General features: G+C 70.2%; 229 protein-coding genes, 2 tRNA genes and 3 pseudogenes (1 of these 234 only partly in view). 96 read left to right on the top strand and 138 right to left on the bottom strand.

The window, feature by feature from the left end; genetic code table 11:
• Window positions 1–96: 96 nt before the first annotated feature.
• Window positions 97–381, bottom strand: coding sequence for an early set domain-containing protein (locus BLV96_RS42175; protein ID WP_086676691.1), 285 nt, complete (start codon window positions 379–381; stop codon window positions 97–99).
• Between the two features lie 268 nt (window positions 382–649).
• Here BLV96_RS42175 and BLV96_RS42170 point away from each other — a divergent pair, with 268 nt between their 5' ends.
• Window positions 650–1,018: an ATP-binding protein gene (locus tag BLV96_RS42170; RefSeq protein ID WP_086676690.1), complete on the top strand. Its 369-nt coding sequence runs from the start codon at window positions 650–652 to the stop codon at window positions 1,016–1,018.
• A 20-nt stretch (window positions 1,019–1,038) separates the two neighbouring features.
• Here the strand turns inward: BLV96_RS42170 and BLV96_RS42165 are convergent, their stop codons facing one another.
• On the bottom strand, window positions 1,039–1,458 hold the full coding sequence (locus BLV96_RS42165; protein ID WP_086676689.1) for an STAS domain-containing protein: 420 nt from the start codon (window positions 1,456–1,458) through the stop codon (window positions 1,039–1,041).
• A 377-nt stretch (window positions 1,459–1,835) separates the two neighbouring features.
• Here BLV96_RS42165 and BLV96_RS42160 point away from each other — a divergent pair, with 377 nt between their 5' ends.
• Window positions 1,836–2,657: a SigB/SigF/SigG family RNA polymerase sigma factor gene (locus BLV96_RS42160; protein WP_086676688.1), complete on the top strand. Its 822-nt coding sequence runs from the start codon at window positions 1,836–1,838 to the stop codon at window positions 2,655–2,657.
• A 9-nt stretch (window positions 2,658–2,666) separates the two neighbouring features.
• Here the strand turns inward: BLV96_RS42160 and BLV96_RS42155 are convergent, their stop codons facing one another.
• From BLV96_RS42155 to BLV96_RS42135, 5 genes are all read right to left on the bottom strand, one after another.
• Entirely contained in the window at window positions 2,667–3,128 is a 462-nt protein-coding gene (locus tag BLV96_RS42155; RefSeq protein ID WP_086676687.1) for an ATP-binding protein, read from the bottom strand.
• A complete protein-coding gene (locus tag BLV96_RS42150; RefSeq protein ID WP_279627572.1) occupies window positions 3,125–3,460 on the bottom strand; it encodes an STAS domain-containing protein in 336 nt (111 codons plus the stop codon). Before BLV96_RS42150 ends, BLV96_RS42155 begins: the two co-directional genes overlap by 4 nt.
• Before the next feature lie 245 nt (window positions 3,461–3,705).
• Window positions 3,706–4,068: an STAS domain-containing protein gene (locus tag BLV96_RS42145; protein ID WP_244180895.1), complete on the bottom strand. Its 363-nt coding sequence runs from the start codon at window positions 4,066–4,068 to the stop codon at window positions 3,706–3,708.
• A 279-nt stretch (window positions 4,069–4,347) separates the two neighbouring features.
• Window positions 4,348–4,686, bottom strand: coding sequence for an ANTAR domain-containing protein (locus BLV96_RS42140; protein WP_086676684.1), 339 nt, complete (start codon window positions 4,684–4,686; stop codon window positions 4,348–4,350).
• A gap of 318 nt (window positions 4,687–5,004) precedes the next feature.
• Entirely contained in the window at window positions 5,005–5,358 is a 354-nt protein-coding gene (locus BLV96_RS42135; RefSeq protein WP_143051107.1) for an STAS domain-containing protein, read from the bottom strand.
• 352 nt (window positions 5,359–5,710) lie between these two features.
• On the opposite strand from BLV96_RS42135, the gene BLV96_RS42130 reads away from it, so the two are divergent.
• Complete coding sequence (locus BLV96_RS42130) at window positions 5,711–6,778, top strand: sodium:calcium antiporter (RefSeq protein WP_086676682.1); 1,068 nt, start codon at window positions 5,711–5,713, stop codon at window positions 6,776–6,778.
• 211 nt (window positions 6,779–6,989) lie between these two features.
• Here the strand turns inward: BLV96_RS42130 and BLV96_RS42125 are convergent, their stop codons facing one another.
• Together BLV96_RS42125 and BLV96_RS42120 are read right to left on the bottom strand one after the other, a co-directional pair.
• Window positions 6,990–7,787: a GAF and ANTAR domain-containing protein gene (locus BLV96_RS42125; protein ID WP_086676681.1), complete on the bottom strand. Its 798-nt coding sequence runs from the start codon at window positions 7,785–7,787 to the stop codon at window positions 6,990–6,992.
• Between the two features lie 957 nt (window positions 7,788–8,744).
• Window positions 8,745–9,119, bottom strand: coding sequence for an STAS domain-containing protein (locus BLV96_RS42120; protein ID WP_086676680.1), 375 nt, complete (start codon window positions 9,117–9,119; stop codon window positions 8,745–8,747).
• Between the two features lie 289 nt (window positions 9,120–9,408).
• Here BLV96_RS42120 and BLV96_RS42115 point away from each other — a divergent pair, with 289 nt between their 5' ends.
• From BLV96_RS42115 to BLV96_RS51365, 3 genes and pseudogenes are all read left to right on the top strand, one after another.
• A complete protein-coding gene (locus BLV96_RS42115; protein ID WP_086676679.1) occupies window positions 9,409–11,814 on the top strand; it encodes a molybdopterin oxidoreductase family protein in 2,406 nt (801 codons plus the stop codon).
• A complete protein-coding gene (locus tag BLV96_RS42110; protein WP_086676678.1) occupies window positions 11,811–12,293 on the top strand; it encodes a hypothetical protein in 483 nt (160 codons plus the stop codon). Before BLV96_RS42115 ends, BLV96_RS42110 begins: the two co-directional genes overlap by 4 nt.
• Before the next feature lie 186 nt (window positions 12,294–12,479).
• Window positions 12,480–12,713 (top strand): annotated as a pseudogene (locus BLV96_RS51365) (aspartate aminotransferase); the annotation flags it as partial.
• Window positions 12,714–12,869: 156 nt separating this feature from the next.
• On the opposite strand, the gene BLV96_RS42100 reads toward BLV96_RS51365, so the two are convergent.
• On the bottom strand, window positions 12,870–13,151 hold the full coding sequence (locus BLV96_RS42100) for a hypothetical protein (protein ID WP_086676677.1): 282 nt from the start codon (window positions 13,149–13,151) through the stop codon (window positions 12,870–12,872).
• Between the two features lie 40 nt (window positions 13,152–13,191).
• Window positions 13,192–13,992 (bottom strand): N-6 DNA methylase, encoded by an 801-nt coding sequence (locus BLV96_RS42095; protein WP_244180894.1) that lies wholly within the window; start codon window positions 13,990–13,992, stop codon window positions 13,192–13,194.
• Window positions 13,993–14,148: 156 nt separating this feature from the next.
• Between BLV96_RS42095 and BLV96_RS42090 the strand changes: the two genes are divergently transcribed.
• Window positions 14,149–15,195 carry a hypothetical protein gene (locus tag BLV96_RS42090; protein ID WP_244180893.1) on the top strand — a complete coding sequence of 349 codons (1,047 nt, stop codon included), beginning with the start codon at window positions 14,149–14,151 and terminating at the stop codon, window positions 15,193–15,195.
• 28 nt (window positions 15,196–15,223) lie between these two features.
• On the opposite strand, the gene BLV96_RS42085 is transcribed toward BLV96_RS42090, so the two are convergent.
• The 10 genes from BLV96_RS42085 to BLV96_RS42035 form a co-directional block, all read right to left on the bottom strand.
• Window positions 15,224–15,655, bottom strand: a complete 432-nt coding sequence (locus BLV96_RS42085; RefSeq protein ID WP_244180892.1) for a hypothetical protein — start codon at window positions 15,653–15,655, stop codon at window positions 15,224–15,226.
• A gap of 8 nt (window positions 15,656–15,663) precedes the next feature.
• Window positions 15,664–15,897: a hypothetical protein gene (locus tag BLV96_RS42080; protein ID WP_086676674.1), complete on the bottom strand. Its 234-nt coding sequence runs from the start codon at window positions 15,895–15,897 to the stop codon at window positions 15,664–15,666.
• Window positions 15,898–16,325: 428 nt separating this feature from the next.
• Window positions 16,326–16,772, bottom strand: a complete 447-nt coding sequence (locus BLV96_RS42070) for a hypothetical protein (protein WP_086676672.1) — start codon at window positions 16,770–16,772, stop codon at window positions 16,326–16,328.
• A complete protein-coding gene (locus BLV96_RS42065) occupies window positions 16,769–18,733 on the bottom strand; it encodes a hypothetical protein (RefSeq protein ID WP_086676671.1) in 1,965 nt (654 codons plus the stop codon). Before BLV96_RS42065 ends, BLV96_RS42070 begins: the two co-directional genes overlap by 4 nt.
• Window positions 18,733–21,063, bottom strand: coding sequence for a hypothetical protein (locus tag BLV96_RS42060; RefSeq protein WP_086676702.1), 2,331 nt, complete (start codon window positions 21,061–21,063; stop codon window positions 18,733–18,735). Before BLV96_RS42060 ends, BLV96_RS42065 begins: the two co-directional genes overlap by 1 nt.
• A 90-nt stretch (window positions 21,064–21,153) precedes the next feature.
• Window positions 21,154–21,459 (bottom strand): hypothetical protein, encoded by a 306-nt coding sequence (locus tag BLV96_RS42055; protein ID WP_244180891.1) that lies wholly within the window; start codon window positions 21,457–21,459, stop codon window positions 21,154–21,156.
• Window positions 21,459–22,550, bottom strand: coding sequence for a DUF4417 domain-containing protein (locus BLV96_RS42050; protein WP_086676669.1), 1,092 nt, complete (start codon window positions 22,548–22,550; stop codon window positions 21,459–21,461). Before BLV96_RS42050 ends, BLV96_RS42055 begins: the two co-directional genes overlap by 1 nt.
• Complete coding sequence (locus BLV96_RS42045) at window positions 22,547–23,659, bottom strand: ParB/RepB/Spo0J family partition protein (RefSeq protein WP_086676668.1); 1,113 nt, start codon at window positions 23,657–23,659, stop codon at window positions 22,547–22,549. The genes BLV96_RS42050 and BLV96_RS42045 overlap by 4 nt, the downstream gene beginning before the upstream one ends.
• On the bottom strand, window positions 23,656–24,510 hold the full coding sequence (locus BLV96_RS42040) for a replication-relaxation family protein (RefSeq protein ID WP_244180890.1): 855 nt from the start codon (window positions 24,508–24,510) through the stop codon (window positions 23,656–23,658). The genes BLV96_RS42045 and BLV96_RS42040 overlap by 4 nt, the downstream gene beginning before the upstream one ends.
• A gap of 5 nt (window positions 24,511–24,515) precedes the next feature.
• Window positions 24,516–26,318 carry a type IV secretory system conjugative DNA transfer family protein gene (locus BLV96_RS42035; protein ID WP_086676666.1) on the bottom strand — a complete coding sequence of 601 codons (1,803 nt, stop codon included), beginning with the start codon at window positions 26,316–26,318 and terminating at the stop codon, window positions 24,516–24,518.
• Between the two features lie 575 nt (window positions 26,319–26,893).
• Between BLV96_RS42035 and BLV96_RS42030 the strand changes: the two genes are divergently transcribed.
• From BLV96_RS42030 to BLV96_RS42015, 4 genes are all read left to right on the top strand, one after another.
• On the top strand, window positions 26,894–27,292 hold the full coding sequence (locus BLV96_RS42030; protein WP_086676665.1) for a histone-like nucleoid-structuring protein Lsr2: 399 nt from the start codon (window positions 26,894–26,896) through the stop codon (window positions 27,290–27,292).
• A gap of 190 nt (window positions 27,293–27,482) precedes the next feature.
• Window positions 27,483–27,770: a hypothetical protein gene (locus BLV96_RS42025; protein ID WP_086676664.1), complete on the top strand. Its 288-nt coding sequence runs from the start codon at window positions 27,483–27,485 to the stop codon at window positions 27,768–27,770.
• A 2-nt stretch (window positions 27,771–27,772) separates the two neighbouring features.
• Entirely contained in the window at window positions 27,773–28,759 is a 987-nt protein-coding gene (locus BLV96_RS42020; protein WP_086676663.1) for a hypothetical protein, read from the top strand.
• Window positions 28,752–29,333: a DUF3558 family protein gene (locus tag BLV96_RS42015; RefSeq protein ID WP_086676662.1), complete on the top strand. Its 582-nt coding sequence runs from the start codon at window positions 28,752–28,754 to the stop codon at window positions 29,331–29,333. Before BLV96_RS42020 ends, BLV96_RS42015 begins: the two co-directional genes overlap by 8 nt.
• 5 nt (window positions 29,334–29,338) lie before the next feature.
• Here BLV96_RS42015 and BLV96_RS42010 read toward each other — a convergent pair whose 3' ends face one another.
• The 10 genes from BLV96_RS42010 to BLV96_RS41965 all read right to left on the bottom strand — a co-directional run bounded on the left by BLV96_RS42010 (window position 29,339) and on the right by BLV96_RS41965 (window position 38,607).
• Window positions 29,339–30,073 (bottom strand): ESX secretion-associated protein EspG, encoded by a 735-nt coding sequence (locus tag BLV96_RS42010; RefSeq protein ID WP_086676661.1) that lies wholly within the window; start codon window positions 30,071–30,073, stop codon window positions 29,339–29,341.
• Between the two features lie 62 nt (window positions 30,074–30,135).
• Window positions 30,136–31,434, bottom strand: coding sequence for a hypothetical protein (locus tag BLV96_RS42005; protein ID WP_086676660.1), 1,299 nt, complete (start codon window positions 31,432–31,434; stop codon window positions 30,136–30,138).
• Window positions 31,434–32,072 carry a DUF3558 family protein gene (locus BLV96_RS42000; protein WP_086676659.1) on the bottom strand — a complete coding sequence of 213 codons (639 nt, stop codon included), beginning with the start codon at window positions 32,070–32,072 and terminating at the stop codon, window positions 31,434–31,436. The genes BLV96_RS42005 and BLV96_RS42000 overlap by 1 nt, the downstream gene beginning before the upstream one ends.
• Complete coding sequence (locus BLV96_RS41995; protein ID WP_086676658.1) at window positions 32,069–32,482, bottom strand: hypothetical protein; 414 nt, start codon at window positions 32,480–32,482, stop codon at window positions 32,069–32,071. Before BLV96_RS41995 ends, BLV96_RS42000 begins: the two co-directional genes overlap by 4 nt.
• A 434-nt stretch (window positions 32,483–32,916) precedes the next feature.
• On the bottom strand, window positions 32,917–33,531 hold the full coding sequence (locus BLV96_RS41990; protein ID WP_244180889.1) for a hypothetical protein: 615 nt from the start codon (window positions 33,529–33,531) through the stop codon (window positions 32,917–32,919).
• Window positions 33,532–34,141: 610 nt separating this feature from the next.
• Entirely contained in the window at window positions 34,142–34,531 is a 390-nt protein-coding gene (locus BLV96_RS41985; RefSeq protein WP_086676657.1) for a hypothetical protein, read from the bottom strand.
• Window positions 34,528–36,015, bottom strand: a complete 1,488-nt coding sequence (asnB, locus tag BLV96_RS41980; RefSeq protein ID WP_086676656.1) for an asparagine synthase (glutamine-hydrolyzing) — start codon at window positions 36,013–36,015, stop codon at window positions 34,528–34,530. Before asnB ends, BLV96_RS41985 begins: the two co-directional genes overlap by 4 nt.
• Before the next feature lie 3 nt (window positions 36,016–36,018).
• Window positions 36,019–36,636 carry a CGNR zinc finger domain-containing protein gene (locus BLV96_RS41975; RefSeq protein ID WP_086676655.1) on the bottom strand — a complete coding sequence of 206 codons (618 nt, stop codon included), beginning with the start codon at window positions 36,634–36,636 and terminating at the stop codon, window positions 36,019–36,021.
• A complete protein-coding gene (locus BLV96_RS41970; protein WP_086676654.1) occupies window positions 36,629–37,399 on the bottom strand; it encodes a hypothetical protein in 771 nt (256 codons plus the stop codon). The genes BLV96_RS41975 and BLV96_RS41970 overlap by 8 nt, the downstream gene beginning before the upstream one ends.
• On the bottom strand, window positions 37,396–38,607 hold the full coding sequence (locus BLV96_RS41965; protein ID WP_086676653.1) for an MFS transporter: 1,212 nt from the start codon (window positions 38,605–38,607) through the stop codon (window positions 37,396–37,398). The genes BLV96_RS41970 and BLV96_RS41965 overlap by 4 nt, the downstream gene beginning before the upstream one ends.
• A gap of 470 nt (window positions 38,608–39,077) precedes the next feature.
• On the opposite strand from BLV96_RS41965, the gene speD reads away from it, so the two are divergent.
• Genes speD through mtnC form a run of 7 tightly spaced genes read left to right on the top strand, consistent with a single transcriptional unit; the run spans window position 39,078 to window position 44,808 of the window.
• On the top strand, window positions 39,078–39,473 hold the full coding sequence (speD, locus tag BLV96_RS41960) for an adenosylmethionine decarboxylase (RefSeq protein WP_158104135.1): 396 nt from the start codon (window positions 39,078–39,080) through the stop codon (window positions 39,471–39,473).
• 28 nt (window positions 39,474–39,501) lie between these two features.
• Window positions 39,502–40,617 carry a Rossmann-fold NAD(P)-binding domain-containing protein gene (locus BLV96_RS41955; protein WP_208608471.1) on the top strand — a complete coding sequence of 372 codons (1,116 nt, stop codon included), beginning with the start codon at window positions 39,502–39,504 and terminating at the stop codon, window positions 40,615–40,617.
• Window positions 40,617–41,348, top strand: coding sequence for a class I SAM-dependent methyltransferase (locus tag BLV96_RS41950; RefSeq protein WP_086676651.1), 732 nt, complete (start codon window positions 40,617–40,619; stop codon window positions 41,346–41,348). The genes BLV96_RS41955 and BLV96_RS41950 overlap by 1 nt, the downstream gene beginning before the upstream one ends.
• Entirely contained in the window at window positions 41,345–42,001 is a 657-nt protein-coding gene (locus BLV96_RS41945) for a hypothetical protein (protein WP_086676650.1), read from the top strand. The genes BLV96_RS41950 and BLV96_RS41945 overlap by 4 nt, the downstream gene beginning before the upstream one ends.
• Complete coding sequence (gene mtnA / locus BLV96_RS51505) at window positions 41,998–43,572, top strand: S-methyl-5-thioribose-1-phosphate isomerase (protein ID WP_086676649.1); 1,575 nt, start codon at window positions 41,998–42,000, stop codon at window positions 43,570–43,572. Before BLV96_RS41945 ends, mtnA begins: the two co-directional genes overlap by 4 nt.
• Window positions 43,573–43,579: 7 nt before the next feature.
• Window positions 43,580–44,152, top strand: a complete 573-nt coding sequence (locus tag BLV96_RS41935; protein WP_086676648.1) for a 1,2-dihydroxy-3-keto-5-methylthiopentene dioxygenase — start codon at window positions 43,580–43,582, stop codon at window positions 44,150–44,152.
• 2 nt (window positions 44,153–44,154) lie between these two features.
• Window positions 44,155–44,808, top strand: a complete 654-nt coding sequence (gene mtnC / locus BLV96_RS41930) for an acireductone synthase (protein WP_208608470.1) — start codon at window positions 44,155–44,157, stop codon at window positions 44,806–44,808.
• 170 nt (window positions 44,809–44,978) lie between these two features.
• Here mtnC and BLV96_RS41925 read toward each other — a convergent pair whose 3' ends face one another.
• Window positions 44,979–45,971 carry a C40 family peptidase gene (locus tag BLV96_RS41925; protein ID WP_086676646.1) on the bottom strand — a complete coding sequence of 331 codons (993 nt, stop codon included), beginning with the start codon at window positions 45,969–45,971 and terminating at the stop codon, window positions 44,979–44,981.
• Window positions 45,968–47,977, bottom strand: a complete 2,010-nt coding sequence (locus BLV96_RS41920) for a hypothetical protein (protein ID WP_086676645.1) — start codon at window positions 47,975–47,977, stop codon at window positions 45,968–45,970. Before BLV96_RS41920 ends, BLV96_RS41925 begins: the two co-directional genes overlap by 4 nt.
• 159 nt (window positions 47,978–48,136) lie before the next feature.
• Between BLV96_RS41920 and BLV96_RS41915 the strand changes: the two genes are divergently transcribed.
• The gene (locus BLV96_RS41915) at window positions 48,137–48,646 is read left to right on the top strand and encodes a SigE family RNA polymerase sigma factor (RefSeq protein ID WP_425266213.1); all 510 of its coding nucleotides are present in this window, start codon (window positions 48,137–48,139) and stop codon (window positions 48,644–48,646) included.
• Entirely contained in the window at window positions 48,643–49,200 is a 558-nt protein-coding gene (locus BLV96_RS41910; protein WP_086676644.1) for a hypothetical protein, read from the top strand. The genes BLV96_RS41915 and BLV96_RS41910 overlap by 4 nt, the downstream gene beginning before the upstream one ends.
• Before the next feature lie 38 nt (window positions 49,201–49,238).
• Here BLV96_RS41910 and BLV96_RS41905 read toward each other — a convergent pair whose 3' ends face one another.
• The 3 genes from BLV96_RS41905 to BLV96_RS41895 are packed head-to-tail and all read right to left on the bottom strand — an operon-like array spanning window position 49,239 to window position 52,518.
• Entirely contained in the window at window positions 49,239–51,815 is a 2,577-nt protein-coding gene (locus BLV96_RS41905) for an ATP-binding protein (RefSeq protein ID WP_086676643.1), read from the bottom strand.
• The gene (locus tag BLV96_RS41900) at window positions 51,815–52,282 is read right to left on the bottom strand and encodes a hypothetical protein (RefSeq protein WP_244180888.1); all 468 of its coding nucleotides are present in this window, start codon (window positions 52,280–52,282) and stop codon (window positions 51,815–51,817) included. Before BLV96_RS41900 ends, BLV96_RS41905 begins: the two co-directional genes overlap by 1 nt.
• Window positions 52,279–52,518 carry a hypothetical protein gene (locus tag BLV96_RS41895; RefSeq protein ID WP_086676642.1) on the bottom strand — a complete coding sequence of 80 codons (240 nt, stop codon included), beginning with the start codon at window positions 52,516–52,518 and terminating at the stop codon, window positions 52,279–52,281. The genes BLV96_RS41900 and BLV96_RS41895 overlap by 4 nt, the downstream gene beginning before the upstream one ends.
• A 112-nt stretch (window positions 52,519–52,630) precedes the next feature.
• On the opposite strand from BLV96_RS41895, the gene BLV96_RS41890 reads away from it, so the two are divergent.
• Window positions 52,631–53,083 carry a hypothetical protein gene (locus BLV96_RS41890; RefSeq protein ID WP_086676641.1) on the top strand — a complete coding sequence of 151 codons (453 nt, stop codon included), beginning with the start codon at window positions 52,631–52,633 and terminating at the stop codon, window positions 53,081–53,083.
• Here BLV96_RS41890 and BLV96_RS41885 read toward each other — a convergent pair whose 3' ends face one another.
• Entirely contained in the window at window positions 53,084–54,001 is a 918-nt protein-coding gene (locus BLV96_RS41885; RefSeq protein WP_086676640.1) for a conjugal transfer protein, read from the bottom strand. It abuts the gene before it with no gap.
• Between the two features lie 63 nt (window positions 54,002–54,064).
• Window positions 54,065–54,937, bottom strand: coding sequence for a hypothetical protein (locus BLV96_RS41880; RefSeq protein WP_086676639.1), 873 nt, complete (start codon window positions 54,935–54,937; stop codon window positions 54,065–54,067).
• Between the two features lie 293 nt (window positions 54,938–55,230).
• On the opposite strand from BLV96_RS41880, the gene BLV96_RS41875 reads away from it, so the two are divergent.
• Window positions 55,231–55,512: a hypothetical protein gene (locus BLV96_RS41875; RefSeq protein ID WP_143051105.1), complete on the top strand. Its 282-nt coding sequence runs from the start codon at window positions 55,231–55,233 to the stop codon at window positions 55,510–55,512.
• Here the strand turns inward: BLV96_RS41875 and BLV96_RS51020 are convergent.
• Window positions 55,500–56,258: a hypothetical protein gene (locus tag BLV96_RS51020; RefSeq protein ID WP_244180887.1), complete on the bottom strand. Its 759-nt coding sequence runs from the start codon at window positions 56,256–56,258 to the stop codon at window positions 55,500–55,502. The genes BLV96_RS41875 and BLV96_RS51020 overlap by 13 nt on opposite strands.
• On the opposite strand from BLV96_RS51020, the pseudogene BLV96_RS51015 reads away from it, so the two are divergent.
• Window positions 56,241–56,486, top strand: a pseudogene (locus BLV96_RS51015) (recombinase family protein); the annotation flags it as partial. The gene BLV96_RS51020 and the pseudogene BLV96_RS51015 sit on opposite strands and share 18 nt — an antisense overlap.
• Before the next feature lie 78 nt (window positions 56,487–56,564).
• Here the strand turns inward: BLV96_RS51015 and BLV96_RS51010 are convergent.
• From BLV96_RS51010 to gltX, 5 genes are all read right to left on the bottom strand, one after another.
• Complete coding sequence (locus BLV96_RS51010; RefSeq protein ID WP_244180886.1) at window positions 56,565–57,212, bottom strand: hypothetical protein; 648 nt, start codon at window positions 57,210–57,212, stop codon at window positions 56,565–56,567.
• 155 nt (window positions 57,213–57,367) lie between these two features.
• Window positions 57,368–57,440 (bottom strand) — tRNA-Glu (locus BLV96_RS41865).
• Between the two features lie 102 nt (window positions 57,441–57,542).
• A tRNA-Gln gene (locus tag BLV96_RS41860) sits at window positions 57,543–57,614 on the bottom strand.
• Between the two features lie 50 nt (window positions 57,615–57,664).
• Window positions 57,665–58,399, bottom strand: coding sequence for an HAD family hydrolase (locus BLV96_RS41855; protein WP_208608477.1), 735 nt, complete (start codon window positions 58,397–58,399; stop codon window positions 57,665–57,667).
• Between the two features lie 202 nt (window positions 58,400–58,601).
• Window positions 58,602–60,080, bottom strand: coding sequence for a glutamate--tRNA ligase (gltX, locus tag BLV96_RS41850; protein WP_086676636.1), 1,479 nt, complete (start codon window positions 60,078–60,080; stop codon window positions 58,602–58,604).
• 104 nt (window positions 60,081–60,184) lie between these two features.
• Between gltX and BLV96_RS41845 the strand changes: the two genes are divergently transcribed.
• Window positions 60,185–61,426: an FAD-dependent oxidoreductase gene (locus tag BLV96_RS41845; protein WP_208608469.1), complete on the top strand. Its 1,242-nt coding sequence runs from the start codon at window positions 60,185–60,187 to the stop codon at window positions 61,424–61,426.
• Here BLV96_RS41845 and BLV96_RS41840 read toward each other — a convergent pair.
• From BLV96_RS41840 to BLV96_RS41815, 6 genes are all read right to left on the bottom strand, one after another.
• Window positions 61,423–62,193, bottom strand: coding sequence for a fumarylacetoacetate hydrolase family protein (locus BLV96_RS41840; protein ID WP_086676634.1), 771 nt, complete (start codon window positions 62,191–62,193; stop codon window positions 61,423–61,425). The two genes, BLV96_RS41845 and BLV96_RS41840, sit on opposite strands and share 4 nt — an antisense overlap.
• Window positions 62,194–62,197: 4 nt before the next feature.
• Complete coding sequence (cimA, locus tag BLV96_RS41835) at window positions 62,198–63,829, bottom strand: citramalate synthase (protein ID WP_086676633.1); 1,632 nt, start codon at window positions 63,827–63,829, stop codon at window positions 62,198–62,200.
• Window positions 63,830–64,084: 255 nt separating this feature from the next.
• Window positions 64,085–65,125 carry a 3-isopropylmalate dehydrogenase gene (locus BLV96_RS41830; RefSeq protein ID WP_086676632.1) on the bottom strand — a complete coding sequence of 347 codons (1,041 nt, stop codon included), beginning with the start codon at window positions 65,123–65,125 and terminating at the stop codon, window positions 64,085–64,087.
• 229 nt (window positions 65,126–65,354) lie between these two features.
• Window positions 65,355–68,717, bottom strand: a complete 3,363-nt coding sequence (locus BLV96_RS41825) for a S8 family peptidase (RefSeq protein ID WP_167379912.1) — start codon at window positions 68,715–68,717, stop codon at window positions 65,355–65,357.
• Window positions 68,718–68,947: 230 nt separating this feature from the next.
• Entirely contained in the window at window positions 68,948–70,546 is a 1,599-nt protein-coding gene (gene serA / locus BLV96_RS41820; RefSeq protein WP_086676631.1) for a phosphoglycerate dehydrogenase, read from the bottom strand.
• A 126-nt stretch (window positions 70,547–70,672) separates the two neighbouring features.
• On the bottom strand, window positions 70,673–71,236 hold the full coding sequence (locus tag BLV96_RS41815; RefSeq protein WP_086676630.1) for a TetR/AcrR family transcriptional regulator: 564 nt from the start codon (window positions 71,234–71,236) through the stop codon (window positions 70,673–70,675).
• A gap of 88 nt (window positions 71,237–71,324) precedes the next feature.
• Here BLV96_RS41815 and BLV96_RS51005 point away from each other — a divergent pair, with 88 nt between their 5' ends.
• The 4 genes from BLV96_RS51005 (at window position 71,325) to BLV96_RS41795 (ending at window position 75,256) form a co-directional block, all read left to right on the top strand.
• Window positions 71,325–71,780: a hypothetical protein gene (locus tag BLV96_RS51005; RefSeq protein ID WP_244180885.1), complete on the top strand. Its 456-nt coding sequence runs from the start codon at window positions 71,325–71,327 to the stop codon at window positions 71,778–71,780.
• 254 nt (window positions 71,781–72,034) lie between these two features.
• On the top strand, window positions 72,035–72,847 hold the full coding sequence (locus BLV96_RS41805; RefSeq protein ID WP_086676629.1) for a TIGR03620 family F420-dependent LLM class oxidoreductase: 813 nt from the start codon (window positions 72,035–72,037) through the stop codon (window positions 72,845–72,847).
• 128 nt (window positions 72,848–72,975) lie between these two features.
• Window positions 72,976–74,304: an ankyrin repeat domain-containing protein gene (locus BLV96_RS41800; RefSeq protein ID WP_091390294.1), complete on the top strand. Its 1,329-nt coding sequence runs from the start codon at window positions 72,976–72,978 to the stop codon at window positions 74,302–74,304.
• A 70-nt stretch (window positions 74,305–74,374) separates the two neighbouring features.
• Window positions 74,375–75,256, top strand: coding sequence for a nuclear transport factor 2 family protein (locus BLV96_RS41795; protein WP_086670331.1), 882 nt, complete (start codon window positions 74,375–74,377; stop codon window positions 75,254–75,256).
• Here BLV96_RS41795 and BLV96_RS41790 read toward each other — a convergent pair.
• The 4 genes from BLV96_RS41790 to BLV96_RS41775 form a co-directional block, all read right to left on the bottom strand.
• On the bottom strand, window positions 75,253–75,531 hold the full coding sequence (locus tag BLV96_RS41790) for a DUF397 domain-containing protein (RefSeq protein ID WP_086670329.1): 279 nt from the start codon (window positions 75,529–75,531) through the stop codon (window positions 75,253–75,255). The genes BLV96_RS41795 and BLV96_RS41790 overlap by 4 nt on opposite strands.
• A gap of 86 nt (window positions 75,532–75,617) precedes the next feature.
• On the bottom strand, window positions 75,618–76,631 hold the full coding sequence (gene ilvC, locus BLV96_RS41785; protein WP_013223583.1) for a ketol-acid reductoisomerase: 1,014 nt from the start codon (window positions 76,629–76,631) through the stop codon (window positions 75,618–75,620).
• 34 nt (window positions 76,632–76,665) lie between these two features.
• Window positions 76,666–77,172, bottom strand: a complete 507-nt coding sequence (ilvN, locus tag BLV96_RS41780; RefSeq protein WP_003080760.1) for an acetolactate synthase small subunit — start codon at window positions 77,170–77,172, stop codon at window positions 76,666–76,668.
• A 1-nt stretch (window position 77,173) separates the two neighbouring features.
• The gene (locus tag BLV96_RS41775; protein WP_167379911.1) at window positions 77,174–79,066 is read right to left on the bottom strand and encodes an acetolactate synthase large subunit; all 1,893 of its coding nucleotides are present in this window, start codon (window positions 79,064–79,066) and stop codon (window positions 77,174–77,176) included.
• A 336-nt stretch (window positions 79,067–79,402) separates the two neighbouring features.
• Here BLV96_RS41775 and BLV96_RS41770 point away from each other — a divergent pair, with 336 nt between their 5' ends.
• Both BLV96_RS41770 and ilvD read left to right on the top strand, forming a co-directional pair.
• A complete protein-coding gene (locus BLV96_RS41770) occupies window positions 79,403–79,852 on the top strand; it encodes a PH domain-containing protein (RefSeq protein ID WP_208608468.1) in 450 nt (149 codons plus the stop codon).
• 47 nt (window positions 79,853–79,899) lie between these two features.
• Window positions 79,900–81,744, top strand: coding sequence for a dihydroxy-acid dehydratase (ilvD, locus tag BLV96_RS41765; RefSeq protein WP_086670323.1), 1,845 nt, complete (start codon window positions 79,900–79,902; stop codon window positions 81,742–81,744).
• A 470-nt stretch (window positions 81,745–82,214) separates the two neighbouring features.
• Here the strand turns inward: ilvD and BLV96_RS41760 are convergent, their stop codons facing one another.
• Window positions 82,215–82,790, bottom strand: a complete 576-nt coding sequence (locus tag BLV96_RS41760) for a DoxX family membrane protein (RefSeq protein ID WP_086670321.1) — start codon at window positions 82,788–82,790, stop codon at window positions 82,215–82,217.
• Between the two features lie 37 nt (window positions 82,791–82,827).
• Window positions 82,828–83,736, bottom strand: coding sequence for a 2-hydroxyacid dehydrogenase (locus BLV96_RS41755; RefSeq protein WP_167379910.1), 909 nt, complete (start codon window positions 83,734–83,736; stop codon window positions 82,828–82,830).
• Between the two features lie 65 nt (window positions 83,737–83,801).
• On the opposite strand from BLV96_RS41755, the gene BLV96_RS41750 reads away from it, so the two are divergent.
• Window positions 83,802–85,010 (top strand): PQQ-dependent sugar dehydrogenase, encoded by a 1,209-nt coding sequence (locus BLV96_RS41750; protein ID WP_086670316.1) that lies wholly within the window; start codon window positions 83,802–83,804, stop codon window positions 85,008–85,010.
• A 40-nt stretch (window positions 85,011–85,050) separates the two neighbouring features.
• Here the strand turns inward: BLV96_RS41750 and BLV96_RS41745 are convergent, their stop codons facing one another.
• The 8 genes from BLV96_RS41745 to gatC form a co-directional block, all read right to left on the bottom strand.
• Window positions 85,051–86,193 carry a Gfo/Idh/MocA family protein gene (locus BLV96_RS41745; RefSeq protein ID WP_086670313.1) on the bottom strand — a complete coding sequence of 381 codons (1,143 nt, stop codon included), beginning with the start codon at window positions 86,191–86,193 and terminating at the stop codon, window positions 85,051–85,053.
• Entirely contained in the window at window positions 86,190–86,906 is a 717-nt protein-coding gene (locus BLV96_RS41740) for a cupin domain-containing protein (protein WP_086670311.1), read from the bottom strand. The genes BLV96_RS41745 and BLV96_RS41740 overlap by 4 nt, the downstream gene beginning before the upstream one ends.
• Window positions 86,903–87,823 (bottom strand): DUF6807 domain-containing protein, encoded by a 921-nt coding sequence (locus BLV96_RS41735; protein WP_086670309.1) that lies wholly within the window; start codon window positions 87,821–87,823, stop codon window positions 86,903–86,905. The genes BLV96_RS41740 and BLV96_RS41735 overlap by 4 nt, the downstream gene beginning before the upstream one ends.
• Window positions 87,820–88,893 carry a Gfo/Idh/MocA family protein gene (locus BLV96_RS41730; protein ID WP_167379909.1) on the bottom strand — a complete coding sequence of 358 codons (1,074 nt, stop codon included), beginning with the start codon at window positions 88,891–88,893 and terminating at the stop codon, window positions 87,820–87,822. Before BLV96_RS41730 ends, BLV96_RS41735 begins: the two co-directional genes overlap by 4 nt.
• A gap of 242 nt (window positions 88,894–89,135) precedes the next feature.
• Window positions 89,136–89,669, bottom strand: a complete 534-nt coding sequence (locus BLV96_RS41725) for a hypothetical protein (RefSeq protein WP_086670305.1) — start codon at window positions 89,667–89,669, stop codon at window positions 89,136–89,138.
• Between the two features lie 2 nt (window positions 89,670–89,671).
• Window positions 89,672–91,177: an Asp-tRNA(Asn)/Glu-tRNA(Gln) amidotransferase subunit GatB gene (gene gatB / locus BLV96_RS41720; RefSeq protein WP_086670303.1), complete on the bottom strand. Its 1,506-nt coding sequence runs from the start codon at window positions 91,175–91,177 to the stop codon at window positions 89,672–89,674.
• Entirely contained in the window at window positions 91,174–92,691 is a 1,518-nt protein-coding gene (gene gatA / locus BLV96_RS41715; RefSeq protein WP_086670301.1) for an Asp-tRNA(Asn)/Glu-tRNA(Gln) amidotransferase subunit GatA, read from the bottom strand. Before gatA ends, gatB begins: the two co-directional genes overlap by 4 nt.
• A complete protein-coding gene (gene gatC / locus BLV96_RS41710) occupies window positions 92,688–92,987 on the bottom strand; it encodes an Asp-tRNA(Asn)/Glu-tRNA(Gln) amidotransferase subunit GatC (RefSeq protein ID WP_086670298.1) in 300 nt (99 codons plus the stop codon). The genes gatA and gatC overlap by 4 nt, the downstream gene beginning before the upstream one ends.
• Before the next feature lie 235 nt (window positions 92,988–93,222).
• On the opposite strand from gatC, the gene BLV96_RS41705 reads away from it, so the two are divergent.
• Window positions 93,223–93,876, top strand: coding sequence for an ACT domain-containing protein (locus BLV96_RS41705; RefSeq protein ID WP_167379908.1), 654 nt, complete (start codon window positions 93,223–93,225; stop codon window positions 93,874–93,876).
• 31 nt (window positions 93,877–93,907) lie between these two features.
• Here BLV96_RS41705 and BLV96_RS41700 read toward each other — a convergent pair whose 3' ends face one another.
• The 4 genes from BLV96_RS41700 to BLV96_RS41685 all read right to left on the bottom strand — a co-directional run bounded on the left by BLV96_RS41700 (window position 93,908) and on the right by BLV96_RS41685 (window position 98,408).
• Window positions 93,908–94,402: a GNAT family N-acetyltransferase gene (locus BLV96_RS41700; RefSeq protein ID WP_086670294.1), complete on the bottom strand. Its 495-nt coding sequence runs from the start codon at window positions 94,400–94,402 to the stop codon at window positions 93,908–93,910.
• Window positions 94,395–96,566 (bottom strand): NAD-dependent DNA ligase LigA, encoded by a 2,172-nt coding sequence (gene ligA / locus BLV96_RS41695; protein ID WP_086670292.1) that lies wholly within the window; start codon window positions 96,564–96,566, stop codon window positions 94,395–94,397. Before ligA ends, BLV96_RS41700 begins: the two co-directional genes overlap by 8 nt.
• An 11-nt stretch (window positions 96,567–96,577) precedes the next feature.
• Window positions 96,578–97,285 carry a hypothetical protein gene (locus BLV96_RS41690; protein ID WP_086670290.1) on the bottom strand — a complete coding sequence of 236 codons (708 nt, stop codon included), beginning with the start codon at window positions 97,283–97,285 and terminating at the stop codon, window positions 96,578–96,580.
• 85 nt (window positions 97,286–97,370) lie between these two features.
• Window positions 97,371–98,408, bottom strand: coding sequence for a uroporphyrinogen decarboxylase/cobalamine-independent methonine synthase family protein (locus BLV96_RS41685; RefSeq protein WP_086670288.1), 1,038 nt, complete (start codon window positions 98,406–98,408; stop codon window positions 97,371–97,373).
• Between the two features lie 121 nt (window positions 98,409–98,529).
• On the opposite strand from BLV96_RS41685, the gene BLV96_RS41680 reads away from it, so the two are divergent.
• The 5 genes from BLV96_RS41680 to BLV96_RS41660 all read left to right on the top strand — a co-directional run bounded on the left by BLV96_RS41680 (window position 98,530) and on the right by BLV96_RS41660 (window position 102,945).
• The gene (locus BLV96_RS41680) at window positions 98,530–99,354 is read left to right on the top strand and encodes an LURP-one-related family protein (RefSeq protein ID WP_086670286.1); all 825 of its coding nucleotides are present in this window, start codon (window positions 98,530–98,532) and stop codon (window positions 99,352–99,354) included.
• 104 nt (window positions 99,355–99,458) lie between these two features.
• The gene (locus BLV96_RS41675) at window positions 99,459–100,502 is read left to right on the top strand and encodes an MBL fold metallo-hydrolase (protein ID WP_086670284.1); all 1,044 of its coding nucleotides are present in this window, start codon (window positions 99,459–99,461) and stop codon (window positions 100,500–100,502) included.
• 68 nt (window positions 100,503–100,570) lie between these two features.
• Entirely contained in the window at window positions 100,571–100,972 is a 402-nt protein-coding gene (locus BLV96_RS41670; RefSeq protein WP_086670282.1) for a GNAT family N-acetyltransferase, read from the top strand.
• 10 nt (window positions 100,973–100,982) lie between these two features.
• Entirely contained in the window at window positions 100,983–101,435 is a 453-nt protein-coding gene (locus BLV96_RS41665) for a GNAT family N-acetyltransferase (protein WP_086670280.1), read from the top strand.
• A 229-nt stretch (window positions 101,436–101,664) separates the two neighbouring features.
• The gene (locus BLV96_RS41660) at window positions 101,665–102,945 is read left to right on the top strand and encodes a DUF222 domain-containing protein (RefSeq protein ID WP_086670278.1); all 1,281 of its coding nucleotides are present in this window, start codon (window positions 101,665–101,667) and stop codon (window positions 102,943–102,945) included.
• Window positions 102,946–102,955: 10 nt separating this feature from the next.
• Here the strand turns inward: BLV96_RS41660 and mnmA are convergent, their stop codons facing one another.
• The 4 genes from mnmA to BLV96_RS41640 all read right to left on the bottom strand — a co-directional run bounded on the left by mnmA (window position 102,956) and on the right by BLV96_RS41640 (window position 107,998).
• Entirely contained in the window at window positions 102,956–104,047 is a 1,092-nt protein-coding gene (gene mnmA, locus BLV96_RS41655; RefSeq protein WP_086670275.1) for a tRNA 2-thiouridine(34) synthase MnmA, read from the bottom strand.
• A 4-nt stretch (window positions 104,048–104,051) separates the two neighbouring features.
• Window positions 104,052–105,248: a cysteine desulfurase family protein gene (locus BLV96_RS41650; RefSeq protein ID WP_086670274.1), complete on the bottom strand. Its 1,197-nt coding sequence runs from the start codon at window positions 105,246–105,248 to the stop codon at window positions 104,052–104,054.
• 64 nt (window positions 105,249–105,312) lie between these two features.
• Complete coding sequence (locus tag BLV96_RS41645; RefSeq protein ID WP_086670272.1) at window positions 105,313–106,680, bottom strand: MFS transporter; 1,368 nt, start codon at window positions 106,678–106,680, stop codon at window positions 105,313–105,315.
• A gap of 34 nt (window positions 106,681–106,714) precedes the next feature.
• Complete coding sequence (locus tag BLV96_RS41640) at window positions 106,715–107,998, bottom strand: helix-turn-helix transcriptional regulator (protein ID WP_091390307.1); 1,284 nt, start codon at window positions 107,996–107,998, stop codon at window positions 106,715–106,717.
• A gap of 150 nt (window positions 107,999–108,148) precedes the next feature.
• Here BLV96_RS41640 and BLV96_RS41635 point away from each other — a divergent pair, with 150 nt between their 5' ends.
• Window positions 108,149–109,051 (top strand): NADP-dependent oxidoreductase, encoded by a 903-nt coding sequence (locus BLV96_RS41635; protein ID WP_086680666.1) that lies wholly within the window; start codon window positions 108,149–108,151, stop codon window positions 109,049–109,051.
• An 87-nt stretch (window positions 109,052–109,138) separates the two neighbouring features.
• Here BLV96_RS41635 and BLV96_RS41630 read toward each other — a convergent pair whose 3' ends face one another.
• The 4 genes from BLV96_RS41630 to BLV96_RS41615 form a co-directional block, all read right to left on the bottom strand.
• Window positions 109,139–110,020, bottom strand: a complete 882-nt coding sequence (locus BLV96_RS41630) for a lysophospholipid acyltransferase family protein (protein ID WP_086680668.1) — start codon at window positions 110,018–110,020, stop codon at window positions 109,139–109,141.
• Window positions 110,017–110,799 carry a GNAT family N-acetyltransferase gene (locus BLV96_RS41625; protein WP_086680670.1) on the bottom strand — a complete coding sequence of 261 codons (783 nt, stop codon included), beginning with the start codon at window positions 110,797–110,799 and terminating at the stop codon, window positions 110,017–110,019. Before BLV96_RS41625 ends, BLV96_RS41630 begins: the two co-directional genes overlap by 4 nt.
• Window positions 110,800–110,957: 158 nt before the next feature.
• The gene (locus BLV96_RS41620; RefSeq protein ID WP_086680672.1) at window positions 110,958–111,917 is read right to left on the bottom strand and encodes an electron transfer flavoprotein subunit alpha/FixB family protein; all 960 of its coding nucleotides are present in this window, start codon (window positions 111,915–111,917) and stop codon (window positions 110,958–110,960) included.
• A 28-nt stretch (window positions 111,918–111,945) separates the two neighbouring features.
• Window positions 111,946–112,731 carry an electron transfer flavoprotein subunit beta/FixA family protein gene (locus BLV96_RS41615; RefSeq protein ID WP_086680674.1) on the bottom strand — a complete coding sequence of 262 codons (786 nt, stop codon included), beginning with the start codon at window positions 112,729–112,731 and terminating at the stop codon, window positions 111,946–111,948.
• Window positions 112,732–112,974: 243 nt separating this feature from the next.
• Here BLV96_RS41615 and BLV96_RS41610 point away from each other — a divergent pair, with 243 nt between their 5' ends.
• On the top strand, window positions 112,975–113,820 hold the full coding sequence (locus BLV96_RS41610) for a DegV family protein (protein ID WP_086680676.1): 846 nt from the start codon (window positions 112,975–112,977) through the stop codon (window positions 113,818–113,820).
• Here the strand turns inward: BLV96_RS41610 and BLV96_RS41605 are convergent.
• A complete protein-coding gene (locus BLV96_RS41605) occupies window positions 113,798–114,223 on the bottom strand; it encodes a hypothetical protein (protein ID WP_167379907.1) in 426 nt (141 codons plus the stop codon). The genes BLV96_RS41610 and BLV96_RS41605 overlap by 23 nt on opposite strands.
• A 53-nt stretch (window positions 114,224–114,276) precedes the next feature.
• Here BLV96_RS41605 and BLV96_RS41600 point away from each other — a divergent pair, with 53 nt between their 5' ends.
• The 3 genes from BLV96_RS41600 to BLV96_RS41590 are packed head-to-tail and all read left to right on the top strand — an operon-like array spanning window position 114,277 to window position 117,051.
• Window positions 114,277–115,050 (top strand): class I SAM-dependent methyltransferase, encoded by a 774-nt coding sequence (locus BLV96_RS41600; RefSeq protein ID WP_086680680.1) that lies wholly within the window; start codon window positions 114,277–114,279, stop codon window positions 115,048–115,050.
• The gene (locus BLV96_RS41595) at window positions 115,047–116,552 is read left to right on the top strand and encodes a 1,4-alpha-glucan branching protein domain-containing protein (RefSeq protein WP_086680682.1); all 1,506 of its coding nucleotides are present in this window, start codon (window positions 115,047–115,049) and stop codon (window positions 116,550–116,552) included. Before BLV96_RS41600 ends, BLV96_RS41595 begins: the two co-directional genes overlap by 4 nt.
• 10 nt (window positions 116,553–116,562) lie before the next feature.
• Window positions 116,563–117,051 (top strand): glutathione peroxidase, encoded by a 489-nt coding sequence (locus BLV96_RS41590; RefSeq protein ID WP_086680684.1) that lies wholly within the window; start codon window positions 116,563–116,565, stop codon window positions 117,049–117,051.
• 39 nt (window positions 117,052–117,090) lie between these two features.
• Here BLV96_RS41590 and BLV96_RS41585 read toward each other — a convergent pair whose 3' ends face one another.
• Window positions 117,091–118,320: a YbiU family protein gene (locus tag BLV96_RS41585; protein ID WP_086680686.1), complete on the bottom strand. Its 1,230-nt coding sequence runs from the start codon at window positions 118,318–118,320 to the stop codon at window positions 117,091–117,093.
• A 90-nt stretch (window positions 118,321–118,410) separates the two neighbouring features.
• Here BLV96_RS41585 and BLV96_RS41580 point away from each other — a divergent pair, with 90 nt between their 5' ends.
• Window positions 118,411–119,526: an ROK family transcriptional regulator gene (locus BLV96_RS41580; RefSeq protein WP_086680688.1), complete on the top strand. Its 1,116-nt coding sequence runs from the start codon at window positions 118,411–118,413 to the stop codon at window positions 119,524–119,526.
• 196 nt (window positions 119,527–119,722) lie between these two features.
• Here BLV96_RS41580 and BLV96_RS41575 read toward each other — a convergent pair.
• Window positions 119,723–121,485, bottom strand: a pseudogene (locus tag BLV96_RS41575) (glycoside hydrolase family 2 protein).
• A 115-nt stretch (window positions 121,486–121,600) separates the two neighbouring features.
• Here BLV96_RS41575 and BLV96_RS41570 point away from each other — a divergent pair.
• Entirely contained in the window at window positions 121,601–122,878 is a 1,278-nt protein-coding gene (locus BLV96_RS41570; RefSeq protein ID WP_086680690.1) for a glycosyltransferase family 4 protein, read from the top strand.
• A 12-nt stretch (window positions 122,879–122,890) separates the two neighbouring features.
• Here BLV96_RS41570 and BLV96_RS51360 read toward each other — a convergent pair whose 3' ends face one another.
• On the bottom strand, window positions 122,891–123,019 hold the full coding sequence (locus tag BLV96_RS51360; protein WP_279627571.1) for a hypothetical protein: 129 nt from the start codon (window positions 123,017–123,019) through the stop codon (window positions 122,891–122,893).
• Window positions 123,020–123,138: 119 nt separating this feature from the next.
• Entirely contained in the window at window positions 123,139–123,918 is a 780-nt protein-coding gene (locus BLV96_RS41565; protein ID WP_086680721.1) for a class I SAM-dependent methyltransferase, read from the bottom strand.
• A 143-nt stretch (window positions 123,919–124,061) separates the two neighbouring features.
• On the opposite strand from BLV96_RS41565, the gene BLV96_RS41560 reads away from it, so the two are divergent.
• On the top strand, window positions 124,062–124,475 hold the full coding sequence (locus tag BLV96_RS41560; RefSeq protein ID WP_086680693.1) for a hypothetical protein: 414 nt from the start codon (window positions 124,062–124,064) through the stop codon (window positions 124,473–124,475).
• Here the strand turns inward: BLV96_RS41560 and BLV96_RS41555 are convergent.
• Window positions 124,472–124,930 carry a nuclear transport factor 2 family protein gene (locus BLV96_RS41555; RefSeq protein ID WP_086680695.1) on the bottom strand — a complete coding sequence of 153 codons (459 nt, stop codon included), beginning with the start codon at window positions 124,928–124,930 and terminating at the stop codon, window positions 124,472–124,474. The two genes, BLV96_RS41560 and BLV96_RS41555, sit on opposite strands and share 4 nt — an antisense overlap.
• 82 nt (window positions 124,931–125,012) lie before the next feature.
• Here BLV96_RS41555 and BLV96_RS41550 point away from each other — a divergent pair, with 82 nt between their 5' ends.
• Window positions 125,013–125,543, top strand: coding sequence for a TetR/AcrR family transcriptional regulator (locus BLV96_RS41550; RefSeq protein ID WP_086680697.1), 531 nt, complete (start codon window positions 125,013–125,015; stop codon window positions 125,541–125,543).
• Here BLV96_RS41550 and BLV96_RS41545 read toward each other — a convergent pair.
• The 4 genes from BLV96_RS41545 to aceA all read right to left on the bottom strand — a co-directional run bounded on the left by BLV96_RS41545 (window position 125,534) and on the right by aceA (window position 130,062).
• Window positions 125,534–126,394: a hypothetical protein gene (locus BLV96_RS41545; protein WP_086680698.1), complete on the bottom strand. Its 861-nt coding sequence runs from the start codon at window positions 126,392–126,394 to the stop codon at window positions 125,534–125,536. The two genes, BLV96_RS41550 and BLV96_RS41545, sit on opposite strands and share 10 nt — an antisense overlap.
• A 10-nt stretch (window positions 126,395–126,404) precedes the next feature.
• The gene (locus tag BLV96_RS41540) at window positions 126,405–126,896 is read right to left on the bottom strand and encodes a SigE family RNA polymerase sigma factor (protein ID WP_086680700.1); all 492 of its coding nucleotides are present in this window, start codon (window positions 126,894–126,896) and stop codon (window positions 126,405–126,407) included.
• 185 nt (window positions 126,897–127,081) lie between these two features.
• The gene (aceB, locus tag BLV96_RS41535) at window positions 127,082–128,689 is read right to left on the bottom strand and encodes a malate synthase A (protein WP_086680702.1); all 1,608 of its coding nucleotides are present in this window, start codon (window positions 128,687–128,689) and stop codon (window positions 127,082–127,084) included.
• 92 nt (window positions 128,690–128,781) lie between these two features.
• Window positions 128,782–130,062, bottom strand: a complete 1,281-nt coding sequence (aceA, locus tag BLV96_RS41530) for an isocitrate lyase (RefSeq protein ID WP_086680704.1) — start codon at window positions 130,060–130,062, stop codon at window positions 128,782–128,784.
• A gap of 227 nt (window positions 130,063–130,289) precedes the next feature.
• Between aceA and BLV96_RS41525 the strand changes: the two genes are divergently transcribed.
• Window positions 130,290–131,714 carry a short-chain fatty acyl-CoA regulator family protein gene (locus BLV96_RS41525; protein ID WP_086680705.1) on the top strand — a complete coding sequence of 475 codons (1,425 nt, stop codon included), beginning with the start codon at window positions 130,290–130,292 and terminating at the stop codon, window positions 131,712–131,714.
• Here the strand turns inward: BLV96_RS41525 and BLV96_RS41520 are convergent.
• Both BLV96_RS41520 and BLV96_RS41515 read right to left on the bottom strand, forming a co-directional pair.
• On the bottom strand, window positions 131,704–132,687 hold the full coding sequence (locus tag BLV96_RS41520; protein ID WP_086680707.1) for a hypothetical protein: 984 nt from the start codon (window positions 132,685–132,687) through the stop codon (window positions 131,704–131,706). The genes BLV96_RS41525 and BLV96_RS41520 overlap by 11 nt on opposite strands.
• Window positions 132,684–133,172 (bottom strand): SigE family RNA polymerase sigma factor, encoded by a 489-nt coding sequence (locus BLV96_RS41515; RefSeq protein ID WP_086680723.1) that lies wholly within the window; start codon window positions 133,170–133,172, stop codon window positions 132,684–132,686. The genes BLV96_RS41520 and BLV96_RS41515 overlap by 4 nt, the downstream gene beginning before the upstream one ends.
• 90 nt (window positions 133,173–133,262) lie before the next feature.
• On the opposite strand from BLV96_RS41515, the gene ilvA reads away from it, so the two are divergent.
• A complete protein-coding gene (gene ilvA / locus BLV96_RS41510) occupies window positions 133,263–134,519 on the top strand; it encodes a threonine ammonia-lyase IlvA (protein ID WP_086680709.1) in 1,257 nt (418 codons plus the stop codon).
• A gap of 20 nt (window positions 134,520–134,539) precedes the next feature.
• Complete coding sequence (locus BLV96_RS41505; protein ID WP_086680711.1) at window positions 134,540–135,106, top strand: NADAR family protein; 567 nt, start codon at window positions 134,540–134,542, stop codon at window positions 135,104–135,106.
• A gap of 1 nt (window position 135,107) precedes the next feature.
• On the opposite strand, the gene BLV96_RS41500 is transcribed toward BLV96_RS41505, so the two are convergent.
• The gene (locus BLV96_RS41500; RefSeq protein WP_086680713.1) at window positions 135,108–136,484 is read right to left on the bottom strand and encodes an alpha/beta fold hydrolase; all 1,377 of its coding nucleotides are present in this window, start codon (window positions 136,482–136,484) and stop codon (window positions 135,108–135,110) included.
• Between the two features lie 362 nt (window positions 136,485–136,846).
• Window positions 136,847–137,551: a FadR/GntR family transcriptional regulator gene (locus tag BLV96_RS41495; RefSeq protein WP_086680715.1), complete on the bottom strand. Its 705-nt coding sequence runs from the start codon at window positions 137,549–137,551 to the stop codon at window positions 136,847–136,849.
• A gap of 75 nt (window positions 137,552–137,626) precedes the next feature.
• Between BLV96_RS41495 and BLV96_RS41490 the strand changes: the two genes are divergently transcribed.
• Both BLV96_RS41490 and BLV96_RS41485 read left to right on the top strand, forming a co-directional pair.
• Window positions 137,627–138,502 carry a carbon-nitrogen hydrolase family protein gene (locus BLV96_RS41490; RefSeq protein WP_086680725.1) on the top strand — a complete coding sequence of 292 codons (876 nt, stop codon included), beginning with the start codon at window positions 137,627–137,629 and terminating at the stop codon, window positions 138,500–138,502.
• On the top strand, window positions 138,499–139,824 hold the full coding sequence (locus tag BLV96_RS41485) for an APC family permease (RefSeq protein WP_086680717.1): 1,326 nt from the start codon (window positions 138,499–138,501) through the stop codon (window positions 139,822–139,824). The genes BLV96_RS41490 and BLV96_RS41485 overlap by 4 nt, the downstream gene beginning before the upstream one ends.
• A gap of 1 nt (window position 139,825) precedes the next feature.
• On the opposite strand, the gene BLV96_RS41480 is transcribed toward BLV96_RS41485, so the two are convergent.
• Genes BLV96_RS41480 through BLV96_RS41470 form a run of 3 tightly spaced genes read right to left on the bottom strand, consistent with a single transcriptional unit; the run spans window position 139,826 to window position 141,379 of the window.
• Complete coding sequence (locus BLV96_RS41480; protein WP_091390303.1) at window positions 139,826–140,203, bottom strand: DUF6234 family protein; 378 nt, start codon at window positions 140,201–140,203, stop codon at window positions 139,826–139,828.
• Between the two features lie 2 nt (window positions 140,204–140,205).
• A complete protein-coding gene (locus BLV96_RS41475; protein ID WP_086678306.1) occupies window positions 140,206–140,583 on the bottom strand; it encodes a hypothetical protein in 378 nt (125 codons plus the stop codon).
• A gap of 43 nt (window positions 140,584–140,626) precedes the next feature.
• Complete coding sequence (locus tag BLV96_RS41470; RefSeq protein WP_086678307.1) at window positions 140,627–141,379, bottom strand: acyltransferase; 753 nt, start codon at window positions 141,377–141,379, stop codon at window positions 140,627–140,629.
• Between the two features lie 53 nt (window positions 141,380–141,432).
• On the opposite strand from BLV96_RS41470, the gene BLV96_RS41465 reads away from it, so the two are divergent.
• The 5 genes from BLV96_RS41465 (at window position 141,433) to BLV96_RS41445 (ending at window position 145,705) form a co-directional block, all read left to right on the top strand.
• Window positions 141,433–142,395 carry a nucleoside hydrolase gene (locus tag BLV96_RS41465; protein WP_086678308.1) on the top strand — a complete coding sequence of 321 codons (963 nt, stop codon included), beginning with the start codon at window positions 141,433–141,435 and terminating at the stop codon, window positions 142,393–142,395.
• A 35-nt stretch (window positions 142,396–142,430) separates the two neighbouring features.
• On the top strand, window positions 142,431–143,549 hold the full coding sequence (locus BLV96_RS41460; protein WP_167379916.1) for a C40 family peptidase: 1,119 nt from the start codon (window positions 142,431–142,433) through the stop codon (window positions 143,547–143,549).
• A 98-nt stretch (window positions 143,550–143,647) separates the two neighbouring features.
• Window positions 143,648–144,055 (top strand): YciI family protein, encoded by a 408-nt coding sequence (locus BLV96_RS41455; protein WP_086678309.1) that lies wholly within the window; start codon window positions 143,648–143,650, stop codon window positions 144,053–144,055.
• 4 nt (window positions 144,056–144,059) lie between these two features.
• Window positions 144,060–144,557 (top strand): pyridoxamine 5'-phosphate oxidase family protein, encoded by a 498-nt coding sequence (locus BLV96_RS41450; RefSeq protein ID WP_086678310.1) that lies wholly within the window; start codon window positions 144,060–144,062, stop codon window positions 144,555–144,557.
• A 2-nt stretch (window positions 144,558–144,559) separates the two neighbouring features.
• Window positions 144,560–145,705, top strand: coding sequence for an RNA polymerase sigma factor (locus BLV96_RS41445; RefSeq protein WP_091390290.1), 1,146 nt, complete (start codon window positions 144,560–144,562; stop codon window positions 145,703–145,705).
• A 239-nt stretch (window positions 145,706–145,944) separates the two neighbouring features.
• Here the strand turns inward: BLV96_RS41445 and BLV96_RS41440 are convergent, their stop codons facing one another.
• Window positions 145,945–146,778, bottom strand: coding sequence for an alpha/beta fold hydrolase (locus BLV96_RS41440; protein ID WP_091390287.1), 834 nt, complete (start codon window positions 146,776–146,778; stop codon window positions 145,945–145,947).
• A gap of 98 nt (window positions 146,779–146,876) precedes the next feature.
• Here BLV96_RS41440 and BLV96_RS41435 point away from each other — a divergent pair, with 98 nt between their 5' ends.
• Entirely contained in the window at window positions 146,877–147,242 is a 366-nt protein-coding gene (locus BLV96_RS41435) for a winged helix-turn-helix transcriptional regulator (RefSeq protein WP_086673019.1), read from the top strand.
• Between the two features lie 4 nt (window positions 147,243–147,246).
• Here the strand turns inward: BLV96_RS41435 and BLV96_RS41430 are convergent, their stop codons facing one another.
• On the bottom strand, window positions 147,247–147,615 hold the full coding sequence (locus tag BLV96_RS41430) for a VOC family protein (protein WP_086673021.1): 369 nt from the start codon (window positions 147,613–147,615) through the stop codon (window positions 147,247–147,249).
• Window positions 147,616–147,675: 60 nt separating this feature from the next.
• Here BLV96_RS41430 and BLV96_RS41425 point away from each other — a divergent pair, with 60 nt between their 5' ends.
• Window positions 147,676–148,308 (top strand): winged helix-turn-helix transcriptional regulator, encoded by a 633-nt coding sequence (locus BLV96_RS41425; protein WP_086673023.1) that lies wholly within the window; start codon window positions 147,676–147,678, stop codon window positions 148,306–148,308.
• Here BLV96_RS41425 and BLV96_RS41420 read toward each other — a convergent pair.
• Complete coding sequence (locus BLV96_RS41420; protein ID WP_086673025.1) at window positions 148,298–149,149, bottom strand: SDR family oxidoreductase; 852 nt, start codon at window positions 149,147–149,149, stop codon at window positions 148,298–148,300. The genes BLV96_RS41425 and BLV96_RS41420 overlap by 11 nt on opposite strands.
• Window positions 149,150–149,227: 78 nt before the next feature.
• Here BLV96_RS41420 and BLV96_RS41415 point away from each other — a divergent pair, with 78 nt between their 5' ends.
• Entirely contained in the window at window positions 149,228–150,022 is a 795-nt protein-coding gene (locus BLV96_RS41415; protein ID WP_086673027.1) for a helix-turn-helix transcriptional regulator, read from the top strand.
• On the opposite strand, the gene BLV96_RS41410 is transcribed toward BLV96_RS41415, so the two are convergent.
• Window positions 150,012–151,163, bottom strand: coding sequence for an MFS transporter (locus BLV96_RS41410; protein ID WP_086673029.1), 1,152 nt, complete (start codon window positions 151,161–151,163; stop codon window positions 150,012–150,014). The genes BLV96_RS41415 and BLV96_RS41410 overlap by 11 nt on opposite strands.
• A gap of 110 nt (window positions 151,164–151,273) precedes the next feature.
• On the opposite strand from BLV96_RS41410, the gene BLV96_RS41405 reads away from it, so the two are divergent.
• Genes BLV96_RS41405 through BLV96_RS41380 form a run of 6 tightly spaced genes read left to right on the top strand, consistent with a single transcriptional unit; the run spans window position 151,274 to window position 156,263 of the window.
• Entirely contained in the window at window positions 151,274–151,669 is a 396-nt protein-coding gene (locus BLV96_RS41405) for a YciI family protein (protein ID WP_086673030.1), read from the top strand.
• Entirely contained in the window at window positions 151,669–152,877 is a 1,209-nt protein-coding gene (locus BLV96_RS41400; RefSeq protein ID WP_086673032.1) for an RNA polymerase sigma factor, read from the top strand. The genes BLV96_RS41405 and BLV96_RS41400 overlap by 1 nt, the downstream gene beginning before the upstream one ends.
• Window positions 152,878–152,936: 59 nt before the next feature.
• Window positions 152,937–153,731 (top strand): hypothetical protein, encoded by a 795-nt coding sequence (locus BLV96_RS41395; RefSeq protein ID WP_086673034.1) that lies wholly within the window; start codon window positions 152,937–152,939, stop codon window positions 153,729–153,731.
• Between the two features lie 36 nt (window positions 153,732–153,767).
• Complete coding sequence (locus BLV96_RS41390) at window positions 153,768–154,196, top strand: MarR family winged helix-turn-helix transcriptional regulator (protein ID WP_086673036.1); 429 nt, start codon at window positions 153,768–153,770, stop codon at window positions 154,194–154,196.
• Window positions 154,197–154,237: 41 nt separating this feature from the next.
• Window positions 154,238–154,813, top strand: a complete 576-nt coding sequence (locus BLV96_RS41385) for a PadR family transcriptional regulator (RefSeq protein WP_086673038.1) — start codon at window positions 154,238–154,240, stop codon at window positions 154,811–154,813.
• Window positions 154,814–154,823: 10 nt separating this feature from the next.
• On the top strand, window positions 154,824–156,263 hold the full coding sequence (locus BLV96_RS41380; protein WP_086673040.1) for an FAD-dependent monooxygenase: 1,440 nt from the start codon (window positions 154,824–154,826) through the stop codon (window positions 156,261–156,263).
• Between the two features lie 74 nt (window positions 156,264–156,337).
• On the opposite strand, the gene BLV96_RS41375 is transcribed toward BLV96_RS41380, so the two are convergent.
• Window positions 156,338–156,877, bottom strand: coding sequence for a GNAT family N-acetyltransferase (locus BLV96_RS41375; RefSeq protein ID WP_086673042.1), 540 nt, complete (start codon window positions 156,875–156,877; stop codon window positions 156,338–156,340).
• Window positions 156,878–157,025: 148 nt separating this feature from the next.
• Between BLV96_RS41375 and BLV96_RS41370 the strand changes: the two genes are divergently transcribed.
• Complete coding sequence (locus BLV96_RS41370; protein WP_086673044.1) at window positions 157,026–157,991, top strand: chitinase; 966 nt, start codon at window positions 157,026–157,028, stop codon at window positions 157,989–157,991.
• A 69-nt stretch (window positions 157,992–158,060) separates the two neighbouring features.
• Here BLV96_RS41370 and BLV96_RS41365 read toward each other — a convergent pair whose 3' ends face one another.
• Window positions 158,061–158,336, bottom strand: a complete 276-nt coding sequence (locus BLV96_RS41365; protein WP_167379906.1) for an AMED_5909 family protein — start codon at window positions 158,334–158,336, stop codon at window positions 158,061–158,063.
• Entirely contained in the window at window positions 158,323–158,604 is a 282-nt protein-coding gene (locus BLV96_RS41360) for a hypothetical protein (protein WP_086673046.1), read from the bottom strand. The genes BLV96_RS41365 and BLV96_RS41360 overlap by 14 nt, the downstream gene beginning before the upstream one ends.
• 136 nt (window positions 158,605–158,740) lie before the next feature.
• On the opposite strand from BLV96_RS41360, the gene BLV96_RS41355 reads away from it, so the two are divergent.
• The gene (locus BLV96_RS41355; protein ID WP_244180884.1) at window positions 158,741–159,523 is read left to right on the top strand and encodes a GntR family transcriptional regulator; all 783 of its coding nucleotides are present in this window, start codon (window positions 158,741–158,743) and stop codon (window positions 159,521–159,523) included.
• A 10-nt stretch (window positions 159,524–159,533) separates the two neighbouring features.
• Window positions 159,534–160,196 (top strand): YdcF family protein, encoded by a 663-nt coding sequence (locus BLV96_RS41350; protein ID WP_086673050.1) that lies wholly within the window; start codon window positions 159,534–159,536, stop codon window positions 160,194–160,196.
• Between the two features lies 1 nt (window position 160,197).
• On the opposite strand, the gene BLV96_RS41345 is transcribed toward BLV96_RS41350, so the two are convergent.
• The 7 genes from BLV96_RS41345 to BLV96_RS41315 form a co-directional block, all read right to left on the bottom strand.
• On the bottom strand, window positions 160,198–161,028 hold the full coding sequence (locus BLV96_RS41345; protein ID WP_086673052.1) for a LysR family transcriptional regulator: 831 nt from the start codon (window positions 161,026–161,028) through the stop codon (window positions 160,198–160,200).
• A gap of 16 nt (window positions 161,029–161,044) precedes the next feature.
• Window positions 161,045–161,425 carry a DUF427 domain-containing protein gene (locus BLV96_RS41340; protein WP_086673054.1) on the bottom strand — a complete coding sequence of 127 codons (381 nt, stop codon included), beginning with the start codon at window positions 161,423–161,425 and terminating at the stop codon, window positions 161,045–161,047.
• Window positions 161,426–161,487: 62 nt separating this feature from the next.
• Complete coding sequence (locus BLV96_RS41335) at window positions 161,488–162,252, bottom strand: HAD family acid phosphatase (protein WP_086673056.1); 765 nt, start codon at window positions 162,250–162,252, stop codon at window positions 161,488–161,490.
• An 82-nt stretch (window positions 162,253–162,334) separates the two neighbouring features.
• Complete coding sequence (locus BLV96_RS41330) at window positions 162,335–163,495, bottom strand: class I SAM-dependent methyltransferase (RefSeq protein ID WP_086673058.1); 1,161 nt, start codon at window positions 163,493–163,495, stop codon at window positions 162,335–162,337.
• A gap of 1 nt (window position 163,496) precedes the next feature.
• A complete protein-coding gene (locus BLV96_RS41325) occupies window positions 163,497–164,462 on the bottom strand; it encodes a class I SAM-dependent methyltransferase (RefSeq protein ID WP_086673060.1) in 966 nt (321 codons plus the stop codon).
• A gap of 4 nt (window positions 164,463–164,466) precedes the next feature.
• Window positions 164,467–165,246, bottom strand: coding sequence for an enoyl-CoA hydratase/isomerase family protein (locus BLV96_RS41320; protein ID WP_086673062.1), 780 nt, complete (start codon window positions 165,244–165,246; stop codon window positions 164,467–164,469).
• A 55-nt stretch (window positions 165,247–165,301) separates the two neighbouring features.
• On the bottom strand, window positions 165,302–166,123 hold the full coding sequence (locus BLV96_RS41315) for an ABC transporter ATP-binding protein (protein WP_167379905.1): 822 nt from the start codon (window positions 166,121–166,123) through the stop codon (window positions 165,302–165,304).
• A 312-nt stretch (window positions 166,124–166,435) separates the two neighbouring features.
• Here BLV96_RS41315 and BLV96_RS41310 point away from each other — a divergent pair, with 312 nt between their 5' ends.
• Both BLV96_RS41310 and BLV96_RS41305 read left to right on the top strand, forming a co-directional pair.
• Window positions 166,436–166,981, top strand: coding sequence for a cysteine dioxygenase (locus BLV96_RS41310; RefSeq protein WP_086673064.1), 546 nt, complete (start codon window positions 166,436–166,438; stop codon window positions 166,979–166,981).
• Window positions 166,978–167,373 carry a rhodanese-like domain-containing protein gene (locus BLV96_RS41305; RefSeq protein ID WP_086673066.1) on the top strand — a complete coding sequence of 132 codons (396 nt, stop codon included), beginning with the start codon at window positions 166,978–166,980 and terminating at the stop codon, window positions 167,371–167,373. Before BLV96_RS41310 ends, BLV96_RS41305 begins: the two co-directional genes overlap by 4 nt.
• Here BLV96_RS41305 and BLV96_RS41300 read toward each other — a convergent pair.
• Both BLV96_RS41300 and glgP read right to left on the bottom strand, forming a co-directional pair.
• On the bottom strand, window positions 167,370–168,356 hold the full coding sequence (locus tag BLV96_RS41300; RefSeq protein ID WP_086673068.1) for an LLM class F420-dependent oxidoreductase: 987 nt from the start codon (window positions 168,354–168,356) through the stop codon (window positions 167,370–167,372). The genes BLV96_RS41305 and BLV96_RS41300 overlap by 4 nt on opposite strands.
• Before the next feature lie 63 nt (window positions 168,357–168,419).
• A complete protein-coding gene (gene glgP, locus BLV96_RS41295; RefSeq protein WP_086673070.1) occupies window positions 168,420–170,948 on the bottom strand; it encodes an alpha-glucan family phosphorylase in 2,529 nt (842 codons plus the stop codon).
• Window positions 170,949–171,081: 133 nt separating this feature from the next.
• Between glgP and BLV96_RS41290 the strand changes: the two genes are divergently transcribed.
• Window positions 171,082–172,515 (top strand): neutral zinc metallopeptidase, encoded by a 1,434-nt coding sequence (locus BLV96_RS41290; RefSeq protein ID WP_086673134.1) that lies wholly within the window; start codon window positions 171,082–171,084, stop codon window positions 172,513–172,515.
• 17 nt (window positions 172,516–172,532) lie between these two features.
• Window positions 172,533–173,174 carry a class I SAM-dependent methyltransferase gene (locus BLV96_RS41285; RefSeq protein WP_425266212.1) on the top strand — a complete coding sequence of 214 codons (642 nt, stop codon included), beginning with the start codon at window positions 172,533–172,535 and terminating at the stop codon, window positions 173,172–173,174.
• Window positions 173,175–173,219: 45 nt separating this feature from the next.
• Here BLV96_RS41285 and BLV96_RS41280 read toward each other — a convergent pair whose 3' ends face one another.
• Window positions 173,220–174,197, bottom strand: a complete 978-nt coding sequence (locus BLV96_RS41280) for a tetratricopeptide repeat protein (protein ID WP_086673074.1) — start codon at window positions 174,195–174,197, stop codon at window positions 173,220–173,222.
• A 94-nt stretch (window positions 174,198–174,291) separates the two neighbouring features.
• Between BLV96_RS41280 and BLV96_RS41275 the strand changes: the two genes are divergently transcribed.
• Complete coding sequence (locus tag BLV96_RS41275; protein WP_086673076.1) at window positions 174,292–174,699, top strand: hypothetical protein; 408 nt, start codon at window positions 174,292–174,294, stop codon at window positions 174,697–174,699.
• Between the two features lies 1 nt (window position 174,700).
• Here the strand turns inward: BLV96_RS41275 and BLV96_RS41270 are convergent, their stop codons facing one another.
• Window positions 174,701–175,003 (bottom strand): thiamine-binding protein, encoded by a 303-nt coding sequence (locus BLV96_RS41270; protein WP_086673078.1) that lies wholly within the window; start codon window positions 175,001–175,003, stop codon window positions 174,701–174,703.
• Window positions 175,004–175,081: 78 nt separating this feature from the next.
• Here BLV96_RS41270 and BLV96_RS41265 point away from each other — a divergent pair, with 78 nt between their 5' ends.
• Window positions 175,082–175,582: a MarR family winged helix-turn-helix transcriptional regulator gene (locus BLV96_RS41265; protein WP_086673080.1), complete on the top strand. Its 501-nt coding sequence runs from the start codon at window positions 175,082–175,084 to the stop codon at window positions 175,580–175,582.
• 45 nt (window positions 175,583–175,627) lie between these two features.
• Here BLV96_RS41265 and BLV96_RS41260 read toward each other — a convergent pair whose 3' ends face one another.
• From BLV96_RS41260 to BLV96_RS41205, 12 genes are all read right to left on the bottom strand, one after another.
• On the bottom strand, window positions 175,628–175,993 hold the full coding sequence (locus BLV96_RS41260; protein WP_086673082.1) for a DUF3817 domain-containing protein: 366 nt from the start codon (window positions 175,991–175,993) through the stop codon (window positions 175,628–175,630).
• Window positions 175,994–176,210: 217 nt separating this feature from the next.
• Entirely contained in the window at window positions 176,211–178,625 is a 2,415-nt protein-coding gene (locus tag BLV96_RS41255; protein ID WP_086673084.1) for a GH92 family glycosyl hydrolase, read from the bottom strand.
• A gap of 78 nt (window positions 178,626–178,703) precedes the next feature.
• Window positions 178,704–179,108 (bottom strand): hypothetical protein, encoded by a 405-nt coding sequence (locus BLV96_RS41250; protein WP_086673085.1) that lies wholly within the window; start codon window positions 179,106–179,108, stop codon window positions 178,704–178,706.
• Complete coding sequence (locus BLV96_RS41245; RefSeq protein WP_086673087.1) at window positions 179,105–180,202, bottom strand: hypothetical protein; 1,098 nt, start codon at window positions 180,200–180,202, stop codon at window positions 179,105–179,107. Before BLV96_RS41245 ends, BLV96_RS41250 begins: the two co-directional genes overlap by 4 nt.
• A gap of 9 nt (window positions 180,203–180,211) precedes the next feature.
• Window positions 180,212–181,159 carry a hypothetical protein gene (locus BLV96_RS41240; RefSeq protein ID WP_086673089.1) on the bottom strand — a complete coding sequence of 316 codons (948 nt, stop codon included), beginning with the start codon at window positions 181,157–181,159 and terminating at the stop codon, window positions 180,212–180,214.
• A 22-nt stretch (window positions 181,160–181,181) separates the two neighbouring features.
• Entirely contained in the window at window positions 181,182–182,042 is an 861-nt protein-coding gene (locus BLV96_RS41235; RefSeq protein WP_086673091.1) for a phage distal tail protein, read from the bottom strand.
• Window positions 182,024–183,544: a phage tail protein gene (locus tag BLV96_RS41230; RefSeq protein ID WP_086673093.1), complete on the bottom strand. Its 1,521-nt coding sequence runs from the start codon at window positions 183,542–183,544 to the stop codon at window positions 182,024–182,026. Before BLV96_RS41230 ends, BLV96_RS41235 begins: the two co-directional genes overlap by 19 nt.
• A complete protein-coding gene (locus tag BLV96_RS41225; protein WP_086673095.1) occupies window positions 183,544–183,873 on the bottom strand; it encodes a hypothetical protein in 330 nt (109 codons plus the stop codon). Before BLV96_RS41225 ends, BLV96_RS41230 begins: the two co-directional genes overlap by 1 nt.
• A 47-nt stretch (window positions 183,874–183,920) precedes the next feature.
• On the bottom strand, window positions 183,921–184,229 hold the full coding sequence (locus tag BLV96_RS41220; protein WP_086673097.1) for a hypothetical protein: 309 nt from the start codon (window positions 184,227–184,229) through the stop codon (window positions 183,921–183,923).
• 16 nt (window positions 184,230–184,245) lie between these two features.
• Window positions 184,246–184,812: a phage tail tube protein gene (locus BLV96_RS41215; RefSeq protein ID WP_086673099.1), complete on the bottom strand. Its 567-nt coding sequence runs from the start codon at window positions 184,810–184,812 to the stop codon at window positions 184,246–184,248.
• 31 nt (window positions 184,813–184,843) lie between these two features.
• Entirely contained in the window at window positions 184,844–185,263 is a 420-nt protein-coding gene (locus BLV96_RS41210; protein ID WP_086673101.1) for a hypothetical protein, read from the bottom strand.
• 154 nt (window positions 185,264–185,417) lie between these two features.
• On the bottom strand, window positions 185,418–188,648 hold the full coding sequence (locus BLV96_RS41205; RefSeq protein WP_425266211.1) for a GH92 family glycosyl hydrolase: 3,231 nt from the start codon (window positions 188,646–188,648) through the stop codon (window positions 185,418–185,420).
• A gap of 308 nt (window positions 188,649–188,956) precedes the next feature.
• Here BLV96_RS41205 and BLV96_RS41200 point away from each other — a divergent pair, with 308 nt between their 5' ends.
• The 12 genes from BLV96_RS41200 to BLV96_RS41145 all read left to right on the top strand — a co-directional run bounded on the left by BLV96_RS41200 (window position 188,957) and on the right by BLV96_RS41145 (window position 200,642).
• Complete coding sequence (locus BLV96_RS41200; protein ID WP_086673103.1) at window positions 188,957–189,940, top strand: LacI family DNA-binding transcriptional regulator; 984 nt, start codon at window positions 188,957–188,959, stop codon at window positions 189,938–189,940.
• Complete coding sequence (locus BLV96_RS41195) at window positions 189,937–190,974, top strand: class I mannose-6-phosphate isomerase (protein WP_086673105.1); 1,038 nt, start codon at window positions 189,937–189,939, stop codon at window positions 190,972–190,974. Before BLV96_RS41200 ends, BLV96_RS41195 begins: the two co-directional genes overlap by 4 nt.
• A complete protein-coding gene (locus tag BLV96_RS41190) occupies window positions 190,971–191,735 on the top strand; it encodes an ATP-binding cassette domain-containing protein (protein ID WP_086673107.1) in 765 nt (254 codons plus the stop codon). Before BLV96_RS41195 ends, BLV96_RS41190 begins: the two co-directional genes overlap by 4 nt.
• The gene (locus tag BLV96_RS41185) at window positions 191,732–192,775 is read left to right on the top strand and encodes an ABC transporter permease (protein ID WP_086673109.1); all 1,044 of its coding nucleotides are present in this window, start codon (window positions 191,732–191,734) and stop codon (window positions 192,773–192,775) included. The genes BLV96_RS41190 and BLV96_RS41185 overlap by 4 nt, the downstream gene beginning before the upstream one ends.
• Before the next feature lie 27 nt (window positions 192,776–192,802).
• The gene (locus BLV96_RS41180; RefSeq protein ID WP_086673111.1) at window positions 192,803–193,801 is read left to right on the top strand and encodes an ABC transporter substrate-binding protein; all 999 of its coding nucleotides are present in this window, start codon (window positions 192,803–192,805) and stop codon (window positions 193,799–193,801) included.
• Window positions 193,802–194,000: 199 nt separating this feature from the next.
• Entirely contained in the window at window positions 194,001–194,696 is a 696-nt protein-coding gene (locus BLV96_RS41175; protein WP_086673113.1) for a hypothetical protein, read from the top strand.
• Window positions 194,697–194,747: 51 nt separating this feature from the next.
• A complete protein-coding gene (locus BLV96_RS41170; RefSeq protein WP_086673138.1) occupies window positions 194,748–195,794 on the top strand; it encodes a sensor histidine kinase in 1,047 nt (348 codons plus the stop codon).
• A complete protein-coding gene (locus BLV96_RS41165; RefSeq protein WP_086673115.1) occupies window positions 195,791–196,543 on the top strand; it encodes a LytR/AlgR family response regulator transcription factor in 753 nt (250 codons plus the stop codon). The genes BLV96_RS41170 and BLV96_RS41165 overlap by 4 nt, the downstream gene beginning before the upstream one ends.
• Complete coding sequence (locus BLV96_RS41160; RefSeq protein WP_086673117.1) at window positions 196,540–196,890, top strand: hypothetical protein; 351 nt, start codon at window positions 196,540–196,542, stop codon at window positions 196,888–196,890. Before BLV96_RS41165 ends, BLV96_RS41160 begins: the two co-directional genes overlap by 4 nt.
• A complete protein-coding gene (locus BLV96_RS41155; RefSeq protein ID WP_086673119.1) occupies window positions 196,890–198,614 on the top strand; it encodes a sodium/solute symporter in 1,725 nt (574 codons plus the stop codon). Before BLV96_RS41160 ends, BLV96_RS41155 begins: the two co-directional genes overlap by 1 nt.
• 70 nt (window positions 198,615–198,684) lie before the next feature.
• On the top strand, window positions 198,685–199,035 hold the full coding sequence (locus tag BLV96_RS41150) for a DUF485 domain-containing protein (RefSeq protein ID WP_086673121.1): 351 nt from the start codon (window positions 198,685–198,687) through the stop codon (window positions 199,033–199,035).
• Window positions 199,032–200,642, top strand: a complete 1,611-nt coding sequence (locus BLV96_RS41145) for a solute symporter family protein (RefSeq protein ID WP_086673123.1) — start codon at window positions 199,032–199,034, stop codon at window positions 200,640–200,642. The genes BLV96_RS41150 and BLV96_RS41145 overlap by 4 nt, the downstream gene beginning before the upstream one ends.
• 57 nt (window positions 200,643–200,699) lie before the next feature.
• Here BLV96_RS41145 and BLV96_RS41140 read toward each other — a convergent pair whose 3' ends face one another.
• Both BLV96_RS41140 and BLV96_RS41135 read right to left on the bottom strand, forming a co-directional pair.
• Window positions 200,700–201,437: an isocitrate lyase/PEP mutase family protein gene (locus BLV96_RS41140; protein WP_086673125.1), complete on the bottom strand. Its 738-nt coding sequence runs from the start codon at window positions 201,435–201,437 to the stop codon at window positions 200,700–200,702.
• Window positions 201,434–201,895: a carboxymuconolactone decarboxylase family protein gene (locus tag BLV96_RS41135; protein WP_167379904.1), complete on the bottom strand. Its 462-nt coding sequence runs from the start codon at window positions 201,893–201,895 to the stop codon at window positions 201,434–201,436. The genes BLV96_RS41140 and BLV96_RS41135 overlap by 4 nt, the downstream gene beginning before the upstream one ends.
• A 46-nt stretch (window positions 201,896–201,941) precedes the next feature.
• On the opposite strand from BLV96_RS41135, the gene pdxR reads away from it, so the two are divergent.
• A complete protein-coding gene (pdxR, locus tag BLV96_RS41130; protein ID WP_091390285.1) occupies window positions 201,942–203,312 on the top strand; it encodes a MocR-like pyridoxine biosynthesis transcription factor PdxR in 1,371 nt (456 codons plus the stop codon).
• Between the two features lie 406 nt (window positions 203,313–203,718).
• Here the strand turns inward: pdxR and BLV96_RS41125 are convergent, their stop codons facing one another.
• From BLV96_RS41125 to BLV96_RS41115, 3 genes are all read right to left on the bottom strand, one after another.
• Complete coding sequence (locus BLV96_RS41125) at window positions 203,719–204,444, bottom strand: peptidylprolyl isomerase (RefSeq protein ID WP_091390282.1); 726 nt, start codon at window positions 204,442–204,444, stop codon at window positions 203,719–203,721.
• Between the two features lie 347 nt (window positions 204,445–204,791).
• Window positions 204,792–205,757, bottom strand: a complete 966-nt coding sequence (gene meaB / locus BLV96_RS41120; protein WP_091390278.1) for a methylmalonyl Co-A mutase-associated GTPase MeaB — start codon at window positions 205,755–205,757, stop codon at window positions 204,792–204,794.
• Entirely contained in the window at window positions 205,758–206,945 is a 1,188-nt protein-coding gene (locus tag BLV96_RS41115) for an acetyl-CoA C-acetyltransferase (protein ID WP_091390300.1), read from the bottom strand.
• A 137-nt stretch (window positions 206,946–207,082) separates the two neighbouring features.
• On the opposite strand from BLV96_RS41115, the gene mce reads away from it, so the two are divergent.
• Complete coding sequence (gene mce, locus BLV96_RS41110) at window positions 207,083–207,538, top strand: methylmalonyl-CoA epimerase (protein WP_086685278.1); 456 nt, start codon at window positions 207,083–207,085, stop codon at window positions 207,536–207,538.
• A gap of 573 nt (window positions 207,539–208,111) precedes the next feature.
• Here the strand turns inward: mce and BLV96_RS41105 are convergent.
• Both BLV96_RS41105 and BLV96_RS41100 read right to left on the bottom strand, forming a co-directional pair.
• Entirely contained in the window at window positions 208,112–208,684 is a 573-nt protein-coding gene (locus BLV96_RS41105; RefSeq protein WP_086675224.1) for a TetR/AcrR family transcriptional regulator, read from the bottom strand.
• A 17-nt stretch (window positions 208,685–208,701) separates the two neighbouring features.
• Window positions 208,702–209,070, bottom strand: a complete 369-nt coding sequence (locus BLV96_RS41100) for an SPW repeat domain-containing protein (protein ID WP_143051104.1) — start codon at window positions 209,068–209,070, stop codon at window positions 208,702–208,704.
• Window positions 209,071–209,275: 205 nt separating this feature from the next.
• On the opposite strand from BLV96_RS41100, the gene ccrA reads away from it, so the two are divergent.
• The 4 genes from ccrA to BLV96_RS41080 all read left to right on the top strand — a co-directional run bounded on the left by ccrA (window position 209,276) and on the right by BLV96_RS41080 (window position 213,587).
• Window positions 209,276–210,616, top strand: coding sequence for a crotonyl-CoA carboxylase/reductase (gene ccrA / locus BLV96_RS41095; protein WP_086675225.1), 1,341 nt, complete (start codon window positions 209,276–209,278; stop codon window positions 210,614–210,616).
• A 168-nt stretch (window positions 210,617–210,784) separates the two neighbouring features.
• Window positions 210,785–211,963 (top strand): coiled-coil domain-containing protein, encoded by a 1,179-nt coding sequence (locus BLV96_RS41090; protein ID WP_086675238.1) that lies wholly within the window; start codon window positions 210,785–210,787, stop codon window positions 211,961–211,963.
• Between the two features lie 93 nt (window positions 211,964–212,056).
• Window positions 212,057–212,509 carry a universal stress protein gene (locus tag BLV96_RS41085; RefSeq protein ID WP_086675226.1) on the top strand — a complete coding sequence of 151 codons (453 nt, stop codon included), beginning with the start codon at window positions 212,057–212,059 and terminating at the stop codon, window positions 212,507–212,509.
• 1 nt (window position 212,510) lies between these two features.
• Window positions 212,511–213,587, top strand: coding sequence for an adenylate/guanylate cyclase domain-containing protein (locus BLV96_RS41080; RefSeq protein WP_086675227.1), 1,077 nt, complete (start codon window positions 212,511–212,513; stop codon window positions 213,585–213,587).
• Between the two features lie 147 nt (window positions 213,588–213,734).
• Here the strand turns inward: BLV96_RS41080 and paaE are convergent, their stop codons facing one another.
• The 6 genes from paaE to paaZ all read right to left on the bottom strand — a co-directional run bounded on the left by paaE (window position 213,735) and on the right by paaZ (window position 219,440).
• A complete protein-coding gene (gene paaE / locus BLV96_RS41075) occupies window positions 213,735–214,784 on the bottom strand; it encodes a 1,2-phenylacetyl-CoA epoxidase subunit PaaE (RefSeq protein WP_086675228.1) in 1,050 nt (349 codons plus the stop codon).
• A gap of 1 nt (window position 214,785) precedes the next feature.
• Window positions 214,786–215,274, bottom strand: a complete 489-nt coding sequence (gene paaD, locus BLV96_RS41070; protein ID WP_086675229.1) for a 1,2-phenylacetyl-CoA epoxidase subunit PaaD — start codon at window positions 215,272–215,274, stop codon at window positions 214,786–214,788.
• Entirely contained in the window at window positions 215,268–216,125 is an 858-nt protein-coding gene (gene paaC / locus BLV96_RS41065; protein WP_086675230.1) for a 1,2-phenylacetyl-CoA epoxidase subunit PaaC, read from the bottom strand. Before paaC ends, paaD begins: the two co-directional genes overlap by 7 nt.
• Window positions 216,122–216,388, bottom strand: a complete 267-nt coding sequence (paaB, locus tag BLV96_RS41060) for a 1,2-phenylacetyl-CoA epoxidase subunit PaaB (protein WP_208608475.1) — start codon at window positions 216,386–216,388, stop codon at window positions 216,122–216,124. The genes paaC and paaB overlap by 4 nt, the downstream gene beginning before the upstream one ends.
• A gap of 86 nt (window positions 216,389–216,474) precedes the next feature.
• Window positions 216,475–217,413 (bottom strand): 1,2-phenylacetyl-CoA epoxidase subunit PaaA, encoded by a 939-nt coding sequence (paaA, locus tag BLV96_RS41055; RefSeq protein ID WP_208608467.1) that lies wholly within the window; start codon window positions 217,411–217,413, stop codon window positions 216,475–216,477.
• Window positions 217,410–219,440 (bottom strand): phenylacetic acid degradation bifunctional protein PaaZ, encoded by a 2,031-nt coding sequence (gene paaZ, locus BLV96_RS41050; protein WP_086675232.1) that lies wholly within the window; start codon window positions 219,438–219,440, stop codon window positions 217,410–217,412. Before paaZ ends, paaA begins: the two co-directional genes overlap by 4 nt.
• A gap of 164 nt (window positions 219,441–219,604) precedes the next feature.
• On the opposite strand from paaZ, the gene paaI reads away from it, so the two are divergent.
• The 3 genes from paaI to BLV96_RS41035 are packed head-to-tail and all read left to right on the top strand — an operon-like array spanning window position 219,605 to window position 221,885.
• The gene (gene paaI, locus BLV96_RS41045) at window positions 219,605–220,015 is read left to right on the top strand and encodes a hydroxyphenylacetyl-CoA thioesterase PaaI (protein WP_086675240.1); all 411 of its coding nucleotides are present in this window, start codon (window positions 219,605–219,607) and stop codon (window positions 220,013–220,015) included.
• Window positions 220,016–220,017: 2 nt separating this feature from the next.
• Window positions 220,018–221,295, top strand: a complete 1,278-nt coding sequence (gene paaK / locus BLV96_RS41040; protein ID WP_086675233.1) for a phenylacetate--CoA ligase PaaK — start codon at window positions 220,018–220,020, stop codon at window positions 221,293–221,295.
• Window positions 221,292–221,885 carry a TetR/AcrR family transcriptional regulator gene (locus BLV96_RS41035; RefSeq protein WP_086675234.1) on the top strand — a complete coding sequence of 198 codons (594 nt, stop codon included), beginning with the start codon at window positions 221,292–221,294 and terminating at the stop codon, window positions 221,883–221,885. The genes paaK and BLV96_RS41035 overlap by 4 nt, the downstream gene beginning before the upstream one ends.
• Window positions 221,886–221,893: 8 nt before the next feature.
• Here the strand turns inward: BLV96_RS41035 and BLV96_RS41030 are convergent, their stop codons facing one another.
• Window positions 221,894–222,205 (bottom strand): hypothetical protein, encoded by a 312-nt coding sequence (locus BLV96_RS41030; protein ID WP_086675235.1) that lies wholly within the window; start codon window positions 222,203–222,205, stop codon window positions 221,894–221,896.
• Between the two features lie 170 nt (window positions 222,206–222,375).
• On the opposite strand from BLV96_RS41030, the gene BLV96_RS41025 reads away from it, so the two are divergent.
• On the top strand, window positions 222,376–223,047 hold the full coding sequence (locus BLV96_RS41025) for a TetR/AcrR family transcriptional regulator (protein ID WP_086675236.1): 672 nt from the start codon (window positions 222,376–222,378) through the stop codon (window positions 223,045–223,047).
• Here the strand turns inward: BLV96_RS41025 and BLV96_RS41020 are convergent.
• On the bottom strand, window positions 222,968–223,241 hold the final stretch of the coding sequence (locus tag BLV96_RS41020) for an AraC family transcriptional regulator (RefSeq protein ID WP_091390275.1). 782 nt of this gene lie beyond the right edge of the window; the window shows 274 of its 1,056 coding nt (coding positions 783–1,056); its start codon lies beyond the right edge, outside the window; its stop codon occupies window positions 222,968–222,970. The genes BLV96_RS41025 and BLV96_RS41020 overlap by 80 nt on opposite strands.

The raw sequence follows: 223,241 nt of genomic DNA, 5'->3' as shown, positions 1-223,241 counted from the left end.
CGACGTCGGGCAGTAGAGGCTCTGAAAACGTAATTACCTCTGTGCACGGATTCGTTTCGCGGGTGTTCAAACGCCAAACCGGCACGGCGAAGGCCGCTACGCCGAGGTGTCGTCGGGCCGAGCGAGCACGTCCGGATCGTCGGGGTCGTCGAACCAGTAGCCGTTTTCCGCCAGGTAGCGGAATTGCACCGTGATGCCGGCGGCGACCTCCACGGTGGCAGACCGGCGCCCGGTGGTGTGGGGTTGCAGGCGATGCTGGCCCGGTGTCCAGTTGTTGAACGATCCGACCACGCTGACGCGGCCGGGGGGCTCGTGGGCGGGCAGGCTGAAGACGATGCGTTTCGCGCCGTTTCCGTCGCGGCCTTGGCAAATCTTGATCACTCGGCGATAGCCTCTCGCTGGTTTCCTTGGGAGACCGGGCGCTCGACGCTGAGCGCGTCCATGATGCCATTCCCGCACCGCGATTCGTTCCCGTGCCGCCGCGGTGGTCACCTGGTCGAGGGGTCGCCGGCCCGACCGCAGGCGGTGCGGATGCAGGCTTGAGCACGGTGGGCAACGGTCTACAGGGGTAAGCCGGTGCTCTTGGGGTAGCCCGGATCGAGTGGCGGTGCCGAGGTGGGCTCGATCGACACGTCGGAAGGAGTCACGCGTGCGCGTGAGCTGGGTCGAAAGCGCCCCGCAGAACTGGCACGTCCTCGACATGTCCGGTGCCGACGTCTCCTGCCTGGCGGTCGCCCGACAATGGGCCGCAGCGCAACTGGACACGCTCGGTGAAACCGTCAAGGTCGACGCGGTGCTGGTCGTCGGCGAGTTGCTCCGTCGCCACGGGGATCCTGACGAGGTGATGGTGGCCGTCGCCGATCGCGGGACTGGCGAACCTCTGCTGCGGGTCCCCGACTGTGCAGGTGGCCGTGGCCTGCCGCTGGTCGACGCAGTGTGCGCCGAGTGGGGTGTCAGCCACCATGATGACGGCAAGGTCGTATGGGGACGTTTCGCCGGCGAGGACGCAGCGCCATGACCGCCGGTCCAGGCAGGGAGTTACCGCGGAGAATCCAGGCTCGAAGGATCAGCTGACAGCGTCATCCGGTTCAGAGCTTCGGCGACACTGTTGTGCACAGGGAGAACGCGCTCCAAGTCGAGCGCGGTGATCGGCCGCAGTAGTGCACGTGAGCGGCCGGCTACGGCGAACGGCACCCACGCCACGGCCGAGTCAGTGATGGTGTCGATCAGGATGGTCAAGATTCGAGCGGCGCAGAACTCGACCGCCGAGGTGTCGCAAATCAGCGCCGGTGGTCGCCGGTGCAGCTCCGTGGCGAGCAGGGCGGCGAACTGAGCGGTGACGGTCAAATCCAGCTCGCCGGACGCGGCGACCACGCTCGCCTGCGATGTCCGGGCCACCGCGAACGACGCCGGTGGCCGGCGCCGCGGATCGCGCGGCCGGGGCACGGGCGACGACATGTGCATGGCCTCCTCGAACCAACTGTGAGACCCCACTGCCGCCGCTCCAGTTCAGGGCCCCACGCCACCCGGGTCACCGGGCTGACGAGGTGCGATGCGGCTACTGGACTGAACCGCTGCCCCTGACCCTACAACCGTCGAGCAAGCGATGCAGCACCCTCGCGTTCCGAAGCGAAGCCGGATCGGACAAACCGCCACATGCTGCGGCATGGTCTGCGGCAGTCGCCCGCTTTCGCGTCCCGGCGTGTCCTATCGGTTGGCCGATGGCGAAGCCGGTTTCGGCGGCAAACGTACTCAACTTTCCTTTTAGAGCAGAAATCCTGCGCGAAGGTCTAGCCGTTCGTGTGATTCTGACAGCTGTTGGGTATCCGGCGCGCATGGTTGTCCAAGCGCCCGAACGAAATCCGCCCGCCGCGACACCCGCCCTGCCGTCCCAGCGTCGTTTCGACGAGTACGCCCACTGCGCTCCCCTGTTCGCCGAACGGAGCCGGCTCGACGACGCGGACACCAGGACCGGCGAACTGCGGGCGCGGTTGATCATCGAGCACCTCCCGGTGGCCGAACACATCGCCCGGCGCTTCAGCGGCCGCGGCGAACCGTTCGACGACCTGCTGCAAGTCGCGAGAACCGGCCTGATCCGCGCCGTCGACCGTTACGACCCCGAGCAGGGCACCGACTTCCTGTCCTTCGCCGTGCCGACCATCATGGGCGAAGTTCGCCGCCACTTCCGAGACACCGGCTGGTCGATGCGCGTCCCTCGCTCCTTGAAGGACCTGCAGCAGAAACTCAGCAAAGCGACCGACACGCTCGCGCGCGACCTGGATCGAGCACCCACGCCGAGCGAGCTGGCGGCGCACCTGGAGATGGACATCGACACCGTGCGCGAAGGGCTGCTCGCCGCCGAGGCTTACCGCGCGCATTCGATCGACGCGCCCGTGCGCGGTGCCGAGGATACGGTCACGGTCGCCGACCAGCTCGCGGTCGAGGAATCCGGGTTCGCTCGGTTCGACAACCACGTCGCGCTGCAGGCTGCGTTGGCGACGTTGCCGGCCCGGGAACGCGCGATCGTCACGATGCGGTTCGTCGACGAACTCACCCAAGGTCAGATCGCCCGGCGGATCGGGGTGTCTCAGATGCATGTCTCCCGGCTGCTGGCCAAGACCCTCGAACAGCTCCGCGCCCACATCGTCGCCGACTAGCTTGGCGGCCTACCCAGATGCAGACTCGGTAGCGGGCGTTGCAGGCAGGCTGCCGCACGTCCAGGTCATGGTGACGGTGGTGCCGGCGATGCTCGTCTCGACCAGGGCTTGGTCGGCCAGGGTGTGGATCAGCGGCAACCCGCGGCCGCCCAGGAGGGTGGAGCGGGGAACCGGTTGCCACTGGCCGGTATCGCGGATGGTGACGGTCACGGCGTCGCCGACGTGGCGGGCGTGCAGGGTGAAGGTGCCGAGGCGACTTGGATAGGCGTGGACGACGACGTTGGCCATCGCTTCGTAGACCGCGAGCAGCAGATCTTGCACTCGTTCCGGAAGCAGGCCGGTGCCGGCGGCCCAGCCGGCGAGCAGGTCGCGCAGCGGGCTGATCTGAGCCGGTTCGGCAGGCACTTCCTCGTGTAGCAGGTCCGGTGCGGTGGCGGTGTCGCCGGCTGGGCTGTCGGCGGAGCAGGTCATCGCATGGGATCTGCGGCGAGCGCGTCCGCGCGTTTGGTGAAGATCGGGACGAGGTTGTCCATCCCGGTCAGGGTGATGGCGCGGTGGGCGAGGCTGTCGGGGATCGTGACGACCCGCACCGTGGTGTTCTGCCCGCCGGCGGCGTGGGCTTGGGCCAGCACCGACAGGCCGGAGGAGTCGAGAAAGGTCACTGCGGTTAGGTCGATCACGAGCACGGCGGGCCGCTGCGCGAGTGCGGCGGTGACTCCGTCGGTCAGCTGATCGGCGGTGAGCAGATCGACTTCGCCCGCCACGGCCAGCGCCAGCGCTCCCGAGGATGTTTCCTGGCTCAGGGTCAGCTGCGGGGCGTCGTCGTTTGGATGGCGTCGGCGACGTCGTCGTTCACCGGCTCGTTCCCGCTCTCCTGGACATCAGCCGTTCCCTTCTCCGGGCACACCCACCAGGGCGGCACCACGTCGGTGCGGATGCCGCGTGTACCCGAAGTACGGACGAGCTAAACCATGATCTCTGCTGCTTACGGAGCAACTTCGTAAGCGGGTAAGCCGTCGCGCCGCTGCTGCGGCGCACGGTGCTTCGCTCAGCGCAGCCGCGCGACCAGCGACAACCACTCCTCGGCGTCGGCCCGGTCGGGGTGGACCGGCAGGACGCGATCGAGGAGCAGGAGCTTGATGGGGCGGACCACGGCGCGCTGACTGGCGATGACCGCGCAGGCGATCCCGCCGGCATGAGCGTTCGTGACGGCGGTGACCAGGACCGAGAGGCCGCCGGAGGAGCAGAACCCGACCGCGGTGAGGTCGATGATCAGGGCGGCGGGCCGCAGCGAAATTTCCTCGTCGAGGCGTTCCTGCAGGCGAGCCGTGCTCGACAGGTCGAGGTCGCCGGTGACCGCGACCGTGGCCGCGTCGGCCGTCGTGGTCACGGTGAAACGGGTACGCGCCACGGGGAGAGTGTCGATGTCGCGGCGGCTGCCGGGGGTGGCGGTGGCGGGCATGTGGTGGCCTCTCGTCGACGCGGGAAGCCGGCGGCACCGTGCCTCCCCGCGGTGCCGGGCTGCCGGTGGGCAGGCCGAACGCCGGTTCGGTGGCGGCTGGTGGTCTCAACCGCGACGTCGCACCGCGTACGCCCGGCCGAAGCCGGATGCGGCGGTGAAGCGCCGCGGCCCGAACGGCGCGCAGGACACCGACCGGGCCAGACACCTACTGCCCAGCCGGCCGCCTGCTCAACCGGCGTCGGGCTCACTGTCCTGTACGGGGGTGTCGAAGGCCGACCCGAGCACGTGCTGCCGCAGCTGGTCGAGGACCACGACGGAGGTCTCCGTGCCCCCGGTGGCGGCTTCGGTGTGGCTGCCGGCGGCGACCACGACCGCGGCGACGTCGTGCAGTTTGACGTTGGTGCGCTGGGAGATGGTGCGCAGCGCGGCGAACGCGGTCTCGGCGGTCCAGCCGCGCACCAGCATCAGCATCCCTTTGGCTTGCTCGATGACCGGCTGCGTATCCAGGGCGTCCCGCAGCTGGGCCATCTCGTCGGCCGGGTTGTCCGGGGATCTCCACGACGTCATGTGCTCATTCCAGCGCACTTGATCGCGCCCGGCACCGCGACTCGACACTTCGTCAGGCGAGTGTATCTCCTCCGCGCCGAGCGTATCTGCATCGTTCTGAAGGCACCCAGGCCAACGTTGACCACAGGTAACGATGCGTGACCGATACGGTGGTTGAACGATTCGTCGACGGGTAGAGCACTCTCTGTGGCCGGTTAGTTGAGCATCCAGCTGTCCGGCCACCCTCAAGTTCTCAGTGACCACCGTCCCGACATCGCGGGATGCACGGGCGAGGCAGGTGTGACGACACCTCAAACGGAACGCTGCTCAGCTCGAGGGTCAGGACTCGGCGCGTGGTTGTTTCAGCGCGAAGGCGGAGTGCAGGCCGAGACTCGTCAGCTTGCGCCGGACCGGCTCGGAAGCCAGGACACGCAGCGACGTTCCCCGGGCAGCGCACCGGCGGGCCAGGGTGACGAACGGGATGACCGCTTCCATGGTCAGGTAAGTCACCGTGGTCAGGTCCAGGACGAGGGCGGTGGCGGGATCTGCCGCGTACGCCGGGGCGACGATCTCCTTTGCGGCGTGGGTGTCGGTGAGGTCTCCCGCGCCGCGCAGGTTCAGCACATCGGTGGCCGGTACCGGTCGGGGATCGATGGTGGTGGGATCCTCATGGGGATCGGCAACCTTGCTCATGTGCCCGTCCTGTTCCGCCGAGCATCCCTCTGCGTCTCTGAGCGAGACGCAGAGGGTCGCGAGCTGCGCAGCTGTCTTCTCGGGTATCTCGGGGGATTCGTCGCGCGTTACCGCCCGGATGGGTGGAGTCCCGAGCGCGCACAAGATCGCTTCAAGGGTGCCCGGCGACCAACGGCAATCCGCCTTCTTCTCCAGTAGGAGCGTTGAACGGCGGGCCGACATCGAGCTGGAACAGCTCCGAGATCACTTTCGGTTGGTAGATGGATCGGCGGGTAACCCGTTGCCGCGTGCTCGATGGGCTGGGCGGGCGAGCCTGCAGGGGTCGCCTCGGTGACGTGGTGGAGGTCAGTGAGTGTCATCTTTGCCGCTGGCGGTGCTGATCCTGATCTTCGTGGTGGCGGCCGCGGCGATCTGGGTCGCCGGCATTTCGCTGTCCAACCAGACCGACGTGCTGGCCACCCGGCTGCATCTGGGCTCGGCGCTCGGCGGCTTGGTCCTGCTGGCCGTGGCGACGAACCTGCCGGAGATCGCGATCGTCGTCTCCGCGTCGGCAGCGGGCAACGTCGGCGTCGCCGTGGGCAACATCCTCGGCGGCATCGCCATCCAGACCGTCGTCCTGGTCGTGCTCGACGGTTTCGGCGTCCGCGGCGGTAAGCCGCTGACCTACCGGGCCGCCTCGCTCGTGCTGGTGCTCGAAGGGGCGCTGGTCGTGGCCGTGCTCGCCGTCGTCATCGCCGGCACCCAACTGCCCGCGTCCCTCATCGTGTGGCGGCTGACACCCGCGCCCGTGCTGATCGCCGTGCTGTGGGTGGTCGGGTTGCTGTTGCTGCAGCGAGCCGGGCGGTCACTGCCGTGGCACGAAGACGGCGACGCCCCCGACGGGCAGGAGCGGCCCCGCGGCCATCGCCGTCACCACGTCGAACAGCAGGCAACCCGTAAGGGCACCAGCACGGCCAAGTCCGCGGTGTTCTTCGGCGTCGCCGCGTTGGTCACGCTGGTCGCCGGGGTGTTCCTTGAGCGCAGCGGCGACGTGATCGCCGACCACATCGGCCTGTCCGGGGTGCTGTTCGGCGCCACCGTCCTCGCCGCCGCCACGTCTCTGCCGGAGGTCTCGACCGGGATCAACTCGGTCCGCAACGGGGACTACCAGCTCGCGGTGAGCGACATCTTCGGTGGCAACGCCTTCCTTCCGGTGCTGTTCCTGGTGGGGACCCTGGTGTCGGGTCAGGCGATCCTGCCGCACGCGGAGAACACCGATATCTACCTCACCGCGCTGGCCGCGCTGCTCACCCTCGTCTACGCCGCAGGGCTGTTGTTCCGCCCCCACCGTCGCATCGCAGGCGTCGGCGTCGACTCGCTGATCGTCCTCGTGCTCTACGCGGCAGGCATCGGCGGCCTGATCGCCATCGCCACATCCTGAACAGCCGACGCGACCGGGGCAAAAGCCGGTGGCCAAGTTCGCGGGACGGACTAGGCGGGGTACGACTACGCCGGTCGGCCACGGCCCGGCGGTCACGTCCGTGGCTGCGGATGTGCTTCCTCGGCGGGCGACAGGGTAGGTCGCCGAGTGATCACCTCGGAGCGAGGAGTAAAACCGCGGGGTCCGCGCGTAGTTCGGTGCGGCGGCTGCGTCAGTGGGCCGGCAAGTCGACTTCGGTGTGCCGGGTGGCGAGCGCCGAAGCGACCTCGGCGAGCTTGACGTTCAGGTCCTGAGATGTGCGCCGCAGCACGTCGAACGCTTCCTCGGCCGAAACGCCGCGGCGGGCCATGATGATGCCCTTGGCCTGGCCGATCACATCCCGACTCTCGATCGCCTTGAGCAGATGCGCAGCTTGAAGTTCGGCACGCGTCACGGCGTCGGTCGTGGCCAAGGCCAGCGACGCGTGAGTCGCCAGCAGCAGCAAGACGTCACGATCGGCCTGGTCCAGCCCGTTGGCGGAGCGGGAGAAGACGTTGAGGGCGCCGATGGAGCGTCCGGCCGGCGACCCGGGGATCAGGGCGGTGGCGAGAACGGACCGGACACCGAGGTCCACCGCGGCCGGCGCCCAATGCGGCCAGCGTGGCTCGTCGGCCAAGTCGGGGCACAGGGCTACGGCGGGGCCGCTGGGGACGGCGGCTTCGACGCACGGGCCTTCGCGGAACCGATACTGCAGCAGGTCCAGATCGGTGGCGATGTCGCCGGTTGCCGCCGGCGTATGGAAGCCGCCGTCGTCGTCGAGCAAGGTGAAGCTTGCCAGATCGGCAGCCGGAACCATCACGGTCGCGGCATCGAGCACGCGCTGAAGTACGTCCTCGACCGACGGAGCGGCCAGCAACGTGGCCGTCAGCTGGCCGAACTGCTCGGCCAGCAGTCCCGGCCCAGGCTGGGCCCGGTTGGCATCCGAGGTGAACGCTCGTCTGTCAAGCTGCCAATCGTGCTCATCGGTCATGCCGTTCTCCCTGATGTTGCGCGGAGGACGGCTGCCTGCTCAACCATCGCCGAAAACAACTTAGCCGCCCGCACCGCTGCTCGACGAGAGCGGAAGGTTTCGACGCGCCCCGACCGGGTAACGGTGGGCTAGGTCTGATCGACTCGTACGAGATCCGCGCGGACCTAGACCCCGCCGGCTCTAAAACCTGGGCCGGCGGGGTCGCACCGGCTGGCCTTGCGCCGCCGCCAGACTCCCTGGCCGCGCCGTTCACAGTCCTCCGGTGAGTTCGGTCGCCATGCCGATCAGGATCCGATCGGCCTGTTGTGTCCGATGTGGCCGCTGTACTCCCAGCTGATCACCGCCGCAGGTTTGCCACGAAATCGACCGGTGAACGAGCGATTGCGCGTGCGAGCCGCGCCACACCCCACGTCCGACGCCCTCCGGATCGGGCATCTCGGGTCATCCAGCAACCGCCCCACTCGACCACTCAGCAGAATCAGCACAGGCCGTCAGTCGTCGCCCCACACTGGGAACTGACAACGCCCGCCGCAGGCTCTCGACCTCGAGACCCTGCCGGTGACCATCGAATTCCGGTTCACCACCAGGACCGGGGGCGCATTCGGTGAATGGCGAAGTCGTTTGACGGCAAAACGCGATGCGCCAGCAGACGCGGCGCCCACCGCGCCGCACGAGTCGTGGCCGCGGACCACCACCAGTCCAGCACCGCCACCCCGTACGCGATGCTGCCCAGCACCTCGGCGCCGGCCACGTGCTGCTGGCATGCACGTAAGCGTTCTCGAGCAGGTCATGCCCCCGGACACGAGGGCGGCCTTGTTCGCCGAGAACTACCCGGGACGCAGGCGCCTAACCGAAGATGGTTGCGTTCAGAGACCGCCGGTCTTCGACCGTGTGTTACGGGAGAACGGTCTGGGCGAGAGATCCTCTGCGAGGCGGCCCCTGACCATGTCCGGAGCGCTACCGGCTGAATGCGTCGGCGCGGAGGGGGACGACGGCCAGCACCTCCCGCAGCCCGGTCAGCTCAAGAGCGCGGGCCACCACACTGCGGTCGGGGGTCACCACCCGGACACTCGTACCGAAACTCGCGGTGCGCCTCGCGTTGATCAAAGCCGTGATCCCGATGGAAGCCAAGAAGGTCACCGCGGTCAAATCGATGATCAGCAGCGCCGGATCATCGGCGAGCGCTCCGGAGATCGCGTCATCCAGCACTGAAGCGCTGTGCAGGTCGACCTCTCCGGAGACTTCCAGCACCGTCGAGCCGGCCAGGTCGGCGGGTCGAAGAACGGTGACGCGTAACAAGTCCTGCGGCCGCACTGGATTGCCGTCCGCCACCGCTACCTCCGGGTCCTCGGCTGGGCAGAATCCCCGGCCTCAGAAGGCGACCCAGTGCTCACCAAACCAAACGTCCAAAGCTGTGATTCGCATCACCGCGACGGTCGGCGGTTACTCACAACTCGACGTCGACCGCCGGTAACCGGGCGTTGGAACATCCTCACGCGACGTTCGCCCACCGCGCCGAAAGCCGACGTGCCCAGGGAAACATTTGCGTTCAGCAAATGTCAGTGTTTGCACCGGGTTCTGCCGGGTAAGCCGAACCGAGTGATCGATCGGGAGGCTGGCTATGGCGTACCGGGACGGCATCGACCAACCTTGGGGCACCCGGACGCCCTACGGACCGGGCGAGCCGTGGCCGGTGCGCGTGGACAGCCACCTCGCCAACGGGTTGACGGCCGCCGATGTCGACCGCTGGGTGCGCACCGCCGCCGTGCTGCACTCCAACGGCGACGGTCTCGACCTCGCGGTCAAGGACGGATCGATCGTCGGCGTGCGCGGCCGCGCCGACGACCGCGTCAACCGCGGCCGCCTGGACCCCAAGGACCTCTTCGGCTGGCAGGCCAACGCTTCACCCGACCGGTTGACCACGCCGCTGATCCGGCGGGACGGGGAACTCGTCGAGGCGAGCTGGGATGAGGCGATGGCCCTGGTCGTGAAGCACAGCAAGGACCTCCTCGACGCGCAGGGCCCCAGCGCGCTCGGCTTCTACACGAGCGGGCAGCTGTTCGCCGAGGAGTACTACACCCTCGCGACGATCGCCCACGCCGGGATCGGCACGAACCACCTCGACGGCAACACCCGGCTCTGTACGGCGACCGCGGCCGCCGCGCTGAAGGAGTCCTTCGGCTGCGACGGCCAGCCGGGGTCCTATTCGGACATCGATCACGCCGACGTCATCGCTCTCTTCGGGCACAACGTCGCGGAAACGCAGTCGGTGCTCTGGGCCCGCATGCTCGACCGGCTCGCCGGCCCCAACCCGCCGGCGATCCTGTGCGTCGACCCGCGTGACACCCCGGTCGCCCGCGCGGCCACCGTCCACCTCGCGCCGCTGCCCGGCACGAACCTCGCGCTGATGAACGGCCTCCTGCACGAGGTCATCGCCCACGACCGGGTCGACCACGACTACGTCGACCGCCACACCGTCGGCTTCGCGGAGCTGGAAAAACTGGTCGCCGGCTTCCCACCGGACCGGGTCGCCGGGATCTGCGGGCTCGAACCACGCGAAATCACCGAGGCCGCCGAGCTTCTCGGATCCGCCGAACGGCTGCTGTGCACCGTCTTGCAGGGCTTCTACCAGTCCCACCAGGCCGGTGCGGCGTCCGTGCAGGTCAACAACCTCGTTCTGCTGCGCGGCATGCTGGGCAAGCCGGGCGCCGGCGTCCTGCAGATGAACGGCCAGCCGACCGCGGAGAACACCCGGGAGTGCGGAGCCGACGGTGACCTCACGGGATTCCGCAACTGGGCGAACGACGCGCACGTCGCCGAGCTGGCCGAGCTGTGGAACGTCGAGCAGAGCGAGATCCCGCACTACGGGCCGCCGACGCACTTGATGCAGATGCTGCGCTACGCCGAAAACGGCACGCTGCGATTCCTGTGGGTGTCGGCCACCAACCCCGCGGTCTCACTGCCGGAGCTCCGGCGGATCCGCTCGATCCTGACGCAGGAGCGGCTGTTCCTCGTTGTGCAGGACGCTTTCCGCACCGAAACCGCCGAACTCGCCGACGTCGTGCTGCCGGCGGCGATCTGGGGCGAGAAGATCGGCACCTTCACCAACGCCGACCGCACGGTGCACCTGTCGGAGAAGGCCGTCGAACCGCCCGGGCAAGCACGGTCTGACCTGGACATCCTGCTCGACTACGCCCGCCGCATGAACTTCCGCGACAAGGACGGCGCGCCGCTTCCGCAGTGGCACGACGCCGAGTCGGCGTTCGAGGCGTGGAAGCGTGCGTCGGCGGGACGGCCGTGCGACTACACCGGGCTCAGCTACGCGAAGCTTCGAGCTGTCAGCGGGATCCAGTGGCCGTGCAACGAGGAGAACCCCGATGGCACCGAACGGCTCTACGCCGACGGGAAGTTCTTCGCGCAGCCGGAGTATTGCGAAAGCTACGGCCGCGACTTGGTCACCGGCGCACCGATGGAGCCGACCGAGTACCAGGCGCTGAATCCGGATGGCAAGGCGATGATCAAGGCGGCCGAATATCTGCCGCCGCACGAGCCGCCCGGCGCCGAATACCCGTTCGCGTTGATCACCGGCCGGACCGTCTACCACTTCCACACCCGGACCAAGACCGCCCGCGCACCCCAGCTGCAAGCCGCAGCCCCGGAATCCTGGGTCGAGGTGTCCGACGTCGACGCGAAGCGGCTCGATCTGCACGAGGGTGACTGGGCGGCGATCACCACCCCGCGAGGTGAGGTCCGCGCCCGGGTCCGGGTCGGCGGAATCCGGCAAGGTGTCCTGTTCATCCCGTTCCATTACGGCTACTTCGACACGGACGACCCCAGCGGCCGCCGCGGGGACCGAGCCGCGAACGAGCTCACCCCGACCGACTGGGACCCGGTGTCCAAGCAGCCGCTGTTCAAGACCGCCGCGGCCGCGATCCGCCGCGCCGATCCCGGCCCCGGCAGCGCGGAGCCGGCGCCCGGCGGTGACACCCGCGTCGCCGAAAACCTCGAGACGGGAGCGGCCCGATGAAGCTCGGCCTGGCGATCCGCGAACTGCACCGGTCGGAGACGTCGCTGGCGAAAGACCTGGTCAAAGTCGCCGACCGGCACGCTGTCGAGCACGAGGTGCACCACGTCGCCCACGATCTGGCCCGATGGTCGCAGGACCACGTCCGCGCGCTGGCCGACGCCGCCCGCTCGTACGACGTACACCTTTCCGGGGACGTCCCGGCGCCGTCGAAGCCGGTGGAGGCGATCCGCGCGACGGTCGCGGAGCTGAGCGGACGCCGTCCGGAGCCCGGCGTGCTGCTGCTCGCCGACCTCCGGCGGTTGCACCGCCAGGCCGCCGGAGTCTCGCTCGATTGGGAGCTGCTGGCCCAGGGCGCGCAGGCCGTCAAGGACCCGGATCTGCTGGACCTCGCCGGCCGCTGCCACCCGCAGACGCTGAGGCAGCTGAAGTGGGCGAACGCCATGCTGAAGATCCTGTCCCCGCAGGTGCTGGCCAGCTGACGATGAAGTGAACGCGAACCTCGTCCTGCAAGCGGTGCGTCGCCGTCAACGGCGTCGCCAAGGCCTACGCGATGACCGGCTGGCGGGTGGGCTGGACTCTCGCTCCCGCCGACGTGACCGCGGCGATGACGAAACTGCAATCCCCACCTCACGTCCAACGTCGGCAACGTCGCTCAGATCGCCGCGTTGGCGGCGCTGTCCGGCGGAACGAAGGAGATCCGGCGCATGCGTGCGGCTTTCGACCGGCGCCGCCGCACGATGATCCGGATGCTCGGCGAAATCGACGGCCTCCGGTGCGCCGAGCCGGACGGCGCCTTCTACGTCGACGTGTCGGCGAAGGACGTCTTGGGCCGACAAATCGACGGCAGGCGCCCGGGTACCACCGCCGAGCTGGCGGCCGTGTTGCTGGAGGCCGCGGAGGTGGCCGTGGTCCCCGGTGAGGCTTTCGGGGGTCCTGGCTACCTCCGCCTGTCCTATGCCCCTGGGCGACGACGACCTGGCGGAAGGCATCAACGCGGATCGGCAAGCTGCTCGCCGGCAGCTGATCCGCTCGTCACGGGCCAGGTCAGCGTGAGCTCACAACTTCCGAGGCCGCCCGCCACCAGCTCCTGGGCCGGGGCGGCCGGCCGCCCACGTCTCGATCTCGGACTTGCGTTCCTGCGACCAGCCTGGGGTGCGGCCGACGATGACGTCGGGCTCGGGAAAAGGGTGGGTGTCGGCGTACCGAGAGCGCCAGTTGGCGACCGCGCGGTGGGTGATGCCGAACCAGCCGGCGATTTCGACCATGTCGACGTAGCGGTAGGTCGTGTCCGGGTCCGCCGGAGGACCGTCCGTGATCTTGCGCTGGCCGTCGCCCACCCGGCGAACCTAGCAGGGACTGCCGCCGTGACCTGGGCACTTACCTCGGCGTGTTCTCCAAGTCCAGCGCCGCCAGCACGCCCCGCAAAGCGTGGACCTCCCGCTGGAACTGCACCTTCTGCTGCGCGGCGGCTTCCGACCAGTCCGGTTCGGCAAGCGGGTCGCCGACGTAGAGAACGACGTTCGTGCCAAGCTGCCAGAGCACGCTGTTGACCGCGGCGGCCGCGACCGCCAGCTCGTCGACGTCGGCGCCGTACCAAGTCAAGGCCGTCGGGTCCAAGCCACGATCGCGGACCACCTGCGCTGCCGCACGGAAAAGGCCGCCGGTGCCGACCGTGTCGTCGACGAAGACCTGGCCCTGCTTGACGTCACCGAGCATGACCGAGGTCAGGGCGAGGGCGACGTCTCCTGGGGTGTACATCTGGGCGTCGACTTTCGTGGCCGCCGGGGACCGCAGTGCGCCGAGCACCGGCCCGAGCAGATCGGCGTCGAACCGGCGGTCGCCACCGGTCAGGTCGAGTTGTCCTGCCGCGAGGGCGGCGTCGGCGGTGCTTTTGATGCGGCCGGCCAGCTGCTCGCCCTCCCCGTGGAGCCAGCCCACGATGGGCGCGGCCATGCGCAGAACGTCCGGTCGCTGCGCCAGCACCGCTCGCCACACCCAGCGGGCCAAGCGGAGGAAATCGGCTGGCGACCGGCCTCGAACCCAGTCTGCGACGTCCGCTTTCCGGTGTGCGGTCAGGCCTGCGAGCGCCAGTGTGGCGACAACCCCCAGCGGCACCTCCGGCCGGTCGGGGCCGCCGCCCTTGTGCCATGCCCGCGCTACCTCGACGGCGATCTTCAAGGCGTGACACTCGGCGTTGATCGGGTTTCCCGCTCCGGTCGCGCCGGCTCGGTGGTTCATCGCGTCCTCCAACAAATCCCTGTTGACTTAGTGCTCACGGTTTATCTACCGTAAACCTCGAACACTGAGTGCACAAGGTTTTTGACGGAGGCTGCGATGACACCGAATCCCGAGCCGCGCCGGTGGCGCCCACCCGCGCCGCGGGAGCTGCCCGCTCTGCGCGAGCACCTCGCCGACTATCTGCAAACCGAATACGCCCACCTGTTCACCGCGAAAGCGCTACGACAGGGGCGAGGCACCCTCCGACCGGACGCCGATCCGGAAACCGGAGCCGTGCTCCTGCTGGCCGATGAGCATCGGCGGCTCCGCGACGCGCAACTGTTCTACGTGACCGCCGACATCACGAAGCTCGTCCGCCAAGCGGCGCCGAGCCTGCAGGACAAGTGGGAGATCCAGCCGCACGACCTTCCCGCGCAGACCGGCTTCATGCTGTTCGCTGAGCCGATGGCCGAGTACATCCGGGAAACGGACGGCAAGCGGATCGACATCGTCGGGGTGTCCTGGGGCGGAACCGAACTGCTGACCAGCGAGACCGGCGGGCTGTGGTTGAGCTTCTGGAGTGTCACGGACTTCGCGGCGAACAAGAGGCTGGCCCGCGAAGCCGGCGCCACCGAGCGCGAGGCCGAGATCTCGGCCCGGCGTCAACACGCCGAACTGACGTGGGACAACGAAATCTACCTGCCGTGGGGCGCGACCGCGCCGACGATCGACACGTCGCTGCCACGCGTCCGATCGATCGACCCGAGCAAGATCGCGGCCGCCGAAACTACGCTCACCTGGCTGCAAACCGTCCATGCGGGTTGGATCTTCTGCAGTCCCAACACGTTGACCGACACGACGGAAGAACACCTGCCCCGCACCCAGCGCGTTCGCGCCGAACGTGCGGGGCACACGACGTCGCCGGTGCGCGTCGTGTCGGTGCGGCACCGGACGTCGTCGAAGTCCGAGCGAAGGAATGAACCGTCGGGCCGCACTGTGAGCGTGCGGTTCCCGGTCGCTCCGTTTTTCCGGCGGCAGGCTTACGGACCGGGTCGGCAGCTGCGGAAGCTCACGCCCGTGGCCGGGCACTGGCGGGGGCCTGCCGACGCGCCGGTCCAGATCTCCAAGAAGGTCAACCTCGTCGACACGCCACTCAAGCGCTGACGCGATTGAACAGGCAAGTCCACAATCGTCACATCGCTAACGGATCACTGAGCGCTGATCGCCAACGGCCCTCGATGCGCAGATCGGCACGTGCGATGGTCACGAAGCCTTCGATCGTGTTCTGGAGCTTCCGCCGGGCCGCGTCGTCGTCACCACGGTGAGGTTCCTGCACGGTATCCCCGAAACCCGGGCGGCTGGAGACCTGAATCACCCGGACCGCATCCACAAAGGACTTGGCTGTCGTGAGCAGGTTTTCGAGCATGACGTTGAGCTTCTCGTCGCCGAAGAAGGTGGCCTGGACGACGACGTCCTCCAGTGCGTTCAGTGCCATGGTCGGATCGACCGCGGCCCGGTCACGCCAGACAGCGTGGCGATGCAGCCGATAGGCGGCTAGTGTGACCGCGGGAAACAGCTGTCCCTTCCGTTGCAGCACCAGGTAGTTCTCGGCGCCGTCGTCCAAGCTCGCAGTCACGGGAAGTCGTAGCCGAGGTTCGTCGCGACGTCCTCGACGAAGTCCTGGCCGTCGATGCGCGCGTCGCGGTCCTGCACGTCCCACGCGGCGTCGTCGATCGCGTCGCCGCCGTCCGCGAGCGCTCCGGCGACCAGGTCGACCAGGCTGCGTGCCTCGTCCTGGTCGAGGTCGTAGCTTTGGGCCGCGCAGGTAGCGGCGTTGCCGAGGTCGTCCTCGGTGTACTCGTTCACGCTTGCCTCCCACTGGTGGACCGTCGATGCGACGAAGACAGGGCTGGGGTCGAGGCCCGCTGATTCAGGCTCGTCCGGGGCAAGAGAGAACCAGCCGGACTTCGGCACCGCGCCACGCACCGTCAGCCGCGGCCGTTGCCGGCTGGTAGTGCCAGGCTGGGTGGTTCGAGCTGGCCAGGGTCTGCCGACACCGGCAGCGTTCGATGCGCCACCAACCCGGATGAATCTTCAGGCGCGCCTGCCCGGTACCCGGTGTGGCCTGGGCGCGGCGGATGATCTCGTTGAGGGTCCCGGCCCGGATGAGCAAGTGGCCGTGGGCCTCGTCGTGATGGGTTACCCACTCGACAGCCCTGAGTGTCTCCGTGACTTCTCGCATCGGCCTCACCGCCTCGTTCGGTGAAGACACGTCGCCGCCGCAGCGCCAGAATTCAGTCGTGCTCGAGCTCCTCCAGGTCGGTGCGCTGCTCGACGGCGAGGGTGGTCATCCAGGTGTCGAAGTCCTGCAGCCGAGCGAGGCAGTCGTCACGTGCGGGTTCGATCCGCGCGTGCTGGCCGCTGGCCAGATCGAGCGCGAGACTGCCTCCCTCGATCCGAGCATCGGCGACGTGAAGCGCGCGGCGGCGCAGGACCGCCGGGTCAAAGGCCGGCAGCCCGTCGCGCGAGGCCGCAGGTGCGATAAGCGGGCGGATCCAGATGACCGCTGGATCACCGTGGTCACGCCGAGCATGCCGCGCGAGCGCGGCGCGGAAAACCTCGCGCTCATCGTCTAGGACGACGAGTTCGGCGCCGGGCAGATCATCGTCGGCGTTTTGCCCGCGGCCGGCGAGAAGGCCGGTGAGCGTGGTCCAGAACTCGTCGTCAGTCAGGTACTTCATGTCGTAACGACCTCCTCGATCGGTTTCCCGGCGATATTTGTGACGCCTTTGGCGTGCAGGAGCGCCGTGATCTCGTTGCGCTGATCGGAGTTCTTGCACAGGATGCGGCTGGGGCCTTCGGCACCGAGCAAGTCGATGCCGTCGGCGAACATGACCTCGTTGCTGGCGTTGCTGAACTTCGCGATTTTGAACGGATTCCGGGTCATCGGCGCTTTGGCGTATTCGCTGGCCTTGGCCGGGTTGATCACGCCGAAGGTGTCGGCGTTGGCGCCGTAGTAGTCGGCGCGGCTCAGGAGCCGCCCTGGCTCGTCCCAGACCAGCGTAGGCGAGTTCTCGAGCGAGGAGCTCTGCCGCATACGCAGAAACACCGAGCTGGCGCCGCCGGTGAGCTTGTCCGCACTCTCGCTCTTCCCGATGCCCGTGCCGGTTCCCATCGTCGCCCGGCGCTCGGTGGAGGCCAGGACTCCGGTGGCGAGCATCGCCTTCAAGCCGGTAAAGGATGTCGAATGGGTCAGCGACCGGCCGGCAGTCGCGGCTTTGAGCTTGTCCGTGGCGTTGCCGACGTCGAAACGCGTCCAGGAGAGCCAGCCGGCCGAGCGCCGTGGCGCCGGGTCGTAGCCCGGACTCGACGCGAGCGCGGCGCCGTCGGCGAACCCGGTGGCCGTGGCGACCGCGTCGCGCAGAACCTGCACCTTCGCCGGCAACGCGCGAGTGTGCGCCTCGAGCTGAATGTCCTTGGCGAACTTGGCCAGCTGAACGTCGCTTATGCCAACCGCCTGGTGAGCGCGTTCGTGGAAGATCTCCTGCCGGACCATCTCCTCCAGGTGGTCTCCGGTGACCTGCGCGGCCGCAACCTCGGCACGCGCGCCAAGGTCTTGCGCGGTGACATTGGCAGCGAGGTAGCTGTACTCGCCTTCATCGCGCGTCATCGGCCGGTTGGCGAGGTTCAGCTGACCGAGCCGGCGGACGACGTCAGGCCCATGGCCCTCCCCCGCCGGCGCGATGATCTCGAGACGGCCGCGCAGGCTGTACTCGGTCTTCGCCGGATCGTTGACACCGTAGGGGCGGTACACGGCCTGGTAGCCGTCGCCGAGGTCGATCGCGTACTCCTTGCCCAGCACGCCGGTCGTGCGCCCGCCGCCCCAGCTGGCCTGTCCCGTGTCGGCGTCCAGCGTCGGCTTGATCCGCGTCGCATCGCGCAGCACCGCGACCGCGGCGCCGCCGAACGCCTCCGACGGCAGAGCCGGGACCATGACAGTCACCACCGCAGTGCCGTCGTGCAGGAACGGCGTGACGTGGTCGAGCGGTGCGCCAGAGGCCACGGCGTGCTGGATCGCCTGGAACTGAGCCACGTAGTGGTCGAGCATCGCCTGCTCGACGGGCGAGGCGTCGCCGAGGTCCTCGGCGAGTCCTTCGATGGCGGTCTCGGCAGCGTCGATCTTCGCCGCCGTCGTCCCCGGTGTTGCGCCGGCGGCAGTGAGGGAGCCGTTGGCGATGTGGTGGTTGACGCTCTTGGCCGCGGTGATGATCTTCTCCGCGACGTTGTGCTGCTCATCGATCGGCAGCCGGCCGGTGACCTCCTGCTCGACCTGCGTCGGAACCATCTCCGGGCTGATGTTCAGCGCGTCCAGCAGCTTGGCCTCGGCCTCCTCGTCGACGCGGGCGTGCAGCACCGTGCGGGGGCCGTGATCGCTGACGTAGCTGACCAGCGTGGCGGTCGAGGCGAGCAAGTCGGTGCCGCCCACGAGGACGGGTTCGCCGTAGGCGTGCCCGACGTCCGGTGTCAGCGGAATCGGCGTCACCGGGAGCTGGCCCGGCTCGAGCGGCAGTTCCTCGACGACCGGCGGTGAGGGTTCGCCGATGTCGACGTCGGTCTGGATGGGCGCGTTGACGTCGCCCTGTTCGCTGCCGGCGGGCGCGAGGGCGTAGGGGGTGTGCGTGGTCTTGGCGTTGGTGCCCATCAGCCTTTGCCGAGGTGCTGCAGGGCCGCGGCGGAGGCGATCTTCAGGTCGCCGGTGAAGAACTCGACGAAGTCGCGCCGCAGGTTGTTCTTCCGCTCGACGGCATGGTCGAGGAAGGCTTCGGCGATCTGGCTCGTCGTCACGGCGGTTTCGGCGATGCCGTGGGTCTTCGCCGCGCGGGCCCGCATCGGTGCGACCCAGGTCAGGTTCTGCGCGGCGCCGGCGTGGGCGACGGTGTGCAGGGTGGCGCGCCATTCGGCGTCGGGGACGGCTTCGAGCCGGCGGATCACCGAGTGCGCCGCGGCCGGGTTCACCTGCACGCCCTTGCCGAGCTGGCCGGCGAGGTGGGCGTCGTAGACCTGGTGGTAGACGGCTGTGGTGCTGGGGCGGTAGCCGAGCGTCAGCTTGTCGTGGCCGAAGTTCTTGAAGGCCTGGCCCTGGTCGATGGGGACGAGGCCGCCGGTGCTGGTGCGCAGGACGTTGTCGTGATGGGCGTCGTGGTTGCCCAGCGCCCAGCTGGTGACGTGCAGCCGGACGATCTCGTCGACGTCGGCCTGCGACCAGCTCGACGCGCTGCCCGCCATCGGCTTCGCGCCAACCAGCAAGGGCTGGACGCTGACGGGGTGGCCGTCGACCTTCGTGGCATAGACCGGAACGACGGGAAGCCCGGCCCGCGCGGCGAGCCGAGACGCGGCGGCCTCGGTGTGCGTGATGGCTCCGGCGTGCGGCTTGCCTTCGCGTTTCGCGATCCAGGTGCTGCCGTCGGGTCCGGTGTGGAGGGTCTTGGGGTGCGTGCCGCCGAGGTTCGCCGGCGTGCCCGATCCGAAGTCCCACGCCGCGACCGCGGCGGCGTCCATCGGCTTCGGGACGGCGGCGTGGGCGGCCTGGGCCTGCTGCAGCGCGGCGACCAGCTGGGCGTGCTGCATCCCGAATCGGCTGCTCGGCTTAGCGCTCGGCGCCGCCTCCGGAGCCGGCGCTTTGACCGGCTTGACCGCCGGTTTTGGCGGCGGCAGCTCGTTCTTGACCGCGGTGACGACCGCGCTCGAGTTGCTCAGGTGGCCATGCAGCAGCTTGCCGAGCTGGGACTTGGTCGCCGTGCCGGCTTGCGCTGCGGTCGTGACGCCCGTGTCGCTGAGGAACTTCCGCAGAGGCCCGACCTTCAGCTCGTCGGCCCACGCGAGCACCTTCGCCTGGCCGGCCTGCATCACCGCCTGGTTCAGCGGAGCCGCGGTGAAGGTGTCCCACGAGGCCGCTGCCGTGTGGATTTCGGCGATCGCCCGCAGCTCCTGCACCAGAGCTCCGGCGTTCGACGCGTCGACCGGGCCGGCGTCGAGCGCGGCGCTGACGTTGGCGGCGCAGGTGGCGGAGTTGGTCAGCAGCGCCGTTCGTTCGGCGACGGTGTCGGCGATGTCCTGGCGTTCGACGGCCGGCGTCGACGCGCGCATCAGCTGCAGGACCTGATGCGCGTCGAGCGTCTGCAGCTGAACGTCGGTGATCTGGCCGTGGTCCTTGGCAATTGCCACGGCACCGCTGAGCTGGGAGACGGTGACGGCGCCGAGCAGTTCGTCGACGTGGTGGCGGGCCGCAGCGGTGGCGGTGCCGTAGTCGACGCCCGATTCGACGTTCTGTGCGGTGGCGATCCGGTTTTCCAGGCGCAGCAGCTGGGCGATCTGCTCGGGTTTCGCGTCCGCGCCGAAGTGGGCGACCACGGTCGCGGCGGTGTCGAAGTCGTACTGGACCTCGGCGAGGTCGGCTTCGGTCGCCGGCCAGCTGTCGAACCCCGCCGGCAGCGCAGATGACGCCGCCGCAAGGTCCCACTGGCCGAGTGCCTTGCCGTTGATTTCCTGGCCGGCGCACAAGGCGTCGTGACGAGCCTGCGCGAGGGCCTGAATCTTCTTCTTGGCCTCGGCGTCGGCAGGCATGGACGGGTCCAGCCACACCGCGAGCGGGTGGGGCGCGTGCCCGGTGAACCCGACGAGCTCCGGGTTCTCGAACCCGGCCGTCGCAGCGGCCGCCTCGAGCTCCTCGGGGGTGAGGCCGGCCAGGTACTCGGCTGTGAGTACCTGCAACTGCTGGTGGTACGGACCGGCCGCGGTGTCAGAGAGCTGGCTCTCGGCGGCGAGCGCGCTGGCGACGGCGGCGGAGAACACACCGTAGCCCTCGACCGGGTCGTCCGGCAGGTCGATCGCAGGTGGGCCGAGCGGGTCGTCCGGGTCGATGCCGCCGGCGACGATGCCCGCGACGAACTTGAGGTTCTCCTCCGCGGCGTTCGCCGGCTCCACGGCGTGGGCGCACACCGCGGCGAGGTGCTGCAGAACAGCGTCGTCCACCGGCGCCGGCCCCTCGCCGGACGCACCGGTGGGTGCGATGGCGTAGGCGGCGTGGCCAGCTTTCGCGTTCGTTCCCATACCCGCCGCCGGTCAGCGTGCCGATCCGAGAACGTCGTCCAGCTGCGCACGCACCACGTCCGCGAGTGCACCGTCCAGAAGCGGTTCCACTCGCACCGCCGGTGCGATCGGCGTATCGGCCCACCCGGCGATCCGCTCCGCAATCTCGGCGGGACCTGCGCCGGCCAGCCGTTCACGCCAAATCCGGCCAGCGACGTGCTCGCGCGGGGTCCATTCGACAAACACCTCGGGCGCGTCGAGGCCAAGGACGCCGACCGGCGTGCTCGCCATTCCGTGCTCGGATGACCAGCCCAGGAGGACCCAGATCTGCCGCGCCATCACGCACCTGCCCTGGTGGCGACGGTGCCGTGCGGCAGCAGCGAGGCCATGAACCGGACGGAGCGGGCGAAGGCATCGGGGATGCGGGCACGGACGTCTTGGCGGCCGGTCTCGGTCATCACGGCGCCGTGCAGCGCGTACTGCGCCGGGTTCTGGCTGATCACGACGAGCCGGTCGCCGAACAGCTCGAGGGCGGTTTCGATCCGGTCGCGCCGGGACAGCCCGGTCAGGACCACGACGACCTCCGCGGGAAGGTTCTCGGCCAGCCAGGAGAGTCCGGGCAGCGCCCAGGTCTGCCAGTTCGCGTTCTCCCGCACGGTCTGGACGTTGACCGCGATCGCCGCCGGCCCGGTCTCGGCGATCCAGTCCGCCTGCCGGCGCAGGTCCTCCAGCCGGTACCAGTACAGGTTCGGCACGGCCGGAATTCCCGCCGCGGCGAACTCGGCGGCGATCATCAGCGAACGGCGCATGTTGATCAGGTGCTCGGCGCGTGGCCAGTTGCCGTAGATCGAGTAGTTCGGCGCCAGCACCAGCCCAAACCGCAGAGCGGCGATCCGGGTGATGAGGTCGTCGCGGTGGCGGGCGGTCCAGAACGCTTCGACGAGCGGGTCTTCGCCGTATCCACTCAGGACAGTCAGCGTGGAGTCGGGTACCTCGAGGATCTCTGCGGCGGTCCGGCCGTCGGTCCAGCGCGGGTAGAGCGTGTGGGTGCGGGGAGAAAACACCCGCCGCAGACCGACCGCGTACGCCGGCCACCGCACGACCGCGTCCAGCTCGGCGACGCTGGAGCCGTCGACCTGCGGGACGAAGGCCGGGATCGACGCCGGCAGCGGCGCAGCGACGGTGAGATCGTCGAACTCGAGCGTACCGCCGACGTCGCGCATCCACGCGTCGATGTCGGTGCGGGAGCCGCAGCGGATCGGGCAGGCCCGGCAGTCCGAGCGGGCGCAGCCGCAGTAGGCGCAGTCGGAGTTGCAGCCGGAGCACAACGGGGCGATCGCGACCGCCGGATCCGCCTCCGAGTACCACGGGCAGCGCCGGCAGTCACACCGCGCGGCCGGCGCGGTGGGCATGCCGAGGAAAGTGCTCATGCGGCTGCTCCCTTATGGATGACATCGAGAAGCTGATCCAGCAGCAGCGCGAGCGAGCCCCTGTCGTGCTCGCCCAGCTCGGCGCCCTGGACGAGTGCGAGAAGCAGCTGGCGCAGGGCGGCGAGAGCGCGCTCGACGAGACGAGCGTCGACGCCAGCGGCCGGCGCGTCGGGCTTCGCACGGAGCTTGTCCGCGCGAGCGGCGTCGGCTTGCTCCTGGACGCGTTCGGCTTCGCCCAGGGCTTGCTCTGCGCTCAACTCGTTGTCGGCCGTGGCGGCGGCGAGCGCGGTGGGCAGAAGCCTTGTACGGCCGGTGTTCTTGACCGCGGCCCAGATGTCGGCGGCGGCTTGCTCCCGGCCGCGGCGCAGCTCGATAAACCGGATGCGGGTGTGCAGCGACACCTTCGCCTCGTCCATCTCCTCGGCGACCTCGCGGGGCATCTCGGCGAAGGCACGTACCAGCTCGCGGGCCTTGCGCGGGCTCAGCTGCAGGCCGAGCCGGGTCAGCACCTCCGCCCACGGCGCGGCACAGCGCTTGTCGCTGCCGCGGATGCGCTCCATCGCGGCGAAGCGGGCGATCGGGTCGTCGATCGCGTAGACCTCGGCCGGAACCGCATGGCCGCCGGCCAGAAGCTTGCCCAGCAGGACGGCACAGCGGTCGAGCACCAGCGCGGCCGCAAGCTCGCCGGGCCGCAGACTCTCCCGGGCGAGGTTCTCGACCAGCTGCCAGATCCGCCGTTCCTCATCCGACAACGGCCCTGGGCAGACCACCGCGGGCAGCGCGGCGAAGTGCGGGTTGTCCGGCCGGTTCGCCGCACCCCACCGGCAGGCGCGCAGCCGTCGCTCTCCGGCAGCCAGCTTCATCGCCGGGTGCGTCCCGTCGCCACCGTCGATCTCCTCGACCAGGACCGGCTGCAGCACTCCGACGTTGGCGATGGAGGAGATCAGGTCAGCGAGGTCGGCCGGCGTGGTGGCGTCCCCGGGTAACCTGCCCTGCAACTCGGTGAACGGCGTGCCCTCGCCGCGCAGCGGCAGCAGCGCGAACCGGCGTTGCCGCAGCCGCGGCGACAACCCGAACTGCTGCACAACTTCAGCTGGTGCCTCGGTCATGACAGCCTGCCGAACACGCTCACCCATCGCGGGTCGCCGAGCAGCGGCATCGCCACCGGTGCCAGCGGACCGTGCTCCCGAAGCTGGGGCAAGGTCGTCACGACCATGTCGACCCGCCCGGCGGCCGTGCTCACCGCGGGCATGGCCTGCGCGTGAGCGCGCAGGTCCGCGAGCCGGCGCTCGAGCACCGGCTGCTCGGCGCCCGACAGGACGATCAGCACCCGCGGGAAGCGCGGGTAGCGCTCCCGCCATGCCGGCCTTCGGCTTGCCCCGGCTGGGGTGTGGTCGTGGTAGCGGATGTAGCCGACGAGCTTGCGAGCCAGGCGGGCGACCGGCATGGTCGCGCGGTCCAGCTCGACGAACAGCGTCCGCTGCGTCCGGCGGCCAGCCTCCTCGAGCACGTAGTGCAGGACAGCGTCGGCGATCACGACCCCGCGCCGGTCCCCCGCGCGATCGCGGAACTGGTGGGCGACCTCGGGGGTCCACGACAGCGGCCCGCACTCGTGGCCGCGGACTCGTGCTGTCTCGACGAACGCGAGACCCGTCTCGATGACGTCGAGGGTGTGTTCCTGCAGCACGTGCGCGACCGCGGTGCCCGGTAGCCGGTAGGCGCGGGCATCGACCGTCCCGGCAGCTTCGATGGTCTCGGCTCCGGCCGGGGTGACGTGCCAGGTGCGGGGCCGGTGTTCCCGGGTGATCCGGTCGGCCAGCCCGGCGCGGCGAAGGCCGGCGAGCTTCGCGCGGACGGTGACCGGGGACAGCGTCGGAGCCACCAGGCGCCGGACCTGCTCCGTGGACGCCAGCCGGTGCCAGTAGAGGACCGTCAGGGCTTCGCGTTGAAAGACGTCCACGGGAATCACTCCACGGATGAGGTCAGGTCGACGCCGGCGCCGCTGCCTCGCGTTGGCGGACGTCCACGTCGGGGCTGCGGAGTCGGCCGCTCGGTCTGCAGGGCGGCGAGGATCCGGTCGTCCAGGTCCTCGAGCTCGTCGAGAACCTCGCCGATCGGGCGGCGGGCGAGGTTGGCGTCGAGGGCCTGGTCGACGGCGTCGTTCCACTCGGGGTGGAAGTGCTCGGCGAACTCGTCGTCGACGTGCAGGCCGCGGATCTTGAACGGGGTCGTGCGCTGGCCGCCGAGGGTGACGGTGACGACGTGGTGGAACTGCTCCAGCTCGGTCACGGTTGCCGGCTGGACCAGGCCACCGAACTCGCGTGCGACCGTGCGGGCGCCGTCGATCGCCGCGGCCGAGGTCATGAGCAGCGACTGGTTCTGCAGCAGCGCCCTGCGCGTCTCGGCGGCAAGGCGGTCGGGCATCTGGTTCATCGCGTGCAGCGCGACGCCGTACTTGCGCAGCTGCTCGAGGATGGCGGCGAGGTAGCCGCGGGAGGCGCCGTCGACCGCGGCGAGCTCGTCGACGAAGGCGTCGCACCTGCGCCGTTTGTCCGCCGCGGTGTCGGCGCGGGAGCGGCCGGCGCGGAACAGGTCGTAGATCATGAACGAGGTGATCAGCTTGTTCGTCTCGCCGGTGCCGGTGGTGCAGACGAACACGATCCGCCCGGTGTCCATCGCGCGGCGGACGTCGTAGGTCGTGACCGAGGAGCCGAGGAACGCCGAGAGGGTCGGGCTGGTCCGCAGTCGGTTGATGATGTTGGTGACGACGGTGGTGGCGTCTGGGGCGAGCTTGGGGAAGGAGTCCGTCCAGTACCTGCGCACGGATGGCTTCAGCGCCGGCAGGACGGATTCGCGCCAGGTCTCGTCGTCCAGCAGCGTCGGGATCTGGAAGATCGTCGGCGCGCAGTCGGCCGGGAGCCGCATAGCGAGATAGCAGAGAGCCTCGCAGGCCTTGGTGAGGATCGACTTCGCCCGCGGTGCCGCGTCGCCCCAGCCGAGCGCTGCGGCGAACGAGGTCACGACGGCGTCGACGCGGTCCTCGATGTCGGACTCGGTGAAACCCTGCATACTTAACGGGTTCCAACCAGGCAGACGCTTGCCCCGGCCGCGGACGTCGAGGTTGACCTCCCACAGCCGCGCCCGCAGCGCCGGGTCGGACAGGTACGGCTTGGCGCGTTTCCAGCCGTCGGCGTGCGGGTCGAGAAACCAGACGCCACCGCCGAGCCGGGCAATCTCGATCGCCTGCGCCAGGGCTTCCTCGGTCTTGCCGAACCCGGCTTTGCCGAAGCGCGCGGAAAACAGCAGCTCGCGCAGGGGCACGCCGACCAAGCGCTCGTCGCCGTTGACGTCGGTGACGTAGCCGAGCCGGACCAGCCCGGTGCCCGGCCGGTAGGTCGGAACCTCGCGGGGCGCCGGGAGGACCCAGCCGCGGCTGCGGGCGATCGCCGGCGATTGACAGCGTCCGGATGGCGGCTTGAGCAGGCCGGCGATCTCGCTGGTCGTCACCAGGGACCCCCGCCGGGGCTTCGCCAGCCCGGTCCGGAAGCGCCGGTCGAACCGCCGGCGAACCAGCACCGTGTCCGCGCCGAAGTGCCAGCCGAAGACCCGCGGGCCACGGACTCGCCAGTAGTTCTCACCGCGGTAGACGTCGAACGCCCCGATGACGCTGCGCAGGTGCGCCTGCGCCCGCCCCGGGATTTCCGAGACGCAGCGGATCAGGACCTGGATGGCGAACGCCGGCTCATCGGTCACGAACTTGTTCGTCACCCGTTGAGCGGGAGGTGTCACATTTCGCGAACGCCCGCCGACCTGGGCACGCGCGATCGGCAAAAACTCCCCAAGCACTTCCGACACGACCTCGGCAACTACGCCGAACGGCCCCACACCGTTTCCGCTGGAATTCGACGCGACACGGCGAGCCAAGTATCGGATGCGCGCCGGCGTCAGCGGAATGAGATCAACGCAGACCTGCACCGACTCACCGAGATCCACACGAACATCACTCAGCGCGTTCGCAAGTGTCTGGAGTGGATCGTCCGGCCGGATTGGCAAGGCACGCAACGGAAGATGACCACGCCTCGCCAACACCAGCTCAGCACGTGCGACATGCAGGTCCGGTTGCGACAGCTGACGGTGCACGGCGGCTTCTCCTCCCGTGAACGGCGAGATTGGTGGGTTCGCACCATCAGTCACGGCAGCGTCGGCGGGTTTTGATGCAGTCGACGAAGGGGGTAAATTTTCCTTTCTGGCGACGTTGTGGATACACTCAGCCGAAGAACGTCGCGCATTGTGCAACCCGTCACAGTCTGCGTTCTTGTCGCACACCACCCCGAGGAGCATCAATGGCCCAGAAGGTCCTCGTCGAGATCCTCGACGACATCGATGGCAGCCCTGCCGCCCAGACCGTGCAGTTCGGCCTGGACGGCGTGACCTACGAGATCGACCTCTCCGACGACAACGCCGCCGCCCTGCGCGACGAGCTCGCCCGGTTCATCGGCGCCGGACGCCGCATCGGCGGCCGCAAGGTCCGCGTCGCGACCGGCCAGTCGACTGCGCCCACCGCGTCCGATCGCCAGCGCAACCAGCAGATCCGCGCGTGGGCCAACGCGAACGGCTACGAGGTCTCCGAACGGGGACGTCTGTCCTCCGAGGTGGTCGCCGCCTATGAGGCGGCGCAGAACGCGGGGGCGGAAACACCGGCACCGAGGAAGCGCACTCCGCGCAAGAAAGCAGCCGCCTGACGCTGTCGCGGTGCGTCGCACACTCTAAAAGAGCAGTTCACCGCTGCCCTCGCGATCTTTGGTTCAAGTCACCGGATTGAATCGGTTCAGCGCTGTCCAGCCATCGGAACACATGACGCGAATTACTTGCGGTGCGTAATTGATCAGCTATGGTGAGTTGACATGACCTGTACGAGGGTGGGGAGGCCCCGTGGGGAATGGCTTCAAGGTCGCGCTCGACGAGTTGCAACGTGTCGGCGACAGCGCACTTCCCGCGTTACGCGACATCATGGGCTCTCAGCTCCCGGTGTTGAACGCGCACGAGGGTCTCGCCGGATCTGGCTCGTTCGGCGCGGTCAACGATTTTCAACTGGCCTACGCCCGATTTACCGATGAAATCGCCGCCCGGCAGAAACACGGAGCCGAAGTCGTCGATGCCACCGCAGAAGCCGCCAAAGCCATCGTCGCGCTTTACCGCCGCGCCGACGGGCAGGGGTAACCGTGGCCGACTGGAAAACCGACGACGAGGTCCGTTCCGCCGCCGACCGAGCCGCCCGCCGACTCATCGACCTCTTTGATGACGAACAGCCCGACGGCAAGTGGCTCGGCTCACCGGAGACCTACCCCAACGGCGGTGGCGCCGTCCTCCTACGCGGGCTGCTCGACGACGCCGGCAAGGTCATCAGCCTCGATCCGCAGAAGATCATCGACGAGTTCGAGCGGATGAAGAAGGTCGGCCGCGCCCTGGACCAGGACACCTCGACCGACATCATCGACGCCTTCCGCACGATCGACTACTCGGTCCAGGACTGGGAGGGCGGCGGCGCCGACGCCTTCCGGCACCAGATCTCGATGATCCAGGCCTTCCTCGGCCAGCAAGCCAGCTACCTCGTCAAAACCGTCGAGTCGCTCGCGATCCTGCTGGCCGCGTCGGTGCAGGCACGGCGGGACTACATCGCCGCCGCCGACGCCACCAGCGCCGCTGTCGCCAAGGCGCTGCAACAGCACGCCGACGCCGACACGAAGATCGCGATCTCCGTTAGCGCGAGCGTCGTCTCGGCCGTTCTGGGCGTCGCCACCGGTGGTGCCTGGTTCACCGCCAGCGCCGGCGTGGTCATCGGCGCCTCCTCCGCAGGGCTGCAGCTGGCGGTCGATGGCGACAAGTTCGCCGAGGTCGCCGCCGGCTACAAAACCGCCAAAGACCAGGTTCTGACCACTTACCAGGACGTCATCGAGACGGCGCTGGGCAGGGTGCAGGACGCCGAACGAGATCTGCTCGGCGAGAAGAACGAGCTGTTCGCCCCGATGCCGCCGAGCATCACCGTGGCCTCACCGAGCTTCCACTACGGAGACTTCTCCTCCGGCGACCGGCCGGTAGTGGAGTTCGACCCCAAAGTGGACCAGGAACACCGAAAGCTGATCGACCAGCACGGCCCCGCAGGGCTCACCGACCCGGCCACGCCGATTCAAAGGCGCCTCGATGGCTGACACGGTCCGCCGCCGAGCCGTAGTGTGCGCCGTCGCGATCGCCGTGACCGCTACCTCCTGCACCGGACCCAGCACGTCACCGACGACGACCACGCCGTCGGCGACCGCACCTCCGATCACCGCCACCCCGCTGGACGTCGCTGCCCATCTGGCGGAACCATGCGCGGGAGTGCCCACCGACCTCACTGCGCAGCTCGGCCTCCCCCAGCGCAAGGACGCCCACGACACCGTCCTCGTCGGCGCAGGCGACCAGTCGGAATGCCGGCTGTCGAGTGGACCACCGCTTTCGGCCGCAGCCGAAGTCCGCTTCTACGCCAAAGCACGCCCATTGCCCCTCGTCACCGGCCCCGGCAGCCAGATCAAACCCACTACCGTGGCCGGCTACCCGGCCGGGGAATGGGTGCTCAGCAAGGGAGAGGACGGCAGCTTCACCTCGTGCCAGGTGATCGTCGACGTCGCGCCCAGCCAGGGCCTGGCGACGCTCTACAACGGCCCGAGCAGCGAACCGGTCACCGCTTCCTGCGCCAAAGCGACGCAGCTCGTCGAAGGAGTGCTCACCGCCCTGCGCCGCTGACGGCGTCATAGGCCCGCAAACGTCTTGTTCAGCGCCGAGACGAATTCTCTGGCGCCCGCCGGGATCAAGACCACGTTGTCTTCGGAGTCAGCGTAGACGAGTACTCGGCCTGGCTCCTCGAGATCGATCGCGGTGATCGGCATGCTGCGGTGTCGTTCGCCGGCGGAGTCACGGCGGGCGACATAAATCTGGTGGACTGCGCGCCGCGGCTGCTGCATCACCTCGTCGAGGTAGCCGGCTTCCTTGCTGTTCGGGTGCTGCGGCAACGCGCCATCGCCGTTCTGCGCGGACTTCGTCACGACCGTGGGCACGATCTTCGCTGCGGGCACATCGGGCAACGTGTCCAGCAGCGCCGTCGCGAGCCACTTGTTTCGCACCGGCTCGAGGGAAACGACGTTGTCGTCGATGATTGCCCGGACGGCGTCATCATCCCGCGCCGCCAGGAGAACCGCGCAAGAACGACCGTCGGCGAAGTTGCTGAACGCGTAGTACTCGCGGCCGGCACCGGCGAGCACAGCCGCCGTCGACCGCCACAGCCCATTCAGCCGGTTGTTGCGGGCCAAGCCTAGATCGGTCAACGCCGCCATCGCCCGGATTTCAAGCTCACGGCGACCGTCCGCGGTGACCCAGTTGTGCAGACTGGTACCGAACGCGGGCGGCAGCTCACTCGTCTCGACCATGCTCCACGCGGTCAAGAAGGCGAGCTTGGGCAGGACGATGGGTCGGTCGATGACGGCCACGACACACTCCGTGATGCAGGACGACAGGCGGGGAAGGCCAATGCCGATACACCCGAGGTGCGTCAGGTTCCGATGGTCGGCGGGACCGGCACGAAACCGGTGCGCGGATCGACCAGCCCGTCCTCGACGTCGGCGAACACGCTGTCGTCGTCTCGAACGTACTTGCGCTGGTGTTCCGCATCTTCCTCAGCCGGACGTGCTTGACCCGCAGGGCCGACACTGGCCGATCCGATCCGCGCTCGCCCGGCGCCACGGCCAACGGCAGTGACCCGCCCGCCGGCACTCGGCGACCTGCGAGGCGGCGCACTGCCCACCTCGCCTGTGCCGGCTCGCAGCGGCGTCCCCGCGTTCGGTGCCGAGGAGAGCGGCGAGTACGAGACCCCGGCGAGCTTCCGGCCGTCCGAGTCAGAAAGCGGATTGCCGACGGCCTGTTCCAGCTGAGACATCAACGGCAGGCCGCTGAGCGTCCGCCCATCCAGCACCCCGGCCGTCCTGGTCACGCCTGCGGGTTCGAAAGCTTCAGGGTGCACCCCAGGCCCCGACGTTCCGACGGGTACGTGCGCATCGTTTCGACGGCCGTCTTCAGTAGATCCCGGACCTACATCGAGAAGCAGTTGCCGGTCCGACGAGGTGGCATCGCCGTCGTCCCGCCGCAGCTCGGTCGGGCGTTCGTCCCGAGTAGCGGTCACGCGGTGCGCGTCGGCCGGTTTTGTGTCCTCCGGAACGGCGGACGTTGCCGGGTTGAGCTGGCCGTAATCGCCGGACAAGCCTTGCCCTTGCCCTTCCAGGTGTGCGACGTAGGCGTCGTAGATCTCAAGGTTCTTCTGCGCCTTCGCGTTGTAGGCCGCGATGGCGTCTTCGGTGTCGGTGTCCCAGGGAGTCGCGACGTCGAAGAACGACTTGTCCGGGCGCTCGCCCATGGGTTCCATCGAGCGTTTCGCCAACTCGAAGCCGTAGGCGGCGTCGGTGACGTTGCTACCGTTGGAGCCCAGCGTCTTCGCCGCGCGCTCGACCAGATCGCTGAACGCCTTGGTCCGCTGCTTCGCGCTTTCGGCTCCCTTGCCGGTCCAGGTCGGCTCGAGGTTGTTCAGCATCGTGGTCAGTTCCGCGGCGATCTGGTGGTGTGCCGCGGCGACGTCGCCGGACCCGATGCCGCTCGTGGTCCAACTGGAACTGTCCCCGGCCATGACATGGCTGACGACGGCGGGGACCGGCATCGCCTGGACGCCGACGTTGCCGGCGAAGAGGTCGCCGGCCCATCCGACGGCATCCTGCGCGGTGCGCACGAGCGCGGAGCCCGCTTCCTCGGCCTCGCGAAGTGCGTGGTGCGCGGCCGTCCCCAGTTGATCGAAGGGAAACATCAGGAACCTGCCTTCGCTCTCAGCGTCGTGACTGTCATGTCAGCGATCTGAGGGATCAGGCTGCATGCGTCTTCGGTGTTGCGCTTGCTCGCGCCCAAGGTCAGGCTCACGTCGATCGAGATGCTGTCGGCGAGACCGATGCTCGCCTGGCAGAACCCGACGGGTATTTCGCCGCCTTTGGTTCCTGCGTGCGCGACCGCTGGGAAGCCTTGGATGTCCGGGAGGATGCGCCACACGGCGGATTGGGGTTGTGTGTTGGCGTAGACCCCACTGAGTCCGACGTGGGTGTTGACGGTGTAGGAGACTCCGACGGCGCCTCCGGTCCCGTGATTTGACCACGCACATGCCGGACCGGTCTGAGCCAGATCTTCGCGTTTTCCCGCGACGCTGACCCCGACGGCCGCGACGACTTGCTGCGGGGTGAGAGCGTCTGCGCACGGATCGCCGGACAGCACTGACACCGGCAAAGGATCGCTGACTCTGGGCGCACCGGCAAAAGGCAGACCGGGCGCAGACGCGTTCTGGCCGGCCGGCGCCGGAAGGGCGTTCCCTGCGACTTCGGTGCTGTCCGGCACTGAACAACTACTCGCCAAACCGACGACGCCAAACGCGACGACAACGTATTGCCAGCGATTCATCCCGCGACACCCCCGTTCGGCGAACCGAGTTCACGAGCGGCCTCGCCGTCGCGATCACCGATCTGGCGTAGGGCAACCTGGATCTTCGCGATCAGCTCATGCAGATACTTGGCCTCGGCGTTGACGTGGTCGCCAGCCGCGTCGAAAACGCCGTGCCCGCTCACCAGTCGAGCGTTGTAGGCGATGCTGGCCGGGTCGTGTGCAGCGGGGCTGACCTGCTTCAGAATTTCGGTCTGCCGCTGGAGTTGCTGAAGCTGGTCCAGCGCGTTGAGTGCTTGCGCAAGAATCGTCTTCGCCTCACCTGGCGACAAGCTGAAACCTGCTCCCGACGCAGTCGCGCCGGTGTTGTCCTGGACTTGTACGTCGACACCCGCCAGCCACGGATCGACATCTGTGTGTGGTTGTGCCACGGCCGCGTGAACCCCTCCTGCTCAGCGCTGCGTGTCCTTCGATCCCCCGCTCCCGACAGCTGGTGATCGGCCGAGCTGACCCCTCCGACCGGTCATGAATGACCAGCTCGACGGGTCAGCCGCACGAGTCACCGTAACTGATCAACTACAAACCGTGCGCGAGAAACAGTGTTTCTGCCGCTTGCATCATGCATTCGTGATCACCCAGATGAGGGCTGGACAAATTCACGGAACGGAAGTTCCCAGGTCGACGGCCGATTCAACAGCTATGCACGCGCGGATCTTCGAGACTAGACAGTTCATTGACATCTTCGCCGAACAATCGTTCGCCAAGGGCCTTCCAGGACTAGAAACCGACTACGCACACGCAACCGCATGTGCATTGAACGGCTAGCTCTGACTTGCAGAGGGCAGAACCGGTAGCGCTGCCGCGCCTACGAGGAGGCGTCTCCCTCGTCAGCGCCGAAGGGGGACGTTTCGCCGTCGGAGGTCGCTCGCCGGACCTCGACGTCAGGGTAGACGAGCTTGTTCAGCACGCCGGTCACCGACTCGCGCCCCTCCACGCTCATCACCATCTTCCCGAACTTCGGGTCCGTGCTGAACCGGATCCGCACGCCCACCACGGACTGCGGTACCCACCCGCGCACCGGCCGGACGCGCCCGAGCTGGTGCGCGAACCCGACGACGGCTTGGGGCGAGGGATCGAAGCCGGCGGTCGGCAGGAGGTCGAACCGGACACGGGAGCGGAGGTGGTGGGAACGAAGGTGTCGGCGGAGGACGAAGACCGCGATCAGGATCGCGACCGCGGCGGTGGTCACCCACCAGAACGCGCCGCTCGTGAGGACGTCGCCCAGACGGAGCGCCTTCGGCGCGCTGTTTCCCAGCATGGCCTGGCGGCCATGCGTGCCGGGGAACATGTCGGCATTCGGAGCGAGGCTGAAAAGTGCCGTCCGAGCAGCGGATGGCTCGTTTTCGCGAACAATCGCCAACGCTCGCCCAACGTCAAGGCCAACGACAGCATGCTGGGCAAGGTCGAAAGTCTCCGACACGACGCCTCCTCGATCAGTGGTTCATCAGGAGCAGTCAAGTCAGCTCCCACCTGATTTCCATTCGGCGTTGGTCCGACACTCTGAGAAGGTCAGTAACAGGTTCATGTCCGTCGCGTCCTTGAGTGCCGGGGCGAAAGCCGGGCCCAACGAGTGCGCAGGCACGATCACGCGGAGCCGCAATGGCGCAGGTTCGTGGCAGGTCCACGGCATGGCCGGTTCCTACGTACCGCTCGGGATCAACCTCCCGACGTGAGCCACGAGAGGCCCGCTCGGGTTCGCCATCCAACGATTCGAACCGTCCAAGCGGAACCCTACTGGCTCCGCAGCATGAAAGTCTTCAAGGAAACCTCGGCTACCCGCCAGTCCTCGCCGTACTGAACGCGGCCGCGAACCGCGGGGCCGACATCAAGATCGGCTCCGACCGTCGCGGACGAGCCGCCACCGATCCGAGACGCGCAAGATCTGGCAGCAGATGGAGCCGGCCATCGCCACAGCTGGCCCCGACTCGTGCATGATTCTCCGGAAGATCAACGATGCCACCTCTTACGACATCCCGCCCTGCGCTGGAGCTGTCACCGTTCTAAGCCAGTGGCTGGTAGCCAGTTCGCCGTCAGGCGCCATGCCGAGCGGTGGGTTCGGCGAGACCTCCGACTGCGATGTGCGCGTTGTCGAGGTAGTTACCGAGATTGATGCAGGTGTCCACGGCGCGGGTGAGCCACAGCCCCGCGGTCTGCACGGCCTCCGTGGTGTCGCCGCTGAACGGCCCGTCGACCGAGGCGAACGCGATCCGGGAGTCTGGTGCGAGGAGCTTGATGCCGAGGTCTGCGAGCACCCGGTTCATCGCGGCGGTGGCTGCGGACAGGTTGGCCAGCGTAGTGCCGATGTCGGCGGGCTGGGACCAGGTGCCGCCGACCGCCCGGCGGAGGTTGTCGCGGGCGGCTGCGGTGGCGTGGGTCAGGTCCGAAGGGGGCACGGCGCTCCTCAGGTCGTGGGCGGTCATAAGGTCATGGAGCGGTCGAGGGTGCGCGGGCTGATCCCCGCGAGTTCGCGGTGCCAGATCCGGTGGTAGGCGAGCTCTTCGCGGTTGCGGATGCCTTCCGCGTGAACCGTCTTCCGGAAGTCCGCTTCGGTGACCAGGCCGCTCATCGCGTCGCGCAGGACGCCGGACATGCCCGAGCCGTCGCCGAACTGCTCCTTGGCTCGCCACAACAGATCATCAGGCAGCCAGCCGACAAACGCTTCGCGCAGAAGATGCTTCTCCCGCCTGCCGTGGTCCGGACGCCGGAGCCGGACGGGTACCGACATGGCTGTAGCGATGAAGTCGGTGTCGAGGAACGGCACGCGCGCTTCGAGCCCGAAGGCCATGGTCGTGCGGTCGCAGCGTTGCAAGTTCAGGGTGTGCAGCGTGGAGACCGTCCGGCGGAGTTCGGTGTCGAGTGCGTCGTCGTCGCGAAACTCGCGCAGGTAGCGGTAGCCGGCGAACAGTTCGTCGGCACCTTCGCCGGTGAGGACGGCTTTGGTGTGCTGCGCTGCCAGTTCGGCGAGGAAGTGGTTGGCGACGGAGCTGTGGAGCAGCGCGGGGTCGTAGTGCTCGACGGCGCGGACCACGTCGGGTACCCGGTCCACGGCGGCTTCGGCGGTGTAAGTGCGTTCGAAGTGCTCGGTGCCCAAATGGGCGGCGACTCGTCGCGCTGCGGCGAGGTCCGCGGATTCGGCGGTGCCGACGGAGAAGGTGCGCAGCCGGTAGCCGCGCTCGCGGCACCACCGGGCGGCGATGGCCGCGACGATGCTGGAATCCAGGCCGCCCGACAGCAGCACCCCGGGTGGCTCGTCGCCCATCATCTGCAGGTGCACGCTGGTGATCAAGCCGGCACGGACCGCCGCTTCATGCTCTGCCGGCGCGTCGAGTGCGTTGGGGTGCTGCGGCATCGCGTGCGCGAAGCGCCGAAGACCCTCGTGCGGGGTCCAGAAGCATCCCGGCGGGAACGGCCGCACGCGGCTGCGGTGTTCGCGATCGAACGCCTTCATTTCGGAGGCGAACACCACCGAATGGGGCGTGCGCGCCCAGTACAGCGGTTTGACGCCGACCGGGTCCCGCGCGGCGAGGAACGGCAGCCCCGGGCCGGCGATCGCCAGCGCGAACATCCCGCGAAGGTCGGCGAGGGCAGCTCCGCCACCGGCGATGGCCAGGCGCAACGCGACCTCGTTGTCCGATCCGGTCGACCAGCGGTGGCCGGTGAACCGGGCACGGAGGTCAGAGTGGTTGTAGATTTCGCCGTTGCCGACCAGGTGGTTGCCCGCAGCATCCGTCAACGGCTGGTGCCCGCCGCCAGTGTCCACGATGGATAGACGTCGATGACCCAGCCATGTGCCGGGAAGGACGGCGGTGCCCTGATCGTCCGGGCCCCGGTGGGTGAGACGGTCGAGCATACGCGCGCCGAGCAGCGGGTCGGGGCTTCCGTGAATGGCGACGATGCCGCACACGGCTCAGCCCTTCCTTGCCGTGGTGGCGCGCTTGCTGCTCTTCTCCCAGGTACCGCAGGCGCTCATGCTGCACCACCGGCGTAGCCCGTTCTTGCTGGTGTCGTAGAACAGCCATCCGCAGCTGCCGTCGTGACCGAGGCACTCCTTGATCCGGCCGAAGTCGGCGCTGACGGCGACTTCCGCCGCGGAGCGGGCGATCGGCCAGAGCACGCAGTCGAGTTCGCCTTGCGGTGACCAGCTCCAGTCCAAGCCTGCCGAGGTGGAGACCAGTTTCGCTTGCCGCATCGCGTCGGCGTATGCCTGCTGGAGGTGGTGCAGTGCCGGGCCGGATGGTTCGTCTCCCCGGGCGATGGCGGCGAAGACGGCGTACACCGTCTCGCGCAGCCGCTTGGCGCGGGCGAGCGCGTCCTGAGCAGCTCTCGGATCGCGCTGGATGCGTTTGCGCAGCAAGCCCGCTCGGTTCGCGCCGATGGTGCCGGCGTTCACCGACCACTCGACCAAGCTCGAGAAGTCGGTGAGGTAGTCGTGGGGATCTTTGTCGGCGCGAGCCCGGCGAGGTCCCACGGTATTGGCGAAGTCGAGGCAGACCAGGCCGCCGATGTGCTCAAGCGGGTCAGGCATCGCTGTCCTCCCGGGCCGAAGCGGTGGTGGCGCGCAGCGAAGGCAGCTGCCTGCCCCGCACGTCGCTGACGTAGGGGTCGAGCCAGCCGAAGTCCGGGCTCTCGGCGGCCAGGTGGCTCAGCCGCTGGTCGTCGATGTGCGGCTGAGTCGCGGACCGGAGGTTGAGGTTCAACGTCACCCGCGTACCCGACGTCATCGGGGCGGTGCGGTGCAGGACCCCCATCAGCTGCCCGAAGATGCTGTGGCCGACGCGGTGGGTGACCCGGACGACCCGGTCGTCGGGCACTTTCCCCTCCGACGCCAGCCGGGCCAGGCCTTCGTCCAGTTCGCCGCGGTAGATCGCGAGTTCGCCACCGGCGACGTCGTCGGCCGACAGCGCGACGAGTTCGGTGACCGGCACGCTGTCCCCGTGCCAGTCGACGGTGCCGTCTTCCGGTCCCATGAACGTGATCATGGAGCCGAGGAAGTCCACCGGGTAAGGCTCGAGGGGAACGCCCGCCAGCTCGCTCAAGCGCGCCAGTCTCACCGGGTCGTGCATCAGCTGGGCGACTTCGGGGATGTGGTGGTGAGCGTCGCGCAGGTACTTCAGGTTGAGGTTGGTTTTCGCCGCGGTCGTCCGCATCCGCAGGGCCTTCACGAGGATGGTGTCCAGCAGTTCCGGCGGGTAACCGTGTTCGAACTGCCGGATGCCGAGTTCGGAGACCTTCCAGAAGCTGGGGCGGCCGAGGATGTCGCTGCGGGTCAGGGTGATGGCTGCGGTCACCGTGTTCCTTCCGATCGGGTGCGCGGGTGCGGGGGCAACGCCGCCAAGGTGCCGACGGCGAGGAATGTGGCGACGGCGAAGGCGGTACCGAGTCCGGCGTGGTCGACCACGAGACCGAGCAGCGCCGGGCCCGTGACCGCGCCGAGGGTGATGAAGACGACCACCACGCTGAAGCCCCGGGTGGGGTGGTCGTCGAACACTGTCGAGCTCCACACCGACAGGAGCGTGCCCCCGACCATGAACCCGGCACCGTAGAGCACGGCGGAAGTCAGCGCGAAACCCCAGCCCGCCGGCGCCAGCCACAGCACCGCCAACGAGGCGGAAAGGACGATCTGGGCGGACACGAAGATCACCCGGAGGCCGAGCTGTCGCACGAGCCGGCCCGTGAACACACCGGTGATCCCGGTGACGCCGATGACCGTCCACAGCGCCGGCGCCACGCGCTCGTCGCCGGCGTTGGCCGTCGCGACCGCGACACCGGCGAACGACCAGTAGGCTGCGCCGACCAGACCGGACGAGGCGGCGGCAGCGAACAGCGGCCACGCGCCGCGCCGGCGGACCAGCTCACGCCACCGAAACTCCGAATGGGAGCGGGCTCGTCTCGTCGGCGCGCCCGGCAGTACGCGCACGTTCCACACCAGTACGGCGAACGCGGCCACGGCCGCACCGAGCCAGACCAGCCGCCACCGGGAGTCGGCCGCGAACAACGCCGCCGGGCCGGCGAGGACGACCCCGAAGGTGGTGCCGGTGCTGATCATCGACAACGCGTGCGCCCGGCCACCAGGGCGGACCGTGTCCTGGACAACGTCGGAGTACGGCGTCCAGACCCAGCCCGGAGACATGCCGGACACCGCGACTCCCAGGACCAGCACTCCCGTGTTCGGGGCCACGGCGATGAGCAGCATCCCCGTGCCGGCGCATCCCAGCCCCACGCCGATCGGCAGCCGCGGTGACATCCGGCCGGCCCACCAGCTCACCATGCCGAGCGCGAGCAGCTCGCCCAGGTAGCCGATGCTGGTGACCGCTCCGAGCGCGCCGGCGGACCCGCCGAAATCGGACTGGAAGCGGGAAAGGAACAAGCCGTACCCGTAGCGGGCGAACCCGTAAGTGATCGCGAGCGTCGCCAATCCCGCCAGGCCAGGGCGCCACGGGCCGGCCAGGCCGCCGGTCGCCTCCCGCGACGCGGCGCTTGCCGCTCCGGTGTTCATGGCTCCCAGGTACCCGAGACGAAACCGATCACTCACCGGCTATCAAAGCTTCACCGGATTGGAGCAACGAGCGTCGGGAATTCGTCGCAAAACCGCTGCACTCAACGCTTACACGGCTTCCGACCTGCACGCACTGATCCGGTCCTCGACCGTTACACCACTGAACGGCGTGACACCGGTGCAGCGGGCGCGTCACTCTCTTGGCCGCAGGGTTCCCAGCAGGGCGATTTCGCGCGTTACCCCCGTCGCCGGACGGCCAAACCCGTTGTTCCCGCGCCGGGGGCCACTCTATTGGCCGCTTGCCGTCACCCGGACGTCGGCACGCGGAAATTGTCGATGGTCGCGCTGCGTGGTTCATTGCGTCGAATCTGACCCCGATGCTACTTTCACAGTGATCGTTTTCCGATCACTCCCCCGCCATTGAAACAGTCCGATGGCCCACTTCTTCCACTCTCCGTTATGGGGTATCCGTGACCAATGCACCCATTGCGCCCGTGGCATTCACCCTCGAAGAAAACGGCATCAGCTTCGCCGGCACGCACATCACCATCGACATCTGGGACGCCGACCACCTTGATGACGAACCCGTCGTCGAGGAAGCGCTGCGCCGGGCAGCAAAAGACTGCGGTGCAACGCTTCTGGACTTCTTCCTGCACAAGTTCCGCCCGCAAGGGATCACGGCGGTGGCCGTCCTCGGCGAGTCACACATCTCGATCCACGCGTGGCCGGAGATCCGGTACGCCGCACTCGACGTATTCACCTGCGGGTCATGCAACCCGTACGACGCCATCCCCGCCTTGCAGGACGCCTTCGCACCCGGCCGAATTCAGATCGTCGAACAAAAACGTGGCATCTGCTGCAACTGAGTCACCACAACCGTAGGGGGACAGTAATTTGACTGACGAAATCGAATCGACAGCGATCGGGTTTCCTTCCGAGCCGATCGGCTCCGACCGTCCCGTCATCCTCACTCCGGAGCTGGCGCACGTGCTCCGCGCGGGCGGTTTCGTTCCGGTTGCCGAGAACGGGATCGGTGAACGGATCGGCGTGGCGGACGAGGACCTCGACCACGCCGGCGTCCGTTTCGCGCGGCGGAACGAGGTGAACGCCGCCCGCTTGCTGTTGAAGTACAAGCCGTTCAGCGCGGACGAGATCACCGCGTGCGCGCCGGAGCAGACCCTCGGCGCGGTCTTCCACGCCGAAGGACGTCCCGACCTGCTCGCGCCGCTGCTACGCAGCGGCGTCCGCGCCTACAGCTACGAGTTCCTCACCGAGGACGGCCGGTTCCCCTTGATGCGCGCGGGCGGCACGATCGCCGGGATCCAGGCGGTGTTCCACGCCGCGCACGCGCTGCAGACTTACCGCGGTGGACGCGGTGTGCTCCTCGCCGCCGTCGACGGCTGTCCTCCGCCCAAGGTCGTCGTGATCGGCTCGGGCAACGTCGGGCTGGCCGCCGCGGACACGGCCGCTGGGCTCGGCGCCGACGTGCTCGTCCTCTGCCGCACCGCGGAAGCTCGCGACCACCTTCTGCGCAGAGCCGGGAATCGGTGCCGCGCGCAAGTGAACTCGCCGGAGGCCCTCGCCCGTGAGCTGCCGGACACCGATGTGCTCATCGGGGCCATCCTGATCTCGACCTACACCACTCCGGCGATGATCACTCCCGAGCTGGTGCGGACCATGCGGCCGGGGTCGGTGATCGTCGATGCGACCGCCGGTTACGGGCCGGGGTACCTCCCGAGCGCCGGACCGGTCCAGCAGCCGGGAGAGCCACCTCGGGAGGTGCAGGGGGTCCTGCACGTCAAGATCGACGTGCTCCCGTCGGTCGTCCCGGTGACGTCGTCTCGCGCCTACACGGCGGCGGCGGCGCCCTACCTCGTCCGGCTGGCCGAGCGGGTCCTGCGGGCTACGCCCGACCCGGTCGTCGATACCGCGCTCATCGTGGCCGGCGGTGAAATCCGACATCCCGTACTGGCCGAGCACGCCGGCTTCTACGACCTGGTCCCCGGCTGATGACCACCGGCTACGCCGAGCGCGCCGCCTTGTACGCGATCGAGACCCGCGGACTGCGCGCACCCGCTGTCCTCGACGCTCACGTCCGCCCCGGCACCGTTGTCGCCGAAGCCCCCTCCGGCGCCGGACACCACCTCACCGACTACGCGCGTCTCGGAGCTGTGGCCGTGTTGTTCGACGCCGAGGCCGCCATGGTCACGGCCGCTCGAGAGAGCCTGGCCGCCGCCGGTCTCCACGGCGAGGCCCACCCGTACCGGATCGGCACCGATCCCCCGGCACGGCGGTTCCCGGTGGTTGTGTGCCCGAACGGTGCCCTCAACCAGCTGACCGCCTCCCTCGGCCTGCACGCCGCCCTGCACGGCCTCATGAATCTGCTGCAACCAGGTGGCGTGCTGATCGCGCACGTCCTGCTGCGCCACGACGACGGCACGCTCGACAGCGCACCGTGCTACGACGCCGCCGGGACGCACGACACGTGGCTCCACGACTGGAGCAGACCCGACGGCCACGGCGGAACACTCACCCGCCTCCGCCGGCAGCACCGAGACCACGACGAACTGCGCATCGACCTCCGGCGCCTGCACAACGGCGCCGACCTCGGCTGCTCCACCGTCCATCTGTCGCTGCTCACCGCCCGCGCGCTCGAGCACGGGCCCTGGCAGCTGCTCACTGCCACACGTCACTGCCGCAGCATGACCGAAATAGCGCTCCGGAAGGAGGCTTCCGCATGACCACGCTGGACGCCCACGAGTACCGGGACACCTACTACGCACGCCAGTTCGTCTATGGCATGGGCACCGAGGAGATCCTCACCATGCTCCGTTCCGTGCCGGCGATCGACACCTGGCTGGACCTCGGTTGCGGTTCCGAGTCACTGCTGTGGGCCTGTGCCCTGCGCGCCGGCCGGCTGACCGCCGTCGACGTCGACCCCGACCGCCTCGACCTGCTGCGGCTCAACGCCACCAGCACCGAACCCCGCGGAGCGTACGAAACCGCCCTGCAGCTGGGAGGTCGCACCCCGGCCGAGTGGAACTCGCTGTGCGCACTCGTGTCCGATGTCCGGGTCGCGGACTGCCTCGACGGCGCCGCCGGCAACCTGCCGCGATCGGAGCTGGTCACCCAGTTCGGGCTCCTCGGCCTCTGCCGCGACGAGCAGCACTTCGGCGAGCGGGTGACGTGGATGACCGATCTGGTCGTTCCCGGCGGCCTGGTTGCCGGTGCCAACTGGATGTCGGCGGTGCACCCGGACCGCCTGGGGCTCCACGAGGAGCTCTACCGGACCGCCTTCGCCGACGCCGGCGTGGAACTGGACAACCTGCTCCGGATATCCAGTTCGGACACCGACTACCCCGAGATCTGGGCCTACACGGGCAGCCGCCGATGACCGCCGAAACCGCTTTGCACTGGGACGGCACCGCCCTGCTGGCGCTCGACCAACGGCGTCTCCCCCACGCGCACACCACCTTGCGGCTGACCAGCGCCGGTCAGATCGCCGAAGCGATCGCCGGCCTCGCGATCCGCGGCGCACCTGCCATCGGCGTCGCGGCAGCCTTCGGCATCGTGCTCTCGGCCCGCGAGCACGGCGCCGACACCGCCCGCGTCCGGACCGACGCCGAACTGCTCATCCGGACCAGGCCGACCGCGATCGCGCTGCGCCGGGCGGTGCACCGCACCACCAGCCACCTGCACGAGGGAGCCGATGCAGTTCTCGCCGCGGCGCAGGAGGTGCAAGCTGCGGACGTCCGGACGTGCGACGCGATCGGAGAGCGCGGCGCGCACCACATCCTGGCAACGCTACGACGGCGGCCGCTGCGCATCCTCACGCACTGCAACACCGGCATGCTCGCGACCACCGGGCAAGGCACCGCACTGGCCGTGATCAAGCGTCTGGCCGGCCACGGCGCCGTCGAGACCGTACTCGTCGGGGAGACCCGGCCCCTGCTGCAGGGCGCCCGGTTGACCACCTGGGAGCTGCGCCGAGCCGGGATCCCGCACCGGCTGTGCGTCGACGCGGCCGGTCCGGCGCTGATGGCAAGCGGCGAGGTCGACCTCGTCCTCGTCGGCGCGGACCGGATCACCGCCGCGGGCGACGTCGCCAACAAGATCGGCACCTACGCCCTCGCCGTCGCCGCGGAGCGGCACGGCATCCCGTTCCTCGTGGCAGCGCCTGAAGAAACCATCGACCAGGACCTCATTGAGCCCGGCGACGTCCACGTCGAAGAACGGCCGGCCGACGAGCTGACCACCATCGCCGGGCAGCCCGTGGCACCCCGGGACACCGAGGTGCGCAACCCGGCGTTCGACGTCACACCCGCGGACCTGGTCACCGCGGTGATCACCGAAACCCGCGTGTGGGTGCCGTGGCCCGCGACGGAGCTGTGCCGGGTCGCCGCCGGCCTCTACCGCCGCGGCTGGCTCGACGGCACCGCCGGCAACCTTTCGGTACGCGCCGACGACCACGCGCTCATCACCGCCAGCGGCCGCAGCAAAGGCTCGCTTCGCCCGGAAGACCTCGTGCTCGTCGACGCGGTCACCGGCACACACCGACGAGGACCGAAGCCCTCGGCCGAAACCGCCATCCACGCCGCGGTGTACGCCGCGTTCCCCGACGTCGGTGCGGTGGTCCACGCCCACCCACCGTTCGCCACCACGATCGCGGCCCGGGCCGCGGAAGCCGGCGACACCCAGGTACGCTTCACCGATTTCGAGATCATCAAGGGGCTGACCGCGGGAGTCCCCGCGACCTGTGTGGACGTCCCGCTCTTCCGCAACTGGCCGCACGTCCCCGACATCGCGCGCGACGTCACCGACCGGGTCACGGCCGACCCGCCGGCCTTGCTGATCGCCCACCACGGCGTGACCACCTGGGGACCGACGCTCGAAACCGCGTGCAACCGACTCGAAGCCCTGGAGAGCCTCTGCCGCCTCCAGGTCATGACCACCATGCGGAGCTGAGGCCACGATGACCCTCCTGCACGTCATGTCCGACACCGACCGCAACGACGTCCGGCTCAGCACCCACGATCGCGCCGCGATCGCCGAGCACCTCCGACCCCACGACATCACGCTGTCCACTTGGCGCGCCGTGCCGCTGCCGGGCGAGCCTTCCGAGGTAGACATCATCACCCGGTACGAGCAACCGGCCCGCCAGCTCACGCGAGAAGCGGGATACGAGGTCGTCGACGTCGTGTCCTTGCGGCCGGGCAGCGACGCCGAAACCCGGAAACGGGCGGCCGAGGCCCGCGCGAAGTTCCTCGCCGAGCACAGCCACGACGAGGACGAAGTCCGGTTCTTCGCACACGGATTCGGCTGCTTCTACCTCCACCTGGACGACCGAGTCCACGCCGTGGTCTGCGGCCCCGGCGACCTGCTCGCCGTGCCCGCCGGAATCCCGCACTGGTTCGACATGGGCGAGAACCCGAACTTCAGCGCCATCCGCTTCTTCCGCACCGCCGGGGGCTGGGTCGGCAACTTCACCGGAGACGACATCGCCAGCCGCATGCCCTCGCTCGACGAACTGCTGGATATCCCGTGATCTTGGCCGACATCGAAGGGACGACGAGCCGCGCCTCCCACGTCCGCGAAAAGCTGTTCCCCTATGCGCGGCAACGACTCGCCCAGTGGGTCCGATTGCCCGAAGCGCACGAAGTGGTGGCCGAGGTCCGCGCACACCTGGGCGACCCCGATGCCGGCGCGGACGAGGTGACCCAAGTCTTGCTCGCCTGGCACGACGCGGACGAGAAGGTGCCCCCGTTGAAAACCCTGCAGGGCATGATCTGGGCGGCAGGTTACGAACGCGGAGAACTGACGGCCCACGTCTACGACGACGTCCCGCCGGCCTTCCGACGGTGGAGCACGAACGGCGAACCGGTCTACATCTACTCATCCGGCTCCGTCGCGGCCCAGCAGGCGTGGTTCGCCCACACCCAGCACGGCGACCTGACCGGGCACGTCAGCGGCTACTTCGACACTGTGAACGGCGGGCCGAAGAAGAAGGCCGGCTCGTACCTGCGCATCGCAGGATCGCTCGGGGTGCCGCCATCCGAGATTCTATTCCTCAGCGACGATACCGCCGAAGTTGCCGCCGCCCGCCGAGCAGGGCTACGGCCGGTACACATTGCGAGAGAAGATTCGCCCGTTGGCCCTGATTCCTTGAACTCTTTCGACTCGATCCTGGCCCTCCGCGTCTGAGCAGAGTGCTGACGTTATCGTGCACAGGTCCTGCTGCGCGGCAAGGACTCGCGGCAGCCGGCGTCGCCGTCTTCGGGTTCGTCCCGCGTGAAGACAGCGGCTTACGAGGGAGCTCAGGCCACCGAAGTCTGGCAAGTTCAGACCTAGCCTCGTTACTGAACAAATCGCACTCAGCCCGCTGGGCGCGTGACGCCGACCAGATTGCGACCGAGCGGGTCGATGCGCACCGGCTTGCCGAAGTCGGGCGCGTTGATCATCTTGGCGGAGGATAGGGCAAGCCCGACGTGAGTGACGTGAGCGGGTCCGGTTCCGAAGAACACGAGATCGCCTGGCTTCACATCTCCGGCCGGGACTCGCGGCCCGGCTCCATACTGGGTTTGGGCGGTCCGCGGTAGATCGATCCCGATCGCGGCGAACGCGGCTTTGGTCAAGCCGGAGCAGTCGAAGCCGGAGTCACCGCCGGAGGGACCGTTGCCACCCCAGACGTACGGCAAACCGAGCTGGTCGCACGCGAAAGAGACCGCCAGTTGAGCCGACTTGTTCGGTGCCCGCACTGCTCCGCAGCTGTAGCGCTGCGCTTGGTCGAGCACCTTCCGGACGTACCACTCAGCGTGGTTATAAGCGAAGATCGCGGCGTGCAGGTCCCGGCCGTCGCGGGCGCCGGAGTCGCAGAGGTAGGCCGCGGCGGCATAGATCGCGTCGTGCGGGTTGTACCGCGACGGCGGGTGCGCGCCGCCGGGCGGGATCGGGTGGCGGGCGACGACGCTGTCGAAGGTCGGTTGCAGGAACTGCATCGGGCCGCCGGCTTTGGCGCTGTTCTCCCCGCTGTGGACGCCGGGCAGCGTGGAGCGGCCGTGGTCGGTTTCGATCTTGCCGATGGCGGCGAGGATCGACCAGTCGAGCCCGGGGCAGGTCTGGGCGGCCTGGCGGTAGAGGGCGAGGTAGTCGGGCGGGATGTCGGCCACCGCACCGTCGCCGGGAGCAGACGCCGAGCTGGTGTCGCCGGCTCCGGTGAGCGTGGTGAGCAGAACGACGACGATCAGCACGCAGATCGCGGGCGGCCCGAAAAGCAGCACCACGGCCAGGCAGCCCCAGCGCCCAGGATGTTCACGGACCTGCTCTCGCGCGATCTCGGCGGCGCGCAGGGCGAGCAGCGGGTTCATCGCCGGTCCGCGAAGGTGCCGAGCCGATCCCGCAACCGCTGCGCCCACGGAACGGGGGTCGGCAGCATCGCCGGCGGCAGGGGCGACTCTGGCGGCTGCGCCGATGGCTTCGGGAGAAACCCGCGGCCACGTGCTGCAACGGCGAGATCGGTGCCGGTGAACTCCGGCGTCCGGCCGGCTGCCAGTGGCGTCGCCCCGGTGAGCTCGGGCTCCCGGTAAGTCGAGGGGCTCGGCTTCGGCCGGTCCGGTCGGTCACCAAGTGCGGTGAGCACGGTGCTCGCCGCCTGCCACACCGGTATGGCGCCGGCCGCCGTGCCGAGGTTGCCGGCGTAGGCGGTCGTGTACGTCTTCGCGGCGGCAGCGTGGCGGGCCAATGCGGCTTTGGCGACGCCGCCCTTCGCGGTGAGCGCCGTCTGCGCGCGTTGCGCGGCTTGCGGCCACGAGACCGGCGCCCCGACGGTGTACTTGAGCGCCGTCCCACCGACCTTCCCACCGGTGCGGCCCGCGGTGACCAGGCGCTCCTTCAGCCGTCCGACCGGAGCCACCGTCTCCGCGAACGCTGCCGTCCCGGCCTTGACGGTCCTGGCCACCCGATCCGGGCCGGCCGGGACGATCGGTGTCGGCAGCGCCTTCGGAGCGCGTCGGGGTCGGCCCAGGCGCTGCAGCCGCGAGCTGACTTGGCCGCGGACGCGCTGAAGGTTCGCGGCGAGCCGTTTGCGGAAGACGAAGCCGGAGAAGACGACGAGGTCGATGACGGCGAACCGAACGAGCTGCGGGCCGAGGTCGGCCAGCATGAGGGTGCGCAGCAGCACGGTCATGACGGCGAGGAACGCCATACCGGCCAGAAGCTTGGCGATGGTGGCGGCGATGGAGCTGACCCGGTAGGCGAGCTGGTGCTGCATCGAGGGCACCAGCGCGGCCACCAGCGCGAGCGCCAGCAGCAACCCTTCGAACAGCAGCAGGTACGGAGCGAGGACTTGGACGGTGTTGAGGCAGATCACAAGGATCGCGAATAGGAGCATCGCGATGGCGTAGAGCCAGGCGCCGAGGGCGCGGTCGCCGTCTGCGACCTCGTTGTACTTGCCGTAGTCGCCGGGGCAGCCGTCGAGTTCGCGGGCCTTGGTGCTGTCATCCTTGCTGGACCACGGCCCGTCGTCGAGGACCTTCTTGACCGAGTACTGACAGGCACCGGCGATGCCTTTGACGCGGCTGATCGGCGTGCCGTAGTTGAGCGTCTCCCAGGGCGTGACGAGCAGGTTGTCGATGAACGCCTGGCCGATCGGCGCCGCCGGGTTTCCGGTACCGCCGGGCTCTTGGCCCATGACCACGCTCGAGACGTCGGCGCCCAGGTCGCGGGACAGCGACAGCACCCCGTCGTCGCCGATGAGGAAGTCGACGGGGTGGGTGAGGATCGCGATGGCGAGGACGTTGACCGCGATGGTGGACGCGGTCTCCCGCCATGCCCGGGTGGTCAGGCCGCGGGCGAACAGCAGCCCGAGGTAGCAGGTGGCAGTGAGCATCGCGATCTCGCGGAGCTTCAGCTCACCGATGACGGAGGTCTGCCAGATGCTTTCGAGGTCGCGGGCCGGGGCTTTAATCCAGTCGAAGACCTGGGTGGAGGCGGCCCATTCGGTGAACCAGACCGAGAACCCGACCGCGTACTTGCCGACGGCGAAGCCGATGTTGCCCAGCCACAGCCAGATTGCCGGCATCGGGTTGTCCAGCAGCGAGGGTAGGTTGGCGAAGAGGTCGTAGTTGTGGAGGTCGCGGCCGTAGCCGTCGTCGATGCTGAAGATCCCGCCGAGGTGTACGTGGTGTCCGGGGTCGTCCTGCAGCGGCAGTGGCGGCGCGTCTGGGTCCGGCGTCGGCGGGACCGGCTGGTTTCCGGGGATCCACAAGCAGGTCGGGTACGGCTCGCACGGGTTCGTTGTGGTCTGCGCTGTGGCCACGACGGGATTCAGCAGCGCGATCAAGATGGCGATCGTCAGCGCCAATGCCAGCCTCATCGACCCTCCCCGTCGCACCGTCGTGCTTCAGACAGGGCTCCTGTGGGGCGGTTTCATGCAGGTCAGCGCGCGTGGCGCAGCGTTCCGGAGATTCGTTGGGGCGATCATGCAACGGTCTGCCGGTGTGGTCTCGTATGTACCGGTGAGAGAGGGGTGATCGTGGCCGATCGATGGGAGTTCAGCCAGGTCGCACAGGACCGCGCCGTCATCTGGCGGCGCGAAGCGTTCCTGATGTGCGGCGACTGGGCGCTGGCCGAAGACCTCGTGCAGACGGCGTTGCTACGCCTCTACACCCGCTGGCAACGCATCGACACCGACGGCGTCGACGCCTACGCCCGCCGGGTCATCGCCCGGCTGGCGATCGACAAGTCCCGCCGCCCGTATCGCCGCGCCGAGCTGCGTCACGAACTACCGGACACACCGGCTGCGAGCGCGGAGCACGCGGACGCACTCGACGTCCGCACCGCCCTGCAGCAGGTGCCGCCACGGCAGCGTGCGGTCCTGGTGCTGCGGTACTTCAGCGACCTCACGAGCACTGAAGTCGCGAAGGTGCTGCGCATCTCCGAAGGCACCGTGCGATCGCAGACCGCGCGCGGTCTCACCGCACTCCGGCAACTGCTCGGCGAACCCGCCGCGGCGACCGGTCCGGCCGAGGGGAGCACCCAATGACCACCGACGAGAAGGACCTGCTGGTCCGGGCACTCGGCGCCGACGAACCTCCGCTGCAGCTGGACCTCGACGCTCTCGAGTCCCGAGGCCGGGCTCGCCGGCGGCGTCAGGCACTGCTCGGCGTCGCTGCCGCCGTGGTCGGCGTCGCCGGAATTTCCGTTGGCGTGATGCTCGCCGCCGGCGGACACAGCGCCGTCGACACCGCCGCCCCGGGCACTCCGCTCGCTCCGACCGAGCGGGAGGTCGGCTACTGCTACCGCACCGCCGACATCGGCAGCACCGCACCGAACCAGCACATCGCGATCGGCGTCGGCGGCCGGGACGGTCGCGTCGACCTCACCGCCGACATCATGCAGATCTGCGTCGACAGCTGGCAGTCGAACGTCTACGACTTCCAACCGCGGCAACCAGGTGCCACCTCCTACCGGATCCCGCAGCTCGTCGCGTGCGTCCTCACCTCCAAGGCCGCCGGCGCCACCGAAGGCGCCGTGGGAGTGTTCCCGGGCACCGCGAACACGTGCGCGGAGCTCGGCCTGCCGGTCGCCCAGCTGTGATCCGCTGAATCGGGACGGGCGCCTAGCGCTGCGCGGTCCTAGCCGCCGTGCCCGCGGGCAACGGTGGGCGTGGTGAGCACGGCGTCCGGCAAGGTCCGGTACGGCTGGGTCATCACTTTCACCTTGCCGATTCGTCCACTGTGGTCACGTACGAGAAACTCCCCCGCTCGGGTTCGTCGTTCCTCTTCGCCACCAGCCGGATTCATCGGCGAAAGGTCCTTTGTGACAACCTCCTGGTAGTGGGTGTCGGCGGGGTCGACGCCGAGCCATGCCAGGCCGCTGCGGGCGAGGCCGTCGTCGCGGTGGCGTCCGAGAAACCGAACCGCGATCAGTCCACGTAGGACCTCGTCGCCGAGGTCTTTCGGTGCGTGGGAACCGAAGGCGGCGTCGGCGCCGTGTTTGCGCCCGTCGCGAACGAACTCCAGAGCGATCTGCTGTCCTTCGGGGGTGCCGGTGACGTTGTAGGCCTCGTCGCAGATGAACTCGCCCCACCGGCCTGGGGTGAAACAGATTTCCTTGGCGATCGCGGCGATGAGCAGGTGGAAGGCGCGGCCGAAGAGCTTGCGCGGCGGGATGCGGGCGGCCATCCGCTCGTTGCTCATCTCCAGCGCGCTCGGTAGCGGGATCTCGTTGGTGCAGAACACCACCATGTCCGCGCCGAACAGATCAACCGGAGCAAGGTCGGAGTCGAAGATCGGGCGGGTGATCGGGTCGCGCCGCAACCGGTCGAGCCGATCGGCCAACGCACGAGCAGCGGGATCTCGGGCGCCGTGCTCGCGGAGGATGTCGACAAGTCGGTTACTGGAGGCGTCCGGGTGTCCGCTGATGGCGTCGAGGCCGGCGCCGAGGGCGTCGCGCTCGGCGGAGTTGGACTCCAGGTCGAGCCAGGACGCGAAGAAGGTCTCGGCGATGCCGGTGCTGGACTTGCCGGCGGTGCGGAAGACCCGCAGCGGGTCGCACGAATGGCGCAGCTCGGCCGCGCCGGGGCGGTCGTCGAGGCTGGGGTCGATGATGTCGACGATCTGAGCGTTCCCCGGCAGCGCGGCGGCGACGGGCGCCCATTCGCGGCTGCGAGTCCGGTCGATGACGATGACGCGGCCGTCGAGCATCAGCCGTACGACCGCGGCGACATTCTTCAGCACGACCGACTTACCGGCGCCGAGCTCGCCGATGACCGCTATGCCGCCGGACGAGTCGTGTGTCGGCCCGTACGTCGGGTCGAGCAGGAAAGGCGCGATGGCGCCGCCGTCGACGGTCAAGCCGAACAGGGCGCCGGCGGGATCTCCGAAGTCGGTCGCCGATACAGGTAGGAGCATGGCCGCGTCCGTGGAGAGGAGGTTCTGGCTGCATTCGCGGACCACCATCGGCGTCCGGCTACCCGGGAGCATCGCCTGGTAGAGCTGCCGCTGGCCGCCGAGCGGTCGTTCCCACCGGTATTCGCCGCCGAGGAACGCCTGCCGGAGCACCTTGGCGCGAGCGTCCGCGTCGCGGGCGGTGGCGCCCCAAACGCAGGCGATGACGCCGACTTCGAGGTCGATCTCAGTGGAGCTGGCGCCGAGCCGGGCGTTCTTGTGCTGGATCTCCTCCTGCGCAGACACAACGTCCGCCGGGACACCCGCGGTGTCGCCGGCATGCTCCTCGTCCTGGCTCATGAGGTCGCGGGTGCGGCGCCGGTTGGTGGCGCGAGCGTCCTCGTTCGACCGGGCGGTGATCCGCAGCGCGTAGTCGACACCGAAACCGATGTCCGAGAGCCGGGCAAGGATTTCGTGACCGGGGAAGGTGAACACGCGCGGCATCTCCGCCAGCACGAGGTATGCCTGGTAGCTGGCGATGGCGCCGTCGTCGTGCGGTGTCACGCACTTGACGAACCGGCGGTTCAGCAGCCCGAACGGCCCCCAACCTCGGCGATCTTCGACCGGATCAGTCCGGCCGCCCTCGTCGAAGACGCAGCCGCGGAGGAGCGTCAACCGGGATCGCCCGCTCCCCCGACGCACCGCGGCGCCGGTGTTGTGCACTGAAGAGGTACGGTCGAGCTGAGGTTCGTTCACACCGCGGACCGGAGCGCGGCTGAGCCACCACAGCAACTCCGCCTCCGAAGCCGGCCGCAGCGGGATGACACCGCCGAGTTCCTGCGCCACCACCCGGGACCGCTCCCGGCCTGCAGCCACCGCCGCGGCGGAAGCCGGTCGCGCTGGGAGGCCGATTTGCTCACCAAGGGCCGCGCTCGTCGCGCGCAGCATCGCCTGAGCGGATTCCTTCCAACCGTGCCCGGACAGGGGCTTGGCGAGCCAGTAGCTGCGGCCGAGGACGTCGAGGGTGTCGAGCTGATCCCACGCGTTGTGGACGGTCTCCGCCCACTGCGGGTTGGCGTCGAGGTCGATGCCCTCGACACACCGCTGGACGATCGCGTGGGCCGGCACCTGCTCGCACAGGGAAGCGATCATCACCTCGCCGCGCAGCGACTTCATCAGCGTCACGGTGCGGTCGTAGAGGTCCCGCAACCGCCGACCGCTGGCGCGCGCGCTCTCGTGCGGAAGGACCCGCCACACCGCCCAGGTCGAGCCGTCGGCGCAGAACAGCAGATTGCCCGCCAGATCGGTCACCGGACTATCCATCACCGCTCCTGGTTGCGCGCCAGCACCAGCTGCAGCGGCGACGCCGCTCCAGCGGTTTTGGTTTCGCTTTCATCGACAAGGTGCACGTACAGCCCGGCGCGGTGCCACTCCGGCCGCGCGGGTCGATACGAGCGACGGCCGACCGTGCCGGCCGCCGGAGCGCAAAGATGCGTACCGAGCCCCGCGAGCCAGCCGAGCGGCGTCCGGGACTCGATCCGAGCGCGCCGCACGAACACTGCCGACAGCGGCAGCCCCCAGCGAGCCGGACCGAGCCAGTCCAGCAGCGGCAGCTTCCACACCACGACGAGCAGGACCAGGAACAACGCCCCTTGAGTCACCGTGTACGGACCGCCGGGAAGGTAGCCGCCGTCGCGACCGGGCATCCGCCCGAACATCCGCGGGAACCGCCGCGAGCGGGTGTAGGAGCGGCCGACCAGGATGTCCCCGCGGCCCTTCGGCGCGGTCAATGCGTGAACCAGGCGCCGAACATGCCCGCGACGCCGTCGAGGTTGAGCAGGATGCCGAGGAAGATCGCGGCGATCACCCCGTACTTGATCGCCCGGGTGAAGTTCCCGCGCGTACCGATCAGCAGCCCGATGCCGCCGACAATGGCAGCCAACAGGATCAGCCGACGTACGGACTGGTCACCCCAGGCGAGGTTGGTGTCGATCCAGGACTTCACATCCGCGGCGAGCACGATCATTGAGACTCCCTCGGTCGGACGGCTCGCCTCGCGGCAATGCCGGGCCGATGCGCTGTTCGTCGGGAGACACGCGAGTGCCAGATCCGCGCGATGCAGGTTAGGCTCGGCGACTGTGAGTGCTGACGCTCCGATCGCGGTCGCCCGCACTGAACTCTGCCCCGAGTTCAACCAGTTCCTCATCGGCACCGGCGACGTGCTGGGGGCCGCTGTGGAGCTGGCTTGCCAATCCGACGCGAATCCGGCCCACGCCGTCATCGGCGACAACGCCGTGCTGTTCCGGCTCGGCGCGGGCATTCACAAGCTCGACGTCAGCGTGGAAGTCTGGCTCGACCGTCCGCGGACCAGCCCGGACGAGTTCTTCGACTCGTTGGAGACAACGATCACGGCGGTCGACGTTCAGCTGTATCTGGTGTCGACGACACCATCTCCGCGAGACCTCACCGTCAGCTTGCCCACCGAGGGCAAGCTGACGCTCCAGGCTTTCGTCCTCGACCGCCGGCAGCAAGAAGACGCGGAGTTCGGGATCGAGGTGTCCGCCTCGCGCTGGCTCATCCGGGTCTGGTGATCACCGACCAGCCAGCTGAGGACCCGGGTCGATTTCCTTGACCTCCCAGCGACCGGCCCGCGCGAGGAGGGTCAGCGCGTAGTCGACTGGCGTGCTCTGCGCGATGACGTCGAACGCCAAGGCGTGCGCGAAGACGCTCACAGCGGTCCCGTCGGGTGGGCGAGCGGCTTGGCCCGGTTCGAACCTTTCGCGCGTCCTCAGCTCGACGACCCGGACGTCCGTGAAAGGAGCGGGGTGCGGCGGGGCAAGCCTTGCCCCGGGACTGATCAACCGGTCGAGCTGGCCTTGCCCCGTGAGGTACGCGCCCAAAAATCCGGCGACAGACTGACTGATCGGTCCTCCGGGGTCGGCCACCTCGTTGTACCCGAGCGCCACAGCCGGCCCGGTGCCCGGGCAAGCAACGGGTGAAGGCAGCGCAGCGGCGACGTACGCGTCTTCCGCACCCACCATCGTGACCTGGGCGCACATCGTCGTCGCCCTGCGCTTGCCGTCCGGCTGCAACTGCAACACGTCGGCGACGACGACCACGGACCACTGTCCGCCGACCGGCGAGACCGCCGAGACCGTCGCGGTGTCGACCGGCACCTGGGTTCCCGGAGCGCGCTGCGACTTCGTCGCAGCCGGGTAGAACACTTCGAGACCTGCGGAGTCGTCTCGGGTCGCCGAGAGCCAGGCCCGTACGTACATCTCGGCCCAGCCCGCCGGCATCGCCGAGGGCGCGGGCGCGCCGCCGTCCCGCGTCGGCGGCGCGCCCGCTGGCTGGAAGACAGCGAGACCGCCGACCGTCAGCAGGGGGCTGGCGAGTACGGCGAGCCAAGCCAGCAGCCGGCTGCCGCGGCGGGTGGCTCCTCGCACCGCCGTTTCGACGTCCGCGTCCGGCAGCAGTCTGGCCAGGGGGTTTCGACCGGTTCCGGGCATCAGACGCTCCAATTCGTCGGCGGACCTGCTGTGGAGGCAGGCGGAGCGCCGCCTCGTGGTGATTCAGCCGGCCCAGGGCAGGTCGCGACCTGGGAACTCCGAGGCGGCCTCGACCAGCTGCTCCACCGCCCGCTGACGATGCCGGGTGATCGTCGGCTGGCTCAGGCCGATCAGCGCCCCGACCTGCCGATCCGTAGCCACCCCGTCGCGGCCGACCGGGCCGCGGAAGTACCGCGTGGTCAGGATCGTGGCGGAGTGCTCGTCGAGCCGCTCCTTCTCGACCGCCCACGACAGCAGCTCGAGCAGCTCCTCCGAGGCGTCCGGCTCGACAGGTGCCGCGGCCAGCGGTCGGTGTTCTTCGTCGTCGTCCATGCTGACGACGTCCGCGGCGGCTTGGCCGTGGTCGATGCCGAAGTCTCGCTGGGCCGCTCGCTGGGTCTCGCGCATCAGGTTCGCCGCGACGTGCTGCCGTCGGCGCAGCGGGTAGCAGCGAGACTGTTCCCAGAGGTGCCCGATCACCGAAGCCTGGATGTCTCGGCTGTCCTCCGACGCCGAGACGCCCCCACCGGTCACGCCGCGCCGGGCCCCGACTCCCCCGGCCGCTGCACGCGCGGCCCGGACCACCCGCGCGACGATGCCCGGGACAGCGGGCAGCATCGCGTTCACCACGATCTCGGTGGCGACCACGCCGAAATCGCTGTCCGATGCCGCTCGCACGAGAAGCGCGTGAAGCACCTCGTCGTGCCGGCCGTATTCCCGGGTGGACAGAACCGCGACCAGGTCGCTGTGCTCGGAGATCCCCGACAACGCCGACTCCTCCGTCGACCACGTACGCAGCGCCTGGTCGAACTTGGCGACGGTGCGCGGCTGCGCGAACTGGTTCTGCAGCATCGTCAGCGGACTGTTCGCGGTGGATCGGCTGCTCGAAGCGGACATGACACCGACTCCTCGGCTCGGATGGCAAGATCCGGGCCAGCGTCGGAACCACCCCTCACCCCCTTGCTCGGCCGAATCCTTGCCCCAACCCAGGAGCAAGCCGGCATTCACTCGGACGAGTGGTCGTTCCTGAGCGGCCGACCTCCGATGAGCGCGCCCCGAGACCGCGGTGGAGCAGGTCTCGACGAACTCTCGAAACCACGACGCGATCGGACGGAGCATCGCGCGAGCACGCCGCGACCATGTCTTCCGCACGGAGGTCGAAGTCTCGGTCGCGCGCGTAGGGGGTTCTCATGGAGCATCAATCCGTCGGCGAAACCAGTTGTCCACTGGCAATCGGCGCGGAGGACACAGTGCTTGCAGCCGACTACGAACCCACGCTAGCGTCGAGTTCCGACAGCGTCTGGCGACTCGACACCCCTTGCGGCCGAACGTATTCCGGTCGGGTCGACGGCATCTCCGGCGCAGAAGGCGCGCGGGTCCGCATCCGCATCGCGGCCATCACCCACGAGCTCCTCGGCTGGGCCCAGGCGCGCCTCTGCGAAGAGTCCGAGAAGGACGATCATCTCGCATGACCACACATGACTGGGCACCGCCGTCGGCGGGCTTGTCCGACTACGCCGTGTCCCCGCTGGGGATGCCGCGTGCCCTGCTGAACGACGAGGTCCGCGTCGCCTTCCTCGCTCGCACCTCGACCGAAGACCAGCAGGACCCGCGCCAGTCCATCATCCGGCAACTGACGAACAGCAAGAACGCGTTGCCCGCGTCCTGGGTCATCACGACCCACTTCTTCGACGTCGAGTCCGGCCGTCTCGAACTCGACGAACGCGGACAGGGGCAAGGCTACGAGCGGTTCGACATCCCGGTCCCCCGCGCCGGCGGCATCATCGACTTGCTCGACGAGGCGTCTCGGCACGACCGCCGCTTCGACGTGGTGATTTGCGAGAGCATCTCGCGGGTGGCTCGTCGAGCCTTCGAGGGGCTCTCGGTCGAACGAGAACTCGAGCACGCCGACGTCCCGCTGTTCGCGTCCAACGAGCCGATAACGCTCTCGGGCAGCCGGGCGCAGCGCGTGCTGCAACGCAGGATCAACCAGTCGATCGCCGAGTACGAGGTCCTCAACACCCTCGAACAGTCGTGGGGCGGCCTCTGCACCCACGTCCGCGACGGCTGGAACATCGGTCAGCCGCCCTACGGCTACACCGCGAAGATCGTCCCGCACCCGAGCCCGGTCAAGGCCGAGAAGGGCAAGACCAAGTCCCGGCTCGAACCCGACGCCGTCCGAGGCCAGGCGGTCACGCAGATGGCTCTCTGGAGGCACTACGACGGCCTCGGATGCACGGCGATCGCCGACCGGCTCAACGCCGATCCTGACAAGTACCCGCCGCCTGAAGCGCCGTGCAAGGCGCGTACCCGGGGCGCTTGGACGCGGAGCGCCGTCTACCACATCCTCGGCAATCCGAAGTACACCGGCTACCAGGTCTTCAACCGGCGCGCGACGACCTCGAAACGTGGCCGGGTCAACGAACCGTACAAGTGGGTGTGGTCGCCGAAGCCCGTCCACGAGCCGTTGATCGAGAAGTGGATGTTCGACGCGATCAACGGTAACCGTGGCACCAAGCGCGGTTCACGCGACAGCGACACGTACAACCGCCATCCGCTCACCAAACGGAAGTACCTCCTCCGCGGGCGCGTGGTCCACAGCTGCGGGCGACGCATGACGGGCGACACCAAACCGAGGGGCGCGGCCTATTACCTCTGTTGGCCGCGGAAGAACAACTTGGCCACACCGCACCTCCACCCAGGACTGCCGGCTTCGGTGCGAGTGCGCGAGGACGAACTCCTCGAAGCCGTCTGCCGGTTCTACGCCGACCGGCTCTTCGGACCGGAGCGGCGAGCGATTCTGGAAACCGAGCTGGGCGGCGTCGATGGAACCGCGGCGCGGGAACGTGCGGCCGAGCGAACCCGCCAGCAGAAGCTCCTGGCCACGCTCGCGCGCCAGCAGGACTCCGTCCTGAAGCAGGCGTGCGAAGGCGATCCCGACGATCCGTTCACCCGCGGGCTGCGCCAGAGTTACAACGACCTCGAAAGCCGGAAAACCGCTTCGCTGGCCATCATCGAACAACTGGATGCTGCCGACCTGCCCGCTGAGCAGACTGCGACAGACCTCAGTCGGCTGGAAGCTCTTCCCTACCTCGCACTGAACCTGGCAAAGGCACCGCGAGAGCTGCTGTACGAGTTGTTCGAGGTCACCCGACTCGGCGTTCAGGTCCACGGGCGCGGGGATGAGGTGACGATCACGGTTAAACTACCTGGTGATCAGCTGCCCAAGACGGCGCAAGCCGCGGAAAGGATCTCCGACGCCATGGCATCCACAAACCAAAAAGCTGGACTGACCTGCGTCAGTCCAGCTTCGGTGGATGCTGCTTGTACCCCCGATGGGATTCGAACCCACGCTACCGGCGTGAGAGGCCGGCGTCCTAGGCCGCTAGACGACGGGGGCTTAGGATCTTTCCCTGGTTTCCCAGGGGCTTTTCTGTTTTTCTTGCTGGAGAGAACTTACCAGAGGCGATTTCTCGCTCTGCAAGGGGGTCACTCTCCGCAGCTGGGGTACCAGGACTCGAACCTAGACTAACTGGACCAGAACCAGTCGTGCTGCCAATTACACCATACCCCAGTGAGGTACCGCTCCGGCTTGGCCGGTTCAGCACCGCACGAGGAGAAATACTAGAGCACGCCGTTCCGCACCGTGAAAGCGGGGGTCCCACTCACCCGCTGGGCGGGGACGCCGATCGTCGCGTACTCCGAAACCAGCAGCTCAGGCAGCTCGGCCAGCCCCGTGACGCGGTGGACGCCCTCGGGGGCGCGCTCGCCGATCGAGTCGCGGTCGAGCCAGACCGCGCCGAGGCCCGCGTCGCGCGCGCCGATCGCGTCGGTGTCCAGTTTGTCGCCGACGTGGACCGCCTGGCTCGGTGCGCAGTCCAGGCCCAGGCAGACCGTGTGGAACATCACCGGATCGGGTTTCGCGACCCCGAGCTCGCCCGCGATGGCGACGTGGTCGAAGAACGGCGCCAGCCCCAGGTCGGCGATCTTCTTGCGCTGGTGGACACCGGAGGCGTTCGTCACGGCGGCCAGCATCAGGCCGGCCGCGCGCAGCCACTCCAGGCAGTCGAGGACGTCGTCGAACAGCTGCCACGAGTGGTCGAGCAGTTCTCTTCGGCGACGCTCGAACGAACTCACCTGCTCGGCGTCGGCGAGGATGCCGATCTCGGCGAGGAAGCAGTCGGTGCGCCGCTGGTGCATCGTCGCGTAGTCGATTTCGCCGGCGACGACGAGCGCGACGTGCTCTTCGGTGATCAGGTCCCACAGCGGCCACAGGTCGCCCCGGCCGGTCAGGATGTGGAGGCTGCGGCGGATCGCGGCCGTGCAGTCGATCAGCGTGTCATCGATGTCCAGGCACACCAAACGCAGCTGAGGCGGCGCCCAGGGCTCGGGCGCCGCCTCTGCGGGGGCGGTTCGCGACGGGGTCCGGGGTGCCAGGGCGAAATCCACCCAGTGAGGCTAGGGCAACCGCAGCGTTCGCGACGCTGCCAAAGAGGTGATTGCCGATCCCCTGTTCCGGCGCACCGGCTCTACTCCCAGTTGGCGAACCGTCTTCTTTCGGTTATCCGGCCAGTGCGCGACGAAGGCGTCCCAGTGAGACGTCGCGGCCGAGCAGCTCCATCGATTCGTACAGCGGAGGGGAAACCGTCCGTCCGGTCACGGCGACGCGAACCGGGGCGAAAGCCTTGCGGGGCTTGAGACCCAGACCGTCCACAAGGGCGTCTTTGAGCGCCTGCTCGATGGCCTCGGTCTCCCACGACGGCAGCGCTTCGAGGGCTTCGACCGCCGCGGTGAGCACCGGCTGTGCGGCCTCGCCGAGGTTCTTCGCCGCCGCGTCTTCTTCCGGCGCGAAAGCGTCCTCGTCGGTGAACAGGAAACGCACCATGGGCGCCGCGTCCGAAAGCACCGTGACGCGCTCCTGCACCAGCGGCGCGATCGCGTCCAACCGGGCCAGCTGCTGCTCGTTCGGCGATTCCGGAAGGACACCGGCGGTGACGAGGTACGGCGTGACGCGCGTGACGAACTCGGCCGCCGGCAGCGCCCGCACGTGCGTGCCGTTGATCGCTTCGGCCTTCTTGAGGTCGAAGCGCGCCGGGTTGGCGCTGACCTTGGTGACGTCGAAGGCGGCGATCATCTCCTCGACGCTGAAGACGTCGCGGTCGTCGGCGATCGACCAGCCGAGCAGGGCCAGGTAGTTGAGCAGGCCCTCGCGGATGAAGCCGCGGTCGCGGTAGTTGAAGAGGTTCGAGGAAGGGTCGCGTTTGGACAGTTTCTTGTTGCCCTCGCCCATGACGTACGGCAGGTGGCCGAACCGCGGCGTGAACTCCGCGACGCCGACGCGCTCCAGCGCGGCGTAGAGCGCCAGCTGGCGGGGCGTCGAGGGCAGCAGGTCCTCGCCGCGCAGCACGTGCGTGATCTTCATCAGCGCGTCGTCGACCGGGTTGGTCAGCGTGTACAGCGGCTCGCCGTTGGCGCGCACGAGCACCGGGTCCGGGATCGTGTTCGCCGGGAAGTTGATGTCCCCGCGGACCAGGTCGGTCCAGCCGAGGTCGGTGTCCGGCATGCGCAGCCGCAGCACCGGCGCGCGGCCCTCGGCGCGGAACGCGGCGATCTGCTCGCCGGTGAGGTCGCGGTCGAAGTTGTCGTAGCCCAGCTTCGGGTCCAGGCCGGCCGCCTTGCGCCGCGCCTCGACCTCCTCGTTGGTCGAGAACGCTTCGTACAGCTCCCCCGCTTCGAGGAGCTTCGCGGCGACGTCGGCGTAGATCGCGCGCCGCTCGCTCTGGCGGTACGGCCCGTACTCGCCGCCCGCTTCGGGGCCCTCGTCCCAGTCGATGCCGAGCCAGCGGAGGCCGTCGAGCAGCTGCTCGTAGGACTCCTGCGAGTCGCGCGCGGCGTCGGTGTCTTCGATCCGGAACACCAGTTGACCCTGGTTGTGCCGGGCGAAGGCCCAGTTGAACAGCGCCGTGCGGATCAGCCCGACGTGCGGGGTGCCGGTCGGCGAAGGACAGAAGCGCGCGCGAACCACCGATGTCTCACTCATAGCCCGATCAGCGTATCCGTCGCCACATCGCTTGACGCCGGGGACCGGCCGGGTGCATCCTCGGTTTATTCAACAAGCGATGAATAGATGGGGAGATGGTGGAGATGACCGAGCGCACGGGCTGCGTCGTCATCGGTGGCGGGCCCGCCGGGATGGTCACGGGACTCCTGCTGGCGCGGGCCGGCGTCGAGGTGACGGTGCTGGAGAAGCACGCGGATTTCCTGCGTGACTTCCGCGGGGACACGGTCCACCCGTCGACGCTCACGCTGCTCGACGAGCTGGGCCTCGGCGAAAAGTTCCACGCGCTGCCGCACAGCGAGCTGACCGCGGCGGGCTTCCCGGAGGAGGACGGCACGCTGATGAAGCTGGCCGACTTCACCCGGCTGAAGGTCCCCCACCCGTACATCGCGATGGTGCCGCAGTGGGACTTCCTCGACCTGCTCGCCGAAAGCGCGCGCAAGGAGCCGACGTTCGTCCAGCGCATGGAGACCGAGTGCACCGGCCTGGTCCGCGAACACGGCCGCGTCGCCGGCATCACCTACCGCACGGCGACCGGCGAGACCGGCGAAATCCGTGCCGACCTGGTGATCGCGGCCGACGGACGCTGGTCGCTGGCGCGTCGCGAAGCCGGCCTGGTGCCGCGCGAGTACGACTGCCCGTTCGACGTCTGGTGGTTCCGGCTCTCCCGTGGCGAAGACGAGGCCGGGAACATGCTGCTGCCGAAGATGCGGGACCGCCGGTTCGCGGTGCCGCTCCCCCGGCCCGACTTCTACCAGGTCGCCTACCTCGCGCCGAAGGGCGAAGACCTGCGCAAGCAAGGCATCGAAGCGTTCCGCGAGAACGTCACGCAGATCTGCCCCGAGTTCCACGACCGCGTGCACGAACTCGAGACGATGGACGACGTCAAGTTCCTCGACGTGCGGCTCAACCTGCTGCGCGAGTGGCACGTCGACGGGCTGCTCTGCATCGGCGACGCGGCGCACGCGATGTCGCCGATCGGCGGGGTCGGCATCAACCTGGCGGTGCAGGACGCGGTCGCGGCGGCGACGCTGCTGGCCGAGCCGCTGCGCCGGGGCCGGCCCACACCGGCCGAGCTGGCGAGGGTGCGCTCGCGGCGGCTCGCGCCGACGTTGCTGGTGCAGGGGCTGCAGCGCCTGATGCACCGGACCGTCGTGCGCGGGGTGATGAGCGGCAAGCGCAACGGCCCGCCGCTGCCGATGATCAAGGCGTTCGCGCGCTTCCCGCGGCTGTCGTACTTCCCGGCCCGGCTCCTCGGCCTCGGGCTGCGGCCGGAGCACGCTCCGGCGTTCGCCCGGCGGCCGATGGAGCCGGCGCTGAAGAACTAGACGTTCTCGACCGGGTTGGTCAGGGTGCCGATGCCTTCGATGGTGATCGAGACGCTCTGGCCGCCCTCGATCGGGCCGACACCTTCGGGGGTACCGGTGAGGATGACGTCGCCGGGCAGCAGCGTCATCACGCCGGAGACGAACTCGACCAGCTCGGGGATCTTGTGGACGAGGTCGGACGTGCGGCCGTCCTGCTTGAGCTCGCCGTCGACCTCGGCCTTGAGCGCGAGGTCGGAGGCGTCGAGCGACGTCTCGATCCACGGGCCGAGCGGGCAGAACGTGTCGAAGCCCTTGGCGCGGCCCCACTGGCCGTCGGACTTCTGCAGGTCGCGCGCGCTGACGTCGTTGGCGACCGTGTAGCCGAGGATCGCGCTCGCGGCGCGCGCGGCGGGCACGTTCTTCACCGGCTGGCCGATGACGATGGCCAGCTCGCCCTCGAAGTCCACCCGGCCGACGCCCGACGGACGCCGGATGGGCGCGTTGGGGCCGACGACCGTGGTGGACGGCTTGAGGAACAGCATCGGGGCGCTGGGCACCTCGTTGCCGAACTCGGCCGCGTGCTTGGCGTAGTTGCGGCCGACGGCGATCACCTTGGACGGCAGGATCGGCGCGAGCAACCGGACGTCGGCCAGCGGCCACCGCTTGCCGGTGAAGTTGGGGTTGCCGAACGGGTGCTCGGCGATTTCCAGGACCTGGGCGTCGTCACCGTCCCCTTCGACCGAAGCGAACGCGACTCCACCGGGATGAGCAATACGGGCTAGGCGCACGGCGTCAGTCTACGTCCGCCTGAGCCGTGACCGGGGCCACGGTGGTGCTCTTGTGGACGAGTGCGTCACAGAGGGCGAGCCAGCTGGCCTCGACGATGTTGCCGTGCACGCCGACGGTGGTCCACTCGCGTTCGCCGTCGGTGCTCTCGACCAGCACGCGCGTGACGGCGTCGGTGCCCGGGTGGCCCTGCAGGATGCGGACCTTGTAGTCGGCGAGCTCCACACTGTCCAACCAGGACAGGTGCGGGCTCAGCGCCTTCCGGAGGGCAGCGTCGAGGGCGTGCACCGGGCCGATGCCCTCGGCGGTCGCGATGACGCGCTGGCCGCCGACGTGCACCTTGACCGTGGCTTCGGACACGACCTCGGCGTCGGCGCGGTGGTCGAGGACCACGCGGTAGGACTCGAGCTCGAACGGCGCTTCGGTGGGCACGTCGGCCTCGTGGCGCAGCAGGAGTTCTAGGGAGGCGTCGGCGGCCTCGAAGGACCAGCCTTCGGATTCGAGGCGCTTGACCTTGGTGATGGCGCTCGTCAGCGCTTCGGGCCGGCCGGCAAGGTCGACCCCGAGCTCACGTCCCTTGAGCTCGAGGCTGGCCCTGCCGGCCATCTCCGTGACCAGTACCCGCATGTCGTTGCCGACGGATGACGGATCGATGTGGTTGTACAGCAACGGATCCACCTTGATCGCGCTCGCGTGCAGTCCCGCCTTGTGGGCGAAGGCCGACGCCCCTACGTAAGCCTGGTGGGTGTAGGGGGCGAGGTTGGCGATTTCGGCAAGGGCATGGGAGACCCGGGTGAGCTCGGCGGCGCCTCCGGTCGGGAGGACGTCCATGCCGAGCTTGGTCACGAGGTTCCCTGTCACGGCGAAGAGGTCGGCGTTGCCGGCCCGTTCGCCGTAACCGTTGGCGGTGCACTGGACGTGCGTCACGCCGGCCTGCACCGCGGCGACGGAGTTCGCCACGGCGCAGGAAGTGTCGTCTTGGCAGTGGATTCCGAGCCGGAATCCGGTTTTCTCCTTGATGGTCCGGACGGTTTCGGCGAGGCCCAGCGGGAGCTGGCCACCGTTGGTGTCGCACAGGACGAGGACGTCGGCACCCGCGTGCGCGGCGGCGTCGAGGACCTTGAGGGAAGTTTCGGGAGAGAAGGCGTAGCCGTCGAAGAAGTGCTCGGCGTCGAGGAAGACGCGCCGGCCTTCCTTGACGAGGAAGGCGACGGTGTCGCGGACCATGGCACAGGCTTCGTCGACGTCGACGCGGAGGGCGCGTTCGATGTGCCGCAGATCGGACTTCGCGACGAGCGTGACGACGGGGGCTTCGCTGGCGAGCAGGGCCCGGACCTGCGGATCGGCTTCGGCGGTGGTGCCGGCCTTGCGCGTCGCCCCGAAGGCGACGAGGGCGGCGTGGGCGAGTTTCAGTTCGCCTTTCGCGGCGCGGGCGAAGAATTCCGTGTCCTTGGGGAGAGCCCCGGGCCAGCCGCCCTCGATGAACCCGACGCCGAGCTCGTCCAGCAGCCGCGCGACGGCGAGCTTGTCCTGGACGGAGTAGGAGATGCCCTCGCGCTGAGCACCGTCGCGCAGCGTCGTGTCGTAGAGGTGGAAGGCATCGCCGAGCGGGGTATCGGCGGGCTCCTGGCGGGTCACGGTCTTCTCCCAATCGTTTCGTGGCAACAAAAAAACCTCCCGCATGGGTGCGAGAGGTTGCGCGCCGGGGGCTCTTGTGGAGCTATCGTCCGGCGCGCTCGATGATAATGATCGCGAAGCTGGTCACGGTCGCATCATGCCACAGGGGTTCGGAGGAAGTCCACAAGATGGGTCAAGCTCCCACCATCCGGGAACACCGCGCACACGAAAAAGCCCCGCACCACCGGGGTGCGAGGCTCTTCCGAAAGCGAAACCTCAGCCGGCCGTCCGAACATTGGACGAGACCAAAGCCGCCAACCGATCCCCGATAGCGGTCGTAGCCCCCGGCGAAGCCTGATCCCGGGTAGCCAGATCGAAAGCCACGGAGGCCTCGATCCGCCGAGCCGACTCCTTCTGACCCAAGTGGTCCAGCAGCAGCGAAACCGACAACACCGCGGCCGTCGGGTCAGCCAGCCCCTGCCCGGCGATGTCCGGAGCCGACCCGTGCACCGGCTCGAACATGCTCGGGTTCCGCCGGGTGATGTCCAGGTTCCCGCTCGCCGCCAACCCGATCCCACCGGTCACCGCGGCCGCCAGGTCCGTGATGATGTCGCCGAACAGGTTGTCCGTCACGATCACGTCGAACCGGGACGGGTCGGTCACCAGGTGGATCGTCGCCGCGTCCACGTGCGAGTAGGCGACCGTCACCTCCGGGTGCTCCAGCGAGACCTCTTCGACGATCCGAGACCACAGCGAACCCGCGTACTCGAGCACGTTGGTCTTGTGCACCAGCGTCAGGTGCTTGCGGGGCCGGCCCTCGGCGCGGTTGAACGCGTCCGCGACCACGCGGCGGATGCCGAACGCCGTGTTGACGCTGACCTCCGTCGCGATCTCGTGCTCCGTGTCCTTGCGCAGCAGGCCACCAGTACCCGCGTACGGGCCTTCGGTCCCTTCGCGCACCACGACCATGTCGACGTCGCCGGCGTCGGCCAGCGGGCCCCGGACACCCGGGTACAGCCGCGCCGGGCGCAGGTTGACGTGGTGGTCCATCTCGAACCGCAGGCGCAGCAGCAGGCCGCGCTCGAGGATGCCGCTCGGCACCGACGGGTCGCCCACCGCGCCCAGCAGGATCGCGTCGTGCTGGCGGAGTTCGCCGAGCACCGACTCCGGGAGCAACTCACCGGTCGCGTGCCACCGCGCGGCGCCGAGGTCGTAGTTCGTGATCTCCGCCGTCGGTACTACCTCGCCGAGCACCTTCAGCGCCTCGGAGACCACCTCGGGCCCGATCCCGTCTCCTGGGATCACCGCGAGCCGCATCCACACACCTCCGTCGACGAGGCCACCGGATGCACCGATGGCCCACCGCAACAAAACGCCAGCAGCCGGAAGGTTACCGGCCGTAGACAAACGGCCGTAGCCGCACCACCCTTATGCCGCATCCTCCCGCAGGGTGAGACACCCAATCGGGTGAATACGAGCAGGGGCGCCCCCGGTGGATACCCACCGGAGACGCCCCTGATGCTGCATGGATCGATCTTGTCACGACCTAGCGACGACCGGCCCCGATCGGCTGACGGTCGTTCCCCGGCCGGGCGCCCTGGGCGGAATCCACCTTGACCACGTTCGCCCGGTTGCCCGCGGCGTTGTGGTGCTCGATGGCGAGCAGCCCGAGTGCGTTGTCGGCCGCGGCCGAGGCCGCGTTCCGGTTGACGACCAGCGCCGTGCCCGGCTTCGCGACGTAGCCCAGCGCGGCGTCGCCGCCACCCTGCACCGAGTAGCCCGGCGCGAGCGCGTCGAACGAAAGCGGCGTGCCGACGTAGTCGATCAGCCCGTTCGTCGTGCCCGGCGCGACGTAGAAACCGCTCACGCCCACCGTGTAGGCGATGCGGTGGCTGTCGGCGCTCGCGTCGATGCCCAGCGCGGCCAGCGAAACCGGCAGCGTGATCACGTTCGTGTCGAACACGTTGGTGTCCACGTCGCCGAGCTGCCCGTTGACGGCCTGGACGTCCACCTGCGGGAAGCCCGGGGTCAGCGCGACCGTGACGGCCAGCAGCACGTCCGTGGACGTCGCCTTGGTCACGTAGGTCTCGAAGTCCGGCGTCCCGTCCCCGGTGGTGTCGATGTCGACGAACGGCGAGGTGTTGCTGCCGATGTTCGCCCAGTCGCCCCAGGTGGACAGGCCGAACGCGAGGACCGCGTTCTCCGGCTCACCCTGCTCCTTCGCCAGCGGCGCGGTGGACGCCGCACCGATGTAGCGGAGGTCGCCGCCCTTGGCCGTCTTGTTCACCGTGCAGTCGGTGACCACGTCCGCGTCGCACTCGGGCAGCTGCGGGGACTCCGCCTGCAGCTCGAGCACGCTGATCAGCGAGCGGTACCGCTGCGCGCCACTGCCCTGGTCGACGCCCTTGCCGCTCAGGTTCAGCACGGCCTGCGTGGCGTCCGGCGCGAACTTCACCGACTGCGGCGTCGAAATCGTCGACACCGGCTTCGGCGCCGAGTAGACCGACACGCGCAGCGGCACCTTCGCCCCGCTCACCGGCGTGAAGGCGACCCGGCCGGACGCGTCCGCGACGAACTGCCGCGCCAGGCCGGCCTGGGTGGCCTGCATGGTCGGGTCCATGACCTTGCGCAGCGCCTTGGGGTCGGTGATCTTCAGCGTCACCTTGACCTTGGCGGTGCCGCGCGGGGTCAGCTTCACCGTCGGCTTGTCCACTGTGTACTCGACGCCGGGCAGCGCGTTGACCGCCTGGTAGGCCACCGAATACTCGGCCGCCGTGACGCCCTTGTTGACGAGCTTGATCGTCTTCGACAGCGTCACCGGCCCGGACGCCTCGACCGTGCCGAAGCTGACGCTCACCGCGCCCGGGTCGTCGACGACGTAGGCGAGCACCTGGTTGTCCAGCGCCGCCTTGGCGTCGATCCGGCCGCTGCCGACGCGCTGCGGCGCGTAGGTGTGGCCCGCGCCGTCGGAGACGTCGTGGCCGGCGGTGTCGATGACCGACGCCTTGACCTCCTCGACCGACCAGTCCGGGTGGGACTGGCGGACCAGCGCCGTGATGCCCGCGGTGTGCGGAGCCGCCATCGAGGTGCCGCTCAGGACCGTCCGGCCGTTGCCGCTGCCGCGGAACGCCGAGGTGATCGTGTCACCCGGCGCGGCGACGTCCGGCTTGAGCGCCGGGCCGCGGGTGCCGCGCGAGGTGAACGAGCTCGGGGTGTCCACGATCGTCTTGTCGTAGGTCTGGATCGACGCGCGCCCGGTGCCGTAGAGCCGGACCTGCAGCGTGCCCGCGGTCAGCGCCGCGCGCAGCGTCTTGGTCGCCGAACCGGTGAACTGGAACATCGGGATCGCCGCGTTGCCCGCGATGCCCGCGCTGAAGTGCTCCAAAGTGGACGAAAGCAGCGCACCCTTGGCCCCGGCCGCCTGCGCGTTGTTGGCGCGGGCCGCCGAACCGCAGGCGCGGGTCGAGTCGTTGTCGTCCCACTCCAGCCAGACGAACTTGCCGGCGGCCTTCGCCTTGTCCTCGGCGGAGTACGGCGCGCAGCCCGCGCTGTTCGACGCCGACAGCGTGACGACCGGCGCGGTCAGGTTCAGCGTGTCGTAGCCGGTGTAGTTCTGGCTGTACTGCCCGGTCTTCTGGCCCGCGGCCGTCGTGGGCGCCTTGACCTCGGCGGCGTCGCGCAGGATGCCCGCGTCGCGCGTGCTGGCGACGGTGAGCGCCTCGGGGGTGTTGCCCGGAGAACCGGCGATGTCGTTGATGTCGCCGCCGTTGCCCGCTGAGATCACCGGCAGCACGTTGTTCGCGGCGAGCTTGCGCACGAACAGCGAGTCCGGGTCGTCCGGCGCGCCGAAGTCGGAGCCGAGCGAGAGGTTGACGATGTCGAGGTGGTCGGTGAAGTCGCCGTCGCCGTCCGGGTCGAGCGCCCAGTCCAGCGCCTGCGAGGTGACGTTCGTCGAACCGGCGCAGCCGAACACCTTGATGGCGTAGAGGAGCGACTTCGGCGCCGTGCCCGGGCCGATCTGCATCGCGTCGACCTTCTTGGCGTCCAGCTTCTTGTAGTCGCCCTTGAAGGTCTTGCCGTCCGCGGTGACGCCGAAGCCGCCGATGGTGCCGGCGACGTGCGTGCCGTGCTCACCGCAGGCCAGCGGGTTCGGGTCCGGCTTCGGGGTGGTCTTGCCGGCCGTCGCGGCGTCGTAGTCGTCACCGACGAGGTCGGTGCCGCCGACGACCTTGGCGCTCGGGAAGAGGGGGGTCGGCTTGGTGCTGTCGACGCTCTTGTAGGCGGCCTGCGTGCCGGGGCCGCCGAAGTCGGCGTGGGTGTAGTCGATGCCGTCGTCGATGACGCCGACGCGGACGCCGTCGCCGAACTTGCCGGTCTGCTGCCACGCGGCGAGCGTGTTGGTCAGCTGCTCGGCGCTGGCGTTGGTGCGGGTCTTCGGCACGACCGTGCGCACCGAAACGACGTCCGCGCGCTTCGCGACTTCGCGCAGCTTCGCGGCGTCGGCCGTGACGACCACGCCGGGGACGGCGTTGGCGGTCTGGGTGACGACCTGCGGCTTGGCGTCGGCCGAACGCAGCTGGCCCAGCACCGAGTTCACCGCGGCCGCGGTGTCGTCCTTCGCGACCCGGGCGGCGCGCTTGGCGGCCTCCTTGCCCTGCGGCTGCGCGGACGTGAACGCGTCGACGGCGGGCTTCTTCGCCAGCTCGACGAACGCGGTGACGCGGCCCTGCGCGGCACCGAGCCGGGGCGAAACCTTGCCCTGCAGCTTGGCGTCGTCGATCTTCGCCGGCGCCACTGGATCGGCGAGCGGGGCATCAGCCGCGCTCGCGACCGGCGCTCCCAGCGCGGCGGCGAGCACCACGGCGAAGGCCGCCGTGGTCGCGCGCGCGGGTAGGCGGGATCTGCTCATCAGTCGGCCCCTTACCCGAGGTCTGGACCCGAACCTGCCTGCCGCTCCTGGCACCCCCGACGGTGAAGCGCGGCACAGCGCCGTGCCCTCGACGGCGCGTGGTTCAACCTCGCGGGGAGAACTTAATGCCCCAAAACACCTACTTACGTAGGCAAAGGACTCCGTTACGTGAATGTGATTGCACAAGAAGGCCCCCTGCCGAGTGACAGGGGGCCTTCGAAAGTGTTACGTCAGTTGAAGTCGACCGCACGGATCGTGTGCGCCCCGACCGAGGCGCCGATCGGCTCCAGCAGGTGCGCGTCGATGTGGCGGTCGACGCGCAGCAGCATCACCGCGTCCGACCCGTCGGTCGTCTGGCTGATCTGCGCGGCCTCGATGTTGATGCCCGCCTCGCCGAGCAGCGTGCCGACGCGGCCCATGACGCCCGGCCGGTCGCCGTACTCGACCAGCAGGACCGTGCCCTCGGCACGCAGGTCGAACCCGCGGCCGTTGACCTCGACCAGCTTCTCGGTCTCGTCCTTGCCGGTGACCGAACCGGACACCGTCAGCACCTGGCCGTCCGCGTGCACCGCGCGCACCGTGACCAGGCTGCGGAACTTGGGGCTCTCCGACTCGGTCTCCAGCTCGACCTGCACGCCCAGCTTCTCCGCCAGCTGCGGCGCGTTGACGAACGTGACCTGGTCCTCGACCACGCCGGTGAACACCCCGCGCAGCGCCGCCAGCTGCAGCACGCCGGTGTCCTCGCTGGTCAGCTCGCCCTTGACCTGCACGGTCACCGACGTCGGCGCCTTCGGGTTCAGGGCGGTGAGCAGCTGGCCGAGCTTCTGGGTCAGCAGCAGGTACGGGCGGACGTGCTCGCCGACCGCGCCGCCGCCGGAGACGTTCACCGCGTCCGGCACGAAGTCGCCGCGCAGGGCCAGCAGCACCGACCGGGCGACGTCCGTGCCCGCGCGGTCCTGCGCCTCGGCCGTCGACGCGCCCAGGTGCGGCGTCACGACGACGTTCTCCAGCTCGAACAGCGGGCTGGACGTGGTCGGCTCGGTGACGAAGACGTCGATGCCGGCACCGCCGACGTGACCCGAGCGCAGCGCGTCGGCCAGGTCCTCTTCGACGATCAGCCCGCCGCGGGCGGCGTTCACGATGATGACGCCCGGCTTGGTCTTCTTCAGCGCCTCGGCGTCGATGAGGCCCTTGGTCTCCGGCGTCTTCGGCAGGTGGATGGAAATGGCGTCGGCCCGCGAAAGCAGCTCGTCGAGGGTGACGAGCTCGATGCCGAGCTGGCCCGCGCGCGCGGCCGAGACGTAGGGGTCGTAGGCGATGATCTTGGTGTCGAACGCGGCGAGGCGCTGGGCGAACAGCTGGCCGATCTTGCCGAGGCCGACCACGCCGATCGTCTTGCCCTGCAGTTCGACGCCGGAGAACGAGCTGCGCTTCCACTCGCCACCGCGCAGGCTCTGGCTGGCGGCCGGGACGCGGCGCGCGACGGCCAGCAGCAGCGCGACGGCGTGCTCGGCGGCGGAAACGATGTTCGACGTCGGCGCGTTGACGACCAGGACCCCGCGCTCGGTGGCGGCGGGCACCTCGACGTTGTCGAGGCCGACGCCGGCGCGGGCGACGACCTTCAGCTGGGTCGTGGCGCCGAGGACCTCGGCGTCGACCTGGGTGGCGGAGCGGACCAGCAGCGCGTCGGCGCTCTTCACCGCCTCGAGCAGCGCGGACCGGTCCGTGCCGTCGACGTGCCGGACCTCCACCTCGTCACCGAAGACGCTCAGCACGGAGGGGGCGAGCTTCTCCGCGATGAGGACGACGGGCTTATTGGGCTTGCTCACGATGCGGCTCCCACTATCTGGTCAAATTCCAGGACGCTCTGTGTCGACAAAGGGTCTCAGCACGCCGTTGTGCCCCGGTCGAGGCGGAGTTTAACCCGCAGGGCGGCCCGCTGGCTTCTCCCGGTGTTAACTCACCCGTAATCCCTCGAAAACAAGAGCCAGGAGGCGTTGCATGCCCCCCGGGCCGGGCAGGTGCCCACCCGCCCAGGATGCCGCGTGCAGCAAGAGAAGGAGCTCGTGCGTGGTGACGTCGGGGCGCAGTTCGCCGGCACGCTTCGCGCGTTCCACCAGATGGGAACCGGCCTCGCGCATCGCATGGCACGATTCGTACAACCGGGACGTTTCGTCGCTGAGCGCGTCGGCGGTGAGTTCGACCAGGCCGCGGAACGTGCCGGTGGCGTCGCCGAGCCCGGCCAGCCAGGTCTGCAGCGCGTTCAGCGGTTCCGGGTGGGTCAGCAGTTCGCGCGCCCGCTCGGCCTGACCGTCGAACCGGGCCCGCAGCAGCGTTTCGAGCAAAGCCTCCCGCGTCGGGAAGTGCCGGTAGAGCGTGCCGATGCCGACCCCCGCACGGCGCGCGATGTCTTCCAGCGACGCGTCGACGCCGTGCTCGGCGAAGGCACGCTGCGCCTCCGCGAGCAGGCGCTCGTAGTTGCGGCGGGCGTCCGCGCGCATCGGCTTGACTTCGGTCATCGCCCTTCCGACCCTACCGGGTAGCCAATCGGAGGCTGCCTCCGTATATTAACCGGAGGCGGCCTCACATTACTGGAGGGAACTGAGGATGACCTTGATCGAAGACACGCGAGCCCGGCTCGGCGCGCTCGGCGCCTGGCTGCCGAGCGCGCCCCTGGCCCCACCCCCGGACGTCGAGCGCGCGGCCACCCGGCGGCTCGCCGAAGCCGGCTACGGCTCGGTGTGGAGCGGCGAAGGCCCCGGCACCCGCGAAGTGTTCGCCCACTTCGGCGACCTCCTGGCGACGGTGCCGGACGTCGTGCTCGGCACCGGCATCGGGCACGCGATCCAGGCGGCGAAGCTCGGCGAGGACTACCGGCCGCTCGACCGTCTATCCGAAGTGGACAGTGCGGCGACCGAAACCGATTCGCCAGTCACGTTTCCGCGTGCGCCGGCCACCGCCAGGCCGCGGCCGCAGTCGCGCGACCATGCCGACGCCGTCCACCCGCACGCTCGGCCCATCTCGCACCCGCCGTACGCGGGTGAAATCCCTGAGCCGGACTAGCTGCTGGTCCCACAGCGGATCGGGCTGCCCGGCATCCGCGAGGACACCCCAGAGAGCATCCGGCTCCGAGTGTCACGGTCGTGGTCGGCGGCACGTCGTCAGCGCTCGCATCGAGCAGATCGTCCAGGCGCTCGGCGATCGTCGAGGCATGGCCCCGCCGGACGATTTCCTCGACGAACCGATCGCGTGCCGTCCGCGGCCACGTTCGAGTCCACTGTGGACGCCCTGCTCGACCTGGCCCCGGAGGTGCTCCGATGAGCGTGGGAATCTGGCGGTTCTTCGACGGCGCCCCGATCACCGAACTGCGGGAAACGGCCGCCGAGGTGGAAGAACTCGGCTTCGACGCGATCTGGTTCGGCGAGTACGCCGGCCGGGAAGCGTTCACCCAGGCCGCACTGCTGCTCGCGGCGACGGCGAAGCTGACCGTCGCCACCGGGGTCGCGCGGTTCGACCAGCGCTCCCCGCTCGCGGCGGAAAGCGCCGTCCGCGCGCTGGGCGAGGCCTACCCGGGCCGGTTCATCGCGGGCCTCGGCGGGCACCGGCCGGGCGCGCGGCCGCTGACGGCGTTGCGCGACTACCTCGACGGGATGGCCGCGGCCGACCTGCCGGGCCTGCCCCAGCCGTCGCCCCGCCCGCGCCGGGTGCTCGCGGCGCTGGGCCCGAACCTGCTGGACCTGGCGGCCGAACGCGCCGACGGCGCCCACCCGTACTTCGTCCCGCCGGAGCACACGGCGATGGCGCGCGAACGGCTCGGGCCGGGCAAGTACCTCGCCGTCGAGCAGGCGGTGGTGCTCGACGCGGCACCCGAAACCGCGCGGGAGCACGTGGACCTCTACGTCCGGCAGGCCCCGCACCACCAGGCGAACCTGCGCCGGCTCGGCTTCACCGACGACGACCTGGCCGACGGCGGCAGCGACCGCCTGGTCGACGCCATCGTCGCGACCGGGGAACAGGCGGCGGCCGACCGGATCCAGGCTCACCTCGACGCGGGCGCCGACCACGTCTGCGTCCAGATCCTGGCGCGCACGGCGAAGTCCTACCGCAGGCTGGCCGATCTCCTGCCCTGACGGGGGTACGCTGGCGGGGCGCGGCCGGGGCCGCGTCCCGTCCGCGGAAAGGGCCGAGCCCACCCCCGCAGCACCGCACCACCAGCTACGCACCTTCTTTCCTGCCCGGTGCCGGCGGACCACGGGCGATGAGGAAAGGAGGCACGACCGTGCCCGGTGGACTCAACCTCGAACAACTCCGCAAGCGCGCGAAGGAACGCTCGCGTGCCGAAGGCGTCCAGCTCGCCGAAGCGCAGTTCCGGATCGCCCGCGACCACGGTTTCCCGAGCTGGCCGAAACTCCGGGCGTACGTCCGGCGCGTCACCGAACACGGCGAAACCCTGCAGCACCCGTACCACCAGGACGTCGAGTACTACGCCGAGCGCGCGCTCGGCCTGCTCGCCTCGGCCGAAGACGAGACACCCGGCGCGCGCGAGCCGTTCGACCGCTGGAGTCAGCCGCTCACCCGCGACGGCGCCCGCGCGGTCGTCGCCCGGGAGCACGGATTCGTTTCCTGGAAAGCACTTCGCGCCCACGTCAAGTCTCTTGCGGACAGTGGTGAGCCGTTCGCCCGCGCATACCGCGCCGTCGAAGCGCGGGACCTCGACGGGCTCGGTACGCTCCTGGCGGAGTTCCCCGGTCTCGTCTCCGCGCGCGGCACCAACGGCAACGACCTGCTCGGCATGGCCGGCGCGACGTGCGACGAGCGGCTCAGCCGGCTCCTGCTCGACCACGGCGCCGACCCCGCGCGCGGCAACGTCCACGGCTGGACGCCGTTGCACCAAGCCGCCTACAGCAACCTGCCGCACCTGCTCGCCCTGCTGCTGGACCGCGGCGCGCCGGTCGACGTCGCGGCCCGCGGCGACGGCGGCACTCCTCTGGTCGTCGCCCTCTTCTGGGGCCACCGCGAAGCCACGGAGACGCTCGCGGAGCACAGTCGAGCGCCGGGCAACCTGCGCGTCGCGGCCGGGCTCGGCGACACCGCCTTCATCGACGAACTGCTGACCTCGGGCGAGCCCGGCGCCCACCGGGGCTTTTACCGTCCCCACAGCGGCTTCCCGGCCTGGCAGCCGACGGACGACCCCGCCGAGGTCAAGAACGAAGCTCTCTCCTGGGCCGCGCGCAACGACCGCGTCGAAGCCCTGCGGAAGCTCGTCGCTCGCGGTGCCGACGTGAACGCCGACGTCTACCGCGGCACGGCCCTGACGTGGGCGGCGGCGCAGGGCAAGCTCGCCGCCGTCCGGACGCTGCTGGACCTCGGCGCCGACGTGAACCACCGCGGCACGTTCGGCGGGCCGGGACACGGCGAGGGCGTCACGGCCCTGCACCTGGCCGCGCAGTCCGGGCACCTCGACGTCATCCGCTTCCTGGTCGAAAACGGCGCGGACGCCGGCGCGCGGGACGCGCTCTTCGACAGCACTCCCGAGACGTGGGCGGAGGTGTGCGGACAGCCGGCCGCCCGGGACCTCCTTCGCTAGACAACCGGAGTCTGTAGTCCGTATCGTACTAGGCGGACTACGGACTCCGTTTTGCCCACTGGGAGGATTCATGACCACACCTCGCGACGTCTTCGCTGCGTTGTCCGACGGCATCAGCGAAGGGCGCTTCGCCGACCTGTCCGCGCTTTACGCCGAAGACACGGTCGTCGAACACCCCCAAGCCGTGCCGCGGCCGACGCGCCTCACCGGCCGCGCCGCCGTCCACGAGCGCTTCACCGGCGCCCTGGCCACGACGCTGCGGCTCACGCGCAAGAACGTCGTCGTCCACGAGACGACCGACCCCGAGGTGATCGTCGCCGAATACGACTACGACGCCGAGTCGCTCGAAACCGGCAAGACCACACCGACGGCCAACATCCAGGTGCTGCGCGTGCGCGACGGCCTGATCGTCCACTCCCGCGACTACCACGACTACCTGCGCCTCGCGGCGATCCGCGACGGCGTCGACCAGCTCGTGCAGGCCTACGAACAGGCACCGCCGCGCGAGTTGTCGCCGATCGGACCACGGACGTCGAGCGACCCGGCGAGCCGCCGCGAAGTCTTCGAGCGGCTCGTCTACGGCGTCTCGGACAAGCGCGGCGAAGAGCTGGCGGAGCTGTACGCCGGGGAAACGCACGTCACGCACCCGTTCCAGCCGGGCTCGGCCGTGGTGCGCACGCGCGAGGAACTGCGGGCGCACTTCAAGCAGGCCGAGGGGATGAGCGTCGACCTCGAGGCGACCGACCTGGTCACCTACGAGGGCACCGATCCCGAGGTGCTGATCGCCGAGTTCGCCTACCAGGGCGAGTACGCCGGGCGCCCGGTGCGGATCGCCAACATCTTCGCCATGCGCATTCGCGACGGCTTGGTCGTCGAGTCCCGCGACTACGGCGACCACCTCGGCATCGCCGGCGACCTCGGCGCGATCCCCGAGCTGGCCGCGAAGCTTTAAGCCTCCGCGAGGTCCTCGGGCAGGTCGAACTCGCCGTCGCGGACGCCCTTGACGAACGCGTCCCACTCCGACGGCGTGAAGACGAGGATGACGCCGTCCGGCTTCGCCGACTGCCGCATGGCGGTGTAGGTGACGCCGTCGGTGTGCTCGATGAAGGCGTACTCGACGCAGTCGTCGAGGGTGACGCCCTCGGGCTCCGCCCGGATCCACTCCGCCTTCGTGAAGTCGAGGTGGTGCCGGATGTGCGCCTTGTCGTCGACCGGCTGCTCACTCATGTCGCCAGCGTAGCGAAACGACCACCGAACGCACCGAAGGGGACGCCCGCAGGCGGGCGTCCCCTTCGGCGTCAGGGAGAAAAGACTCAGGCGGTCTCGGTGATCGGCCGGTCCACCCACGACATCAGGTCGCGCAGCTTCTTGCCGGTCGCCTCGATCGGGTGCTGGTTGCCCTGCTCCTCGAGCTTGGTGAAGTTCGGCCGGCCGGCCTCGTCCTCGGCGACCCACTCGCGGGCGAACGTGCCGTCCTGGATCTCGCCGAGGATCTTCTTCATCTCTTCCTTGACCGCCGGCGAGATGACGCGCGGGCCGCGGGTCAGGTCGCCGTACTCGGCGGTGTCGGAGATCGAGTAGCGCTGGCGCGCGATGCCGCCCTCGTACATGAGGTCGACGATCAGCTTCAGCTCGTGCAGCACCTCGAAGTAGGCGATCTCCGGGGCGTAGCCGGCCTCGGTGAGCACCTCGAAACCGGTCTGCACCAGCGCGGACGCGCCACCGCAGAGCACGGCCTGCTCGCCGAAGAGGTCGGTCTCGGTCTCCTCGGTGAACGTCGTCTTGATGACGCCGGCGCGGGCGCCACCGATGGCGGCCGCGTAGGAGAGCGCGAGCGCCTGGGCGTTGCCGGACGCGTCCTGCTCGACCGCGATGAGCGCCGGGACGCCCTTGCCGTCGACGAACTGGCGGCGGACCAGGTGGCCCGGGCCCTTCGGGGCGACCATGGCGACGTCGACGTTGGCCGGCGGCTTGATCAGGTCGTAGCGGATGTTGAAGCCGTGCCCGAAGAAGATCGCGTCGCCGTCCTTGAGGTTCGGCGCGATGTCCTGCTCGTAGATGAAGCGCTGCTTCGTGTCCGGCGCCAGGATCATGATCAGGTCGGCTTCGGCCGACGCCTCGGCCGGGGTGAGCACGCGCAGGCCCTGCTCCTCGGCCTTCGCCCGCGACTTGGACCCCTCGGGCAGGCCGATGCGGACGTCGACGCCGGAGTCGCGCAGGCTCAGCGAGTGGGCGTGGCCCTGGCTGCCGTAGCCGATGACAGCGACCTTGCGCCCCTGGATGATCGAGAGGTCGGCGTCGTCGTCGTAGAAGATTTCCACTGCCATGGGGGTTACTGCTTCCTTTCCTGACTTACTTCTTTTAGCGCGGGGATGTCGCGGTGATCGAACGGGCGCCGCGACCCACCGCGACCATGCCGGACTGCACGAGCTCGCGGATGCCATACGGCTCCAGCATCCGCAGCAACGCACCGATCTTGTCGGACGTCCCGGTGGCCTCGACGGTGAGTGCCTCGGGAGAGACGTCCACCACCTTGGCCCGGAAGAGCTGGACGGTCTCGAGGACCTGGCTGCGCACGGTGTTGTCGGCGCGCACCTTCACCAGCAGCAGTTCGCGCTGCACGGCGGTCGACTGCTCCAGCTCGACGATCTTGATCACGTTGACCAGCTTGTTGAGCTGCTTCGTCACCTGTTCGAGCGGTAGCTCTTCCACGGCGACCACGATCGTCATGCGGGACACCTCGGGGTTTTCCGTGGGCCCGACGGCGAGGGACTCGATGTTGAACCCGCGGCGGGAGAACAGGCCCGAGACGCGCGCGAGCACACCCGGCTTGTTCTCGACCAGCACACTCAGCGTGTGGACGCTCATCTCAGCGCTCACCTTCCCCGGCGGCTTCCGCGGCGGCCTCGGTCGTCTCGACCGAAACCTCGTCGTCGTCGAACAGCGGCCGGATGCCCCGGACCGCCATGATCTCGTCGTTGCCGGTGCCCGCGGCGACCATCGGCCACACCTGGGCATCCTTCCCCACGACGAAGTCGATCACGACGGGGCGGTCGTTGATCTCCATCGCGCGGCGGATGGTGGCGTCGACGTCTTCCTTGGTCTCGCAGCGCAGGCCGGCGCAGCCCAGCGCTTCGGCCAGCAGCACGAAGTCCGGGATGCGGTGCTTGTGCGTGCCGAGGTCGGTGTTGGAGTACCGCTCCGAGTAGAAGAGGTTCTGCCACTGCCGGACCATGCCCAGGTTGCCGTTGTTGATGACGGCGACCTTGATCGGCGCCCCCTCGATGGCGCAGGTGGCGAGTTCCTGGTTGGTCATCTGGAAGCAGCCGTCGCCGTCGATCGCCCACACCGGGGTGTCCGGGACGCCGAACTGCGCGCCCATCGCGGCCGGCACGGCGAAGCCCATGGTGCCGAGCCCGCCGGAGTTGATCCAGGTGCGCGGGTTCTCGTACTTGACGAACTGCGCGGCCCACATCTGGTGCTGGCCGACGCCGGCGGCGTAGACGGCGTCCGGGCCGACGAGCTCGCCGATCCGCTCGATGACGTACTGCGGCGACAGCGAACCGTCGTCCGGCCACTCGTACCCGGCCGGGTAGGTCTTGCGCCAGTCGTCGGCCAGCGTCCACCACGCGGCCAGGTCCGGCTTGCCGCCGTGCTCGAACTCCGTGGTGACCGCGGCGATCAGCTCGCCGATGATCTCCTTGCAGTCGCCCACGATCGGGACGTCGGCCTTGCGGTTCTTGGAGATCTCGGCCGGGTCGATGTCGGCGTGCACGATCGCGGCGTCCGGCGCGAAGGACGACAGCTGCCCGGTGACGCGGTCGTCGAACCGGGCGCCGAGCGCGATCAGCAGGTCGGCGCGCTGCATCGCGGCGACGGCGGCGACCGAGCCGTGCATGCCCGGCATGCCGAGGTGCTGCGGGTGCGAGTCGGGGAACGCGCCGCGTGCCATCAGCGTGGTGACGACCGGGATGTTCGTCAGCTCGGCGAGCTGCTTCAGCTGCTCGTGCGCTTCGGCCTTGATGACACCGCCGCCGACGTACAGCACCGGGCGGCGCGCCTTCGAGATGAGCTTCGCGGCTTCGCGGACCTGCTTGCCGTGCGGGCGCAGCGTCGGGCGGTAACCCGGGAGGCGCAGCTCGGTCGGCCAGGAGAACGAGGTCATCTCCTGGAGCACGTCCTTGGGGATGTCCACCAGGACCGGGCCGGGTCGGCCCGTGGACGCCAGGTGGAACGCCTCGGCGATGGTCCGCGGGATGTCCGCGGGGTCGGTGACGAGGAAGTTGTGCTTGGTGATCGGCATGGTGATGCCGCAGATGTCGGCTTCCTGGAACGCGTCGGTGCCGATCAGCGAGCGCGACTGCTGCCCGGTGATGGCGACGACCGGGACGGAGTCCATGTTCGCGTCGGCCAGCGGCGTCACCAGGTTGGTCGCGCCCGGGCCCGACGTCGCCATGCAGACGCCGACCTTGCCGGTGGCCTGCGCGTAGCCGGTGGCGGCGTGCCCCGCGCCCTGCTCGTGGCGGACCAGGACGTGGCGGACCTTCGTGGAGTCCAGCAACGGGTCGTAGGCGGGCAGGATGGTGCCGCCCGGAATGCCGAAGACCACCTCGGCGCCGACCGCCTCGAGCGAGCGCACGAGGGACTGCGCACCGGTGACGCGCACCGGGGTTCCCGCCGGTGGCGCCGGCTTCGGACGTGCTCCGGGCGTTCCGGGCGTCGGCCCGGGTTTCGCGTCGCTGCGCGACGTGGCACTGGTCATCGGATCTGCCTCGTGGGTCTCGGTGTCACTCGTTCGGGTCTTTTTTGAGCTCTATCGGTGCGGTGGGGCGGGGAATCTCTTCCCTAGGGCAACAAAAAACCCTCGCCGACCGTAAGGTCGCACGAGGGTTCGCGCGTCGACGCAGCGGAAAGTCTTCCCTAAGCGTCGACGCGCTTGGGAAGTACGAGGCCGGTCAGCGGTGTCACGACGCTGACGCTAGTCCGCCCGCCGCGCGGGTGTCAACTCTGCGGGATGACGTGTCCGCATGGTGGACGCGGGTCACACCCGGCCCGACCCGGGTTCGGGCCGGTCGTGCGCGCGGTGCACCATTTCCGGGTGGCCGAAAAAGAGCAGGACGAAGGCCGGAAGGCCGTCTTCCGCATCCCCCGCACGTCGTTCATGGCGATCGCCCTCCTGACGATCTGCGTGACGCCGGTCGCGCTCGGGGACATCCCGTACTTGCAGTGGCTCTACATCTTCCCCGTCGCGCTGGCGGTGTTCGTGATCCGGACGCGCACGGTCGCGACCCGCGAAGGCCTGGCGACCCGCACGATGTTCGGCCACCGCGACGTCCCGTGGTCGGCGTTGAAGGGCCTGGCGATCACCAAGAAGTCGCGCGTGCAGGCGGTGCTGAAGGACGACACGAAGGTGCCGCTGCCGACCGTGCGGACCCGGCACCTGCCGGTGCTGTCGCTGGTCAGCGAAGGTCTGGTGGCGGATCCGAGCGGGCTCCTGGACGCCGACGACATCAAGCCCGGCCGATCGGAAGCTTCCGCGTCGGAGTAAATTGGTAGAACCAGTTTGCCCCACCACGCTTTGACCTGGGAGTTTACGTGCCGCCTCTTCGTTCCAGGACCACCACCCACGGACGCAACGCGGCGGGCGCGCGCTCGCTCTGGCGCGCCACCGGCATGACCGACAGCGACTTCGGCAAGCCGATCGTGGCGATCGCCAACTCCTACACGCAGTTCGTGCCCGGCCACGTGCACCTCAAGGACCTCGGCGAGATCGTCGCGGGCGCGGTCAAGGAGGCGGGCGGCGTCGCGCGCGAGTTCCACACGATCGCCGTCGACGACGGCATCGCCATGGGCCACTCCGGCATGCTCTACTCGCTGCCCTCGCGCGAGATCATCGCCGACTCGGTCGAGTACATGGTCAACGCGCACCAGGCCGACGCGCTCGTCTGCATCTCCAACTGCGACAAGATCACGCCGGGCATGCTCAACGCGGCCATGCGGCTCAACATCCCGGTGGTGTTCGTCTCCGGCGGCCCGATGGAGGCCGGCAAGGCCGTCGTCGTGGGCGGTGTCGCGCAGGCCCCGACCGACCTGATCACGGCGATCGCCGCGTCGGCCAGCCCCGAGGTCGACGAAGACGGCCTGTCGATCGTCGAGCGTTCGGCGTGCCCGACGTGCGGGTCGTGCTCCGGCATGTTCACCGCGAATTCGATGAACTGTCTCACCGAGGCCCTCGGTTTGTCGCTGCCCGGCAACGGCTCGACGCTGGCGACCCACGCCGCGCGTCGCGCGCTGTTCGAGGAGGCCGGCCGCACGGTCGTCGAGCTGTGCCGCCGCTGGTACGAAAACGACGACGACTCGGTCCTGCCGCGCTCGATCGCGTCGAAGGCGGCGTTCGAGAACGCGATGGCCCTGGACATGGCGATGGGCGGCTCGACGAACACGGTGCTGCACATCCTCGCCGCCGCGCAGGAGGGCGAGGTCGACTTCACGATCGCCGACATCGACGCGATCGGCCGCCGCGTGCCGTGCCTGTCGAAGGTGGCGCCGAACTCGGACTACCACATGGAGGACGTCCACCGCGCGGGCGGAATCCCGGCGATCCTGGGCGAGCTGTACCGCGGCGGCCTGCTGAACACCGACGTCCGCTCGGTCCACTCCGACGATCTGGATTCCTGGCTTTCCGCCTGGGACATCCGGGCTTCGTCGCCGTCTTCCGTCGCCGTCGAACTGTTCCACGCGGCGCCGGGCGGGGTCCGCACGACGCAGGCGTTCTCGACCGAGAACCGCTGGTCGTCGCTCGACACCGACGCTTCCGGGGGTTGCATCCGCGACGTCGAGCACGCGTACACGAAGGACGGCGGCCTGGCGATCCTCCGCGGCAACCTGGCGGAGAACGGCGCGGTGATCAAGGCCGCGGGCATCGACGAGGACCTGTGGCACTTCGAGGGCCCGGCGCGGGTGCTGGAGAGCCAGGAGGAAGCGGTCTCGGCGATCCTCAAGAAGGAGATCCAGCCGGGCGAGGTCCTGGTGATCCGCTACGAGGGCCCCGCGGGCGGCCCGGGCATGCAGGAAATGCTGCACCCGACGGCGTTCCTGAAGGGATCGGGCCTGGGCAAGAAGTGCGCCCTGATCACGGACGGCCGCTTCTCGGGCGGTTCGTCGGGCATCTCGGTGGGCCACATTTCCCCGGAGGCCGCGGCGGGCGGCTTGATCGCCCTGGTGGAGAACGGCGACCGCATCCTGCTGGACATCCACGAGCGCCGCCTGGAGCTGCTGGTGGACCCGGAGGTCCTGGCCGAGCGCCGGTCGAAGATGGAGGCATCGGAGAGGCCGTGGCAGCCGAAGGAGCGCCAGCGCCCGGTGACGGCGGCTCTGCGCGCGTACGCACGGATGGCGACTTCGGCGGACACCGGCGCGGTCCGCGACGTGAACAAGTAAGTCCGGCTCAAGCCGACGAAGGCCGTCCCGCTCCGCGGGGCGGCCTTCGTCGTTCCACCGCCTGCTTCGGGGACAACCTCGCCGTCCTACCCGCCTGCTTCGCGGACTGCGTTCGCCGACCTACCACCTGCTTCGCGGACTGCGTTCACCGACCCACCGCCTGCTTCGCAGACTGCGTTCACCGACCCACCGCCTGCTCCCGGGACAGCCTCGCCGTCCCACCACCCTGTTCCCGAGGCGGCCTTCGCCGTACCTGCTCCCGGGGTCGCCTCGCCGTCCACCGCCCCGGTTCGTGCCACCTTCCGGGCCCCAGCCGCCAGGGGGACCCCCGATTTCAACGCTACCGGCAGCCACCGACAATCCCGGGCGCCCGCAGCGAAGTTGTCCACAACCCCAGCCGCACCGCCCGGGTAGTCCACAGGCTCCGCACGCGAAGCCGACCTGTCCACACCCCGGCCGTCGCGGTGCCCCTACCGCGTCAAAACGATGACCACCACCGCGGCCGCCGCGGCCAGCAGCAGCGAAACCAGCCCCAGCGGCAACGGCCGCTTCCGCCACGGCGTGTTCCGCTCCAGCGAAATCGGCCCCGACCCGGTGAACAGCAGGCTCAGCGCGGACAGCCCCAGCAGCAGCTCGAACTCGAAGCCCTGCCCCTGCCCCTCGAAGAACCCACCGTGGGCCTTCGCGTAGACCGCGTTCGCCGCGACCCCGAGCAGCCCCGCCGCGGCCAGCGGCGTGAACAGCCCGACGACCACCAGCACCCCGCCGCCCAGCTCGACGATGCCGGTGATCCACGACAGCAGCGTCGTCTGCTTGTGGTACCCGAACGTCTCCAGCATCCGCGCGAACCCGCCGATGCCCGGCCCGCCGAACAGGCCGAACAGGTGCTGCAGCCCGTGCGCGCCCATCGTCGCGCCGAGCCCCACCCGCAGGATCAGCAGGCCGAGGCCCAGCCCGCCCTGGCGTGGGGTGTCGTCGGCGCCGTTGTCCTCGACGTCCGACAGGAGGCTGGTGGGCTGCTGCGAAAAGTCGTCTCCACTGCTCACGCGCGAAGGGTAGGGGATCCGCGGCGGCCTGGCGACCTCAGTACTCGCCGTGGACGAGGTTGTCAGGCAGCTCGCCGCCGGCGTACCGCGCGATTTCCGCCGCCGCGACGGCGTACGACCGCCCCCGCACCCCGCGCACGGCCCCGCCGACGTGCGGCGTCAGCAGCAGACCCGGCGCGGTCCACAGCGGGTGCCCCGGAGGGGGCGGCTCGGGATCGGTGACGTCGAGCGCGGCGCGCAACCGGCCCGTGGTCAGTTCGGCGACCAAGGCGTCGGTGCCGACGACGGCGCCGCGCGCCACGTTGACCAGCACCGCGCCGTCGCGCATCTCGGCAAGGAAAGCTGCGTCGACCATCCCCCGCGTCCGCGAAGTCAGCGGCACCATCAGCACGACGACGTCGTGCAGCCCGAGCAGCGACGGCAGCTCCTTCACGCCGTGCACGCCCTCCCGCGCGGTCATCCCGACCATCGTGCACCGCGCGTCGAACGGCTCGAGCCGGCGCCGCAGGTGCTGCCCGAGGTCGCCGGCGCCGATGATGAGCACGCGCTTGCCCTGCAACGTGTCGGTGCTCTGCCGCTCCCACCGGCCCTCGCGCTGCGCCGCGCCGAAGACGTCCAGCTTCCGGTAGATCGAGAGCAACGCGGCCACGACCCACTCGGCGGTGCTCCCGCCGTGCGCGCCCCGGCATGTCGAGAGCAGGACGCCGTCGGGCACCTTGCCGACCCAGTCCTCGGCGCCGGCTGACAGCAGCTGGATCAGCTTCAGGTTCGGCAGCGTGCGCCACAGTTCCTCGCCCGGCGGGTGCTTGCCCGGGATCAGCACCTCGGCCTTCGCGGCTTCCTGGGGCGCCGGTTCGCCCCACTGGTAGCGCACGGGCAGGACCCGCGGCACCTCGGCGAGCACGGTCATGCCCTCGTCGTCGGGGACCAGCACGGTCAGCGTCATGATCCCCAACGTAATCCAGGAGTACTCACCCATGGTTCACGCGGCGGCCCTTAGGCTGGGCGATCATGCGCACTAGGTACCGGTCGGCCCTGCTGGCGATCCTGGCCTGCGGCGTCCTGCTGCCCGCCGGGTGCGCCCGGTTCGACGACACCGCCGCGGGCCAGACGTTCAGCCCGGCACCCGTGCCCAGCCCGGAGTCGCCGCCCGAGGTCCAGGGCCCCGGCGCGGACTCCGGCGGCGACGGCAAGCAGGTGCGTCCCGGCCAGTCGGCCACCCCCGTCCCGCCGCCGCAGGGCTGCAAGGACTTCGACCCCGCGGTCATCGCGACCTGCCTGGACACCGTCGCGGCGGTGGCCGGCCTGCCGGGTGACGGCTCCACGCCGAGCGCGCTGGCGGGCGAGCGCAAGAGCGGCCGCGTGCTGCTCGCGACGGCGGGCAAGGACGCCACGGACTTCGCGAAGCTCGACGTCCAGGCGGCCGGCGACGGCGGTTTGACCGGCCTCGCGCTGTCGCCGTCGTACGTCGAGGACCAGCTCGTGTTCGCTTACGTGACCACGGCGACCGACAACCGCGTCGTGCGCTTCGCCAAGGGCCAGGCGGCCAAGCCCGTGCTCACCGGCATCCCGAAGGGCGCGACCGGCAACCGCGGCACGATCAGCGCCGACAACCGCGGCGCCCTGCTCGTCGCGACCGGCGACGGCGGCAACCCGAACGCCGCCGCCGACCCGAACTCGCTCGCCGGGAAGGTGCTGCGGATCGACACGTCCGGCAAGGCCGCGGCGGGCAACCCGAACGGGTCCCTGGTCGTGGCCGCCGGGCTGCATGCCCCGGGCGGCGTGTGCGCTTCCGCCGACGGCGGCCGCGTCTGGGTCACCGACCGCCTCGCCGACAAGGACGCCCTCTACCGCGTTCAGGCCGGGCAGCCGCTGACGACACCGGCGTGGACGTGGACGGACAAGCCCGGCGTCGCCGGTTGCGCGGATTTCGTCGACGCGAACGGCCTCCTCGGCGTCGCGACCTCGCTGGCCGGGAACCTGCAGAACCTGCCGGTGACGCCGGACGGCGCGATCAGCGGCAAGCCGTCGGTGAGCCTCGACGGCAAGACCGGCAAGCCGCCGGAGACGTTCGGCCGGCTCGCCGGCATGAGCATGATCAACCCGCAGCTCGCGGTGGCCGGCACGGTCAACAAGGACGGCGGCACCCCGGTGTCGAGCGACGACCGCGTCGTGCTGATCACCCCGGCGACCTCCGGCGGTGGCAACGGCAAGGACTGACAACCCGGCGTCGTCGATTCGCGACCACCAACCCGGCGGCTCAGCTCAGCGGCTTGAGCTCCACGCGGCGCCCTTCCGCCGACGACGCCAGCCCGGCCTCGGCGAGCTGCAGCCCGCGCGCGGCCGAGAAGAAGTCGTAGCGGTGTTGCCGTCCGGCGACCACGTCCCGGACGAACTCCTCCCACTGGGCCTTGAAGCCGTTGTCGAACTCGGCGTTGTCCGGCACTTCCTGCCACTGGTCGCGGAAGGGTTCGGTGGCCGGCAGGTCCGGGTTCCAGACGGGCTTCGGCGTCGCCGAGCGGTGCTGGACGCGGCATCGTCGCAAACCGGCCACGGCGCTGCCCTCGGTGCCGTCGACCTGGAACTCGACGAGCTCGTCGCGGAACACCCGCGTCGACCACGACGAGTTGATCTGCGCGATGGCGCCCGACTCGAGCTCGAAGATGCCGTACGCGGCGTCGTCGGCCGTCGCCGCGTACGCGTCGCCCTTTTCGTCCCAACGGCGCGGGATGTGCGTGGTCGCTTTCGCGGTCACGGCCTCGACGCGGCCGAAGAGGTTCTCGAGGACGTAGTTCCAGTGGCAGAACATGTCGAGGACGATCCCGCCGCCGTCCTCGGCGCGGTAGTTCCAGCTCGGCCGCTGCGCCTCCTGCCAGTCGCCCTCGAAGACCCAGTACCCGAACTCGCCGCGGACCGACAGGATGCGGCCGAAGAACCCGCCGTCGACCAGCCGCCGCAGCTTCCGCAGGCCGGGCAGGAACAGCTTGTCGTGGACGACTCCGTGACAAATCCCGGCGTCTCGCGCGAGACCGGCCAGTTCCAACGCCGCCGGCAGCGTCTCGGACAGGGGCTTCTCGGCGTAGACGTGCTTGCCCGCGGCGATCGCCGCCCGCACCGACGGCTCGCGCGCCGACGTCAGCTGCGCGTCGAAGTAGATCCCGACGTCACCGAGTGCCGTTTGGACGTCGGTCGTCCACGCGGTCAGACCGTGTCGTTCGGCGAGCTCCCGGAGTTTCGCCGCGTTCCGACCGGCGAGGATCGGCTCGAGCTGGACGCGGCTGCCGTCGGCCAGCTCAACACCGCCTTGTTCACGGATGGCCAGCACCGACCGGAGCAGGTGCTGCCGGTAGCCCATCCGGCCAGTGACCCCGTTGAGCAGCACTCCGATGCTCTTCTGGTTCATCCCTGACGACCTTCCTGGTCGATGTCGTATTCCGCGCGACGCCCGCACATGCCGTAGCCGTCCGGGTTCGACGGCGTGGCGACCCGGACACCCGACTGTTCGAGGTGGCTCCCGTCGCCGTCGGCGAGGGCCTTGAGGTGCGCGCCGGTCAGTTCGGCGGCCTTCAAGGCCCCGGCCTGCCAGCGCGGTACCCAGTCTCCGATTTTCGGCGACACGAGCGCGACGGCCGCCCGGTGGAACGCCCGCAGCGGCGCCGGATCGCCGTCCAGCAGTGCTTCGCGCAGCGGCAGGTAGCCGCTGACCGCCAGGTCACGGCGCCTTTTGGCGGCGTCGTCGGTTTTCGGCAACGCCGCGGCCTCGGCGTACGCGGCCGGGTCGCCGAGCACGTCGGACGGGAACGTGAACACGGCGTCGCCGGCCTCGGGCAGGCCGCTGTTCTGCATGAGGACGGTGACACGCAGACCGCCGCCCTGGACCATCCGGTGGACGGTCCCGGGCGCGAACCACGCGATCACGCCGGCTTCGAGCGGCGTCTGCGCGTAGCCGCAGATGCTCAGCGTTTGGACGGCGCCACGACCGGCCGTGACGACGTAGGCCTCGGTGCAGGCGAGGTGGACGTGCGGGCTGCCGCCGAGAACACCATCTTCGGCTTCCCACTCGTAGGCGCGTAAGTGCGAAATACCGATTCCACCTGGAAGCGTGAATTCGTTCATGACCATCCGTGCCTGTCGAGGTAGTCGGTCACCCGATCGCGGTCCCACGCCCCATCGGCGACGACGACCCGGTAGCGGTACGTGAAGCTCTCCCCCGGCGGCAGGGCGAACTCTTCGAAGAACGCCCACGAGAAGGCCACCATGGGCGTGTCCTGGACCCGGACGAACCAGTGCGACTCGTGGATCGCGTGGTCGTTTTCCGGCGAATGCGCGAAGACGAGCGTCGAGTGGGCATCGACGTCGTCGTGCTCGCCGACGAAGGCGAGCCACGGCGCCTGGGCGCCCATCATGTCGTCGCCCCCGAGGTCACCGGGCCCGAGGACGCGCCCGCCGCTGAAGTCGCGCGGCCCCCGCCAGTGCAGTCCGGTGTACCCGGCCCGCTCCCGGCCGGCGGTGGTCGGGCTGCCGAAGTCCAGGGGCTCGTCGCGGATGTTGGTCAGCTCGATGCCCCAGTCGATGGCCCAGGCGCCTTCGTCGGGCTCGACGGAGTGGACGACGATGTCGCGTCGCTCCCGCGCCCATTCGTCGCCGCGGTGGGTCACCCAGGTGAGCCGTTCGGTGAAGGTGAGCCGGTCGCCGCCGACGGTGAAGCCGGTGAACCCGTCGTGGCGCATCGAGCCGATGCGGTCGGGCAGGTCCTGGTACCAATGGCCGGGGACGTAGGTGTGGCCGCCCCAGAAGTTCTCGCCGGAGAGGTGGCTCGATGTCATCTGCAGTCCCTTGTGCCACCGGTGGTCGGCGGGCCGGTACCCGCTGACACGCCGGCCGCGCAGGGTCCGCAGCGGGTGGGTGTAGGGCTTGCGGGACTCGTAGGCGACGGGGTCGGGCTTGTACACATAGGACATGAGCGGGACCCCGGCCGCCTCGACGACCACGCGGTCCCCGTGCCGGTGCGTGACGGTGATGTCCGCGGTCATCCGGCCATCCCCGCGTAGAAGGGATCCCCGGGCCCGATCTCGCCCCGGCGCACGGCCCGCCCGGTGGCGGCGGCCTTGTAGAGAGCGGCGACGAACTCCAGCACCCGCCGTCCGTCGGCCCCGCCGCACGGAGGCCGCTGCCCGGCCCGGAAGGCCTCGATGACGGGTGCGAGGGCGGCGGCGTGCGAGCTGCCGACGTCGTCTTCCGGTGCGGTCTCGACGGGCCCGGCCTGCGGCGCGAGCGTGTATCGCCAGTTTTCGGCAACGTGGCCGTAGAGGTGCGTGAGCTCGACGGTGGCGCGTTCGCAGTCGATCCGGATCCGGCTCACTTCGTCGGGCGAGAGAACGCTGTTGACGACGGTGGCCAGCGCCCCGGACCCGAACCGGACGAGGGCGGTGGAGACGTCCTCGGTCTCGACGTCGTGCACGAGCCGCGCGGTCATGGCCTGGACTTCGGCCCACTCGTCCCCGTCGCCGGCCAGGAGGTGGAGCAGCAGATCCATCTGGTGGATGCCGTGGCCCATTGCGGGGCCGCCGCCTTCGGTCGCCCATCGCCCACGCCAAGGGACCGCGTAATAGGCGTGGTCGCGGTACCAGGTGGTTTGACAATGCGCGACCAGAGGACGGCCGAGCTCGCCCTTGCCGAGCAGCTCCCGGAAGTGGGCGGCGGCCGAGCCGGACCGCTGCTGGTAGACGAAGGAGACGTACGGTCCCCCGTCCCGTTCGGCGGAGGTCAGATCGTCGTATTCGGCGAGCGAACGGCAAGGAGGCTTTTCGCACCAGACCCAGGCGCCGCTCGCCAGGGCGAGCTTGGTCTGTTCGACGTGCAGGCCAGGAGGCGTGCAGATCGAGACGAGATCGGGTTCCTGCTCGGCGAGCAGGGTGCCGAGATCGCGGTAGGGCTTGGCGTGTTCCGTCGCGGAACAGAAGGCGACAGCCCGAGCCTCATCGACATCGGCGACGGCCACGAGATCGACGTCGTCACCATGGGCCTGAAAGGCGGTTCGATGGCTGTCGGCAATAGCCCCAGCCCCGACGACGGCGACCCGCAAGCGCTTTCCCCAAGCCAATCGGAACCTCCTCGACCGCCCCCGCGAACACCCGCGACACGCCTGAGTTTCGCGGTCACCGGTGCCTCCCACCGGCCGCCCGCAGCCCTGGCGACCTCCGTCTCGACCGTCTCAGAAAGCGCTTTCTCGCGCAACGGCCACCGCCGATGTCAACGTTGTCACCACGAGCCCGCAACCGGAACGGACGACTCGACATCCCGAGCGGCCACCCGCCCAGGCCGAGCCAGTTCAGCGAGAACCGGTCAGCGGCTCTTGCTCCGAGGCTGACGCTTCCGCGGTTGCCGGCTTTCGGCCCGCGCCGAGCGCATGTCGAAGAAAGCGGCAACGCCTGACACGACCGCGGCCAGCACCCCGAGGAACCGGCCGAACCCGGCACTGATGGCGATCCCGGCGGCGTCGAAGATGCCGCGCTGGTCGGCGTCGAATTCCCAGTCCAGCGTGAACCAGCCGATCACCATCAGCAGCAACGCCGCCGCGGCGACCACCAGCCACAGGTGCGGCAGGCCGCTGACCCGCGCCTTGCGGATTCGTCCGAAGACGGCCACGACCACTCCGGCCAGCACCAACGCCAGCGGCGGGCACCACGCGAAGAAGCTCGAATTCCACGCGTCCCGGACGACGTCGCTCTGCGGCAACGACGACAGCACGACCTCGATGTCCGGCTTGTTCGTGCTCAGCGTCGTCCACGGGAGGAACGTCGAGCCCAGCGCGAGCAGCCCGGCCGCCAGGCCGAGCCACTCACGCCAGGTGACGCTCTTGACGGAAAACGACGACAACGTCAAGAACCGACGCGTTCGATGATCAGCTCGCGAACCCGCTTGGCGTCCGCCTGCCCCTTGGTCGCCTTCATGACCGCGCCGACGATCGCGCCCGCCGCGGCCACCTTGCCGCCGCGGATCTTTTCCGCGACGTCCGGCTGCGCCGCCAAGGCGTCGTCGATCGCCGACAACAGCGCCGAGTCGTCCGAGACGACCTTCAGCCCGCGCTTCTCGACGACCTCGCGCGGCTCGCCCTCACCGGCGAGCACGCCCTGGACGACCTCCTTGGCCAGCTTGTTCGTCAGCTCACCCGACGAAACCAGCCCGATGACCTCGGCCACCTGCTTCGGCGTGATCGCCAGATCGGCCAGCTCGACCTCGCGCGTGTTCGCCTCCTGGGCCAGCGTGTTGACCCACCAGCCACGCGCCTCGTCCGGCGACGCGCCGGCTTCGACCGTGGCCGCGACGAGGTCGACGGCACCGACGTTCAGCAGGTCACGCAGGGCTTCGTCGGAAAGCGACCACTCCTGCTGGATCCGCTTCCGCCGCTCGGACGGCATCTCCGGCAGCGTGCCGCGCAACTCTTCGACCCACTCGCGCGACGGCGCGATCGGGACCAGGTCGGGCTCCGGGAAGTACCGGTAGTCCTCGGCGGTCTCCTTGGTCCGGCCCGACGACGTGGAGCCGTCGGTCTCCTGGAAGTGCCGCGTCTCCTGCTTGATCGAACCGCCCTCGGCGAGGATCGCCGCCTGCCGCGTCATCTCGTAGCGAACGGCCCGTTCGACACTGCGCAGCGAGTTGACGTTTTTCGTCTCCGTGCGGGTGCCGAACTCGGTCGCGTCCTTCGCCATCAGCGAGACGTTCGCGTCGCACCGCAGCGAGCCCTGGTCCATGCGGACGTCGGACACGTCGAGCGCGCGAAGCAGGTCACGCAACGCCGTCACGTACGCGCGCGCGACTTCGGGGGCGCGCTCGCCGGTGCCCTCGATCGGCTTCGTCACGATTTCGATCAACGGCACGCCGGCCCGGTTGTAGTCGAGCAGCGAGTGCTCGGCACCGTGGATCCGGCCGGTGGCGCCACCGACGTGCAGCGACTTGCCGGTGTCCTCCTCCATGTGCGCGCGCTCGATCTCCACGCGCACGACCTCGCCGTCGTCGAGCGTGACATCGAGGTAGCCGTTGAAGGCGATCGGCTCGTCGTACTGCGACGTCTGGAAGTTCTTCGGCATGTCCGGGTAGAAGTAGTTCTTCCGGGCGAAGCGGCACCACTCGGCGATCTCGCAGTTCAGCGCCAGGCCGATGCGGATCGCGCCCTCGACGGCCTTGCCGTTGACGACCGGCAGCGCGCCCGGCAGGCCGAGGCAGGTCGGGCAGACCTTCGTGTTCGGCTCGCCGCCGAACTCGTTCGGGCAGCCGCAGAACATCTTCGTGTTCGTGTTCAGCTCGACGTGCACTTCGAGCCCGAGAACGGGGTTGAAGCGTTCGATGACGTCGGCGTAGTCCATCAACTCGGCCACGGCAGTCACTTCGTTCCTCCCAGCTCCGGGACCTTGTGGATGAGCGCCCCGCCGGCGGCGGCGTCGCGGGCGGCCTCGTAGGCGGCGCCGACCCGGTAGAGCCGGTCGTCGGCGAGCGCCGGGGCCATGATCTGCAGGCCGACCGGCAGGCCGTCCTCGTCGGACAGCCCGCTCGGCACGCTCATCGCGGCGTTGCCGGCCAGGTTCGACGGGATCGTGCACAGGTCGGCGAGGTACATCGCCATCGGGTCGTCCACGCGCTCGCCGATCTTGAACGCCGTGGTCGGCGTCGTGGGCGAAACGAGGACATCGACCTTTTCGAACGCGGCCGCGAAGTCACGCGTGATCAGCGTGCGCACCTTCTGCGCCGAGCCGTAGTAGGCGTCGTAGTAGCCGGACGACAACGCGTACGTGCCCAGCATGATGCGCCGCTTGACCTCGGCGCCGAAGCCCTTCTCGCGGGTGAGCGACATGACCTCTTCGGCGCTGTGCGTGCCGTCGTCGGCGACGCGCAGGCCGTAGCGCATGGCGTCGAACCGGGCGAGGTTCGACGAGCACTCGCTCGGCGCGATCAGGTAGTACGCGGGCAGCGCGTAGACGAAATGCGGACACGAGACCTCGACGACCTCGGCCCCGAGCGCGCGCAGCTGCTCGACCGCGGCGTGGAACGACCGCTCGACGCCCGGCTGGTAGCCGTCGCCGGCGAACTCCTTCACGACGCCGACCTTGACGCCCTTGAGGTCACCGGTCATGCCTTGGCGGGCGGCGGCGACCACCGGCGGCACCGGCGCGTCGATGGAGGTCGCGTCGAGCGGGTCGTGCCCGGCGATGACCTCGTGCAGCAGGGCGGCGTCGAGCACCGTCCGTGCGCAGGGACCGGCCTGGTCGAGCGACGACGAAAAAGCGACGAGGCCGTAGCGCGAGACGCCGCCGTAGGTCGGCTTGACCCCGACGGTGCCGGTGACGGACCCGGGCTGCCGGATCGACCCACCGGTGTCGGTGCCGATGGCGATGGCGGCTTCGAACGCCGCGATCGACGCGGACGAACCACCGCCGGACCCGCCGGGGATGCGGGCGTGGTCCCACGGGTTGTGCGTCGGGCCGTACGCCGAGTTCTCCGTCGACGAGCCCATGGCGAACTCGTCCATGTTCGTCTTGCCGAGGATGACGACGCCGGCCTCGCGCAGCTTGCGCGTCACGGTCGCGTCGTACGGCGGGATCCAGCCTTCGAGCGTTTTCGAACCACAGGTCGTCGGGATGCCCTCGGTGGTGAGGACGTCCTTCAGCGCGAGCGGCACACCGGCCAGCGCCGACGCGGGCGTGCCGCCTCCGGCGATGCCCTCGTCGACGGCCTTGGCCGCGGCGAGCGCACCCTCGGTGTCGACGTGCAGGAACGCGTGGATGTGGTCGTCGACCTCGGCGATCCGGTCCAGGTGGGCCTGCGTGACCTCGACCGCGGACACCTCGCGGGCGTGGATCTTCTCCGCCAGCTCCGCGGCGGTCAGCTTGATGAGCTCGGTCACTGCTCTTCCCCCAGAATCCGCGGCACCCGGAAGCGGCCGTCTTCGGCGGCCGGCGCACCGGCCAGCGCCTGCTGCTGCGTCAGCCCGGGACGGACGACGTCCTGCCGGAAGACATTCGTCAGCGGCACGGCGTGCGACGTCGGCGGCACGTCCTCGGCGGCGACCTCGCTCACCTTGGCCACCGAGTCCAGGATCTGGTCGAGCTGGCCGGCGAAGACGTCGATTTCGTCGTCGGTCACGGCCAGCCTGGCCAGCTTCGCGAGGTGCGCGACCTCGTCTCGGGAAATGTTGGGCACGCGGGTGACTCCCGGGTTGTGCTGTGCGGGTTGTCTCGGAAGCTGCAAGTCTATGGTGACGGCGCGGGCGGACTCGACTGGGTTACGCCCGGCGCAGGCCGGGTGCCGTCCGGCGACGCTCGACTCCCGCCCGGCGGACAGCAGGCCCGCGGACCGGGTGGGTCTGTCACAATCGGCGACCGGCATCGAGCGTCCCACGGCAAGGCTGGGACGCCAGAGGCGAGAGGGGCGCGTGGTGTCGTTCCTGATCCGGGTCATCCTTCCGGACAGCCCGGGGACCCTCGGCGCGGTCGCCACGGCGCTCGGCACGGTGGGCGCCGACATCCTCAGCGTGGACGTCGTCGAGCGCGGCACCGGAGTCGCGGTCGACGACCTGGTCGTCGAGCTGCCGTCCGGCCGTCTGCCCGACGCGCTCATCACGGCGGCGGAGAGCGTCGAAGGTGTCGAAGTCGACGCGGTCCGCCCGTACGCGGGCGTGCTGGACACGCACCGCGAGCTCGAACTCGTCGAAGAGATCGCCGCGCAGCCGAAATCCGGGCTCGACATCCTCGCCGAGGGTGTGCCCCGCATCGTGCGCGCCGGCTGGGCGATGATCGTCGAGCACTCGGAGACCGGCGCGCTGCGGCTGGCGTCGTCGAGCGCCGCCCCCGAGACCCCCATCACCGACCTCCCGTGGCTGCCACTCGAGCGCGCGACGGTGCTCGACGGCGAAGAAGCCTGGATCCCGGAGACCTGGAAGGAACTCGGGACCGAGCTGGCGGCGACCCCGCTCGGCAAGCCGGGCAAGGCGCTCCTGGTCGCGCGGCCGGGCGGACCGGCTTTCCGCGCCGCCGAGGTCGCCCGGCTCGCCCACCTCGCCGGGATCGTCGCGGTCGTCCTCGACGGCTGACGCGCGTTGCCGAACATCGGCAACGCGCAGGTCAGACGTCGATCCGGTAGGCGATCAGGCTGATGTGCGGGTACGGCCGCCAGTCTCGTTCGGCCAGCCGCGCGAAGCCGAGACGCTCGTAGAGCCGGTGCGCGCTGCGCATCCCGTCGAGGCTGCTCAGCACGACCTGGCGGATGCCGAGCCCCCGCGCGCGGTCCAGAACGGCTTTGGTGAGCGCCTCGCCGATGCCCCGACCGCGCGCCGACGGCGCCACGGCGAGCATCCGGAACTCCAGTTCGCCGGGCCGCGAGATTTCGGCGTAGGGCGACCCCGGCCGCACGACGGTCACCGTGCCGAGCACCTCCCCCGCCGCGTCGACGGCGACGAGCACCTCGGCCAGCTCGACCCGCCGCGCGATGTCCCTCAGCTCGGCGTCGTACCCGACGTCGCCGGCCAGGTGACCATCGACGTCGTACGCCTGGACCGTGACCGCGCCGGCCGCGGCGTACTCCTCCGGCCGTGGTGGTCGGATTTCGACATCACCCATCCGTCTCCCCGGGCTCGTCTTCCGCGGTCGCGTCGCCGGCCGGCAGCGCCACCTCCTGCGCCGCCTCGGGCCCCTGCTCCAGCAGGACGCGGAAACCGCCTTCGTCCAGCACCGGCACCTTCAGCTGCACGGCCTTGTCGTATTTCGAACCAGGCGAATCCCCGACGACGACGAAGGCGGTCTTCTTCGAGACCGACCCGGCCGCCTTGCCGCCGCGGGCCATGATGACCTCCTTGGCCTCGTCGCGGGAGAAGCCGTCGAGCGACCCCGTCACCACGATCGACATGCCTTCGAGGTTGCGCGGGATCGACTCGTCGCGCTCCTCCTCCATCCGCACGCCGGCGCGTCGCCACTTTTCGACGATCTCCCGGTGCCAGCCGACCTCGAACCACTCCTGCGTGGCACGCGCGATGGTCGGGCCGACGCCGTCGACGTCCGCCAGGTCTTCCTCGGTGGCCTGCTCGATGCGTTCGATCGAGCCGAATTCGCGAGCAAGCGCTTGCGCCGCGGTCGGGCCGACGTGCCGGATCGACAAAGCGACCAGCACCTTCCAGAGCGGTCGATCTTTGGCGACGTCGAGGTTGGCGAGCAGCTTTCGCGCGTTCGCCGACAATTCGCCGGCCTTCGTCCGGAACAGCTCGACCTCGGCGAGGCTGTCTTCGTCGAGGTCGAAGATGTCACCCTCGTCGGCGACCACACGGGCGTCGAGCAGCGCGTTCGCGGCCTCGTACCCAAGCACCTCGATGTCGAACGCGCCGCGCCCGGCCAGGCTGAAGAGCCGCTCCCTCAGCTGCGCGGGGCAGAAGCGGCTGTTCGGACAGCGGATGTCCTTGTCGCCTTCCTTCTGGTACGCGAGCTCGGTACCGCAGGCCGGGCAGTGCGTGGGCATGACGAACTCGCGCTCGTCACCGGTTCGCGCGTCGACCACCGGCCCGAGGACCTCGGGGATGACGTCGCCGGCCTTGCGGATGACGATCCGGTCGCCGATCAGCACGCCCTTGCGCTTGACCTCCTCCTGGTTGTGGAGGGTGGCTCGCGCGACCGTCGACCCCGCGACCTTGACCGGCTCGGTGACCGCGAACGGGGTCACCCGTCCGGTCCGCCCGACGTTGACCTGGATGTCCAGCAACGTCGTGATGGCCTCTTCCGGCGGATACTTGTACGCGATCGCCCACCGCGGCGCCCGCGACGTCGTACCCAGCCGCCTCTGCAGCGCCACCCGGTCGACCTTGATGACGACGCCGTCGATCTCGTGCTCGGCGTCGTGCCGGTGTTCACCCCAGTAGGTGATGTGTTCGGTGAGTTCCTCGGCCGTCGTCAGGACCTTGCTGTGCGGCGACACCGGCAGGCCCCACGCGGCCAGCGCGTCGTACGCCTCCGATTGACGCTGCGGTTCGAAGCCCTCGCGTTTGCCGAGTCCGTGACAAATCAGCCGCAGCCGGCGTTCGCGAGTGATCTTCGGGTCTTTCTGCCGCAAAGAACCGGCCGCGGTGTTACGCGGGTTCGCGTACGGCGGCTTACCCGCCTCGACCATCTTCGCGTTCAGCTCGAGGAAGTCCTCGACGCGGAAGTAGACCTCGCCGCGGACCTCGACCAGGGCCGGCACCGGGAACTCGTCGGTGCCGGTGAGTGTCTCGGGCACCTGCTCGAGCGTGCGCATGTTCAGCGTGACGTCTTCGCCCGTGCGGCCGTCACCCCGGGTGAGCGCGCGGGTCAGATGGCCGTTTTCGTACAACAGGTTGATCGCCAGGCCGTCGATCTTCAGCTCGGCCAGGAACTCGGTGCGCCCGACCTCCTTCTCGACGCGCTCGCACCACGCCAGGAACTCGTCCTTGTCGAAGACGTTGTCCAGGCTGAGCATGCGTTCGAGGTGGTCGTACGCGGTGAATTCGGTCGAGAACGTGCCACCGACGCGCTGAGTCGGCGATTCCGGCGTGACCAGCCCCGGGTACTCGTCTTCGATCCCCTGCAGCTCGCCCAGGAGTTCGTCGAACTGCCCGTCGGAGACGATCGGCGAGTCCAGGACGTAGTAGCGGAACTGGTGGTTGCGCAGTTCCTCCGCGAGGGCGCCATGCCGCTCGCGCACGTCGGCCGGGACGTCGGTGACGTCCTCGGCGGCCACCGGCGCGGTGGCCGGGTCCTGGGGAAGTTCGGTGCTGCTCACGGGTGGTAACCCTAGTCGGGGGGACCGACATTTTCGTGCTCGCCGGCGTCCAGCGCCCGGACCAGTTCACGGAACTCCAGAAGGGTGATCGCACCCTCCGGCTCGGTCGCCGCGGTCTCCACGCGCCGTAGTCGTTCGGCGGCGAGCCGTTCACCCAATGCGGCGTCGAGCGGCAGGAACGTCATGGTCCGGCGAGCGGCCTCGTCGAGGTCGCCGAAGCCCGGGTGGAAGACGGCGACGTCGACGACGCGCTCGTCCTCGTCGACCTGCACGACGACCCGGACGTCGGCCAGCGCGATCCGGTGTTCGCCGAGGTTGACGGTGACCTCGGTCGGGTCGGGCACGGGCGGCACCGAGTCGTGGTACTCCCAGATCGCGTCGTCCGGCGGCGCCGCGGCGCGCCACGCGTCGGTGAACGGCCGCAGCTCCGGGTCCTCCTGACCGGTCACGACCAGGGCGTAGATCGATCGACGACCACGTTCGAGCGAGAAGTGCAGCCGCGGGTGCAGCGCCTCGACCAGCTGGCAGAGCTCGTGCTCGACCCGGTGCGGCTCGCCCTCACCGAGCGCCGCGCTGACCATCGGCAGGAGGTCATACCAGCCCTGCCAGAAGGTCTCCGCCGCGGCCGCCGGGTCGTCCGGCACGTGCTGCTCGGGCCACGCGGTGCGCGGGTCGGGCGGATCATCGGAGGCGGCGTTCTTGCGGCGGAACAGGCGCATGGTCAGGAGTGGTCCTCGTTCGATCGGCTACGCCGCCACGCTACTTGTCCGACGAGGCGGACGTCGGCGAGTTGCCGGATTCCGGTCACCAGCCTTCCGGCGGCTCGACGAAGGCCTTGCCGAGGTCACGCGTCAGAGCGAGGGCGCGGCGCATCCATTCCGGCGTCGCACTGGCGAGGCCGCAGGAGGGGGTCGGCACCGCGCGTTCGGCGAGGACGCTGCGGTTGAAGCCGAGCCTGTCCGCCAACCGGAACGCCGGCTCGCCGACGTCCTTCAGAGTCGGCGGCGACGCGGGCGCCGTCGACGGGACCGCGCCGAGGAACAAGGTCGCCCCGCCGTCCCAGACTTCGCCGATCTCGTCGAGAAACTCGGCAGACGCGCCGCCGAGCGCGGCAAGGTCGAAGGCCAGGGCGTCCGCGCCGGCTTCGCGCAGCAGGCCGAGCGGCGGTTTCGCGGCGCAGCAGTGCAAGATCACCGGTCGGCCGGTGATCGCCTTCGCACCTTCGATCACCGTCGAAAGCAGGTCACGTGCTTCGGGCTCCGGCACCGCGGCGACGTTCCCGTAGCCGGACGGCGTCGGCAGGCCACCGGCCAGCACGGTGGGCAGCGACGGCTCGTCGAACTGGACGACCACGGGCGCGCCGGTCCGGGCGTGCACCTCGGCGACGTGGCCGGCGAGGCCGTCCAGCAGGGACGACGTGAAGTCCCGCAGGGCACCGCGGTCGGTGAGGACCCGGTGGCCGCGGGGCAGCTCGATCCCGGCACCGAGCGTCCACGGCCCGGCCAGCTGGACCTTGAAGACGGGTGGAGTGGCTCCCGCTTTCTCCCGCGCCTCCTGGACGGCGTCGAGGTCCCAGCGCAGCAGGTCGACGGCCCGGCGGTGCTCGTGCCCCGGCCGCGCCACCACGCGGTAGCCGCTCGGCACGACGTCGACGGCCAGGTCCACCAGCAGCGCTGCGGTCCGGCCGAGCATGTCCGCGCCGACGCCACGGCCGGGCAGTTCCGGCAGGTGCGGGAAGTCCGGCAGCTCGCCGAACACGATCGCCGCAGCTTCCGCCGGGTCGGTGCCCGGCATCGAGCCGATCGCGGTCGCGGCACCGCTGGGCCAAACTCGCTCATTCACGACACCCGATTCTGGTCGACCACCTGCCGGCGGCGCCGACCGGGCCGTCCCGAGGCAGACATACGCCGCATTTGCCTTTCCCGGCACCGTGAAGCGGTCCGCGCGGATAGGCTCACCCGCCATGACGAGTTCGCCACCGCAACCGGGTTGGTATCCCGACGCGCGGGACCCCCGTCTGCACCGTTGGTGGGACGGCCAGGCCTGGACGGCTGACACCCGACCGGCCTACCAGACGCCGCCACCGAGCGACTCCGAGCCGATCGAGCTGGACATCGAGCGGGCGCACGACCCGGCCCGGATCCAGAACCAGGTCAACCGCGCGACGCGCGGCCGAGGCGCCGCACGCACCGGCGGCGGGACGCTGTTCACCGAACCGGTCCTGGTGGTCAACCAGCGCGCCAAGCTGATCGAGATGGCCAACGAGTTCGGCGTCTTCGACCAGAACGGCAACCGGCTCGGCGGAGTCGTCGAGGTCGGCCAGAGCACGCTGAAGAAGGCCATCCGGCTGCTGACGAACTACGACCAGTTCCTGACCCACAAGTTCGAGGTCCGGGACGCCAACCACAGCACGGTGCTCAAGGTGACCCGGCCTGCCAAGGTCTTCAAGTCACGATTCCTCGTCACGCGGGCCGACGAGACCCCGATCGGCGAGATCGTCCAGGAGAACGTCTTCGGGAAGATCCGGTTCGGCTTCGTCGTCGACGGCCACTCGGTCGGCGGGATCTTCGCCGAGAACTGGCGCGCCTGGAACTTCTCGATCCGCGACCACGCCGGCACCGAGGTCGCCCGGGTGACCAAGACGTGGGGCGGGTTCCTGAAAGCCGCCTTCACGACCGCCGACAACTACGTCGTGGAGATCCCCCAGCCGCTACCGGATCCGCTTGCCAGCATGGTGGTCGCCGCCGCCCTCACGATCGACACCGCTTTGAAGCAGGACACCGACTGAGCGAGTGACCGGCGTCTCAGCTTCTCCAGGTGGACAGCGGGCCCGGCACGGCTCAGGGTGAATGGAGGCCGGGACACCGCAGTCTCGCCGGGACGGAGGTCGCCGTGGAACCGTTGCCGGAAAGCAGCGACAGGAACTGGACCGAGCCCGGAATCTACGAGGTCTCGGCTGGCATCTACCGGATCCCGTTGCCCCTGCCCAACGACGCTTTGCGCGCGGTCAACGTCTACGCGGTCACCGATGGCGAGAAGCTGGTCCTGGTCGACTCCGGCTGGGCGTTGACGGTCGCGCGAGAACAACTCGCGAACGCACTCGGTGGGATCGGCGCAGAGCTGGCTGACGTCAGCGAGTTCCTGGTGACCCACGTTCATCGTGACCACTATTCGCAGGCGGTCGTCCTTCGCCGCGAATTCGGCTCCAAGATCGCGCTGGGGCAGAACGAAGAGCCCTCGCTCAAGGCGTCCGGCAACCCCGACCGGCTGCCGATGGAAGCTCAGGTCGACCTGCTGGTCCAGGCGGGCGCCCGCGAAGTCGTCGAAGCCCTGGCCCGCGATTTCGGCACGGACCGCCGCCACACGGAGGCCGATCTCTGGGAAGCGCCCGACGAGTGGCTGACACCGGGACCACGCTCGATCCTGCCCGGGCGCGAGTTCGACGTCGTCGCCACACCCGGGCACACGGCCGGTCACGTCGTGTTCGTCGACGACACTGCCGACCTGTTGTTTTCGGGCGATCACGTGCTGCCGCACATCACACCCTCGATCGGCTTCCAGCCCGTGCCGGTCGAGTTGCCGCTCAACGACTTCATCGACTCGTTGCGTCTGGTGCGGGCGATGCCGGACCGGCGCATGCTTCCCGCACACGGCCCGGTTTCCGAAAGCGTCCACACGCGGGTCGACGAACTGTTGGATCACCATCGACAACGCCTGGAGACCATCGGCTCCCAGATCACGGCCGGTGCGAGCACGGCCCACGAGGCCGCGCATCGGATCGGCTGGACCCGCCGCAACCGCAAACTGTCCGAAATGGACTCGTTCAACCAGATGCTCGCCGTTCTCGAGACAGCGGCTCATCTCGATCTCCTGGCCTCTCAAGGCAAGCTGGCCGCTCAGGTCGTCGACGGCGTTCGCCACTACACGACGACCTGACCGCCACCGCGGGTAGTCGTGTCGTGGCTACTTACGGCCCGCGGCCGGCCTCCTGCATACTGGATGTAATGGATGTCATCAGACGCGCCAGGGCTTCGGACATCGAGGCGCTCGGGCGCTTGTTCGGCGCACCGGGCGAGCCGCTGGCAACCGCGCTTCGCCAGCTCATGAGCACCTCCCACGTCACGCTGGTGGTCGCCGAAGACGACAACGGCGTCGTCGGCACCGCGCAACTGACGGTGCTACGAGGGCTCATGTGGGAAGGCGCCACCCGCGGCCTGCTCGAAGGCGTCCGCGCCGCTCGGCGTGGGGTGACCAGCGCACTTCTGACCTGGGGCATCGACGAAGCCCGTCGGCGGGGTTGCAGCCGCGTCCACCTCGATTCCGGTCTCGCACGCGCCGACTTGCGAGACTTCTACGCGCGCTTCGGGTTCGAGCACAGCCATCAAGGATTCACCCGCGTCCTGTGATACTGGCGCCGTGACCGACTACAGCATTCGCAGGGCAACGCGTGACGACATCGGCGCGATCGTGCGCATGCTCGCGGACGACCAACTCGGTGCGACCCGGGACAACCCTGACGACCTCGAGCCCTACCAGCGGGCTTTCGAAGACATCGACGCCGACCCGAACCAGCTCCTCGTCGTCGTGACGTCCGACGACGAACCCGTTGGGACGCTGCAGTTGACGATCATTCCCGGTCTCGCCAGGCGCGGCGCGCTTCGCGGGCAAGTCGAGGCCGTCAGGATTCACGCCGGCCACCGCGGGTCCGGACTTGGTGCGGATCTCATGCGCTGGGCCATCGACGAGTCTCGACGACGTGGGTGCGCTCTCGTCCAGCTCACTTCGGACGTCTCGAGAGCCGACGCGCACCGGTTCTACGAGCGTCTCGGTTTCGTGGCAAGCCACACCGGTTTCAAACTCAAGCTCTGACTCCCAACCTCCTTGGTGTCAAACAATATTCTATCCGTCCACTTCAGACATTAACTTGCCGGAGCCTCCCCCGGTTCCGGTGACGCATACGTCCGCGCACGCGAACCATCTCTGAACAATCCGAACAAGTCAAGTCACGAAGGGCGCGAAAGGACCGTTCGCTCCCTTCCGCCACCCATTCCTCTGAACTTCGGTGACATTTCTTGCGTCGCGCCGTACGGTCGCGCTCATGACACCTTCACAACCACTCCGCAAACTCGCTCCGACGAGCGTCCCCCAGAACACCCACGACAAGCTCCCGTTCGTACTGAGGACGGCCCGCACCGACCCGAAGATGTTGCAACGCATGAAAGATGAGCAAGTCGTCGACCTGATCCGTCATACCGACGCCGAGATCTCCAAGCTGCAAGCCCTTCAGCTACGGGCGATCGCGAATCTCAGCGTGCGCCGGAGACGGGCGCCCAGCGCCGCTTCGGAAGTGGCTTTGGCGCTCTCCATCACGGAACACCGCGCCAGCACCATGGTTTCGGCGGCGAACGCGCTGATCGCCCGGCTTCCCCGCATGCTCAACCTCATGGACGACGGCAGGCTCGACCTATATCGCGCCATGAAAGTCACGGATGCGACGGCTTGGTTGTCCAGAGACCACGTCCGCCTCGTCGATGCGACGCTCGTAGAACGCGTACCAGGGCGCAACGCAACCCAGGTTCGCCGCGCCGCGGCCTACGCGGCCGCGAAGGTAGATCCCGAAGGCGCGGCGCAGCGCACCGACCGAAGTCTCGTCGAACGACGGCTCGCCGTGCACCACCAGGACGCCGGTGGCGTGACTAGTCTGTCCGTCAACAACGTACCCACCGAGAAGGCGACTGCGGCTTACACCCGTATCGACCGCGCCGCCCGAGCGTTGAAGACGCCCGAGGAGGCTCGAACGCTGGACCAGCTCCGCGCGGACGTGGCCGTGGACCTGCTGCTCAGCGGAACAGGCGGCCAGAGTGGGCGCGCCGAGGTGTTCCTGCACGTCGACCTCGCGACCTACCTCGGCATGAACGATCTCCCGGCGGCGCTGGCCGGGCGTGGCCCCATCGCGGCGTCGATGGCCCGTCGCATCATCAGCGGCTCCGATACGACGATCCGGCGAGTCCTGACCGATCCCCGTAGCGGCAAGGTGATCGAGCTTTCGCCGACGCGGTATCCCCTGGATCCCGCCCACGACGAGTTCATCCGGGTCCGGGACCGCGAATGCCGGCAGCCCGGGTGCACACGCCCCGCGCAGAACTGCGGGGTAGAGCCGACTCGGGCGCACGGCGAAGCCGAGGAAGCTGCGGATCAGCCGGTCACGTACTGCACGCGGCACCGCAGGCTGAAGAGCCAGCCTGGTTGGGACTACGAGGTCACGCCCAACGGCACGGTGAACGTCGCGACACCAGCCGGCCGGGTGCACTCGACCGAGCCGCCATCGATTCACTCAGGCCGGAGGCGAGCGAACCGGAGCCGCAAGAACCCACGGTGATGAACGACGGTCAGCGCGTGCCGGAGATCTTTGCGCTGCCCAGGACGACGTCCCCACCATCGGCATCCGGCCGGTAGAGCACGACGACCTGGCCCGGGGCCACCCCACGCAGCGGTTCGCGCAGATGCAGCGTCATCGCGTCGGAGTTCACGTCGGCGACGGCGTCGACGATGCCTCCATGAGCCCTGACCTGCACCACGCATTCGGTCGGTTCGGTCAGCGGTTCGCCGCTGGGCCAGATGGCGCGATCGGCCTCGATCTCCTTGACCCCGAGCCCCGCGACGGAACCGACCTTGACGGAGCCGGAAACCGGCTCGAGAGAAAGGACGTATCGAGGACGACCGTCAGGTGCGGGGGCATCGATCCCCAGGCCCTTGCGCTGACCGACCGTGAATCCGTGAACTCCGGTGTGCCGGCCGAGGATGGCGCCGGTCTCGGCGTCCACGAGCTCGCCCGGACGCTGCCCCAGCCGGCCTTCCAAGAACTTCTTGGTGTCACCGTCCGGAATGAAGCAGATGTCGTGGCTGTCAGGCTTGTTGGCGACGGACAGACCGCGTCGCTCGGCTTCCGCCCGGACCTCGGTCTTCCACGAACCGCCCAACGGGAACATGGCATGGCTGAGCTGCTCCGCCGTGAGAGAGGCGAGCACGTAGGACTGGTCCTTGCCGCTGTCCGCACTGCGGCGCAGCTCCGGCACGCCGTCGACGACGGAGAGGCGCGCGTAGTGGCCTGTCGCGACCGCGTCGAAGCCGAGCGCCATGGCCTTTTCGAGGAGTGCTTCGAACTTGATCTTCTCGTTGCAGGTGACGCAGGGATTCGGCGTGCGTCCGGCGGCGTATTCGCCGACGAAGGTCTCAACGACCTCTTCGGTGAAGCGCTCTGCGAAATCCCAGATGTAGAAGGGAATTCCGAGGATGTCGGCGGCGCGCCGGGCATCGTGCGAGTCTTCGATCGTGCAGCAGCCGCGCGAGCCGGTCCGCAAGGTGCCCGGTTTCGCCGACAGTGCCAGGTGCACGCCGACGACGTCGTGCCCGGCATCGACCGCACGTGCGGCGGCGACCGCCGAATCCACTCCTCCGCTCATCGCGGCCAAAACCCGCATTGCCTTACACCTCTTGCTTCTGGGTCTGCTTGCGCATTCCGGCCAAGCCGGCCTGGCGCGCGCGCGTGACGACTCCGCCGATCTCAGTGGCGACCGCCTCGACATCCGCGGCAGTCGATGTGTGACCGAGGGAGAATCGGAGAGAGCCCCGAGCCGCCGCTGGATCAGCGCCCATTGCGAGCAGCACATGGCTCGGCTGGGCGACGCCAGCCGTGCACGCGGAGCCGGTCGAGCATTCGATGCCCTTGGCGTCGAGCAGCATCAGGAGGCTGTCGCCGGCGCAGCCGGGGAACGTGAAGTGCGCATGGCCGGGCAGCCGCTCGCCGTCGCCGCCGTTGAGGATCGCGTCGGGTACCTCGCGCTGGACGACCTCGATGAGTCCGTCTCGGAGCTCCTCGACACGCTTGGCGTACTCGGCTCGGGTCGCGATGCTGGCTCGGACCGCCGCCGCGAAACCGATGATCGCCGGGACGTCGAGGGTGCCGGAGCGAACGCTGCGCTCTTGGCCTCCGCCGTGCAGCAGCGGCATGCAGGCCACGTCGCGGCCGAGCAAGAGCGCGCCCACGCCGAACGGGCCACCGAGCTTGTGGCCGGTCAACGTGAGTGCGGCGGCGCCGCTGGCCGCGAAGTCGACCGGTACGGCACCGACGGCCTGGACGGCGTCGGTGTGCAGCGGGATGTCGAACTCCGCGCAGACCGCTGCCAGGTCGGCGATCGGATTGATGGTGCCGACCTCGTTGTTGGCCCACATCACCGTCACCAGTGCGACGGTGTCGGGGTCTGCGGTGATGGCGGTGCGAAGAACGTCCGGGGAGACCCGGCCCTGGCTGTCGACCTCCAGCAGGGTTATTTCAGCGCCGCAATGAGCTTCGAGCCATTCGACGGTGTCCAGCACGGCGTGGTGCTCCGCAGCGCCGCACAGGATGCGGCGGCGCTGCTCCTGCTCGTCGTGGCGGGCCCAGTAGATGCCCTTGAGCGCGAGATTGTCGCTCTCGGTGCCGCCGCCGGTGAAGATCACCTCGGAAGGGCGGGCGCCCAGGGCGTCGGCGATGGTTTCGCGGGCTTCCTCGACCATCCGACGGGCGCGGCGGCCCGAAGAGTGCAGCGCGGAGGCGTTGCCCACGTTGGACAGCGCCTCGGTCATCGCCGCTACGGCTTCGGGCAACATCGGAGTGGTCGCCGCGTGGTCGAGATAGGTCATCGCTTCTTCAGGGTAGTCCGCTCCACCGGGTGACGAAGCCCACCCTGGCCCTCGAAGTGGGCTGTCACACCTTCGACGGCCAGCGTCCGGTCAGCCGGGCGCCCAGCAGCGCCAGGGCCACCAAGGCCACCGTGAGCAGAGCCATCGCGGGCGATGGGGCGAGCACCGAGCCGACCACGCTGAGCAGGACACCGCCCAGGCCGATGAGCAGTGCCGACCCCACCCAGTCGGCCAGCTGCATCGCCGACGTGTTGAAGCCCCGCTCGCCCGCGGGTGAGTACCGGAGCAGGAGGACCGAGATCGCGGGCATCGCGATCCCCATGCCGGCGCCGCCGACCGCGCAGGCCACGAACGCCGGCCAGGCGGGGAACCAGGGTTGGGAGACCAAGCCGAAGACGACCAGTCCGGCCGCGACCAGCCAGAACCCCGTACGCAGCGATGCCTCCCGGGACCAGTTCAGAAACCGGCCTTGCGCTGCCGACGCGGCGGACCAGCCCAGCGCCGTGATGGTCAGCGGCAGGCCCGCGAGAGCCGGGCTGTAGCCGTGGACCGCGGTCATCGTCAGGGGCAGGTACGCCTCCATTCCGGCGTACGCGCCGGCGATCAGGGCGCGGGACGCGACCACCGTCGGGAGGCCGGGACGGGACGTCAGCGTCCCCGTCGGAAGCAGTGTCCGGAGGGCGTACCCCAAGGCCACGAGACCGGCCGTGCCGTAGGCGAGGGCCAACAGCGATTGGTGCTGGACCGCCCACGTCAACGCGGCGACGCCCAGAGCCGCGATGATCGCCTGGACGACGCCCGCACGTCGGCCGCCGGTCGACGGCGCGTGGGTGGGGAGACGGCGGACGACCACCACCAACATCACCACGCCGATGACCACCAACGGGACCAACCCGAGGAAGACCCAGCGCCAGCCGACGCTGACCGTCAGCACGCCTGCCAAGGACGGGCCGATCACCGCCGGCAGGACCCACGCCGCCGCGTTGGCCGCGTAGATCACCGGGCGTTCCTGGTCGGTGAACGTCAACGCGATCAGCAGCGACACCGAAACCAGCAGGAGCCCCGAGCCGAAGCCCTGCAGCGCGCGGCCGAGGAGGAACGTCGGCATCGCCGTCGCCGTCCCCGCGACGACCAGGCCCGCCGCGAACAGCACCGGTCCCGCGAGCAACGCCGGCGCCGGACCGCGGCGGTCGCCGATCCGGCCCGACAGCACCGTCGCGACCACGCTCGAGATCAGGAAGATCGTGAACGGCCACGAGTACAGCGACAGCCCGTGGAGGTCGGCGACCAGCGTCGGCATCGCCGTCGCGACGCCCATGTTCTCGAACGCGACCAACGTCACCACCAGCAGCAGCGCGATCGTGGTCAGGCGGTGTTCCGCGGTCCACAGCACGCTGCGGCGACGAGGTGCGGAGTCGAGCGTCGAGGCCATGATCAGCAGCGTGCAACCTCCAGTCCGGTGGAGGTCAAGCCGTGCGGTGGGCCACCGGCTCCAGGCGCAGGTCGTGGGCCAGGGCGGCGGCCTCGCCGCGGGAGCTCACGTCCAGCTTGTCGAGGATGTTGCGGACGTGGAACTTGACCGTGTGCTCGCTGAGCTGCAGCTGTTCGGCGATCTGCCGGTTGCGCAGGCCCTGCGAGATCCCCGTCAGGACCTCGACCTCGCGCGGGTTGAGCCGGTCGAGCGGACGCAGCTGCGGCGGTTCGGCGACGCCGAGCGGGAGAACCGCGGTGACCGTCGTCCCCCAGCCGGGGACCGCGTCGACCTCCCAATGGCCACCCAACGCAGTAAGCCGCTCGGTCAGGCCGCGGGCCGGGACCGCGGCGGTGACTTCGGGGCTGTCGTCGCGGACCGTGATCCGCAGCACCGCGCCCTCCAGCCGCCACGATGCCCGCAGCCGCGTGGTCGCCGGGCGGTCCAAGGCCGCCAGGACCAGGCCCCGGGTCATCGTCCGCGCCGTGTGGGCGATGTCCTGCGGCAGCGAGGCGTCGCCGACCGGGTCGACCAGGTCGACGTCGACCTCGGTGTGGCGGACCAGGTCGGCGAGCTGGGTCCGGAGCAGGGCGAACGCCGCGGCGGCTCGTTCCTCGGAAAGGGCTTGGTCGCGATCGACGACACCTTTCAACTCGAGCAGCGCATCGGTCGCCAGGTCGGCCGCGGTGCGGCGGGCGACGACGTCGGAGAGACGTCCGGAGCGCAGCACCGCCAGGAGCGTGGTCAACGTCGCCGCGTGGGTCTGGCCGAGGTCGGTGATCGCCTGGGCCCGCGCGGTCGCGGCCGCGAGGTTGCCAGCCAGGACGTTCGGGCCCGGGTCGAGTGCGCGCTGACCCGCGTCCGTGCCGAGGATGTGCCACAGCTGCGCCGCCAGCTCCAGCTCGGGCGTCAGCAGTTCCCCGTCCTCCGGCACCACGACCAGCACGGCACCCTTGCCGACCGCCGGCATCGACGAAAAGAGGACGAGACGGCGCTCGACGCCGCCCAGCACGCCGTCGACCACCAGGGCTTTGCCCGGCTCGCTGAGGTCGACCAGCCGTTGCACCTCGACGCTCGTCACGGCCTGGGCGATCGTCTGGTCGCCGACGACCTTCAACGGGCTGCGCGGGCAGTCGCCGGTCTGCATGGCGGCCGCGCGGTGCGGGATCAGCTTGCCCAGTTCGTCGGAAAACCGGCCGAGCAGGTGCGGCCGCAGCGCCGACAGGAGCCGTTCGACGACGTCCAGCACGTGTCGTGGATCCGACCACCAAGCATCCATGCCGTCCAAGGTAGGCGCGAGCGCGGGAGCGGCGGCCTGCTCGTCCGGCTGGTGAACACTGCTCGTCCGGGTGGTTCGGAAGGAATACCCCGCGCGTTGACTCGTTGGGGAGGACATTCGAAGTCACAACTCGAGGAGCGCAGAAAACCCATGCGAGCGATCACCTTCTCCGCCTACGGCGGGCCGGACGTCCTGCGGCTGTCCGAGGTCCCGGTGCCGGAGCCCGGTCCGGGGCAGGTGCGGCTGGCCGTCCGGACCGCCGGGATCAACCCGATCGACTGGAAGATCCGCAACGGCTTCATGCAGCAGAATTTCCAGGTCCCCTTCCCGCACACGCCGGGTCTCGAGGTGGCCGGTGTCGTCGACGCCGTCGGCGAGGGCGCGGAGTTCGCCGTCGGTGACGAGGTGTTCGGCTGGTCCGACACCGGCGCGTACGCCGAGTACGCGCTGGCGAAGACGCTCGCACCCAAGCCCGCCGGCCTTTCGTGGGCGGACGCGGCGGCGTTGCCGGTCGCGGGCGAGACCGCGCTGCGCGTTCTCGGGCTGCTCAAGGTCCGCGAAGGCGAGACGCTGCTGGTGCACGGCGCCAGCGGCACCGTCGGGCGCTTCGCCGCGCAGGTGGCCGTCGCGCAGGGCGCGACCGTCATCGGGACCGCCGGCAGCCGCAACCTCGACGACCTGAAGTCGCTGGGCGTGGTGCCGGTGCTCTACGGCGATGGCTGGGAGGCGCGGGTCCGCGAGGCCGCGCCGGGACCGATCGACGCCGTCTTCGACGCCGCAGGGCACGGGGTGCTGCCCGGGTCGGTCGAGCTGCACGGCACGAAGGACCGGGTCATCACCATCGCCGACGGGGCCGCGTTCGAGCTGGACATCCCGTTCTCGAGTGGGGGCGAGCAGTCGCGGGAGGTCCTGACCGGGATCGCCGGCTGGGTGACCGACCGCGGGGTCCGGATCGCGCAGAGCAAGAGCTACCCGCTCGAGGACGCGGCCGCCGCGCAGGTCGAGAGCGAAGACGGCCACCCCGGCGGGAAGCTCACGCTGGCCGTCAGCTGAACGCGAACGGGCCTGTCGCCGGATTTCGACGACAGGGACCTCGAACCAATCCGGGCCTGTCGCCGGATCGCGGCGACAGGGCCCGGATCACTTCGCGGGAGGCGAAGCCAGGGGGACCCGTGGGGCGGCGCTGCGGCGCCGCTGCTGGGCCGGGATCTTGACCGTCCCCAGTGCCGAGTGCACGGCCGCCTCGGCGAGCGCCGCCAGTTCACGGCGGTTCTCCGCGCGGCCCGGGGCGATCTCCGGGCAGATGTGGACCTCGAGCACCAGCCCGCGCAACGCCGCGACCCGGCGCAGGGACGCGATCAGCGACTCCGGGCCGATGAACGCGGGACGGCTCGTCTCGCGGCCGTCGGACAGGCGGTACCGCAGCGCGATCGGACGCACCGGGACGCCGCCGTCGATGGCCGCCTGGAACGTCGCGGTCGTGAAACGACCGGACGCCAGACCGCACCACGTCGTGCCCTCCGGGGTCACGCTCACCAGCGAGCCCGTCCTCAGCGCGTCGGCCAGGGACGCCATCGTGGCCGGCAGCGTCGTCAGGCGTTCGCGGTCGAGGAAGATGCTGCCGCCGCGGCGGACCAGGCCGCCGAGCACCGGCCAGCCCGCGATCTCCTTCTTGGCCAGCGCGCGCATCGGCCGCAGGGCGTTGATCGCGACGATGTCGAGCCACGAGATGTGGTTGTTGACCACCAGCGCGCCACGACCGGCCGCCGCGGTCAGGAAGTCGCCACCGCCCCGGATGTCCAGCCGGACGCCGAACGCCCGCAGCACGCTGCGGAAGATCAGCCGGAGCCGGTACTCGCGGCCCCACGAGACCAGCAGCAGGGGCGCCGTCAGCATGGCCGAAAAAACGACCAGGACGGCCGCGGTGACGCGCAGGACGCGGCGTGGGAAGGCGACCACCGGGTCGGCTTCGGTCAGGCAGCCGTCGCCGCACGGCGACGTCGGCATGTACGCGTGGCTCATACCTGGGCCCCGAGAAAGAACTTGAGGTAGCGCTCGTCGACGTTGTGCAGGTCCAGCACGACGAAGAAGTCCGCGACACCGAAGTCGGCGTCGAGCGCGGGCGGGCCGTAAGCCTTGGCGCCGAGCCGGACGTAGCCCTTGATCAGCGGTGGCAGGATCGAGCGGTCGGGACGGTCGACCCCCGACGCGTCCCACGGGATCAGCGGCGAGACCCGCGTGGCCTCGTCCGAGTAGTGCTTGGTGCGCAGGACGTCCCAGACGCCGGCGGCGAAGGAGCCGCCGTCCACCAGCGGGACCGACGCGCAGCCGGCGAGGTAGCGGTGGCCGGACAACAGCATGTAGCGGGCGATCCCGGCCCAGACCAGGCTGACGACGGCGCCGCTGCGGTGGTCCGGGTGCACGCACGACCGGCCGGTTTCGACCAGGGACGGCCGAAGCGCGTCGAGGGCGCTCAGGTCGAACTCGCTGTCGGCGTAGAGCTTGCCGGCCTTCGCGGCGCGGTCCGGCGGCAGCATCCGGTAGGTGCCGACGATTTCGCCCGTGTTGTCGTCGCGGACCACGAGGTGGTCGCAGAACTCGTCGAACTCGTCGACGTCGAGACCGGCGACCGGCGAGTGCAGCCGCGCGCCCATCTCCTCGGCGAAGACCCGGTGCCGCAACTTCTGCGCGGCGACCACTTCTTCGTTCGCGTGGGCGACGAGAAGGGAGTACCGGGGAGCGTCCGCGGGGAGGTCGGCACCCGCCTGATCAGTGCTGACGAGGAGCTGTGACGTCGTCATGGTCAAGGTGTACCTGCGCGTTGGAAGCCGCGGAGAGTGCCATCCGATGACCGATTAGTGCACGTTCAGTTAATGGCGGGTTCTCAGGCTTCTCTCAGGTCCCGAAAACGCGCGAAGGGCCTTCCGGGTGATCCCGGAAGGCCCTTCGGAGCAACCGATCAGCCCTTGCGCTTCTCGACCGCTTCGGTCAGCTGGGGCGCGACGTTGAACAGGTCGCCGACGATGCCGAAGTCGGCGATCTCGAAGATCGGCGCCTCCGGGTCCTTGTTGACGGCGATGATCGTCTTCGACGTCTGCATGCCGGCGCGGTGCTGGATCGCGCCGGAGATGCCGAGCGCGATGTACAGCTGCGGCGACACGGTCTTGCCGGTCTGGCCCACCTGGAACTGCGCCGGGTAGTAGCCGGAGTCAACGGCGGCACGCGACGCGCCGACAGCCGCGCCGAGCGAGTCGGCCAGCTTCTCGACGACGTCGAACTTCTCCGCCGAACCGACACCGCGGCCACCGGAGACCACGATCGAGGCCTCGGTCAGCTCCGGACGGTCACCGCCGGTCACCGGCTCGACGCCGGTGATCTTGGTGGCCTTCGCCGCGTCGACGGCGGGGATCCCGACGGTCTCCTCGGCCGCCGCGCCCTCGGCCGGCTCGGCCTCGACCGCGCCCGGGCGGATGGAGACGACCGGCGCGCCCTTCGCGGACTTCGACTTCACCGAGAACGCGCCACCGAAGATGGACTGATCGATGACGCCGTCGCCGTTGACGCCCACGGCGTCGTAGATCAGGCCCGAGCCCAGGCGCACGGCCAGGCGGGCGGCGACCTCCTTGCCCTCACCGCTGGCGGTGACGAGCACGGCGGCCGGGGACGCCTGCTGCGCGAGCGCGGCGAGCACGTCCACCTTGGGCGTGACCAGGTAGTTCGCGGCGTCGTCGCCTTCCGCGACATACACCTTGGCGGCGCCGTGCGACGCCAGCGACTGCTTCGCCTTGGCGGTGGTCCCGGTCGGGCCGACGACGACGGCCGACGGCTCACCGAGCGCGCGGGCGGCGGTCAGCAGCTCGAGCGTGACCTTCTTGACCTCACCGTCGACGTGGTCGACGAGGACGAGTACTTCAGCCATGTTCTTGTTCCTCCTCGAAGAGCCGTTGTCAGATGAGCTTCTGGCCGACCAGGTACTCGGCGACCTTGGTGCCGCCGTCGCCCTCGTCTTCGACCTTCTCGCCGGCGGTGCGCGGCGGCTTCGGCGCGGATTCGGTCACGGTGGACCACGCGTTGCCGAGGCCGACCTCGCCCGCGTCGACGCCCAGGTCGGCGATGGTGAACGTCTCGACCGGCTTCTTCTTCGCGGCCATGATGCCCTTGAAGGACGGGTAGCGCGGCTCGTTGATCTTCTCGCCGACGCTCACCACCGCGGGCAGGGTCGCCTCGAGGCGGGTGAGCCCGTCCTCGGTCTCGCGGACGGCCTTGATGGTCGTGCCGTCGACCGTGACCTCGCGGGCGTAGGTGACCTGCGGCAGGCCGAGCAGCTCGGCGAGGATCGCGGGGACGGCGCCGCCGCGGCCGTCGGAGGACTCGTTGCCGGCGATGATCAGGTCGAAGCCTTCGACCTTCGAGATCGCGGCGGCGAGCACCTTGGCGGTGGCGATCGCGTCGGAGCCGTGCAGGGCCTCGTCGGAGACGTGGATGGCCTTGTCGGCACCCATCGACAGCGCCTTGCGGATGGCGTCGGTCGCGCGGTCCGGGCCCACCGAGATCACGGTGACCTCGCCCTCGCCGGCTTCCTTGATCTTCAGCGCCTCTTCGACGGCCTTCTCGTTGATCTCGTCGAGCACGGCGTCGGCGGATTCGCGGTCAAGGGTGTGGTCGGACCCGTTGAGCTTCCGCTCCGAGTAGGTGTCCGGTACCTGCTTGACCAGGACGACGATGTTGGTCATGGGTCTGCTTCGACCTCCCGGTTCGTGGCCCGCGGGCGACCACGGGTCAGTGCTCTACTGGCCGGTAGATTAGGGCGGATCGGCGCGCAGCACCCGCCGAGGTGACGCCTTTCACCTGGATGCGCAATCTAATGGGACCATCGTCCCGGTAGTCGACCGGTTACCCCACCTGAACTGCCGTTCGTCCGATCGGACCAACCACGGCCTACTCGCAGTGGGTGTAAGGCATTAACCTCCCCCACCATGCCCGCGCGCATCGCCGTCATCACCGACTCGAGCTCCTGCCTGCCCGACCTCGTCGCGTCCCGCTGGGCCATCGGAGTCGTCCAGATCCAGCTGAACCTGGGTGGTCACTTCGACGACGAAAACCGCTTCGACCGCGGCGCCGTGATCGACGCGCTGAGAGCCGGGCAGGTCCTGACCACTTCGCCCCCGGATCCGGGGGCGTTCTTCTGGACCTACCAGGAAGCGGCCGCGTCCGGCGCGACCGCCATCGTCAGCGTCCACATCTCCGGCCGCATGTCCGACACCGTCCGCGCGGCCCGGGAGGCGGCCCAGCAGGTCCGCATCCCGGTGCACGTCCTGGACAGCCGCACCACCGGGATGAGCCTCGGCTTCGCCGCGGTGTCGGCGGCCCGGGCGGCCGCGGCGGGCGCGGACGCCGCCCGGGTCATCGAAGCCGCCGAACGCCGCTGTTTCACGAGCACCGAGTTCATCTACGTCGACACGCTGGAGTACCTCCGCCGGGGCGGGCGGATCGGCGCCGCGCAGGCGATGCTCGGCACGGCGTTTTCGATCAAACCGCTGCTCACGGTGAAGGACGGTGAGGTCGCGCCGCTGGCCCGCGTCCCCGGCACGCGGCGCGCGCTGGCCAAGATGGTCGACCTCGCGGTCAAGAAGTCCGGCGGTTTCCGCGCCGACATCGCCGTGACCCGGTTCGGCGCCAGCGACCACGAACTCGAGATCGGCCGGCAGATCGAACGGCGGGTGCCGGCGATGGCCGAGAGCATGGTCGTCGAGGCGAGCACGGTCATCGGCGCGCACCTCGGCCCCGGCGCGCTCGGCATCACGGTGTCGCCGGTGTACTGACCCGCCGCCCCGGGATCGCCAGCAGGACGAGCGGCACCAGGACGGTCGCGCCGGTCAGCGCGATGATGAGCACCTGGTCGATCGCTTCGAAGTGCGAGACGTGGCCGAGGTGGTAGGCGAAGTGCGGGACGCTGTAGAGCAGCCCCACGACCGAAGCCAGCCGAGCCGCTGCTGTGGTACCGATCACGGCGGCGCCGATCAGTGTCGCCGCGAGCGCCAGGGTGAGGCTGCCGAAGTCCCGCAGCAGGTGCTCGTTGAAGGGCCCGTCCATCGACACCCAGCCCGTGCGGAAGCCGGGAAAGTCCAGGTAGAAGCCGTTGGGTGAGATCAGCGGCCACAGGCCGATCGGGGCTTCGACCAAGCCGAAGACGACGAGCAGAACGCGGGTGATTGTCCGTTGCATGACCACGGAACGAGACGGCCGGGCCGGACGTGACACCCGCTAGGGTCGCGGAGGTGACCACCCCAGCCACCCGGGCCGAGGCGCTGCACCTGACCGGCGAACGGACCGTCCCCGGCATCGCCGAGGAAAATTATTGGTTCCGCCGACACGAGGCCGCGTACCTCGCCCTGCTCCCCCACTGCGCGGACGCGACGGTGCTCGAGGCCGGGTGCGGCGAGGGCTACGGCGCGAGCCTCCTCGCGACGACGGCCCGCCGGGTGCTCGCGCTGGACTACGACGTGCCGACCACCGAGCACGTCGCCCGCCGCTACCCCGACGTCGCCGTCGCGCGGGCGAACCTGGCGTTCCTGCCGGTGCGTGACGGCGCGGTCGACGTCGTGGCCAATTTTCAGGTCATCGAGCACCTGTGGGACCAGGCCGGGTTCCTCGCCGAGTGCCGGCGGGTGTTGTCGCCGGGCGGCAAACTGCTGGTCACGACCCCCAACCGGCTCACTTTCACCCCGGACAGCGACACGCCGCTGAACCCGTTCCACACGCGTGAGCTGGCCCCGGCCGAGCTGGCCGGGCTGCTCACCGACGCCGGTTTCGCCGTCGAATCGCTGCAGGGCCTGCACCACGGCGACGCCGTGCGCGCCCTGGACGAGCGGTACGGCGGCTCGATCATCGACGCCCAGCTCGACGTGGTCATGGGTTCGCTGCCCGGCCAGGCCGTGTGGCCGCCCGCGTTGCTGGCCGACGTCGCCGCGATCGAGGCCACCGGCTTCGCCCTCCACGGCGACGACCTCGACGCGAGCCTCGACCTGGTCGCCGTGGCGGTGCGCCGATGAACGAAGGCACCTTCTGCCTGGTTCTGCACAGCCACCTGCCGTGGCTGCCGCACCACGGGAGCTGGCCGGTCGGCGAGGAATGGCTGTACCAGGCGTGGGCGCATTCGTACCTGCCCATGGTCGACTTGCTCGAACGCTTCGCCGACGAAGGCCGCCAGGACGTGCTGACGCTGGGCGTGACGCCGGTGCTCGCCGCGCAGCTCGACGACCCGTACAGCATCCGCGCGTTCCACGACTGGCTCGGCCACTGGCAGCTGCGCGCCCAGCACGCGTCGACGCTGTGGCGCGGCGACCCGACCCTGCGCGAGCTGGCCGCGGCCGAGCACCGGACCGCGGTCCGCGCGGCCGAGGAGCTGGGGACGCGCTGGCGGCACGGCTTCTCCCCCATCCTTCGTTCGCTGGTCGACAATTCGACGATCGAGCTGCTCGGCGGGCCGCTGGCCCACCCGTTCCAGCCGCTGCTGGACCCGCGGGTGCGCGAGTTCGCGCTGACCGCGGGCCTCGCCGACACGGCGCTGCGGATCGGGTCCCGGCCCGAGGGCATCTGGGCGCCGGAGTGCGGCTACGCGCCTGGCATGGAAAACGGCTACGCGGCGGCCGGCGTGCGGCGGTTCATGGTCGACGGGCCGTCGCTGCGCGGCGAGACGTGGGCGGCGCGCCCGGTCGGCGACAGCGACGTGGTCGCTTTCGGACGAGACCTCGAAGTCACCTACCGCGTCTGGTCACCGAAGGCCGGCTACCCCGGCCACGCGGCCTACCGCGACTTCCACACCTGGGCGCACGAGGTCGGGCTCAAGGCGTCGCGCGTCACCGGCAAGACGGTCGAGCCGGTGGACAAGGCGCCGTACGACCCGTCGCTGGCCGCGGACGTGCTCGGGCTGCACGTCAAGGACTTCGTCGACACGGTGGTCACGCGGCTGCGTTCGCTGAAGGCGCACCACGGCCGTGAGGCGCTCGTGGTCGCCGCGTACGACACGGAGCTGTTCGGCCACTGGTGGCACGAAGGCCCGGCGTGGCTCGAAGGCGTGCTGCGCGCGCTGCCCGAGGCCGGCGTCCGGGTGACGACGCTCAAGGGCGCGCTCGACGCCGGGCTCGTCGGCGAGCCGATCGACCTGCCCGTGTCGTCGTGGGGGTCGGGCAAGGACTGGCGCGTCTGGGACGGCGAGCAGGTCAAGGACATGGTCGACGCCAACACGGCGTTGCAGCGGCGGCTGCTGGACCTCGTTGCCGGTTTGCCGACCACGTCCCGCGACACCGCCGCCGACCAGGCCGTGGCCGAGGCGATGCTGGCGCTGGAGAGCGACTGGGCGTTCATGGTCACGAAGGACTCGGCGGCGGACTACGCGCGTCGTCGCGCGACGGTCCACACCGAGCGCTTCGACGCTTTGGCCGATTTGCTGCGACGCGGCGACCGTGCGCGAGCCGAGGAGCTCGCGGCGGCCTACCGCGCCGAAGACGGACCGTTCGGGCACCTCGACGCCCGGGCGCTGAAGCACGACTGAAGGGACCTTCATGGGGATCCACGAAATTCCGGTCAAGACCCTCGACGGGCAGGACGGCTCGCTGGGCTCGCTCGCGGGCAAGGCGCTGCTCGTGGTCAACGTCGCGTCGAAGTGCGGCCTGACCCCGCAGTACTCCGGCTTGGAGCGGCTCCAAGAGCGCTTCGGCGGTCAGGGCTTTTCCGTGGTCGGTTTTCCGTGCAACCAGTTCGCGGGCCAGGAGCCGGGCAGCGCGGAGGAGATCCAGACGTTCTGCTCGACGACCTACGGCGTCACGTTCCCGCTGTTCGAGAAGATCGACGTCAACGGCGAGGGCCGGCACCCGTTGTACGCGGAACTGACCAAGACCGCCGACGCCGACGGCGAGACCGGAGACGTCCAGTGGAACTTCGAGAAGTTCCTGGTCAGCGCCGATGGTGAGGTCCTCGCGCGGTTCCGGCCGCGGACCGAGCCCGAAGACGAGAACGTCGTCAAGGCCATCGAGGCCGCTCTCCCGGCGTGAGCCGGCCGCGCCGGGCTTGCGGGCCCGGCGCGGTGCTGTTCACAGGCCGAGCTGCTCGCGGCCGACGGCGGTGAGGTCGTCGATCGTGGCGCGGCCGGTCCAGTTCACTTCGTAGTCTTCGGGCGCGAAGTCGCCCGGGCTCGCGCCGGCGAGGAACGCGCGGCCGCACTTCTCGGCGTAGGCCGCGTTCTTCGGGCAGTGCGGGCTCGCCGGGATGTACATGACGTTGCCCCAGCGTTCCGGGTTGGTGCCGTCGGCGACCGCGTGGATGACGTCGCCGTGCCACCAGACCGTGTCGCCGGGCTCGATGTCGGGGATCGAGGTCAGCGCCGGCAGCAGGTCGTCGTGGTATTTGTCGTTCACCGGCAACGCCTGGCCGTTGGCCGCGCCGCAGAGGTCGTCGTCGGGGATGTCGTCCTGAAGCGCGCGAAGCAGGACGTACGCCATCGCCGACGGGATCGGCACCACGTGCAGCACGCCGTCGCCCTGGCGCATTTCCGACAACGCCGTCCAGCCCTGGAAGGTGCGGAAGGCCGAGCACATGACCGTCGACGGATATTCGTCGACTTCGGTGCGGTATGCGCCGTCCCATGGGTCGTACTGTTGCCAGTTTCCGGCGAAGACGTGGCGGAAGACCTGCTGGTAGGCGGGCAGCAGCCAGCGTTCGACCGAGCCGGAGTCGGTGTGCGCGGACAGCCCGAGCGACGCCGAGCCGGGCGGCCGCCGCCGGATGCGGTCGGGGTAGGCCGTGTCGCGATCGGGGTCGAACCAGACGCGGCCCTCGGACTCGAGCCGCCAGAACGAGTTGAGGAACCGCCGGACGGCGACCATGTGCTCGTGCTGGCGGGCCTGGATCTGCGGCTTCGACCAGTAGACCGGGTAGATCTGCGGCTGGCTCGACGCGAGACCGGCGAAGACGTCGTCGGCCGGGCCTTGGTAGGTGCCGGCGAAGTCGTTGCCGTCGAGGTATGCGGCCAGTTCGGCGTCCCAGGTCTCGGCCGTTTCGCGCGCGAAGGTGCCTTTGACGACGGCGCAGCCGCGGCGCCGGACGGCGTCGAGCGTGCGCTGCGGCACCTTGTCGTCGGCGATGTCCCGATAACGGACGACGGGGAAGGCGTCCGGGTCAGCGGCGACGGCGTCGACCTCGCGCCGCATCCGGCCGCGGACCCCGGCGAACGCGCCGGCGACGTCGCCGATCCTGGCGCGCAGCTCGTGCTTGGTCCGCGAGACGGCCTCGGACATGTTCGCGGGCAGCTCTGTGGTCGTCATCGGTGTCCCTCGCGATCTTTTGGTTAGGACTCCTTACTAGAATGTCCCGGCTACGGTAACCCCTGTCCGTCTCCCGCCACAAGAGGTGCGATGTCCGACCCCGACCGGCCGCTTCCGCGCCTGGCGATGCTGCGGGCCATGACCGACCGCGCGGTGCTCGACCACGTTTTCGTCCACGGCCGGACCACGCGCGCGGAGCTCGCCGCGACCACCGGGATCTCGAAGCCGACGATCTCCGAGTCGGTCCGCCGCCTGGAGACGGCGGGCGCACTGCGGGCCACCGGCACCGACCAGACGGGTCGCCGTGGCCGCATCGCGACCTTTTACGAGCTGGCCGCCGACGCCGGCCGCGTCGTCGCCGCGGAGGTCAACCAGCAGGGCATCCGCACGGTGACGACCGATCTGACCGGGACGGTCCTGACCACCGGCCAGGTCTCCCCGGACGACCGGCCGATGACCGCCGCGGTCCGGGACGCCGTCGCCGCGGCGAGCGGCACCGGGCCGGGGCCGGTGCGGGCGACCGCGATCTCGGTGGCCAACCCGGTCGACCCGGTCACGCACGAGGTCGTCGCCCTGCCGGGTTCGCCGTTCCCCGAGGGGCGGCTCCGAGCCGGGGAAATCGGGCCTGACGTTTTGTTGGACAACGACGTCAACTTCTCCGCGCTCGCCGAACGGCGCGAGGGCGCCGCGCGGGAGGCGAAGAGCTTCGCTTACATCTACGTCGGCGCCGGGCTCGGCGTGAGTCTGTATGTCGGTGACCAGCTCGTGCGGGGCACGCACGGGTTGGCGGGCGAGATCGGGTACCTGGACAGTTCGGGGGCGACGCTCGCCTCGGCGCTCGCCGACCAGGGTTTCGGCAGGTCGGACGCTCCTTCGCTGGACGTCGACGCCATTTTGACCACGCTCGACCGGGCGGCGGACGACGCCGTGGCCGCCGAACGGCTACGGCTGCTCGGCGCGACGCTCGGGCGGGCCGTGGCCGCGATCTGCACGATCGTCGACCCGGATCTGGTGCTGCTGGGTGGCCCGGCGGGGAGCCGTCCGGCCTTGGTGGCCGAAATCCGGCGAACGGTCCGCGCGGCGGCGCCCGGGCCGGTCCGCGTGGAGGCCGGCGCCGTGACGGATTCGGCCGCCCTGCGCGGTGCGCTGTTGTCGGCTCTCGACCACGGGCGGGAGGCCCTGGTCAGGGCGGTGGCCGAAAGCTGACCAAGGCCGTGCGGTCGCCCACTCGTAGCCGTCGCCCGAAGTCGACCAGACGCCGAGATGGGCGGCTCAGGGCAGTTGCCGAGCGCCGACCAGACCCCGGGATCGCCTGGTCAGAGCCGTTGCCGAAAGCCGACCAGACCCCGGGATCGCCTGGTCAGAGCCGTTGCCGAAAGCCGACCAGGCCGTGGGTCGCGCCTCAAGCCGAGCCGGTGTCGATCACCGCTCGGGCGCACTTCGCGACCACCTCCGCGTCGACCTTGACCACCCGGCGGTCGTACGTCAGGAGGCCGTTGACCTCGTTCTCGACGTCGGTCGTCTGCGTGTAGACCGCGCCGGACAGACCGCGCTCCGCCACCACTCGCTCGAGAGCGGTGCTCACCTCCGCGTAGCGCTCGGTCAGCCGCTCCCGCGTCGGCGTCATTTCGTACGCGTTCGGCGGGCCGGGCCAGCGGTGGTCGTCCAGGACCAGACCGAGGCCGCCGTACTCGCCGTCGACGATCGCCCGGCCGTCCGTCACCGCCGGCTCCCCCGGGCCCACGTACGTGTGGTCGTCGTAGACGTCGCCCGCGCCGGTGTCCGGGCGGGAGAAGCAGCAGTTGACCCCGCTGTTCGCGATCACCAGCCGGGTCGGGTCGAGTGCTTTGACCAGTTCCGCGACACGGGCCGTGTCGTACTCGCCCCAGCCCTCGTTGAACGGCACCCAGCCGACGATCGACGGGACCGCCTTCAGCTGGTTGATCATTTTGATCAATTCCGCTTCGAACAGCTCGCGAGCCCGCGGGACGGGGTCCGGCGCGATGCCGGGCGGGCCGTCGAACGACACGGTCAGCGAGGGCATGTCCTGCCAGACGACCAGGCCCAGCTTGTCGGCCCAGTGGTACCAGTGCGCCGGCTCGACCTTGACGTGTTTGCGGACGAAGTTGAAGCCCAGCTCTTTCGTCTTCTCGAGGTCGAATCGCAGGGCGTCGTCGGTGGGCGCGGTCGAGATGCCGTCCGGCCAGTAGCCCTGGTCGAGCGGGCCGTGGAGGAACGTCGGCCGGCCGTTGAGCGCGATCCGCGGGCGGCCTTCGGAGTCCGGGAGCAAGCCGATCGTGCGGAGACCGGCGTAGCTGCCGACCTCATCCAAAACCGAACCACGACGGTCGAGCAGCTGGACGCGCAGTGTGTAGAGGTGCGGGTCGTCGGGACTCCAGAGGCGTGGTTCGGGAACGTCCACGCGCACCGACGTCCCCGCCGCACCCGAGCCCCGAGCGACCTCGCCGTCCGTGGTCGAAACGACGACCACGACCTCCGAGCCACCCGTTACCTGCGGGAACACTGTCACGCCGGTGAGGTCTGGGGTAAGATCAAGTCGTTCAACACGAGCCTGCGGTACCGGCTCGAGCCACACCGTCTGCCAGATTCCGGACGACGCCGTGTAGCAGATCCCGCCCGGCGCGTTGCGTTGTTTGCCGACCGGGAAGGGCTCGATGTCGGTGCGGTCCTCGGCGCGGACCGTCAGCTCCTGCGGCCCCGACGCGCGCAGGACGTCGGTGATGTCCGCGCTGAAGGCCGTGTAGCCGCCTTCGTGCGTCGCGACGAGCTGGTTGTTGACCCAGACCTTCGCGTCTGGTCGACCGCGCCGAAGTGCAGGAGGATCCGCTGGTCACGCCAGTCCGGCGGAATTTCGACCAGGCGCCGGTACCAGAGGACCTCGTCGCGTCGTCCGATTCCGGACAACGCCGACTCCGGCGGGAACGGGACCAGGATCCGCTCGGCGTAGCCGGACGGCCGTGGTTCATCCGGCGACGACGGCCGGCCCGCGTACTCCCAGACGCCGTTGAGGTTCAGCCAGCGCGGCCGGGTCAGCTGGGGCCGCGGGTACTCGGGCAGCGCGTTGGCCGGGCCGACCTCGCCGGTCCACGGGGTGGTCAGGGGCGGGTCGAGCCGGCGCCAGCCGGTGTCCTCCGGTGCAGTCATCCCCGCCGATGGTGGCAGAGATCGGCAAGGTCGCCAGTGAGGCTGATCACAGCCCAGCCGGTCGGCTTGCACCGGGCGGCGCCGACCCCTTGCGACTCGCGAGTAACCTCTGCCCATGCGTGTGCTGATGCTGTCCTGGGAGTACCCGCCAGTGGCCATCGGTGGCCTGGCGCGGCACGTGCACGCGCTCGCCACGCACCTGGCCGGCCAGGGTCACGAGGTCGTCGTCCTGTGCCGGCACGCCGCGGGCACCGACGCCGGGACGCACCCGCGCACCGACCGCGTCGTCGAGGGCGTGCGGGTCATCCGGGTCGCCGAGGACCCGATGCACGTGACGTTCGAACGCGACCTCGTCGCCTGGACGCTGGCCATGGGGCACGCCATGATCCGCGCCGCCCACGACCTGCTGCGCGGCTGGCAGCCCGATGTCGTGCACGCGCACGACTGGCTGGTCGCGCACCCCGCCATCGCGATCGCCGAGGCCGCGCGGGTGCCGCTGGTCGGCACGATCCACGCGACCGAGGCCGGGCGGCACTCCGGCTGGCTGTCGCACCCGTTGAACCAGCAAGTTCACTCGGTCGAGTGGTGGCTGGCGAATCGGGCCGACGCGCTGATCACCTGTTCGCAGGCCATGCGCCGCGAGGTCGCGCACCTCTTCGAGGTCGAGGCCGCGGACGTCACGGTGATCCACAACGGCATCGAGGAGCGCGGCTGGCAGGTGCCGGCGGACGAGATCGCGCGCGCCCGCGAGGTCTACAGCCCGGCCGGTGCGCCGCTGTTGCTCTATTTCGGACGACTCGAGTGGGAGAAGGGCGTGCAGGACCTGCTCGCCGCGCTCCCCCGGATCCGGCGTCGTCATCCGGGGACGCGTGTGGTCGTCGCCGGAAAAGGACGACACTTCGACGAGCTGGTCGAACAGTCGCGGAAGCTGCGGGTGCGGCGGGCGGTCGACTTCGTCGGGCACCTGTCCGACCGCGACCTGCGGGCGGCGCTGGCGGCGGCCGACGCGGTCGTGCTGCCCAGCCGGTACGAGCCGTTCGGGATCGTCGCGCTGGAGGCCGCGGCCGCGAAGGCGCCGCTGGTGGCGTCGACGGCCGGCGGGCTCGGGGAGGTCGTCGTGCACGGCGAGACCGGGCTCGCGTTCAGTCCGGGCGATGTCGCGGAACTGGCCAACGCGGTGACGGCCGTGCTCGGTGACGCCGACGCGGCGGCCGAGCGGGCGCGGGCGGCGCAGTCCCGGCTGGCCGCGGACTTCGACTGGGGCCGGATCGCGGAAGCGACCGTCGCGGTCTACCGGCGGGCGAAACCGGGCGAGCCGGTGGAGCTGCCGCGGCCGAAGATCGCGACCGGCAACGCCTTCGAGCCCGTCGCCGCCGGGGTGCCCGAACTGTAGGTAGCGGCCCGCTCAGAAGTGGCAGGGCCGGACGCAGTCCGGGCGGGCCGCGGTGGGCGCGGCCGTCGTGACCACGGCACCGAACGAAAACGACAACGCCACGAAAACGACGGCGGCGACGGCTCTCAACCTGCTGGTCATGGGGACTCCTCGGGGTGGCCGGCGCAGGGGCGCGCCTGGCAGCGAGCATCCGCGCCGGTTCCCGGAGAAACAATAAGCGGAACAGTACGGACCGGTACCCATTCGCCTTGCGTGATCGGTCAGCGGGTGCCCGTCAAGACGCGGACCCGGACCTGTTCCCGCAGTGGTCCGAACGGCGACAACGCCTCCCGGACGCGCTCGGTGAACGCCGGCCGCTCCTCGGCCGCGGGCAGCTGCGCCGGGCTCATGGCCGAAAAAACGCCACCGGCGATCTCGTCGATGCTCAACGCGGCGTCGTACGAAATGACCTGGGATTCGACCACGTACCCCGCGGCCGAGAGGGCGTCCGCGTACCGCTCTTGGCTCGCCGAGTCCGTGCCGCACGTCCGGTGCAGCGGTGTCCCCAGAAACGACGACAGCACCTCTCGCAGCGCCGCCGACCACGCCGTGTCCTGGAGCCAAAGCGGCTCGCCGTTCGTCACCACCGCGATGCCGCCGCCCGGGCGCAGCAGCGAACGCACCGTCGTGAACAGCCGCTCGTGGTCCATCCAGTGCAACGCCTGCGCCACCGTCACCGCGGCCAGCCGGCCCGGGCCGACGACCGGCGTCAACGCTTCGAGGTCGCCGTCCGCGCCCAGGAGCCAGCTCACGTTCGGCGCCGGCGTCGCCGCGCGGGCCTGCGCGAGCATCGCCGGTTCCGGATCCATGCCGAGCACCGCGCCCACCCGGGGCGCCAGGACCCGGGTGAGCTGGCCGGTGCCGCAGCCGAGGTCGAGCACGACGTCCTCGCGCGTCAACGCGAACGACGTCGTCAGCGCGTCCGCCACCGCGTCCGGGTAGCCGCGGCGGAACCGCTGGTAGTACTCGCTCACTTCGCCGCCGAACGCCGATTCCGTCATGGCCCCGAGCATGCCCGCGCGCCGACGCCGGCGGGCGCGGTTACGCGGCGAGCGGACTCGAGCGTCACAGTCGGATCTCGACCGGCAACCCCCTGGCCTGCGCAAACGCCCTGTCTGCACGAACCGGACTCCGGAGGTCAACCATGAAGATCGTCGCCCTCACCGCCGCGTGCCTGCTCGTGCTCACGCCGGCGGCCGCCGCGCAGACCACGTCACCACCGCTGCCCACCTGGCTGCGGTTGTCCGTCCACAGCGGACATCCCGGCGAGAAGGTCTCCCTCACCGTCGCCTGCGATGGTGAAGCGGGCCCGGTCACGACCCAGGCGCTGCGCATCACGACACCCCCGGCCCCCGACGCCGAAGGACATCAGCCGTGGGCGTTGTTCGGCGAAAGCGTCGTCGCCGCCGTCGCGCCCGGCACCTACCCGGTTTCCTTCCGCTGCGCGGGAAAACCCGTCACCGTGCGCTTCACGGTCTTGGCGGCGAAGTCGGGGCCCGGCCAGGTGAAGGTCGTTCCGCAGGGTGCGCCCCGGACCGAGGACGGCTCGGCCGCCTAGAAGACCGGCAGCAGGACGCCGTGCTCGGACTCCGGGCGCGGGCCGAAGATCCGCCGGTCCGACGCGTCGATCGGCACGTCGTTGATGCTCGCCTCGCGCCGGCGCATCAGGCCTTCGTCGCTGAACTCCCACAGCTCGTTGCCGTAGCTGCGGAACCACTGCCCGTCGGCGTTGCGGGACTCGTACTGGAACCGGACGCCGATGCGGTTGCCGCGGAAGCCCCACAGCTCCTTGCGCAACGCGTAGTCCAGTTCGCGCTCCCACTTCGCTGTCAGGAACCTGACGATCTCCGCACGTCCGACGACGTGCCGGTCGCGGTTGCGCCACACCGAATCCTCCGTGTAGGCCAGCGAGACCTTCTCGGGGTCGCGGGTGTTCCACGCGTCCTCGGCGGCTTGGACCTTCTGGCGGGCGGTGTCCTCGTCGAACGGCGGGAACGGTGGACGCGGGCTCATGAGCACTCCCTTGAAGACGTAGAGAACGTGCGTTCTCCAGTAGTCTAGAGAACGCCCATTCTCCGCACCAGAGGTAGGTGACATGACCCCTACGGAGGCGACCGACCGGCTGCTCGAAGCCGCCGAGGAGCTGTTCTACGCCCACGGCGTCCAAGCGGTCGGGATGGACGCCGTCCGCGCGCGCTCGGGCGTCTCGCTCAAACGGCTCTACCAAACCTTCCCGGCGAAGAACGACCTGGTCGAGGCCTACCTCCGGCGTCGCGACGAGCGCTGGCGGGCGTCGTTGCGCGAATTCGTCCACACGCGCGGTGACGATCCGCTCGCCGTGTTCGACTGGCTGCACGCCTGGTTTTCCGAGCCCGGCTTCCGCGGCTGCGCGTTCATCAACTCCTTCGGCGAGTTCGGCGAGCCGGCCCCGGGCGTCGCGGCGGCGATCCGCGAGCACAAGGACGACGTCCGGGCCTACCTGCGTGGTCTCGTTTCCGGCGAAACGCTCGCCGACCAGCTGTTCGCGCTGGTCGAAGGCGCGACCGTGCTCGCCGCGATCACCGGCAACCCGGGCGAAGCGAGCACGGCCCGCGAAGCCGCGAAGGCCCTCTTGGCTCAGGGGTAGAGCGTCAGCCCCGGATCGAGGGCGATGTCGGTCAGCTGGGCGAGGCTCAGCGGCGGCGACGGCATGTCCGGCCCGTCCGGGTGATTCTTCTTGGCGTCGTCGGCGACGTTCTGCGCCTCCACCATGACGCCCGTGCCGTCGAGTTTGGTGACGTTCGTCCGGTTGAACGTCGCCTGCCCCGGAGAGCTGAGCGTTTCCTCGACGACAATCTCGCCGTGCGGCCCGGCCTTCCGCTCGCACGACTGCTGCATGTTCTCGGGCGGATCGCCGCACTCGGTGGCCGGCGTGGCGTGGCCGCCGAGCCGGGTGACGATCGCCCAGATGTTGCCCTTGCGCGGGCCTTCGGCCGTCGTCGCCGCGGCCAGGAAGTAGTCCTCGCCGCCGCTGCAGTAACCGTCGTGCGCCACTTGCGCGGAAAACACGTGGAAGAAGGTCAGTGGCCCGTGCTGCTTCCCCTTCGGGTATTCGCCTTCGGCGTGCGGCTGCAGCTTCGTCCCGTACGCGACCTTCTGCTGGACGGCCGCGGTCAACACCCCGGTGAGCCGGTTCGCCGCGACGTCGGTCTTCTCCGGGATCGGCGGCCCGGTCTGCGGCGGAAACGGACTGACCGCGCACGGATCCGGCGAGGCCGGAGGCGGGTTGGCCGGCACCAGAACCGTGCCCCGTTCACCGGGCGCGAACACGAAAGCCGCGCCGACGACCACCGCCGCCACGCCCGCCCCCGCGGCCGTCCACGGGATCGCCACCCGCCGCACCCGCGCACGCCGGCGTTCGCGGTCCAGCACCGCTTCGACGTCCACTGTGGACACCGGGACGGCGCCGATCGCCGCGTCGAACTGTTCCCTGCTCACGGCTCCTCCTTCAGCTCTGGCTCGCGGCGACGAGCGCGCGCAGCGCGTCGAGCCCCCGCGCGGTCTGGCTCTTGACGGTTCCGGGCGAACACTCGAGGACCTCGGCGGTTTCTTCGACCGACAGGTCGCAGTAGTAGCGCAGCACCACCGCGGCCCGGCGCCGCGGCGGCAGCGCGTCGAGCAGTTCGAGCAGGCCGAGCCGTTCGACGACGTCGTCGCCGGGCGGCACCGCGGGTTCCGGCAGCGTCTCGGCCGGTTCTTCCCGCCGCCACGCCCGGGCCTTCTCGTCCAGCCACGTCCGCACCAGGATCCGGCGCACGTACGCGTCGACGTGCGCCATCCGCCGCGCCCGCGGCCAGTGCCGGTACAGCTTGCCGATCGTGATCGACACCAGGTCGTCGGCGAGGTGCCAGTCCCGGCACAGCAGGAAGCCCGTCCGGCGCAGGACGTCCATCCGGGCCGTGACGTAGTCGCGGAACCCCGCCTCTTCCGACCGCTTCACGCGTTCCTCCTCGTCGCCCCCACACCCGCTTCAACGGGGCAGGCGAACGCGGAGGTTGCCCGGAACGCGAAAAAACCGGTCCGGCGACGGGGAGCCACCGTCGCCGGACCGGTTTCGAACCACACCATCCCAACCAGTGTGGTGTCCGGGAACCCCTCGTCAGGTAGGGGTTCCCGGAGCCCCTGCTACCGGGCGTCTGTGAGGTACCGCGCGTAGGCACCCGTGGTGAGGAAGCTCGGCAGCTTCTCCCCCAGCGCGGTTTCGGTGAAGATTTCGTAGGCGTCGTCGAGGCGGTTGCCGGTGCCCAGTTCAGTGCGGACCGACGCGAGCTCCTCGTCCAGGAACTCGACCGCCAGCTCGCGGGTAAGCGCCGTGCCGTCCTCGAGCTTCGTGCCGTTGCGGATCCACTGCCAGACTTGGCACCGCGCGATTTCCGCGGTGGCCGCGTCCTCCATCAAGTTGTGGATCGCCGCCGCGCCGGTGCCGCGCAGCCACGCGTCGACGTACCGCAGCGCGACGTTGATGTTCGCGCGCACGCCCGCTTCGGTGACCTCGCCGCCGGCGCTCGCCACGTCGAGGAGGTCCTCGGCGGTGACGTGGACGTCCTCGCGCAGCTTGCCGAGCTGGTTGGGCCAGCCGCCGAGCACGCCGTCGAAGACCTCGCGGCAGATCGGGACCAGGCCCGGGTGCGCGACCCAGGAGCCGTCGAAACCGTCGCCGGCCTCGCGTTCCTTGTCGGCGCGGACCTTCTCGGCGGCGATCTCGTTGACCGAAGGGTCCTTGCTCGGGATGAACGCGGCCATGCCGCCGATGGCGTGCGCGCCGCGCTGGTGGCAGGTGCTGACCAGCAGCTCGGTGTAGGCCCGCATGAACGGCACGGTCATCGTGACCTGCGCGCGGTCCGGCAGCACGAAGTCGGCGCCGTGCGCGGCGAAGTTCTTGATGAGGCTGAAGATGTAGTCCCACCGGCCGGCGTTCAGGCCTGCGGCGTGCTCGCGCAGCTCGTAGAGGATCTCGTCCATCTCGAACGCAGCGGTGATCGTCTCGATCAGCACGGTCGCGCGGATCGTGCCGCGCGGGATGCCGAGCTCGCGCTGTGCCATCAGGAAGACGTCGTTCCACAGCCGCGCTTCGAGGTGGTTCTCCAGCTTCGGCAGGTAGAAGTACGGGCCGACGCCGCGGGCGAGCAGCTGGCGCGCGTTGTGGAAGAAGTACAGGCCGAAGTCGACCAGGCTCGCCGACACCGGACGGCCGTCGATGCGGATGTGCTTCTCCACGAGGTGCCAGCCGCGGGGGCGCGCGACGATCGTCGCGGGCTCGTCGCCGATCGTGTATCGCTTGCCGGCCTCGGTGGTGAAGTCGATGTTGCGGCGGATGGCGTCGTGGAGGTTGAGCTGGCCGTCGATGACGTTGTGCCACGTCGGCGACGTCGCGTCCTCGAAGTCCGCCAGCCAGACCTTGGCGCCGGAGTTCAGCGCGTTAACGGTCATCTTGCGGTCGGTCGGGCCGGTGATCTCGACGCGGCGGTCTTCCAGGCCGGGCGCGGTCGGGGCGACGTGCCACGACTTGTCCTCGCGCACCCGGCGCGTCTCGGGCAGGAAGCCGAGCGGCTTCTCGCCGGACTGCAGTTCCTCGCGCCGCACGCGGCGGGCGTCGAGCAGCTCGCGCCGGCGGCCGGCGAACGTGTTGTCCAGCTTGGCCAGGAAGTCGAGTGCCGCCGGGGTCAGGATCTCCGCGAACCGGCCCTCGACCGGCCCGGTGACCTCGATGCGGTAGTTCAGCCGATCAACCATGGGGTGCCTCCACGAGCTGTGCAGGGAAGGGAAGAAGGGAGGGACGCGGCCTGACGACGGGAGGGGGTGCCGCCGTCAGGCCGCGGCCGGGATCAGTGGAACTGGGCCTCTTCGGTGGAGCCCTTGAGCGCGGTGGTCGAGCTCTCCGGGTTCAGCGCCGTCGCGACGTTGTCGAAGTAGCCGGTGCCGACCTCGCGCTGGTGCTTGGTCGCGGTGTAGCCACGGCTCTCCGAGGAGAACTCGCGCTCCTGCAGGTCGACGTAGGCGGTCATGCCTTCACGGGCGTAGCCGTGCGCCAGGTCGAACATCGAGTAGTTCAGCGCGTGGAAGCCGGCGAGGGTGATGAACTGGAACTTGTAGCCCATGTGGCCGAGCTCGCGCTGGAACTTCGCGATCGTCGCGTCGTCCAGGTGCTTCTTCCAGTTGAACGACGGCGAGCAGTTGTAGGCCAGCATCTGGTCCGGGAACTTCGCCTTGATGGCCTCGGCGTACTTGCGCGCCACCTCGAGGTCCGGCTCCGAGGTCTCCATCCAGAGCAGGTCGGCGTACTGGCTGTAGGCCAGGCCGCGCTCGATGCAGGGCTCGATGCCGTTGCGGACCTCGTAGAAGCCCTCGGCGGTGCGGCCGCCGGTGAGGAACTGCTGGTCGCGCTCGTCGACGTCGCTGGTCAGCAGCGTCGCGGCCTGCGCGTCGGTGCGGGCGACGACCAGGGTCGGCACGTTCAGCACGTCGGACGCGAGCCGCGCGGCGTTCAGCGTGCGCTCGTGCTGCTTGGTCGGGATGAGGACCTTGCCGCCGAGGTGGCCGCACTTCTTCTCCGACGCGAGCTGGTCTTCCCAGTGCACGCCCGCGGCGCCGGCGGCGATCATGCCCTTCATCAGCTCGAACGCGTTGAGGGGACCGCCGAAGCCGGCCTCGGCGTCGGCGACGATCGGGGCGAACCAGTCGATGTCCGTGTTGCCCTCGGCCCAGTTGATCTGGTCCGCGCGGCCCAGCGCGTTGTTGATGCGGCGGACCACGGCCGGCACCGAGTTGGCCGGGTAGAGGCTCTGGTCCGGGTAGGTCTGGCCGGACAGGTTGGCGTCGGCCGCGACCTGCCAGCCGGACAGGTAGATCGCCTGCAGGCCGGCGCGCACCTGCTGGACGGCCTGGTTACCGGTCAGCGCACCCAGCGCGTGGATGTAGTCCTCGGTGTGCAGGAGGTCCCACAGCTTCTCCGCGCCGCGGCGGGCCAGGGTGTGCTCCTCGACGACGCTGCCGCGCAGCTTGATCACGTCTTCGGCCGAGTAGGAGCGCTGCACGCCCGCCCAGCGGGAGTCGTTCGCCCACTGCGCCGCCAGCTCCGCGGCCGCCTGCTTGGCCTGTTCCGTCATCGGTTCTCCCGGTGTTGCGAAGTTTGCGATTGCTCGCCTTGCTTGATCCGACCCTGACATGCCAGCGAAAACGGGGTCCAGTTGTCCAAGTTGCCAATTTGTGCGAAGGTACGTACGCTCTTTGCAAAGGTTGCGAATCGCCTGGTTCGCAGCGAGGCGAAAATCCGCGTTCTTGACCGTTCACGTAACCGTTCAGGACCGGAAACCTTCCGGAGAGGTGGGCAAGAATGGAGAAGACTTTCGCCGGAGCGCGGTTGCGCCATCTGCGCGAAAGCCGGGCGATGAGCCAGGCCGACCTCGCTCGTGTGCTGGAGATCTCACCCAGCTACCTCAACCAGATCGAGCACAACTCGCGCCCGCTGACCGTCCCGGTGCTGCTGCGGATCACGCAGGCGTTCGGCGTCGACACGGAGTTCTTCGCCAACAACGACACGTCCCGGCTGGTCGCCGACGTCAAGGAAGCCCTGCTCGACGAGGTCCTGGGCATCGACGTCACCACCAGCGAACTCAGCGAGCTGGCGACGAACCTCCCGGCGATCGCGCAGGCACTGGTCAAGCTGCACCGCAGCTACCGCAACGCCGTCGAGAGCACGGCCGCGCTGACCACCGAAAACGGCCTGGGCCTGCACGGCAGCGCGGCGGCGCCACTGCCCCACGAGGAGGTTCGCGACTTCTTCTACGAGCGCGAGAACTACGTCGCCGAGCTGGACGAACGCGCCGAGAAGATGGCCAACGACATCCCGCTGCAGCGCGGTCAGGTGCTCGGCGCGTTGAAGGAACGGCTGTGGCAGCGCTACGGCGTCGAGGTGACCAGCGACGGGATCGACGAATCCGCCGGTCAGCAGCACCGCTACGAGCCGGTGACGCGGGTGCTGCGGCTGGCGCCCAGCCTGCGGGTCGGCCAGCAGGCGTTTCGCATGGCTTCGCAGATCGCGCTGCTCGAGTACGACGACCTGATCACCGAGCTGGCCGACTCGTGGGCGTTCTCCGGCCCGGCCGCGCGGTCGCTGGCCCGCGTCGGCCTGGCGAACTACTTCGCCGGGGCGCTGATCCTCCCCTATGGACCGTTCCTGGCCGCGGCCGAGCGGTTCCGCTACGACATCGAGCGGCTGTGCGACCACTACGGCGTCGGCTTCGAGACCGTGTGCCACCGGCTGTCCACTTTGCAACGGCCGAAGCAGCGCGGGGTGCCGTTCTCGTTCGTGCGGGTGGACCGGGCGGGGAACATGTCGAAGCGCCAGTCCGCGGCGGGCTTCCACTTCTCGCGGGTCGGCGGCGCCTGTCCCCTGTGGAACATCTACGAGGCGTTCACCCAGCCGGGGAAGATCCTGACGCAGATCGCGACGCTGCCGGACGGCAAGAGCTACTTCTGGATCGCGCGCACGGTGTCACGCAACATCGGCGGGTACGGCAGCCCGGGCAAGACGTTCACCGTGGGCCTGGGCTGCGAACTCCGCCACGCGGGCCGGCTCGTCTACTCGACCGGGCTCGACCTGGACGAGCCGGCCGCCGCGACGCCCATCGGGATGGGCTGCAAAGTCTGCGAACGGCCGGCTTGCTCCCAGCGCGCGTTCCCGACGATCGGCAAGCAGCTCACCGTCGACGAGAACACGAGCACCTTCGTCCCCTACCCGGCGGTGCCTAAGGGCTGAGCACGTGCGTCGTCCACTTCGACTCGTCCGGGCCGAGCAGCGTGATCCGGCTCAGCAGTTCCTGCTCGGTGACGCCCGCCGCCTGCGGCTTGTCGATCCCGACGCAGGCCTCGAGCCCGTTCTTCTTCACGCACCGCGGCACGCCGAGGCCGTCCTTGCGGCTGGACCCGGGCGGAGCGACGTTGATCGTCACCAGCGCCCCGTTCGCCGAGTACTGGAGCACCAGCTTCCAGGGGACGCCGTCCTGGTCCGGCCGCCGGGACGTGTAGGCGTCGGACAGGTGGAACGCCGGCGGGAGGCTGCTGATGTGCAGCGGCAGGGGTACGGCCCGGGGACCGAAAGTCACCTCGCCGGCCACTCGCACCAGCGCCTGCTGCAGGTCGGGCCGGGCGAGGTAGTACGTGTGCAGCTCGGCCCAGCGCCCGTCCGGGGTCGGCCAGCGCAGGTAGCTGTCGCCGTGGTTGAGGGGGTCGTTCGCGTCGGCCGTGATCCAGTGGCCGGCGCGGCCGCCGACCTGCTGCGGGACCTGCTTCGGCGTGCCGCTCAGGTCGCGCGGCGCGGCCGGTTCGCGGTCGTACACCGACAGCCACAGCATCGGCGGCAGGTCACCGCGGCCGATGGCCAAGACCGTGTCGCCGTGTCCGCCCGCGGCGTACTCGATGCCCGTGACCTCCTCCGGCAGCCAGCCGAAGCTCGCCTTCGCGACCAGCGGGTTGTCGGTGGGCGACGGCGCGACGGGGGCCGGTGTGGGCAGGACGGCGGGCGGCGCGGGCGGAGGCGTGGGCCGGAACACCGACACGGCCGTCAGGCCCGCGGCCGTCACCACCGCGGCACACCCGACCACCAGCGCCGTGGTTCGCGCGCGGCGACGGCGTCCCCCGTTGCGGCGAGCGCGGTCGATGTCGATCCGGGCCGGCGGCGCGGGCGCGTCGGCGAGTTCCTTCAGCTGGGTGGCCAGCTCGTGGTCGGTCATGCTCGTCCCTCCCGGATGGGGTCGCCCAGCAGCTCGCGCAGTGTTTCCACGGCCTTCGCGGTCTGGCTCTTGACGGTGCCTTCGGAGCAGCCCAGCGCCCGCGCGGTGTCCGCGACCGAAAGGTCGCCGAAGTAGCGGAGGACGACGGTCGCGCGCTGGCGGGCGGGCAACCGGTCCAGCGCGGCCCGCAGGTCGAGCGCCGCGTCGACGTCCGAACCGGGCGCGGGCCGCTCGTGGTCGGTGCCCCGCAGGTCGACCCGGCGCCACCACGACGTCCGTTGTTCGGCGATGAACGCGTTGACCAGCGTTCGGCGCGCGTAGCCGTCGAGGTTGTCCGCCCGGGCGGCCCGCGGCCAGTTCGCGTAGAGCCGGGTGATCGCCGTCTGGACCAGGTCGTCGGCCCGGTGCCAGTCGCCGCAGAGCAGGTACGCGACCTTGCGGAACCAGCCCGACCGTGCGGTCACGTACTCGGTGAAGTCGTGCACCGGCACCCTCCTCGTCCTGTTCGTCACCCCTTTGATGTGCCCGGAGGCCCGGACGGTTGCCCGGCGCGCGCGAGTCGTAGATTCATCGGGGTGCACGACATCGACACGGTGACCGCGGCGACCATCGAGAAGGCCGCCGAGCGGCTGGCCGGGGTGGTGACCCGCACGCCGCTGGAGCCGAGCGCGCGGCTGTCGTCCCGGGTGGACGCCCAGGTCTGGGTGAAGCGCGAGGACCTGCAGACCGTCCGGTCGTACAAGATCCGCGGCGCGTACAACTTCATCGTCCAGCTCGACGAGCCGACCCGCGCGCTCGGCGTCGTGTGCGCCAGCGCGGGCAACCACGCCCAGGGCGTCGCGTACGCGTGTCGCCGCCTGGGCGCCGACGGACGCGTGTACGTCCCGGGCACCACGCCGCGGCAGAAGCGCGAGCGCATCGCGACGCTCGGCGGCGCGCACATCGAGGTCATCGTCGTCGGCGAGACGTACGAAGACGCCTTCGCCGCGGCCAACGAAGACGCCCAGCGCACCGGCGCGACGCTTGTGCCCGCGTTCGACGACGTCCGCACGGTCGCCGGCCAGGGCACGGTCGCTTTGGAAGTCATCGAGCAGCTCGGCTTCGTGCCGGACGTCGTGGTCGTCCCGGTCGGCGGCGGCGGGCTGCTCGCCGGGGTCGGCAGCTGGCTGCGCGAACGGCATCCGGACGTCCGGGTCGTCGGCGTCGAACCGGCGGGCGCGGCGTGCATGGCGGCCGCTCTTTCGGCCGGGCACCCGGTGCGGCTGCCCGAGCTCGACTCGTTCGTCGACGGCGCCGCGGTGCGCGAGGCGGGCGCGGTCACCTACCCGCTGATCCGCGAGAGCGGCGCCGAGCTGACCTCGGTCGCCGAGGGCGCGATCTGCACCGAGATGCTCGCGATGTACCAGTCCGACGGGATCATCGCCGAGCCCGCGGGCGCGCTCGCGGCGGCGTCGCTCGGCTCGGTGGTCGAGGTCGAGCCGGGGCAGACCGTCGTCGTGGTGGTCTCCGGCGGCAACAACGACGTCAGCCGCTACGGCGAGATCCTCGAACGCTCGCTGATGCACGAAGGGCTGAAGCACTACTTCCTCGTCGGGTTCCCGCAGGAGCCGGGCGCGCTGCGGCGGTTCCTCGAGCAGGTGCTCGGGCCGGAGGACGACATCACGCGCTTCGAGTACGTCAAGCGCACCAACCGGGAGATGGGCCCGGCGCTGGTCGGCATCGAAATCGCCCGGTCATCCGACCTTCCGGGACTGCTGGCCCGGATGGACGCGAGCCCGTTGCAGGTGGAGCGGATCGAGCCGGGCAGCCCCCTGTTCCACTTCCTGCTCTGACCGCGTGGTCCACTAGGCGGATGGTGAAGGTCGACGGGGTCCGCAGTGTCGAGGCATTGCGCGAAAAGGTCCACGAGGGTGCGGAGCCCGAATACCTGCTGTTCTACGGGCACGCGCCCTCGAAGGCCGGCCGGGTGACGGCGAGCTGCCTGAGCCAGTGGTGGGTGGACCCGTTCGAGGCCGACGGCGTCGAGTACCCGACCGCCGAGCACTACATGATGGCGGGCAAGGCGCTGTTGTTCGGCGACGTCGAGAAGGCCGAGCTGATCCGGTCGACGCCCGACCCGAAGACGGCGAAGGTGCTCGGCCGCGAGGTCGCCGGGTTCGACGCGGCGACCTGGGAGCGGCACCGGTTCGACATCGTCGTCGACGGCAACCTGGCCAAGTTCAAGGCCCACCGCGACCTGCGCCGGTTTCTGCTCGGAACCGGCGACGCCGTGCTCGTCGAGGCGTCCAAGAAGGACCTCGTGTGGGGCTCCGGCCTCGCGCGCGAAGAGAAGAACGCGACCAAGCCGGACTACTGGCGCGGGCTGAACCTGCTCGGCTTCGCGCTGATGGAGGTCCGCGAGCAGCTGCGGGTCCGCTGAGTCACACCGGTGCTCCCGGGCAGGACTTCGCCGTCGCTTGGCCCGTGTCGAAGAAAGTGACAGCGGCCTCGGCGCAGGGCAGCGAGGCCAGGGAGCCGTGGACGTCGTCCTCGACGGTCATGAGGGTGCCGCCGATCCTGTCGCGCATCCGGAGCGCCCAGCCGATGGGCGTCACCGGCTCGTAGAGGTGGCCGACGAGCTGCAGCGGGCTTGTCCCTTTTTCGAACGTCCACGGCCGGGCGGCCAGGGGCCAGCCGACGCAGAGCTGTTCGTAGAGGCCGTAGCCACCCGCGACGGGGAGCCGTTCCATCCGGTCGAGGCGGTGCTGCCAGACGGTGTCGAAGTCGCGCGGGCTCGGTGACTCGTTGCAGAGCAGGGCCGTCTGCTGGAAGTGGTTGAACGCTTGCGGCTCGCCGTCCCAGCTTTCCGTGGTCATTTTCCGACTCTCGGCCGTACCACCGTCGCGGAGGGCGGCGAGCTGCGCCGCCAGGCCGGCCCACTCGCGGCGCGGGTTGGCGAGCATGCCGTTGACGGTGGCGCCGTGCTGGTCGCGCAGGTCGAGCAACGCTTTCGCGACGACGGGCTCGGTGGTCCCGAAGTGGTAGACGGCGTCGTAGCGGGCGATCCAGGACGCGAAGTCGTGGAAGGTGTTCTCGCCGGCGGTCGCCTGGTCGTCGTCCATTTCGGTGACACTCAGCTCGGGCGGCATGACCGAGTCGAGCAGCATCTTGTCGACGTGGTCGTCGAAGAGCGACCGGTACTGCGCGCCGAGGGCCGTGCCCCAGGAGACGCCGTAGTAGCCGATCTTGTCCTCGCCGAGGGCCTGCCGGATCCGGTCCATGTCCCGGGCGATGGTCGGCGTGGTCAGGTTCCGGACGAAGTCGCGGTGGGCGTCGACGCAGGCCTGGTTCGCCGCGGCCGCGCGCTCGGCGGCTTCGCGGGCTTTGTCCTTGTCGGTCTCGGGCTCCGGGAAGTCGACGTCGCACGGCAGGTCGGCGCTGTAGCCGACCCCGCGCGGATCGAACCCGACGAGGTCGTGGTGCACGCCGATGCCACCGGCACGACTGGCGGCGATGGTGCGCGGCATGGTCGTGCCGGACTGGCCGGGGCCGCCGGGGTTCAGCAGGACGGCACCGGTTTTCGCACCGGTCGCCTTGACCCGGCTGACGGCGATGTCGATTTTCGGACCACCGGGATCGGCGTAGTCGAGCGGAACGGGCACGAGGGCGCACTCGGTGCGCTGATCATCGGAGTCCCAGCCCTTCGCGACGGCGGAGCAGGGTTGCCAGGAGAGCCCGCCCGCGGCGGCGACCGCGGGCGCGACGGGAACGAGCGCCACGACGGCGAGCAGCGGGACGGCGAACCGGGTGATCGACATGGGCTCAGGCTGCCGGGGTGAGGGTGGCCGGAGATCGGCCGATCAGCCGAGGGTGACGGCCGAGTGGCCATCGATCTCGGACGGGGTGGTCGGATGTCGACCATCACCTGGTCGACCCGACCGCGCCCGCGCGACCGAGCTGCGGTCGACGACCGACCAGCCCCTGGCCGAACCGGCCACGACCGGGCTGCGGAAGGTTCTCGACCATCAGCCGGCCGAGCTGACCAAGCGTGGCCAACCGATGCAGCCGTGGTCGACTTTCGGCCAGCGCCACGTCGACCCTGCCGACCAAGGCGGTGGTCGACTTTCAGCCAACCACGCCGGCCCTGCCGACCAGGGCGTGGACGATCTTCGGCCACCGCTCAACCGAGGCCGACGAACATCGTCTGGTGCAGACCGCGCACGTGCTTTCTCGTCACCCGGGCCGCCGCGTCCGGGTCGCCCGCCGCCAGTGCCTTCACCAGCTTCGCGTGGTCGCGGTTCGACTCGTGCAGCTTCTCCATCGGGTACGGCAAGTAGAACCGGTACAGCTCCGCCAGCACCACCTCGTACTGCGCGACCGCCGGGGCCGGGCCGGGCGCCGCCACCGTTCGGTGGAACTGCGCGTCCAGCTCGTGGAACTCCGCCCAGCCCTTCGCCGAGTCCATGCGCGCGACCAACGTCCGAAGGTGGGGCAGGTCCGGGGACCGTTTCGCCACCAATTGGACCAAGCCCGACTCCAGGACCAGGCGGTGGTCGATCAGGTCACGAACCTCGGCCGCCGACTCGCGGTAGGCGCCGACCTCGCGGACCCGCTCCGCCGGTGGGTCCGCGGCCACCGACGTTCCGCCGCCCCGGCCGCGGCGGCGTTCGATCAAGCCGTCGCCGACCAGGGACTCCAAGGCCCTTCGCACCGTGATCTCCGCGACGCCCAGCGCCCGCGCGATCTCGGCGTTCGCCGGCAGGCGCTCGCCCGGCTTCAGCAAGCCGAGCTCCACCGCGAGCGCGATGCGCGCGCGGACCGTGTCCAACGCGGACAACCGCCGGATGCCGGTCAGGGCCGGGGCGCTCAGGTCTGCCGTCGCCATGAAACGACCGTACCGCACAAACTGCTCATCTTGAGCACTCTTGTTTAAGTGTTCAAGATGGACTATTTTTCGTCCATGCCGCGACCACTGCCGATCGCCCTCGTGCAAGCGCCGCCCCGGCCCGTCGGGGACGGCGGGTTCGCGGGCGAGGTCGAAGCCGTCCTTCGCCGGTTTCCGGACACGCGGCTGGCCGCCTTCCCCGAGCTGCACCTCTGCGGCGTCGACGGCGAAGGCGACGAGCGCACCCGCCGGCTGCGCGAAGCCGCCGAGCCGTTGCACGGAAAACGGACCACGGAACTCGCCGAACTGGCCGGCGACCTCGGGATCTGGCTCGCGCCCGGCACCGTTTGCGAAGCAGGCGACCACGGCGAGCTGTTCAACACCGCCCTGGTCTTTTCCCCGCGAGGCGAGCTGGCCGGCTGGTACCGCAAGGTCTTCCCCTGGCGGCCGCACGAGCCGTACGACCCCGGCGACCGGTTCGTCGTCGCCGACCTGGCCGACGCAGGCCGCGTCGGGTTCTCCATCTGCTACGACGCCTGGTTCCCCGAGGTGACCCGGCACCTCGCCTGGATGGGGGCCGAGCTCGTGCTCAACCCCGTCCAGACCACGACCCCCGACCGCGCGCAGGAGCTCGTCCTGGCCCGGGCGAACGCCATCGTCAACCAGGTGTTCGTCGCCAGCGTGAACACGGCCGGCCCGTTCGGCAGGGGCGACAGCCTGCTCGTCGGGCCCGAAGGCGACGTCCTCGGCGCGTTGCCGGGAACCGGCCACGACGTCCTCGCGCACACCATCGACCTCGACGAGGTCGCCCGCGTCCGCCGCGACGGGACCGCGGGCACCAACCGCGTCTGGGCGCAGTTCACCCCCGGCGACGCGCCGCTACGGCTACCGCTCTACCAGGGCCGGATCGACCCGGACCGCTGGAGCCCACGAGAAGGAGACGACCGATGACCACCACGGGCGCGGCCCCGGCCACCCTGCAGCGCCGGCTCGGCCTGCCCGGCGTCGTCCTGTTCGGGCTCGCCTACATGGCTCCGCTGATCGTGCTCGGCACCTTCGGCATCGTCGCGACGACGACCGACGGCACCGTGCCCTCGGCGTACCTGCTCGCCCTGGTCGCGATGCTGTTCACCGCCGCGAGCTACGGGAAGATGGCCGCCACCCACCCCGTCGCCGGGTCGGCCTACACCTATGTCCGGAAAGCGGTCGACGCCCGCGCCGGGTTCCTCGTCGGGTGGGCGGTGCTGCTCGACTACTTCTTCCTGCCGATGGTGATCTGGCTGATCGGCGGCGCCTACCTCTCCGCCGAGTTCCCGTCGGTGCCCAATTGGATCTGGTTGATCACTTTCATCGCGGTGACGACGATCCTCAACGTCCTCGGCATCAAGATCGCCGAAAAGGCCAACTTCGTCCTGATGGCCTTCCAGATCCTGGTCATCGGCTTCTTCGTCGTTCTTTCGGTCAAGCAGGTCCTGCACGTCGGCGGTTCGCTGGCCAGCGCGCAGCCGTTCTTCCACCCGGGCAGCACGCTGGGCACGATCTCCGGCGGCGCCGCGCTCGCGACCTATTCGTTCCTCGGCTTCGACGCCGTCACGACGTTGACCGAAGAGACGACCGAGCCGCGCCGGACCATCCCGCGCGCCATCCTGCTGACCGCGCTGATCGGGGGCGGCATCTTCGTCGTGCTCGCCTACTTCACCCAGCTCGCGCACCCGGGCAGCGCGTTCACCGACGAGTCGTCCGCCGCGTTCGAAATCGCGACGACGATCGGCGGCAACCTCTTCGCGTCCTTCTTCCTCGCCGGTCTGGTGGTCGCGCAGTTCGCGTCGGGGATCGCCGCGCAGGCGAGCGCGTCGCGGCTGATGTTCGCCATGGGCCGTGACGGCGTGCTGCCGCGGATTTTCGGCAAACTGCAGCCGCGGTTCGCGACGCCGGTGTTCGGCATCGTCCTGACCGGGCTCGTCGGGCTGGTCGCGCTGGCGCTGGACGTCAGCACGTCGACGTCGTTCATCAACTTCGGCGCGTTCACCGCGTTCACGTTCGTCAACGTCAGCGTGCTGGCGACGTGGCTGCGCGACCGGACCGGGAAACGCGTGCTGACCTGGGTGGTCTTCCCGGTGATCGGCGCCGTGGTCGATTTGTGGCTGCTGGTCAACCTCGACGGCATCGCGCTGGTCTTCGGGCTGGTGTGGCTGGCGATCGGCATCGTCGTCCTGGCGGCGATCACCCGCGGCTTCCGGCGGCCGCCGCCGGAGATGACGTTCGAGGAGTAGGTCAGGGGCAGTCGCTCTCGCCGCCGCTGCGCTCGACGCAATGGTTGGGCTCCGGCGGCGGGGGCGGCGCGTGGTGGGTCTGGGCCCAGCGCACCGCCACCACGACGGCGACCACGACGACGCAGCCGCCGTAGAACCAGATCCAGCCCCGCCGGCGCGTGGTCGCCGAAACGACCACGCCCGCCACCGGGATGCCCACACCGAGCCAGGACGCCCAGGTGAAGATCACGCTCGCCGCGACGGGGTCGCCGGAACCAGCCCACAGACCGGACGCCGTCAACGCGCCCTGGAAGAACATCAACGGGACCACGACCAGCAGGACCACGGCGCCGAGCGCGAGGAAGGCCGACGCGGCGACGTCGCGGAAATCGCGCCACACGGTCAGCCGCCCGGGCACTCGTTGCCGCCGCCGCTGCGCTCGACGCAGTGGCGCGGGCCCGGCGGTGGCGGCGGCGCGTGGCGGGCTTCGGAGGCCAGCTCGGCCGCGGTCACCGCGGCGGCCACGGCCAGGCAGATCCCGAAGAACCAGGTCCAGCCCCGCCGGCGCGTGGTCGCCGAGACGACCAGGCCGACCAGCGGCAGTCCCGCGCCGAGCCAGGACGCCCAGGTCAGGTAGCCGCGGGCGCCGTCGCCGACCTCGCCGAACACCGGGATGCTCGCCAGGAAACCCTGCAGGAACAAGAACGGCACGACGAGCAGCAAGCCCACGGCGCACAGCGCCACGACGACCGAAGACCACGCGGTCCGGAGATCCCCCACCCGGCCAGTTTGCCCGGAAAAGGACCACGCGTCCTGAGTAGATCTACTGCTCGAGGGTCTTCTGCAGCGCCTTATTCGCCTTTCGCGCCATGTCGGCGACGGCCTCGCGACGAGCCGCGTCGGCCGCGTAGTCCTCTTCGCGGTTACGCACGACTCGCGCCGGCGCGCCGACCGCGATCGAGTAGTCCGGGATGTCACCACGGACGACCGCGTGCGCGCCCAGCACCGAGCCGCGGCCGATGCGGGTGCCCTTCAGGACGCTGACCTTGGTGCCGAGCCACGTGTCCGGGCCGATGCGGACCGGCGACTTCACGATGCCCTGGTCCTTGATCGGCACGTGGATGTCCGCGATGACGTGGTCGAAGTCACAGATGTACACCCAGTCGGCGACCAGCGTGGCCGCGCCGAGCTCGATGTCGAGGTAGCAGTTGATGACGTTCTGGCGGCCGAACACCGACTTGTCGCCGATCCGCAGCGAACCCTCGTGGCAGCGGATCGCGTTGCCGTCGCCGATGTGGACCCAGCGGCCGATCTCCAGCCGTCCGTAGCCCGGGCGGCAGTGGATCTCGACGTCCTTCCCGAGGAACAGCATCCCGCGCAGGATGATGTGCGGGTTGGCGAGCCGGAACTTGAGCAGCCGGTAGTACCGGACCAGGTACCAGGGCGTGTATGCACGGTTGCGCAGCACCCAGCGCAGCGAGTCGGCGGTCAGGAACTTCGCCTGCCGCGGGTCCTGCCGGGCACGGCGCCAGGCCCGCACCCGCGACAGCGCGGGCGCACCCCACATCGACGTCATGCGAGTGACCGTAACCTGTGTCCGGGACGGGTTCACAGGCAAGGGGAGCGTGGATGGGCACGAAGCTGATCATCGACACCGACCCGGGCGTCGACGACGCGCTGGCGATCGCGCTGGCGGCGCTGTCCCCGGACGTCGACCTGCTCGGTGTGACGTCGGTTTTCGGCAACGTCCCCCTCGACCGCACGACGGCCAACGCGCGCCGGCTGCTGGAGCTGTTCGGCCGCACCGACGTGCCGGTGGCCGCCGGGGCGAGCCGGCCGCTGGTCTATTCGAAGCCACGCGACGCCAAGGAGGTCCACGGCGGCGACGGCCTCTCGGGCCACTCCTACACGCTGCCCGAGGCGACGCGTCCGCTCGAAGAGCGCGACGCCGTCCGCCTGATGGTCGATATTTTGGACGCGGCGGACGAGCCGGTGACCATCGCCCCGATCGGACCGCTGACGAACATCGCCGCCCTCTTCGCGGCCCACCCGGGCGCCGCCGCGAAGATCGCGCGGCTGGTGATCATGGGCGGCGGGGTGACGTTCGGCAACAGCACCACCGCCGCCGAGTTCAACATCTGGAGCGACCCCGAGTCGGCCCGCCGGGTGCTCGTCGAAGAGGACGTCCCGGTCGTGCTCGTGCCGCTCGACCTCACGCACCGCTGCGCCGTCGACGCCGAGTGGCTGGCCAAGCTCGCCGCGTCCGGACCGGTCGGGGCCACCCTCGAAGGCCTCACCTCCACCTACCGGCAGCACTACACGCGCGTGTTCGGCGAAGACCGGATGGTCATGCACGACGCCGTCGCCGTCGCCGAGGCGATTTCGCCGGGAATCCTGCACACCGAGACCTACCGCGTCGACGTCGACTGCGGGCTGGGGCCGGCGCGTGGGCAGACACTCGTCGACCGGCGGAAGCTCGGCGAGGACGATCCGCAGTTCAGTCCCGGGCGGCCGATCGAGGTCGCGATGGACACCGACCTCGACGGCCTGCGCGGCTTCGTCCTCGACCGGCTGACCGGAGCCGCGCGGTGAGCGACGAGCCCGAGATCGTGCCGGAAGAGGCGCCGGTGAAGGAGCCGCGCCGCCGGAGAACCGCCGTGGTGGTGGCCGCGGTGGTCGTGGTCGCCGCCGCGCTCGTGATCGGCGTCCAGTTCGCGCCGAAGCAGCAGGAGACGACGAACGCCGCCGCGACGGTCACGTCGACGCCGGCGCCGACGTCGTCTGTCCCGAAAACGACCACGCCCCCGCAGACCTCGGCGCCGCCGAAGGTGCCGGAGGCGAGCGAGTTCGACGCCTGGGCGTCCAAGACCAGCCAGTGGCTCGACGTCCCGCTGCGCGCGATGGTCGGCTACGCGAAGGCGACGACGAAAATCGGCAAGGACATCCCAGGCTGTCACCTCTCCTGGGTGACGCTCGCCGCGGTCGGAAAAGTGACGTCCGACCACGGCCGCGCGCAGGGTGGGCAGATCGGGACGACCGGCGTGCTCGGCAAGCCGCTCGGGACGGTCGAGGTGCGCGACTTCTACAACAAGGTCGTCTCGACGGCGAACGCCGCCGGGCCGATGCAGCTCTCCCCCGCGCTCTGGACGAAGTACCAGGCGAGCTACGCGGGCGGGAAGCCCGATGTCCAGAACATCGACGACGCCGCGCTGACCACCGGCCGCGCGCTGTGCGACGGCGGGACCGACCTGTCCCAGGGCCAGCCGTGGTGGGACGCGGTCGCGAAGCTGCAGTCGGCGCCGCTGTTCCTGCACCGGACGCTGGCGACGGTCAACGTCTACGGCACGGTCGGCCAGGGCTCGGCGGCGCCGAACGCGGCGGTGCTGAGCGCGGTCAACTTCGCCATCGACAAGATCGGCCTCCCCTACATCTGGGGCGGCAACGGCACCGGCGGCAACGACCCGGGCTTCGACTGCTCCGGCCTGACGACGGCGGCGTACGGCAGCGCCGGCGTCAAGCTGATGCGCACGGCCGACACGCAGTTCCGCAGCGTCCCGCACGTGACCGATCCGCAGCTGGGCGACCTGATCTTCTACGGCGAGCCGGCGACGAAGATCCACCACGTCGGTCTCTACATCGGCAACCAGCAGATGATCGACGCGCCGCAGACTGGTCAGGCGGTGCAGGTCCACTCCTACCGCCGGGACGGCGACGACTACGCCGGCGCGGGCCGCCCGACCGCCTGAAAACTTTCTCCGGCGGCGATGTCGAGAACGCGCCATCGGCTGCGTCCCCGGTGCGAACGCGGCCAAGATGGGCCGCACCCGCACCGAGGAGAACGACGATGGCCAAGTACCTGCTGCTGAAGCACTACCGAGGCGCCCCGGCTTCGGTCAACGACGTGCCCATGGACCAGTGGACGCCGGAGGAGGTCTCCGCGCACATCAAGTACATGGAGGACTTCGGGAAGCGGCTGGAGGAGACCGGCGAGTTCGTCGAGCACCAGGTGCTCACCCCCGGCGGGACGTTCGTCCGGTTCGACGGTGAGGGCCGCCCGCCGGTCACCGACGGCCCGTTCGCCGAGACGAAGGACCTCATCGCCGGCTGGACGGTCATCGACGTCGACAGCTACGAGCGTGCCCTCGAGCTGGCCGCGGAGCTGTCGGCCGCGCCGGGCGCGGGCGGGAAACCGGTCGCGGAGTGGCTCGAACTGCGGCCGTTCTGGGCCCCGTCGGCCACGATCACGGAGTGACGTCGTGGACCAGAACGTCATCGACGAAGTCCTGGACCGCCCGCTGAGCCGCGAGCTGCTGGCCCGCGACCTGACCCGGCTCGCCTACACCGCCCTCGACGGCACCCCGCGCTCGATCCCGATCGGGTTCACCTGGAACGGCTCGCAGCTGGTGCTGTGCACGTCGACGAACGCGCCGAAGCTGCCGGCGCTGCGTCGCAACCCGGCGGTCGCGCTGACGATCGACACCGAGGTGCACCCGCCGAAGATCCTGCTGATCCGCGGCACGGCCGAACTGGACGTCGTCGACGGCATCCCGGACGAGTACCTGCGGTTCAACGGCACCTACGAGATGACGCCCGAGCAGCGCGTGGAGTGGGAAGCGGGCGTGCGGTCGCTCTACGACGGCATGGTCCGGATCGTGGTCACGCCGACGTGGGCGAAATTGATCGACTTCGAGACGACGCTGCCGTCGGCCGTCGAAGAGCTCGTCCGCCGGCGCGACGAGCGCAAGGTGGGGTGAGCGTGGACGAGGTTCTGCTCCGCGGCCTGACGCCGCACGTGCTCGGGATCGTCGTCCGGCGCGGAGCCGACTTCGCCTCGGCCGAGGACGCCGTGCAGGAGGCGCTGATCGAAGCGTTGCGCGTCTGGCCGGACGACCCGCCGCGCGACCCGAAGGGCTGGCTGGTCACCGCGGCGTGGCGAAAATTCCTCGACGCGGCCCGGTCGGACAGCGCGCGACGGCGACGTGAGGACGTCGTCGACGTCGAGCCGGCGCCCGGCCCGGCGGCCACGGTGGACGACACGCTCCAGCTGTACTTCCTGTGCGCGCACCCGTCGCTTTCGCCGTCTTCGGCGGTCGCGCTGACGCTGCGCGCGGTCGGCGGGCTGACCACGCGGCAGATCGCGCAGGCGTACCTGGTCCCCGAAGCGACCATGGCGCAGCGGATCAGCCGGGCCAAGCGGACGGTCGGGACCGTGCGGTTCGACCAGCCCGGCGACGTGGCGACCGTGCTGCGGGTGCTCTACCTCGTCTTCAACGAGGGCTACTCCGGCGACGTCGACTTGGCCGCCGAGGCCATCCGGCTGACCCGGCAGCTCGCGGCCGCGATCGACCACCCGGAGGTCGCCGGGCTGCTCGCGCTCATGCTGCTGCACCACGCGCGGCGCGTGAGCCGGACCGCGGCGGACGGCAGCCTGGTGCCGCTCGCCGAGCAGGACCGCGGCCGGTGGGACACCGCGCTGATCGCGGAGGGCGTCGAGATCCTGCAGGCGGCGCTCGCCCAGGACCGGCTGGGCGAGTTCCAGGCCCAGGCGGCCATCGCGGCCCTGCACGCGGACGCGCCGACGGCCGGCGAGACCGACTGGGTGCAGATCGTCGAGTGGTACGACGAGCTGGCGAAGCTGACCGACAGCCCGGTCGTGCGGCTGAACCGCGCGGTGGCGGTGGGAGAGGCGGACGGCCCGCGCGCGGGGCTCGCGGCGCTCGCGGAGGTGGACGCTGCGCTGCCTCGGCACACGGCGGTGGCGGCGTATCTGCACGAGCGCGACGGCGACCTGGTGACGGCGGCGCGGCTGTATTCGGAGGCAGCGGGGAAGGCGCCGAACCTGGCCGAGCGCGACCATTTGACCCGGCAGGCCGCACGGCTCAACACCCGGCTGCGCGGCTGACGCGGGTGGGATCGCCGGCCGGGTTCGCGGTTGTGGCCGGTCAGGCCGGCGGCTCGTATCGGCGGCCGGGCCGCGATGCTCAGCCGCCCCGACCGCCACTCACCGCCGGCCAGCCACGCCGCCCGCCGCCCCGACCGCCGCCACCACCAAGCCGGCCACACCGCTCGGCCACCTCAACCGCTGCCCACCACCAGCCAAGCCACACCGCTCGGCCACACTGCTTCCCTGAGTCCGAACCTTCACGACGCCAGTGTCGTTTTTTCGGCAAGGAACGGTTCCAGCAGCTCGGCCAGGGCGTCCGGCCGGTCGAGCGGGATGATGTGGCCGCAGTCCTCCACCAAGTGGGTCACCAGGTCGTCGGCGATCGGCCGCAGCTGGCGGGCGAGCGCGTCGCCGACCGGGTGGGCTCCGATCGCCATCGTGGGCACCGCCAGCCGTCCCGACGTGACCGCGTCCGCGATCTGTCCGGCGCTGACCGGCATCGCCCGGTAGTGCGCGAACGCGGCACGCAACGCGTCGCGGCCGGTGTACGCGGCGACGAAGTGGTCGCGGATCTCCCGCGGCAGCCCACGGCCCCGCGTACCCGCGTCGAGGAACCAGTCGACGTACTCCGCTTCGTGTCCCGTCAGGACCGTCTCCGCCAGTCCCGGGATGGCGTGGAACCCGAACCACCACGGCGGCCCGCCCGCGAGGAACTCCTCCGCGCCCGGGAGGCGGCCCAGCAGCGACTCCATCAGAACCAGCCGGCGGACGCGCCCCGGACGTCGCATGGCCAGCAGGAACGCGGGCGGCGCACCCGCGTCGATGCCGACGACGGACGCCGTCGGCTCGCCCAGGGCGTCGAGGAGCGCTTCGGCGTCGGCCGCGAGAGTTCCCGCGTCGTAGCCATCCGGTGGGCGTTCCGACTCGCCGAGCCCGCGCAGGTCCGGTGCGATGACGCGGTGGCGCCGCGCCAGACGTGGGACGATTTCGGCCCACAACCGCCGGGTGTGCGGGAAGCCGTGCAGCAGTAAAACAGCCGGCCCTTCCCCGGTGATCGTGACGCCGACTTCGATGCCGTTCACGCGCAGCATGACTCTCCCGAGGCAGTTACCATTGGTTACCAGAAAACCGTAGGTAACTTCGGCGCGCCGGCCAAGACGGCACTTCTCCGACAGGTGGTGAGCTCCAGGTGACCCCCTCCCTGCGCGGCGACCTGTTCGACCCGGCGTGCCCGACGCGCCGGCTGCTCGACCGGATCGGTACGAAATGGACGTCGATGGCGGTCAAAGTGCTGGCCGAGGCGGATCCGCGCGAGGTGCGGTTCGCCGAGCTGCAACGGCGGATGCCGGGGGTCTCGAAGAAGATGCTGTCGGTGACGTTGCGGTCGCTGACGAACGACGGCCTGGTCTCCCGCCGCGTCGAGCCGACCGTGCCGCCGAAGGTCCACTACCGGCTCACGGACCTGGGCCGGTCGCTGGAGGTTCCCCTGGCGGCGCTGCGGAACTGGGCCGAGGAGCACATGGCGGAGATCGACCGGGCCAACGCGGCGGACTGACCTCTCAAGCCGGGCCGGCGAGCCCGATCAGGTTGCCCTCCGGGTCGGTGAACTGGGCGACCACCAGGTCGCGCCCGGGTGCGCGGTCCGGGCCCAGCCGGCGGGTGCCGCCGAGGCGTTCGGCTTCGGCCAACGCTGCCGCGACGTCCGGGACACCCACGTAGAACACGACGTGGCTCTCGTGCTCCGCGCCGCCGCCGACGCCGCCCGGGATGCCGTCCGTTTCCACGAAGCCGTAGTTGCCCGCCTCCGACACCTGGGCCGACACCGGCCCCGACGTGTCGTACTCCCAGCCGAACAGCTCGCCGTAGTACGCGCGCAGCCGCGCCGGGTCCGTACCGATGATTTCGAAGTGCACGACCGGATTTCCCATGGCGGCCACCGTACGCCGCTGTAGTTGTTAAAAACAACCACCAAGTAGTAGATTACAACCATGCCGACGAGCCGGAGCTACGGAGACGCCTGCACGATCGCCCGCGCGCTGGACGTCGTCGGGGAACGCTGGGCGCTGCTCGTCGTGCGCGAGCTGCTGCTGGGGCCGCAGCGCTTCTCCGACGTCCGCCGTGCGCTGCCGGGTGCCAGCTCGAACCTGGTCACCGACCGCCTCCGCGAGCTGGCGGGCCACGGCGTCGTCGCACGGCGGAAACTGCCTCCCCCGGCGGCCTCGACGGTCTACGAACTGACGGACTGGGGCCGCGAACTCGAACCGATCGTGCTGGCCCTCGGCGCGTGGGGCGGCCGGCTCTCCCTTCCCCCGGCGGCACACCTGGGCACGACGTCCGTGCTGCTGTTCCTCCGCGGTTTCGCCCGCCCGCGCTCGACCGCGTGCCACCGCGTCGAGCTGGACAGTCGCGTGTGGACGGTCCGCACCGAACCGGGCCGGCTGACGGTCGAGCCCGGCGAGCCCGAAGCACCGGACACCACGATCCGGACCGACTCGCCGACGTTGAACGCGCTGCTCGAAGTCCCGTCCGACCTGGACGCGGCGATCGCCGACGGCCGCGTGACGGTCGACGGCGATCGCAAAGCCGTCCGGCGGCTGCTGCGCGAAACGCTCAGCGCGTGAAGTCCCCGGCGTGGTCGGCGGCCCATTCGGCGAAGCCCCGGGCCGGGCGGCCGGTGACCGCCAGGGCCGTCTCCGTCGTCGCCTGCGGCCGGTCCACCAGCGCGGCCAGCCGCCGGATCCGGGCTTCGACCACCTCGGCCGAGCCCACCCGGCCGAGGCCGCGAGCCTCGAAAGTCGCGGTGAGCTCGCGGCGGTAGTCGTCGAGGTCCTGGGTTTCGACGCGGACGGGCCGGCCGGTCACCTCGCCGAGCACCGATGCCTGCTGCCGCACCGTGAGCGACTCGGGCCCGGTCAGCGAATACGCCGCACCGAGGTGGCCGGACGACGTCAGCGCACGAACGGCGACGGCGGCGATGTCCGCCTCGTGGATCAATGCCGAATGCGACTCCGGGAACGGGTCGCGCACGACACCGGCGCGGACGGAGTCCGCCCACACCAGCCGGTTGGCCGCGAAGCCGCCGGGCCGCAGGAACGTCCACGGCAGCCCCGAATCCCGCACGGCCTGCTCGGCTTCGCCGTGAGCCCGCGTGATGGCGTCCGCCGACGCCGGATCCGCGCCCAAGGCCGACAACACCACCACCTGCGCGAGGCCGCTCGCCCGGGACAGGAACCCGTCCAACCCGGCAGTGCCCGCGTAGAGGAACGCCTTCGTGACGCCGGCCAGTGCCGCGTCCCAGCTTTCCGGCCGGGCGAGGTCGGCCGCGACCACCTCGACCCCGGTGGGCAGCCGAGCGCGGCCCGGGTCGCGGCCGGCCGCGCGGACGTCGTGTCCGGCTTCGAGCAGTTTTCTCACCAGCGCACGAGCGATGTTCCCGCGCGCGCCGGTCACCAGGATCGTCATGCGTCCAGGCTCACCGCCGGAGCGCGGACCGGGGTAGGCACTGGCGGTACCACCCCGGCGCGGGGTGATGATGGAACCGTGGACAGGGTGGAGCTGAGCGGGTTCCTGCGCAGTCGCCGGGCCCGGGTGCAGCCGGCCGAGGTCGGCCTGGTGCCCGGCGCGCGGCGGCAGACGCCGGGGTTGCGGCGCACGGAGGTCGCATTGCTGGCCGGGATTTCCGTCGACTACTACGTGCGGCTCGAACAGGGCCGCGGTCCCCGGCCGTCCGAGCAGGTCCTCGCCTCGCTCGGGCGCGCGCTGCGGCTGTCCGGCGACGAGCACGCGTACCTGCTGCGGCTGGCGCGACCGGCTCCCGCGGCCGCGCCGCGGCCGGTGCCCGAAAACGTCCTACGGCTGCTCGATCGCCTCGGCGACGTGCCGGCGATGGTGATCGACGCAGGCTACGACCTGGTGGCCTGGAACCGGATGCTGGTCGCGCTGATCGGCGACCCGGCCACGTGGCCGCCGCGGCGGCGCAACCGGCTGCGGCGGCTGTTCGACACCGGCGACGCGATCACCGGCAACCGCCTCGAACTGGCCCGGCTGTGCGTCGCGGACCTGCGGGCGAGCGGGCGCTACCCGGGCGATCCCGCCGTTCGCGCGCTCGTCGACGACCTCCTGGCCGAGAGCCCGGAGTTCGCCTCGCTGTGGGCGGAACGGGAGGTCGTCGTGCAGCGGACGCTGACCAAGCGGACCGTGCACCCGGTCGCCGGTCCGCTGGAACTCGACTGCGAGATCCTCGCCGTCCCCGGCCACGAGCACCGGCTCCTCGTCTACACGGCGGCGCCCGGCACGCCGTCCGCCGCCGGGCTGAAGCGGCTGCTCAGCGTGTGAGCGCCGCCTCGCGCACCCGCAGCGACGGCGCGAAGAACAGGATCCCGAACGTCACCACGACCGCCGACGACAACGCCCAATGCAGCCCGATCCGCGTCGCCAGCGCACCCACCAGCGCCGGCTCCACCAGGAACCCGACGTACCCGCACGCGGCGACCGCTGCCACCGCGCGACCCGGCGCGTCCGCCTGCTTGCGGCTCGCCACGCTCCACGCGATCGGCACGATCCCGGCCACGCCGAGCCCGACCACCGCGAAGCCGAACACCACCGCCACCGGCCACGGCGCCGCGAGGACCACGGCGAACCCCAGCACCGCGACCGTGGTCGCCGCGCGGACGAACCGCACCGCGCCCACGCGGCCCACGATCCGGTCGGCGACCAGGCGGACCGCGATCATCGTCCCGGAGAACGCGAAGTAGCCGAGGGAGGCGAGCGCGGGCGTCGCGCCCGTGACGTCCGCGAGGTAGACCGCGCTCCAGCTGTTGACCGCACCCTCGGCGACGAACCCGCAGAACGCGATCACGCCCAGCGGCACCAGCGCCCGGCTCGGCCACGCGAACGCCGCGTCGCCCTGGCCGCGGTCGGCGCCGGTCAGGAAGAGCGCCCGGCCCCACAGCGCGAGGGCCAGCAGCGCCGCGCCGGCGATCGGAAAGTGGACCGACACCGGGACGTGCAGGGCCTCCATCAGCGCGTCGACGCCGGAGCCCGCGAGGCCGCCGATGTTCCAGAACGCGTGGAAGCCGGCGAAGATCGGCCGGCCGTAGCCGTCCTCGACGCGGGCCGCGTGCGCGTTCATCGCGACGTCGAGCAGGCTGTTGCCCACGCCGAGCACGACCAGCGCGGCGACGAACACCGGCGCCGACCGGGCGAACGCCACCAGCGGCAGCCCGCCGCACAGCACGGCCGCGCCGAGCACGACCGCCGCGCGGCTGCCGATCCGGGTGAGCAGCGCCCCCGCGCCCAGCAGCGCGACCACCGAGCCGAAGGCGAGGCCGAACAGGCCCGTGGCCAGCTGTCCCGTGGTCAGCCCCAGCTGCTCCTGCACCGCCGGCACCCGCGCCAGCCAGGTGGCGAACGCCGCCCCGCAGACGGCGAAGACGATCGAAACTCCCAGGCGCGCGCGTCTCAGTTCCCCAGTCACGTTCCGCGATTATCCTGATCTTCCGAAAATCGGCGAACTGTGTAGAGACCGCGGGCCGGGCTCCGTCCTTACCCGTGAACGCGCCACCGGGGCGCGGGAAGGAGCCGATCATGGCCAAGTACATGCTGCTGATGAGCTACACCGCGGGCGAGGGCTGCGACCTGCCGATGGGCGAATGGCCGCCGGAGGACATCCGCGCGCACATCGACTTCCAGCACGCGCTCGACGCCGAACTGCGCGACAAGGGCGAGCTCGTCGACGCCCAGGGCCTGGCCGGGCCCGACCTGGCGAAGACGGTCGTCTCCGACGGCCGGACCAGCCCCGTGGTCACCGACGGGCCGTACCCGGAGGGCAAGGAGCTGCTCGCCGGCTACTGGGTCGTCGACGTCGAGAGCGAGGAGCGCGCGCTGGAGATCGCCGCGAAGGCGTCGGCCGCGCCCGGGCCGGGTGGGGTGCCGATCCAGCAGCCGATCGAGGTCCGCCAGGTGATGAGCGCGCCCGCCTGATGGCCGCCGAGGAGGTCGAGGACCTGCTGCGGACGCTCGCGCCGCAGGTCCTCGGCGTCGTCGCGCGGCGCTTTCGCGACTTCGACGCCGCGGAGGACGCCGTGCAGGAGGCGCTGCTCGCGGCCGCGCGGCACTGGCCGGCCGACGGTCTGCCGGACAACCCGCGCGGGTGGCTGATCCAGGCCGCCGTCAACCGGCTGACCGATCAGCTCCGCAGCGACCAGGCCCGGCGCCGCCGGGAGGACGCGGCCGCGCTCGAGCCACCACCGGCCGATGTCCCGGATCGCGACGACACCCTGGTCCTGCTGTTCCTGTGCTGCCACCCGGCGCTGACACCGGCGTCGGCGATCGCGTTGACGCTGCGCGCGGTCGGCGGCCTGACCACGGCCGAGATCGCCGGAGCCTTCCTGGTCCCGGAAGCGACGATGGCCCAGCGGATCACCCGGGCGAAGGCGCGGATCAAGGCGTCGGACGTCCCGTTCCGGCTGCCCGCCGCCGACGAGCGCGACGCCCGGCTGCGGTCCGTGCTGCACGTGCTCTACCTGGTGTTCAACGAGGGCTACACGAGCAGCGCGGGCGGGCGATTGCACCGCACCGAGCTGTCCGGCGAGGCGATCCGGCTGACGCGGCTGCTGCACGCAATGCTGCCCGGCGACGGCGAGGTCACCGGGCTGCTCGCGCTGATGCTGCTCACCGACGCGCGGCGCCCGGCGCGGACCGGGCCGTCCGGCGAGCTGGTGCCGCTGGCCGAGCAGGACCGGGCGAAGTGGGACCGCGGGCAGATCCGCGAGGGCGTCGCGCTGGTCACCGAGGCGCTCGCGCTCGGCGACGCGGGCGAGTACCGGCTGCAGGCCGCGATCGCCGCCGCGCACGACGTCGCGCCACGCGTCGAGGACACCGACTGGGGCCGCATCCTTTCGACGTACCGGCTGCTGGAGCGGCTGACGGACAACCCGGTGGTGACGCTCAACCGCGCGATCGCGACGGCGATGGTCCACGGTCCCGCCGCCGGGCTCGCGCTGCTGGAGACGCTGGAACTGACCGGGCACCGGCTCGACGCCGTCCGCGCGCACCTGCTGGAGCTGGCCGGGGACGTCGCCGCCGCCGTCCGGCACTACGACGCCGCGGCCGCGCGGACGACGAACACGCCGGAACAGCGGTACCTGCTGACGCGGGCCGCCCGACTGCGGGAAAAGTCGCGATTTTGAACCGCTCTTCCGGTTAGAATCCGTCGTTCGCACCGCAACCGCGGATTCGAGGAGGCCGGATGCTGCTCCGCGTGCTCGCCCTGTCCGCCGCGTTGCTGGCGGGGACCGTCGCCCCGGCGGACGCGTCGACCCGGACGGTCTCGGTCGACGGCGCCGTCGCTACCCCGGCGTCGTACACCGCTTCACAGCTGAAGGCGCTCGGCGGTGACTTGAACACGCTCGTCGGCGCCGCGGCGCCGGTGCTGCCGCCGGGGAAGAACACCGCCCTGCGTGTGACGGTGACCGTGACTGGTTCGGCGCACCGGGCGGTGACGTTCGCGCTGGCGGAGCTGGATCCGGCGTTCGGGAACCACCCCGCGGTGCTGACCACCGACCACGGGATCGACCTGGTCGTCCGGGGTGATCGGGACCGCAGCCGCAGTGTCCGGGACGTCCGGGAGATGCGCGTCGCCGTTTCCGCCGCGACGGCCGCCGAGCGCGCGCTGCGGATCACGACCGCGCACCGGTCGGTCACGCTGCCGCCGTGGTTGCTCACGCACCTGCCGTCCCGGGCGGTGACGGCGTCCTTCGGGTTGGGGACCGGTCAGCAGACGCACACGGAGACCGGGCCGTCGCTGGCGCTCGTGCTGCGGATCGCCGGCGTGGTGCCGCGCGCGGACACGGCCGTGGTCGCCGTCGGCTCGGACGGCTACGGCGCCGCCGTCACCCTCGCCGAAGAACGGACCGGCGGCCGTCCACTCCTGTTGTCCACTGTGGAGGACGGGGTGCCGCTCGACCTGCCGCGGCTCGTCCCGCTGGGCGACGTCAAGGGCGGCCGGTACGTCTCCGGGGTGACCGCGCTCGACGTGCACTGACTGTCAGGGTCCTTACACCGCCGTAAGGTTCCTGCCATGACCGAAGTCCCGACCGGCGACCGGCCCGGCTACTTGCTCAAACGCGCCCAGCAGGCACTGAACCAGGCCTGTACCGACCGCCTGCGGCCGCTGGAGCTGTCGATGTCGCAGTACGCCGTGCTGCGCGCGCTCGACGAGCACCCCGGCGCGTCGTCGGCCGACCTCGCACGGATCACGTTCGTCACGCGGCAGTCGCTGCGGGACGTGCTGGGCGGGCTGCGGTCGGCCGGCCTGGTCACCGTCGCCGAGCAGGCGACCACGGGCCGGGCGCGACCGGTGACCCTGACCGGGTCCGGACGCGCGAAGCTGCACGCCGCCGACGAGCTGGTCGCGCGGGTCGAGGAGGACATGCTCGGCACCTTGTCGGGCGATCAGCGGCGCTACCTGGCGGACCTGCTGCACACCTGCGTGGCCAACCTGACTTGACGAGCGTCGTATAGTCGGTTCCGAGTAATAGGGAGCGACTAGTGCCATCACGCAAGATTCGCAACACGCTCGCGCTGGCCCTGCTGGGCCTGCTGCTGGAACGTCCGATGCACCCGTACGAAATGGCGTCCACGCTGCGCGAGCGCTACAAGGACAGCAGCTTCAAGATCAACCCCGGTTCGCTCTACGACACCGTGGAGTCGCTGGCGAAGCACCGCTGGATCGAACCCGTCGAGACGGTCCGGGAGGGCAACCGGCCGGAGCGGACCGTCTACGCCCACACCGAACTCGGCCGCCAGGAGTTCGTCGCCTGGCTGGACGAACTGGTCCGCGAGCCGGTAACGGAGTACCCGAAGTTCGTCGCGGCGGTCAGCTACCTCGGCGCGCTCGGACCGGAGCGCGCGGCCGACGCGCTGGAGGAACGCGCTCGCCACCTCGCCGCCCGCATCGACGGCGCGAACACCGCCCTCGACGACACCGTCGGCAAGGGGGCGCCGCGGCTGTTCATGATCGAGGTCGAGTTCGTCCGGCACGCGTGGCAGGCGGAGCTCGACTGGGCCCGCGCCACCGCCGCGGAAATCCGCTCCGGCTCGCTGCCGTGGCCCGACCACTTCTGAGGGGAACACCATGCTGGAAACCGACGTCCTCGTCGCCGGGGCCGGGCCCGCCGGCCTGCTGCTCGCGGCGGAGCTCGCACTGGCGGGCGTCCGCACCACGGTCGTCGAACGCCATCCCGCGCGACCGCCGTACTGCCGCGGCTTCAACCTCAACGCGCGATCACTGGACCTGCTGGCGCGCCGCGGGCTGGCCGAGGGCCTGGTCGCCGAGGGACACCGGGTGCCGCACGCGCCGGTGACCGGCCTGCCCGGGCCGTTGCTGCTCGCCGACGCGGCCACCGATCACCCGTTCTCGCTGGGGATCCCGCAGACCCGCGTCGAGGAGGTGCTGGAGGGGTGGGCCGCCGACCTCGGTGTCGAAATCCTGCGGGGGCACGAGCTGCGGTCGTTCACGCAGTCGCCGGAAAGCGTTTCCAGCGTCGTCCACAATGGACAATTCGGCCGCACGATCACGGCGCGTTTCCTCGTGGGGTGCGACGGCGGGCGCAGCACGGTGCGCAAGCAGGCCGGCATCGGCTTCCCCGGCGTCGACGCGCGCTGGTACGCACTGCTCGGCGACGTCGAATGCGAGCTGCCGTACGGGGTTTCGGCCGGTCCGGACGGCCGCACGCTGTTCGTGATCCCGCGGCCGGGGTACGTGCGGATCGTGGTCCGCGAGGACGACCCGCCGGCCGACAAGTACGCCCCCGTCACGCTCGAGCGGCTCCAGGCGCAGGTGGACGCGGTCCTGGGGCGGCACGTCGAGCTGCGGTCGCCGCGCTGGCTGACCCGTTTCGGCGACGCGGCGCGCTTGGCGTCGAGGTACCGCGAAGGCCGGGTGCTGCTGGCGGGCGACGCGGCGCACATCCACCCGCCGGCCGGGGCGATCGGGGTGAACGTGGCGCTCGACGACGCGTTCAACTTGGGCTGGAAGCTCGCGGCGACGGTGCTGGGGACCGCCCCGTCCGGGCTGTTGGACACCTACCACGCCGAGCGGCACGCGGCGGGCGAACGGATCCTCGCCAACACCCGCGCGCAGGTGGCGGTGGCGGAGTGCTCGTCGGAACCGTGGGCCGACTTGCTGCGCCGGGTCGCCGCGCACCCGGCGGGGAACCGGGCGCTGGCGGAGATCATCACCGGGTTGGACGCGTGTTACGAGCCGGGTGGGCACCCGTGGTCGGGGCGGTTGGCGCCGGACGTGCCGTTGGTGGTGGGTGGTCGCGAGACGCGGCTGGCCGCGTTGCTGCACCCGGGCCGGCCGGTGCTGGTGGACTTGACCGGGGCTTTCGCGGCCTGGTCGGCGGCGGTGGAGGTGGTGGCCGCGGAAGCTCCGTCCACTTCGGACGTCGGGGCGGTGTTGCTGCGGCCGGACGGTCATGTGGCTTGGGTGACGTCCGGCTCGGACGAGGAGGGGCTGGCGGAGGCGGTGCACCGCTGGGTCGGCGACGTGCCGGTTCCGGCGCCGGCCTGATCCGGGCTGTCCTCCGGCGGGTGCGCTACTGGTGGTGTACGTCCTGGTGGCGGGCGGGCACGTCAACGTCGAGATCACGATGACCGAGGGGTGAGCCGGTGCGGGCGGTCCAGGACCGCCCGCTGCTCGACCCGCCCGTTCAACGTGAACCGGCTGTGCGGCACGAATCCCAGCTTCTCCACCACTCGCGCCGAAGCCTTGTTGACCGGCTCGTACACCGCCAGCAGCCGGTCCGCGAAACCGGACGAAAACACGTGGTCGCGCACCGCTGTCGTCGCTTCCGTCGCGTAACCGCGGCCCCAGCCCGATGAGGCGATCCACCAGCCCATCTCCACCGCCGGCGTTCCCAGGCCGGACTCCGTTGCGTCGCGGCCGACCAGGGACACCACGCCGTCGAACGAGCCCGGTTGCGCCGATACCGCGAACCAGCCGAACCCGTGGGCGGCCCAGTGCGCCAGCGTCGACCGGTGCCTGGTGAGCGCGTACTCGCGCGTCCACGGCTCGCCCGTGCCCACGTACCGGACCGTCTCCGGGTTCTGGGCCAGCGCGAACAAGTCGTCGAAGTACTCCTCGGCCCACTCGTGCAGCGTGAGCCGTTCCGTGGTGATCAGCACCGGCGACAGTCTAGGCGTGCGCGGTCTGTGTTCACCGCCGGTGACAGGGGTAGCCCGTTCGGCCTATGGTCTACACCAAGGTTAATGGTCTATACCAATCATGTCAGGAAGTCCCCGCCGCCGCGCTCGTCGTCGTGGAGGTTCCACCATGCGTCTCCGTTCCCTGCTGGCCGGGCTGGCCGGCCTCGCGCTCGTGAGCACCGGGCTCGGCACCCCCGCCGAGGCTGCCGCCGGGTCGCCGATCCCCGTCGGGCCCTACGTCGACATGGGCGCGTGGCCCTCGCCCAGCCTGTCCGGGATGTCCGCCGCGAGCGGCATCAAGGGCTTCACCCTCGCGTTCGTCAACTCCTACGGCTGCAAGGCCAGCTGGTTCGGCGCGTACGACCCGCGCACGGCCTGGCAGAAAGACGAGATCACCAAGATCCGCAACGCCGGCGGCGACGTCAAGATCTCCTTCGGCGGCGCGTCCGGCATCGAGCTGGCCCAGGCGTGCAGCACGTCCGCGCAGGTCGCGGCCGAGTACGACGCCGTCGTCAAGGCGTACGGCCTGAAGTACGCCGACTTCGACATCGAGGGCGCGGCCATCGCCGACCCGACGACGATCAACCGCCGGTCGCAGGCCCTGAAGACGTTGCAGAACAACAACCCGGGCCTGAAGATCTCGCTGACGCTGCCGGTGCTGCCGAACGGGCTCACCGCCGACGGCCTCAACGTCGTCAAGTCGGCCAGGGACGCCGGGGTGAACCTGGACCTCGTCAACATCATGGCGATGGACTACTACCAGGGCGCCGGCGACCAGGGCGCGAAAGCGATTTCCGCGGCCAAGGCCACGCAGGCGCAGCTGAAGTCGCTGTACGGCCTGAGCGACGCGGCGGCGTGGAAGAAGGTCGGCGTGACCCCGATGATCGGCGTCAACGACTCGCAGAACGAGATCTTCTACCAGAAGGACGCGAAGGCGCTGGTGGCGTTCGCGAAAACGGTCCACGTGGGCATGCTGTCGTTCTGGGAGGCCGGCCGCGACGCGAACGCGTGCACGGGCGCGCTGTACAAGTGCACGAACGTGCCGCAGTCGAAGTACGAGTTCGCGAAGATCTTCGCCGGGTACACCGGCTGAGTCACCAGCGGGCGGCGTCCGCGAGCAGTGCGTCCCTTACTGCCGCGGGCCCCGCCCGGCTGGGTTCCATCAGGCCTGAGGCAGCACTCCTTCTCGTCCATAGTCGGATTTCCACTCCGGCTCCGCGGTAAGCCGCTCGATCTCGCGAAGCTCCCGGCCGAACCAGTACAGCGCCTCGTGGTGGTGACCCCGATCGAGATCGGCGACGGACCGGTACATCCCCGCGTTCGCTCGCCGGAACTCCACCCACACGCGCACCGGCGCCTCCTGGGCGGGCATCCGCGCACAGGAATCGTCGTGGGCCTCACGCAGCGTCCGCGGCCGCTGCTGGTCAGCGGCACTCATCACGCCCACCCGGATCAGCCACCCGGCCTGCCAGCATCTCCGCCAGTTCTCCGGCTCCGTCGCGAAGCCGGAGGAGGAACGTCACGCAAGCCGACCACTCCTCCGGCCCAGCCGGCACCGCCAACAACACCGCGGATCTCCTGCCGGCCACCACCAGTACCGGCGGGTCCTTCCACTCGGGACCGGTTTCCTCCACCGACACCGAATCCTCGGCACCAACAGTCCACGTCACGCCCGCGACCCGGGACGTCTCGGTTGCCGCCAGCATCCTCACCCCTTACCTTGTGTCCGATAGAGATAGTTCTATCTAGGCATCCGGCGGGCAAGCAGTCAACAGAAGTAGCTTTAATGCGTCACCTGGACCTCGCTACGCCGCTAGAGATAGCGTTATTCGCGTCGGTCAGGTGAAGGAGAGGCGCGTGAGTACCGGTTACCGCGAACTGGCGGCAATCCTGCGGGATGCCATCCAGCGCGGTGACTACGCGCCGGACACGACCTTGCCCAAGCAACAAGTGCTGGCGGCCGAGTTCGGCGTGAACGTCAACACCGTCCGGAAGGCGATCGGTGTCCTCGATGCCGAGGGACTGGTAACCCCGATCCGCCGGCGCGGCACCGTCGTTCGCGCCCGGCCACCGCTGCAGCGGCTGGGCACGGACCGCTATGCCAAAAGCAAGTGGAAGCACGGCGATGTCGTCGCCTTCGCCGCCGATCGTGAAGCTTCCGGTCGGGACTGGAAGCCGGCGGACCAGACTCAGACGGTCGCGAGGGTCGAAGCCGACCCGGAAGTCGCCGAGGCACTCGGGGTGGCTGCCGGCTCGCCGGTGTACGAGCGGGCTCGGCTGGTGACCGACGCCGGTCAGCCGACTCACACACTGACCAGCTACTACCGGCCCGCCGACGTCGAGGGCACTCGCCTCGTCGATCCGGCGCCCGGCCCCGCCGGTCGCGGCGGCGGGTTCCAGGTCCTCACCGCTCAGGGACTCGAACCCGACACCATGACCGAGACCGTTCACGCCCGCATGCCCACTCCGGACGAAGTCGATCGGCTGCGGCTCCCGGCCGGAGAACCGGTCATGATCCTGCGGCGGCTCACCTTCGCGAGTGATGGACGTGTGGTCGAGTTCGCCCGCGGAGTGCACGCCGCCAGCCGGTTTTCGTGGACGTACACCTTCAAGATCCCCGACTGACGGAGAGCCGATGCCCGCGCGCACCGCGACCCTGCCCGACTCGCTTCGCGCGGACGTCGAAACGCTTTGGGACTACCACGACATGCACCACGAACCGCGGCCCGCGGACGTCGGCATCGGACTCGGAAGTCACGACCTCGGAGTCGCCAGCTGCGCGATCGAGCTCTTCGGAAACGGTTTCTTCCCCCTCGTCGTGTTCACCGGCGCCAACGCCCCGACGACGGTCGACCGGTTCCCCCGCGGCGAAGCCGTGCACTACCGCGAACACGCCATCGAAGCGGGCGTGCCGCCGGAAGCGATCCTCGTCGAACCCCACGCACGGAACACCGGCGAGAACATCACGTTCACGCGGCAGGTGCTCGCCGAGCGCGGCATCGAAGTCGGCTCGATCGTCCTGATTTCCCGGCCGTACCAACAGCGGCGCGCCTACGCGACCTGCCGGAAGCTCTGGCCGGAGGTCACCGTCACCTGCGCGTCACTCGCCCTGCCGCTCGACGAGTACGTCGCGGCGATCGGGGACGCCGACCGGGTCATCACCATGCTCGTCGGCGACACCCAGCGGATCGACGTCTATGCCCGGAAGGGGTTCGCGATCCCGCAGGAAATGCCGGATCGCGTGCGCGAGGCCTACGATCGGCTGGTTTCGGCGGGATACACGGCACGGCTCATCTGAGTCACCAGCGGGCGGCGTCCGCGAGCAGTGCTTCCCGTACTGCCGCGGGCCCCGCCCGGCTGGGTTCCGCGCGGGTCACCACAAACAGCGTGTTGATCGGTGGCTCCTCCGGTTCGAGCAACGCGACCAGCGCACCCGAAGCCAGTTCCGCCGCGCACAGGTACCTCGGCAGCACGCTCACCCCGAACCCCGCCAGCACGCTCGCCAAGACGCCCCGCAGGTCCGGGACCACCACCGCGGGCCCGGACGGTGGCCGCACGCCCAGCACCGAGCGCCAGTAGCGGCGGATGATCGGCAAGTCCTCCGCGTACGCCACCAGCGGCGCCGAACGCGGGTCGCCCGTGAAACCGCGGGGGCCGACCAGGACGAACTCCTCGTCCGTCAGCGGGTTTGCCACCAACGAGCGGCCGCGGGGGCGGATCGTCGAGACGACCAGGTCGAACCGGCGTTGCGAAAGGCCCGTCAGCAGGTCCTCGGCCAAGCCGAACGTCACTCGCAGCCGCAGACCCGCCGCAACCAGGCCCGACAGTGCCGGCAGCACCCGCAACGTTGTCAGCTCGGCCGGCCCCGCCAGGTGCACCGGTGCCGCGAACGGGTCGGCTTCACCGAAGGTCAACGACGTCAGCGCGTCGACGTGCGGGGCGATGCGGGTCGCCAGCTCGTCCGCCGCCGATGTCGGGGTCACGCCGCGGGCACGTCTCACGAACAGTTGCTGCCCGAGTTCCTCCTCCAGGGCTCTGACCTGCGCGGTCACCGTCGGCTGGGACAGTCCCAGCGACGGCGCCGCGCCGGTCAGCGAACCCGCCCGGTGGACGGCCAGGAACGTGCGCAGCAGATCGAGGTCCAGCTCAGTCCTCGACGAGCTCGATCGAGTCCACGACGTTCGGGTAGAACGCGACGTGGTCCTTGATCCGCGCGACCGGGTCGTACGGCTTCTCGTACGTCCAGACCGCGTTCTCGCCCTTCACCTCGCCCGCGTTGAGCGTGTAGTAGCTCGCGTCACCCTTGTACGGGCAGTACGTCTCGTGGTCGGTCCGCTCCAGCACGCCCGCGTCGACGTCGGCCAGCGGGATGTACTGGACCGCCGGGTACGTGGACTCCTGCAGGGTGAAAGCGTTGCGGCTGTCCGCGATGACGCGCCCGCCCGCCTTGACCACCACGCGCGCCTGGGTCGGCTCGACGGTGATCGGGTGGTCCGGGCCCGGGACCAGCACCTTCTTCTCCGGCATGTCAGCTCCTCGAGAGAATCGTGTACCAGGAGCAGCACCCCGGGCCCGGCCGTTATTCCGGCTCAGGGCAGGTAGTACATCGGGTTCGGCAGCTTGGTCGGGCGCAGCGCGTAGCCGCCCTCGAGGTCGCTGAACTGGTCGCCGACGTTGAGGACGATCTTCGCGCCGGTCGCCTCGATGTGCGCCCGCGTGCCCGACTTGTACTGGACGGTGGTGCAGGTCAGCCCGCACGGCAGGTAGTCCGGCGCGGTCACCTTCGGCTTGAAGAACGCGCCGGCCGGGGCCGGGTAGCCCTCGTTCGCGAGGTTCTTGAGCGACTGCGGGCCCTGCAGCTCGTTGCGGCCGGTCAGGAAGTACAGCTTGACGCCGTGCTGCACGGCCCAGTTGGCCAGCTCCAGCACCGGCTTGTTGGCGACGAAGGTGCCGTTGTCGATCGCCTGCTGCTGCTTGACCGGGTCGAAGCCGAAGTCGTTGTCGGCCTCCCAGCCGTAGGTGACCTCGGCGGTGTCGTCGACGTCGAGCACGATCGCCGGGTTCTTGACGCGGCCGAGCTGCTGCTGCAGGTAGTGCTTCGCGTCGGAGACGACGCGGTTGCTGTCCTTCGCGAACCGGCTCGTCTCGGAGTAGTGGTGCTTGCCGGCGGCGTCGAGGTAGTCGCCGTAGTAGGCCTTGACGTCGTTCTTGACCTGGCCGATGTTGGCCGGCTCCTTCGAGCGGGCGGCCGTCGCGTCGTCCGACCCGGCGAGCGCGGTCGCCCCCGAGGCGACGGTGGCGCCGATGGCCGCGGCGGCGGCGAGCTTGACGAGACTTGACCATTTTCCGGACACGGCGAACCCTCCAGTGGAACTTTGACGACCCGGGGAACCTACGTCACGTTCACCTGGAGTTCCACCCCTCGAAAGTTTCCGTTCACTTTCCGGCGCGACACAGAAACGCCACTGGTGATCGCCCGATCCGCGTCAGCACGACCGACGCTTCGGCGCCGCCCCGAGGTTTCAGCCGTCGCCGCAGCGCATCCGGATCGACGTCCAGGCCCCGCACCAGGATCTCCAGCCGGCCGACGTCGTGTCGCTTGAGGACGGCCTTCAGTGTCTTTTCACTGTAGGGTCCCTGCTCCAGGACGCGGAACGCCCGCACACCGGGTGGCGGGGTGTCACCGGTCAGGTACGCGATCCGTTCGTCCAGTTGCCACAACCCGTGCCGTGCCGCGTAGTGCCGGACCAGTCCCGCGCGCACGACGGCGCCGTCGGGGTCGACGATCCACTCCCCCGGCTCCCGCACCGGCAGTTCGTCCGGTTCCGCATCAGTGACCGTCCACTGCGTCCCGTCCGAACGCAGCACGGTCGCCCGCCGCGTGACGCCGGTGCCCAGACCCCGCCAGAGGCAGGATTCGCGCACTTGACCGTCCAGGGACACCAGTTCGACTTCGTCCGCCCACGGCGTGAGCGCGAAGTCGAGGCCGGGCGCGCACTTCACGGACAGTTCTCGTCCCGGGAAGGCCTCGACCAGGCCATCCAGCGGCGGGGCGAAGTCCGCGGGTTTCCACGCCCGGCGCCCGGCGGAGTCACGGCGGGCGGGGTCGGCGACGACCACACCGGACCGGCTCACCGGGCGCAGCGCGTCGGCGCGGACGAGCCCGAACGCGACATTCGCCGAAAGACCGTTGTGCCGCGCCATTTCCAGCCGCACCGGATCCAGATCGGACCCGAGCACGCGCCGCGCCACCCGCGCGATTTCGACCAGGTCGGCACCGACCGAGCACGTGACGTCGTGGACGTCGAGGCCGGCCAGGCGCGAAGCCCGGTGCCGCGCCACGATCGACGCACTCGCCTGCTGGAGCGCGTCCGAGGTGAACAGCCAGTCCACACCGGACAGTTTGCCGACGGCTTTCCGGCGCAGCAGCACGGTTTCCAGCACCGCGGCCGCGTGCTCCTCGCCCACGAGACGACGAACGGCCGCGACCGAAGCGATGTGGTCGGTCAGCGGCAGGGCCGAAACCTCGGCGACCGCCGCCGCACCCGCGTCGGAACGCAGGTAGGCGACGTCGCCGAGGCTGAACGAATACGCCAATTCAGGACGGCCGCTTGGTCCCGGTGATCATCACGTTGTAGAACAGCTCGCGCGGCAGGATCTTCGACAGCACCTTCTTGTCCACAGCGGACAGCCGCAGCCACAGGCGGTAGGCGAACAGCCGCCAGCGCACGGTCAGCTTCTCCTGCGGCACGGCGGCTTCGAACGTCCGGATCGGCCAGCCGGCCAGGGCCGCGGCGAACTCCTCGGTGACCGCGTGGACGTCCTGGGCACCCGCACCGCGGGCCCACGACTCCAGCTCCGACGGGTCGAAGGTGTGGATGTCGACCACGGCTTCCAGCGCGGCGGCGCGGGAGGACTCGTCGAGCTCCTCCTGCGGACGGCGCCAGCCGCTCAGCGCGGGCAGCTTCGTCACACGCGTGGTCAGGAACCACGTGAACTGGCCGAGCTTGCGGGCGTAGAAGTCGCCGACCTTGGTCGGCTCGCCCGCGAACACGAACCGGCCACCCGGCTTGAGCACGCGCAGCACCTCGCGGAACGCCGCCTGGACGTCCGGGATGTGGTGCAGCACCGCGTGCCCGACGACGAGGTCGAACGTGTTGTCGTCGTACGGGATGCGCTCGGCGTCGGCGACCCGGCCGTCGACGTCGAGGCCGAGCTTCTCGGCGTTGCGCAGCGCGACCTGGACCATGCCGGGAGAGAGGTCGGTGACCGACCCCTTCTTGGCGACGCCGCCCTGCATGAGGTTCAGCAGGAAGAAGCCCGTGCCGCTGCCCAGCTCCATCGCGTGCTGGTAGGGCTGGCCGTCCTCGCCCGCGACGGCGTTGAACACGTCGGTGGCGTAGGAGATGCAGCGCTCGTCGTACGAGATCGACCACTTCTCGTCGTAGGTGCCGGCTTCCCAGTCGTGGTACAGCACGTTCGCCAGCTTGGGGTCGGCGTAGGCCGCCTGGACCTCTTCGGCGGTGGCGTGCGGGTTCGGGGCCGGGTCGTTCACGTCGGTCAAGGCGTCATTTCCCTTCGAAAGTGGCCTTGCCGGGCCCGTTTTCGATGAACGACTTCATGCCGTTCCGCTGGTCTTCGGTCGCCCACAGCGCGGCGAACAGGTGCGATTCGAGCTTGAGCGCGTTCGGCAGGTCCATGTCGAGGCCGCCGTCGATGGCCGCCTTCGCCGCGCGCAGCGCCACCGCGGGGCCGTTCGCGAATTGGGACGCCCATTTGTGCGCCGCCGCGTAGACGTCGTCCGGGGCGACGACCTGGTCGACGATCCCCAGCCGCAGCGCCTCTTCGGCCTTGACGAACCGTCCGGTGTAGACGATGTCCTTGGTCTTGCTCGGCCCGATCAGCCGGGCGAGGCGCTGGGTGCCGCCCGCGCCGGGGATGACGCCGAGCTGGATCTCGGGCTGGCCGACCTTGACGTTGTCGCCGGCGACGCGCCAGTCCGCGGTCAGCGCCAGTTCCAGGCCGCCGCCGAGGGCGTATCCGGTGACGGCCGCGACGACCGGCTTCGGGATGTTCGCGATGGCCGCGAGCGTGCCGGTGAGGTTCGCGCCGAACTTGGCGATCTCCGGGTAGGTGCGGGTGGCCATCTCCTTGATGTCCGCACCGCCCGCGAAGGTCTTCTCGCCGCCGTAGAGGATCACCGCGCGGACGTCGTCGCGCTCGGTGGCTTCCTTCGCCAGCTCGGCGAGTTCGGCGGTGACCTGGGCGTTCAGGGCGTTGACCGGCGGGCGGTCGAGCCGGATCGTGCCGACCCCGTCCTTGACCTCGAGGGTTACGAACTCTCCCACGTCACTCCTCCTCGTTGACGGACTGCCAGCAGGCTACCGGTCGGTAAGCGACAGCTTAGCGACGGCGGGCGAAGAAGCGATCCCCGGAGCGCTCCAGCACGAGGTCCTGGTCGAACGTCTTCGACAGGTTTTCGCTGGTGATGACGTCGTCGACCAGGCCGGACACCACCGCCTGGCCGTCGCGCAGGAGCAGCGCGTGGGTGAACCCGGGCGGGATCTCCTCGACGTGGTGGGTGACCAGGACCAGGGCCGGCGCGTCGGGGTCCATCGCCAGGTCGGACAGCCGCGCGACCAGGTCCTCGCGGCCGCCCAGGTCGAGCCCGGCGGCGGGCTCGTCGAGCAGCAGCATCTCCGGGTCGGTCATCAGCGATCGGGCGATCAGCGCGCGCTTGCGCTCACCCTCGGACAGCGTGCCGAACGTGCGCTCGGCCAGGTTGCCGATGCCCATCGCTTCGAGCAGCTCGGTCGCGCGGGCGGTGTCGAGGGTGTCGTATTCCTCACGCCAGCGGCCGAGCACCGCGTAGCCGGCGCTGACCACGACGTCCTTGACCAGCTCGTCACCCGGCACGCGCTGGGCGATGGCCGCCGACGTGAAGCCGATGCGCGGACGCAGGTCGAAGATGTTGACCCGGCCGATCCGCTCGCCGAGCAGGTCGACCTCGCCGGTCGTCGGGTGCAGCTCGGCCGCGGCGAGGCGCAGCAGGGTGGTCTTGCCCGCGCCGTTCGGCCCGAGCACCACCCAGCGCTCGTCCAGTTCCACGGTCCAGTCGAGGCCGGCGAGGAGGTCGTTGGTCCCCCGGCGGACGCCGACACCGGCCATCCGGACCACGAGGTCGTCAAGTTCGCTGGGCTGGATCGGCTCGCTCACGAGGCCCATTCTGTCTGCCGACGTGCGCGCGTGCGCACCCGCCCGGGTGAGACGGCGAACCGGCAGGTCGGAGCGTGTCCACGAAGTGGAACGCCGCACGCGGGAAGTGCCTCACGCCACGCCGGTGTGGCAGGATCACGACCATGTCAGCCGACGTGCACGCGACCCCGGTCACCCGGGGCTCGTTCTGGCGCCGTCGTGCGATCGACCTGCTCCTCGTCGCTTCGGCCGGGTGTACGCGGGCGCGGCTTCGCTGATCTTCTCCTGCGGTGCCGCGCTGCCTCGCGTCCTGATCACCTTCGCGTCCGAGGAGCACCCGCGTTGACCACTTCCCTCGTCCGTCCCGCCGTCGAGATCCACCCGCGGCTGACCGACCCGCTGCTGCCCCAGCTGCTGCACCCCTCGCGGCTGCTGTGGACGCCGCGCGAGCTGGCGGACCTGACGGCCACCGTCACGACCGAGCTGACCACGAGCGTCAAGGACATCCTGCGCTTCGACGAAGACCGGCGGTGGTGGGCCCGGCTGGCCCTGACCGACGGCGTCGAGCTGTGGCTGCTGTCGTGGCTGCCCGGCCAGCACACCAAGCCGCACGACCACGGCGGCGCGTCCGGCTCGTTCACCGTGCTGCAGGGCGAGCTGGGTGAGGAGTACCGCTACCCCGGCGGCCCGATCCGGCGGCGCACGCACGTCGCCGGTGAAGGCATCGGCTTCGGCGCCGGCCGCGCGCACCAGGTCACCGGCATCGGTGACGCGCCCGCGGCGAGCGTCCACGCGTACTCGCCGCCGCTGGTCCCGACGCGCGAGTACACGACGCTCGCCGACGTCCCGGCCGAAATCCCGCCGCTGCCCGCTATCGTCCACGGATGAGCGCCATCGATTCGTTCCTGGCCGACGCGCGGTCCGGATTGGACCGCGTCGGCCCGGAAAAGGCCCGCGAGCTGCAGGAGGCGGGCGCGCTGCTCGTCGACATCCGGCCGCTGGCGAACCGGGAGGCCGAGGGCGAGATCCCGGGCTCGGTGGTCGTCGAGCGGATCCACCTGGAGTGGCGGCTGGCGCCGGACAGCGAGTGGAAGCTGCCCGGCGTGACGGCCGACTCGACGGTCGTCGTGCTGTGCAACGAGGGTTACTCGTCGAGCCTGGCGGCCGCCGACCTGCAGCGGCTGGGACTTCCCCGCGCGACCGACCTCGAAGGCGGCTTCCGCGCGTGGGCTGCCGCCGGCCTCCCGGTGGAGACCGGCGGCAGCCCCGCGGTGCCCTAGGCGAGCGCCGGAGCGACCTTCTCGGTGAACAGGTCGATGCCGGAGCGGTCGTACGCGGCTTCCGGGAAGTTGAAGATCGCGTAGGACATGCCCAGCTCGCCCAAGGCGGCGAGCTTTTCGGTGACCTGCTCGGGCGTGCCGGTGGTGGGGCTGTTCACGAAGACGCCGTGCCAGCGCTCCGCCGCGTCCGCCGGCGCGTACTTGTCGAGGTGGGACTTCAGCCAGGCCAGCTTGTCCTGGACGTCCTTCTCCGTCTCCCCGATGACCACGTTGTGGTTGACCGAGCGGACGATCGCGTCGAAGTCGGTCCCGACGTCCTTGCAGTGCTGCGCGAGGATCTCCGACTTGCGGGTGAACGTCTCGGGGTCGCCGGCGAAGTTCGTGTACTTCGCGTACTTCGCGGCGATCTTGAGCGTCTTCTTCTCGCCGCCACCGGCGATCCACAGCGGGATGCCGCCTTCCTGCGGCGGCAGCGGACGCAGGATGGCACCGTCCGTCTGGTAGTGCTTCCCGTCCAGTGTGGACTTCCCGGTCGTCCAGAGGTCGCGCATGATCCGCACGCCCTCGTCGAGCTGGCCGAGCCGCTCACCGGCGCCCGGGAAGCCGTAGCCGTAGGCCCGCCACTCGTGCTCGTACCAGCCGGCACCGATGCCCATCTCGACGCGGCCGCCGGAGATCGTGTCGGCGGTGGCGGCGACCTTCGCGAGGTAGGCCGGGTTGCGGTACCCCATGCAGGTGCACATCTGCCCGAGCCGCACGGCGTCCGTCGCGGCGGCGAACGCCGAGATCAGCGACCAGGCCTCGTGCGTGGCCTCTTCGGTCGGGACGGGCACGGTGTGGAAGTGGTCGTAGACCCAGATCGATTCGAACGGCCCGGCCTCCGCGTGCTTCGCGAGGCCGAGCATGGTCTTCCAGTGGTCCGCGGGATCGATGCCGGCGAGGTCGAGCCGCCAGCCCTGCGGGACGAACATTCCGAAGCGCATGCGTCCAACCTAACGCCGCGCACGCCCTGCTGCGCAGCGATTTCGAGGTGGAGCGACTCCAGGTCAGGCCAGGACGACCCGCGCCAGTTCGGCCGGCGCGGCCAGCAGCCCGTGCTTCGGCAGCACCCGGACCGTGTACCCGATCGACCCCGGCCGCGGCAGCTTCAACCGCGCCGCGAACGCGCCGATGCCGTCCGCCGTCATCGGGACCGTCACCGCGTCGCGCAGCTCGTCGTCGTCGCCGACCCGGCCGACCACCGCCTGGATGTCCACTTCGGACGGATCGAGGCCGGCCAGGTCGATGCGGGCCCGGATCGTCACCTCCGTGCCCACCACCAGGGGCTCGGCCGCCTCGATCAGCAGCTCCGAGTCGAAGATGCGCAGCCGTGGCCACGACACCTCCAGCTTGGTGCGGTAGTCCGCCAGCGACAGCGCGCCGCGGTAGCCGTCGCCCGTGGCCGCCGCCACCATGCGGGACGCCGGCAGGTAGCCGTTGTCCACGTACTCGCGGACCATCCGGGACGCCTGGACCCGCGGCCCGAGCGTTTCCAGGGTGTGCCACACCATCGACAGCCAGCCGGTCGGGACGCCGCCGTCCGAGCGGTCGTAGAACAGCGGCGCGATCTGCTGGCCGAGCAGCTCGTACAGCGCCGCCGCCTCGAGGTCGTCGCGGCGCAGCGGGTCGGCGACGCCGTCCGCGGTCGGGATCGCCCAGCCGTTGCTGCCGTCGTAGCACTCGTCCCACCAGCCGTCGCGGATGGACAGGTTGAGCCCGCCGTTCAGCGCCGACTTCATGCCCGACGTCCCGCACGCTTCCAGGGGCCGCACCGGGTTGTTCAGCCAGACGTCGCAGCCGCGGTAGAGGTACCGGGCCATCGACATGTCGTAGTCCGGCAGGAAGACGATCCGGTGCCGGACGTCCGCGCCGTCGACGAACCGGACGATCTGCTGGATCAGCTGCTTGCCGTTCTCGTCGGCCGGGTGCGACTTGCCCGCGACGACGACCTGGATCGGCCGGTCCTCGTGCAGCAGCAGCGTGCGCAGCCGCTCGGGGTCGCGCAGCATCAGCGTCAGCCGCTTGTACGTCGGGACGCGGCGGGCGAACCCGACCGTCAGCACGTCCGGGTCGAACACCGAGTCGACCCAGCCCAGCTCCAGCGGTGAGGCGCCGCGCTGCAGCCACGCCGCCCGCACCCGCCGCCGGACCTCGTGCACCAGCTTCTCGCGCAGGTCGCGCCGCAGGCCCCACAGCTGCGCGTCGGACACTCCGTCGCGCAGCGGTCCCTCGCCGACGTCGAGGCCCCACTCGCGGCCGAGCAGCGTGCTCAGCTCGCGTGCCACCCACGTCGGGCCGTGGACGCCGTTGGTCACCGACGAGATCGGCACCTCGTCGTGGTCGAACCCGGGCCACAGCCGCGAGAACATCTTCCGCGTGACGCGCCCGTGCAGCTGCGAGACGCCGTTCGCGCGCTGCGCCAGCCGCAGGCCCATGTGCGCCATGTTGAACAGCCCGGGGTTGTCCTCGGCGCCGAGCGCGAGCACGCGTCGCGGGTCGATGTCCGGGACGAGCCTGCCGTCGGTGAAGTAGCGCTGGACCAGGTCCACCGGGAACCGGTCGATGCCCGCGCTGACCGGCGTGTGCGTGGTGAACAGCGTCCCGGCGCGGACGGCGGGCATGGCCTCGTCGAACGCGAGCCCGTCGGCCTGGACGATCTCGCGGGCGCGCTCCAGCCCGAGAAAGCCCGCGTGTCCCTCGTTCGTGTGAAACACCATGGGTTGCGGGTGGCCGGTCAGCTCGCAGTACTTGCGGACCGCGCGGAAGCCGCCGATGCCGGCCAGGATCTCCTGCCGCAGCCGGTGGTCGGCGTCGCCGCCGTAGAGCCGGTCGGTGACGCCGCGCAGGTCCTCGTCGTTGGCCTCGGTGTCGGTGTCGAGCAGCAGCAGCGGCACCCGCCCGACGCGCGCCTGCCAGATCTGCGCGCACAGCTCGCGCCCGCCGGGCATGGCGACGCCGATCAGCACCGGGCGGCCGCCCGCGGTCAGCAGTTCCAGGGGGAACGCGTTCGGGTCGATCACCGGGTAGTGCTCGACCTGCCAGCCGTCGAGCGAGAGCGACTGGCGGAAGTAGCCGTTGCGGTAGAGCAGCCCGACGCCGACCATCGGCACGCCCAGGTCGGACGCGGCCTTGAGGTGGTCGCCGGCCAGGACGCCGAGGCCGCCGGAGTAGTTCGGCAGGGCTTCGGTGACGCCGAACTCCATCGAGAAGTAGGCGACCGCGGGCGGCAGGTCGGAGTCGTCGCGCTGCTGGTACCAGCGCGGTTCCGAGAGGTACTTCTCCAGGTCCGCGGCCGCTTCGCGCGCCCGGGCGAGGAAGTCGTCGTCGACGGCGAGCTCGTCCAGCCGGGCGGGCGGCAGCGCGGTGAGCATCCGCAGCGGGTCGCGCACGGCGTTGAACAGCTCGGCGTCCATCGACGCGAACAGGTCGCGCGTCGGCGGGTGCCACGTCCAGCGCAGGTTGGTGGCGAGCGCGCCCAGGCCGGACAGCGACTCGGGCAGGCTGGCGCGAACGGTGAACCGGCGGACTGCACGCATGGGAAGCGACGATATCGGGCCGCGCCCCGCGATGCGCAGGGAGTAGTTCGGGGATAACGCGCACACGTCCCGTAAGCGCTGGGTATGGTCCTGCGCGTCGGGTACGCGCAGGTCGGGAGTGGAGCAAGTGAAGATGATCCCAGGGGGAGGACGGCGCGCACTGGTGGCGTTGCTGGCCGTCGCGGCGGTGGCCGTGAGCGGGTGCGACGACAAGGGCGGCGCGAGCGGGGACCCGAGCAAGGACACCGGCGCCGGATCGGTCGCCGGGCTGCCGGTGACGCACTTCGAGAGCGGCCTCAAGCCGGACGCGCCGACACCGGGCATCGACGTCAAGAACGCCGACGGCGGCGAGGACGACAAGCTCGCGACCGCCGCGATCGACGACGTCCAGACGTACTGGAACGAGCGCCTGCCCGCCGACTTCGGCCAGCAGTTCGAGCCGGTGAAGTCGCTGCTGTCCTACGACTCGCAGACCGACACCGAGAAGACCGGCTGCGGCAGCGTCAAGAAGCTCGTCAACGCGTTCTACTGCTCGGTCGACGACTCGGTGGCGTGGGACCGCGGGGTGCTGCTGCCGATGCTGCGCCAGCGGTTCGGGCCGATGTCCGTGGTCGTCGTGCTGGCGCACGAGTTCGGCCACGCCGTGCAGTACCGGCTCGGCGACAAGGCCAACATGACCAAGAGCACCCCGACCGTGGTGAAGGAGCAGCAGGCCGACTGCTTCGCCGGCGGGTACTTCCGGTGGGTCGCCGAGAACAAGAGCAAGTACTACCAGGTGTCGACGTCCGAGGGCCTGAACCAGGTCATGGCGGCGATGTTCCTGATCCGCGACCAGGCGGGCACCAGCGGCGCCGACCGCGGCGCGCACGGCACGGCGTTCGACCGCACCTTCGCGTTCCAGACCGGGTTCGAGAAGGGCCCGAAGGAGTGCGCGGCGATGAACACCGAGAACGTCAAGGCCCGGCTCACCGAGCGCCCGTTCGACAAGGGCGACACCGGCAAGGGCGACGCGAAGTTCAACGACCAGGCCGTCGAACTGCTGAAGAAGAGCCTCGACGAGGCCTTCAAGGGCGCCGGGGTGGCCGCGCCGGAGATCAGCGACGGCGGCAGCTGCCAGACCACACCGCCGGCGTCGTACTGCCCGAACGACAACACGGTGGCCATCGACCTCTCCAAGCTCTCGCAGCTGGCCCAGCCGATCGACCGCGAGGCCGAGATGAAGGGCGAGGACCCGGGCGGCATGGGTGACTTCGCGGCGTTCTCGGAGGTCGCGTCGCGGTACGCGCTGGGCATCCAGAAGGGCGTCGGCGCGTCGATCGACAACGCGAACGCAGGCCTGCGGACCGCCTGCCTGGTGGGGGCGTGGGCGGCGTTCACGAACCGGCCCGGCGACCTGCGGCTCTCGGCGGGGGACCTCGACGAGGCCATCGCGGACCTGCTGCAGCCGGAGAGCCTGATCTCGGCGGACGTCAACGGGAAGCGCCCGGACAGCGGTTTCGACCGCGTCGAGTCCCTGCGGCGCGGCTATCTCGAGGGTTCGTCGGTCTGCTCGAAGCAGTACGCCTGAATGAGGTGATGTCGCCCGTGCCCGACTCCTGGCTGTCCGACACCCGGTCCTCGTACGACACCGACGCCCCCGGCTACCTCGAGAAGGTGCGTGGGCTGCTCGACGAGCGGCCTTACCTGCGCGCGAGCCTGGCGCTGTTCGCCGAGTCGGTGCACAGCGCCGGAGGCGGGCCGGTCGCCGACGTCGGCTGCGGGCCGGGCTACGTCACCGGCCACCTCCGAGAGCTCGGCGTGGACGCGTTCGGCATCGACCTCTCGCCCGAGATGATCGCCATCGCGCGACGCGACCACCCCGGCCTGCGCTTCGAGGTCGGGTCGATGACCGACCTCGACCTGGCGGAAGGTTCGGTCGCCGGCGTGCTCGCGTTCTGGTCCGTGATCCACGTGCCCGACCACGCCGTGCCCGGCGTGTTCGAGCAGTTCCGCCGGGTGTTGCGGCCGGGTGGCCCGCTGCTGGTCGGCTTCCACGTCGGTGACGGGACACAGCACACGGCCGAGGGCTACACGGGCCGCCCGGTCAACGTGGACAGTCACCACCGCCCGCCCGGCAGGATCGCGGGCTGGCTGCGTGCCGCGGGGTTCACGATCGAGGCCGAACTGGTCATGGGTCCCGACGAGGACGTCCCGGGAGCCGTCATCTTCGCGCGCAACCACGCCTGAGCATGGGAAAGGCCCCCACCGCGGTGGGGGCCTTTCCCATGCGGTCTAGAAGAGGGCGGACGCCAGGTCGCGGCGGGCCTTCATGACGCGGTCGTCGGCCGGGTCGAAGAGGTCGAACAGCGCCACCAGGTGCTCGCGGACCTTGTTGCGGTCCTCGCCCGCCGTCCGGCGGACCGCGTCGATCAGGCGCTTGAAGCCCGCCTCGACGTCGTTCGACGCGATCTCCAAGTCGGCCGCGTCGAGCTGGGCCGCGAGGTCGGACGGGTCGGCGTCGGCCTTCGCGCGGGCGTCGGGGTCCGCGTTCTCCGCGCGGGCGGTGAACTTGACCTGGGCCAGCGCGTTCTTCGCCAGCTCGTTGGCCGGTTCGACGTCGAGGATGCGCTCGTAGGCGGCCTGCGCGGCGGCGAAGTCACCGCGTTCGAAGGCTTCCTCCGCCTCGGTGAAGCGCGGGTCTTCGGGCTCCTCGATCGGCCCGGCGCCGCCCGCTTCGGCCTCGGCGATCGCCGGGAGCTTGTCGCGCAGCGCGTCGAGCAGGGCGTTGATCCACTTGCGGATCTCCGGCTCGGGCAGCGCGCCGGAGAAGGCGTCGACGGGCTGGCCGCCCGCGATGGCGACGATCGTCGGGATGGACTGCGCGCCGAACAGCTGCGCGATGCGCGGGTTCGCGTCGACGTCGACCTTCGCGACGACCCACGCGCCGCCGGACTCGCCGGCCATCCGCTCCAGCACCGGGGACAGCTGTTTGCACGGGCCGCACCACTCGGCCCACAGGTCGACGACCACGAGCTGGCGCAGGGACCGTTCCACGACCTCGGCCTGGAAGGTGGCCTCGGTGACATCGATCACGGCCCCCGACGAGGACGGCGGCGGCCCGTCACCGGCGGGGCCGGCCGGGCCGGCCGACGGGGCCGGCTGCCTCTGCGCCGATTCGGCGCGGGCCTTGAGCGCGGACAGGTCGACCGCGCCGGAGAGGGCGGCGGACAGGGCCGCTGACTTCGCTGCAGATCCGCGTGGCTGTGTCACGCCCTCCATCCTGGCACGCGCGCCGGCGGAGTTTCACCGGGTGCCCCGGCCGGTCCGCTTGGCAGGACGGCGCCGCGTGGGGCAGGCTCGGCCGGTGCACATCCGGCGTGACGTGAAGGTGGGCCTGTCCATCGCGGCCGCCGTCGTCTGGATCGGCGCGGTGACGCTGCTCATCGTCCACGAACCGGACCCGGGCGCGGCCTCGCCCGCCGAGCTGCGCGACCGGCTCGCCACCGCGCTCGGCAGCCACGACCCGGACGCGCTCGGCGGGCTGCTCGACTACCCGGGCTCCGGCGGCGACGACTTCGCGAAGGACTACGTCGCGGTGCTGGCCGACCACGGCGTCCACGACGTGCGGGTGGAGCTGGGCCCCGACGCGGCGGCCCCGGCCCGCGCGACGATCACCGGCGCGCTCGGCGACGGGAGGCCGTTCAGCTACCCGCTGACGGTGACGAGCGAAGACGGCCGCTGGACGGTCGCCTTCACCCCGCCCCTCCCTTGACTCAGGACTCGCGCAGGTGGGCTTCCACGCGGTCCACCTTGGCCTCGAGCTGGTCTTCGAAGCCGGGCCGGATGTCCGCTTTCAGGACCAGGCCGACGCGAGCCGAGCCCTCCCCCGCGGCCTCGACCGCGCGCTTGACGACGTCCATCACTTCGTCCCACTCGCCTTCGATGTTCGTGAACATCGCGTTGGTCGAGTTGGGCAGGCCCGAGTCCCGGACCACCTTGACGGCGCGGGCGACGGCCTCGCTCACCCCGCCGTCGGGCTCTCCCCCGGACGGGCTCACGCTGAACGCGACGATCATGTTCGGAAGTCCCTTCTTCGGTGTTCTTTCCGCCGGTCGGGCGACACCCGCCGGTACCCGCTGGTAACTTCGCGTGTCATGAACCGTCCGCTGCCGTTCGACCCGATCGCCCGCGCGGCACAGCTCTGGGAGGACCGGATCGGGCCCTCCGGCACCATGGCCGCGGTGACCGGCGTGATGCGCGTCCAGCAGATCATCCAGTCCGCGGTGGACGGCGCGCTCAAGCCGCACGGCCTGACCTTCGCCCGGTACGAAGCCCTGGTGCTGCTCACCTTCGCCCGCAGCGCCAGCCTGCCGATGCGGGTGATGGGCGAGCGGCTCCAGCTGCACCCCACCAGTGTCACCAACATAGTCGACCGGCTGGAGCGCGACGGGCTCGTCAAGCGCGTCCCGCACCCGACGGACCGGCGCACGACGCTCGTCGAGATCACCGACGAAGGCCGCAAGCGCCGCGAGACGGCGACGGCCGCGGTGACGGAAATCGACTTCGGCCTCGACGGGCTGACCGATCGGCAGACCGAGCAGCTCACCGACCTGCTGACGAAGGTCCGCCGGGCCGCCGGGGACTTCACGGAATAGCGGAAAGGCCCGCACCGAGGTGCGGGCCTTTCTCACATCCCGGGATCAGGCGGCGACGGGTTCCCGCACCTGGAACAGGCCGACACCGCCGTGGGACAGCCGCTGCGGGCCGTCGAGCTTGCCGTTGCGCAGCGCCCACTTCTCGAACAGCCACGTGAAGAGCGGCGGGATGCTCGCGAGCAGCGCGAGGACCAGCGTCTTCGGGCGCCAGCCGAGCGGCTTCGCCACGGACAGGGAGACGACCACGTAGAGGACGAAGATCACGCCGTGCACCATGCCGATGACGGGCACGCCGCCCTCACCGGAGGAGTGGACGACGTACTTGAGGAACATCCCGACAAGCAGCGCCGCCCAGGAAAGGGCTTCGGCGACTGCGGCCACGCGGAAAACTAGAGCGGCCTTGCTGGACACTTCTTCCTCCTGTGGGGTCTCACCACGTTTTGGTACTGACACAACAAACGCCCGACGCACCGTCCAAGGCGGACTGCCTGTGGACGTCAACGGCGCTGTCGGACGTGCTGATACCCAGTGTGAGGCGTGACGGCCCTCACGGGAACACCGGGGCCCGTGACCCTGCTCACGGCCGTGGTCCAATGTGGTCTGGACCACGGCCGCGAACGTCCTTTGTCTACTCCGCGCAGGGCGAAGCCGGGGCGGACGCGGGTGACGTCCCCCACGTCGCCGCGGCGGCGTCGGCGGTCAGGCGGAAGTCGAGCGTCGTGCCCCGCTCCAGCTGGTCCACGTTGACGTACACGCGGTCACTGGCGCGCGACCCGACCTTCAGGCCCGAGACGTACTGCAGCTTCGAGCCGTCCGCGCCGGACGCCTTGACCGTGATGTCGCGCCCGTTCTCCAGGTGCAGCACCGACTTCTCGAACCGCGGCGCGTTCAGCACGAAGTTCCCAGTCCCTGGGACAGCGGGGTAGAGACCGAGCGCACTGAAGACGTACCAGGCCGACATGGTGCCGAGGTCGTCGTTCCCGGTGACGCCGTTGGGCGCGTTGGTGAACAGCGTGTGCGCCGCCCGCACGACCGTCGACGTCTTCGCCGGCTGTCCGGTGAGCGCGTACATCCACGGCGAGTGGAGGTCCGGCTCGTTGTTCGGGTTGTAGCGGAACTGGTCGTAGTAGTCGTACGGGCCGACGACCCAGTTCTCGCGCACCGCCGTCGCCGGGTTCTTCACCAGCTCGTCGTAGGCGAAGAAGTCGTCGAGGCGCTTGCCGGTGGCCGCCGGGCCGCCCATGCGCTGCTCCAGGCCGGGGACGTCCTGCTGGACGAGCCACTGGTACTGCCAGGCCGTGCCCTCGTGGAAGCCGTCCTGGCTCTGCGGGCTGTACGGCTCGTCGGCGGGGCTGAACCAGTCGCCGCCCGCGACCTTAGGCCGGAAGAAGCCGGTGAAACCGCGGTCGGTCTGCGTTTCGTCCCAGAGCGTCCGGTACGTCCGGCCCTTTTCCTTGAGCGCGGCCGCGTCGGCCTTCTTCCCGAGCGCGGCGGCCATGACCGACAGCGAACAGTCACCGAGCGCGTACTCCAGCGTCGCCGAAGCGCCGTGGTTCGGGTCGGTGTCCTGCCCCTTCTTCGGGAAGTCCGGGTCGTACTGGACGAACCCGTCCGCCTGGTAGCTCGCGTTGCCCGAACGGCCCTGGAACGGCGACGACGCCGGCGGGATCTGCGTCGAATTCTGCAGCAGTGCCTGGTAGGCGTGCGCTTCCTCGCCCGACAGCGCGCCGAACCGCCAGAGGTCCACCAGGAACGGCGTGACCGGGTCGCCGGTCATCGTGTTCGTCTCCTGGCTCGCGTACGCCCACCGCGGGAGCCAGCCGCCCTGGTCGTGGATGGCGAGGATGCTCTTGGCGATGTCCTTCGCGCGGCTGGGCCGCAGCAGCGCCAGGAGCTGGTTCTGGGAGCGGTAGGTGTCCCACAGGGAGAAGAAGTCGTAGTAGGTCCAGCCGACCGCCCGGTGGATCTTCTTGTCGAAGCCGTAGTAGCGGCCGTCGGCGTCGTTCGCCGTCAGCGGCTGCAGCAACGCGTGGTAGAGCGAGGTGTAGAAGACCGTGCGGTCGTCGGTCGAGCCGCCCTTGATGTCCACAGTGGACAGCTCGTGGCGCCAGGTGCGCTGCACCGCGTCCTTGGCCGCGTCGAACGACCGGATCTTCTCCGACGCCAGGTTGAGCCGCGCGCCCTGCGCGTCCACCTGGGAGATCGCGGTGGTCGCGGTGACCTGGCCCTGCCCGCCGAACGTCAGCCAGGCGCCACGCAGGCCCGCGCCGCCCTTCGACTCGCGGCTGCCCGGGGTACCGCCGTCCGGCGACCAGGTGCCGGAGGACTTGAACGGCTTGTCGAACTTCGTCGTGAAGTACGTCGTGTAGGCCTTGCCGCCGCAGAACGCCTGCGACTCCACGGTTCCCTCGACGGTCCGGTCGTCGACGACCCGGATGCTGCTGCCGGTGACCGGTTCCTTGTCGTTGGCCTGCCCGACGTTGACGAAGACGTTGGCGTCACCGGGCTTGCTGAAGGTGTACCGCTCGACGCCGGCGCGCGTGGCCGCGGTCGTCTCGACGTCGACGCCGCCGTAGCCGGTCAGGTGGACCTTGTAGTAGCCGGGTTCGCCGACCTCGCCGTCGTGGGTGAACGGCGCCGCGTAGAGCTTCTGGTCGAAGGTGGCCGCTTTCGTGGTGTCGAAAGCCTTGCCGGGCCCCACTTCGCCGGTGGTCGGCAGCGTCGAGACGAGGCCGCCCTGCTCCCAGCAGCCCGCGCCGGACAGGAAGAAGTGCCCGAACCCGCGGATCGCGGTGTCGGTGTAGCGGTAGCCGGCGTAGTGCGAGGTGATCGGGCTGACCTGCGTCATCCCGAACGGCGCCGAGGCGCCGGGGAAGGTGTTGCCTTCGTCCTGCGTGCCGATGAACGTGTTGACGGCGTCGAGGGCGTCACCCCCGGCCGCTTCCGCGACGACGGGACTCACCCCCGTCGCCACCACGGCGAGCGCCAACGCGCCCGCCAGGACCCTGCTCTTCACTGAGCTTCCTCCTGCCAACGATGTCATCTCCCCGAGGACACCTTCGGCAACACCCGACGAACCGGTCAAGGGGGCGGTGAATACCTGTCTCGTTCCGGACAGCGCTCAACCCGCGAGCGCGAAGGCCGACACCCGCACCGATCCCGTGGCCCCGGTCCGCCGCGCTTCGACCGTCAGCTCCGCGACCGCGGCACTCGCGGTGACGGTGACCTCGTGCCGGCCTGCCTCGACGGTGGCGGCCACGTCGCCGTCCACCAGTACCCGGGCTTCGCCCGCGGTGTCCGCCACGACGTCCAGGACGATGAGGACTTCGCCGGGCCGAGTGATCAGCCGGACCACTGGCGTCCACTCGGCGGAGTCCGTCCCGGGCCACTCCGGCGACCGCGCGGGCTGGAACGCCGCCACCGGAGCGCGGGCAGCGGGTCGGCCGGTGCTTTCGAGCAAGCGGAGGCGCCGCTGGATCTCCCGCAGCAGCGTGACGAGCGTGTCCGGCTGGTTGACGCGGCTCACGAGGGCTCCAGCAGGGGCGCGACGGTCAGCACGACCTCTTCCTGCCCGGCGTCGTCGCCGGGGGTCACGGCCAGGCCGAGCAGCCGGACGGTCACGTCGAGCTGGTCGCCGGCGAAGAACGGGTCGTCGACGACCACCCGGACGTCGTCGCCGACCGAATACGAGCCCACAACGGGGTCGAGGTCGGCGCGCACGGTCAGCTCGGGCAGCACGACGGGCCGCCGCCGCGCGGCGAGCTCCCCGGCGACGTGCGCGGCCAGCATCGCCGCGTCCGCCGTGTCCACGGGCGCGGCGGCCGCGTCCAGCAACGGCCAGCCGGCGTCGTGCGCGGCCGGATCGGCCCGCACGACCACGCCGCTGCCGCCGGTGCCCAGCACGCGCGTGGCCATGTTCGCCGCGTCGCTCGGCCAGACGAAGTCCACCAGGTTCGCGCCGTACTCCCAGACGTAGGCGTCCGCCCCGGCCGCGGACCCGAGCCGCGGGTAGCCGAGGTTCAGCAGGCGTTCGGGGACGCCGCCGGCGTCGTAGCGGACGTCGAAGGCGAAGTCGAGGCCGTCGTCGGTGGCGGCCAGATCACGCAGGACTTCACCGGCCACCTTGAGATCGGCGGGCGCGTAGCTCAGGGCGCGGGTCACCCCGGAGACGTCCGGCCCGGTCACCCGCACGGCCAGATCACCGTCCACATGGGACTGCACGAGACCGATCAGCTGCCGGGCGACGTCGAGCTGGTCACCGCGCAGGGGAACGGTCGCGGTGAGATCCGCGGGGTCGAGCACGAGCCGGTGGTCGAAGTAGGACAGGAAGTCGGCGGCGCCCAGCTCCAACACCCCACCGGCCGCGCTGTAGCGGCTGGTCCAGACGATGCCGCCCCACAGGAGGTCGCCGTCCCGGTCGACGTAGACGGCACAGCGCCCGGGCTCGGCGAGCACGCGGGGTTCGCGGACGCGGATTTCGGGGTCGTCGACGCGGAGCCGGCCGCGGAACGAACCGGCGTCGTTGAGCTTCTTGTCGAAGGAGACGCCGGAGAGGGGGAGCTCGTCGAGGATGGTGCCGGTCCGGAGATCGGCGATGAGGTAGGTGTAGGTCGCGCCCATCTTGCCCGCCTAGTAGGTGGCGAAGGTCAGGCCGTCGAGCGAGATCCAGGCGGGGTTGCCCTTGGTCGCCTTGATCGCGCCGGTCGGCAGGACGTTGACCAGGCCGTGCGCGTCGGGACTCGTGCTGACCCCGAGCAGCCACTGCACCGGAGGCTTGCAGTTGTTCGGGAGCGTGAAGATCGTCTCGCCGATCACACCGTTGCAGACCACGCCGCGCAGCCGTACCCAGCCATCGTCCATCAAAGTGTAGGCGGGGGTGTTGTAACCGCTCACGAAGTTCTTCCAGCCGCCATCGAGGGGCGTCATGGGATGCCAGGTGTCCCCGCGGGGCGGCCGGTAGGGCACCCAGGCCGAATTCCGCTTGCACAGAAGGACACCGGTGTCCACGCGGTACACGAACTGGCTGCTGTGCGCGGTGGCAACAGGCGGCAGATCGGTGTCGCCGCGTACCGGCAGGATCCCGCTCATCCCCGCGGTGAACTGCCGCCGGTCGGTGACCGTCGGCGGGGTGCCCTCCTTCGGCACCTGAATCTCCGCGAGGACGAGGCTCGGCCCCGGATTCGGCGTGGGCCGCACGGGACTGGCCGAGCTCTCCCCCGTGTAGACGTTCACGACGAAACCGCTGCCGGCCAGCTCGGCCACCACCAGATCCCACCGGGCCAAGGACGCGTGCGCCGCGGCGATCGGCAGCTCCTTCACCGCGTCCAGGGTCACGATGTACGGGCCGTCAGCCGGCTTGGTCCGGTCACTGAGCACCGCCTGGAACGGGTTGACCCGCAGCTTGTTCGAGACGAGTGCCACCTTGCCGGGGTCACCGGGGCTGTCGCGCACCCCCGATCGCGCCCGCAGCGGATCGAGTGCGTCGCCGATGCCCTCGGCCTGCACCAGCGCGCCGGTGATGAGCCTGGCTTCGGCGGCGTCGACGCCGTCCACCCAGCCCGGGTCCCGCTCCACCATCGTCGTTCCCCCTTCTGTTCCTTCAGATCCACGCGTCGTACCACCGGACGGTCAACCGGCCGGCCGCGGTGTTGTCGGCGGCTTCGAACCCGATCGCCGTGCTACCGGGCGGCAGGCCGAACCACGCCGACCGCGGCAGCAGCGTGGCACGGCGAGACGCCTCACCCAGGAACACGGTCCGGGCGGCGGAGTCGACGGTCAGCACGTCTCCTTCGGCGAGGCTCAGCGAAAACGCCATCCGCTCACCGGTGGAGTCGTTGCGGATCACCGGCTGGGCGCACGGGCCGGTGATCGTCCACACCGGATGCACGGTCGCGGTCCCCGAGTTCGCCAAAGCGAGGGCTCCGCCTTCGCCACGGCCGAAGACCAGCGGGAACCGCACGGGGAACGTCACGCCCGGAGCGGGCCGGGGCAGTACGCAGCTCTCACTGTGGGGATCCGCGCCGTAGCGGAGCGGGTCCGGGGCGGTGACCTGCACCGACCAGTCGAAACTCACCGGCGTCGTGTCCACGATCTTGATCGCCGACGACAGCCGCACCTGGGCGCTCCGGCGTACCGTGCGCTCGGCGACCACGAGTGGTGTCAACCGGGAGCCGTCCGCGAGCAGGGCGGCCATGCGGTCCTTGGCCCGCTCACGGGCAGCGCCGTCCGGGGCGATCGCCGTGCCCTCCAACGTGATCACCCGGGCCGAGCGGAACGACGGCGCGTCGAAACTGCCGTCGCGCTGCGGGCGGTCGGACAGTTCCAGCCGCACCCCCGGGCCGCCGGACCAGCCGTCCTCTTTGGTCACCCACCACTCGACGCCGTCCGCGTCGATCGTGTTGCCCGCCCAGCCGTCCACTTCGTACACCGGCAGCACCAGGGTCACCGCTTCGCCGCCCATGCCACCTCCCTGGCCGCGATGCGCCCGATCTCGTACTCCGACTGCCCGGCCCGCGGGTGCACGTTCACCGTGACGGCGCCGGCGGCCACGGCCGGTGCCACGCGGGCGAGCGGGCCGGTCACGTGGGCGGCGAGGGTCGTGCGCAGGGTGGCCAGCGCGGGCGCGATCGTCGCCGACTTCGGCACCGGCACCAGTTTGGTCATCGCCTCGGCCACCCGGTCGCGCGTCGAATCGATGCCGGTGGTGAGCCCGGCGCCGATGTCGGTGCCGATCTGCGCCATCACGCGGGACGGCGATCTGATCCCGAGCGCCTTCCGGATCGGGCCCGGAATCTTGTCGATCACGGAGTTCTGCAGGGTCGAAACGATGCTGCCCGCCATGTCGCGGATGCCGTTGAGGAAACCCTCGATCAACGACTTGCCCGTGTCGTAGAGCGTCCGGCCCAGGTTGCCGAGCGCCTTGACGATCTGGCCCGGCAGTCCCTTCACGAACCCGACGATGCCGGACAGCGCGCCGCTCACCGCCGTCTTCGCCTGGTCGAACGCGCCCTTGACGATGCCGGCCACCTTGCCGACGCCCTTGACCGTGGCGACCACCGTGTTCACCGCGCCGGTGACGACCGTCTTCACCGCGCTCCAGACCGTCTCGACGACCTTGCGAAGCGCGCCGAAGTAGGTGCTCACGTAGCCGTGGATCAGCTTCGCCGCGATCTGGACCACTTTGGACACCGCGGGCCAGACGGCGTGGATGATCTCGCGGACCTTGCCCATCGCGGCGGTCACGACCGACCGAACCGCGGCGAAGGCCGCGTTGACGATGTTCCGGAACGTCGTACTTCGCTGGTAGGCGAAGATCAGCGCGCCGATGAGCAAGGTCAGCACGGTGACCGCGAACCCGATGGGATTCGCCTTGATCGCGTTGCCGAGCCCTTTCACGGCGTTCTTGAAAAGCACGGTGACGGCCGTGGCGGCATTCTGGATGTTCGAGAACGTGAACGTCGACTTGGCGAAGTCGAGCACGGCCTTCGCGCCCTGCACCGCCCCCTGGCGCACGGCGTTGAAGCCCTGGATCAGGTTCGTCTTCATGGCGGTCGCGAGGTCCCGCACCATGCCGGGCACGCCGGCGACCATCTGCTTCAGGTCGCGGCCGAGCTTCGCCGCCTCCGTCGCGCTGTCGCGCAGGCCGGTCTGGACGTCCCGGATGGACGCCGGCAGCTGCTTGACCGCGGCGCTCGTCTCCTTGAGCTGCTTGGCGCTGTCCCGGATCGCGACCGACGTGGTCTTGACCGCGTCCGTGTAGCCGACGACGTCGGTGACGGCCTGGGTGACGGCCGGGTGCGTCGCCTTGAAGCTCGTCGTCATCTCGGCGAGCTCTTCGTCGACACGCTCGGCGAACTTCGTGGATATCTTGTTCGCGGCGTCGGTGATCGACTTCTGGATGCCGGCCACCAAGGCGTTCGTCTGCGCCTGCGCGCCCGCGACGGCGGAAGTCGCTTCGGGCATCAGTCACCTCCTCGTGCGGGTGCGCCGAAGAACGCGGCGATCTCGGCCGGGGTGGCCGCGGGGTCCGGCTCCGGTTCGACGCCGGGCCGGGGCACCGGCCGCGGGCGCGGCGGCGGATCGGCCTGCTCGCCGGAGTTGGCCGTGACGAACAACCAGTTGCCGACCGCCAGCTCGTCGACGGCGCCGGCGAGCAGGTGCTCGGTCAGGCCCCACTCGGCCGCCTCCCCGTGCAGCGCGCGCACCAGCGCGGACTCGCGGGGCAGGTGCCGGATGAGCACCCGCAGCCGCCGCGGCGAGAGCCGGCCGCGGTGGTAGTCGAGCAGGTCCACCCGGTAGAACCGGAGCAGGTCGGCTTCGACGGCCTCGCCGTGCTCGCTCAGGAGCGCGTCGAGGCCGAGGATTCCCCCAGTGCCATACCGGTGTCGCGACCGTAGGCCTCCAGCAGCGCCTGGACGTCCTGGACGCTGAGCGAGTGGTCGTCGAGGCGCTTGAACTGCTCGTCGCCGAGCAGGACCTGCAGCAGACCGTCCAAATCGGACGGGTCCAGCGCGGCCAGCCTGCTCACCGCGTCCCGGGGCAGCTCGGTGGGCAGGCTGAAGGTGTCGCCGTCGAGCTCGAACTCCCAGCGCTCCCCCAGCGCTTCCAGGCGTTGCGCCCGCGCGGCGTTGACGTCGTACTTCGCCATGTGGTGCGTTCCCCCGCTACTCGGACGTCCCGGCGGCCGCAGCGGCCGCCTCGCTGATCGACCACTGCGCCAGTGTTTCCGGATCACCGATGATCGGCGTCATCGCCGTGAAGGTGACGCCGAGCTTGATCGCCGAGGTCCGCGTGATCGCGGTTTCGTCGGTCTCGGTGACCACCCCGCGCGGGATGTAGAACCGGTTCTTCACCGCGCCGTCGGTGAATTCGATGCCGAGGGCGCGCTCTTCCACCTTCGGCGCGGCGGCGATGTTGTACACGCCGGCCGCCGTCGGCGGCGGCGAGCTGAAGAAGAACTGCAGGGTGTCGCTGTTCAGCTGCAGCAGCGAGAACTTCACCGAGAAGTCGCGGTCGCTGAAGACGTACCGGATCGCGGCCACCGACTGCCACGTGTCGACCGGGTCGAGCTTGTCCTTCTTGACGAACTTGACCCCGTCCGCGCTGGTGTAGCCGAGGTCGGTCCACGGCGACGCCCACTCCCCGGTGAAGTTCATCGGGGTGTGCGCCGGGGCCACGTAGACGGCTCCGGTTCCGGCCACCCGGATCTCGCTGGCGTTCAGTCCTGGCATGAGCAGCCCTCCCACTGCGCCGCCGGCCCGTTCAGGCCGATCTGGATACGACTTGCGCGGCGAACCGGTACCGCATGACGTACCGGTTCGCGTCGGAATGCCTCCGGTCGAGCACGAAGCACGGCCCTTGGAGTTCGGTCACGTCGGGGAACACCGTCCCGCCGGAAACCCCCAGCAGCGGCAGCACGCCCCGCACGGCCAGCGCGACCGCGTGCGCGGCGGTCTTGTCCGGACCGTAGGAGTCCAGCCGCACCTCCGCGTTGTCGAGCCGGTCGTCGTCGAGGTAGACGCCGCCGAGCCGGGTGAGCACGACGGCGCGCTGCGTCCCGTCGAAGCCCGGCGGGACCGACGACCCCACCGGGACGCCGGACAGCTCGGGCCGGGCGCGGAGGAACTCCGCGACCGCCTGCTCGACATCCGGGAATACCAACGGTTCCAGCGAAACCGGCACGATCGACCCCCACCTCCCCACTCCCCTTGGGGTGGCCTCAACCTAACCCAGAGATCATCGTGCGTAAGCGTCCGAACGGGCGATGACGATGGCCGGATCCGGACATGGGAACGGCCCCCTCCCGCGCGGGGAGGGGGCCGCCGTTTTCGGTCGGCTACGCGCCGACGCCGATGGCGAACACGTGCAACGCACCACCGCTGACGTTGTCCGGCAGCGTCACGCTGGCAAGGGTCTTGCCCGCGGCCAGGGTGATCGGGTTGGTGCCGAACACCATCGTGCGGATTTGCTGCGGGTCGCCGCCCGAAGCGTTGCGGTACGGCGTGGACAGCACGATCCGGTTGCCGAACGCCGGCTGGGCGCCGCCGCCGCCGAGGGTCCAGTCGGAGAACCCGATGGTCGCGGTGGACGTCGTGCCGTCGGTGTAGGTCAGCGTCAGCGTGCCGGACGCGTTGCCGTTGGACGCCGAGCCGAGCAGCGCGAGCCGGCCCGAACCGGTCACGTTCACCGTCTGGCCGCCGGCGACGACGTTGTCCGGGTCGCCCGCCGGGAACGCCGGCCAGGTGAACTTGATGCCGTCACTGGTGACCGTGCCGCCCGGGGTGGCGCCGGCCGCGGCGAGGGCGTCGGCCGAGTAGCTCCAGCCGCCGCCGTCGAAGTTGGCCGCGCCCGAGTTCGAGTCCGGGGAGATGCCGGCGTTGTTCACCGTGGCCAGCCAGCTGTTCGGCTGCGCCACCAACACCGTCAGGACGGCCTGCGAGGACGCGACTCCCGGCGCGGAGAACGTCACCGGGATGCGCCGCGCGCCGTCGGCCAGCCCGGCCGGGACGCTGACCGTCAACTCGGCCTGGGCCTTGCCCGCGGCGGGCACCGCGATGCTGCCCGTCGCCGGGGTCAGCGTGATCCCGTCGACGCTGCCCGCGCTGTAGGTCCAGGTCCGGGCGACGCCCGAAAGGTCCTGGACCCCGACCGACGCCTTGGACGTCGACCCCGCGGGCGTCACCGCGCGGGCCGGGTCCACGAAGGACAGGCTCGGCTTCTCCTGCTCGCGGAACGACGGCGGGGCGTCGGCCGTCGCGCTGCCCCACGAGGTCGCCGTGGCGGACCGCGTGTAGTCGAGCGTGCCGCCGCTGGAGATCAGCGCCTCCGGCAGCCACGCCTTCGCCGCCGCGCCGCCGTTGACCTTCAAGCTGCCCACGTAGTCGCCGGTGCCCGGCGCGTTGATCGTGATCTTCTTGCCCGCGCCGGTGGTGAGCACGGCGTGCTCGAAGCGCGGGGTGACGAGCAGCGTCTCGGCGCGGCCTGGGATCTCCGGGTAGATGCCGAGCGCCGACCAGACGTACCACGCCGACATCTGGCCGAGGTCGTCGTTGCCGATCAGGCCTTCGGGACGCGGGTTGTACAGCTCGTCCATCGAGCGGTGCACGATCCCCTGGGTCTTGGCCGGCGCGCCCGCGTACGAATACACGTAGGGCGCGTTGGAGTTCGGCTCGTTGCCCATGAAGGCGTACGGCTCCTGCGTGCCCGCGTTCAGCTGGGTGAAGAAGGTGTCCAGCCGCGACTGGGTCGCGGTGTTCCCGCCGAACGCCGTCACGACGCCGCCGAGGTCGTAGGGCACCATCCACTCGTACTGCGCGCCGTTGCCCTCGACCCAGCCCTGTGAGCTGGCGGGGTCGTAGGTGCCGGCGAACGAGCCGTCCGCGTTGCGCGGCTGCAGGTGCCCGGTCCCCGGGTTGTAGAGGTTCTGCCAGTTCTGCGCGCGCTTCATGAACGTCGTGTACGTCGCGCTGTCGCCGAGCCGCTTGGCGAACTGGGCGATGGAGAAGTCGGCGCTGGTGTACTCGAGCGTGTCCGCGCCGGCGCCGGGCACGTAACCCAGCTTCTGGTAGTCGTCCAGGCCCGGCCGCTCGGTGTAGCCCTGGGTCGGCTGGGTGGCGCCCTTGATCATGAGCAGCAACGCCTTCTGGGCGTCGAAGTCACGGGCGCCGAACGCGTACGCGCTGGAGACGATGATGTGGTACGGGTCGCCGTTCATGACGCCGGTGTAGTCGTTGGCGACCGTCCAGCGGTCCCACGAGCCGCCCTGCTCGGCGTAGGCCATCATCGACCGGACGATGTCCGAGGTCTGCTTCGGGTCGATCGTCGCCAGGAGCGGGATCTCCGAACGGTAGATGTCCCAGCCGGAGAAGTTGGTGTACATCGCGTGGCCCTTGTCGGCCTTGTGCACCCGCCCGTCGAAGCCGATGTACTGACCGTCCACATCGGAGAAGACGTTCGGCTGGATCAGCGAGTGGTACAGCGACGTGTAGAACGTCGTCATGTCCGCGTCGGAGCCGCCGGTGACGGCGATCTTGCCGAGCTGGTCGTTCCAGGCCTTCCGCGCTCCCGCGGCCACCTTGTCGAACGACTTGCCGGTGTTCTCGGCCTTGAGGTTAGCCTTCGCGCCGTCGACGGACACAAAGGACAGTCCGACCTGGACGTTCACCTGGGCGCCGTTGAGGTTGGCGAAGGTGACGTACCCGCCGCTGCCCGGACCGCTCACGGTGGTGTTCTGCTGCTTGGCCGTGGCGGTGCGCGCGATCGACGCGTTCACGCCGTTGGGCTGCGCGACCTTCGCCTTGGCACCACCGGTTTCCGCGGCCTTGTTCGGCGTCACGGCGCCGTTCTTCCACGTGCCGATGGACGCGAACGGCGTGTCGAACTTGGCCGAGAAGTAGACGCGGTAGCTGTTCTGCGCGCCGCAGAAGCGGCCGCTCGTGGCCCAGCCGCTGATGGTGTCCTTGCCGATGGTGATCGACGCGTCGTCGGTGCCGTTGACCGAGCCGGAGGTGTTGACCAGCAACGTCGAGGACGCACCGGCCGGGTAGGTCAGCCGCGCGGAGCCGGTGCGCTGGGTCGCGCTCAGCTCGACCTTCGCCCCACTGTCGAGGGTGACGTCGTAGGCGCCCGCGGTCGCGTGTTCGTTGGCGTGCGAGAACTTCGACGTGTAGTGCGAGGGGTCGGTCGCCGGGGAAGTCGTCACTTCGCCGACATAAGGGATGAACGGGATGTCCTCATAGGTCGAACAGCCGGCACCCGAAAGGTGCGTCAGGCTGAACCCGGTGAGGGCGTTGTCGTCGTAGAAGTACCCGCCCGGCTGGGACTTCACCGTGTCCGGGCTCCACTGGACCATGCCGAACGGCGCGACCGCGCCCGGGAACGTGTTGCCGGCACCGCCCCCGGTGCCGTGGTCGGCGCCACCGGGACGGGTGCCCACGAAGGGGTTGACCCACTTCGCGAAATCCGTGCTCTGAGCGGCCATCGCGGGGACAGCGGGAGCCACCGCTGCCGTCACCGCCAGGGTCAAAAAGGTCAAACCGGCTCTGAAGCGCAATCGCGCCATGGCCATCGCCTTTCACCTCGTCAGCGCGACCAGAAACGGTGTGATGACAACCTTGTCGCGCAGTCGGTCGAACCGGGTCACCTTGGGCAGCGGCTCACCGGATCGTCAAGAGGTCTCGTCAAGACCTGTCCACTTCAAGACAGTGTGATCAGCCGTCTGTCCTACGACGTCGGTAGCCGAATCGGCACAATCCTCGCACCAGGCGTTGACAAGCCACCGGGTCTTGGCGTTCAATCCCGGTCACTATGACAACGTTGTCTCCCCCCGGCCGGGACCGGGACGGTGCCCCGCGCACCGCGAGCAGACGCGCCACCATGAGCGACGTGGCACGGCTGGCGGGCGTGAGCATCAAGACCGTCTCGCGCGTGGTCAACGACGAACCGGCGGTGCACCCGGACACCGCCGAGCGGGTCATGGCGGCCATCGAGCAGCTGGGGTTCCGGCGCAACCTGGGCGCGCGCAACCTGCGCCGCGGGTCGACGACCGGCACCATCGGGCTGATCGTCGAGGACGTCGGCAACCCCTTCTACTCCGAGCTGAACCGCGCGGTCGAGCGCATCGCGACGTCGTTCGGGCGCCAGGTGCTCACCGGCTCGTCCGAGGAGAACTCCGACCGCGAGCGCGAGCTCGTGCTCGAGTTCTGCGCGCGGCGGGTGGACGGCATCCTCGTCGTCCCGGCCGGCCTGCAGCACGGCTACCTGGTGCCGGAGATGCGCGCGGGCACCCCGGTGGTGTTCATCGACCGCCCGGCCGGCGACATCGTGGCCGACACCGTGCTGGTCGACAACCTCGGCGGCACCATCGAAGCGGTCACGCACCTGGCGAAGCACGGTCACCGCCGGATCGCGTTCCTGGGCGACAGCCCCGACATCTTCACCGCGGCCGAGCGCCTGCGGGGGTTCCGCGAGGGCTGCGTCCGCAACGGCATCTCCTACGACGAGTCCCTGGTCTCGATGCGGACGCCGACGCAGGAGGGCATCGGCGACGCGGTGAAGCGGCTGCTGCACGGCCCGGACGCGGCGACCGCCGTGATCGCGGGCAACAACCGGGTCGCCGTGCACCTGCTGCGCGCGCTGGCCCACGCCGAGTACCGCCCGGCGATGGTCGGCTTCGACGACTTCGAGCTGGCGGACCTGCTCGACCCGCCGGTCACCGTCGTCGCGCACGACGTGAGCGCGCTCGGCCACGCCGCGGCCGAGCTGCTCTTCGCGCGCGTCCAAGGAGATCAGTCCCCGCCCAGAAAGGTAGTCCTGCCCGTGCATCTCGTCGCCCGCGGTTCCGGTGAGGTCGCCCCGTGACCCTCGAACCCATCCGGCTCCCGGCCAACCAGCCGCCGCAGTTCTACCGCGGCGGCGACGCCATCGCCACTCTGCGCGGGGCCTCGTCGGACAAGAAGTTCGGCCCGGAGGACTGGGTCGCGTCGGTGAGCACCATGTTCGGCCAGGACACGAACGGCCTGACCCGGCTGCCCGACGGCGCGTGGCTGCGTGACGCCGTCGTGGCGAACCCGAACGCCTGGCTCGGCGCCAAGCACATGGAGGCGCTCGGGACGTCGACCGGGCTGCTGGTCAAGCTGCTCGACGCGGGCCAGCGGCTGCCCGTGCACTTCCACCCGGACGACACGTTCGCGAAACAGCACTTCGACTCCCACTTCGGCAAGACCGAGGCGTGGATCGTGGTCGGCACCTACGGCGACGACCCGCGCGTCTACCCCGGCTTCAAGGAGACGCTGTCCAAGGCGACCGTGTCCGAGTGGACGCGGGAGCAGGACGTGCCCTCGATGCTGGGCGCGCTGAACAGCGTCCCGGTGACCGCCGGCGACACCGTCTACATCCCGGCCGGCCTGCCGCACGCGATCGGCGAAGGCGTCTTCGTCGTCGAGCTGCAGCAGCCGACGGACTTCTCGCTGACGATCGAGTGGCGGGACTTCCTCGCGTCCCCGGAGAAGGGCCACCTCGGCCTCGGCTTCGACACCGCGATCGAGGCACTGGACACGTCCGGCTGGGACACCGAGCGGCTCGGCACCATCATCAAGCGCACGGCGGGCGATCACGCGTCCACAGTGGACCTGCTGGCCGGCGGCTCGGAGCGGTTCTTCCGAGCCGAGCAGCTGCGGACGGACAAGGTGACAACGTTGTCACTCGATCCGTCGTTCGCGGTGCTCGTCGTCCTCGACGGCGAAGGCACCCTGCGCACCGAGCACGGCGGCGAGCACGCGCTGACGAAGGGCGACACCTACGTCGTCCCGTTCGACGCCGGCCAGACCGAGCTGTCCGGCACGGCGACGGTGATCCGCTGCCGACCGCCGGCGCCGGAAGAGAGGCACGGATGAGCGAAATCCTCCTGGACGCGGTCGACCTGACCAAGCACTACGGATCCGTCGAAGCCCTGCGCGGCGCGTCCTTCCAGGCACGCGCCGGCGAGGTGACGGCGTTGATCGGCGACAACGGCGCCGGCAAGTCCACCCTGGTCAAGTGCCTCTCCGGCGCGGAGCAGCCGACGTCGGGCAAGATCCTGCTCGACGGCAAGGACGTGCGCTTCGACTCGCCGACCACGGCGCGGCGGATGGGCATCGAGACCGTGTACCAGGACCTGGCCGTCGCCCCCGAACTGGACCCGGCAGCCAACCTCTTCCTCGGCCGCGAGATCCACCGCAAGGGCATCCTCGGCAAGCTCGGCATGCTCGACAAGGCCGAGATGCGGCGCCAGGCGATCGAGGAGTTCCAGCGCCTCGGCGTGACGCTGCAGAGCACCGACGTCCCGATCGGCTCGCTGTCCGGCGGGCAGCGCCAGAGCGTCGCGGTCGCGCGCTCGGTCGTCTGGGCGTCGAAGGTCGTGTTCATGGACGAGCCGACCGCGGCGCTGGGCGTCGTGCAGCGCGAGCGCGTGCTCGACGTCATCAAGAAGGTGCGCGACAAGGGCATCGCCGTCGTGCTGATCAGCCACAACATGCCCGAGGTGCTGTCGGTCGCCGACCGCGTCGAGGTGCTGCGGCTCGGCAAGCGCGTGGCCCGGTTCACCGGGTCGGACACGAAGCTCGAAGACCTCGTCGCCGCGATGACCGGGGCACTCGTGCAGGAGGAGGCCGCGTGACCGCGCCCGCGAAGGACATCCAGCAAGCACCGGACGCCGGCTTCGGCAAGCGGCCGCTCGGCAAGCGCCTGGTCGGCGCCAACACGTTCTGGATCGCGCTGGTGCTCGTCGCGCTGATCATCGTGTTCAGCGCGATCGCCCCCGGCGAGTTCGCGACGCTGTTCACCTTCCAGACGCTGCTCATCGAGACCGCGGTGCTGCTGGTGCTGTCGGTCGGGATGACGTTCGTGATCATCACCTCCGGCATCGACCTGTCCGTCGGGTCCGTGCTGATCTTCTCCGGCATGGTCGCCGGCAAGGTGATGGAGGCGATGTCCGGCGGCAACGCGTCGAACGCGGGCTGGGGCGTCATCACCGTCGGCCTGCTCGCGGCGGTCGTCGCCGGGACGGTGTGGGGGCTGGTCAACGGCTTCCTCATCGCGGTGGCGGGGATCCCGCCGCTGATCGTCACCCTTGGCACCATGGGCGCCGCGCTCGGCTCGGCCTACCTGCTCAACAACGGCTCGGACGTGCGCAGCATCCCCCTGGTCCTCAACAAGACCCTCGGCTACGGCACCTCGTTCGGCGTGGTGCCGAACCTGGTCATCGTCGCCGTGGTGATCACCTTGATCGGCGCGTGGCTGCTGCACACCACGAAGTTCGGCCGCTACACCTACGCGGTCGGCTCCAACGCCGAAGGCGCTCGACGCGCGGGCATCGGCGTCACCGCGCACCTGCTGAAGGTGTACACGCTGACGGGCTTCCTGGCCGGGATCGCCGGGTTCCTCTCGCTGGCGTACTACGCGTCGACCACGATTTCGGCGCACACCACCGACAACCTCAACGCGATCGCCGCGGTCGTGATGGGCGGGACGAGCCTCTTCGGCGGCGTCGGCACGGTACTGGGCACGGTGATCGGCGTGTTCATCCCGGCGGTGCTGAAGAAGGGCTTCAACATCACCCACGTCCAGGACTTCTGGCAGATGATCGCCGTCGGCGCCGTGCTGATCGCCGCCGTCTGGTTCGACCAGCGGCGCCGCCGTCGCCGCAACTCCCGCTGAGTTCCCCACAAGTACAAAGAGGTGCTTATGAAGCTGACCAAGACTCTCACCGCCATGGGTGCCGTGGTCTCCGCGGCGGCACTGCTCACCGCCTGCGGGTCCGGCACGGTCGGGCAGACCGGGTCCGGCGACAGCCAGGCCAACTCGGCCGGCTCGAAGAAGCTGGCGCTCATCCCGGGCGTGCAGGCCGAGCCGTTCTACATCTCACTGCAGTGCGGCGCGCAGGCCGAGGCCAAGAAGCTCGGCTACGAGCTGACCACGCAGGCACCGCAGAAGTTCGACGCGGCGATGCAGACCCAGCTCGTCAACGCCCTCGGCTCCAACCCGCCGGCGGCGCTGCTCATCGCCCCGACCGACGACACGGCGATGCTCGCGCCGATCCAGCAGGTCAAGGCGCGCGGCGCGAAGATCGTCGAGGTCGACACGTCGCTGAAGGACACGAGCGTCGCCGCGTCGTCCGTCTCCTCGGACAACGCGTCGGGTGGCAAGCTCGCGGCCCAGACGATGGCGAAGCTGGCCGCCGGCAAGAGCGGCTCGGTGCTGGTGCTCGACACGATCGCGGGCACGTCCACGACCGCCGCGCGCGCCAAGGGCTTCGAGGACGAGCTGAAGAACACCCCGAACCTGAAGTCGATCGGCGTCCAGTTCACCCAAAACGAGCCGGAGCAGGCCGCGGCCAAGGTGACGGCGGCCCTCTCGTCGACGCCGGACCTCATCGGCGTCTTCGCCACCAACCTCAACACCGGCGAGGGCGCGGCGACCGGCCTGCGCAACGCGGGCAAGGTCGGCGCGGTCAACCTGATCGGCTTCGACGCCAGCCCGTCGGAGGTCGAGGGCCTGAAGAACGGCCAGTACCAGGCGCTCATCGCCCAGGACCCGGCCTCGATCGGCACCCAGGGCGTGCAGCAGGCCGTGGCCGCCATCGAGGGCAAGCCGGTGACGCGGAACCTGACCGCGGAGCTGCACTCGATCACCAAGGCGGACATGGACGCCAACTCGCAGTACTTCTACAAGCAGTCCTGCTGACCCGTCCGTCAGATCCCTGTGGGTGGTGTGCGCACCGCCCGCAGGGGTTCTGACCAGGTGTTTCGCCGCGGCGATCGGTCACCGCCGGTCACCGCGGCGGGGGCACCGCTCACCGCAGGAGCCGTTCCCCCGCGCGGGTGTCACCCGTCACACTCATCTGCACATGCATTTACACATGCATGATCGCAGGGAGGGTGCGATGAACTACGAGCGGCCGGCCAGGCACCGGACGATCTTCGCCGTGGACGTCGAGGGCTACGGCGACCGGCGCAGGACCACACCACACCGCTTGGCGTTGCGCGACGGGCTGTACCGCGCGCTCTGCCGGGCGTTCGACGACGCCGGCGTCCCGTGGGGGCAGTGCCGGCGCGAAGACTGCGGGGACGGCGTCTTCGTCCTCGCCCCGGCGGAGATCCCGAAAGGGCCCTTCGTCGATTTCCTGCCCACGGCGCTCGCCGTGGCGCTGCACCGGCACAACCGGACGCACCACGCCGAAGCCCGGATCCGGCTCCGGATGGCGCTGCACGCGGGCGAAGTCGCCTTCGACGACCACGGGGTCACCGCGCCGGCGATCAACCAGACGTTCCGGCTCCTGGAGGCCGCGCCGCTGAAGGACGCGCTCAAGTCCTCGCGCGGGGTGCTGGCGCTGATCACGTCGGCGTGGTTCTACGACGAGGTCGTCCGGCACAGCGACGGCCTCGACCCGACGACGTTCCGGCCGGTGCCGGTCGCGGTAAAGGAGACCCGGACGACCGGCTGGATCGCGCTGCCCGACCGGCCGTACCCGGCGAACACGAGCCTGCTCGGCGACGTCACGGCGCTCGACGACTACCGGACCTGGCGCCGCTTCCGCCGCCACGCCCAGGTGCTGGCCGACCGGGACGGCCCCGCGTAGCCGTAGGATCTACTGCCCTGGACACCGTCGCCGAGGGGAGGCCCGTTGACCGTGCACCTGCGGGCGGCGTCCCGCGCCGACCCGCTGCCGGTGCTCGCCGCCGCCCGCCGGATCACCGACGACCTGCGCGACGGCCTCTCGGGCACCCGCGCGCGCCGCGCGGCCCACGGCCTGCGGCGCCTGTTCGGCTTCCCCGGGCTCGGGCTGACCGACCTGTCCGGCTCGCTGCTGTGGTCGGGGCGGCCCGGGCCGGACGCCGTCGTCGCGTCGGTGCTCGACGGCGTGCTCCACACCGAGGAACCCGGCTCCGCGCCCGACGTCATGGTGCTGCCGCTGCACGTCCGCGACGAGCTGGCCGGGGCGCTGCTGGTCGTCGGCGACGTCCGGGACGCGGTCGCGGCCGAGGCCGCCGACCTCGTCGTGCGGGCCCTCGAGCGCGGGCGGCTCGAGGCGTCGGCGGACCAGGCGGCGCAGGCCGAGCTGCGGGCGCTGCGGGCCGAAATGTCCCCGCACTTCGTCTACAACGCGCTGACCGTCATCGCGTCGCTGGTGCGGTCGGACCCCGACCGGGCCCGCGACCTGATGCTGGACTTCGCCGACTACACGCGTTACAGCCTCGCGCGCCACGGCGAGTACACGGTGGTCGCCGAGGAGTTCCGCGCCATCGAGACGTACCTGGCGCTGCAACGGGCGGTGCTCGGCGAGCGGCTGCGCGTCCAGGTGCGGGTCGCGCCGGAGATCCTCGCCGTCGCGGTGCCGTACCTGGTGCTGGAGCCGTTGGTGGAGAACGCGATCCGGCACGGCATCGAGCCGCGCTCGGGCACCGGCCTGGTCCAGGTGCACGGCCAGGCGGAAGGGAACGACTGCGTGATCTTCGTCGAGGACGACGGGGTCGGCATGGACCCGAAGCGCGCGGCGGACATCCTGGCCGGGCGCACCGGCGAGGACGACCCCGCCGGGCTCGGACTGGCCAATGTGGACAGACGCCTGCGGGACGTCTACGGCGCCTGGTACGGCCTGACCGTCGAGACCGAGGTCGGCGCGGGGACCCGGGTGATCGTGCGGGTGCCGCGGTTCCAGCCGGGGGTGCTGCCGTGACCCTGCGCGTCCTCGCCGTCGACGACCTGGCGCCCGCTCTCGACGAGTTGTGCACCATGCTGCGCGAAGCACCCGAAGTCGGCGAAGTCGTCGGCGCGGGTGACGCGCTGAAGGCGTTGAAGCTGCTTCAGGCGGACCGCTTCGACGCGGTGTTCCTGGACATCTCGATGCCGGGTCTCGACGGGCTCGAACTCGCGTCGCTGCTGGCGAAGCTGAGCGAGCCGCCGGTGATCGTGTTCGTGACCGCGCACGACGGCCACGCGGTGGCGGCGTACGGCATCGGCGCGGTCGACTACCTGCTCAAGCCGGTCCGCGCCGAACGGCTGTCGGCGGCGCTGGCGAAGGTGCTGCGGATGGCGACCCCGGCGTCGCGCCCGACCCCGGACGCGATGGCGGCGCTGCCGGTGGAGTCGGGTGGCCGGACGCGGTACGTCCGCCGCGACGACGTGCTGTTCGTGGAGGCCCACGGCGACTACGTCCGGCTGCACACGCGCGGCGGCGTCCACTTGGTGCGGATGCCGATCTCGCGGCTCGAGGAGTACTGGGAGGGCACCGGGTTCAGCCGGGTCCACCGCGGGTTCCTGGTGTCGGTGGGCGCGGTGCTGGAGCTGCGCAGCGACAGCGCGGGCGGGCTGCTGGCGCACACGGAGGCCGGCGACGTCCCGGTCAGCCGCCGGCACGCGCGGGACCTGCGCGACCGGCTGCTGGAAGCGGCGCAACGCGGCCAGCTCGGGCCGGGCGCGCGATGAGCAAGATCCGCCGGGTCGCGGTCACGAGCCCGCAGACCCGCCTCGCCCACGCGCGTCGCCGGTCGCGCCACCGCTGGCGCCAGCCCCGGCTCCCCGCGAGCGACACCCAGCGCGCCACGGTGCTGTACCGCGCGCAACGCCGTCGCGGTGTCCCGGCGTTGGTTCTGATGTTCGCGCTCCTGCTCGGCCTGCCGGGCGTCTTCGCGATCTTCCCCGGCCTGGACACCGTGCGGCTGCTGGGAATCCCGGTGTCGTGGCTGATGATCGCGGTCCTGCCGTACCCGGCGATGGCCGTCCTGGCGCGCTGGCAGCTGCGCCGCGCCGAACGCCTCGAGGACGACGACTAGTGGGTGTCGCGCTCGCCGTCGCCCCCGTCGTCCTCGTGACGCTGCTCATCGGCGTCCGCGGGGTCGCCGCCATGCGCACGACGTCGGACTTCCTCGTCGCGTCCCGGCGGATCTCGCCGCTGGTCAACTCCGCCGCCGTCTCGGGCGAATACCTGTCCGCGGCGTCCTTCCTCGGTGTCGCCGGGCTCGTCGTCAAGGACGGCATCGGCGCTCTCTGGTACCCGGTCGGCTTCACCGCCGGCTACATCGCGATGCTCGTCCTGGTGGCCGCGCCGATGCGCCGCTCGGGCGCGCTGACCGTCCCCGACTTCGCCGAAGCCCGGCTCAACTCCCCCGCGCTGCGCCGCCTGGCCGCGGTGGTCGTCCTCGTGATCGGCACGATCTACGTCGTCCCGCAGTTCCGCACCGCCGGCCTGGTGCTCGCCGCGGTCGGCGGCACGCCGTACTGGGTCGGCGTCGTCCTGGCCGGCGCGGCGGTCAGCGTCACCCTGGCCCTGGGCGGGATGCGCGCGGCGACGTACGTGCAGGCGTTCCAGTTCGTGCTGAAGCTCCTGCTGTTCCTCATCCCCGCGATCTGGCTGGTGCTGCAGGCCGGCGCGGTCAACCGGGCCGACGCCCTGCACCCCGTCGAGTTCACGCACTTCGCCCGCGAGACGCCGGTGCGGTTCGAAGTCGACGTCACCATGGAGATCCGCGAGCCGACCGCGGTGCGCGTCAACGGCGTCCCCCGGACCCTGGCCCCGGGCGAGTTCACCGCGCACAGCCAGGACGACGTCGTGTTCGGCTCGGGGGCGGCAGTTCCGGCGGTCCGCGGCGGCGCCCCGCTCGGCGGGCACGACTGGCAGCGGCCCCTGCTCGACCTCGGCGACGAGGGCTACCCGCTGCTCGGCACGTGGGCCGTGCTCATCGCGACCATGCTCGGCACGATGGGCCTGCCGCACGTGCTCATGCGCTTCCACACCAGCCCGGACGGCCGCGCCGCGCGCCGCACGGCCGCGATCACCGTCGCGCTGCTCGGCGTCTTCTACCTCTTCCCCGGCGTCTACGGCGTCCTCGGCCGGGTTCTCGTGCCCGGGCTCTACCTTTCGGGCGCGACGGACACCGTCGTCGTCGCGCTGCCGTACCAAGTGGACAGTGGCTGGGCCGGCGGTCTCTTCACGGCGCTGCTGACGGCGGGCGCGTTCGCCGCGTTCCTGGCGACGTCGCTCGGGCTGCTGCTGGTGATGTCCGGCGCGATCGCGCACGACCTCGTCCCCGGCGGGCTGCGCCGGCTGCGGATGGCGGTGTTCGGCGTCGCCGCGATCATGGTGCTGCTCGCGCTGCGCTCGGCCGAACTCGACGCCGGGGTGCTCGTCACGTGGGGCTTCACCGTCGCCGCGTCGACGTTCTGCCCGCTGCTCGTGCTCGGCATCTGGTGGCCGCGGCTGACGGCGGCCGGCGGGATCGCCGGGGTGCTGACCGGGCTCGTCGCGTCGTCCGGCTCGATCCTGTTCGCCCTCGCCGGCCCGGACCTGCACGGCTGGGTGGCGATCTTGGTGCAGCAACCGGCACCCTGGTCGGTACCGCTGGCATTCGGCGTAATGGCGTTGGTCTCCTTGCGCGGCAGGCCGCCCGCGTGGTCGACGGCGGCGATGCTCCGCCTGCACCTGGACGAACCCCGTTCGACGGGACCCCGCGACCGTTCGTCAACCGTTCGTCGTCTGGCCCGGCTGTTGAGCCGCTGAATCTTCACGCGAGACTCACACGTCCCTACGGTGTCGCACGTCACTTTCCGCAGCGTCGCGAGGAGCAGCGATGAGCACGACGGACACCGGCGGCGGGCCCCCGGACACGTCAGAGACCATCTGGGAGAAGGCGCACGAAAGCACCGAGTTCCGTGAGCTGCGCAGCCGCCTGCGCCGGTTCGTCTTCCCGATGACGGCGGTGTTCCTCCTCTGGTACCTGCTGTACGTGCTCCTCGCGGACTACGCGCACGGCTTCATGAGCACGAAGGTCTTCGGCAACATCAACGTCGGCCTGATCTTCGGCCTGCTGCAGTTCGTCTCGACGTTCGTCATCACCGGCCTCTACGTCCGGTACGCGAACCGGAAGCTGGACCCGGTGGCGGAGAAGATCCGTGAAGACATCGAGAAGGAGCAGGCGTGAACTTCGACATCGCCGCCGGCGTGGAAGGCAGCAACCCGCTCCTCAACATCCTGATCTTCGCCGCGTTCGTGGTCATCACGCTGGTGATCGTGTTCCGCGCGAGCCGCAACACGAAGACCGCGTCGGACTACTACGCCGCCGGCCGCGCCTTCACCGGTCCGCAGAACGGCATCGCGATCTCGGGTGACTACCTGTCGGCCGCGTCGTTCCTCGGCATCGCGGGCGCGATCGCCATCAACGGCTACGACGGCTTCCTCTACTCCATCGGCTTCCTGGTGGCGTGGCTCGTCGCGCTGCTGCTGGTCGCGGAGCTGCTGCGCAACACCGGCAAGTTCACGATGGGCGACGTGCTGGCGTTCCGGATGAAGCAGCGCCCGGTGCGGGCCGCGGCCGCGACGTCGACGCTGGCCGTGTCGTTCTTCTACCTGCTCGCCCAGATGGCCGGCGCCGGCGGTCTCGTCGCACTGCTGCTCGGCGTCGAAGGCGGGGGCGCGCAGGCCGTCGTCATCGCGGTGGTCGGCATCATCATGATCGCCTACGTCCTGATCGGCGGCATGAAGGGCACCACCTGGGTGCAGATCATCAAGGCCGCGCTGCTGATCGTCGGCGCGCTCGTGATCACCCTGTGGGTGCTCGGCAAGTACAACTTCAACTTCTCCAGCCTGCTGCAGGCCGCCGTCGACAAGGCGGGCAAGGCCGGGGAGACGCTGCTCGGCCCGGGCAAGCAGTACGGCGCCACCGGAACGTCCAAACTGGACTTCTTCTCCCTCGGCATCGCGCTGGTGCTGGGCACCGCCGGTCTCCCGCACGTCCTGATGCGCTTCTACACGGTGCCGACGGCTCGCGACGCGCGGCGCTCGGTGGTCTGGGCGATCGTGCTGATCGGCGTGTTCTACCTGTTCACGCTGGTGCTGGGCTACGGCGCCGGTGCGCTGGTCGGGCCGGACACGATCAAGAAGGCACCGGGCGGGGTCAACTCCGCGGCTCCGCTGCTCGCTTTGGAGCTGGGCGGGCCGGTGCTGCTGGGCCTGATCTCCGCGGTCGCCTTCGCGACGATCCTCGCGGTGGTCGCCGGCCTGACGATCACGGCGTCGGCGTCCTTCGCCCACGACGTCTACGCGAACGTCATCAAGCGGGGCAAGACGTCGCCGAACTCGGAGGTCAAGGTCGCCCGGATCACCGCGGTGGTCATCGGCGCCCTGGCCATCGGCGGCGGCATCCTGGCCAACGGGCAGAACGTCGCCTTCCTGGTGGCGCTGGCGTTCGCGGTGGCGGCGTCGGCGAACCTGCCGACGATCCTCTACTCGCTGTTCTGGAAGCGATTCAACACCCAGGGCGCGCTGTGGTCGATCTACGGCGGCCTGGCCATCACGATCGTGCTGATCGTGTTCTCGCCGGCGGTGTCCGGCAAGAGCACGTCGATGATCAAGACCGCGGACTTCGCCTGGTTCCCGCTGAGCAACCCGGGCATCGTCTCGATCCCGGCCGCGTTCATCCTGGGCTGGCTGGGCACGGTCCTGTCCAAGGAGCACGACGAGAAGAAGTACGCCGAGATGGAGGTCCGCTCCCTGACCGGTGCGGGCGCCGAAAAGGCTGTCGTGCACTGACACCCCGAGACACCGAAGGCCGTCGTGAGTCATCCTCGCGGCGGCCTTCGGCCATTCTCAGTAGGGCAGTTTTCCGTCGGCGACGCCCGCGAGCGTCGTTTCCAGGTGCTTGCGGACGTACTGCCAGAGCCCGCCGCCGAGCGAAATCCTGGCCACGCCCAGTTCGGCGAGGCCGCCGAGGCCCGGGCTGCCCGGCCACGCCGGCGCGTTGACGGCGCCCCCGACGCCCTGCACGAACGCCGCGAGCACCTCGGGGGTGCGCAGGTGGATCGGGTAGACGCAGTCCGCGCCCGCCTCGAGGTAGGCCCTCGCCCGGGCGATGCCGTCGACCAGGTGGTCCTTCGGGTCGACGCCGCGGAAGGAGTCGACGCGGGCGTTGATCACCAGGCCGTCACCGGCCGCTTCGCGCAGGGCGGCGATCCGCTCCGCCTGCTCGGCGACCGGACGGACCCCGCCGGTGGCGTGGTCGGTGTCCTCGAAGTTGCAGCCGACGGCGCCGGCGTCGGACAGCCGCCCGGCCAGTTCGGCGCCGGAGAGTCCGTAGCCCGACTCGGCGTCGACGGTCACCGGCACGCTCACGGCGTTCGCGATGCGGCTCGCCGCGGCGAACATTTCGTCCGCGGGCGCCTGCTCGCCGTCGGCGAACCCGAGCGCGGCGGCCACGGCGACCGAGCTGGTCGCGACGGCCGCGAACCCGGCGGCCTCGACGAGCTTGGCCGTGTCGGCGTCCCAGGCGTTCGGCAGGACCAGGGGCTTGCCGGGGACGTGCAGCGCCTTGAGCGCGGCGGCGGTCACGAGTCGCGCTTCGGGAGCGGCGTGTGGCTGGTGATCGTCATCCGGTTCCAGCTGTTGATCGCGATGACCTCCCACGCGACCGCGCGGTATTGCTCTTCGGTGAAGACCCGGGCGGCCTCTTCGTAGACGTCGTCGGGGACGGTCTGGGTGGCCGACAGCTTGGTCATCGCCTCGGTGAGGGCGAGGGCGGCCTGCTCCTGCTCGGTGAAGAGGTCGGTCTCGCGCCAGCCGTCGAGCACGAACAGCCGCCGCGGCGACTCGCCCAGCTCCAGGGCGTCGCGGGAGTGCATGTCGAGGCAGTACGCGCAGCCGTTGATCTGGGACGCGCGGGTCTTCACCAGTTCGAGGAGCTTGGGGTCGAGGCCGGCGTTCGCCCCGGCCTTGTTGACCTCGGCCTGCAGGTTCGCCATCGCCTGGTAGAGCTCGGGCGCGTGCCCGAGTCCGATTCGCTTCGTCATGGTGTCCACGCTAGCCCCAACTGGTCCACGAGTATGGTCCAGTGACATGGCAGATTCGTGGTCCAGTTCCGGCCTCGACGTCCACCTCGGCTGGGAGCCGTCGACGGGCCGGAGCGGCCTGGCCGACGCGATCCGGACGGCGATCCGGGAGGGCCGCTGGCAGCCGGACGCGACGGTCCCGTCGACCCGCGCGCTGGCCTCCGACCTGGGCGTCGCGCGAGGCACGGTCACGCGCGTGTACGCCGACCTGGCCGCCGAGGGCTACCTGCGCACGGCCCAGGGCGCGCCGACCCGCGTGGCGACGGCGGGTTCGCTGCCCCAGTCGGCGCCCCGGCAGGCGCCCCGCGACCCGGCACCGCGCTGGGACCTGCGCCCGGGGCGGCCGGACCTGACGGCGTTCCCGCGCCAGGCGTGGATCACCGCGACCCGGCGGGCGTTGCTGCGGACACCGGCATCGGCGTTCGGCTACGAGTCGGAGCTGGGCGCGCCCGAGCTGCGGGACACCCTCGCGGGGTACCTCGCCCGGGCCAGAGGAGTGGTCGCCGACCCGGCGCGGATCGTGGTGTGCCACGGCTATTCGCACGCGATAGCGGTGCTGTCCCGGGCGCTGTTCTCACTGGGGGTCGGCGAAATGGCGTTCGAGAACCCGTCGCTGGGCATGTACCGCTCGATCGCGGCGGCGCAGGGCCCGCGGGTGGTGGGGGTACCGGTGGACGAGCACGGCCTCGATGTGTCCGCATTGGACAGTCCGGCGGCGGTGGTGACGGCGGCCCACCAGTACCCGACGGGCGTGACGCTGGCCCCGCACCGCCGCGCGGCCCTGACCCGTTCGGGAGCAACGGTGGTGGAGGACGACTACGACGGCGAGTTCCGTTTCGACCGCCAGCAGGTGGGGGCGCTGCAGGCGCTGGCCCCGGAGAAGGTGGTGTACGCGGGAACGGCGAGCAAGACGCTGGCCCCGGCGTTGCGGCTGGCGTGGCTGGTGCTGCCCAGGTCATTGGTGGAGCCGGTCCGCGCGGCAATGGCGGACAGCGGTTCACGCCCGGCGTTGCTGAACCAGCTGGCGCTGGCGGAGCTGATCGACTCGGGGGCGTACGACCAGCACGTCCGCCGCAGCCGGGCGGAGTACCGGTCGCGTCGAGCCCGGTTGCTGGCGGCGTTGCCGGAGACGGTCCGCCCCCAGGGCATCGCGGCGGGGTTGCACTTGCTGTTGATGCTTCCCCCGGAAGGTCCATCGGAGGCAACGGCGTTGGCGGCCTGCCGCCGGAGGGCGATCGGCATCGAGGGGCTGGGCGGGTATTGGATGGACGAGGGGCGCCCGGGAGGGTTGATCGTCGGCTACGCGGCAACACCGAAGCACGCGTTCGCGGGCGCGACCCAGACGCTGGTGGAGGCGCTGTGGGAGATCACCGCCTGACTGAGGGCCACCTGCGCAGCTCCCCTTTCCGCGCCGCGCTTGCCACTTCCGCCGCCAACTGCCTCCCACAGCCTTCCCGCGCTCGCCACTCGGCCGCAGGCCACTGCCGCCGCTGAAAACCTCCCGGCCCACGCCGCTTCCGCTACCCACAACCTGACCGCCGACCACTTCGCCACCAGCCGGCCTTCACACCCGCCTGCCCTCTCCCGCGCGGGCCACTTTCGCTGCCTGCCTGCCGTTCACACCGCCTGCCACCTCCTGCAGGCCACTTTCGCCGCCCGCCGCCCCCTCCAGCGGCCTGCTACCTCCCGCGCGACCTCTTCCGCCGACTCCCTCGACCCGTCTCCTCAAGACCGCCGCCCGCCGGCCCGCGGGCCACCCCATCCGGAGCGGCCCGCGGCGACCATCAGAACCAGCAGCCGGGCCGAACCCGGATCAGTTCCGTCCGCAGCACCGGCGTCCCATCGACCGGCGCGGGATCCTCGGCAGTCGGCTGAATCCCGCCGGCAGCCACCTTGTCCAGCGTCTTCAACCCTTCGGCCCCGACCGTCCCGAACACCGTGTAGTTCGGCCGCAGCGCGGAATCGCCGTACACGACGAAGAACTGCGAACCGTTCGTGTCCGGTCCCGCGTTGGCCATCGCCAGCAACCCGCGCGCGTATACCCGGCGCGCGCCGGTCGGGTCGGTCGGCGCGGGCGGCAGGTCCACCGGCAGCTCGTCCTTGTACTTGTAGCCCGGCCCGCCCTCGCCGGTCGCGCTCGGGTCGCCGCACTGCAGGACCTTCAGCGTCGGGTACGCGGTCAGCCGGTGGCACACCGTGTGGTCGTAGAACCGGTGCCGAGCCAGGTGCAGGAAGCTCTGCACGGTGCACGGCGCCTTCGCGCGGTCGAGGGTCAGCGGCAGCGCGCCCTGGCTGGTCGGGACCGCGACGTCCACCTTCCCCCGGCTCGGCGTGTGCCGCGGATCGGGCGGCAACGGCACCGGCCGCGCGGCCGGCTCATCCGGCGTCTCGGTGTACTGACAAGGCCCGTGCGTCGTCTTCGGCGGCGGCGCATCGGCCGCGGCGGCGACGCCGTTGCCCGCCACGAACAACGCACCGGCCGCCAGCGCGGTGACGAGTGTCTTCTTCATCCTGCAAGCCCTCCCAGTGATCGCCCGGTTCCGGAGCGTCCCGCAGTCTAGAGCCCGCCACCGACAGGAATAACCGGCGAAAGTCGCCCCTGTCAGCCCATCGGGTGAATCGGAAGCGCGACACCCCGAAATTGTCGGACCCCCGGCGCACGATGTGGATCACGCGGCGAACCCGCCGCACCGAGAAGGGGGAAGTCATGGCACATGACCGAAGAACCGTTGCGGCGGCTGCGTTTTCGCTGTTGGCAGTGATCGCACTGACGCTCCGAAGGCGGCGACAGCCTGCCCGGCAGCCAGGGCCGCAAATCCGCGACCGCCCCACCCGCCGGCTCCGGCGCGGCGAACCCTCAGCCCCGCAGATCCGCGATCAGCTCGTCCGCGGCAGCGAACGGATCAAGCTCCCTCGCCACCACCCGCTCGGCGACCCCGGCCAGCCGTCCCCCACCCCGCAAATCCGTCAGCTCGGCCCGCAGCCGCCGCATCGCGATGGCCTCCACCTCGTCACGCGCTCGGGCGATCCGGCGGCGGGCCAGCTCGTCGTGCGCCACCAGCCAGTCGTGGTGCGCGGCCAGCGCCGCCACCACCTCGTCGATCCCCTCGCCCTTCGCCGCGACGGTCCGCACGATCGGCTGGCGCCAGCTCGCGCCCCGGATCTCCCGGCGCGCCAGCGAAATCATCTGCTTGAGGTCGTGCACCGTCGCGTCGGCGCCCTCGCGGTCGGCCTTGTTCACCACGAAGACGTCGGCGATCTCCAGCACCCCGGCCTTCGCGGCCTGGATCCCGTCGCCCATCCCCGGCGCGAGCAGCACCACCGTGGTGTCGGCCAGCTTCACGACGTCCACTTCGGACTGTCCGACGCCGACGGTCTCGATCAGTACCACGTCGAAGCCGGCGGCGTCGAGCACGCGCACCGCCTGCGGGGTCGCCCAAGAAAGCCCGCCGAGGTGCCCGCGCGTGGCCATCGAGCGGATGAACACGCCGGGGTCGGTGGCGTGCTCGGTCATCCGGATCCGGTCGCCGAGCAGCGCCCCGCCCGAAAACGGCGAAGACGGGTCGATCGCGAGCACCCCGACCCGCTTGCCCTCCGCGCGCAACGCGGTGAGCAGCGCCGACGTCGAAGTCGACTTGCCGACGCCCGGCGGACCGGTGAGCCCGACCACCCGGGCCCGCCCGGTGTGCGGCGTCAGCGCCCGCGCGATCTCGGCGACGCGGGGGTGGGCGTCCTCGACGAGCGACAGCAGCCGCGCGACGGCACGGGGCTGCCCGTCCCGCGCGCGGCCGACCAGGTCGTCGAGGTCGAGTGCACCGGCCACTTACGCGGACGGCACCCGCAGCAGGAGGGCGTCGCCCTGGCCGCCGCCACCGCACAGCGCGGCCGCGCCGAGCCCGCCACCGCGGCGGCGCAGCTCGTGGATGAGGTGCACCGCGAGCCGGGCGCCGGAAGCGCCGATCGGGTGCCCGAGGGCGATGGCACCGCCGTTGACGTTGACCTTCTCCGGGTCGAGGCCGAGCTTCTCGGTCGAGACCAGCCCGACGGCGGCGAAGGCCTCGTTGATCTCGACGAGGTCGAGCGCGTCGGGGCCGAGCTTCGCCTTCGCCAGCGCGGCGAGGATGGCGTTCGACGGCTGCTCGTGCAGGCTCGCGTCCGGCCCGGAAACGACGCCGTGCGCGCCGATCTCGGCGATCGCGGTGAGGCCGAGCTCCTCCGCCTTCGCCTTGCTGGCCACGACGACCGCGGCGGCGCCGTCGGAGATCTGCGACGCCGAGCCCGCGGTGATGGTGCCGTCGGAGGCGAAGGCGGGACGCAGCTTCGCGAGGCCTTCGGCGGTGGTGTCGGCGCGGACGCCCTCGTCGGTGTCGAAGACGACCGGGTCACCCTTGCGCTGCGGGATGGAGACCGGCGCGATCTCGTCGGCGAAGTAGCCGTTCTTGATCGCCTCGGCGGCGCGCTGGTGGGAGCGGGCGGAGAACGCGTCCTGCTGTTCGCGGGTGACCCCGTAGCGGGAGTTGTACTTCTCCGTCGACGCACCCATGGCGACCTGGTCGAAGGCGCAGAAGAGGCCGTCGTAGGCCATGTGGTCGACGAGCGTGGTGTCGCCGTACTTGAAGCCGGAGCGGGACTTCGGCAGCAGGTGCGGCGCCTGGGTCATCGACTCCTGGCCGCCGGCGACGACGATGTCGAACTCGCCGGCCCGGATGAGCTGGTCGGCGAGCGCGATGGCGTCGAGGCCGGAGAGGCAGACCTTGTTGATCGTCAGCGCGGGCACGCTCATCGGGATGCCCGCGGCGACCGCGGCCTGGCGGGCCGGGATCTGGCCGGCGCCGGCGGTCAGCACCTGGCCCATGATCGTGTACTGCACCGCGTCCGGGGCGACCCCGGCGCGTTCGAGGGCCGCCTTGATCGCGACCCCGCCCAGCTGTGCCCCCGTGAAGTCCTTGAGGGATCCGAGCAAGCGCCCGATCGGCGTACGGGCGGCACCCAGGATCACGGAACCGGACACGGCGTCCTCCAAGCTTCGGCGCATGGGCAGTTTTTCCGACCATACCCGGAGGGTGGGCTTCTTGATGGAGCCAGTGTGAGGCGGGGCACGCGACGATTCTGGGGGAACGCCGCGCGGGCGCCGCCTATCCTGCCCCCATGGATGACGCCCTGCGGCCGTTCGTGACGGCCATCGACCACGTCGGCATCGCGGTCCCGGACCTGGACGCGGCCATCGAGTTCCACCGCACCCACTTCGGCCTGGAAGTGGCGCACGAGGAGGTGAACGAAGAGCAGGGGGTGCGCGAGGCGATGCTGCGCGCGCCCGGCACGGCGGGCACGGAGACGCAGATCCAGCTGCTGGCCCCGCTGCGCGACGACTCGGCGATCGGCAAGTTCCTGGCCAAGAGCGGCCCGGGCCTGCAGCAGCTGGCGTACCGCGTGTCCGATGTGGACGCGGCGGCGGCCGCCCTGCGCGACCAGGGTCTGCGCCTGCTGTACGACGCGGCGAAGCGCGGCACGTCCAACAGCCGGGTGAACTTCGTCCACCCGAAGGACGCGGGCGGAGTACTGGTGGAGCTGGTGGAGCCGGCGAAGGACGGCGCCGCGCACTGAGGCGAACCCGTTCAGGCGCAACAACTCCGGCGCGGGCAAGGCGCACGCAGGTGACAACCAGGAGGCGGAGGGGGGTGGGCGGGGGGCGGGGCGGGGCGGGGCCAAGAAGCAAGCCGGCCGAAGCCCTCCCCAGCCGCGCGCGCCCCGCAAGTGCGAACCGCACTGCGTGCAACCGGCCGAGCGCCGCGCCCAGGGCGAGGCCGAACCACACCTGCCCCACTCCGCGCAGCGCGCTGAGCGCCGCGGCTCGGCGAGCCCGCACCACATCTGCCCCGCTCCGCCCAGCGCGCCGAGCACCGTGGCTCGGCGAGCCCGCACCACGTCTGCCCCGGTCCCACGCAGCCCGCCGAGCACCGTGCCCCGGCGAGCCCGCACCACGTCTGCCCCCTTCCCGCGCAGCCCGCCGAGCACCGCGCCCAGGGCGAGCCCGAACCACACCTGCCCCACTCCACACAGCCCCCCGAGCACCGTGGCTCGGCGAGCGCGCACCGCACCTGCCCGCTCCACGCAACCGGCCAGCGCCACGCCCCAGCGCCGAAGTCGTCCCCCGGCGCCGCGCGGGCCAGGACCGACCTAAGCCGGCGCGGTCTTCGCCGCCAGAGCGTCGGCGATGAACGTCAACTCGCCGTCGAACTCGGCGGGGAGGTCATCGTCCGAATGGCGGGCCGTCGCGTGCCGGTGGCTGACCGCGCGGGCCAGCAGGCCCGACGCGCGGTCGACGTCGGCCGGGGGCAGGACGCCGCCCGTTGCCGCCAGGATCACCGCGCGAACCTGGCGGACGAGCACCTGGAAGCGTTCGTGGAGGGCGTCGCGGACGACGTGGTGGGTGTCGGCTTCGCGCCACAGCAGGTGCGAGAGCCCGAGCGACCGGCTGAAGCGGTGGTCGAGTTCGCGGACGAGCCGCCGCAGGCTGCCCGCCAGGTCGCCCGGGACGACGACCACGGCCGGCTCGATGCGCTCGTCGGGCAGCCGCTCGACGAGCGCCGTGAGCAGGTCCGCCTTGTGCCGGAAGTAGTAGTGCACCAGCCCCTTCGGCACCCCGGCCTGCTCCGCGATGCGGGAAGTCGGGGTGGCGTCGAAGCCGGACTCGGCGAAGAGCGCCTCGGCGGCGCAGAGGATGCGCTCCTTCGCCGAATCCTCGGTCATGCGTGCCTCCTGCGGCTTCAGTGCTGGCCGGCGGTGCGGTGCGCGGCGTTCGCGACCGGCATGGCTGCCGCGCCGGCGATGACCGTCAGCACCCCGGCGATCCAGGACGTCCAGGAAGCGCCGTTGAACTCGGTGTAGCTCATCACCCACGGCGCGATGAACAGCAACACGCCGAGCGCGATCTGGATGCCTTCGCCGTAGACCATGCCCGGCCTCGCCAGCGAGACCAGGCCGTCGAGTGCGATCAAGGCACCCAGGACGACCATCGTCCACATCGCGGTCGTGTCCGTGCTCAGCCAAAGGGGTGAAAGAGCGGCGACCACCCCGATGACGACCTCGACCCAATCGTGCGGCCGGGCCCAGGCGCGCGTAGAGACTTCACTCATTCGTGCTCACCTCCGTCGGTGAAACTGCTGGTCGGGTGGGTGTTCCCACCGCCGATGATCCGCTTGACTGGCCAGCCGGTCAAGACTGATCGGTCACAGTTCGACGTGTAATCGTGCCCTCCGTCTCGTACAGTTGTGCCCGCGAGTTACCGGCGAGTAATTTCTGCCGCCAACGCCGTTGACCCCCATCTCCGCGGAGGAACCGATGACGCAGCTCGGCGAGATCCAGCAAGCCATCCTGAACGGCGATTCCGGCGCGGTCGGGTCCTTGCCCGTGCCCGAGAGCTACCGCGGGGTGACCGTCCACGCCGACGAGGTCGACATGTTCGAAGGCCTCGAAAGCCGGGACAAGGACCCCCGCAAGTCGCTGCACGTCGACGACGTCCCCGTCCCCGAACTGGGCCCGGGCGAGGCGCTGGTCGCCGTGATGGCCAGCGCCATCAACTACAACACCGTGTGGACCTCGATCTTCGAACCGATCCCCACCTTCAAGTTCCTCAAGAAGTACGGCAAGCTCTCGCCGCTGGCCAAGCGGCACGACCTGCCCTACCACGTCGTCGGCTCGGACCTCTCCGGCGTCGTGCTGCGCACCGGTGTCGGCGTGCACAACTGGAAGCCGGGCGACGAGGTCGTCGCGCACTGCCTCAACGTCGAGCTCGAAGGCCCGGACGGGCACAACGACACGATGCTCGACACCGAGCAGCGGATCTGGGGCTTCGAAACGAACTTCGGCGGCCTCGCCGAGGTCGCACTGGTCAAGGCCAACCAGCTGATGCCCAAACCCGACCACCTCACCTGGGAGGAGGCCGCCTCCCCCGGGCTGGTCAACTCCACCGCCTACCGCCAGCTCGTCTCGCGCAACGGCGCGGACATGAAGCAAGGTGACGTCGTCCTGATCTGGGGCGCCTCCGGCGGCCTCGGCTCCTACGCCACGCAGTACGCGCTCAACGGCGGCGCGATCCCCGTCTGCGTCGTCTCCAGCCCGGAGAAGGCCGCGATCTGCCGCAAGCTCGGCGCCGAACTGATCATCGACCGCAGCGCCGAGGACTACAAGTTCTGGAAGTCCGAGACCGAGCAAGACCCGAAGGAGTGGCAGCGCTTCGGCGCGAAGATCCGCGAGCTGACCGGCGGCGACGACCCGGACATCGTCTTCGAGCACCCGGGCCGCGAAACCTTCGGCGCGTCCGTCTACGCCGCGCGCAAGGGCGGCACGATCGTCACCTGCGCGTCCACCTCCGGGTACATGCACCAGTACGACAACCGCTACCTGTGGATGAACCTCAAGCGGATCATCGGCTCCCACTTCGCGAACTACCGCGAGTCCTGGGAGGCCAACCGGCTGATCGCCAAGGGCCTGATCCACCCGACGCTGTCGAAGACGTACTCGCTCGAAGAGACCGGGCAGGCCGCCCTCGACGTTCACCGCAACGCCCACCAGGGCAAGGTCGGCGTGCTCGCGCTCGCCCCGCAGGAAGGCCTCGGCGTCCGCGACGAAGAGAAGCGCGCGAAGCACATCGAGGGGATCAACGCCTTCCGCGGCGCCTGAGCCGACGGCCGGACCCCCGCGTCGAAAAGCGCCGGGGTCCGGCCCGATCGGGCCAGTTCCTCCCGCCGCACCACACGGCACGTTCGGCGCACCGCACGGGTGCTCACCCTTCCGTGACCCGGCTGCGACTACGGTGGGCCCATGAGCCTTGGCGATGAACGGGAGCTGGTGCCGCTGGGAGCCGGCTTCGACGTGGCGAAGCGCGGCTACAGCCGAGCGCAGGTCGACGAGCACCTCGAGCGGCTCGACGGCGACCTCAAGATGCTCACCGCCGATCGGGACGCGGCCATCGCGCAGGCCGGCGACCTGGCCCGGCAGCTGGAGATCGCGCGCGGCGAGATCGCGGACCTGCGCGGACAGGTCGACCGGCTCGCCCAGCCGCCGACGAGCGTCGAAGGCCTGTCCGAACGGTTGCAGCGCATGCTGCGCCTCGCGCAGGACGAGTCCGCCGACACGCGCGCTCGCGCCGAAGCCGAGGCCGGCCACATCCGAGCCAAGGCCGAGACGGACGCGAGCGCCATGCGCGCCCGCTACGAGCAGCTGCTCACCGAGCTCGACCTGCGCCGCAAGGAGATGGAGGCGGAGCACCGCAAGGTGCTCGAAGACGCCCGCGCGGAGGCCAAGAAGATCACCGACGAAGCCGACGCCGAGCGCAAGCGGCTCGACACCGAGTCGTCGGACCGCCGCACCAAGGTCGAAGAGGACTTCGAGATCGCGATGGCCTCGCGCCGCACCGAGGCGATGCGCGTGCTGGCCGAGCAGGAGGCCGCGAGCAAGGCCGAGGCCGCCCGCCGCGTCCAGGAGGCGACGCAGGACGCCGCCGACATCCGCGCGAAGGTCCTCGAAGAGGAGAAGGCCGCGAAGGCGGACATCGAACGCCGTCAGCGCGAGTCCGTCGCGGAGGCGAACAAGCGCCGTCAGGACTCGATCACCGAGGCGAACGCCCGGCTCGCGGAGGCCGCCGACGAGGCGCGGCGCCGCGTGACGACGGCGACCGAGGAGTCGAACCGGCGGATCACCCAGGCCAACGAGCGCGTCGACAGCCTGCGCAAGGTTCGCGGCGGGCTCGCCGAGCAGGTCCGCGCGGCGCGGGCGGTGCTGGCCGAGGCGCACACCGTCCTCGGCGACGAGGTCAAGGTCCCCGCGGACGTCACGGCCGACCTGAAGGCCGAGGACCTGAAGCCGGCCGACACGGGGAAGACGGCGCCGGTGGGCGACGTCGAGGAGACGATCCGGATCAAGGCGTCCGACGTCCCGAAGCCGAAGCAGGCCCCCAAACCGGCTCCCAAGCCCACGCCGAAGCCGGCTCCCCGGGCGAGCGGAGCGCAGAAAGCGACTGGCGAGTAACCTTCCACCCGACACGGGCGCGGACGAGCCTGCGCGGTCGCTGCCGACCGGTTATCGTCCCTGCTCACGCGGGATCACGTGGAGGTTTTGCGCATGGGTGCGGCATATCGGACCGTGGTGGTGGGCACGGACGGCTCGGAGTCCTCGTTCGCGGCGGTGGACCGCGCGGCGGCGGTGGCCGGCGACGCGGGCGCCACGCTCGTCATCGCGTGTGCGTTCTACCCGGCCAGCAAGTCCGACGTCGACAAGGCCCAGGACGTCCTCGGCGAGGAGGCGTACCAGGTCGTCGGCTCGGCGCCGGCCGAGGACACGCTGCAGTCGGCGCGCGACCGGGCGACCAAGGCCGGCGCGGAGAAGATCGACACGATCGCCGTGAAGGGCGACCCGGTCGACTCGCTGCGCAAGGTCGTGCACGAGCGCGAGGCCGACCTGCTGGTGGTCGGCAACCGCGGGCTGAACACGATCGCCGGCCGGATCCTGGGCTCGGTGCCGTCGGAGGTGGCGCGCAAGTCCGGCGTGGACGTGCTGATCGTCCACACGACCTGACGTGACGGATCCGAGCGAGGAGCTTCAGCAGCGGCTCGAACGCGTCCTGCTCGGCGGCAGGCGGAAGTACACCCGGCTCGAAGTGGCCGAGAAGGCCGGCGTGCCCGACGAACGGTCACGCCGGCTCTGGCGCGCGCTGGGGTTCGCGACGGTCCGCGACGACGAGGTCGTCTTCACCGACGCCGACGTCGAGGCGATGCGGACGGCCGACCAGCTGGTCCAGTCGGGCCTGATCGACCCGAGCATCGAGGTCTCGGTGACGCGCGCGCTCGGCCAGCACCTGTCGCGGCTGGCCGAGTGGCAGGTCGACATGCTGTGGGAGCTGATCCGCGAGCAGCCGGAGCTGGGCCGCAACGAGCGCCAGGTGGCGCGCTTGGTCGACCGGCTGCTGCCGGAGCTGGAGCGAGTCCAGAACTTCGTGTGGCGCCGCCACCTGGCGGCGTACGCGGGCCGGGCGTTCGCGGCCGCGGGTGACAACGTCGAGACGCGCACCGAAGTGGTCGGGTTCGTCGACATGGTGGGCTACACGCGCCTGACGCGCCAGATCGACGAGGAAGAGCTGAGCCGGGTCCTGGACGCGTTCGAGACGCTGGCGACGGAGGTGATCGCCGAGCACCACGGCCGCGTGGTGAAGATGATCGGCGACGAGGTCCTGTTCGTCGCGGACGCGGCGGTGGACGCGGCGGAGATAGCGTTGACGCTGACCGAGCGCACATCGGCGGACGAGAGCCTGCCGGCGGTCCGGGCGGGAATGGCATCGGGCCGCATCTTGGCCCGCTTCGGCGACGTGTACGGGTCGGTGGTCAACCTGGCGGCCCGCCTGACGTCGGTGGCCCGCCCGGGGACGATCCTGGTGGACCGGGAGCTGGCCGGGGAGCTGGCGGAGGAGAAGGCGTACGAGCTGCGGATGCGCCGGCCGGTGACGGTCCGGGGTTACAACCGGTTGCGCCCGGCGGCCCTGCGGCGGGCGAGTGAGGCGCCGAGCGGGATGTTCGCGAGTTCGCAGCAGCTGGCGGCGGAGATGCTGGGCCTCACCGAACCGGAAGAACCTCGCCGCCGACGGCGGCGAGGCCGCTAAGGGCCGACAGGGGCCGACGCGGCCCCCGCCACTCCCCAGGGGGCGTCCCCATGTCCATTCTATCGGCGGCCACCGACCGCCCCCGGCGGAAAGCCGGTGGCGGGCCTGGTTGTCCACAAGGCGACCGGCCTGTGGACAACCCCCGCCTCAGGCGTCGAAGTCGACCGTTATTTCCTCTGAGACCGGGTAGGACTGACATGTCAGTACGAACCCCGCCTCCACCTCCGACTCCTCCAACGCGAAGTTCCGGCGCAAGTCCACCTTGCCATCGGTGACCCGAGCCCGGCACGTCCCACACACCCCGCCCTTGCACGCGAACGGCAAGTCCGGGCGGAACTTCTGAGCCCCGTCCAGCACCGAAGACGAGCGAGGCAACGTCATCGTCGACGAACGGCCGTCCAGGACGACGCGGACCTCCGACGACTCCCCCGCCACCGATGGGTCGAGGTGCGTAACTGGCGCCGGGGGCGTGTCCACGTAGAACAGCTCCTGGTGGATTCGTGACCGCGGCACGGAAAGCGATGTCAACAGCTCCTGGGCGCCGGACACCATCTCGAACGGGCCGCACAGCCACCAATGGTCCACTGAGGACACCGGTACCAGCGACGAGAACAACGCACGCAGCTTCGGCACGTCCAAGCGCCCCGTGAACAGCTCTGCCTCGCGCGGCTCGCGCGACAGCACGTGGACCAGCTCCAAACGCGAAGGCGCGCGGTCCTTCAAATCCGCCAGCTCGTCCGCGAACATCACCGTGTCCGTGCGGCGGTTTCCGTACAAAACCGTAACCGTGGCTTCAGAAAAGGCCAGCAGCGACGACACGATCGACAGCACCGGCGTGATGCCCGAACCCGCTGCGATCAGCACGTGGTGACCACCCGCGGACAAGTCCGGCGTGAACGACCCCGTCGGCGTCGCCACCTCGATCGTGTCGCCCGGGCGGACCTCGTTCACCAGCCACGACGAGAACAACCCGTCCGGGACCAAGCGGACGCCCACCCGAGGGGCCGCTCCCGCCGGTGCGCAGATCGAATACGAGCGGCGCTCGTCGCGTCCTTCGATCGAGCGGCGCAACGTCAGCGACTGGCCCGGTTTGAACGCGAACTCGGACGCCAAGGACAAAGGCACGTCGAACGTCACCGCGACCGCGTCGTCGCACAAGCGCGTGACGCCCGCGACCTTCAGGGGATGGAACGCCACCTCAGATCTCCTTGACGTGTTCGAACGGCTCGAAGCACGAACGGCAGCGCCGCAGCGCCTTGCACGCCGTCGCACCGAAACGGGACTGCTCCTCCGTGTCGAAAGAGCCGCACAACGGACAAGAAACCCGCGAGACCGGCGCCGACAGCGTCAGCGGGATGGGACCCGACCGCCGCGGCGCCGCACCCGGGGGTGCGATGCCGGCTGCGGCCAACTTGAGACGTCCCGAGGGTGAGATCCAGTCCGACGTCCACGCCGGCGTCAGCTGCGTCCGGATTTCGACGTCCGCGTAACCCGCCGTCACCAGCGCGTGCTCCAGGTCGTCGCGCATGGTGTCCATTGCCGGGCAGCCCGTGTACGTCGGCGTGATCGCCACGATCACGCGGCCGTCCTGTTCGGACACCGAGCGCAGCACGCCCAGGTCGGCCAGCGTCAGCATCGGCAGCTCCGGATCGGTGACCGTGGCCGCGACCGCCGCCGCCGTCACCATTTCGCGTCCGGCATCGCGCGGGCGACACTCTGCAGCTCCGCCAGCAGGAACCCCATCTGTTCCGTGTGGACGCCGTCTCGGCCCGTGCGGCCCGAGACGCCGGCCAGCTCACCCGAAGACGGACGAGACAGCGCTGCCGCGGAAAGCGCCTGGTCCAGCACCGCGTCGAACTCCGGCCGCAGCGAGGCCGCGTCCACGAGTTCCAAAGCGTGCGTGCGGAACAGCTCGCCGACGTACGGCCAGACCGCGTCCAGTCCCTCCTGCATGCGCGAGTGCGACAACTCGGTCCCGTCGCCGAGGCGGACCAGCCACTGCGCCGCGTAGTCGCGGTGGTAGGTCACCTCCTTGACGCCCTTGTCCGCGATGGCCGCCAGCACCGGGTCCACAGAGGACACCAGCCGCTGCAGCAGCGCCAGCCGCCACGTCGAGAACACGAACAACCGCGCGATCAGGTGCCCGAAGTGCCCGCCGCCCAGCTCCGCGAGCCGGACGTTGCGGAACTCGTTCTCCACACGCGAGAACGCGAACGAGTCCTCCGAACGACCGGAACCGTCGGCCTTGCCAGCGCGCGCGAGCAGCAACCGCGCCTGGCCGAGCAGGTCGAGGGCGATGTTCGCGATCGCGACCTCGTCCTCCAGCTCGGGCGCGTTCGTGCACCACTCCTGCAGCCGGTGGGAGAAGATCAGCGCGTCGTCGCCCAGCATCAGGCAGTACGCGGCCAGCGCCGCACCATCCACACCGGACGGTACCGACGTGTCCACTCCGGACAGCGGGTCCTCGAAGCCGGTGCCGAACGCCCAGCGGGCGTCGTTCTCCTCGGTCAGCGACTCGTAGACGTTGTCGAAACTCATATGTGCGGCACCTCCTCGGGGATGTCGTAGAACGTCGGGTGCCGGTAGATCTTGTCGCCGCTCGGCGCGAAGAACGGGTCCTTCTCGTCCGGCGACGACGCCGTGATGTCCGACGCCCGCACGACCCAGATCGACACGCCCTCGTTGCGGCGCGTGTAGAGGTCACGCGCGTGGTGCAGCGCCATTTGGTCGTCGGCCGCGTGCAGCGATCCGACGTGCACGTGGTTCAGCCCGCGCTTGCCGCGGACGAACACCTCGTACAGCGGCCAGTCGTGCTTGACCGGGCCCGGCTCGGCGGGGACGCCCTCGAGCGGGACGGCGCCGTGGCCGCCTTCGGCAGTCAGGTCGCTCACTTGCGCTCCTCGTTCTTGGCGGCGTGCGCCACCGCGGCTTCGCGGACCCACGCGCCGTCGTCGTGCGCGCGGCGCCGGTGCGCGATGCGCGATGCGTTGCACGGGCCGTTGCCCTTCAGCACGTTCTTGAACTCGCCCCAGTCGACCGCGCCGAAGTCGTAGTGCTCGCGCGACGCGTTCCACTTCAAGTCGGGGTCCGGGAAGGTGACGCCCAGCGCCGCCGCCTGTGGCACCGACATGTCGACGAACCGCTGCCGCAGCTCGTCGTTGGTGTGCCGCTTGACCTTCCAGGCCATTGACTGCGCAGTGTTCGGCGAGTCGGCATCCGGCGGCCCGAACATCATCAGCGACGGCCACCACCAGCGGTTGACGGCCTCCTGGACCATGTCCCGCTGCTGCTGAGTCCCGCGCATCATCGTCATCAGCAGCTCGTAGCCCTGCCGCTGGTGGAACGACTCTTCCTTGCAGATCCGGATCATCGCCCGCGCGTACGGCCCGTACGACGACCGGCACAGCGGCACCTGGTTGCAGATCGCCGCGCCGTCGACCAGCCAGCCGATCACGCCGACGTCGGCGAAGGTCAGTGTCGGGTAGTTGAAGATCGACGAGTACTTCTGCTTGCCCGTGATCAGCTTGTCGGTCAGGTCCGCGCGGTCCGCGCCCAGTGTCGCCGCCGCCGAGTACAGGTAGAGGCCGTGGCCGGCTTCGTCCTGGACCTTCGCCAGCAGGATCGCCTTGCGCCGCAGTGACGGCGCACGTGTGATCCAGTTGCCCTCCGGTTGCATGCCGATGATCTCCGAGTGCGCGTGCTGCGCGATCTGCCGGATCATCGTCTTGCGGTAACCCTCGGGCACCCAGTCGCGCGGCTCGATGCGCTGGTCGCGCTCGATAGTGTGCTCGAAGTGTTCCTGACGCTGTGTCTCATCCAACGTCACGGCTGCTCCTTCGAAACCAGGGTCAGGACGTCGTACTTGGCGACGGACTCGCCCTCGGCGTTGGTGACGTCGGCGTCCCAGCGGACCTCGCCGTACTCCTGGTCGATCCGCGGGGTGATCTGCTTGGCGGTCAACGTCACCGTCAGCGAGTCACCGACCTTGACCGGGGTCAGGAACCGCAGGTTCTCCAGGCCGTAGTTGGCCAGCACCGGACCCGGCTCGGGCGAGACGAACAGGCCCGCCGCGAACGAGACGACCAGGTAGCCGTGCGCGACGATCCCGCCGAACAGCGGGTTCGCGGCCGCGGCCTCGGGGTCGGTGTGGGCGTAGAACGTGTCGCCGGTGAACTCGGCGAAGTGGTCGACGTCGGACTGCGAAACCGTGCGCGGCCCGGCGGTCACCGAGTCGCCGATGCGCAGCTCGGCCAGGGACTTCCGGAACGGGTGGACGTCGCCTTCGGCACGCGGCGCGCCGGTCACCCACCGGCCGGTGACCGCACTCAAAACAGCGGGCGAACCCTGGACCGCCGTGCGCTGCAGGTGGTGCAGCACGCCGCGGACGCCGCCCATCTCCTCGCCGCCGCCGGCGCGCCCGGGGCCGCCGTGGACCAGCTGCGGCATCGGCGAGCCGTGGCCGGTGGACTCCTTCGCGTCCTCGGCGTCCAGGACGAGCAGACGGCCGTGGAACGGCGCCGCGCCCAGGACGACGTCGCGGACGAACTCCTTATCGGCACTGACCACGGACCCGGCGAGGCTGCCGCCGCCGCGCGCGGCGAAGTCGACGACCTGTTCGGTGGACGTGTAGGGCATCAGCGTCGAGACCGGGCCGAACGCCTCGACCTCGTGCGGCTCGGTGCGCTCGGGGTCGGCCTTGAGCAGCACCGGGGAGATGAACGCGCCGCGCTCGGCGTCGGCGTCGACCACGTCGACCTGCTCGGGGTCGCCGAAGACGACACTGCCGGCGTCCAGCAGCGCCTTGAGCGACCGCCGGACCTCCTCGCGCTGCTCCAGGCTGGCCAGCGCGCCCATCCGGACGCCTTCGGCCGCCGGGTTGCCGACCGTCACCTTCGCGAGCCGCGCGGAAGCGGCCGCGGCGACGTCGTCCAGCAGCGCGGCCGGGACGAACGCGCGGCGGATGGCGGTGCACTTCTGGCCCGCCTTCACTGTCATTTCAGTGGTCAGCTGCTTGACGAACAGGTCGAACTCGGTGGTCCCCGGCACCGCGTCCGGGCCGAGGATCGAGCAGTTCAGCGAGTCGGCCTCGGCGTTGAAGCGGACGGCGTTGCGGATGATCGCCGGGTGCGCGCGCAGCTTCTGCGCCGTCGACGCCGAGCCGGTGAAGGACACCAGGTCCTGCGCGGTCACGTGGTCGAGGAGGTCGCCGACGCTGCCGGCGACGAACTGCAGCGAGCCCTCGGGCAGGATCCCGGACTCGACGATCAGCTCGACCAGCCGCGCGGTCAGGTAGGCCGTCGAGCTGGCCGGCTTGACCAGGCTCGGGACCCCGGCCAGGAACGCCGGCGCGAACTTCTCCAGCGGACCCCACACCGGGAAGTTGAACGCGTTGATCTGGACGGCGACACCGCGCAGCGGGGTAGCGATGTGCTGGGCGACGAACGTGCCCCCGCGCGACAGCGGCTCGACGTTGCCTTCGACGTAGACGGTGTCGTTCGGCAGCTCGCGCTTGCCCTTCGAGGCGTAGCTGAACAGGACGCCGATGCCGCCGTCGATGTCGAACTTCGAGTCACCCAGCGTCGCACCGGTGCGCGCGGAGAGTGCGTACAGCTCCTCACGGTGTTCGCGCAGGTGCGAGGCCAGGGCCTTCAGCAGCGCCGCGCGCTGGTGGAACGTCAGCTCGCGCAGCGCCGGGCCGCCGACCCGGCGGCCGTACTCCAGCGCTCCCGCGAAGTCGACGCCCTTCGACGAGATGCGGGCGACCTCCTCACCGGTGGCCGCGTCGTGCAGCGGGACGCCCTCGTCCGCCGCCGTGTGCCAGCTCCCGGAGACGTAGCTGCGCAGCAGTGCCATCAGGTCCCTCTCGCCGAATTACCTACCGGACGTTCAGTTAATCGCATGGTAGCCGCCGGACCCGAAGATCGGAAGGGGCGACGCTTGACACGGCCCCGAGCGCTGCCTTTACTGAGCGACACCGCCAGGTGACCGTCCATTCGGTCAGTCCGTTCGGAGGCTCGATGACCAACGCCGCGCACACCATGTTCGCCGCCGACGAGGCGTCGCGCGCGCTGGGCATCGAGCTGGCGGAGGCGAGCGACGGCCGGGCCGTCGCGACCATGACGATCACCAGCGCGATGGTCAACGGCCACGACATCGCGCACGGCGGGTACGTCTTCCTGCTCGCCGACACCGCGTTCGCCTGCGCCTGCAACACCCACGGGCCGGTGACGGTCGCCGCGGGCGCCGAAATCTCCTTCGTCGCGGCCGGCCGGCTCGGCGACCACCTGGTCGCCACGGCCACCGAGCGCACCCGCTACGGCCGCAACGGCATCTACGACGTCACCGTGCACCGGGAGACCCCCGGCGGCCCCGAGGTCGTCGCCGAATTCCGCGGCCGCAGCCGCGCCATCTCCGCGAAACGGGACTGACCATGATCGAGGCGAACATCGGCGCGGACGAGCTGGCCGCCCGCCAGCTGGAACGTCTGCAGTGGACGCTCCGGCACGCGTACGCGAACGTGCCCGCCTACACGCGCAAGTTCGACGACGCCGGCGTCCACCCGGACGACTGCAAGGAGCTCGCCGACCTGGCGAAGTTCCCCTTCACGACCAAGCAGGACCTGCGCGAGAACTACCCGTTCGGGATGTTCGCCGTGCCGCAGGACCAGGTGCGCCGCATCCACGCCTCCAGCGGCACGACCGGCAAGGCCACCGTCGTCGGGTACACCGAGCGGGACATCGACACGTGGGCGACGGTGATGGCCCGGTCGATCCACGCGGCGGGCGGGCGGCCGGGGCACAAGGTGCACGTCGCCTACGGGTACGGCCTGTTCACCGGCGGGCTCGGCGCGCACTACGGCGCCGAGAAGCTGGGCTGCACGGTCATCCCCGCGTCCGGCGGCATGACCGCGCGGCAGGTCCAGCTGATCACGGACTTCAAGCCCGAGATCATCATGGTCACGCCGTCGTACATGCTGACGCTGCTCGACGAGTTCGAGCGCCAGGGCGTCGACCCGAAGGCCAGTTCGCTCAAGGTCGGCATCTTCGGCGCCGAGCCGTGGACCGAGCAAATGCGCGCCGAGATCGAGGAGCGGTTCGCGCTCGACGCCGTCGACATCTACGGGCTGTCGGAGGTGATGGGGCCGGGCGTCGCGCAGGAGTGCGTCGAGACGAAGGACGGCCTGCACATCTGGGAGGACCACTTCTACCCCGAGGTGATCGACCCGTACTCCGAGGAGGTGCTGGGGTCCGGCGAGACCGGTGAGCTGCTGTTCACGTCGCTGACGAAGGAGGCGCTGCCGATCATCCGCTACCGCACCCGCGACCTGACGGCGTTGCGCCCGGGCACCGCGCGGCCGGCGTTCCGGCGGATGGACAAGGTCACCGGCCGCACCGACGACCTGATCATCCTGCGCGGGGTCAACGTCTTCCCGACGCAGATCGAGGAGATCGTGCTGCGGACGCCGGCGTTGAGCCCGCACTTCCAGCTCGTCCGGTCGACGCGCGGGCGGCTCGACCACCTGACCGTGCGGGTGGAGGCGCGTCACGACGCTTCTTCCGCCGCTCGTGAGGAGGCCATCGCCACGCTGGTCAGCGGCGTCAAGGACGGTGTCGGCGTGACGGTGTCGGTGGAGGTCGTCGAGCCGGACACGCTGGAGCGGTCCATGGGCAAGATGCGCCGGATCATCGACCAGCGGGAGCGGCCGTGACGGCCCCGCGCCGCGGCCGCCCGGGCTACGACCTGGAATCGCTGCTGCAGGTGGCGGTGAAGCTGTTCAACGAGCGCGGCTACGACGGCACGAGCATGGAGGACCTCTCCCGCAAGCTCGGCATCACGAAGTCCGCGATCTACCACCACGTGCCCAGCAAGGAAGAACTGCTGCGGCTGTCGGTGGACCGGGCACTGGACGGGTTGTTCGAGGTCGCCGCGTCGACCGACCAGCTGGACGGGCGCGCGATCGACCGGCTCGAGCACCTGGTGCGCGGCAGTGTGCTGGTACTGGCCGACCGGTTGCCGTTCGTGACGCTGCTGCTGCGCGTGCGCGGCAACACGAAGGTGGAACGGGCGGCGCTGGCCCGCCGGCGTGAGTTCGACCGGCTGGTGACGGACCTGGTGAAGCAGGCGGAGGCGGAGGGCGACATCCGGCCGGACGTCGACCCGTCGGTGACCGCGCGGCTGATCTTCGGCATGGTGAACTCGCTGATCGAGTGGTACAAGCCCAGGCGCGGTTCGGCGGCGACCGAGGTGGCGGACGCGGTGTGCAAAGTGGCCTTCGAGGGGCTGCGCACGACCTCGTGAGTGACCGGTCAGTCGTCGGCCACCTGGGGCGGTCGCCCCGCTTGCCAAAGCAAGGCGTCGCGCAACTGTCCGATCAACCGCTCGTCGTCCGCTTCGGACGGGTCCACGCCCAGCGGGATCCAGCGCTCGGAAACCTTCGACCCTTCGTCGTAACCCGTGATCACGATTCCGGAGTACGACAGCGATCCCTCGTCCGCGCAGTCGCCGTCCGGGAGGGGCTCGTCCGGCTCGAAGCCCTCGTCGAAGCTGACGTGGCGATGCTGCAGGCGGACGCTCACCCAGCGTCCGGCCGGCCGGATCGGCGCGTCTTCTTCGGTCATCTGCTCCTGCCCCGGTCGCGGGTCCCTGCCGTCTCGTCGCATCCGGACGCCGGGGAGTTACCGGCGGGTTGTTCCGGTTGCGTAACGACGGCGCCGCACGCGAAACAGACCTTTTGACAAAGGGTCAACTACTTGTTGACAGCGTGCCGATCCCCGGCGAGGCTGAGCGGATGACCAGTGGGACCCGGCCGCGGCGCCGCCGCCTCGAACCGGCCGAACGGCGGGCGGAGATCCTCGCCGCCGCGCGGCACCTGTTCGGCGCCGGCAGCTACGCGTCGGTGTCCACTTCGGACATCGCCGAGGCTGCCGGGGTCGCGCGCCCGCTCATCAACCACTACTTCGGCGGCAAGCGCGAGCTGTACCTGGAAGTGGTGCGGCAGCTGATGATCGTGCCGGCACCGGTCACCGAAGCGCTGCCGGACACCACGATGGAGGACCGGCTGACGATCGGCGTCGAACGCTGGATCGACGTCGTGGACCGCAACCGCGACGCCTGGCTGACCGTCATCGGCCCGGAGTCGGCGGGCCGCGACCCCGAGATCGAGCGGATCATGCTGGAGGCCGACGAGGTCGCCGCCGACCGCGTCCTGGAAGCCGCGCTGATGACCGACGTCACCGAAGGCCGCGACGAGCTGCGCGCGATGATCCGCTCGTTCGGCGGCATGTTGCGGGCCGCGTCGCGCGAGTGGCTGATCCGCGGCACGCTCGACCGCGCGGCGCTGCGCACCTTTCTCACCGATTCGATCCTCAACCTGCTGAAGCTCACCTACCCGGCGGTGCTTGCCGAGCGGCCCGGAACCGCCGGGCGAACGCCGCCGGGGTCATCCCGGTCCAGCGCTTGAACGCGTAGATGAAGCTCGACGCCTCCGCGTACCCGAGCCGGTACGCGACGTCCTCGACGGACAGGACGCCGGTGTCGAGCAGCTCCTCGGCCAGCGTCTGGCGGACCTCGTCGACCAGTGCGCGGTAACTCGTGCCCGCTTCGGTCAGCCGGCGCCGCAGTGTGCGGGTACTGAGCGTCAACTGGCGGGCGATC

The organism is Amycolatopsis pretoriensis (genome assembly GCF_900107925.1).
GTDB classification, from domain to species: Bacteria; Actinomycetota; Actinomycetes; order Mycobacteriales; family Pseudonocardiaceae; genus Amycolatopsis; species Amycolatopsis pretoriensis.
This window is presented reverse-complemented; position numbering and strand designations above follow the sequence as displayed.

Coding starts and splice junctions, on each gene's coding strand:
- BLV96_RS41380 (WP_086673040.1), top strand. CDS start 154,824: ATGCTGGAAACCGACGTCCTCGTCGCCGGGGCCGGGCCCGCCGGCCTG.
- mce (WP_086685278.1), top strand. CDS start 207,083: ATGGATGACGCCCTGCGGCCGTTCGTGACGGCCATCGACCACGTCGGC.
- BLV96_RS41390 (WP_086673036.1), top strand. CDS start 153,768: ATGACCGAAGTCCCGACCGGCGACCGGCCCGGCTACTTGCTCAAACGC.
- pdxR (WP_091390285.1), top strand. CDS start 201,942: ATGGCAGATTCGTGGTCCAGTTCCGGCCTCGACGTCCACCTCGGCTGG.
- BLV96_RS41100 (WP_143051104.1), bottom strand. CDS start 209,070: ATGAGTGAAGTCTCTACGCGCGCCTGGGCCCGGCCGCACGATTGGGTC.
- glgP (WP_086673070.1), bottom strand. CDS start 170,948: ATGCGTGCAGTCCGCCGGTTCACCGTTCGCGCCAGCCTGCCCGAGTCG.
- BLV96_RS41495 (WP_086680715.1), bottom strand. CDS start 137,551: ATGGCGACGGCAGACCTGAGCGCCCCGGCCCTGACCGGCATCCGGCGG.
- BLV96_RS41255 (WP_086673084.1), bottom strand. CDS start 178,625: ATGACATCGTTGGCAGGAGGAAGCTCAGTGAAGAGCAGGGTCCTGGCG.
- BLV96_RS42015 (WP_086676662.1), top strand. CDS start 28,752: ATGGCTGACACGGTCCGCCGCCGAGCCGTAGTGTGCGCCGTCGCGATC.
- BLV96_RS41405 (WP_086673030.1), top strand. CDS start 151,274: ATGGCCAAGTACATGCTGCTGATGAGCTACACCGCGGGCGAGGGCTGC.
- BLV96_RS41670 (WP_086670282.1), top strand. CDS start 100,571: ATGGATGTCATCAGACGCGCCAGGGCTTCGGACATCGAGGCGCTCGGG.
- BLV96_RS41470 (WP_086678307.1), bottom strand. CDS start 141,379: ATGACGTCGATGTGGGGTGCGCCCGCGCTGTCGCGGGTGCGGGCCTGG.
- BLV96_RS41175 (WP_086673113.1), top strand. CDS start 194,001: ATGAACTACGAGCGGCCGGCCAGGCACCGGACGATCTTCGCCGTGGAC.
- BLV96_RS41350 (WP_086673050.1), top strand. CDS start 159,534: ATGCCCGCGCGCACCGCGACCCTGCCCGACTCGCTTCGCGCGGACGTC.
- BLV96_RS41815 (WP_086676630.1), bottom strand. CDS start 71,236: ATGACCGAAGTCAAGCCGATGCGCGCGGACGCCCGCCGCAACTACGAG.
- BLV96_RS41735 (WP_086670309.1), bottom strand. CDS start 87,823: ATGACCGCGGACATCACCGTCACGCACCGGCACGGGGACCGCGTGGTC.
- BLV96_RS41800 (WP_091390294.1), top strand. CDS start 72,976: ATGAGGAAAGGAGGCACGACCGTGCCCGGTGGACTCAACCTCGAACAA.
- BLV96_RS41700 (WP_086670294.1), bottom strand. CDS start 94,402: ATGGGTGATGTCGAAATCCGACCACCACGGCCGGAGGAGTACGCCGCG.
- BLV96_RS42070 (WP_086676672.1), bottom strand. CDS start 16,772: ATGAAGTACCTGACTGACGACGAGTTCTGGACCACGCTCACCGGCCTT.
- BLV96_RS41690 (WP_086670290.1), bottom strand. CDS start 97,285: ATGCGCCTGTTCCGCCGCAAGAACGCCGCCTCCGATGATCCGCCCGAC.
- BLV96_RS51360 (WP_279627571.1), bottom strand. CDS start 123,019: ATGACCAGCAGGTTGAGAGCCGTCGCCGCCGTCGTTTTCGTGGCGTTG.
- BLV96_RS42005 (WP_086676660.1), bottom strand. CDS start 31,434: ATGTTTCCCTTCGATCAACTGGGGACGGCCGCGCACCACGCACTTCGC.
- BLV96_RS41340 (WP_086673054.1), bottom strand. CDS start 161,425: ATGCCGGAGAAGAAGGTGCTGGTCCCGGGCCCGGACCACCCGATCACC.
- BLV96_RS41485 (WP_086680717.1), top strand. CDS start 138,499: ATGACCACCACGGGCGCGGCCCCGGCCACCCTGCAGCGCCGGCTCGGC.
- paaD (WP_086675229.1), bottom strand. CDS start 215,274: ATGGTGACGGCGGCGGCGGTCGCGGCCACGGTCACCGATCCGGAGCTG.
- BLV96_RS41605 (WP_167379907.1), bottom strand. CDS start 114,223: ATGCAACGGACAATCACCCGCGTTCTGCTCGTCGTCTTCGGCTTGGTC.
- BLV96_RS41565 (WP_086680721.1), bottom strand. CDS start 123,918: ATGACGGAATCGGCGTTCGGCGGCGAAGTGAGCGAGTACTACCAGCGG.
- BLV96_RS41595 (WP_086680682.1), top strand. CDS start 115,047: ATGAACGAAGGCACCTTCTGCCTGGTTCTGCACAGCCACCTGCCGTGG.
- BLV96_RS42140 (WP_086676684.1), bottom strand. CDS start 4,686: ATGACGTCGTGGAGATCCCCGGACAACCCGGCCGACGAGATGGCCCAG.
- BLV96_RS41245 (WP_086673087.1), bottom strand. CDS start 180,202: ATGGGCGCGACCTACACCTACCTCATCGCCGATCTCCGGACCGGCACC.
- BLV96_RS41360 (WP_086673046.1), bottom strand. CDS start 158,604: ATGCTGGCGGCAACCGAGACGTCCCGGGTCGCGGGCGTGACGTGGACT.
- ilvC (WP_013223583.1), bottom strand. CDS start 76,631: ATGGCAGTGGAAATCTTCTACGACGACGACGCCGACCTCTCGATCATC.
- BLV96_RS41590 (WP_086680684.1), top strand. CDS start 116,563: ATGGGGATCCACGAAATTCCGGTCAAGACCCTCGACGGGCAGGACGGC.
- BLV96_RS41615 (WP_086680674.1), bottom strand. CDS start 112,731: ATGACCAACATCGTCGTCCTGGTCAAGCAGGTACCGGACACCTACTCG.
- BLV96_RS41220 (WP_086673097.1), bottom strand. CDS start 184,229: ATGGCGAAGTACGACGTCAACGCCGCGCGGGCGCAACGCCTGGAAGCG.
- BLV96_RS41030 (WP_086675235.1), bottom strand. CDS start 222,205: ATGACCGAAGAAGACGCGCCGATCCGGCCGGCCGGACGCTGGGTGAGC.
- BLV96_RS41085 (WP_086675226.1), top strand. CDS start 212,057: ATGGGTGCGGCATATCGGACCGTGGTGGTGGGCACGGACGGCTCGGAG.
- BLV96_RS41150 (WP_086673121.1), top strand. CDS start 198,685: ATGAGCACGACGGACACCGGCGGCGGGCCCCCGGACACGTCAGAGACC.
- BLV96_RS42000 (WP_086676659.1), bottom strand. CDS start 32,072: ATGAATCGCTGGCAATACGTTGTCGTCGCGTTTGGCGTCGTCGGTTTG.
- BLV96_RS41805 (WP_086676629.1), top strand. CDS start 72,035: ATGAGCGTGGGAATCTGGCGGTTCTTCGACGGCGCCCCGATCACCGAA.
- BLV96_RS51005 (WP_244180885.1), top strand. CDS start 71,325: ATGACCTTGATCGAAGACACGCGAGCCCGGCTCGGCGCGCTCGGCGCC.
- BLV96_RS41525 (WP_086680705.1), top strand. CDS start 130,290: ATGGAGAAGACTTTCGCCGGAGCGCGGTTGCGCCATCTGCGCGAAAGC.
- ccrA (WP_086675225.1), top strand. CDS start 209,276: ATGACGCAGCTCGGCGAGATCCAGCAAGCCATCCTGAACGGCGATTCC.
- BLV96_RS41880 (WP_086676639.1), bottom strand. CDS start 54,937: ATGTCCGCTTCGAGCAGCCGATCCACCGCGAACAGTCCGCTGACGATG.
- BLV96_RS41925 (WP_086676646.1), bottom strand. CDS start 45,971: ATGAACCCGCTGCTCGCCCTGCGCGCCGCCGAGATCGCGCGAGAGCAG.
- BLV96_RS41455 (WP_086678309.1), top strand. CDS start 143,648: ATGGCCAAGTACCTGCTGCTGAAGCACTACCGAGGCGCCCCGGCTTCG.
- BLV96_RS41755 (WP_167379910.1), bottom strand. CDS start 83,736: ATGACGCTGACCGTGCTGGTCCCCGACGACGAGGGCATGACCGTGCTC.
- BLV96_RS41775 (WP_167379911.1), bottom strand. CDS start 79,066: ATGACCAGTGCCACGTCGCGCAGCGACGCGAAACCCGGGCCGACGCCC.
- BLV96_RS41625 (WP_086680670.1), bottom strand. CDS start 110,799: ATGACGACGTCACAGCTCCTCGTCAGCACTGATCAGGCGGGTGCCGAC.
- BLV96_RS41315 (WP_167379905.1), bottom strand. CDS start 166,123: ATGGGCCTCGTGAGCGAGCCGATCCAGCCCAGCGAACTTGACGACCTC.
- gltX (WP_086676636.1), bottom strand. CDS start 60,080: ATGAGTGAGACATCGGTGGTTCGCGCGCGCTTCTGTCCTTCGCCGACC.
- BLV96_RS41520 (WP_086680707.1), bottom strand. CDS start 132,687: ATGACCGACCACGAGCTGGCCACCCAGCTGAAGGAACTCGCCGACGCG.
- BLV96_RS41885 (WP_086676640.1), bottom strand. CDS start 54,001: ATGCCCGGAACCGGTCGAAACCCCCTGGCCAGACTGCTGCCGGACGCG.
- BLV96_RS42030 (WP_086676665.1), top strand. CDS start 26,894: ATGGCCCAGAAGGTCCTCGTCGAGATCCTCGACGACATCGATGGCAGC.
- BLV96_RS41635 (WP_086680666.1), top strand. CDS start 108,149: ATGCGAGCGATCACCTTCTCCGCCTACGGCGGGCCGGACGTCCTGCGG.
- BLV96_RS41370 (WP_086673044.1), top strand. CDS start 157,026: ATGCGTCTCCGTTCCCTGCTGGCCGGGCTGGCCGGCCTCGCGCTCGTG.
- BLV96_RS41620 (WP_086680672.1), bottom strand. CDS start 111,917: ATGGCTGAAGTACTCGTCCTCGTCGACCACGTCGACGGTGAGGTCAAG.
- BLV96_RS41290 (WP_086673134.1), top strand. CDS start 171,082: ATGATCCCAGGGGGAGGACGGCGCGCACTGGTGGCGTTGCTGGCCGTC.
- BLV96_RS42135 (WP_143051107.1), bottom strand. CDS start 5,358: ATGAGCAAGGTTGCCGATCCCCATGAGGATCCCACCACCATCGATCCC.
- BLV96_RS42055 (WP_244180891.1), bottom strand. CDS start 21,459: ATGGCGCGGCAGATCTGGGTCCTCCTGGGCTGGTCATCCGAGCACGGA.
- BLV96_RS41910 (WP_086676644.1), top strand. CDS start 48,643: ATGACCACCGACGAGAAGGACCTGCTGGTCCGGGCACTCGGCGCCGAC.
- BLV96_RS41240 (WP_086673089.1), bottom strand. CDS start 181,159: ATGGTGGAGCGGGACCCGGGCTGGGTGGACGGCGTCGACGCCGCCGAA.
- BLV96_RS41580 (WP_086680688.1), top strand. CDS start 118,411: ATGTCCGACCCCGACCGGCCGCTTCCGCGCCTGGCGATGCTGCGGGCC.
- BLV96_RS41935 (WP_086676648.1), top strand. CDS start 43,580: ATGACCCTCCTGCACGTCATGTCCGACACCGACCGCAACGACGTCCGG.
- BLV96_RS41105 (WP_086675224.1), bottom strand. CDS start 208,684: ATGACCGAGGATTCGGCGAAGGAGCGCATCCTCTGCGCCGCCGAGGCG.
- mnmA (WP_086670275.1), bottom strand. CDS start 104,047: ATGCGGGTTTTGGCCGCGATGAGCGGAGGAGTGGATTCGGCGGTCGCC.
- BLV96_RS41950 (WP_086676651.1), top strand. CDS start 40,617: ATGACCACCGGCTACGCCGAGCGCGCCGCCTTGTACGCGATCGAGACC.
- BLV96_RS41965 (WP_086676653.1), bottom strand. CDS start 38,607: ATGAACACCGGAGCGGCAAGCGCCGCGTCGCGGGAGGCGACCGGCGGC.
- BLV96_RS41180 (WP_086673111.1), top strand. CDS start 192,803: ATGAAGCTGACCAAGACTCTCACCGCCATGGGTGCCGTGGTCTCCGCG.
- BLV96_RS41640 (WP_091390307.1), bottom strand. CDS start 107,998: ATGGATGCTTGGTGGTCGGATCCACGACACGTGCTGGACGTCGTCGAA.
- BLV96_RS41680 (WP_086670286.1), top strand. CDS start 98,530: ATGACGAGTTCGCCACCGCAACCGGGTTGGTATCCCGACGCGCGGGAC.
- BLV96_RS41500 (WP_086680713.1), bottom strand. CDS start 136,484: ATGTCGATCACCCGGTTCGCCGTCCCGCTGCTCGCCGTCGTGGCGCTC.
- BLV96_RS41230 (WP_086673093.1), bottom strand. CDS start 183,544: ATGCCCGAAGCGACTTCCGCCGTCGCGGGCGCGCAGGCGCAGACGAAC.
- BLV96_RS41400 (WP_086673032.1), top strand. CDS start 151,669: ATGGCCGCCGAGGAGGTCGAGGACCTGCTGCGGACGCTCGCGCCGCAG.
- BLV96_RS41740 (WP_086670311.1), bottom strand. CDS start 86,906: ATGAACGAATTCACGCTTCCAGGTGGAATCGGTATTTCGCACTTACGC.
- BLV96_RS41630 (WP_086680668.1), bottom strand. CDS start 110,020: ATGAGCCACGCGTACATGCCGACGTCGCCGTGCGGCGACGGCTGCCTG.
- BLV96_RS42160 (WP_086676688.1), top strand. CDS start 1,836: ATGGTTGTCCAAGCGCCCGAACGAAATCCGCCCGCCGCGACACCCGCC.
- BLV96_RS41610 (WP_086680676.1), top strand. CDS start 112,975: ATGCCCGCGCGCATCGCCGTCATCACCGACTCGAGCTCCTGCCTGCCC.
- BLV96_RS42165 (WP_086676689.1), bottom strand. CDS start 1,458: ATGTCGTCGCCCGTGCCCCGGCCGCGCGATCCGCGGCGCCGGCCACCG.
- BLV96_RS41585 (WP_086680686.1), bottom strand. CDS start 118,320: ATGACGACCACAGAGCTGCCCGCGAACATGTCCGAGGCCGTCTCGCGG.
- BLV96_RS41560 (WP_086680693.1), top strand. CDS start 124,062: ATGAAGATCGTCGCCCTCACCGCCGCGTGCCTGCTCGTGCTCACGCCG.
- BLV96_RS41190 (WP_086673107.1), top strand. CDS start 190,971: ATGAGCGAAATCCTCCTGGACGCGGTCGACCTGACCAAGCACTACGGA.
- BLV96_RS41125 (WP_091390282.1), bottom strand. CDS start 204,444: ATGAAGAAGACACTCGTCACCGCGCTGGCGGCCGGTGCGTTGTTCGTG.
- paaC (WP_086675230.1), bottom strand. CDS start 216,125: ATGAGTTTCGACAACGTCTACGAGTCGCTGACCGAGGAGAACGACGCC.
- aceB (WP_086680702.1), bottom strand. CDS start 128,689: ATGGTTGATCGGCTGAACTACCGCATCGAGGTCACCGGGCCGGTCGAG.
- BLV96_RS42090 (WP_244180893.1), top strand. CDS start 14,149: ATGACACCGAATCCCGAGCCGCGCCGGTGGCGCCCACCCGCGCCGCGG.
- BLV96_RS41305 (WP_086673066.1), top strand. CDS start 166,978: ATGAGCGCCATCGATTCGTTCCTGGCCGACGCGCGGTCCGGATTGGAC.
- BLV96_RS41490 (WP_086680725.1), top strand. CDS start 137,627: ATGCCGCGACCACTGCCGATCGCCCTCGTGCAAGCGCCGCCCCGGCCC.
- BLV96_RS41985 (WP_086676657.1), bottom strand. CDS start 34,531: ATGACCGCCCACGACCTGAGGAGCGCCGTGCCCCCTTCGGACCTGACC.
- BLV96_RS41795 (WP_086670331.1), top strand. CDS start 74,375: ATGACCACACCTCGCGACGTCTTCGCTGCGTTGTCCGACGGCATCAGC.
- BLV96_RS41465 (WP_086678308.1), top strand. CDS start 141,433: ATGGGCACGAAGCTGATCATCGACACCGACCCGGGCGTCGACGACGCG.
- BLV96_RS41135 (WP_167379904.1), bottom strand. CDS start 201,895: ATGACGAAGCGAATCGGACTCGGGCACGCGCCCGAGCTCTACCAGGCG.
- BLV96_RS41205 (WP_425266211.1), bottom strand. CDS start 188,648: ATGGCCATGGCGCGATTGCGCTTCAGAGCCGGTTTGACCTTTTTGACC.
- BLV96_RS41550 (WP_086680697.1), top strand. CDS start 125,013: ATGACCCCTACGGAGGCGACCGACCGGCTGCTCGAAGCCGCCGAGGAG.
- aceA (WP_086680704.1), bottom strand. CDS start 130,062: ATGACGGAACAGGCCAAGCAGGCGGCCGCGGAGCTGGCGGCGCAGTGG.
- BLV96_RS41025 (WP_086675236.1), top strand. CDS start 222,376: ATGACCAGTGGGACCCGGCCGCGGCGCCGCCGCCTCGAACCGGCCGAA.
- BLV96_RS41555 (WP_086680695.1), bottom strand. CDS start 124,930: ATGAGCCCGCGTCCACCGTTCCCGCCGTTCGACGAGGACACCGCCCGC.
- mtnA (WP_086676649.1), top strand. CDS start 41,998: ATGACCGCCGAAACCGCTTTGCACTGGGACGGCACCGCCCTGCTGGCG.
- BLV96_RS41875 (WP_143051105.1), top strand. CDS start 55,231: ATGGAGCATCAATCCGTCGGCGAAACCAGTTGTCCACTGGCAATCGGC.
- paaI (WP_086675240.1), top strand. CDS start 219,605: ATGACCAACGCCGCGCACACCATGTTCGCCGCCGACGAGGCGTCGCGC.
- BLV96_RS42155 (WP_086676687.1), bottom strand. CDS start 3,128: ATGACCTGCTCCGCCGACAGCCCAGCCGGCGACACCGCCACCGCACCG.
- BLV96_RS41830 (WP_086676632.1), bottom strand. CDS start 65,125: ATGCGGCTCGCGGTGATCCCAGGAGACGGGATCGGGCCCGAGGTGGTC.
- BLV96_RS41365 (WP_167379906.1), bottom strand. CDS start 158,336: ATGAGTGCCGCTGACCAGCAGCGGCCGCGGACGCTGCGTGAGGCCCAC.
- paaZ (WP_086675232.1), bottom strand. CDS start 219,440: ATGGCACTGCTGCGCAGCTACGTCTCCGGGAGCTGGCACACGGCGGCG.
- BLV96_RS41200 (WP_086673103.1), top strand. CDS start 188,957: ATGAGCGACGTGGCACGGCTGGCGGGCGTGAGCATCAAGACCGTCTCG.
- BLV96_RS41425 (WP_086673023.1), top strand. CDS start 147,676: ATGCCGACGAGCCGGAGCTACGGAGACGCCTGCACGATCGCCCGCGCG.
- BLV96_RS42115 (WP_086676679.1), top strand. CDS start 9,409: ATGGCGTACCGGGACGGCATCGACCAACCTTGGGGCACCCGGACGCCC.
- paaK (WP_086675233.1), top strand. CDS start 220,018: ATGATCGAGGCGAACATCGGCGCGGACGAGCTGGCCGCCCGCCAGCTG.
- BLV96_RS41660 (WP_086670278.1), top strand. CDS start 101,665: ATGACACCTTCACAACCACTCCGCAAACTCGCTCCGACGAGCGTCCCC.
- BLV96_RS41505 (WP_086680711.1), top strand. CDS start 134,540: ATGGTGAAGGTCGACGGGGTCCGCAGTGTCGAGGCATTGCGCGAAAAG.
- BLV96_RS41905 (WP_086676643.1), bottom strand. CDS start 51,815: ATGGATAGTCCGGTGACCGATCTGGCGGGCAATCTGCTGTTCTGCGCC.
- BLV96_RS41300 (WP_086673068.1), bottom strand. CDS start 168,356: ATGCGCTTCGGAATGTTCGTCCCGCAGGGCTGGCGGCTCGACCTCGCC.
- BLV96_RS41395 (WP_086673034.1), top strand. CDS start 152,937: ATGCTGCTCCGCGTGCTCGCCCTGTCCGCCGCGTTGCTGGCGGGGACC.
- BLV96_RS41430 (WP_086673021.1), bottom strand. CDS start 147,615: ATGGGAAATCCGGTCGTGCACTTCGAAATCATCGGTACGGACCCGGCG.
- BLV96_RS41160 (WP_086673117.1), top strand. CDS start 196,540: ATGAGCAAGATCCGCCGGGTCGCGGTCACGAGCCCGCAGACCCGCCTC.
- BLV96_RS41270 (WP_086673078.1), bottom strand. CDS start 175,003: ATGATCGTCGCGTTCAGCGTGAGCCCGTCCGGGGGAGAGCCCGACGGC.
- BLV96_RS42125 (WP_086676681.1), bottom strand. CDS start 7,787: ATGACCGATGAGCACGATTGGCAGCTTGACAGACGAGCGTTCACCTCG.
- BLV96_RS41645 (WP_086670272.1), bottom strand. CDS start 106,680: ATGGCCTCGACGCTCGACTCCGCACCTCGTCGCCGCAGCGTGCTGTGG.
- BLV96_RS42045 (WP_086676668.1), bottom strand. CDS start 23,659: ATGACCGAGGCACCAGCTGAAGTTGTGCAGCAGTTCGGGTTGTCGCCG.
- BLV96_RS41750 (WP_086670316.1), top strand. CDS start 83,802: ATGCGCACTAGGTACCGGTCGGCCCTGCTGGCGATCCTGGCCTGCGGC.
- BLV96_RS41745 (WP_086670313.1), bottom strand. CDS start 86,193: ATGAACCAGAAGAGCATCGGAGTGCTGCTCAACGGGGTCACTGGCCGG.
- BLV96_RS41265 (WP_086673080.1), top strand. CDS start 175,082: ATGAACCGTCCGCTGCCGTTCGACCCGATCGCCCGCGCGGCACAGCTC.
- BLV96_RS41420 (WP_086673025.1), bottom strand. CDS start 149,149: ATGACGATCCTGGTGACCGGCGCGCGCGGGAACATCGCTCGTGCGCTG.
- BLV96_RS42110 (WP_086676678.1), top strand. CDS start 11,811: ATGAAGCTCGGCCTGGCGATCCGCGAACTGCACCGGTCGGAGACGTCG.
- BLV96_RS41845 (WP_208608469.1), top strand. CDS start 60,185: ATGACCGAGCGCACGGGCTGCGTCGTCATCGGTGGCGGGCCCGCCGGG.
- BLV96_RS41235 (WP_086673091.1), bottom strand. CDS start 182,042: ATGGGCGGCGAAGCGGTGACCCTGGTGCTGCCGGTGTACGAAGTGGAC.
- BLV96_RS41440 (WP_091390287.1), bottom strand. CDS start 146,778: ATGCTGCGCGTGAACGGCATCGAAGTCGGCGTCACGATCACCGGGGAA.
- BLV96_RS41895 (WP_086676642.1), bottom strand. CDS start 52,518: ATGATCGTGCTCGCCGCGGATGTGAAGTCCTGGATCGACACCAACCTC.
- BLV96_RS41790 (WP_086670329.1), bottom strand. CDS start 75,531: ATGAGTGAGCAGCCGGTCGACGACAAGGCGCACATCCGGCACCACCTC.
- ilvN (WP_003080760.1), bottom strand. CDS start 77,172: ATGAGCGTCCACACGCTGAGTGTGCTGGTCGAGAACAAGCCGGGTGTG.
- BLV96_RS41570 (WP_086680690.1), top strand. CDS start 121,601: ATGCGTGTGCTGATGCTGTCCTGGGAGTACCCGCCAGTGGCCATCGGT.
- BLV96_RS42050 (WP_086676669.1), bottom strand. CDS start 22,550: ATGAGCACTTTCCTCGGCATGCCCACCGCGCCGGCCGCGCGGTGTGAC.
- BLV96_RS41945 (WP_086676650.1), top strand. CDS start 41,345: ATGACCACGCTGGACGCCCACGAGTACCGGGACACCTACTACGCACGC.
- BLV96_RS41650 (WP_086670274.1), bottom strand. CDS start 105,248: ATGACCTATCTCGACCACGCGGCGACCACTCCGATGTTGCCCGAAGCC.
- BLV96_RS41215 (WP_086673099.1), bottom strand. CDS start 184,812: ATGCCAGGACTGAACGCCAGCGAGATCCGGGTGGCCGGAACCGGAGCC.
- BLV96_RS42065 (WP_086676671.1), bottom strand. CDS start 18,733: ATGGGCACCAACGCCAAGACCACGCACACCCCCTACGCCCTCGCGCCC.
- BLV96_RS41975 (WP_086676655.1), bottom strand. CDS start 36,636: ATGCCTGACCCGCTTGAGCACATCGGCGGCCTGGTCTGCCTCGACTTC.
- BLV96_RS41825 (WP_167379912.1), bottom strand. CDS start 68,717: ATGAGCAGATCCCGCCTACCCGCGCGCGCGACCACGGCGGCCTTCGCC.
- BLV96_RS41920 (WP_086676645.1), bottom strand. CDS start 47,977: ATGAGGCTGGCATTGGCGCTGACGATCGCCATCTTGATCGCGCTGCTG.